The sequence below is a fragment of the Pseudomonas sp. SMV71 genome, from assembly GCF_052042015.1.
Taxonomy (GTDB): Bacteria; Pseudomonadota; Gammaproteobacteria; order Pseudomonadales; family Pseudomonadaceae; genus Aquipseudomonas.
Genome location: NZ_JBKGGU010000006.1, coordinates 1 through 230686, shown reverse-complemented (window position 1 = coordinate 230686; position 230686 = coordinate 1). Strand labels below are relative to the sequence as shown.

The 230686-nt window shown below is 61.1% G+C and carries 192 protein-coding genes, 3 tRNA genes, 1 other RNA gene and 4 pseudogenes (1 of these 200 cut by a window edge); 90 read left to right on the top strand and 110 right to left on the bottom strand.

Annotated features, from left to right (window positions below; translation table 11 throughout):
* The 4 genes from ACLEJQ_RS08235 to ACLEJQ_RS08220 form a co-directional block, all read right to left on the bottom strand.
* A protein-coding gene (locus ACLEJQ_RS08235; RefSeq protein WP_440793853.1) for an SDR family oxidoreductase crosses the window boundary here: on the bottom strand, position 1 shows a 1-nt sliver of it. Its footprint begins 911 nt before the window's first position; a 1-nt sliver of its 912-nt coding sequence is all that appears in the window; its start codon straddles the left edge of the window (only 1 of its three bases is visible, at position 1); its stop codon lies beyond the left edge, outside the window.
* A gap of 293 nt (positions 2-294) precedes the next feature.
* Positions 295-1197, bottom strand: a complete 903-nt coding sequence (locus ACLEJQ_RS08230) for an alpha/beta fold hydrolase (RefSeq protein WP_440793851.1) — start codon at positions 1195-1197, stop codon at positions 295-297.
* On the bottom strand, positions 1197-1979 hold the full coding sequence (locus tag ACLEJQ_RS08225) for a class II aldolase/adducin family protein (RefSeq protein ID WP_440793849.1): 783 nt from the start codon (positions 1977-1979) through the stop codon (positions 1197-1199). Before ACLEJQ_RS08225 ends, ACLEJQ_RS08230 begins: the two co-directional genes overlap by 1 nt.
* A 144-nt stretch (positions 1980-2123) precedes the next feature.
* The gene (locus ACLEJQ_RS08220; RefSeq protein WP_440793848.1) at positions 2124-2579 is read right to left on the bottom strand and encodes a flavodoxin; all 456 of its coding nucleotides are present in this window, start codon (positions 2577-2579) and stop codon (positions 2124-2126) included.
* A gap of 151 nt (positions 2580-2730) precedes the next feature.
* Between ACLEJQ_RS08220 and ACLEJQ_RS08215 the strand changes: the two genes are divergently transcribed.
* Positions 2731-3207, top strand: a complete 477-nt coding sequence (locus ACLEJQ_RS08215) for a PAS domain-containing protein (protein ID WP_440793846.1) — start codon at positions 2731-2733, stop codon at positions 3205-3207.
* Positions 3208-3258: 51 nt separating this feature from the next.
* Entirely contained in the window at positions 3259-3864 is a 606-nt protein-coding gene (locus ACLEJQ_RS08210) for a hypothetical protein (protein ID WP_440793845.1), read from the top strand.
* Positions 3865-3888: 24 nt separating this feature from the next.
* On the opposite strand, the gene ACLEJQ_RS08205 is transcribed toward ACLEJQ_RS08210, so the two are convergent.
* On the bottom strand, positions 3889-4848 hold the full coding sequence (locus ACLEJQ_RS08205) for a MerR family transcriptional regulator (protein ID WP_440793843.1): 960 nt from the start codon (positions 4846-4848) through the stop codon (positions 3889-3891).
* A gap of 210 nt (positions 4849-5058) precedes the next feature.
* Here ACLEJQ_RS08205 and folM point away from each other — a divergent pair, with 210 nt between their 5' ends.
* The 6 genes and pseudogenes from folM (at position 5059) to ACLEJQ_RS08175 (ending at position 8674) form a co-directional block, all read left to right on the top strand.
* Positions 5059-5769 (top strand): dihydromonapterin reductase, encoded by a 711-nt coding sequence (gene folM / locus ACLEJQ_RS08200; protein WP_440793841.1) that lies wholly within the window; start codon positions 5059-5061, stop codon positions 5767-5769.
* A gap of 88 nt (positions 5770-5857) precedes the next feature.
* A pseudogene (locus ACLEJQ_RS08195) lies at positions 5858-6028 on the top strand (GTP cyclohydrolase I); the annotation flags it as partial.
* Positions 6029-6409 carry a dihydroneopterin triphosphate 2'-epimerase gene (gene folX / locus ACLEJQ_RS08190; protein ID WP_025211888.1) on the top strand — a complete coding sequence of 127 codons (381 nt, stop codon included), beginning with the start codon at positions 6029-6031 and terminating at the stop codon, positions 6407-6409.
* A 97-nt stretch (positions 6410-6506) separates the two neighbouring features.
* Positions 6507-6803, top strand: a complete 297-nt coding sequence (locus ACLEJQ_RS08185; RefSeq protein WP_063324421.1) for a DUF1244 domain-containing protein — start codon at positions 6507-6509, stop codon at positions 6801-6803.
* Positions 6796-7134, top strand: a complete 339-nt coding sequence (locus ACLEJQ_RS08180; RefSeq protein WP_440793838.1) for a HopJ type III effector protein — start codon at positions 6796-6798, stop codon at positions 7132-7134. The genes ACLEJQ_RS08185 and ACLEJQ_RS08180 overlap by 8 nt, the downstream gene beginning before the upstream one ends.
* 289 nt (positions 7135-7423) lie before the next feature.
* Positions 7424-8674, top strand: coding sequence for a 2-aminoadipate transaminase (locus tag ACLEJQ_RS08175; RefSeq protein WP_440793836.1), 1251 nt, complete (start codon positions 7424-7426; stop codon positions 8672-8674).
* Positions 8675-8773: 99 nt separating this feature from the next.
* On the opposite strand, the gene trxB is transcribed toward ACLEJQ_RS08175, so the two are convergent.
* Complete coding sequence (gene trxB, locus ACLEJQ_RS08170) at positions 8774-9736, bottom strand: thioredoxin-disulfide reductase (protein ID WP_003205459.1); 963 nt, start codon at positions 9734-9736, stop codon at positions 8774-8776.
* A 311-nt stretch (positions 9737-10047) separates the two neighbouring features.
* Here trxB and cysZ point away from each other — a divergent pair, with 311 nt between their 5' ends.
* On the top strand, positions 10048-10803 hold the full coding sequence (gene cysZ / locus ACLEJQ_RS08165) for a sulfate transporter CysZ (RefSeq protein ID WP_440793834.1): 756 nt from the start codon (positions 10048-10050) through the stop codon (positions 10801-10803).
* Between the two features lie 39 nt (positions 10804-10842).
* Complete coding sequence (locus ACLEJQ_RS08160; protein WP_440793832.1) at positions 10843-12042, top strand: glycosyltransferase family 4 protein; 1200 nt, start codon at positions 10843-10845, stop codon at positions 12040-12042.
* Between the two features lie 135 nt (positions 12043-12177).
* Here the strand turns inward: ACLEJQ_RS08160 and ACLEJQ_RS08155 are convergent, their stop codons facing one another.
* From ACLEJQ_RS08155 to ACLEJQ_RS08145, 3 genes are all read right to left on the bottom strand, one after another.
* Positions 12178-13281 (bottom strand): NADH:flavin oxidoreductase, encoded by a 1104-nt coding sequence (locus tag ACLEJQ_RS08155; protein ID WP_440793830.1) that lies wholly within the window; start codon positions 13279-13281, stop codon positions 12178-12180.
* A gap of 279 nt (positions 13282-13560) precedes the next feature.
* Positions 13561-14043 (bottom strand): glutathione peroxidase, encoded by a 483-nt coding sequence (locus tag ACLEJQ_RS08150; RefSeq protein WP_440793829.1) that lies wholly within the window; start codon positions 14041-14043, stop codon positions 13561-13563.
* A 114-nt stretch (positions 14044-14157) separates the two neighbouring features.
* The gene (locus tag ACLEJQ_RS08145) at positions 14158-14643 is read right to left on the bottom strand and encodes an FKBP-type peptidyl-prolyl cis-trans isomerase (protein WP_440793827.1); all 486 of its coding nucleotides are present in this window, start codon (positions 14641-14643) and stop codon (positions 14158-14160) included.
* On the opposite strand from ACLEJQ_RS08145, the gene ACLEJQ_RS08140 reads away from it, so the two are divergent.
* The 3 genes from ACLEJQ_RS08140 to ACLEJQ_RS08130 all read left to right on the top strand — a co-directional run bounded on the left by ACLEJQ_RS08140 (position 14612) and on the right by ACLEJQ_RS08130 (position 18020).
* Positions 14612-14950: a DUF3565 domain-containing protein gene (locus ACLEJQ_RS08140; protein ID WP_440793825.1), complete on the top strand. Its 339-nt coding sequence runs from the start codon at positions 14612-14614 to the stop codon at positions 14948-14950. The genes ACLEJQ_RS08145 and ACLEJQ_RS08140 overlap by 32 nt on opposite strands.
* Before the next feature lie 61 nt (positions 14951-15011).
* Complete coding sequence (gene pta, locus ACLEJQ_RS08135; protein ID WP_440793823.1) at positions 15012-17111, top strand: phosphate acetyltransferase; 2100 nt, start codon at positions 15012-15014, stop codon at positions 17109-17111.
* Complete coding sequence (locus ACLEJQ_RS08130) at positions 17112-18020, top strand: acyltransferase (RefSeq protein WP_440793821.1); 909 nt, start codon at positions 17112-17114, stop codon at positions 18018-18020. It begins immediately after the preceding gene.
* A 181-nt stretch (positions 18021-18201) separates the two neighbouring features.
* Here the strand turns inward: ACLEJQ_RS08130 and cysN are convergent, their stop codons facing one another.
* The 3 genes from cysN to ACLEJQ_RS08115 all read right to left on the bottom strand — a co-directional run bounded on the left by cysN (position 18202) and on the right by ACLEJQ_RS08115 (position 22037).
* Positions 18202-20100: a sulfate adenylyltransferase subunit CysN gene (gene cysN / locus ACLEJQ_RS08125; RefSeq protein WP_440793819.1), complete on the bottom strand. Its 1899-nt coding sequence runs from the start codon at positions 20098-20100 to the stop codon at positions 18202-18204.
* A 9-nt stretch (positions 20101-20109) separates the two neighbouring features.
* The gene (cysD, locus tag ACLEJQ_RS08120; RefSeq protein WP_440793817.1) at positions 20110-21027 is read right to left on the bottom strand and encodes a sulfate adenylyltransferase subunit CysD; all 918 of its coding nucleotides are present in this window, start codon (positions 21025-21027) and stop codon (positions 20110-20112) included.
* A gap of 251 nt (positions 21028-21278) precedes the next feature.
* Positions 21279-22037 carry a Nif3-like dinuclear metal center hexameric protein gene (locus tag ACLEJQ_RS08115; protein WP_440793815.1) on the bottom strand — a complete coding sequence of 253 codons (759 nt, stop codon included), beginning with the start codon at positions 22035-22037 and terminating at the stop codon, positions 21279-21281.
* A 105-nt stretch (positions 22038-22142) separates the two neighbouring features.
* On the opposite strand from ACLEJQ_RS08115, the gene algW reads away from it, so the two are divergent.
* The 3 genes from algW to ACLEJQ_RS08100 all read left to right on the top strand — a co-directional run bounded on the left by algW (position 22143) and on the right by ACLEJQ_RS08100 (position 26359).
* Positions 22143-23303: a Do family serine endopeptidase AlgW gene (algW, locus tag ACLEJQ_RS08110; RefSeq protein WP_440793813.1), complete on the top strand. Its 1161-nt coding sequence runs from the start codon at positions 22143-22145 to the stop codon at positions 23301-23303.
* Between the two features lie 218 nt (positions 23304-23521).
* Positions 23522-25627 carry a TonB-dependent siderophore receptor gene (locus ACLEJQ_RS08105; RefSeq protein ID WP_440793811.1) on the top strand — a complete coding sequence of 702 codons (2106 nt, stop codon included), beginning with the start codon at positions 23522-23524 and terminating at the stop codon, positions 25625-25627.
* A 12-nt stretch (positions 25628-25639) separates the two neighbouring features.
* On the top strand, positions 25640-26359 hold the full coding sequence (locus ACLEJQ_RS08100) for a DUF4198 domain-containing protein (RefSeq protein WP_440793809.1): 720 nt from the start codon (positions 25640-25642) through the stop codon (positions 26357-26359).
* 256 nt (positions 26360-26615) lie between these two features.
* Here the strand turns inward: ACLEJQ_RS08100 and hisC are convergent, their stop codons facing one another.
* The 10 genes from hisC to ACLEJQ_RS08050 form a co-directional block, all read right to left on the bottom strand.
* Positions 26616-27668 carry a histidinol-phosphate transaminase gene (hisC, locus tag ACLEJQ_RS08095; protein WP_440793808.1) on the bottom strand — a complete coding sequence of 351 codons (1053 nt, stop codon included), beginning with the start codon at positions 27666-27668 and terminating at the stop codon, positions 26616-26618.
* 2 nt (positions 27669-27670) lie between these two features.
* A complete protein-coding gene (gene hisD / locus ACLEJQ_RS08090) occupies positions 27671-28993 on the bottom strand; it encodes a histidinol dehydrogenase (protein WP_440793806.1) in 1323 nt (440 codons plus the stop codon).
* Between the two features lie 122 nt (positions 28994-29115).
* On the bottom strand, positions 29116-29751 hold the full coding sequence (gene hisG, locus ACLEJQ_RS08085; RefSeq protein ID WP_440793804.1) for an ATP phosphoribosyltransferase: 636 nt from the start codon (positions 29749-29751) through the stop codon (positions 29116-29118).
* Between the two features lie 125 nt (positions 29752-29876).
* Positions 29877-31142, bottom strand: coding sequence for a UDP-N-acetylglucosamine 1-carboxyvinyltransferase (murA, locus tag ACLEJQ_RS08080; RefSeq protein WP_440793802.1), 1266 nt, complete (start codon positions 31140-31142; stop codon positions 29877-29879).
* A gap of 22 nt (positions 31143-31164) precedes the next feature.
* The gene (locus ACLEJQ_RS08075; RefSeq protein WP_245138909.1) at positions 31165-31404 is read right to left on the bottom strand and encodes a BolA family protein; all 240 of its coding nucleotides are present in this window, start codon (positions 31402-31404) and stop codon (positions 31165-31167) included.
* A 113-nt stretch (positions 31405-31517) separates the two neighbouring features.
* Complete coding sequence (locus ACLEJQ_RS08070; protein ID WP_440793800.1) at positions 31518-31823, bottom strand: STAS domain-containing protein; 306 nt, start codon at positions 31821-31823, stop codon at positions 31518-31520.
* Positions 31820-32473, bottom strand: coding sequence for an MlaC/ttg2D family ABC transporter substrate-binding protein (locus tag ACLEJQ_RS08065; RefSeq protein ID WP_440793798.1), 654 nt, complete (start codon positions 32471-32473; stop codon positions 31820-31822). The genes ACLEJQ_RS08070 and ACLEJQ_RS08065 overlap by 4 nt, the downstream gene beginning before the upstream one ends.
* An 11-nt stretch (positions 32474-32484) precedes the next feature.
* Positions 32485-32952: an outer membrane lipid asymmetry maintenance protein MlaD gene (mlaD, locus tag ACLEJQ_RS08060; RefSeq protein WP_245138906.1), complete on the bottom strand. Its 468-nt coding sequence runs from the start codon at positions 32950-32952 to the stop codon at positions 32485-32487.
* The gene (gene mlaE / locus ACLEJQ_RS08055) at positions 32952-33749 is read right to left on the bottom strand and encodes a lipid asymmetry maintenance ABC transporter permease subunit MlaE (RefSeq protein WP_440793796.1); all 798 of its coding nucleotides are present in this window, start codon (positions 33747-33749) and stop codon (positions 32952-32954) included. The genes mlaD and mlaE overlap by 1 nt, the downstream gene beginning before the upstream one ends.
* On the bottom strand, positions 33749-34558 hold the full coding sequence (locus ACLEJQ_RS08050; protein ID WP_440793794.1) for an ATP-binding cassette domain-containing protein: 810 nt from the start codon (positions 34556-34558) through the stop codon (positions 33749-33751). The genes mlaE and ACLEJQ_RS08050 overlap by 1 nt, the downstream gene beginning before the upstream one ends.
* Positions 34559-34834: 276 nt before the next feature.
* On the opposite strand from ACLEJQ_RS08050, the gene ACLEJQ_RS08045 reads away from it, so the two are divergent.
* The 10 genes from ACLEJQ_RS08045 to ACLEJQ_RS08000 all read left to right on the top strand — a co-directional run bounded on the left by ACLEJQ_RS08045 (position 34835) and on the right by ACLEJQ_RS08000 (position 41840).
* On the top strand, positions 34835-35809 hold the full coding sequence (locus ACLEJQ_RS08045) for a KpsF/GutQ family sugar-phosphate isomerase (RefSeq protein ID WP_440793792.1): 975 nt from the start codon (positions 34835-34837) through the stop codon (positions 35807-35809).
* Positions 35809-36333, top strand: coding sequence for a KdsC family phosphatase (locus tag ACLEJQ_RS08040; protein ID WP_440793790.1), 525 nt, complete (start codon positions 35809-35811; stop codon positions 36331-36333). Before ACLEJQ_RS08045 ends, ACLEJQ_RS08040 begins: the two co-directional genes overlap by 1 nt.
* Positions 36334-36340: 7 nt before the next feature.
* On the top strand, positions 36341-36910 hold the full coding sequence (gene lptC / locus ACLEJQ_RS08035) for an LPS export ABC transporter periplasmic protein LptC (RefSeq protein ID WP_440793788.1): 570 nt from the start codon (positions 36341-36343) through the stop codon (positions 36908-36910).
* A complete protein-coding gene (gene lptA / locus ACLEJQ_RS08030) occupies positions 36897-37442 on the top strand; it encodes a lipopolysaccharide transport periplasmic protein LptA (RefSeq protein ID WP_440793786.1) in 546 nt (181 codons plus the stop codon). The genes lptC and lptA overlap by 14 nt, the downstream gene beginning before the upstream one ends.
* Complete coding sequence (gene lptB, locus ACLEJQ_RS08025) at positions 37442-38167, top strand: LPS export ABC transporter ATP-binding protein (RefSeq protein WP_018614004.1); 726 nt, start codon at positions 37442-37444, stop codon at positions 38165-38167. The genes lptA and lptB overlap by 1 nt, the downstream gene beginning before the upstream one ends.
* 163 nt (positions 38168-38330) lie before the next feature.
* On the top strand, positions 38331-39827 hold the full coding sequence (locus ACLEJQ_RS08020) for an RNA polymerase factor sigma-54 (RefSeq protein WP_440793784.1): 1497 nt from the start codon (positions 38331-38333) through the stop codon (positions 39825-39827).
* 76 nt (positions 39828-39903) lie between these two features.
* Positions 39904-40212, top strand: a complete 309-nt coding sequence (hpf, locus tag ACLEJQ_RS08015; protein ID WP_003178005.1) for a ribosome hibernation-promoting factor, HPF/YfiA family — start codon at positions 39904-39906, stop codon at positions 40210-40212.
* A gap of 12 nt (positions 40213-40224) precedes the next feature.
* Positions 40225-40689, top strand: coding sequence for a PTS IIA-like nitrogen regulatory protein PtsN (gene ptsN / locus ACLEJQ_RS08010; protein ID WP_440793782.1), 465 nt, complete (start codon positions 40225-40227; stop codon positions 40687-40689).
* A 2-nt stretch (positions 40690-40691) separates the two neighbouring features.
* A complete protein-coding gene (gene rapZ, locus ACLEJQ_RS08005; RefSeq protein WP_440793780.1) occupies positions 40692-41549 on the top strand; it encodes an RNase adapter RapZ in 858 nt (285 codons plus the stop codon).
* 15 nt (positions 41550-41564) lie between these two features.
* Positions 41565-41840 carry an HPr family phosphocarrier protein gene (locus ACLEJQ_RS08000; RefSeq protein ID WP_440793778.1) on the top strand — a complete coding sequence of 92 codons (276 nt, stop codon included), beginning with the start codon at positions 41565-41567 and terminating at the stop codon, positions 41838-41840.
* A gap of 229 nt (positions 41841-42069) precedes the next feature.
* Here the strand turns inward: ACLEJQ_RS08000 and pmbA are convergent, their stop codons facing one another.
* On the bottom strand, positions 42070-43416 hold the full coding sequence (pmbA, locus tag ACLEJQ_RS07995) for a metalloprotease PmbA (protein ID WP_440793776.1): 1347 nt from the start codon (positions 43414-43416) through the stop codon (positions 42070-42072).
* 108 nt (positions 43417-43524) lie between these two features.
* Here pmbA and yjgA point away from each other — a divergent pair, with 108 nt between their 5' ends.
* Positions 43525-44049, top strand: coding sequence for a ribosome biogenesis factor YjgA (yjgA, locus tag ACLEJQ_RS07990; protein ID WP_440793774.1), 525 nt, complete (start codon positions 43525-43527; stop codon positions 44047-44049).
* Positions 44050-44211: 162 nt separating this feature from the next.
* Here the strand turns inward: yjgA and tldD are convergent, their stop codons facing one another.
* The 8 genes from tldD to mreB all read right to left on the bottom strand — a co-directional run bounded on the left by tldD (position 44212) and on the right by mreB (position 55603).
* Positions 44212-45654 (bottom strand): metalloprotease TldD, encoded by a 1443-nt coding sequence (gene tldD, locus ACLEJQ_RS07985; RefSeq protein WP_440793772.1) that lies wholly within the window; start codon positions 45652-45654, stop codon positions 44212-44214.
* A gap of 5 nt (positions 45655-45659) precedes the next feature.
* Positions 45660-46523: a carbon-nitrogen hydrolase family protein gene (locus tag ACLEJQ_RS07980; RefSeq protein ID WP_440793770.1), complete on the bottom strand. Its 864-nt coding sequence runs from the start codon at positions 46521-46523 to the stop codon at positions 45660-45662.
* Positions 46524-46659: 136 nt separating this feature from the next.
* Positions 46660-50463 (bottom strand): YhdP family protein, encoded by a 3804-nt coding sequence (locus ACLEJQ_RS07975; RefSeq protein ID WP_440793769.1) that lies wholly within the window; start codon positions 50461-50463, stop codon positions 46660-46662.
* A 60-nt stretch (positions 50464-50523) separates the two neighbouring features.
* Positions 50524-51981, bottom strand: coding sequence for a ribonuclease G (gene rng / locus ACLEJQ_RS07970; protein WP_018613976.1), 1458 nt, complete (start codon positions 51979-51981; stop codon positions 50524-50526).
* A 44-nt stretch (positions 51982-52025) separates the two neighbouring features.
* Positions 52026-52631 (bottom strand): Maf family protein, encoded by a 606-nt coding sequence (locus ACLEJQ_RS07965; protein ID WP_440793768.1) that lies wholly within the window; start codon positions 52629-52631, stop codon positions 52026-52028.
* A 180-nt stretch (positions 52632-52811) separates the two neighbouring features.
* A complete protein-coding gene (gene mreD / locus ACLEJQ_RS07960; protein ID WP_440793766.1) occupies positions 52812-53300 on the bottom strand; it encodes a rod shape-determining protein MreD in 489 nt (162 codons plus the stop codon).
* Complete coding sequence (mreC, locus tag ACLEJQ_RS07955) at positions 53297-54424, bottom strand: rod shape-determining protein MreC (protein WP_440793959.1); 1128 nt, start codon at positions 54422-54424, stop codon at positions 53297-53299. The genes mreD and mreC overlap by 4 nt, the downstream gene beginning before the upstream one ends.
* A 141-nt stretch (positions 54425-54565) precedes the next feature.
* Positions 54566-55603, bottom strand: coding sequence for a rod shape-determining protein MreB (gene mreB / locus ACLEJQ_RS07950; protein WP_002555108.1), 1038 nt, complete (start codon positions 55601-55603; stop codon positions 54566-54568).
* 214 nt (positions 55604-55817) lie between these two features.
* On the opposite strand from mreB, the gene gatC reads away from it, so the two are divergent.
* The 6 genes from gatC (at position 55818) to ACLEJQ_RS07920 (ending at position 61095) form a co-directional block, all read left to right on the top strand.
* Positions 55818-56105, top strand: coding sequence for an Asp-tRNA(Asn)/Glu-tRNA(Gln) amidotransferase subunit GatC (gatC, locus tag ACLEJQ_RS07945; protein WP_053152244.1), 288 nt, complete (start codon positions 55818-55820; stop codon positions 56103-56105).
* 16 nt (positions 56106-56121) lie between these two features.
* Positions 56122-57573 carry an Asp-tRNA(Asn)/Glu-tRNA(Gln) amidotransferase subunit GatA gene (gene gatA / locus ACLEJQ_RS07940; RefSeq protein ID WP_440793764.1) on the top strand — a complete coding sequence of 484 codons (1452 nt, stop codon included), beginning with the start codon at positions 56122-56124 and terminating at the stop codon, positions 57571-57573.
* A gap of 10 nt (positions 57574-57583) precedes the next feature.
* Complete coding sequence (gatB, locus tag ACLEJQ_RS07935) at positions 57584-59029, top strand: Asp-tRNA(Asn)/Glu-tRNA(Gln) amidotransferase subunit GatB (protein ID WP_440793762.1); 1446 nt, start codon at positions 57584-57586, stop codon at positions 59027-59029.
* A gap of 200 nt (positions 59030-59229) precedes the next feature.
* Positions 59230-59607 carry a septal ring lytic transglycosylase RlpA family protein gene (locus tag ACLEJQ_RS07930; protein ID WP_047699503.1) on the top strand — a complete coding sequence of 126 codons (378 nt, stop codon included), beginning with the start codon at positions 59230-59232 and terminating at the stop codon, positions 59605-59607.
* A gap of 49 nt (positions 59608-59656) precedes the next feature.
* Positions 59657-60718 carry a calcium/sodium antiporter gene (locus ACLEJQ_RS07925; RefSeq protein ID WP_440793958.1) on the top strand — a complete coding sequence of 354 codons (1062 nt, stop codon included), beginning with the start codon at positions 59657-59659 and terminating at the stop codon, positions 60716-60718.
* Entirely contained in the window at positions 60715-61095 is a 381-nt protein-coding gene (locus ACLEJQ_RS07920) for a carboxymuconolactone decarboxylase family protein (protein ID WP_440793760.1), read from the top strand. Before ACLEJQ_RS07925 ends, ACLEJQ_RS07920 begins: the two co-directional genes overlap by 4 nt.
* A gap of 148 nt (positions 61096-61243) precedes the next feature.
* Here ACLEJQ_RS07920 and ACLEJQ_RS07915 read toward each other — a convergent pair whose 3' ends face one another.
* From ACLEJQ_RS07915 to kdgD, 5 genes are all read right to left on the bottom strand, one after another.
* Positions 61244-62185: an AEC family transporter gene (locus ACLEJQ_RS07915; RefSeq protein ID WP_440793758.1), complete on the bottom strand. Its 942-nt coding sequence runs from the start codon at positions 62183-62185 to the stop codon at positions 61244-61246.
* 259 nt (positions 62186-62444) lie between these two features.
* Positions 62445-63998: a galactarate dehydratase gene (gene garD / locus ACLEJQ_RS07910; RefSeq protein ID WP_440793756.1), complete on the bottom strand. Its 1554-nt coding sequence runs from the start codon at positions 63996-63998 to the stop codon at positions 62445-62447.
* A gap of 13 nt (positions 63999-64011) precedes the next feature.
* On the bottom strand, positions 64012-65376 hold the full coding sequence (locus ACLEJQ_RS07905; protein WP_440793754.1) for an MFS transporter: 1365 nt from the start codon (positions 65374-65376) through the stop codon (positions 64012-64014).
* 84 nt (positions 65377-65460) lie between these two features.
* Positions 65461-66906 carry an aldehyde dehydrogenase family protein gene (locus tag ACLEJQ_RS07900; protein WP_440793752.1) on the bottom strand — a complete coding sequence of 482 codons (1446 nt, stop codon included), beginning with the start codon at positions 66904-66906 and terminating at the stop codon, positions 65461-65463.
* A 67-nt stretch (positions 66907-66973) separates the two neighbouring features.
* Positions 66974-67885 (bottom strand): 5-dehydro-4-deoxyglucarate dehydratase, encoded by a 912-nt coding sequence (kdgD, locus tag ACLEJQ_RS07895; protein WP_144922743.1) that lies wholly within the window; start codon positions 67883-67885, stop codon positions 66974-66976.
* 371 nt (positions 67886-68256) lie between these two features.
* On the opposite strand from kdgD, the gene ACLEJQ_RS07890 reads away from it, so the two are divergent.
* On the top strand, positions 68257-68640 hold the full coding sequence (locus ACLEJQ_RS07890) for a hypothetical protein (RefSeq protein WP_440793750.1): 384 nt from the start codon (positions 68257-68259) through the stop codon (positions 68638-68640).
* A gap of 381 nt (positions 68641-69021) precedes the next feature.
* Here ACLEJQ_RS07890 and ACLEJQ_RS07885 read toward each other — a convergent pair whose 3' ends face one another.
* The 4 genes from ACLEJQ_RS07885 to ACLEJQ_RS07870 all read right to left on the bottom strand — a co-directional run bounded on the left by ACLEJQ_RS07885 (position 69022) and on the right by ACLEJQ_RS07870 (position 73696).
* Positions 69022-69768, bottom strand: a complete 747-nt coding sequence (locus tag ACLEJQ_RS07885) for a FadR/GntR family transcriptional regulator (protein WP_245139665.1) — start codon at positions 69766-69768, stop codon at positions 69022-69024.
* Between the two features lie 289 nt (positions 69769-70057).
* Positions 70058-71785: an ABC transporter ATP-binding protein/permease gene (locus ACLEJQ_RS07880; RefSeq protein WP_440793748.1), complete on the bottom strand. Its 1728-nt coding sequence runs from the start codon at positions 71783-71785 to the stop codon at positions 70058-70060.
* Between the two features lie 95 nt (positions 71786-71880).
* Entirely contained in the window at positions 71881-72441 is a 561-nt protein-coding gene (locus ACLEJQ_RS07875) for a response regulator transcription factor (protein WP_440793746.1), read from the bottom strand.
* Positions 72434-73696 carry an ATP-binding protein gene (locus tag ACLEJQ_RS07870; protein WP_440793744.1) on the bottom strand — a complete coding sequence of 421 codons (1263 nt, stop codon included), beginning with the start codon at positions 73694-73696 and terminating at the stop codon, positions 72434-72436. Before ACLEJQ_RS07870 ends, ACLEJQ_RS07875 begins: the two co-directional genes overlap by 8 nt.
* A gap of 351 nt (positions 73697-74047) precedes the next feature.
* Here ACLEJQ_RS07870 and ACLEJQ_RS07865 point away from each other — a divergent pair, with 351 nt between their 5' ends.
* Positions 74048-74764 (top strand): SIMPL domain-containing protein, encoded by a 717-nt coding sequence (locus ACLEJQ_RS07865; protein ID WP_440793742.1) that lies wholly within the window; start codon positions 74048-74050, stop codon positions 74762-74764.
* A gap of 54 nt (positions 74765-74818) precedes the next feature.
* Here the strand turns inward: ACLEJQ_RS07865 and ACLEJQ_RS07860 are convergent, their stop codons facing one another.
* Together ACLEJQ_RS07860 and ACLEJQ_RS07855 are read right to left on the bottom strand one after the other, a co-directional pair.
* A complete protein-coding gene (locus ACLEJQ_RS07860; RefSeq protein WP_440793740.1) occupies positions 74819-75064 on the bottom strand; it encodes a hypothetical protein in 246 nt (81 codons plus the stop codon).
* A gap of 283 nt (positions 75065-75347) precedes the next feature.
* Positions 75348-75731, bottom strand: a complete 384-nt coding sequence (locus ACLEJQ_RS07855; protein ID WP_440793738.1) for a DUF6124 family protein — start codon at positions 75729-75731, stop codon at positions 75348-75350.
* 1517 nt (positions 75732-77248) lie between these two features.
* Between ACLEJQ_RS07855 and ACLEJQ_RS07850 the strand changes: the two are divergent.
* The 9 genes and pseudogenes from ACLEJQ_RS07850 to ACLEJQ_RS07810 all read left to right on the top strand — a co-directional run bounded on the left by ACLEJQ_RS07850 (position 77249) and on the right by ACLEJQ_RS07810 (position 89841).
* Positions 77249-78849: pseudogene (locus ACLEJQ_RS07850) on the top strand (ABC transporter substrate-binding protein).
* A 256-nt stretch (positions 78850-79105) separates the two neighbouring features.
* Entirely contained in the window at positions 79106-80731 is a 1626-nt protein-coding gene (locus tag ACLEJQ_RS07845; protein ID WP_440793736.1) for an ABC transporter substrate-binding protein, read from the top strand.
* Between the two features lie 302 nt (positions 80732-81033).
* On the top strand, positions 81034-82620 hold the full coding sequence (locus tag ACLEJQ_RS07840; RefSeq protein ID WP_440793734.1) for an ABC transporter substrate-binding protein: 1587 nt from the start codon (positions 81034-81036) through the stop codon (positions 82618-82620).
* Positions 82621-82788: 168 nt separating this feature from the next.
* Entirely contained in the window at positions 82789-84204 is a 1416-nt protein-coding gene (locus tag ACLEJQ_RS07835; protein WP_440793732.1) for an OprD family porin, read from the top strand.
* 75 nt (positions 84205-84279) lie between these two features.
* Entirely contained in the window at positions 84280-85875 is a 1596-nt protein-coding gene (locus ACLEJQ_RS07830) for an ABC transporter substrate-binding protein (protein WP_440793730.1), read from the top strand.
* A 74-nt stretch (positions 85876-85949) separates the two neighbouring features.
* Positions 85950-86960, top strand: a complete 1011-nt coding sequence (locus ACLEJQ_RS07825; RefSeq protein WP_440793728.1) for an ABC transporter permease subunit — start codon at positions 85950-85952, stop codon at positions 86958-86960.
* Between the two features lie 10 nt (positions 86961-86970).
* A complete protein-coding gene (locus ACLEJQ_RS07820) occupies positions 86971-87882 on the top strand; it encodes an ABC transporter permease subunit (protein ID WP_440793726.1) in 912 nt (303 codons plus the stop codon).
* Between the two features lie 10 nt (positions 87883-87892).
* Positions 87893-88861 carry an ABC transporter ATP-binding protein gene (locus ACLEJQ_RS07815; protein WP_440793724.1) on the top strand — a complete coding sequence of 323 codons (969 nt, stop codon included), beginning with the start codon at positions 87893-87895 and terminating at the stop codon, positions 88859-88861.
* On the top strand, positions 88861-89841 hold the full coding sequence (locus tag ACLEJQ_RS07810) for a peptide ABC transporter ATP-binding protein (RefSeq protein WP_440793722.1): 981 nt from the start codon (positions 88861-88863) through the stop codon (positions 89839-89841). The genes ACLEJQ_RS07815 and ACLEJQ_RS07810 overlap by 1 nt, the downstream gene beginning before the upstream one ends.
* Before the next feature lie 156 nt (positions 89842-89997).
* Here ACLEJQ_RS07810 and ACLEJQ_RS07805 read toward each other — a convergent pair whose 3' ends face one another.
* Positions 89998-90243, bottom strand: coding sequence for a hypothetical protein (locus tag ACLEJQ_RS07805; protein ID WP_440793720.1), 246 nt, complete (start codon positions 90241-90243; stop codon positions 89998-90000).
* A 922-nt stretch (positions 90244-91165) separates the two neighbouring features.
* Positions 91166-92749: a peptide chain release factor 3 gene (locus tag ACLEJQ_RS07800; RefSeq protein WP_440793718.1), complete on the bottom strand. Its 1584-nt coding sequence runs from the start codon at positions 92747-92749 to the stop codon at positions 91166-91168.
* 357 nt (positions 92750-93106) lie between these two features.
* Here ACLEJQ_RS07800 and ACLEJQ_RS07795 point away from each other — a divergent pair, with 357 nt between their 5' ends.
* The 5 genes from ACLEJQ_RS07795 to ACLEJQ_RS07775 all read left to right on the top strand — a co-directional run bounded on the left by ACLEJQ_RS07795 (position 93107) and on the right by ACLEJQ_RS07775 (position 98380).
* The gene (locus ACLEJQ_RS07795; protein WP_440793957.1) at positions 93107-93796 is read left to right on the top strand and encodes an ABC transporter permease; all 690 of its coding nucleotides are present in this window, start codon (positions 93107-93109) and stop codon (positions 93794-93796) included.
* 24 nt (positions 93797-93820) lie between these two features.
* Complete coding sequence (locus ACLEJQ_RS07790; RefSeq protein ID WP_440793716.1) at positions 93821-94714, top strand: glycine betaine ABC transporter substrate-binding protein; 894 nt, start codon at positions 93821-93823, stop codon at positions 94712-94714.
* Positions 94715-94726: 12 nt separating this feature from the next.
* Positions 94727-95380, top strand: a complete 654-nt coding sequence (locus ACLEJQ_RS07785) for an ABC transporter permease (protein ID WP_440793714.1) — start codon at positions 94727-94729, stop codon at positions 95378-95380.
* Positions 95377-96534, top strand: a complete 1158-nt coding sequence (locus ACLEJQ_RS07780; RefSeq protein WP_440793712.1) for an osmoprotectant ABC transporter ATP-binding protein OsmV — start codon at positions 95377-95379, stop codon at positions 96532-96534. Before ACLEJQ_RS07785 ends, ACLEJQ_RS07780 begins: the two co-directional genes overlap by 4 nt.
* A 682-nt stretch (positions 96535-97216) precedes the next feature.
* Positions 97217-98380 (top strand): type III PLP-dependent enzyme, encoded by a 1164-nt coding sequence (locus tag ACLEJQ_RS07775; protein ID WP_042732281.1) that lies wholly within the window; start codon positions 97217-97219, stop codon positions 98378-98380.
* A 49-nt stretch (positions 98381-98429) separates the two neighbouring features.
* On the opposite strand, the gene ACLEJQ_RS07770 is transcribed toward ACLEJQ_RS07775, so the two are convergent.
* Positions 98430-99131, bottom strand: a complete 702-nt coding sequence (locus ACLEJQ_RS07770; protein WP_440793955.1) for a tetratricopeptide repeat protein — start codon at positions 99129-99131, stop codon at positions 98430-98432.
* Between the two features lie 57 nt (positions 99132-99188).
* Positions 99189-99869, bottom strand: coding sequence for a Fe2+-dependent dioxygenase (locus ACLEJQ_RS07765; protein ID WP_440793709.1), 681 nt, complete (start codon positions 99867-99869; stop codon positions 99189-99191).
* A 209-nt stretch (positions 99870-100078) separates the two neighbouring features.
* Between ACLEJQ_RS07765 and ACLEJQ_RS07760 the strand changes: the two genes are divergently transcribed.
* Both ACLEJQ_RS07760 and ACLEJQ_RS07755 read left to right on the top strand, forming a co-directional pair.
* Positions 100079-102397, top strand: coding sequence for a TonB-dependent receptor (locus ACLEJQ_RS07760; protein ID WP_440793707.1), 2319 nt, complete (start codon positions 100079-100081; stop codon positions 102395-102397).
* A 346-nt stretch (positions 102398-102743) separates the two neighbouring features.
* Positions 102744-105269 carry a PepSY domain-containing protein gene (locus ACLEJQ_RS07755; protein ID WP_440793705.1) on the top strand — a complete coding sequence of 842 codons (2526 nt, stop codon included), beginning with the start codon at positions 102744-102746 and terminating at the stop codon, positions 105267-105269.
* Between the two features lie 148 nt (positions 105270-105417).
* Here ACLEJQ_RS07755 and ACLEJQ_RS07750 read toward each other — a convergent pair whose 3' ends face one another.
* The 4 genes from ACLEJQ_RS07750 to ptsP form a co-directional block, all read right to left on the bottom strand.
* Positions 105418-106959: an alkaline phosphatase D family protein gene (locus tag ACLEJQ_RS07750; protein ID WP_440793703.1), complete on the bottom strand. Its 1542-nt coding sequence runs from the start codon at positions 106957-106959 to the stop codon at positions 105418-105420.
* Between the two features lie 201 nt (positions 106960-107160).
* A complete protein-coding gene (locus tag ACLEJQ_RS07745) occupies positions 107161-108909 on the bottom strand; it encodes a PTS fructose-like transporter subunit IIB (protein ID WP_440793701.1) in 1749 nt (582 codons plus the stop codon).
* 14 nt (positions 108910-108923) lie between these two features.
* Positions 108924-109865: a 1-phosphofructokinase gene (gene pfkB / locus ACLEJQ_RS07740; RefSeq protein WP_440793699.1), complete on the bottom strand. Its 942-nt coding sequence runs from the start codon at positions 109863-109865 to the stop codon at positions 108924-108926.
* Positions 109865-112729 (bottom strand): phosphoenolpyruvate--protein phosphotransferase, encoded by a 2865-nt coding sequence (ptsP, locus tag ACLEJQ_RS07735; RefSeq protein WP_440793697.1) that lies wholly within the window; start codon positions 112727-112729, stop codon positions 109865-109867. The genes pfkB and ptsP overlap by 1 nt, the downstream gene beginning before the upstream one ends.
* Positions 112730-113017: 288 nt before the next feature.
* Between ptsP and cra the strand changes: the two genes are divergently transcribed.
* On the top strand, positions 113018-114013 hold the full coding sequence (gene cra / locus ACLEJQ_RS07730) for a catabolite repressor/activator (RefSeq protein ID WP_440793695.1): 996 nt from the start codon (positions 113018-113020) through the stop codon (positions 114011-114013).
* Between the two features lie 3 nt (positions 114014-114016).
* Positions 114017-114793, top strand: coding sequence for a TatD family hydrolase (locus tag ACLEJQ_RS07725; protein ID WP_440793693.1), 777 nt, complete (start codon positions 114017-114019; stop codon positions 114791-114793).
* Positions 114794-114920: 127 nt separating this feature from the next.
* Here ACLEJQ_RS07725 and ACLEJQ_RS07720 read toward each other — a convergent pair whose 3' ends face one another.
* From ACLEJQ_RS07720 to ACLEJQ_RS07700, 5 genes and pseudogenes are all read right to left on the bottom strand, one after another.
* Positions 114921-115625 (bottom strand): methyl-accepting chemotaxis protein, encoded by a 705-nt coding sequence (locus ACLEJQ_RS07720; protein ID WP_440793953.1) that lies wholly within the window; start codon positions 115623-115625, stop codon positions 114921-114923.
* 153 nt (positions 115626-115778) lie between these two features.
* A pseudogene (locus ACLEJQ_RS07715) lies at positions 115779-115982 on the bottom strand (HAMP domain-containing protein); the annotation flags it as partial.
* Between the two features lie 1277 nt (positions 115983-117259).
* Positions 117260-118096, bottom strand: a complete 837-nt coding sequence (gene ampE / locus ACLEJQ_RS07710; RefSeq protein ID WP_440793691.1) for a regulatory signaling modulator protein AmpE — start codon at positions 118094-118096, stop codon at positions 117260-117262.
* The gene (gene ampD, locus ACLEJQ_RS07705; protein WP_440793689.1) at positions 118093-118653 is read right to left on the bottom strand and encodes a 1,6-anhydro-N-acetylmuramyl-L-alanine amidase AmpD; all 561 of its coding nucleotides are present in this window, start codon (positions 118651-118653) and stop codon (positions 118093-118095) included. Before ampD ends, ampE begins: the two co-directional genes overlap by 4 nt.
* A 64-nt stretch (positions 118654-118717) precedes the next feature.
* The gene (locus tag ACLEJQ_RS07700) at positions 118718-120937 is read right to left on the bottom strand and encodes a DUF1631 domain-containing protein (protein WP_440793687.1); all 2220 of its coding nucleotides are present in this window, start codon (positions 120935-120937) and stop codon (positions 118718-118720) included.
* A gap of 269 nt (positions 120938-121206) precedes the next feature.
* On the opposite strand from ACLEJQ_RS07700, the gene nadC reads away from it, so the two are divergent.
* Positions 121207-122055, top strand: coding sequence for a carboxylating nicotinate-nucleotide diphosphorylase (gene nadC / locus ACLEJQ_RS07695; protein WP_440793685.1), 849 nt, complete (start codon positions 121207-121209; stop codon positions 122053-122055).
* Positions 122056-122143: 88 nt separating this feature from the next.
* Here the strand turns inward: nadC and ACLEJQ_RS07690 are convergent, their stop codons facing one another.
* Entirely contained in the window at positions 122144-122449 is a 306-nt protein-coding gene (locus tag ACLEJQ_RS07690; protein ID WP_440793683.1) for a DUF6388 family protein, read from the bottom strand.
* A 310-nt stretch (positions 122450-122759) separates the two neighbouring features.
* Between ACLEJQ_RS07690 and ACLEJQ_RS07685 the strand changes: the two genes are divergently transcribed.
* On the top strand, positions 122760-123101 hold the full coding sequence (locus ACLEJQ_RS07685) for a type II toxin-antitoxin system HicB family antitoxin (RefSeq protein ID WP_440793681.1): 342 nt from the start codon (positions 122760-122762) through the stop codon (positions 123099-123101).
* An 85-nt stretch (positions 123102-123186) separates the two neighbouring features.
* Complete coding sequence (locus ACLEJQ_RS07680) at positions 123187-123732, top strand: hypothetical protein (protein ID WP_440793679.1); 546 nt, start codon at positions 123187-123189, stop codon at positions 123730-123732.
* A gap of 17 nt (positions 123733-123749) precedes the next feature.
* On the opposite strand, the gene ACLEJQ_RS07675 is transcribed toward ACLEJQ_RS07680, so the two are convergent.
* From ACLEJQ_RS07675 to rlmE, 16 genes are all read right to left on the bottom strand, one after another.
* Positions 123750-123822: transfer RNA gene (locus ACLEJQ_RS07675), tRNA-Thr, on the bottom strand.
* A 125-nt stretch (positions 123823-123947) separates the two neighbouring features.
* Positions 123948-126053 carry a polyribonucleotide nucleotidyltransferase gene (pnp, locus tag ACLEJQ_RS07670; protein ID WP_440793677.1) on the bottom strand — a complete coding sequence of 702 codons (2106 nt, stop codon included), beginning with the start codon at positions 126051-126053 and terminating at the stop codon, positions 123948-123950.
* 197 nt (positions 126054-126250) lie between these two features.
* Positions 126251-126520: a 30S ribosomal protein S15 gene (gene rpsO, locus ACLEJQ_RS07665; RefSeq protein WP_015093441.1), complete on the bottom strand. Its 270-nt coding sequence runs from the start codon at positions 126518-126520 to the stop codon at positions 126251-126253.
* 138 nt (positions 126521-126658) lie between these two features.
* Entirely contained in the window at positions 126659-127576 is a 918-nt protein-coding gene (gene truB / locus ACLEJQ_RS07660; RefSeq protein WP_440793674.1) for a tRNA pseudouridine(55) synthase TruB, read from the bottom strand.
* A gap of 3 nt (positions 127577-127579) precedes the next feature.
* A complete protein-coding gene (gene rbfA, locus ACLEJQ_RS07655; RefSeq protein ID WP_440793672.1) occupies positions 127580-127975 on the bottom strand; it encodes a 30S ribosome-binding factor RbfA in 396 nt (131 codons plus the stop codon).
* Positions 127976-128133: 158 nt separating this feature from the next.
* On the bottom strand, positions 128134-130650 hold the full coding sequence (gene infB, locus ACLEJQ_RS07650) for a translation initiation factor IF-2 (protein WP_440793671.1): 2517 nt from the start codon (positions 130648-130650) through the stop codon (positions 128134-128136).
* Positions 130651-130677: 27 nt separating this feature from the next.
* Positions 130678-132159, bottom strand: coding sequence for a transcription termination factor NusA (nusA, locus tag ACLEJQ_RS07645; RefSeq protein WP_440793669.1), 1482 nt, complete (start codon positions 132157-132159; stop codon positions 130678-130680).
* A 59-nt stretch (positions 132160-132218) separates the two neighbouring features.
* A complete protein-coding gene (gene rimP, locus ACLEJQ_RS07640; protein WP_440793951.1) occupies positions 132219-132677 on the bottom strand; it encodes a ribosome maturation factor RimP in 459 nt (152 codons plus the stop codon).
* A 140-nt stretch (positions 132678-132817) separates the two neighbouring features.
* A tRNA-Met gene (locus tag ACLEJQ_RS07635) sits at positions 132818-132894 on the bottom strand.
* 95 nt (positions 132895-132989) lie between these two features.
* Positions 132990-133075 (bottom strand) — tRNA-Leu (locus tag ACLEJQ_RS07630).
* Positions 133076-133096: 21 nt separating this feature from the next.
* Complete coding sequence (gene secG, locus ACLEJQ_RS07625; protein WP_440793950.1) at positions 133097-133480, bottom strand: preprotein translocase subunit SecG; 384 nt, start codon at positions 133478-133480, stop codon at positions 133097-133099.
* Between the two features lie 4 nt (positions 133481-133484).
* Positions 133485-134240: a triose-phosphate isomerase gene (gene tpiA, locus ACLEJQ_RS07620; protein ID WP_304554054.1), complete on the bottom strand. Its 756-nt coding sequence runs from the start codon at positions 134238-134240 to the stop codon at positions 133485-133487.
* 66 nt (positions 134241-134306) lie between these two features.
* Complete coding sequence (gene glmM, locus ACLEJQ_RS07615) at positions 134307-135644, bottom strand: phosphoglucosamine mutase (protein ID WP_440793668.1); 1338 nt, start codon at positions 135642-135644, stop codon at positions 134307-134309.
* Between the two features lie 16 nt (positions 135645-135660).
* Entirely contained in the window at positions 135661-136512 is an 852-nt protein-coding gene (folP, locus tag ACLEJQ_RS07610; RefSeq protein WP_440793667.1) for a dihydropteroate synthase, read from the bottom strand.
* 8 nt (positions 136513-136520) lie between these two features.
* Positions 136521-138431 (bottom strand): ATP-dependent zinc metalloprotease FtsH, encoded by a 1911-nt coding sequence (gene ftsH, locus ACLEJQ_RS07605; RefSeq protein ID WP_440793665.1) that lies wholly within the window; start codon positions 138429-138431, stop codon positions 136521-136523.
* A gap of 191 nt (positions 138432-138622) precedes the next feature.
* A complete protein-coding gene (rlmE, locus tag ACLEJQ_RS07600) occupies positions 138623-139273 on the bottom strand; it encodes a 23S rRNA (uridine(2552)-2'-O)-methyltransferase RlmE (protein ID WP_440793663.1) in 651 nt (216 codons plus the stop codon).
* A gap of 107 nt (positions 139274-139380) precedes the next feature.
* On the opposite strand from rlmE, the gene ACLEJQ_RS07595 reads away from it, so the two are divergent.
* Complete coding sequence (locus ACLEJQ_RS07595; protein WP_039592320.1) at positions 139381-139689, top strand: YhbY family RNA-binding protein; 309 nt, start codon at positions 139381-139383, stop codon at positions 139687-139689.
* 10 nt (positions 139690-139699) lie between these two features.
* Here ACLEJQ_RS07595 and ACLEJQ_RS07590 read toward each other — a convergent pair whose 3' ends face one another.
* The 8 genes from ACLEJQ_RS07590 to grpE all read right to left on the bottom strand — a co-directional run bounded on the left by ACLEJQ_RS07590 (position 139700) and on the right by grpE (position 150177).
* Positions 139700-140104, bottom strand: a complete 405-nt coding sequence (locus tag ACLEJQ_RS07590; protein ID WP_440793661.1) for an MFS transporter — start codon at positions 140102-140104, stop codon at positions 139700-139702.
* A 28-nt stretch (positions 140105-140132) separates the two neighbouring features.
* On the bottom strand, positions 140133-140609 hold the full coding sequence (gene greA, locus ACLEJQ_RS07585; protein ID WP_440793948.1) for a transcription elongation factor GreA: 477 nt from the start codon (positions 140607-140609) through the stop codon (positions 140133-140135).
* 2 nt (positions 140610-140611) lie between these two features.
* Positions 140612-143833, bottom strand: a complete 3222-nt coding sequence (carB, locus tag ACLEJQ_RS07580; RefSeq protein ID WP_440793659.1) for a carbamoyl-phosphate synthase large subunit — start codon at positions 143831-143833, stop codon at positions 140612-140614.
* Between the two features lie 104 nt (positions 143834-143937).
* Positions 143938-145074 (bottom strand): glutamine-hydrolyzing carbamoyl-phosphate synthase small subunit, encoded by a 1137-nt coding sequence (gene carA / locus ACLEJQ_RS07575; RefSeq protein WP_440793657.1) that lies wholly within the window; start codon positions 145072-145074, stop codon positions 143938-143940.
* 255 nt (positions 145075-145329) lie between these two features.
* Positions 145330-146136, bottom strand: coding sequence for a 4-hydroxy-tetrahydrodipicolinate reductase (gene dapB / locus ACLEJQ_RS07570; protein WP_440793655.1), 807 nt, complete (start codon positions 146134-146136; stop codon positions 145330-145332).
* A gap of 9 nt (positions 146137-146145) precedes the next feature.
* A complete protein-coding gene (gene dnaJ / locus ACLEJQ_RS07565) occupies positions 146146-147270 on the bottom strand; it encodes a molecular chaperone DnaJ (protein ID WP_245145158.1) in 1125 nt (374 codons plus the stop codon).
* 322 nt (positions 147271-147592) lie between these two features.
* The gene (gene dnaK / locus ACLEJQ_RS07560; protein ID WP_041025003.1) at positions 147593-149509 is read right to left on the bottom strand and encodes a molecular chaperone DnaK; all 1917 of its coding nucleotides are present in this window, start codon (positions 149507-149509) and stop codon (positions 147593-147595) included.
* Positions 149510-149610: 101 nt separating this feature from the next.
* The gene (gene grpE, locus ACLEJQ_RS07555) at positions 149611-150177 is read right to left on the bottom strand and encodes a nucleotide exchange factor GrpE (RefSeq protein ID WP_440793653.1); all 567 of its coding nucleotides are present in this window, start codon (positions 150175-150177) and stop codon (positions 149611-149613) included.
* 243 nt (positions 150178-150420) lie between these two features.
* Between grpE and recN the strand changes: the two genes are divergently transcribed.
* The gene (gene recN, locus ACLEJQ_RS07550; RefSeq protein ID WP_440793651.1) at positions 150421-152094 is read left to right on the top strand and encodes a DNA repair protein RecN; all 1674 of its coding nucleotides are present in this window, start codon (positions 150421-150423) and stop codon (positions 152092-152094) included.
* A gap of 75 nt (positions 152095-152169) precedes the next feature.
* On the opposite strand, the gene fur is transcribed toward recN, so the two are convergent.
* Complete coding sequence (gene fur / locus ACLEJQ_RS07545) at positions 152170-152574, bottom strand: ferric iron uptake transcriptional regulator (protein WP_440793649.1); 405 nt, start codon at positions 152572-152574, stop codon at positions 152170-152172.
* A gap of 97 nt (positions 152575-152671) precedes the next feature.
* Here fur and ACLEJQ_RS07540 point away from each other — a divergent pair, with 97 nt between their 5' ends.
* Positions 152672-153199: an outer membrane protein assembly factor BamE gene (locus tag ACLEJQ_RS07540; RefSeq protein ID WP_440793647.1), complete on the top strand. Its 528-nt coding sequence runs from the start codon at positions 152672-152674 to the stop codon at positions 153197-153199.
* Positions 153200-153256: 57 nt separating this feature from the next.
* Here the strand turns inward: ACLEJQ_RS07540 and ACLEJQ_RS07535 are convergent, their stop codons facing one another.
* Genes ACLEJQ_RS07535 through ACLEJQ_RS07525 form a run of 3 tightly spaced genes read right to left on the bottom strand, consistent with a single transcriptional unit; the run spans position 153257 to position 155410 of the window.
* Entirely contained in the window at positions 153257-153559 is a 303-nt protein-coding gene (locus tag ACLEJQ_RS07535) for an RnfH family protein (RefSeq protein WP_440793645.1), read from the bottom strand.
* Entirely contained in the window at positions 153556-153999 is a 444-nt protein-coding gene (locus ACLEJQ_RS07530) for a type II toxin-antitoxin system RatA family toxin (protein WP_440793643.1), read from the bottom strand. Before ACLEJQ_RS07530 ends, ACLEJQ_RS07535 begins: the two co-directional genes overlap by 4 nt.
* A 7-nt stretch (positions 154000-154006) precedes the next feature.
* The gene (locus tag ACLEJQ_RS07525; RefSeq protein WP_440793641.1) at positions 154007-155410 is read right to left on the bottom strand and encodes a sodium-dependent transporter; all 1404 of its coding nucleotides are present in this window, start codon (positions 155408-155410) and stop codon (positions 154007-154009) included.
* Positions 155411-155528: 118 nt separating this feature from the next.
* Here ACLEJQ_RS07525 and smpB point away from each other — a divergent pair, with 118 nt between their 5' ends.
* The gene (gene smpB, locus ACLEJQ_RS07520; RefSeq protein ID WP_440793946.1) at positions 155529-156011 is read left to right on the top strand and encodes an SsrA-binding protein SmpB; all 483 of its coding nucleotides are present in this window, start codon (positions 155529-155531) and stop codon (positions 156009-156011) included.
* A 115-nt stretch (positions 156012-156126) separates the two neighbouring features.
* Here smpB and ACLEJQ_RS07515 read toward each other — a convergent pair whose 3' ends face one another.
* Positions 156127-156894, bottom strand: a complete 768-nt coding sequence (locus ACLEJQ_RS07515; protein ID WP_440793639.1) for an FCD domain-containing protein — start codon at positions 156892-156894, stop codon at positions 156127-156129.
* 263 nt (positions 156895-157157) lie between these two features.
* On the opposite strand from ACLEJQ_RS07515, the gene ACLEJQ_RS07510 reads away from it, so the two are divergent.
* The 12 genes from ACLEJQ_RS07510 (at position 157158) to ACLEJQ_RS07455 (ending at position 169683) form a co-directional block, all read left to right on the top strand.
* Complete coding sequence (locus ACLEJQ_RS07510) at positions 157158-158852, top strand: lactate permease LctP family transporter (RefSeq protein WP_440793637.1); 1695 nt, start codon at positions 157158-157160, stop codon at positions 158850-158852.
* A 150-nt stretch (positions 158853-159002) separates the two neighbouring features.
* The gene (locus ACLEJQ_RS07505) at positions 159003-159827 is read left to right on the top strand and encodes a (Fe-S)-binding protein (protein WP_440793635.1); all 825 of its coding nucleotides are present in this window, start codon (positions 159003-159005) and stop codon (positions 159825-159827) included.
* Positions 159824-161281, top strand: coding sequence for a LutB/LldF family L-lactate oxidation iron-sulfur protein (locus tag ACLEJQ_RS07500; protein ID WP_440793633.1), 1458 nt, complete (start codon positions 159824-159826; stop codon positions 161279-161281). The genes ACLEJQ_RS07505 and ACLEJQ_RS07500 overlap by 4 nt, the downstream gene beginning before the upstream one ends.
* Positions 161278-161949: a LutC/YkgG family protein gene (locus ACLEJQ_RS07495; RefSeq protein WP_440793631.1), complete on the top strand. Its 672-nt coding sequence runs from the start codon at positions 161278-161280 to the stop codon at positions 161947-161949. Before ACLEJQ_RS07500 ends, ACLEJQ_RS07495 begins: the two co-directional genes overlap by 4 nt.
* The gene (locus ACLEJQ_RS07490) at positions 161946-164756 is read left to right on the top strand and encodes an FAD-binding and (Fe-S)-binding domain-containing protein (RefSeq protein ID WP_440793629.1); all 2811 of its coding nucleotides are present in this window, start codon (positions 161946-161948) and stop codon (positions 164754-164756) included. The genes ACLEJQ_RS07495 and ACLEJQ_RS07490 overlap by 4 nt, the downstream gene beginning before the upstream one ends.
* A gap of 127 nt (positions 164757-164883) precedes the next feature.
* Positions 164884-165165, top strand: coding sequence for a hypothetical protein (locus ACLEJQ_RS07485; protein WP_440793627.1), 282 nt, complete (start codon positions 164884-164886; stop codon positions 165163-165165).
* 97 nt (positions 165166-165262) lie between these two features.
* Positions 165263-165659: a transfer-messenger RNA gene (gene ssrA / locus ACLEJQ_RS07480) on the top strand.
* A gap of 558 nt (positions 165660-166217) precedes the next feature.
* Positions 166218-166580, top strand: a complete 363-nt coding sequence (locus ACLEJQ_RS07475) for a DUF6124 family protein (protein ID WP_440793625.1) — start codon at positions 166218-166220, stop codon at positions 166578-166580.
* A gap of 457 nt (positions 166581-167037) precedes the next feature.
* Entirely contained in the window at positions 167038-167649 is a 612-nt protein-coding gene (locus tag ACLEJQ_RS07470; protein WP_440793623.1) for a DUF805 domain-containing protein, read from the top strand.
* A gap of 399 nt (positions 167650-168048) precedes the next feature.
* On the top strand, positions 168049-168687 hold the full coding sequence (locus ACLEJQ_RS07465) for a flagellar biosynthesis protein (RefSeq protein WP_440793621.1): 639 nt from the start codon (positions 168049-168051) through the stop codon (positions 168685-168687).
* Positions 168688-168968: 281 nt separating this feature from the next.
* Positions 168969-169484 carry a cupin domain-containing protein gene (locus tag ACLEJQ_RS07460; protein ID WP_440793619.1) on the top strand — a complete coding sequence of 172 codons (516 nt, stop codon included), beginning with the start codon at positions 168969-168971 and terminating at the stop codon, positions 169482-169484.
* Between the two features lie 22 nt (positions 169485-169506).
* Positions 169507-169683 carry a putative quinol monooxygenase gene (locus tag ACLEJQ_RS07455; RefSeq protein WP_440793618.1) on the top strand — a complete coding sequence of 59 codons (177 nt, stop codon included), beginning with the start codon at positions 169507-169509 and terminating at the stop codon, positions 169681-169683.
* A 197-nt stretch (positions 169684-169880) separates the two neighbouring features.
* Here ACLEJQ_RS07455 and ACLEJQ_RS07450 read toward each other — a convergent pair whose 3' ends face one another.
* On the bottom strand, positions 169881-170789 hold the full coding sequence (locus ACLEJQ_RS07450) for a LysR family transcriptional regulator (RefSeq protein ID WP_440793616.1): 909 nt from the start codon (positions 170787-170789) through the stop codon (positions 169881-169883).
* A 130-nt stretch (positions 170790-170919) separates the two neighbouring features.
* Here ACLEJQ_RS07450 and ACLEJQ_RS07445 point away from each other — a divergent pair, with 130 nt between their 5' ends.
* Both ACLEJQ_RS07445 and ACLEJQ_RS07440 read left to right on the top strand, forming a co-directional pair.
* Positions 170920-171708 (top strand): SDR family NAD(P)-dependent oxidoreductase, encoded by a 789-nt coding sequence (locus tag ACLEJQ_RS07445; protein ID WP_440793614.1) that lies wholly within the window; start codon positions 170920-170922, stop codon positions 171706-171708.
* A gap of 64 nt (positions 171709-171772) precedes the next feature.
* Positions 171773-172495 carry an SDR family oxidoreductase gene (locus ACLEJQ_RS07440; protein WP_440793944.1) on the top strand — a complete coding sequence of 241 codons (723 nt, stop codon included), beginning with the start codon at positions 171773-171775 and terminating at the stop codon, positions 172493-172495.
* Positions 172496-172592: 97 nt separating this feature from the next.
* Here ACLEJQ_RS07440 and ACLEJQ_RS07435 read toward each other — a convergent pair whose 3' ends face one another.
* A complete protein-coding gene (locus ACLEJQ_RS07435; protein WP_440793612.1) occupies positions 172593-173516 on the bottom strand; it encodes an NADP-dependent oxidoreductase in 924 nt (307 codons plus the stop codon).
* 61 nt (positions 173517-173577) lie between these two features.
* Positions 173578-174009 carry a DoxX family protein gene (locus tag ACLEJQ_RS07430; RefSeq protein WP_440793610.1) on the bottom strand — a complete coding sequence of 144 codons (432 nt, stop codon included), beginning with the start codon at positions 174007-174009 and terminating at the stop codon, positions 173578-173580.
* A gap of 310 nt (positions 174010-174319) precedes the next feature.
* Between ACLEJQ_RS07430 and ACLEJQ_RS07425 the strand changes: the two genes are divergently transcribed.
* Positions 174320-175225 carry a helix-turn-helix domain-containing protein gene (locus tag ACLEJQ_RS07425; RefSeq protein WP_440793609.1) on the top strand — a complete coding sequence of 302 codons (906 nt, stop codon included), beginning with the start codon at positions 174320-174322 and terminating at the stop codon, positions 175223-175225.
* A gap of 130 nt (positions 175226-175355) precedes the next feature.
* Here ACLEJQ_RS07425 and ACLEJQ_RS07420 read toward each other — a convergent pair whose 3' ends face one another.
* The 4 genes from ACLEJQ_RS07420 to ACLEJQ_RS07405 all read right to left on the bottom strand — a co-directional run bounded on the left by ACLEJQ_RS07420 (position 175356) and on the right by ACLEJQ_RS07405 (position 179114).
* Positions 175356-176117 carry an SDR family NAD(P)-dependent oxidoreductase gene (locus ACLEJQ_RS07420; protein WP_340662440.1) on the bottom strand — a complete coding sequence of 254 codons (762 nt, stop codon included), beginning with the start codon at positions 176115-176117 and terminating at the stop codon, positions 175356-175358.
* Positions 176118-176239: 122 nt separating this feature from the next.
* On the bottom strand, positions 176240-177145 hold the full coding sequence (locus ACLEJQ_RS07415) for a LysR family transcriptional regulator (protein ID WP_440793607.1): 906 nt from the start codon (positions 177143-177145) through the stop codon (positions 176240-176242).
* Positions 177146-177318: 173 nt separating this feature from the next.
* Entirely contained in the window at positions 177319-178257 is a 939-nt protein-coding gene (locus ACLEJQ_RS07410; protein WP_440793605.1) for an AraC family transcriptional regulator N-terminal domain-containing protein, read from the bottom strand.
* 23 nt (positions 178258-178280) lie between these two features.
* Positions 178281-179114, bottom strand: coding sequence for an oxidoreductase (locus ACLEJQ_RS07405; protein WP_440793603.1), 834 nt, complete (start codon positions 179112-179114; stop codon positions 178281-178283).
* A gap of 190 nt (positions 179115-179304) precedes the next feature.
* Here ACLEJQ_RS07405 and ACLEJQ_RS07400 point away from each other — a divergent pair, with 190 nt between their 5' ends.
* The 3 genes from ACLEJQ_RS07400 (at position 179305) to ACLEJQ_RS07390 (ending at position 183287) form a co-directional block, all read left to right on the top strand.
* Positions 179305-179826: a sigma-70 family RNA polymerase sigma factor gene (locus ACLEJQ_RS07400; protein ID WP_440793602.1), complete on the top strand. Its 522-nt coding sequence runs from the start codon at positions 179305-179307 to the stop codon at positions 179824-179826.
* Positions 179813-180793, top strand: a complete 981-nt coding sequence (locus ACLEJQ_RS07395; RefSeq protein ID WP_440793600.1) for a DUF4880 domain-containing protein — start codon at positions 179813-179815, stop codon at positions 180791-180793. Before ACLEJQ_RS07400 ends, ACLEJQ_RS07395 begins: the two co-directional genes overlap by 14 nt.
* Before the next feature lie 121 nt (positions 180794-180914).
* Entirely contained in the window at positions 180915-183287 is a 2373-nt protein-coding gene (locus ACLEJQ_RS07390) for a TonB-dependent siderophore receptor (RefSeq protein WP_440793598.1), read from the top strand.
* Between the two features lie 57 nt (positions 183288-183344).
* On the opposite strand, the gene ACLEJQ_RS07385 is transcribed toward ACLEJQ_RS07390, so the two are convergent.
* Positions 183345-184826, bottom strand: coding sequence for a leucine-rich repeat domain-containing protein (locus ACLEJQ_RS07385; RefSeq protein ID WP_440793597.1), 1482 nt, complete (start codon positions 184824-184826; stop codon positions 183345-183347).
* A 118-nt stretch (positions 184827-184944) separates the two neighbouring features.
* The gene (locus tag ACLEJQ_RS07380) at positions 184945-186156 is read right to left on the bottom strand and encodes a hypothetical protein (protein ID WP_440793595.1); all 1212 of its coding nucleotides are present in this window, start codon (positions 186154-186156) and stop codon (positions 184945-184947) included.
* 587 nt (positions 186157-186743) lie between these two features.
* On the opposite strand from ACLEJQ_RS07380, the pseudogene ACLEJQ_RS07375 reads away from it, so the two are divergent.
* The 7 genes and pseudogenes from ACLEJQ_RS07375 to ACLEJQ_RS07345 form a co-directional block, all read left to right on the top strand.
* Positions 186744-187757, top strand: a pseudogene (locus ACLEJQ_RS07375) (methyl-accepting chemotaxis protein); the annotation flags it as partial.
* 42 nt (positions 187758-187799) lie between these two features.
* On the top strand, positions 187800-188663 hold the full coding sequence (locus ACLEJQ_RS07370) for a methyl-accepting chemotaxis protein (RefSeq protein WP_440793942.1): 864 nt from the start codon (positions 187800-187802) through the stop codon (positions 188661-188663).
* 387 nt (positions 188664-189050) lie between these two features.
* Positions 189051-191600, top strand: coding sequence for a Tc toxin subunit A (locus tag ACLEJQ_RS07365; RefSeq protein ID WP_440793594.1), 2550 nt, complete (start codon positions 189051-189053; stop codon positions 191598-191600).
* Positions 191601-191630: 30 nt separating this feature from the next.
* Entirely contained in the window at positions 191631-196202 is a 4572-nt protein-coding gene (locus ACLEJQ_RS07360; protein WP_440793592.1) for a neuraminidase-like domain-containing protein, read from the top strand.
* A complete protein-coding gene (locus tag ACLEJQ_RS07355) occupies positions 196199-200671 on the top strand; it encodes a SpvB/TcaC N-terminal domain-containing protein (protein WP_440793590.1) in 4473 nt (1490 codons plus the stop codon). The genes ACLEJQ_RS07360 and ACLEJQ_RS07355 overlap by 4 nt, the downstream gene beginning before the upstream one ends.
* Positions 200668-202656, top strand: a complete 1989-nt coding sequence (locus ACLEJQ_RS07350) for an RHS repeat-associated core domain-containing protein (RefSeq protein ID WP_440793588.1) — start codon at positions 200668-200670, stop codon at positions 202654-202656. Before ACLEJQ_RS07355 ends, ACLEJQ_RS07350 begins: the two co-directional genes overlap by 4 nt.
* Before the next feature lie 22 nt (positions 202657-202678).
* A complete protein-coding gene (locus tag ACLEJQ_RS07345) occupies positions 202679-203449 on the top strand; it encodes a hypothetical protein (protein ID WP_440793586.1) in 771 nt (256 codons plus the stop codon).
* 19 nt (positions 203450-203468) lie between these two features.
* Here the strand turns inward: ACLEJQ_RS07345 and ACLEJQ_RS07340 are convergent, their stop codons facing one another.
* From ACLEJQ_RS07340 to ACLEJQ_RS07325, 4 genes are all read right to left on the bottom strand, one after another.
* Positions 203469-203837, bottom strand: coding sequence for a glyoxalase superfamily protein (locus tag ACLEJQ_RS07340; protein ID WP_440793585.1), 369 nt, complete (start codon positions 203835-203837; stop codon positions 203469-203471).
* A gap of 239 nt (positions 203838-204076) precedes the next feature.
* Positions 204077-205525 carry an N-acyl-D-amino-acid deacylase family protein gene (locus tag ACLEJQ_RS07335; protein ID WP_440793583.1) on the bottom strand — a complete coding sequence of 483 codons (1449 nt, stop codon included), beginning with the start codon at positions 205523-205525 and terminating at the stop codon, positions 204077-204079.
* A 1-nt stretch (position 205526) separates the two neighbouring features.
* Positions 205527-206387 carry a MurR/RpiR family transcriptional regulator gene (locus ACLEJQ_RS07330; RefSeq protein WP_440793581.1) on the bottom strand — a complete coding sequence of 287 codons (861 nt, stop codon included), beginning with the start codon at positions 206385-206387 and terminating at the stop codon, positions 205527-205529.
* 27 nt (positions 206388-206414) lie between these two features.
* Positions 206415-207764, bottom strand: a complete 1350-nt coding sequence (locus ACLEJQ_RS07325; protein ID WP_440793579.1) for a GntT/GntP/DsdX family permease — start codon at positions 207762-207764, stop codon at positions 206415-206417.
* Between the two features lie 355 nt (positions 207765-208119).
* Between ACLEJQ_RS07325 and ACLEJQ_RS07320 the strand changes: the two genes are divergently transcribed.
* Positions 208120-209565 carry a SulP family inorganic anion transporter gene (locus ACLEJQ_RS07320; RefSeq protein ID WP_440793577.1) on the top strand — a complete coding sequence of 482 codons (1446 nt, stop codon included), beginning with the start codon at positions 208120-208122 and terminating at the stop codon, positions 209563-209565.
* A 63-nt stretch (positions 209566-209628) separates the two neighbouring features.
* Here the strand turns inward: ACLEJQ_RS07320 and ACLEJQ_RS07315 are convergent, their stop codons facing one another.
* The 3 genes from ACLEJQ_RS07315 to ACLEJQ_RS07305 form a co-directional block, all read right to left on the bottom strand.
* Complete coding sequence (locus tag ACLEJQ_RS07315; protein ID WP_440793576.1) at positions 209629-210522, bottom strand: NAD-dependent epimerase/dehydratase family protein; 894 nt, start codon at positions 210520-210522, stop codon at positions 209629-209631.
* A gap of 102 nt (positions 210523-210624) precedes the next feature.
* On the bottom strand, positions 210625-211536 hold the full coding sequence (locus ACLEJQ_RS07310; protein WP_440793574.1) for a LysR substrate-binding domain-containing protein: 912 nt from the start codon (positions 211534-211536) through the stop codon (positions 210625-210627).
* A gap of 208 nt (positions 211537-211744) precedes the next feature.
* The gene (locus tag ACLEJQ_RS07305) at positions 211745-212335 is read right to left on the bottom strand and encodes an NAD(P)H-dependent oxidoreductase (RefSeq protein ID WP_440793572.1); all 591 of its coding nucleotides are present in this window, start codon (positions 212333-212335) and stop codon (positions 211745-211747) included.
* Positions 212336-212533: 198 nt separating this feature from the next.
* Here ACLEJQ_RS07305 and ACLEJQ_RS07300 point away from each other — a divergent pair, with 198 nt between their 5' ends.
* Positions 212534-212848 (top strand): putative quinol monooxygenase, encoded by a 315-nt coding sequence (locus ACLEJQ_RS07300; RefSeq protein ID WP_245138817.1) that lies wholly within the window; start codon positions 212534-212536, stop codon positions 212846-212848.
* Here the strand turns inward: ACLEJQ_RS07300 and ACLEJQ_RS07295 are convergent.
* Positions 212838-213602: a sulfite exporter TauE/SafE family protein gene (locus tag ACLEJQ_RS07295; RefSeq protein WP_440793570.1), complete on the bottom strand. Its 765-nt coding sequence runs from the start codon at positions 213600-213602 to the stop codon at positions 212838-212840. The genes ACLEJQ_RS07300 and ACLEJQ_RS07295 overlap by 11 nt on opposite strands.
* 234 nt (positions 213603-213836) lie before the next feature.
* Here ACLEJQ_RS07295 and ACLEJQ_RS07290 point away from each other — a divergent pair, with 234 nt between their 5' ends.
* Together ACLEJQ_RS07290 and ACLEJQ_RS07285 are read left to right on the top strand one after the other, a co-directional pair.
* Positions 213837-214718 (top strand): LysR substrate-binding domain-containing protein, encoded by an 882-nt coding sequence (locus ACLEJQ_RS07290; RefSeq protein WP_440793568.1) that lies wholly within the window; start codon positions 213837-213839, stop codon positions 214716-214718.
* 100 nt (positions 214719-214818) lie between these two features.
* Positions 214819-215163, top strand: a complete 345-nt coding sequence (locus ACLEJQ_RS07285) for a cupin domain-containing protein (RefSeq protein WP_039592382.1) — start codon at positions 214819-214821, stop codon at positions 215161-215163.
* A gap of 206 nt (positions 215164-215369) precedes the next feature.
* Here the strand turns inward: ACLEJQ_RS07285 and mmsB are convergent, their stop codons facing one another.
* The gene (mmsB, locus tag ACLEJQ_RS07280; RefSeq protein WP_440793565.1) at positions 215370-216257 is read right to left on the bottom strand and encodes a 3-hydroxyisobutyrate dehydrogenase; all 888 of its coding nucleotides are present in this window, start codon (positions 216255-216257) and stop codon (positions 215370-215372) included.
* Between the two features lie 10 nt (positions 216258-216267).
* A complete protein-coding gene (locus ACLEJQ_RS07275; RefSeq protein WP_440793564.1) occupies positions 216268-217794 on the bottom strand; it encodes a CoA-acylating methylmalonate-semialdehyde dehydrogenase in 1527 nt (508 codons plus the stop codon).
* Positions 217795-217931: 137 nt separating this feature from the next.
* On the opposite strand from ACLEJQ_RS07275, the gene ACLEJQ_RS07270 reads away from it, so the two are divergent.
* A complete protein-coding gene (locus ACLEJQ_RS07270) occupies positions 217932-218879 on the top strand; it encodes a LysR family transcriptional regulator (RefSeq protein WP_440793562.1) in 948 nt (315 codons plus the stop codon).
* Here the strand turns inward: ACLEJQ_RS07270 and ACLEJQ_RS07265 are convergent.
* The 6 genes from ACLEJQ_RS07265 to recC all read right to left on the bottom strand — a co-directional run bounded on the left by ACLEJQ_RS07265 (position 218876) and on the right by recC (position 230585).
* A complete protein-coding gene (locus ACLEJQ_RS07265; RefSeq protein WP_440793940.1) occupies positions 218876-219331 on the bottom strand; it encodes an OmpA family protein in 456 nt (151 codons plus the stop codon). The genes ACLEJQ_RS07270 and ACLEJQ_RS07265 overlap by 4 nt on opposite strands.
* Positions 219332-219385: 54 nt before the next feature.
* On the bottom strand, positions 219386-220654 hold the full coding sequence (locus tag ACLEJQ_RS07260) for a diguanylate cyclase domain-containing protein (RefSeq protein WP_440793560.1): 1269 nt from the start codon (positions 220652-220654) through the stop codon (positions 219386-219388).
* On the bottom strand, positions 220651-221223 hold the full coding sequence (locus ACLEJQ_RS07255) for a YfiR family protein (protein WP_440793558.1): 573 nt from the start codon (positions 221221-221223) through the stop codon (positions 220651-220653). Before ACLEJQ_RS07255 ends, ACLEJQ_RS07260 begins: the two co-directional genes overlap by 4 nt.
* Positions 221224-221356: 133 nt before the next feature.
* Complete coding sequence (gene recD, locus ACLEJQ_RS07250; protein WP_440793556.1) at positions 221357-223450, bottom strand: exodeoxyribonuclease V subunit alpha; 2094 nt, start codon at positions 223448-223450, stop codon at positions 221357-221359.
* A complete protein-coding gene (recB, locus tag ACLEJQ_RS07245; protein WP_440793554.1) occupies positions 223447-227136 on the bottom strand; it encodes an exodeoxyribonuclease V subunit beta in 3690 nt (1229 codons plus the stop codon). The genes recD and recB overlap by 4 nt, the downstream gene beginning before the upstream one ends.
* Positions 227133-230585, bottom strand: coding sequence for an exodeoxyribonuclease V subunit gamma (recC, locus tag ACLEJQ_RS07240; protein WP_440793552.1), 3453 nt, complete (start codon positions 230583-230585; stop codon positions 227133-227135). The genes recB and recC overlap by 4 nt, the downstream gene beginning before the upstream one ends.
* Positions 230586-230686 lie beyond the last annotated feature (101 nt).

Sequence of the window (230686 nt, the reverse complement as noted above, 5' to 3'; positions counted from 1 at the left end):
TGGCAGGACTCCAGCAGGCCGATAGGACAATGAGCCCGAGTGTCCGGCACCTGTCGGTCGGTCACAATCAATACGGTAGCCAGTGAATGGTGGGCGATAAGGTGGGGGGATGATGCGCTACCGGATGTGAGGCAACGGTGTTGGACCGCGTTACGGCTATCGCGAGCAGGCTCGCTCCCACAGGGTCGGTGGGCGGCATAGGATCGGGGATGTCGCTGTCAAAACTGTGGGAGCGAGCCCGCTCGCGATAGCGGTATATCTATCGACATAGATTTTCGCGAGCAAGCTGATTGATCAGGAACACGCCACCTTCCTGCACCGCGGCGTAATGGCCTCGCGAAACGCCAGGTAATGCTTGAGTACCTGGACCGGCGCTTCGGTGTGTGGATAGTGCCCGACATTCGGTAACAGCACTGTGTCGGGATTGGGAATCAACGACTCATAGCGCGCCACCATGTGTTCACCGGATATCGGATCGACCGCGCCGTCGATCACCCGCAACGGCACTTCGCCGCGCTGCATGGCCTGGACCCAGCGATCGCGTTGCACCCGTCGCTCGGGGATGTAGCCGATCAGTTTGTGCATGATCCGCGGCCCCTGGTTGACTTCTATCAGGCTCCAGAAGTCGTCCAGGACGCTTTCGCTGGGACCGCTGGCGGGGCCGAAAATCTGCCGGAAGCTCTTTGCCAGGCTGACGCGGGAGAACGCCCGTCCCAGCAGCCAGCCCAGGGGACTGAGTAATAGTTTCTGGGCGAGCACCGGGCGGTGGGTTTCCGGAAACAGCCCGCCATTGAGGAACACACAACTGGCCAGCTCGACGCGCGCTTCATAGTGCCGCGCGAGCAACTCCTGGGCCACGCTGTCGCCATAGTCGTGGGCCAGCAGATGCACCGCCGGTTTTACATCCAGGTGCGCCAACAGGGCCTGTTGCAGATCCGCCTGCTCCAGCAGGCTGTACACATGTTCCCTGGGTTTGGCCGAGTCGCCGAAACCCAGCATGTCACAGGCAATCACCCGATAGCGCTGCGCCAACGGCTGCCACAGGTAATGCCAGTCCCAACTGGCGGTGGGAAAACCGTGGATCAGCAGCAGCGGCTCGCCCTGGCCTGCGACCCAATAGCGGATGGCGTGGCCGCGGAAGATGAAGGTCTGGCTGCGCTGGCGCCAGATACGCAGGGGAATCTGGGCCAGGGGCATCAGCTTCTGTACCCCGAGTCCTGCTGGTCGAGCTTGCGCAGCAACGCCGGCCAGGCCAACGCGCCGCCCATGCCTTGGGCACTTTTGGTCACTCCGGCGATCATCGCCCGGGCACCGGCCAGGATCTGCGGCTCGATGGCGATCAACTCGGCACCGCCGTTCTGCGCCAGCACCTGGATGTCACAGGCACGCTGGAAAGTGAACATCATCAGAAAGGTATCGGCGATGGTGCCGCCGCAGGTCAGCAAACCGTGGTTATGCAACATCAGGAAGTTGCTGTCGCCCAGGTCCGCCTGCAAACGGGCTTTTTCCTCGTGATTCAAGGCCACCCCTTCGTAGGCGTGGTAGGCCAGGCTGGACAGCACGAACAGCGATTGCTGGCTGATCGGCAAAACGCCCTGTTTCTGCGCCGATACCGCAACGCCGGCAGCGGTGTGGGTGTGTAGCACACACGCCACATCATGGCGCACCTCATGCACCGCGCTGTGGATGGTATAGCCGGCCGGGTTGATCTCGTAGGGGCTGTCCATCAGCTTGTTGCCGACCTGGTCGACCTTGACCAGGCTCGAAGCCGTGATTTCATGAAACATCAACCCGAACGGGTTGATCAGGAAGTCTTCGGTCCCGGGGACTTTCGCGGAAATATGAGTGAAGATCAGGTCATCCCAGCCATGCAGCGCGACGAGCCGATAACAGGCGGCAAGGTCCACCCGGGTTTGCCATTCGGCCGCACTGACCTGTTCCTTGATGCTGGGTGTCGTCTGGAGGGGCGCTACGCTCACGGCTATGACCTCTGCTCTTATTATGTTCAGGTAAATCCGGCGGGCAAAATTTCTACTCCCAGGAAAATCAGTCTAGTCAGCTCGCGCAGAGGCGATAGTTGCATTGGCAGCCAGCTTACTGGCCGTGCGGGTCATCGCAGCGCTTCAGGCACGCAACGCTTCGATCAGCTCAGCGAGCCAAGGCTCGGCGTCGGTTTCCGGCGTAACGCTTTCACTGGCATCCAGGCGCAGCATTGGCAACACCTCGCGCACGCCCAGTTCGGCGAACAGCTCGCGCATCTGCTCGCCCCCGCCGCAGAAGGTATCCCCGTAACTGGCATCGCCCAGGCCGATGACCGCGCCGGACAAGCCGCGAAACGCCGCCGGCAGTTGATCGCGCAGGGTCGAATACAACGGCATCAGGTTATCCGGCAACTCACCCATGCCGGTGGTAGAGGTCACCGCCAACAATGCCTGGGGAGCAAATGCCTGGATCTGCGCCAGCGTGGCACGCGGATCGTACCAGGTTTCGAAGCCTGCCGCGTCCAGCAGCCTGGCGGCGTGCCGGGCGACTTCTTCGGCGGTGCCGTATACCGAGCCGGAAAGAATGGCGACTTTCATTTGTCTGTTCCTGAACCTGATAAAGAGCCGGATAGTAACAGTTGCACCGGCCAGGCTGCGAATCGCTCTCATCAAGCGATAATGGCAAGTGGACAGCCTGTCGATTTGTTCTAGAATGCCTGCTCTAACAAGGACGTCCGAGGGTTTCCCCATGATCAACGCGCAACTGATGCAGCTGGTCATCAATGCTTCGAACGATGGGATTGTCATCGCCGAAAAAGAAGGCGATGAGGACAACATCCTGATCTACGCGAATCCGGCCTTCGAACGGTTGACCGGCTACAGCCGGGACGAAATCCTGTATCAGGATTGCCGTTTCCTGCAATCGGGTGACCGCGACCAACCCGCTCTGGAGCACATCCGCCGGACGTTGAAGGAAGGCGGTGCCTGTCGGGAAGTGCTGCGCAACTATCGCAAGGACGGCACGTCGTTCTGGAATGAACTGTCGTTGACCACGGTGAAAAACGAGGCTGACGGACACACGTATTTCGTCGGTGTGCAAAAAGACGTGACGGCCCAGGTCAGGGCTCAGCAGCGTGTTGTCCAGTTGGAACGGGAATTGGCCGAGGCACGGGAAACCATCGCTCGGCTTGAAGCGACGAACGGCGAAAACAAATCGGTGAATTAACGGTCACTCTCTGTAATCACCAGCGAAAAGAAACATCAATCCGAGCACATCATGCCGCGCGATGCCCTTCTGACCCAGGATGAGCTGGACTTCATCCGGACCATGCAGCACAACCCGCAGTTGAACGAGCGGGATGTCACCTCCAGCCTGCTGGTCAATGGTGGATCGCAGATCCGCGACCTGCTGACACGCTTGGCCGCCAACGAGCAGGTCACATTGCAAGCCAATTTCGAAAACCAGCGGATGACCTTTCCGTTACATCTGGTGCAGGACGAGTTCCATGCGATGCACCTGCGCCTGGGTGTGCCGAGTATCTATGAGGACGGTCCCAGGATCCGCCCTTGGCGCCTGGTGCTCGAAGAAGCGGTCGCCCTGGAAAATATCAAAGGCCAGCCGGGACCTCTCTGGGTGCATGAAGTGTCGTGCAAAGGCGTTCTGTTGCAAAACCGCAGTCGCGCCAAGCCACCGAAGCAATTCGCCCTGTGGTTCAGCCCGTCAGGCTACGAACGGATTTCCTTGCGGGGCACTTTCGAGCGGGAAACCGCCCGGGGCCTGCTTGCCTATCACTTGAGCCAGAACGACGAGGATGAGACCGAACGCCTGCGCCAGTACATCCTGCAACAACATCGCCTGACGCACCCGGCCATGCACATCTAGTGCGGCGCTTGCGCTGCCGGCCCATCACGTATCCAGAGTCCCTGCCAATAGCTGGCGCAAGCGTTGGCGCATCACGTTACCCTCGTTGCCCAGGCACCCGACCGACGAGCCTGCGAGGCTGTCCTGCGCCAGATCGGATGCATCGCCGGCCAGCATCAATGGACAATCCAGGCTCATCGCCAGCTTACGCAAGCGTTTGGGTAAGTCCGGGACAGGTGCATGGTTGGACACCAGCACCAGCGCCAATGGCTGGATCTTCTGGCACACCAGGGCCAGTTCATCGAACGGCAATCCCACCGTCAGCACCCTGACGCCCACCTCCGCCTTGGACAGATACAGAGCGGTGACCAGCAGGTCCAACTCACGACAATGACCGGCAATGGCACACACCAGGACCCGCCGTTCACGACCTTCGCGCTTGAGCAGCAGCCTCTGGATGATACGCGAGCGCAGGAAACCATCGAGGAACACCCACTCGCTGGTCTGCCCGAATTCCTGCTGGCGCAGCAGCAATTGGCGCCAGAGCGGCATCAGGATTTCCTGGAACACGATCGAGACGGCATAGGTGGAAAAGATCTGCCCGTAGACACGATCGAGCTCCACATCGTCGAAATCCCCGACCGCAGCGGCCACCTGGCGTTGCCACTGCATATAATCGGCCTTGACCAGGTCGGATGAAATCAGCGGGGAGACCGGCTGGATCGACTCGGTCTTCGCCAGGATCTTGCCCACTTTGCTCACCGCCACACCGCGCTCGATCCAGCCCAGGATGCTGCGCACCCGCTCGATATCGCCCAGGGAATATAACCGGTGGCCACTTTCGGTACGGGTGGGCTGGATCAACCCATAGCGCCGCTCCCAGGCACGCAGGGTCACGGGATTCACACCAGTCAAGCGCGCCACTTCGCGAATGGGAAACAGATCTTCCCCTTTCAGCGCACCTGATGCCTGGAAAACAAAGCTATCGTCTGTGATTGCTGTCATTTGCAGACAATTCCGGCGAATAGATTGGATCCCAGTTAACTCCACTCGGACACGTTATTACAAGAACAAACGCTATTGAGGCGCGGTTTTGTTGTTTAACGCGCAATGCCGAACTTCAGAGGTATCCGCAGACAGATGTGCGTCCCACGGATTCGTCGCAATCGCACGCCGCTGTTATAGTTTTGCCCTTGCCGTGAACCGAGCCTGCCCATGCCCAGCGCCATCGCACCTATCCTGATCACCGGCGCTGCCCAGCGCGTCGGCCTGCACTGCGCCCAACGCTTGCTGGAAGCCGGACAGCCGGTGATCGCGACCTATCGCACCGAACGTGCGGGCGTGCAGACCCTGCGCGACCTGGGGGCGACCCTACTGTTTGCCGACTTCTCCAGCGAAGCGGGGATCCTGGTATTCATCGAACAGCTCAAGCAGCACACCGACCGACTGCGGGCCATCGTGCACAACGCCTCGGCCTGGCTGCCGGAAAGCCCGGGAGACGAAGCGGCAGCCTTCAAGGCCATGTTCGGCGTGCACATGCTGGCGCCTTACCTGATCAACCTGCATTGCGCCGAGCTGCTGCAGCGCTCGACGCCGGCGGATATCGTGCACATCAGCGATGACGTGACGCGCAAGGGCAGCAGCCGGCACATCGCCTATTGCGCCACCAAGGCCGGCCTCGAAAGCCTGACCCTGTCATTCGCAGCGAAGTACGCGCCGGCCATCAAGGTCAACGGCATCGCCCCCGCCCTGCTATTGTTCAATCCCGACGACGACGCGGCGTACCGTGCCAAGGCCCTGGCCAAATCCGCGCTGGGCATCGAGCCCGGTAGCGACGTGATCTACCAGGGCCTGCGTTATTTGCTGGATAACCCCTATGTCACCGGCACGACCCTGACCGTCAATGGCGGGCGGCACGTCAAATAGCCTTGTCTTGGGGGGGCACCATGACGCTATCCTTGCCCCGGCATTACCGCCGGGTCCTCATCGGCCTCGGCGCGAAGGGTTGCTCGACACCACGGCCGCCGGCGTGGCGGTGGTGAGCGAGGCCCGGCACAGGTGCATGATGATGCGCAGTGTCGAAAAACAGAACTCGACCATGAACACTTTGGTGTTACTGGGCGCCTTGCGCGAGCCCAGCACCCGCCGCCAGGAGTTCGTGCAATTGATCCGACGGAGCAAATAAATGCCACAACTACAGCCAGCCATGGCACGCATCAAGGTCAAGGACCTGCGCCTGCGCACCTTCATCGGCATCAACGAGGATGAAATCCTCAACAAGCAGGATGTGCTGATCAACCTGACCATCCTCTATGCCGCCCAGGAGGCGGTACGCGACAACGACATCGACCACGCGCTGAACTACCGCACCATCACCAAGGCGATCATCGCCCACGTGGAAGGCAACCGCTTCGCCCTGCTCGAACGTCTGACCCAGGAGTTGCTGGATCTGGTCATGGCGAACGAGTCGGTGCTGTATGCCGAGGTCGAGGTCGACAAGCCCCACGCCCTGCGATTCGCCGAGTCGGTGTCGATTACTTTAGCGGCAAGCAGGGCTACTTCGTAGCCGCTTCAAGCTGCAAGCCACAAGCGGTAAGCTTGGCTACCTCAATCCATCTTGCAGCTTGAAGCTTGCCGCTTGGAGCTGTCTCGCAGAGACCACCATGAACGATCAACAACGCCTCGAACTCGAAGCCGCCGCCTTCCGCCGGTTGGTGGCCCACCTGGACAGTCGCAAGGATGTGCAGAACATCGACCTGATGAACCTTGCCGGTTTCTGCCGTAACTGCCTGTCCAAGTGGTACAAGGCCGCCGCCGACGAACGCCAGATCGAGGTCAGCCTCGACGACGCCCGCGAAGTGGTCTACGGCATGCCGTACGCCGAATGGAAAGCCCAATACCAGAAAGAAGCCAGCGCCGAGCAGCAAGCGGCGTTCGCCAAAGGAAAACCCGATGCCTGACCTGAACACCTTCCGCAAGAACCTCAAGAGCGGCGAGCATGCCTTCGCCCAGACCCTGGCTTTTATCGCCGACGGCTACGCTTATCAGCCCCAGGCATTCAGCAACGGCGACGTGCACAACGCAGCCGGCCAGAACGAAGGCTCGTGCAAGACCTTGGGCCTGGCGCTGCTTGAGGGCTTGAGCGATGAAGAAGCATTGCTGGCGTTTGGTGAACACTACCGTTCGGTGCTGGCGACTCCCGAGGGCACGGATCATGGCAACATCCGCGCACTGATGGCCCATGGGCTGGCGGGCGTCAAGTTCGATGAGCAGCCGTTACGGCGGCGTTGATCCACTTTTTGCGGCGCGCCCTGTTTTGTGACAGGGCCGGCTTTTGTGGCGAGGGAGCTTGCTCCCGCTTGAGTGCGCAGCACTCACAACGCAAGCCCCCCCGCCCCATCCCAGCCAGTGCTTCGCACTGGAGCGGGAGCAAGCTCCCTCGCCACAAAGAGCCGTCGCTGGGCTTACGTTTCCCACAACCCGACTTTTAAGATTGACCCGGCAACTTTATTTCGTTTGTCGCTCCCTGCGCTCGCCGCTTGAATAAGGCGTGCCCTTCTTCCCCTGCGAGCCGCAATCCATGAGCAGTGAAACCATCAGTCAGTCGATTTCCATCGTTCATCCCGTCAGCCTCAGCCACGGTAAGAATGCCGAAGTCTGGGATACCGACGGCAAACGCTACATCGATTTCGTGGGCGGCATCGGTGTGTTGAACCTGGGGCATTGTCATGCACGCATCGTCGAGGCGATCCGCGAACAGGCAACGCGGCTGACCCATTATGCGTTCAACGCCGCACCCCATGTACCCTACATTGAACTGATGGAGCGCCTGGCGGCGTTTATTCCGGTGGACTACCCGGTCAGCGGCATGCTCACCAACAGCGGCGCCGAGGCGGCAGAAAACGCCTTGAAGATCGTCCGTGGCGCTACCGACCGCACGGCAGTCATTGCCTTTGACGGTGCCTTTCACGGCCGCACCCTGGCGACCCTGAATCTCAACGGCAAAGTCGCGCCCTACAAACAGAAAATCGGCGTCCTGCCCGGGCCGGTCTATCACCTGCCCTATCCCAGCAAGGACAACGGCATCAGCTGCGCCGAGGCGCTCAAGGCCATGGAGCGGCTGTTCAGCGTGGAGATCGACGTGAATGACGTGGCCTGCTTCATCGTCGAACCGGTACAGGGCGAAGCCGGTTTCCTGGCGTTGGATATCTCCTTCGCCCAGGCCCTGCGGCAGTTCTGCAACGAAAAAGGCATCGTGCTGATCATCGATGAAATCCAGTCCGGTTTCGGCCGTACCGGCCAGCGCTTTGCATTCGCGCGACTGGGCATCGAGCCGGATTTGATTTTGCTGGGCAAGAGCATCGCCGGCGGCGTGCCCCTCGGCGCGGTGGTCGGGCGCAAGGCGTTGCTGGACAACTTGCCCAAGGGTGGGTTGGGCGGCACCTACTCGGGCAATCCCATCGCCTGCGCCGCTGCATTGGCGACGCTGGACGAGATGAGCGACACCAACCTCAAGGCCTGGGGCACGCAACAGGAAGAAGCGATTGTCAGCCGTTATGAGTCCTGGCGCAGCCGTGGACTGACGCCCTACCTGGGCCGCCTTACCGGTGTCGGCGCCATGCGCGGCCTCGAACTGGCCCACGCCGACGGCACGCCGGCCGCAGCCCAATTGACCCAACTGCTGGCGCTTGCCCGGGAAGCCGGGTTGTTGCTGATGCCCAGTGGAAAATCGCGGCACATCATCCGCCTGCTGGCGCCGCTGACCACCGAAGCGGCGGTGCTGGAAGAGGGGTTGGATATTCTGGAGGCGTGCTTGGCGAGGCTGGTCTGAAATGCACTGCGTCTGACCCACAGGGCTCAGGGTCCAGCCGCTGATCTTGTGACAGGCATGAAAAAACCGGCCGAAGCCGGTTTTTTCATGCCTGGCGAATCAGAACGAAGCGTTCTGCAAGCCGTCCAGGTAGCGCTCGGTGTCCAGGGCCGCCATGCAGCCGGCACCGGCCGAGGTGATGGCCTGGCGGTAGACGTGGTCGGCCACGTCGCCGGCGGCGAAGATGCCTTCGACGCTGGTGGCGGTGGCGTTACCGTCACGGCCGCCCTTGACCACCAGGTAACCGTCCTTGAGCTCCAGCTGACCTTCGAACAACGAAGTGTTCGGGGTATGGCCGATGGCGATGAACACGCCGTCGACCTTGATCTCGTCGAAACTGCCGTCGTTGTTTTTCAGGCGGGCACCGGTCACGCCCATGTTGTCGCCCAGCACTTCGTCCAGGGTCGCGTTGAGCTTGAGGATGATCTTGCCTTCGGCGACACGGGCGTTGAGCTTGTCGATCAGGATCTTCTCGGCGCGGAAGGTTTCGCGACGGTGGATCAGCGTGACCGTGCTGGCGATGTTGGCCAGGTACAGGGCTTCCTCGACAGCGGTGTTACCACCACCGACCACGGCCACTGGCTTGTTGCGGTAGAAGAAACCGTCGCAAGTGGCGCAGGCAGACACGCCTTTGCCCATGAAGGCCTCTTCCGACGGCAGGCCCAGGTAACGGGCGCTGGCGCCAGTGGCAATGATCAGCGCGTCGCAAGTGTAGGTGGCGCTGTCACCGGTCAGGGTGTACGGCTTGGCAGCGAAATCCACGGCATTGATGTGATCGAAGACGATTTCGGTCTCGAAGCGCTCGGCGTGCTCTTTCATGCGCTCCATCAAGGCCGGACCGGTCAGGCCATGGACATCGCCCGGCCAGTTGTCGACTTCGGTGGTGGTGGTCAATTGACCGCCGGCCTGCATGCCGGTGATCAGCAGCGGCTTGAGGTTGGCACGGGCCGCATAGACCGCGGCACTGTAACCGGCAGGGCCGGAACCGAGGATAATCACTCGCGAATGACGGACTTCAGACATGACCTGCTCCTGTTGACCGGACCTTGCGGACCGGAACGCCGGGTGAACGGCGCAAGTAAAAAAGGACTGTGGATGCACTTGGGGAAGGCTTTGGTTCGACAGTCCTGAAAAAGAATGGGTGCAGCGTATCGAGGGAGGGAAGATTAAGGAAATACGGTTTAACAATCCAGCTCATAGGTGAGCTCTATCCGCCTTGGCCCCTCCAATAGCTGCGATCGCCTCGGGAAACGTTGTTACATGCCGTGTCGACGCTTTCCCGCGCACAGCAAAGCCGGTAAGGTCGGCGCGTTCACCTTCGCTCGGAGCCCGTTATGCCCGCCCCCGTTCTGTCCGGCCCGCAATACCTGCGAGAAGGCCTCAAGCTGGTCCTGAGCCCGGGCCTGCGCCTGTTCGTACTCCTGCCGCTGGCGATCAACCTGGTGCTCTTCGTCGGCCTGATCTACCTGGCCGGCCACCAGTTCAGCCTGTGGGTCGATACGCTGATGCCAACGCTGCCTGACTGGCTGAGCTTTCTCAGCTATATCCTCTGGCCGCTGTTCGTGGTGTTGGTGGTGCTGATGGTGTTTTTCACGTTCACGATGCTCGCCAACATCATCGCCGCGCCCTTCAACGGCTTTCTTGCGGAGAAAGTCGAGGTGGTCATCCGTGGCACCGACGACTTTCCCGCTTTCAGCTGGAGCGAATTGGTTGCCATGGTCCCCCGGACCTTCGCTCGGGAGGCGCGCAAGCTCGGCTATTTCCTGCCGCGGGCCCTGGGCCTGTTCGTCCTGTCGCTCATCCCGGTGATCAACGTTGTTGCAGCACCGCTGTGGCTGCTGTTCGGCATCTGGATGATGGCGATCCAATACATCGACTACCCGGCGGACAACCACAAGCTGGGCTGGAACGAAATGCTCGCCTGGTTGCGGCACAAGCGCTGGCAGAGCCTGGGTTTTGGCGGCAGCGTGTACCTGGTGCTGCTGATCCCGCTGGTGAACATCCTGATGATGCCGGCGGCCGTGGCCGGGGCGACCCTGTTCTGGGTCCGCGAGCAAGGCGCCGAGACGGCCCTGACCCGGCGAGGCTGACGGGTCACAAATCCATCACACGGGCGTCACAATGACGACATGGCCCCGGTCGACACTGGGGTCATGACCACACACCTGCACATCACGCTCGTCACCGAAACCTTCCTGCCGGAAATCAATGGCGTGGCCAACACCCTGGGTCGCTTGTACGAAGGCCTGCGTGCCCGTGGACACCGGGTGGAACTGATCCGACCGCGCCAGGCCGAGGATCAGCGCCGGACCAGTGACGAGCAGTTGCTGCTGTGTCGGGGTTGGCCGTTGCCGGGTTACCCGGGATTGCAGTGGGGCCAGTCGTCGATGCACAAGCTGATGCGGCGTTGGAAACGTCATCGCCCGGATGTGCTGTACATCGCCACGGAAGGCCCGCTGGGTTTATCCGCGCTGCGCGCGGCGCGGCGCCTGGGGATCGCGGTGGTCAGTGGGTTTCATACAAATTTCCAGCAATACACCCGACAGTACGGCCTCGGCTTGTTGAGCCGCGTACTGACCCACTACCTGCGCTGGTTTCACAACCGCTCCAGCCTGACCCTGGTGCCCAGCCCCAGCCAGCGCCTGGAACTGGAGCGACGGCAGTTCGAACGTGTGGCGCTATTGTCGCGAGGCGTGGACAGCCAGTTGTTCCATCCGGTCAAGCGCTCGGCCTGCTTGCGTCAGGCCTGGGGCCTTGGGGATGACGACATTGCCGTGATCCATGTCGGACGCCTGGCACCAGAGAAAAACCTCGGCCTGCTCAAGCGCAGTTTCGACACGCTGTGCAAGACGTTCCCTGAGCGTCGGATGAAACTGGTGGTGGTTGGCGACGGCCCGCAGCGCTCGGCGTTGGAACAGGCACTGCCCGAGGCGATCTTCTGCGGCTCGCAACGAGGCGAGGCCCTGGCCAGCCACTATGCGTCCGGGGATGTGTTTATCTTTCCAAGCCTGACCGAAACCTTCGGCAATGTCGTGCTCGAAGCACTGGCGTCCGGGCTGGGCGTGGTGGCTTACGACCAGGCTGCGGCGGCGCAGCACATTCGCCATGGCTACAACGGCGTATTGGCGATGCCTGGGGATGAAGAGGCGTTCTGTGAGGCTGCCTGTTGGCTATTGGAAGCTCGCGAGAACCTGCGCTGCGTGCGGCTCAATGCGCGTCAGCATGCCAGCCGCCAGGGCTGGGCATCGGTGATCGAGCAGTTCGAGGCCCAGTTGCGCGGGGCTTGCGTCGGCGAACAGGGGATACCTGCTGCGCCGACGATGCCCTGAATCCCCAATGATGCTGAGGCCGCCATCGCGAGCAGGCTCGCTCCCACAGGAGGCTTGGCGGGACACAAAACGTATACTCACCGAGGACCGATGTGGGAGCGAGCCTGCTCGCGATAGCGTCAGCCAAGGCGCCGCTCAAACCAACGTCATCAACGCCTCGCGGCTGAATGGCAGAATCTCCTGCTCGCGCCCGTCGCGCACCTTCTGCGCCCAGTCCGGGTCCACCAGCAACGCACGCCCCACCGCCACCAGGTCGAACTCATCATTGTTCAAGCGCTCCAGCAATTTCTCCAGGCTGGCCGGCTGGGCGACTTTGTCGGTGTTGACCATGAACTGCAGGAACTCGCCATCCAGGCCGACGCTACCGACCGTAATGGTGGGCTTGCCGGTGAGTTTGCGGGTCCAGCCCGCCAGGTTGAGTTCGGAACCTTCGAACTCGGGCTCCCAGAACCGCCGCGTCGAACAGTGGAAAATATCCACCCCGGCCTCGGACAACGGCTTGAGGAATTCGCCCAAGGCCTCAGGGGTCTGGACCAGACGCGCGGTGTAGTCCTGCTGTTTCCATTGGGAGAAACGGAAAATGATCGGGAACCCTTCGCCCACCGCCGCACGCACGGCACGGATCAGCTCGATGGCGAAGCGCGAACGATTGGCCAGGCTGCCGCCGTAGCCGTCCGTGCGCTGGTTGCTGCCTTCCCAGAAGAACTGATCGATCAGGTAACCGTGGGCGCCGTGAATTTCCACGCCGTCCATGCCGATGTGCTTGGCGTCTTTGGCAGCCTGGGCGAACGCGGCGATGACGTCGTCGATGTCGGCCTGGGTCATGCCGTGGACCACCACCTGGCCATCCTTGAGCTTCTCCGACGGGCCAAAGCCCGGCACGCTGGCGTCCGGCTCGGTGCCGATGCGACGCACGCTGCCCACATGCCACAGTTGCGGAACGATCTTGCCGCCTTCGGCATGCACCGCATCGACCACCTGTTTCCAGCCGGCCAGCGCGTCGTCACCGTAAAAATGCGGCACGTTGGGATAACCGTTGGAAGCCTTGTGCCCGACGGTCGTGCCTTCGGTGACGATCAGACCGACCCCGGCCGCTGCGCGACGACGGTAATACTCCACGACCTTGGCGTTCGGCACGCCGCCCGGCGAAAACGAACGGGTCATCGGCGCCATCACGACACGGGTCGGCAGTTCGAGCGCGCCGAGATGAAAGGGTTTGAACAGGGCTTTTACAGGCATGGGGCACTCCACGGACAGGGTCGCAGGTCAGATATGACGAGGATAATATGTGTCGTGCGCAGTGCTGGGTAGCACTATTGATTGGAGTGATTAAGGATCAGAAAGCAGCATGGGAAAGTTGCGCGCCGCCATACCTGTGGCGAGGGAGCTGCTCCCGCTGGGGTGCGAAGCAGCCTCAAGTTTTTTGCGGTTGCTGCGCAACCGAGCGGGAGCAAGCTCCCTCACCTCAGGGTGCCTGCATGTCTCCTGGACCCAGTAGGGATTGCCTGACCGCAGGAATCAGCCCAACGCTTTTTCGATGGCCTGGATCACCGCAGGATCATCCGGCGCCGTACGCGGCGAGAAACGCGCCAGCACGCGACCGTCCTTGCCGAGCAGGAATTTTTCGAAGTTCCAGGTAATGTCCCCGGGAAACTCAGCGCCCTCGCCCGCCAGCAGGCGATACAACTGATGGCGGTCAGGACCGTTCACTTCCAGCTTGCTGGACAAGGGAAACGTGACGCCATAGTTGAGGCTGCAGAACTCCTGGATCTGCTGCTCGGTTCCCGGTTCCTGACCGGCAAACTGGTTGCAGGGCAGCCCCAGCACGCTGAAGCCTCGGTCCTTGAACTGTTGATAAAGGTTTTCCAGCGCAGCGTATTGCGGCGTCAGGCCACATTTGGAGGCGACGTTGACCACCAGCACGACTTGCCCCTTGAACGGCGCCAGGGGAAGCTCCTGACCATCCAGGGCTTTGAGTTTAAGGTCGTGGAAAGCACTCATGACGAACTCCAGGTTTGCAGGTCTTTTCGAAACAGCCACGGCCGATGCTAACAGCAACCGACCAAAAAAGGCGCCTCACGGCGCCTTTCCAGTTCTCTGAGCGTAGCGCAGAAATCAGTGGTGGTGACCACCCTCGCCATGGACGTGACCATGGGCGATTTCTTCCTGGCTGGCGTCGCGAATGTCGACGACCTTGACCTTGAAGTTCAGGCGCTGGCCGGCCAGCGGGTGGTTGCCGTCAACGGTCACATCGTCGCCTTCCAGGTCGCGGATGGTCACGATCTGCATCTGGCCATCGGGCGCCGACGCGTGGAACTGCATGCCGACTTCCAGCTCATCCACGCCTTCGAACATGCTGCGGCTCAGGGTGCTGACCAGTTCGGCGGAGTATTCACCGTAGGCGTCTTCCGGTTCAACCGCAACACTCAGCTCGTCACCGGCGGTTTTACCTTCCAGGGCTTTTTCCAGGCCCGGGATGATGTTGCCTGCGCCATGCAGGTAGACCAGCGGAGCGCCGCCGGCAGAGCTGTCGATGACCTCACCAGCGTCGTTGGTCAGGGTATAGTCGATGGAGACAGCCTTATTGGCGGCGATCAGCATGGGGCGAGACCTTTTGCATAAGAATGAAGAACGGACAAGTCTAAACAAGGATTTGCCCGAAAGCGAACGGAACCCGGACAAACGGGCTGGCTCGAACCGATCGACGGTCACCGGTTTCCACCAGGATGAGGACGGCCACTGGGTGGTCGAACTGTCCTGCGGCCATACCCAGCACCTGCGTCACCAGCCACCCTGGCAGTCACGGGCCTGGGTCCTGGACCCGGCGCAACGTATTGAAAAAATAGGCCAGAGCTTCGGTTGCGGCTGGTGCGCACAGACCCCGGTTAGCGATAACCTTGGCGACTGAATCTGACGGCAGATGGCCAGACATAGGCCTCGCCCTTGCCATGCACCTTTAGGGAATCCGCATGCAAACTTTTTTTATCGCGCCCACCGATTTTGGAGTGGGACTGACCTCCATCAGCCTCGGGCTGGTGCGTACGCTGGAACGGGCCGGGCTGAAAGTCGGCTTTTTCAAACCGATTGCCCAACCCCACCCTGGCGATACCGGGCCGGAACGCTCCACCGAACTGGTGGCCCGCACCCATGGCCTGAAGCCACCGCAGCCGCTGGGCCTGGCCCATGTCGAACGCATGCTCGGCGATGGCCAGCTCGATGAACTGCTGGAAGAAATCATCACCCTCTACCAGCAGGCCGCCATCGGCAAGGATGTGCTGGTCGTCGAAGGCATGGTACCGACCCGCAGCGCCAGTTACGCCGCCCGGGTCAACCTGCACCTGGCCAAGAGCCTGGACGCCGAGGTGATCCTGGTCTCGGCGCCGGAAAACGAAGTGCTGACCGAGCTTTCCGGGCGCGTGGAGTTGCAGGCGCAACTGTTTGGCGGGCCGAAGGACCCGAAAGTTCTCGGGGTGATCCTGAACAAGGTGCGCACCGACGAAAACATCGAGGCCTTCAGTGCACGGCTCAAGGAGCACTCGCCCTTGTTGCGCAGCGGCGACTTCCGGCTGCTGGGCTGCATCCCGTTTCGCCCGGAGCTCAACGCCCCGCGCACCCGTGACGTGGCCGACCTGATGGGCGCGCAGGTGCTCAATGCCGGGGACTACGAGACCCGGCGCATGAGTACCATCATCATTTGCGCCCGCACCATGCGCAACACCGTGGAACTGCTCAAGCCCGGCGTGCTGGTGGTGACGCCTGGCGATCGCGACGACATCATCCTCGCCGTCAGTCTGGCGGCGATCAATGGCGTGCCGTTGGCCGGCCTGCTCCTGACCAGCGACACCCTGCCCGACCCACGCATCATGGATCTGTGCCGAGGCGCCTTGCAGGCCGGACTGCCGGTGCTCTCGGTGAGCACCGGCTCCTACGACACCGCCAACCTGCTCAACGGCCTGAACAAGGAAATCCCGATCGATGACCGCGAACGCGCCGAAATCATCACCGACTTCGTCGCCAGCCACCTGGACGCCAACTGGCTGCACCAACGCTGCGGCACGCCGCGGGAGATGCGCCTGTCGCCGGCGGTCTTCCGCTATCAACTGATCCAGCGCGCCCAGGCCGCCAACAAACGCATCGTGCTGCCCGAAGGCAGCGAACCCTTGACCGTGCAGGCCGCCGCCATTTGCCAGGCCCGGGGCATCGCCCGCTGCGTGCTCCTGGCCAAACCGGCCGACGTCGAAGCGGTAGCCCGGGCCCAGGGCATCGAACTGCCGCCAGGGCTGGAAATTCTCGATCCGGACACGATCCGCGAGCGTTACGTCGAGCCCATGGTGAAACTGCGCAAGAGCAAAAGCCTGAACGCGCCGATGGCCGAGCAGCAACTGGAAGACACCGTGGTCATCGGCACCATGATGCTGGCGCTCGATGAAGTGGACGGGCTGGTTTCCGGGGTGATCCACTCCACCGCCAACACCATCCGCCCGGCCCTGCAACTGATCAAGACCGCACCGGGTTGCTCCCTGGTGTCCTCGGTGTTCTTCATGCTGTTCCCCGAGGAAGTGCTGGTCTACGGCGACTGCGTGATGAACCCGCACCCCAGCGCTGCGGAGCTGGCAGAGATCGCCCTGCAAAGCGCCGACTCGGCCGCCGCGTTCGGCATCACCCCGCGAGTGGCGATGCTCAGTTATTCCAGCGGCGAGTCGGCCAGTGGCGAAGAAGTGGAGAAAGTCCGCGAGGCGACCCTGCTGGCTCACGAGGCGCAGCACAGCCTGCTGATCGACGGGCCGCTGCAATACGATGCCGCGGCCAACGAAACCGTCGCCCGGCAACTGGCCCCCAATAGCCAGGTGGCCGGCCGTGCCACTGTGTTCATTTTCCCGGACCTGAACACCGGCAACACCACCCACAAGGCGGTACAGCGCAGCGCCGATTGCGTCAGCCTCGGGCCGATGCTGCAAGGCCTGCGCAAACCGGTGAACGACTTGCCGCGCGGCGCCCAGGTCGACGACATCGTGTACACCATCGCCCTGACCGCGATCCAAGCCGCCAACCGACCCATGGACCTTTAAATGCTGGATTTCCTGCCTGCCGCCGTGCGCGGTGTGATCGCTTCGCTGCTGCTAGCCCTCAATACGATCGTCTGTTGCACACCGTTGTTCGTCGTGGCGATTTTCAAGTTGCTGCTGCCGTTTCCTGCCGCTCAGCGCTTCACTGACTGGCTGATGAGCCACATTCACGAAGCCTGGATCAGCAACAACAAGGCCTGGATGAACCTGGTGCGCCGCACCCGCTGGCACCTCAGTGGCCTGGAGGGCCTGGACTACCAGCACTCGTACCTGATCACCAGCAATCACCAGAGCTGGGTCGACATCATGGTGTTGCAGTACGTGCTGAACCGTCGCGTGCGTCCGTTGAAGTTCTTTCTCAAGCAGGAATTGATCTGGGTGCCGGTGATCGGTCTCGCTTGGTGGGCGCTGGGCTTTCCGTTCATGAAACGCTACTCCAAGACGTACCTGGAAAAGCACCCGGAGAAGAAAGGCAAGGACCTGGAAACCACCCGCAAGACCTGCGCGAAGTTTCGCCACAACCCGGTGGGCATCTTCAACTTCGTCGAGGGTACCCGCTTCACCGAAGGCAAGCATGCGCAGCAGCAGTCACCGTTTCGCTACCTGCTCAAGCCCAAGGCCGGCGGCATCGCGTTCGTGCTGGATGCCATGGGTGAGCAACTGGAGTCGATCATCAACGTGACTATTCACTACCCAGGCGGTCGTCCGGGGTATTGGGATCTGCTCTGCGGCAAGATGGGCGAAGTAGTGGTGCATTTCCAGGAACTGAAGATCCCGCCGCAGTTCGTTGGCAAGAGCTACGACCAGGACGGCGCGTATCGCCTGGAGTTCCAGGGCTGGATCAACCAGCTGTGGCAGGACAAGGATGCGTTGCTCGAACAGATGCATCGGGAACATCCCGCCAAGTCTTGAGGTGGCTGCACTGGCCTCATCGCGAGCAAGCTCGCTCCCACAGGATCGGGGTGAACGCCAACTCTGTATTCACTGACAATCCCCTGTGGGAGCGAGCTTGCTCGCGATAGCATCCCTCCAGACAACAAAAAAAGCCCGCCGATGATCGCTCATCGGCGGGCTTTTTAATTGCCGCTTGCGCTTAGATCGCGCCGCGCTTGCGCAGCAACTCCAGCACTTGCTTAACGCTCTCTTCCAGTGTCAGCGCCTGGGTGTCGATCACCAGGTCGGCATCCAGCGGCACGTCATACGGGAAGGACTCGCCAGGGATGTTGTCGCCAGCAGCGGCATACAGCCCTTGCGGATCACGTTGTGCACACACCGTCGGCGAGGCCTGGACGTAGACGGTCAGCAGACGGTCCCGACCGATCAGGTCCTTGGCCTGTTCACGCCCTTCGGCGCTCGGCGCAACGAATGCCGCCAGGGTCAGCAGGCCGGCTTCGTTGAACTGACGGGCGACGTGGGCGGCGCGACGCCAGTTTTCAGTGCGTCCGGCGCGGTCCTGCGGCAAGCCCTTGTTCAGGTCATGACGCAGGTTCTGGCCATCCAGCACAAACACCGCACGACCGGAATCGAACAGCTTGCGCTCCACGGCATAGGCCAGCGTGCTCTTGCCAGCACCCGACAGCCCGCTGAACAGCACCGTGGCCGGCTTCTGACCGAAACGCTGGGCGCGTTCTTCCACCGACACATGGGCCAGCTTGCCGTGATGAGTGCTGCTGCCATGAGCCAGCGGCTGGGCGACGATCATGCCGGCGCCAACGGTGCCGTTGGTCAGGCGGTCAATGACAATGAACGCACCGGTGGTGCGGTTGTTGTCGTAGCCGTCCAGGGCAATCGGCGCGTCCAGGGCGATCTTCACCTTGCCGATTTCGTTGAGTTGCAACGCGCTGGCCGGGCCCTCTTCGAGGGTGTTCACATCGACCCGGTTGACGATGCTGGCAATCGAACCCGGCACATAGCTGGTGGCCCGCTTGATGTCGTATTTCTTGCCCGGCAGCATCGGCTCTTCAGCCATCCACACCAGCATTGCTTCGAAGCTGTCGGTCACCGGCGGGACGTTGTCGGCATGCACCAGCAAGTCGCCGCGGGAAATGTCGATCTCGTCTTCCATGGTCAGCGTCACCGCCTGGCCAGGACCCGCCTGCTCCAGTTCGCCTTCGAAGGTGACGATGGATTTGACGCGGCTGCTCTTGCCCGATGGCAACACCACCACTTCATCGCCCTTGTGCACGATGCCGCTGGCCAGGGTGCCGGCGAAACCGCGGAAGTTCAGGTTCGGACGGTTGACGTACTGCACCGGGAAACGCAGGTCAGTGAAGTTGCGGTCGCCCGCCACTTCCACGGTCTCGAGGATTTCCATCAGCGACTGGCCGGTGTACCACGGCGAGCGCTCGGACTTGTTCACCACGTTGTCGCCCTTGAGGGCGGACATCGGCACGAAGTGCAGGCTGGTGGGCTGATTCTTCAGGCCTTCGGCGAACTGCAGGTAGTCGGCCTTGATCGACTCGAACACACCCTGGTCGAAGCCCTTGAGGTCCATCTTGTTGATGGCCACTACGATGTGCTTGATGCCTAGCAACGAGGCGATGAAGCTGTGGCGACGGGTCTGGGTCTGCACGCCGTAGCGGGCGTCCACCAGGATGATCGCCAGGTCACAGGTGGAGGCACCGGTGGCCATGTTGCGGGTGTACTGCTCATGGCCGGGGGTGTCGGCGATGATGAACTTGCGCTTGGCGGTGGAGAAATAGCGGTACGCGACATCGATGGTGATGCCTTGCTCGCGCTCGGCCTGCAAGCCGTCGACCAGCAGCGCCAGGTCGATGTCGTCACCGGTGGTGCCGACTTTCTTCGAATCGCGGGTGATGGCTTCCAGGTGATCCTCGTAGATCATCTTGGAGTCGTGCAGCAGGCGCCCGATCAGGGTGCTCTTGCCGTCGTCGACGTTACCGCAGGTCAGGAACCGCAGCAGCTCTTTACGCTCGTGCTGGCCCAGGTAGGCGAGGATGTCCTCGCTGATCAAATCAGATTGGTGCGACATGACAACCCCTTAGAAATAACCCTGACGTTTCTTATCTTCCATCGAGCCTGCGCCATCGTGGTCGATGACCCGGCCCTGGCGCTCGGAAGTTCGCGTCAGGAGCATTTCCTGAATGATGTCCGTCAGGCTTTCGGCCTCGGACTCCACCGCGCCCGTCAATGGGTAGCAGCCAAGGGTACGGAAACGCACTTTTTTCTTGACGATACGGGCTTTTTCTTCCTCGGACAGGTGCTCGAGGATGCGCTCGTCGTCGATCATGATCAGGGTGCCATTCTTCTCGATCACTTCGCGCTCGGCGGCGAAGTACAGCGGCACGATCGGGATGCCTTCAAGGTAGATGTACTGCCAGATGTCCAGCTCGGTCCAGTTCGACAGCGGGAACACCCGGATCGACTCACCCTTGTTGACTTTGCCGTTGTAGACGTTCCACAGCTCCGGACGCTGGTTCTTCGGGTCCCAACGGTGCTTGCTGTCGCGGAACGAGTAGACGCGCTCCTTGGCGCGGGACTTCTCTTCATCGCGACGGGCACCGCCGAACGCGGCGTCGAACCCATGCTTGTCCAGCGCCTGCTTGAGGCCTTGGGTCTTCATGATGTCGGTGTGCTTGGCGCTACCGTGAGTAAACGGGTTGATCCCCTGCGCCACGCCTTCGGGGTTCACATGGGTGATCAGTTCCAGGCCCATTTCCTCGACCATGCGATCACGGAATTTGTACATTTCCTGGAATTTCCAGCGGGTGTCGACGTGCATCACCGGAAACGGCAGCTTGCCGGGGAAAAACGCCTTGCGTGCCAGGTGCAGCATTACGGCGGAATCCTTACCGATGGAGTACAGCATCACCGGGTTATCGAACTCGGCGGCCACCTCGCGGATGATGTGGATGCTTTCCGCCTCCAGCTGTTTCAGATGCGTCAGTTTGTCGACCATGGCTACTCACGAAAGCTTTCTTATGAACGGCCAGCGGGCCGTGTTCGAGCGAGGAATCCTAGCACAGCGACCTCTTCTAATCAGGGCGCCAACTAGATCGAAACAGCATATGGATATGCCTGGGTGTTCGGGCAGCGTCGCTCCCTTTGTGGGAGCGAGCTTGCTCGCGATTGCGGTAATCAGCTTGCAAAGGTGGAGACTGGTCCACCGCTATCGCGAGCAGGCTCGCTCCCACTGGGGGCAGAGTTGGATCAAATCGGATTCGGACAATCGATGAAGATATGTTCCAACGCAAAGCGTCGCGCCAGGTAATCACCCAAGGCCTGGACGCCGTAGCGTTCGGTGGCATGGTGCCCGGCGGCAATGAAACTGATGCGGTTTTCCCGGGCGCTGTGGAAGGTCTGCTCCGACGCTTCGCCGCTGATATACAGATCGACCCCGGCCAACACGGCTTGATCGATATACCCCTGGCCACCGCCGGTGCACCAGCCGACCCGGCGGATCATCTGTTCGCCTTCGATCAGCAACGGCTCGCGACCCATCGCCTCCTGCACCTTGCGGGCGAAATCCCGAGGCGTCATCGGTTCGGCCAGCGAGCCGACCAGGCCGACGATCTTCGGGTTGTCCGGATCCAGCGGGCCTTCGACCGTGATGTCCAACTGACGGGCCAGTTGCACGTTGTTGCCGACCTCGGGGTGCAAGTCCAGGGGCAGGTGATAGGCCAGCAGGCTGATGTCATGTTTGAGCAACGTCTTGAGGCGACGCTGTTTCATGCCGGTGATGCAAGGATTCTCGCCTTTCCAGAAGTAACCGTGGTGCACCAGCACCAGGTCGGCGTTCGCCTCGACCGCTGCGTCAAGCAACGCCTGGCTGGCCGTGACGCCGCTGACAATGCGCGTCACCTGAGGCGCGCCTTCGACCTGCAGGCCATTGGGGCAGTAATCGGCAATCCGGCTGCTTGCCAGGTAGCGGTCCGCTTCTTCGACCAGGGTGCTCAGGGCGACGGCCATGAAAAGACTCCTAAATATCCCGTTCAGAGGCGCGCGCGGCCTCGTATAATGCGCGACATTATGGGCGGTCTCACCCCGCCTGCAACCTTTGTAGGGACATGCTTCATGCTCAAGGCGCTGCGTTTTTCCGGCTGGCCGCTGTTGGCCGGCGTGCTTGTCGCTCTACTGATTATCCAGCGGTACCCGCAATGGGTCGGCCTGCCAAGCCTTGACGTCAATCTGCAACAGGCGCCGCAGAGCAAGGTCGTGCAACAGGGCCCGGTGTCCTACGCCGATGCCGTGACCCTCGCCGCGCCAGCGGTGGTCAACCTGTACACCACCAAGGTCATCAACAAGCCCAGCCATCCGCTGTTCGAAGACCCGCAGTTCCGCCGCTTCTTTGGCGACAACTCACCCAAGCAGAAACGCATGGAGTCGAGCCTGGGCTCGGGCGTGATCATGAGCCCGGAAGGCTATCTGCTGACCAACAATCACGTCACCAGCGGCGCCGACCAGATCGTGGTGGCGCTCAAGGACGGACGCGAAACCCTGGCCCGGGTGATCGGCAGCGACCCGGAAACCGACCTGGCGGTGCTCAAGATCGACTTGAAGAACCTGCCGGCCATCACCATCGGTCGCTCCGACAGCATCCGCATCGGCGATGTCGCATTAGCCATCGGCAACCCGTTCGGCGTCGGCCAGACCGTAACCATGGGCATCATCAGCGCCACCGGGCGCAACCAGTTGGGCCTGAACAACTACGAAGACTTCATCCAGACCGACGCCGCGATCAACCCTGGCAACTCCGGCGGCGCACTGGTGGATGCCAACGGCAACCTCACCGGGATCAACACCGCGATTTTCTCCAAGTCCGGCGGCAGCCAGGGCATCGGTTTTGCCATTCCGGTGAAACTGGCGATGGAAGTGATGAAGTCCATCATTGAACACGGCCAGGTGATTCGTGGCTGGCTGGGCATCGAAGTCCAGCCGTTGACCCAGGAACTGGCGGAGTCCTTTGGCTTGTCGGGACGCCCCGGGATCGTCGTGGCAGGGATTTTCCGCGACGGTCCGGCTCAGAAGGCCGGGCTGCAACTGGGCGATGTGATTCTGAGCATCGACGGCGAACCGGCCGGCGACGGCCGTCGCTCGATGAACCAGGTGGCGCGGATCAAGCCCACCGACAAGGTGACCATCCAGGTCATGCGCAACGGCAAGGAACTCAAGCTCACGGCCGAGATCGGCCTGCGTCCACCGCCGGCACCGGTGGCCGTCAAGGAAGAGCAGTAGACCCGTGGCGAGGGAGCTTGCTCCCGCTGGGTTGCGCAGCGGCCCTGAAACCTGCCCCATCAAAACCTCGGACTGATCGCATCCATTCTCCTTGGGCTGCTTCGCAGCCCAGCGGGAGCAAGCTCCCTCACCACAAAGAAATTCACAAAACCGAGATAGCATAAATTCTCATTGGTAGTGTTATATTGTTTCAATAAATCGAATTGGAACAACATAACATGTCATCCTTGAAACGGATTTCCCTGGCCAGCCTGGCCTTGGGCTTGCTGGGCGATCCGAGCTACGCAGAAGATATCCAACCCCTGGCGCTGGACGCCATCAACGTGACGTCCGACTACGAATCCCCCACCGGCCCGGTGAGCGGCTATCGCGCCACCCGCTCCGCCAGCGCCACCAAGACCGATACGGCCCTGCGCGACATTCCGCAAGCCATCAGCGTGGTCCCAGCCAGCGTACTCAAGGATCTGGGCAGCACCGATGTCGAACGGGCCCTGGAATATGCCGGCGGCGTCTCCAGGCAAAACAACTTCGGCGGCCTGACGCTTTACGAATACAGCGTGCGCGGGTTTACGACTTCGGAGTTCTACAAGGACGGTTTCAGCGCCAACCGGGGCTACCCGAGCACCCCGGACACGGCCAACATCGAGCGCATCGAAGTGCTCAAGGGACCGGCCGCCAGCCTGTATGGGCGCGGCGACCCCGGTGGAACGGTCAATATCGTGACCAAGAAACCCCAGCCCGAAGCCTTCACTACCCTGCAAACCAGCGCCGGCAGTTGGGACCGCTACCGCACCGCGCTGGACGTCAACACGCCGCTGGACGCCGACGGCAAGCTGTTATCGAGAGTCAATCTGGCAGTCGAAAACAACAACAGTTTTCGCGACCACGTCGACAGCCGACGGGTATTCGTCGCTCCCACTCTCAGCTGGCAACTGAACCCTGACACCCGCCTGCTGGTGGAAAGCGAAATCGTGCGCCACAGCTCCACGTTCGACCGCGGCATCGTCGCCCCGAACAATCGCTGGAGCGGCGTTTCCCGTTCGACCTTCCTGGGCGAGCCCAACGACGGCGATATCGACAACCACAACAACATGCTCCAGGCCGCCCTCGAACATCAGCTCAACGACGCCTGGCAGGTACGCCTGGCCAGCCATTACAAGCAAGGCGAACTGTGGGGGTTCGCCTCCGAAGCACGACCACTGAATGCCGACGGCCACACCGTCAATCGCCGCTACCGCGAGCGGGACAACGATTGGCATGACAGCATCACCCAGTTGGAACTGCGCGGCCTGTTCGACCTCGGTTCCTGGCAGCACGAACTGCTGATCGGCAGCGAGTACGAGGACTACCGCAAGAACGAACGCGTCACCACCATCAACGGCGGCGCCTACCCCATCGACATCTACCAGCCGATCTACGGCCAACCAAAGCCCAATGGTCTGCGCACCGGCACAGACTTCTTCGAGCGCGTGCAAAGCCGCGCCTTGAACCTTCAGGACCAAATCGTCTTTACCGACCGGTTACGGGGCATGGTCGGCGTGCGCTACGAACACTTCGAACAGCATGTCGATGATCACACCTCTGGCCTCAGCCGCCGCCAACGCCACGACGCCCTGACGCAACGGGCCGGCCTGCTGTATCAACTGACGCCTGAAGTCGGGCTGTTCGCCAACGTGTCCACCTCGTTCAAGCCCAACAACGGCCTGGATGCCCAGGGCAAGCCCTTCGATCCGGAGGAAGGCACCGGCTATGAAGTCGGGCTCAAGAGCGAGCTGTTCGATGAGCGCCTCAGCACCACTCTGGCGGCGTTCCATATCGAAAAGGAAAACGTCCTGGCCCTGGAACCCGGCACCGACACCAGCCGCGCCATGGGCAAGGCCCGCAGCCAGGGCATCGATTTGCAAGTCACCGGGCAATTGACCGACGCCATCCGGGTCATCGGCGCCTTCGCCTACATCGACGCCGAGGTGACTCAGGGTGACGCCGCCATTCCCACCGGCAGCCGGATCCTCGGCGTCGCCAGGCGCAGCGGCAGCCTGCTGGGGGTCTACGAATTCCAGGACGGACGCCTGCGGGGTTCGGATGTGGGCGCCGCGCTCACCTACGTCGGGGATCGCTCGGGGGAAGCCGGCGGCGATTTCGAACTGCCGGCCTACCACACCGTGGACCTGCTGGCCCATTACAAAGCCAGCGACCAGGTCACCGTGGGCCTGAACCTCAACAATCTCTTCGACGAAAAATACTACGAGCGCTCCTACAGCAATTACTGGGTCAACCCCGGCGAGCCGCGCAATTTCACCCTCAGCCTCACCCTCGATCTGTAAAGGACCATCTGCATGAAACACTCCAAGACATTCGCCCTTCTCGGCCTGCTCCTGGCTACCCAAGCGTCGGCCCACGGCCTGTGGACGGAACAACGGCGCGGCAACATCGAAGTGATCTACGGCCACGGCGCCGAGGACAATGCATTCAAGGCGCAGAAAATCAGCGGCGCCTGGGCTTATGATCTGGCCGGCAAGATGATCCCCGTCACGGTCGAGCGCCTACCGGACCACGCCCGCCTGCAACCGCTCAAGCCACCGGCCGTGCTGGCTGTGGCGCTGGACAATGGCATGTGGTCCCAGACGCCCGAAAAGAAATGGATCAACGAAGGCCGCAGCAAAGTGCCCGGTGCGATCGAGTCGACCCACACCTTCAAGTACAGCCTGGCCATTTATGAGCCGGGGGCGAAACTGCCGAAACTGGAGGCGATCAAGTTCCTGATCCAGCCCGAGGTCGATCCGCTGACCGTCGGACCGGGTCAATCGCTGCCGGTACGGGTGCTGCTCGACGGCAAACCGGCAGCCGGTGTGAAACTGGTGGGCGACTACCGCAGCGCGCCGAACACCGTATCGACCGAAACCGATGCCGAAGGCCGGGCCCGGGTGCTGGTGCGTAACGAAGGGTTGAATGTCATCGCCGCGCAGCTGGAAATCCCGCTCAAGGACGACAAGGACGTCGCAACCCGCGGCGTATTCACCTCACTGACTTTCCTCGGCGAACCGCATCACGAATGAGGTCTGATCCTTAAAACTGTGGGAGCGAGCCTGCTCGCGATAGCGTTGTGTCAGCATCATCAACGTTGGCTGACACTACGTCATCGCGAGCAAGCTCGCTCCCACAGGGGGATTTCCGGTGTATTCAAATTCTGCGGATACCCGAAAACACTATGGGAGCGAGCCTGCTCGCGAAGCGGTGGGTCAGCAACATAGAGGTTGGCTGACACTACGCTATCGCGAGCAAGCTCGCTCCCACAGGTCTAGTACAGGGGTTCTAGAGCTCGCCAAGGCCGTCGATCAGCGCCTGGTTCTGCTCCGGGGTGCCGATGCTGATCCGCAGGAACTGGGCGATCCGTTCCTGCTTGAAGTGCCGCACAATCACACCCTGCTCGCGCAGCTTCGCTGCCAGTCCCGCCGCATCGTGTCGCGGGTGGCGGGCGAAGATGAAGTTGGCGGCCGAGGGCAGCACTTCAAACCCCTTGGCCTGCAACTGTGTCACGACCCACTCCCGGTGTTCGATGACCAACCGGCAGGTTTGCTGGAAATACTCACGATCATCGAACGCCGCCGCGCCGCCGACATTCGCCAGGCGATCGAGCGGGTAGGAGTTGAAGCTGTTCTTGATCCGCTCCAGCGCCTCGATCAGATCCGGATGCCCCACCGCCAGGCCGACGCGCAGCCCTGCCAGCGAGCGGGATTTGGACAGCGTCTGGGTCACCAGCAAGTTTGGATAACGGTCCACCAGGCTGATGGCCGTCTCGCCGCCGAAGTCGATATAGGCCTCATCGACCACCACCACCGACTCCGGGCTGGCCTTGAGTATCCGCTCGACCGCGTCCAGCGCCAACAGGCAACCGGTGGGTGCGTTCGGGTTGGGGAAGATGATGCCGCCGTTGGGGCGGGCATAATCCGCCGGGTCGATCCGGAACTGCTCATCCAGCGGCACCGCGTCGTACTGGATGCCATACAGCCCGCAATAAACTGGATAAAAGCTGTAGCTGATGTCCGGGAACAGCAACGGCAGGTCATGCTGCAACAGGCCGTGGAAGATGTGCGCCAGCACCTCGTCCGAACCGTTACCCAGGAACACCTGGTTGGCCTGCACTCCGTAATACCCGGCCACGGCGTTCTTCAACAGATCGCTGTTGGGGTCCGGATACAGACGCAGGTTGTCGTTCAGCTCGGTCTGCATCGCTGCGAGCGCCTTGGGCGATGGGCCGTAGGGGTTCTCATTCGTGTTGAGCTTGACCAGCCGCGTCAGCTTCGGCTGCTCGCCCGGCACGTAGGGCACGAGGTTCTTGACGAACGGGCTCCAGAATTTACTCATGTTCAGTTCCCCTGTTCATCGACGATGCGGTATTCGGCGCTACGAGCGTGCGCGCTCAACGACTCGCCACGGGCCAGCACCGAAGCGGTCTTGCCCAGTTCGGACGCGCCCTGCTCGGAGCAGAAGATGATCGATGAACGTTTCTGGAAGTCATACACCCCCAGCGGCGACGAGAAGCGCGCGGTACCGGAAGTCGGCAATACGTGGTTGGGCCCCGCGCAGTAGTCGCCCAAGGCTTCGCTGGTGTGACGGCCCATGAAGATCGCGCCGGCGTGACGAATCTGCGGCAACCAGGCCTGCGGATCGGCCACCGACAGCTCCAGGTGTTCCGGCGCGATGCGGTTGGCGACCTCGATGGCCTGCGCCATGTCATTGACCTTGATCAGCGCACCACGGCCGTTGATCGAGGTGTTGATGATCTCGGCGCGGTCCATCGTCGGCAGCAACTTGTCGATGCTGGCGGCGACCTTGTCGAGGAACTCGGCGTCCGGACTGACCAGGATCGCCTGGGCGTCCTCGTCGTGCTCGGCCTGGGAAAACAGGTCCATGGCGATCCAGTCCGGATCGGTCTGGCCGTCACACACCACGAGAATCTCCGAAGGGCCGGCGATCATGTCGATGCCGACCTGGCCGAATACATGACGCTTGGCGGTGGCGACGTAGATATTGCCCGGCCCGACCACTTTGTCGACCCGCGGCACGCTCTCGGTGCCATAGGCCAGCGCCGCCACGGCCTGGGCGCCACCGATGGTGAACACCCGGTCCACCCCGGCGATACAAGCAGCGGCCAGCACCAGTTCGTTGATCTCACCGCGCGGCGTCGGTACCACCATCACCACTTCGGTGACGCCGGCGACCTTGGCCGGAATGGCGTTCATCAGCACCGAGGACGGATAGGACGCCTTGCCGCCGGGCACATACAAGCCGGCGCGATCCAGCGGCGTGACCTTCTGGCCCAGGACCGTACCGTCGGCCTCGGTGTAGCTCCAGGAGTCCTGCTTCTGCCGCTCGTGATAGTCACGCACACGGGATGCAGCTTTTTCGAGGGCCTCGCGCTGGGGCACGCTGATTCGGGTCAGGGCCAGCTCCAGACGCTCGCGCGGCAGGATCAGGTCAGCCATGGATGCCACTTGTAAACCGTCGAATTTCTGGGTGAATTCCACCAGTGCTTCATCGCCACGCTCACGCACGGCCTTGATGATGTCCAGCACCCGCTGATTGACCGAGTCGTCAGACACACTTTCCCAGCTCAGCAGATGATCCAGATGATGTGCAAAATCCGGGTCGGCGGCGTTGAGTCGGCGAATCGATGTGGGTGCGGTCATAGCGAGGGCCTCATTAATGGCAAATGCTCAGGCGCCCTAAGCTACCAGTCCATTCGCGTGGGCACCTGAGAAAATTGGCTATGACACGGATAGACGGGCGCGACCACAGTCGCGCAGGTGGATCAGCCGCGGTGTCGCGATTCCACTGCCTTGCGCAGGGTATCGATCAAAGCCTGGATACGGGCGTGCTGCATTTTCATCGATGCCTTGTTGACGATCAGCCGGGAGCTGATGTCGGCGATGAACTCCTGGGGCTCCAGGCCATTGGCCCGCAGGGTATTGCCGGTGTCGACCACGTCGATGATCTTGTCCGCCAGGCCGATCAACGGCGCCAGCTCCATCGAGCCGTACAACTTGATGATGTCGACCTGACGGCCCTGCTCGGCGTAGTAACGCTTGGCAACATTGACGAACTTGGTCGCGACCCGCAGGCGTCCCTTGGGTTCGATGGCACCGACCTTGCCGGCGGTCATCAGCTTGCACCGGGCGATTTTCAGGTCCAGCGGCTCGTACAGGCCCTGGCCACCGTACTCCATCAGCACGTCCTTGCCCGCCACACCCAGGTCGGCGGCGCCATGTTCAACGTAGGTCGGCACATCGGTGGCACGCACGATCAGCAAGCGCACGTCGGCCTGGGTCGTGGGAATGATCAGCTTGCGGCTCTTGTCCGGATTCTCGGTCGGCACGATGCCCGCTTCAGCCAGAAGCGGCAGGGTGTCGTCAAGGATGCGGCCCTTGGACAGTGCGATGGTCAACATGGGAAACGTCAGTCCTTATCAAGGTACTCATGTCCGGTCGCAAGCGGCGCCGAACATACATCGAGGGTGCAAACACCCTCGACCTGAAACGAAATCAAGGCACCTCCTTGTGCCCATGCAGGCGACTAGCCCGGTACGCGGCGGATCTTGGCGCCGAGCATCTGCAGTTTCTCTTCGATGCACTCGTAACCACGGTCGATGTGGTAGATACGGTCGATCAGGGTATCGCCTTCGGCAATCAGCGCCGAGATCACCAAGCTGGCCGAGGCCCGCAGGTCGGTGGCCATGACTGGAGCGCCCTTGAGCTTCTCGTTGCCGGTGACGATGGCGGTGTTGCCTTCGACCTGGATCTTGGCGCCCATCCGGTGCAGTTCATACACGTGCATGAAACGGTTTTCGAAGATCGTCTCGATCACCGCGCCCGTGCCTTCGGCAATGGCGTTGAGGGAGATGAACTGCGCCTGCATGTCGGTCGGGAACGCCGGGTACGGAGCGGTCCGCACGTTCACGGCCTTGGGCCGCTTGCCGTGCATGTTCACTTCGATCCAGTCTTTGCCGCAGTTGACTTCGGCGCCGGCTTCCTTGAGTTTTTCCAGGACGGCTTCAAGGATGGTCGGATCGGTGTCCTTGACCTTGACGCGGCCGCCGGTGACGGCAGCAGCCACCAGATAGGTGCCGGTTTCGATCCGGTCCGGCATCACTTTGTAAGTGGCCGAATGCAGGCGCTCGACGCCGTCGATGGTGATGGTGTCGGTGCCGGCACCGCTGATCTTGGCGCCCATGGCGATCAGGAAGTTCGCCAGATCCACCACCTCAGGCTCGCGTGCGGCGTTCTGCAGCACGCTGCGGCCCTTGGCCAGTGCAGCGGCCATCATGATGTTCTCGGTACCGGTCACGCTGACGGTATCGAAGAAGAAGTGCGCGCCGCGCAGGCCACCTTCAGGCGCCTTGGCCTTGATGTAGCCGCCTTCGACGTCGATCACCGCGCCCATGGCTTCCAGGCCGCGGATGTGCAGATCCACCGGACGCGAACCGATGGCGCAACCCCCTGGCAATGCGACTTCGGCTTCACCGAAACGGGCGACCATCGGGCCCAGCACCAGGATCGACGCACGCATGGTTTTTACCAGCTCGTACGGGGCTACCAGGGTCTTGATGGTGCGTGGGTCGATCTCGACGCTGAGTTTCTCGTCGATCACCGGCTCAATGCCCATACGCCCGAACAGCTCGATCATCGTGGTGATGTCGTGCAGGTGCGGCAGGTTGGCTACAGTCACCGGGCCATCGCACAGCAGGGTCGCGGCCAGGATCGGCAGGGCGGAGTTCTTTGCCCCGGAAATACGGATTTCGCCATCAAGACGAACGCCGCCGGTAATAATCAGTTTATCCATAAGAATCTCGACGCCCTAGGGCTCAGGTGCGCTCGGCCCAGGCCGCGCTGCTGAAAAATTTCATAGTGACCGCGTGGATGCTGCCATCGGTGATCCATGGGTTCAAATGCGCATAGACCTGCTGCTGACGCTTCACCGGGCTCAACGCCGCCAGTTCATCGCTGATCACGTTCAGCTGAAAGTTGCAGCCTTCGCCTTCAACTTCCACCTGCGTATTTGGCAGCTTTTCTTCAAGGAAGCTCTTAACTTCTACAGCCTGCATGCTCAACCTCAATCGGCGCCCTGTGCGCACGGGTCGCACATCATACAAAAAAGCCCCGCGCCTGCGAACCCCGCGTAGCAGGACTCTGACAGGGGGCTTGCTCGCGATGTGGGTCAGGGTTGCGTCAACAACTCGGTCAGTTCGCTGACCTGGGCTATTTCACGCATGTCTTCGGGCATCGCACGGATGCTCCATGTCTTGCCGGCCGCCGTGGCGTCCCGGATGAAGCACAGCAGCAGCGACAAACCTACACTGCTGGACTTCTGCACCTGCGAGCAGTCGATGACCACCTCGGCGGCGCCGCTGGACTTGATCAGCGCCTGCCCCTGCTTGCGCAACGCGGGGCCCGTGCGATAGTCGAGCACGCCGCTAAGCATCAGCTCGCCGGCTTGCCCCAGACCAACAGCCGACTCACTCATTGCTGCTGCTTCTCCTGGGCGTCTTCAGCGACTTCCTTGGCCTTGGCCACTTCGCCAGCCCAACCGTCGATGGTCTTGTCCAGGTTGTTGCCGTTGCGCTGCATGGCGTCGGCGAATTGATCGCGGAACAGCTTGCCGATGTTGATGCCATTGATGATCACGTTACGAACCTTCCACTCGCCGTTGATTTTCTCAAGCGTGTAGGAGACCGGGTAGACCGCACCGTTGTTGCCCTTGACGGTCATGCCGACGCTGGTGCGCTCGCCCGATTCGTCCTTGGCCGGGTCGACCGTGATGCCCTGGTTGTTGTATTCCAGCAAGGCGTTGCCATAGAACTGGAACAGGCTGCGCTTGAAGTTCTCCTGGAAGCGGCCCATCTGCTCCGGGGTTGCCTTGCGCGAATACTTGACGGTCATGATGCTCTTGGAAATGCCGTCGGCATCCACCACCGGCCCGACGATACGGTTGAGCGAGTCGTAGAAAGCGCTCGGGTCGTTCTTGTACCGCTCTTTATTGGCGGAAAGGTCCGCCAGCAGTTGGTCAGTGGTGGTCTTGATGATTTCGTGCGCAGAAGGCGCGGCCACGGCGTTAGCCATCAACGGCAGCGCCGCGAGCAACACCAACAGGCTACGTCGCAGGATAGAGATCATTCAGAAGCTCCTCATTTAGCGTCTTTGCTAACGGTATTGAGCAAAAATTTACCGATCAGATCCTCGAGCACCAGCGACGACTGGGTGTCGTGGATGGTCCCGCCGTCCTTGAGCACGGTTTCTTCCCCGCCCACGCTGATACCAATGTACTTCTCGCCCAGCAGCCCAGCCGTGAGGATAGATGCAGTGGAATCGGTCGGCAGATTATCCACGCGCTTTTCCAGCTGCAGGGTCACCCGGCCGGTGAAGTCCTCGCGGTTCAGATCGATTGCCGTGACCTTGCCGATAGTGACGCCGGCCATGGTCACTTTGGCTCTGACAGTCAAACCGGCGATATTGTCAAAATAAGCATAAAGTTTATAAGTATCGGTGCTCGCTGTCGGCGCCAGGCCGCTGACCCGCAGGGCCAGCAACAGCAAAGCCAGGATGCCAGCCAGCAGGAAAAGGCCGACACCGATTTCCAGGGTGCGGTTTTGCATCAGAAATCTCCAAACATCAAGGCGGTCAGAATAAAGTCAAGGCCCAGGACTGCCAGCGAGGCGTACACCACGGTCTTGGTTGTGGCACGGCTGATCCCCTCAGAGGTGGGCTCACAGTCATAGCCTTGAAACACGGCGATCCAGGTCACCACGAAGGCGAATACGGCACTCTTGATCACGCCATTGAGGACATCGTCGAGGAAGTCGACGCTGTTCTGCATGTTGGACCAGTAGGAACCTTCATAGACCCCCAGCCAGTCGACTGCGACCCACGAGCCCCCCCAGATCCCCACGACGCTGAAAATCATGGCCAGCACCGGCAAGGAGATGAAGCCGGCCCACAGGCGCGGGGCAATGATGTACTTGAGCGGGTCGACACCGATCATTTCCAGGCTGGACAACTGCTCGGTGGATTTCATGTTTCCGATTTCGGCCGTCAGCGCCGAACCGGCACGCCCGGCGAACAGCAACGCGGTCACCACGGGGCCCAGCTCGCGCAGCAACGTCAGCGCCACCATCTGGCCTACCGCCTGCTCGGAACCATAGCTGGACAGGATACTGAAGCCCTGCAGGGCCAGCACCATGCCGATGAAAATCCCGGAGACCACGATGATCACCAGGGACATCACACCCACCGAGTGCAATTGCTTGACCAACAGGCCAAAACCGCCGCCCGTGGCACTGCGCCCGAGCAAGGCGTGCATCAAGAACAGCGAGGAACGGCCCAGGACCGCTACCACATCGATGCCGGAGCGGCCGAACAGCCGAATTCTTTCCAATAATGATTTCTTGCGCATCAGCGCTTCCCCAGCAGATCGGTACGGTAATCCGTGGCCGGAAAATGGAACGCCACCGGACCGTCCGGATCGCCCTTCATGAATTGACGGATGCGCGGGTTATCCGAATCCTTCAGTTCCTGGGGCGTGCCCTGCCCCAGCACCTGGCCATCGCCTACCACATAGATGTAGTCGGCGATGCTCGCGGTTTCGGCCAGGTCGTGGGAAACCACGATACTGGTGATGCCCAGAGCATCGTTGAGCAGACGGATCAGGCGCACCAGCACGCCCATGGCGATCGGGTCCTGGCCGACGAAGGGCTCGTCGTACATGAGGATCTTCGGATCGAGGGCAATCGCCCGCGCCAGCGCGACCCGACGCTTCATGCCGCCGGACAGCTCGTCCGGCATCAGGTCGAGGGCGCCGCGCAGCCCGACCGCCTGCAACTTGAGCAGGACGATGTCGCGGATCATCTCGTCCGGCAGCTCGGTATGAACCCGCAAGGGGAACGCCACGTTCTCGAACACATCGAGATCGGTAAACAGCGCGCCACTCTGGAACAGCACGCCCATGTGCTTGCGCGCATCGAACAGGTCGCTGCGTGACAACTCGGGAAGATTCTGGCCGTTGACCCACACTTCGCCGGCACTGGGGCGCAACTGTGCGCCCATCAGGCGCAGCAGCGTGGTCTTGCCGCACCCGGAAGGCCCCATGATGCCGGTCACCTTGCCGCGTGGAATGCGAATATCGATGTCATTGAAAATGCTGCGCGTCCCTCGCTTGAAGGACAGCCCCTTCAGCTCGACCGCGTAGGCGTTGTCGGCACTCATCTAAACTCCTTGCGATGCAGCCTCACATCCGGATGCCCTGACCGGCTGACTGACGCCAGCACCGCCGGACACCCGAACCGGCGGCGAACTATATCACTGCAACCGCCATGCGCCCAAGGCCCAGCCCCCTGCCGGTTCAGTCCGCACACGAGTAAACAGCGACAGTTTATTTCAGGCCTGGCGAGCCATTCACACAAAGCATGACGAACTTACGTGAGGGAATCGTTCATTACCGCTATAATCGCCGCCTTTTCATCGGGCTATACGATTTCTGACATGAGCCAATCCAGCGACCTGATTCAATCGGCACAACGTACCATCCGCCTCGAGATCGAAGCCGTACAAGGCTTGCTTCCCCACATCGACGCTGATTTCGTACGCGCCTGCGAGATGATTCTGGCCAGCAAGGGCCGCGTGGTCGTGGTCGGCATGGGCAAGTCCGGGCACATCGGCAACAAGATCGCCGCTACCCTGGCCAGCACCGGCACCACGGCTTTCTTCGTCCACCCGGCCGAGGCCAGCCACGGCGACATGGGCATGATCACCCGGGACGACATCATCCTGGCCCTGTCCAACTCGGGCTCGACCAATGAAATCGTCACGTTGCTGCCACTGATCAAACGCCTGGGCATCCAATTGATCAGCGTCACCGGCAACCCGGATTCGCCACTGGCCAAGGCGGCCGAAGTGAACCTCAATGTCCATGTCGAGCACGAAGCCTGCCCGTTGAACCTGGCGCCCACCTCCTCTACCACCGCCGCCCTGGTCATGGGCGATGCGCTGGCGGTGGCACTGCTGGAAGCCCGGGGTTTCACCGCTGAAGACTTCGCCTTCTCCCATCCCGGTGGCGCCCTCGGCCGACGCCTGCTGCTGAAGGTCGAGAATGTGATGCACGCCGGCCAGGAGCTGCCGCAGGTCCTGCGCGGCACGCTGCTCAAGGACGCGCTCATGGAAATGACCCGCAAGGGGCTGGGCATGACCGTGGTCCTCGAAGCCGATGGCAAGCTGGCCGGGATCTTCACCGACGGCGACCTGCGCCGCACCCTGGACCGCACCATCGACATCCACAGCGCCACCATCGACCAGGTCATGACGCCCCACGGCAAGACTGCCCGCGCCGAGATGCTTGCCGCCGAGGCCTTGAGAATCATGGAAGACCACAAGATCAGCGCCCTGGTGGTCGTCGACGACGAAGACCGCCCGTTGGGCGCCCTGAACATGCACGACTTGCTGCGTGCCGGAGTCATGTAATGAACACAGACCTGTTGCACCGTGGCCAAGCGATCAAACTGGCGGTGTTCGACGTCGACGGCGTCTTGACCGACGGTCGCCTGTACTTCCTTGAAGACGGCAGCGAGTTCAAGACCTTCAACACCCTCGACGGCCAGGGCATCAAGATGCTGATGGCCGCCGGCGTGCAGACCGCCATCATCAGCGGTCGCAAGACGCCGGTGGTCGAGCGGCGCGCGAAAAACCTCGGCATTCCCCACCTTTATCAAGGGCGCGAGGACAAACTGGTGGTACTGGACGAACTCCTGGGCCAACTCAACCTAAGCTATGAACAGGTGGCCTACCTGGGCGACGACCTGCCGGACCTTCCCGTGATCCGCCGGGTCGGGCTGGGCATGGCAGTCGCCAACGCGGCCGGCTTCGTACGCGAGCACGCCCACGGCGTCACCACGGCACGCGGCGGCGAAGGCGCGGCCCGCGAATTCTGTGAACTGATCCTGCGCGCCCAGGGCCGCCTCGAAGCGGCCAACGCCGCGTACCTGTGAGCCATTTATGCTGAGCAAGAAAATTCGCACCATCGTCGTGTTCGGCTGCATCGCGGCGATCTTTGCCGCGGTCGGCTACTGGAACATCAGCCCTGAACGGTTCCTCGACCAGCCCGCGGCCAAGGTCGAGGAAAGAATCGACTGGTATGCGTCAAATACCCACACCCTGCAATACCTGCCCGACGGCAAAGTGCAGTACGAGATGACGGCCGACAAGGTCGACCACGTCAAGGCCACCGACATTACCCTGGTCACCAAGCCGGACCTGAACATGTTCCGCGGCACAGAATTTCCATGGCACGTGCAGAGCGAGCACGCCGAAGTCAATTCCGGCGGCACCGAGGTGGAACTGATCGACTCGGTGCGCGTGGCCCGTACCGACGAAAAAAACCGCACGACCGTCATCACCAGCAGTCGCATGACCGTGTTCCCGCAGCAGCAATATGCGCAGACCGAGCAACCCGTTAGAATCGACGGCGCCGGAGGTGTATCGACCGGCACGGGAATGAAGGCGTATTTGAAGGAAAGCAGGATACACCTGCTATCGAACGTAAGAGGACAGTATGAAGCTCGCTAAAACCCTCCCTATTTTGCTCAGTCTGGGCGCAGCACTGGGAAGCGCGAGCGCCTGGGCTCTTCCCACCGACCGCGACCAGCCTATCCGCATTCAGGCCGACGACGCGCAACTGGACGACAAGAACGGCGTAGCCACTTACAAAGGTGACGTGATCATCACCCAAGGCTCGATGAAGGTGACCGGCAATACCGTGACCCTCACCCGCACCCAGTCCGGCGACATCGACGTGGTGACGTCGGTGGGCAACCTGGCCTATTTCGAGCAGATGCAGACGGCCGGCGATACCAAGCCCGTGCAGGGCTATGGCGTCACCATCCAGTATCATGCCTCCCAGGACCGCGTTGTCCTGATCGACCGGGCCAAGGTCATCGACAAGGACGGCAACACCACCCAGGGCGAGAAAATCGTCTACGACACCAACAAGAAACTGGCCAGTGCCGGTCGCGCCACTGGCAACAAGGTGACCGAGCAGCGTCCACGGATTGACATGGTGATCCAGCCTAGAAAGAAAACCGAGCAGAAGGCCCAGTAATGGCAACTCTGAAAGCTCAGCACCTGGCCAAAAGCTACAAGAGCCGTCAAGTCGTGCGTGACGTCAGCCTGTCCATTGACAGCGGCCAGATCGTCGGCCTGCTCGGCCCGAACGGCGCGGGCAAGACCACCTGCTTCTACATGATTGTCGGTCTGGTCCAGGCCGACCAGGGCCGCGTACTGATTGACGATCTCGATGTCAGCCACCAGCCGATGCACGGCCGGGCCAAGGCCGGTATCGGCTATCTTCCCCAAGAAGCGTCGATCTTCCGCAAACTGTCGGTGGCCGATAACATCATGGCGATCCTCGAGACCCGCAAGGAACTCGACAAGGCCGGCCGTCGCCAGGAACTGGAAAGCCTGTTGCAGGAGTTCCACATCAGTCACATTCGCGACAACCTGGGCATGAGCCTGTCCGGTGGCGAGCGCCGACGCGTAGAGATCGCCCGCGCCCTGGCCACCGCGCCGAAGTTCATCCTGCTCGACGAACCGTTCGCCGGCGTGGATCCGATCTCGGTGGGGGACATCAAGCAGATCATCCACCACCTCAAGGCCAAGGGGATCGGCGTTTTGATTACCGACCACAACGTGCGCGAGACCCTGGATATCTGCGAGACCGCTTATATCGTCAATGACGGCCAGTTGATCGCTGAAGGCGACTCCGCCGCCATCCTCGCCAACGACCTGGTCAAGGAAGTGTATCTGGGCCACGAGTTCCGCCTGTAAGCCCGAGTGTCTGGCAAGTCGCCCGGGCGCTGTTGATTTTATTGTGGCGGCGCTCTAGGCAAACACTTCAGTTTCAGGCATATAATTTGCTTAAGTTTGGCGCTCCGGCGCCCTGTAGTGGATGGCGCATGTGCGCCGGCGAATAAGGTGTTAAGCCCCTGCCATGAAACCATCGCTAGTCTTGAGAATGGGCCAGCAGCTGACGATGACGCCGCAGCTGCAACAGGCCATCCGTCTGCTCCAATTGTCGACCCTGGACCTGCAACAGGAAATCCAGGAGGCCCTGGAGTCCAACCCGATGCTCGAACGCCAGGAAGAAGGCGACGACTTCGACAACTCCGATCCACTGGCCGACAACGTCGAACAGAAGACCCATACCGAAATCCAGGAACCGTCCTACCAGGAAGCCGCAGCGCCCACGGTGGATAACCTTGAGGACGGCGAATGGAACGAACGCATCCCCAACGACCTGCCCGTGGATACCGCCTGGGAAGACGTCTACCAGACCAGCGCCAGCAGCCTGCCGAGCAGCGATGACGACGAGTGGGATTTCACCACCCGCACCTCCGCCGGCGAGAGCCTGCAAAGCCACCTGCTTTGGCAATTGAACCTGGCGCCGATGTCCGACACCGATCGCCTGATCGCCGTCACCCTGATCGATTGCATCAACAATCAGGGTTACCTGGACGAGACTCTCGAGGAAATCCTCGAAGCCTTTGACCCGGAGCTCGATATCGAGCTGGACGAGATCGAAGCTGTCCTGCATCGGATCCAGCAGTTCGAGCCCGCCGGCGTCGCGGCCCGCAACCTGGGTGAATGCCTGCTGCTGCAACTGCGCCAGTTGCCGGCCAAGACGCCCTGGCTGGCCGAAGCCAAGCGCCTGGTCACCGATTACATCGACCTGTTGGGCGGTCGCGACTACAGCCAGCTGATGCGGCGTATGAAGCTCAAGGAAGACGAGCTGCGCCAGGTCATCGAGCTGGTCCAGAGCCTCAACCCGCGTCCCGGCTCGCAGATCGAATCCACCGAACCCGAGTACGTGGTGCCCGATGTGATCGTGCGCAAGCACAACGATCGCTGGCTGGTGGAACTGAACCAGGAGTCGGTTCCCAAGCTGCGGGTCAACGCCCAGTATGCAGGCTTCGTCAGGCGCGCCGACACCAGCGCCGACAACACCTTCATGCGCAACCAGTTGCAAGAAGCCCGTTGGTTCATCAAGAGCCTGCAAAGCCGCAACGAAACCCTGATGAAAGTTGCCACCCAGATCGTCGAGCACCAGCGCGGCTTCCTGGAGTACGGCGATGAAGCGATGAAACCGTTGGTCCTGCACGATATCGCCGAAGCGGTAGGGATGCACGAATCGACAATTTCCCGGGTGACTACCCAGAAATTCATGCATACCCCACGGGGCATCTATGAACTGAAATACTTTTTCTCCAGCCATGTCAGCACCTCCGAAGGCGGCGAATGCTCGTCCACGGCCATCCGCGCAATCATCAAGAAACTGGTGGCTGCGGAAAATCAGAAAAAGCCGTTGAGTGACAGCAAGATCGCTGGTTTACTGGAGGCACAAGGCATTCAGGTGGCCCGCCGTACCGTCGCCAAATACCGCGAGTCCCTCGGGATCGCGCCTTCGAGCGAACGCAAGCGGTTGATGTAACCGGCCACGCCACAGCGTTCCAGTGGCAGGTATTTCTGCCTGCCGCTTTATGCACTGGCAACGAAGGAGAAGCTGTATGCAAGTCAACATCAGTGGACACCAACTGGAAGTGACCGAACCTCTGCGCACCTACATCGGCGAAAAACTCGACCGATTGGAGAGGCACTTCGACAAGATCACCAACGTGCAAGTCACGATGAATGTCGAAAAGCTGCTGCAGAAAATCGAAGCCACGCTGCATATTCCCGGCGGAGAGGTGGTTGCCAACGCGGAGCACACAGACATGTATGCCGCGATTGACCTGCTGACCGACAAGCTGGATCGCCAACTCAAAAAGCATAAGGAAAAGACCCAGAGCCTCCTTCAGGGCGCAACCGGTCGTTAATCCCCCCAATCCATGATCCGACTAGAAACCATCCTGACCCCCGGCCGTTCCCTGGTGAACGTGCCGGGCGGCAGTAAAAAGAAAGCCCTCGAACAAATCGCCACCCTGATCCATAGCGACCTGCCGGATCTGGAAATGCAGGGTGTCTTCGAGGCCCTGGTCGCCCGTGAAAAACTCGGTTCCACCGGTTTTGGCAACGGCATCGCCATTCCCCACTGCCGCCTCAAGGGTTGTACCGCGCCCATCAGCGCGCTGTTGCACCTTGAAGCCCCCATTGATTTCGACGCCATCGACGGCGCCCCGGTCGACCTGCTGTTTGTACTGCTGGTCCCGGAGGCGGCGACCGATGCGCACCTCGAGCTGCTGCGCCAGATAGCCAGCATGCTGGACCGCAAGGAAGTGCGCGACAAACTGCGCAGCGCACCGAATAACCAAGCCTTGTATCAGGTTGTCCTGGACGAGCAGAACGGTCATTAAACATGCGCATGATCATCGTCAGTGGTCGCTCCGGCTCCGGTAAAAGCACGGCCCTCAACGTGCTTGAAGACAGCGGCTACTACTGCATCGACAACCTGCCCGCCGGGCTGCTGCCGGAGCTGGCCGAACGTGCGATGATCCATACCGAGCTGGCGCAGCCGCTGGTGGCGGTGTCCATTGATGCACGCAATCTGCCAAGCCACCTGTCGCGCTTTCCGGAACTGCTCGAGGAAGTGCGCAGCCGGCATATCCAGTGCGATGTGTTGTATCTGGATGCCGACGAAGAGACCCTGCTCAAGCGCTTTTCCGAAACCCGCCGGCGCCATCCGCTGAGCAACGCCAATCGCTCCCTGGCCGAAGCTATCGACGATGAAACCCAGTTATTGGGGTCCATCGCCGATTTGGCGGACCTGAAAGTCAACACCACGCACCTGAACCTTTATCAGCTGCGTGACACGATCAAGTTGCGCCTGCTCAACCAGCCGGAGCCAGGGACGGCGTTCCTGGTGGAATCGTTCGGTTTCAAGCGTGGCATGCCCGTGGACGCCGACCTGGTGTTCGACGTACGCTGCCTGCCCAATCCCTACTGGAAACCCGAATTGCGCGAGCAGTCCGGACTCGACCAGCCGGTGATCGATTACCTGGCCGCACAGCCGGACGTCGAGGAAATGTACCAGGATATTTCCAGCTACCTGCTCAAGTGGCTGCCCCGCTTTGCCGCCAGCAACCGTGCCTATGTCACGATTGCCATCGGCTGCACGGGCGGCCATCACCGCTCTGTCTACCTGACCGAACGCCTGGGTCAGCTCCTGCAACAGTCCCTGAAGAACGTCCAGGTTCGCCACCGCGACCTCAGCTAAAGGATTCACACCGCGATGCCCGCTCAGGAAATTGAAATCATCAACAAGCTGGGCCTGCACGCCCGGGCATCGGCCAAGTTCGTCGGGGTTGCCGGACGATTCAAGGACACCACCATCAGGGTCGGTCGCAGCCCCGAGTCGATGATCGACGGCAAGAGCATCATGGCAATGATGATGCTCGCCGCCGGCAAGGGCACGAAGATCCACTTGGCAACGGAAGGGGATGAAGCACAGGAAGCGATGGATGCGCTGGTAGCGTTGATCAACAACTATTTTGATGAGGGCGAGTAAGCTTTCTCAATGCACATTTGAGACTGGCTTTTTGTGGCGAGGGAGCTTGCTCCCGCTGGTCTGCGAAGCAGACCCCATCCATCGGGCTACCTCAATCTTCATTGTCGCTGAGTTTTTGCGGCTGCTGCGCAGCCGAACGGGAGCAAGCTCCCTCGCCACGGGGATTTCTGGTTTATAAAAAAAGGCGCGACATCCAAAGATGACGCGCCTTTTTTTTATGCATCAGGCCTCAGCTCCCCGCCACCATCATCCGTTCGATCAACACCGAACCGGTGCGGATGTTGCTGCGCAGTTCCAGATCGCTTCCTACCGCCACGATCTGCTTGAACATGTCGCGCATGTTCCCGGCAATGGTCACTTCCTGGACCGGGAACTGGATCTCGCCGTTCTCCACCCAGAACCCTGCAGCACCGCGAGAATAGTCCCCGGTCACCATGTTCAACCCATGGCCCATCAGCTCGGTCACCAGCAGACCACGGCCCATGCGTCGCAGCAACGCTGCCTGGTCTTCCTCGCCATGGGTGACGAACAGATTGTGTACGCCGCCGGCGTTGGCGGTGCTCGGCATCCCCAGTTTGCGACCCGAATAGGTGCCGAGGATATAGGACACCAACTCGCCGTTTTCCACGAACGGTTTGGCATAGGTCGCCAGGCCATCGCCATCGAACGCCGCACTGCCCATGGCCTGCAACAGATGCGGGCGCTCGTCGATGGTCATCCACTCCGGGAACAGTTTCTGGCCCAGCGCGCCTTCGAGGAACGACGATTTGCGGTACAGGTTGCCGCCGGACACCGCCGACAGGAAACTGCCAAACAAGCCGCCGGCCAATTCCGCCGAAAACAGCACCGGCACTTCGCATGTCGGCACCGGGCGCGCGCCAAGGCGGCTGGCGGCCCGCTGCGCGGCTTTCTGGCCGATGCTCACCGGGTCCGCCAGCAACGGCCCCTGGCGATTGACGTCGTACCAATAGTCGCGCTGCATCTGGCCATTGGCCTCGGCAATCATCACGCAGCTCAGGCTGTGGCGGGTCGATGCGTAGCCACCGATAAAGCCGTGGCTGTTGCCGTAGACCCGGCAGCCCTGGTGCGTGTTGAGCGTCGTGCCGTCGGCGTTCTTGATCCGTGCGTCGGCGTCGAACGCCGCCGCTTCGCAACGCAGCGCCTGTTCGATGGCTTGTTCGGGAGTGATGTCCCAAGCGTGGAACAGGTCGAAATCACGCTGTTCCTTGCACATCAGCGCAGCATCGGCCAGGCCCGAGGCATCGTCTTCGGAGGTATGCCTGGCGATTGCCAGCGCAGCGGCGACCGTCTCCCGGATGGCTTCCGGGCCGCTGGCCGAAGTGCTGGCCGAGCCCTTGCGCTGGCCCACGTACAGGGTGATGCCAAAGCCCTGATCGCGATTGAACTCGACGGTTTCCACCTCGCGCTGGCGCACCGAGGTCGACAGGCCCTGCTCAAGGGATACCGCCACTTCACACGCGCTGGCGCCCTGCCGCTTGACCTCGGCGAGGATCTGCTCGACTTGTTCCTGCAGGGCCGGCAACGCTTGCGGGCCGACGCTCTGAACTGCACTCATGGTGTTCTCCACTCAAATTCTGCTTTCGGTAACGGCCTTCGAGCGACCGGGCCGGACAAGTGGCCCCCGACTGGTTATCATGGCGGCGTTTCTTTGCGGACTGCCACCATGGTTGATTCTTACGACGACTCCCTCTACGAGGGTGAAAAAAGCAAATCCCAGGTCAAACGCGAGCTGCATGCTCTGGTTGACCTCGGCGAGCGCCTGACAACACTCAAGCCTGACTTGCTGGCCAAACTGCCACTGACCGACGCCTTGCGCCGGGCCCTGGCCGATGCGCCCAAGCACACCGCGAATATCGCGCGTAAACGGCACCTGCAATTCATTGGCAAACTGATGCGCGACCAGGACACCAGCGCCATCCTGGTCCTGCTCGATCAACTCGATGCCTCCACCCGCCAGTACAACGAACGCTTCCATAACCTGGAACGCTGGCGCGATCGCTTGATCGCGGGCGATGACGGCACCCTGGAAAAATTCGTCATCGACTACCCCGAGGCCGATCGCCAGCAGCTGCGCTCCCTGATCCGTCAGGCCCAGCACGAAGTGGCGCAAAACAAGCCACCGGCTTCGAGCCGTAAAATCTTCAAGTACATCCGTGAGCTGGACGAAACCCAACGCGGCTTGCGTTGATCGCTCACACCCACTCCCCTTTGGGAGTTGCCTTTATCGTGGCGAGGGAGCTTGCTCCCGCCGGGCTACGCAGTAGCCCCAATGCGGTCGCCGCGCCCGAGGCGTCGGACCGACCGAGCGGGAGCAAGCTCCCTCGCCACGATTCATGCATACCTTTGAATATCACGCGCCCGTGCCACCCACGGTGATCGCATCGATCTTCAGGGTCGGCTGGCCGACGCCTACCGGCACCGATTGCCCGTCCTTGCCGCAAGTCCCCACGCCACTGTCCAGGGCGAGGTCGTTACCGACCATCGACACCCTGCTCATGGCTTCCGGCCCGTTGCCAATCAGGGTTGCGCCCTTGACCGGCGCCGTGATTTTGCCGTCTTCGATCAGATAGGCTTCGCTGGTGGAAAACACGAACTTGCCACTGGTGATGTCCACTTGGCCGCCGCCGAGGTTGGCGCAATAGATGCCCTTTTTCACCGAGGCGATGATTTCCGCCGGATCGCTCTGGCCGCCCAGCATGTAGGTGTTGGTCATGCGCGGCATCGGCAGGTGCGCATAAGACTCACGCCGTCCATTGCCGGTACGGGCCACGCCCATCAAGCGGGCATTGAGCTTGTCCTGCATGTAGCCCTTGAGCACGCCGTTCTCGATCAACGTGGTGCATTCGGTCGGGGTGCCTTCGTCATCCACGCTGAGGGAGCCGCGGCGCCCGGCCAGCGTACCGTCGTCAACGATGGTGCAGAGTTTCGAGGCGACCATTTCGCCCATGCGTCCGCTGTAGGCCGAACTGCCCTTGCGGTTGAAGTCGCCCTCCAGCCCATGCCCCACCGCTTCGTGCAACAGCACGCCGGACCAGCCAGGGCCCAGTACCACCGGCAAGGTACCGGCCGGAGCGGGAATGGCCTCCAGGTTGACCAATGCCTGGCGCAACGCTTCGCGAGCATAGCCCATGGCGCGGTCTTCGCTGAGGAAGTAGCGATAGTCGGTGCGCCCGCCGCCGCCATGCCCGCCGCGTTCGCGACGACCGTTCTGCTCGACGATCACACTGACGTTGAAGCGCACCAGCGGCCGCACGTCCGCCGCCAGGCCGCCATCGGTGGAGGCCACCAGGATTCGCTCCCAGACGCCAGCCAGGCTCACCGAAACCTGCTGGATACGCGGATCGAGGGCACGGGTCGCCAGATCGATACGCTTGAGCAGTTCGACCTTTTCCGCACGACTGATGACTTCCAGCGGGTTGTCCGGCGCATAGAGTTGCGCCACATCCTGGCTGCTGAAGGCCTGGACCGTACCGTTCTGCCCGGCTCGGGAAATCGAACGGGCCGCACGTGCCGCAGCGCCCAGGGCTTCGAGCGTGATGGCATTGCTGTAGGCAAAGCCGGTTTTTTCGCCGGACTGGGCACGCACCCCCACGCCCTGGTCGAGATTGAAGCTGCCTTCCTTGACGATGCCGTCTTCCAGCGACCAGGACTCGGAAATCTGACCCTGGAAATACAGGTCGGCCGCATCGATGCCCGGGCCGGCCAGCTCGCCCAGCACGCCTTGCAGGCTTTCGAGGGTCACGCCGCCGGGGGCTAAAAGGTGTTCACTGACTGAGGACAACAACCCGCTCATATGTTTTACGCCTTGAATTCGTCGTCTTGGACAGGCCGCTGTCGAGCGCCCTGCGAGAAAAAGCGCCGATGGCTGGCCACCGGCATGCGCGCCCGGATGGACGCCTGTTCGTTGCCGTCGCGCTCGGCCACCAGCACGGCCTCGCCTTGATCCTGTTGCGCCAGCACCCGGCCCCACGGATCAACGATCGCGGCATGGCCGAAGGTTTCCCGTGGCCCCGGATGCACGCCGCCCTGGGCGGCTGCCAGCACATAACACTGGGTCTCGATGGCCCGGGCACGGATCAATACGTCCCAGTGGGCGAGACCGGTTACCGCGGTGAACGCCGACGGCGCGCTGATCAGTTCGGCTCCGGCGGCCCGCAGCTCGCTATAGAGCTCCGGGAAACGCAAGTCGTAGCAGACCGTCAGGCCAATCCGACCTACGGGTGTGTCGGCGACCACCACATTGCTGCCATAAGCATAGTCATCGGACTCGCGATAGCGCCCACGATTGTCCGCCACATCCACATCGAACAGATGCAGCTTGTCATAGCGCGCCACGATCTGGCCCTGATCGTCCACCAACAGCGAACAGGCATGGGCTTTGTCCTGGGGCCGATCCACCGGAGGCAGTGGCAGCGTACCGGCCACGATCCATAACCTGAGGTCACGGGCAGCCTGTTTCAACCAGGGCAGGATCGGCCCCTGACCAAAGGCTTCTGCGCGACCGATGCCGGCAATGTCCCGCCGGCCCATGGCGGCGAAATTCTCGGGCAGCACCGCCAGCCTCGCGCCCTTGGCCGCCGCCTGCTCCAGCAGCAGCCGAGCCCGGGCCAGATTGGCGAGTACGTCGCTCTGGCTGACCATTTGGATGACTGCGACTGGCATGGCCGTTCTCCTTTGCTTGGTGGTGCCCCTGTGGGGGCGAGCTTGCTCGCGATTACGGTGTACCAGTCAACATAGATGTTGGATATACCTGCATCATCGCGAGCAAGCTCGCTCCCACAGTGAATTGTTTAGTCAATCAAAACGGCTTATCGAAGGTAATCTTAGGCTCTTTCCACGGCCCCTTGACGTCGTATCTTACGCTGGCAAAGCGCGCCACGCGGTCGCCGATCAGTTTGTCGATCAGAAACAGCGCCCCGCCCACTGCCGGAGCCCCGACGATCAACGCGGCGATCGGCAGGTTGTTGGTCACCGGCAACGTGACCAGAAGCTTGGCGTCGACCCGGTCGGCCACCATGTCCAGCGTTCCGTTGAGTTCCAGGTTACTCGACGGCCCTGTCAGGGTGATGGGCTCACGGGTTACATAGACGCCGTTGCTGGCGATCAACAGTCCCTTGACCCGGTCGTAGCTCAAGCCCTTGCCGAACAGGTCGGAGAAGTCCAGGCGCAAGCGCCGCCCGATGGAGTTGAAATTCAACAGGCCAAAGACCCGCAGCGCCTGGGCGCTGCCCTCGACTTCGACGAACTGCCCCTTGCTCAACGAGGCATCGAGACTTCCGGAGAAGCGTTTGGTGGCGACCCAGGCCGGCGAACCGGGCCAACGCCCGTCGACATCCAGGCGGAACTCCTGGCTGGTCACGCTCGGCGCAAAACCCCAGCCCTTGAGCACGTCAGCCAGGTTCTTGCCGCTGATCCGGCCCTTGTACCAGCTGGTGGTAGACCCGGGCACGCCCTCCCAGCCGCCGCTGCCGTTCAGCACCATGCCCTTGAGGCCCATGTCCAATGCGTTCAGGGCGATGCCCTTGGCGGTCGGCCGGACCTTCAGCGACCATGCCCCCACCAGGTCGGGCCCCTGGAACAGCTGGTCGATAGCGATGTCCAGCGCCGGGATCTTGGTTGGGTCGACCGATGCCAACGGATCCGGAGCGTTTTCATCGGCCTGCACGGTAGGGTCGGCGGCCGGCAGGCGGACATAATCCAACGTGATGGCAATCGGCGCAGCCTTTGCGTCGGGCACGATCACGCTGCCCTTGGCCTGTTGGCTGTCGAGCTGCAAGGCCCAGGCTTCCGGCTTGCGGTCCAGCTGCAGCGCGGCCTGGTCCAGGGTCGTGCCCATGGCTGTGAGCTTGCCGACTTTAAGATCGGCACTGCTAAGCAATTGCCTGGCGCTGCCTCCCGGGTCCTGGCCGGCGTACTTGCTCAGCAGATCCTGCCAGGGACCCACGTCCAGTTCCGACAGGTTTCCGCGCAGGCGTAGCCCCTTGGCTCCCGGCAGCACTGCATCGCCATCGCCCAACAGCAACTCGCCGCGGCCATCTGCGACCTTCCCGCTCGGCGCGGCGTAGGTGAAGCTGGCGAGGTCGCCGTAGTCGACCCAATAACGGCGCTCCGGCCCCTGCAACGTCATGCGAAACAGCGTGTCGCGCCCGGCATCGGCAGCCATGCCGAAAGGCGCCGGCAGGTCCACGGCCACGCCTTTGAGATTGGAGCTGACCGACAGCTGGCTGTCCGCTGCGTTGAGTATCACTTGCAGCTGGTAAGGCACCACGCCGGAGACGGGCAACGGTTGGGTCACGTTCAGCCAGTCAGTGAGTTTCTTGACCTCCACCCGCCCGGACGCGGTTACCCGCGTATTGAGCGCGCCCGCCCGGCCCTCGGCGAATATCTGTGCGGTCACGGGCCGGTCGAACGCCCGGGCGCCGATGTTCTTGCCGCTCAACCCCTTGCTACTGTCGAAGCGGAAGTCGCCCTTGAGCTGGGTCAACTCCAGCACCGGCTCGCTGAGCTTGAGCCGGGCATTATCGGTGGCGAAGTCCACCAGGATCTTCGGTTGCTCGCCTTTGACCAGTGGAATATCGAGCTTCACGCTGCCTTGCAGATTACCCTCGCCTTCCCAACCGGCGAACGTCTCGGCCGTTCCGATTGGCGCTGTCTGGAGGATTTTCAGGCCATCGCCCAAGCCCCCGACGAAACTGCCATCGAGCAGCAGGTGGGAATTCTGTCCGCTGGGCACATGGGGAACCTCTACCGAGACATCCTTGACCTGGGTGTCCAGCAACTGCCCCTGGCTGGCATAGATGCGCACTCCGCTGTCTTCGACGAAGACGTCGCCGCTGACCTTGCTGACCGACGGCCAGCCCGGCTGGAACGCTAGTTCGGCGTCATGCACCTTGAAGAACAGGCTGATGCTGCGGGCCGCATCGCTTGCTCCGTGGTTCAGAGAGCCCTGGTACTGGAAAAAACCCTGGTCTACCGCGCCTTTGACGATTGCCGTCCGCAACCACTCGTCCAGTGCCGGACTGAGGACCGCCGGCAGGTATTTGCCAGTGTAGCGGCCATCCCCATCCACCAGGCCGACCCGCAGGTCCATGTAGTCTTCCTGGCTGTGATCGAAATGCAGGCGGATCAGGAAGTCGCCGGCAATCCGACCCTCCTCGCCCAGCACTTTCAAATAGGGTGCGACCAGGGTGAAGCCTTGCTTGTCCAGCTTCCAGGTCAGCCGTGCGTTGGCTTGCAGGTATTGCCAGGGCTTGGCGAAGATCGGGTCCAGGTGCAGGGAAAAATCCTTGCTGTCCATGCGCAGCTCGCCGCCACCCAGATTGCCACTCAGGCTTCCCGATACGTTGCGCGCCGCCGGGGCGCCCCGATAGGCATCGAAGCCGACGGTGTCCAGGTTGGTGGCGAAGCTGACTTTCTGATCGCCGCTGTTCTGCGGCCGGTAATCGAACAATACATTGCGCAGCCCGCCCGTCACCTTGAGATGGTCGATCGCCGCCGCGACACCCTCCGGCAACGGCGCCAACGCATTGAGCAATGGGGTCAGCGGCGTCAGGTCGAGGCGATCCGCTTGCAGATGCCAGAGCTCCTCAGCCTTGTCCGTGGCATTGCTCTGTTGCAGTTGCAGGCGTGACTCCCAGCGGACCTCACCCAGGTTCATCGCCAGGGAGTCGAAGGTCGCGATGAAGCCCTGGCTGCCGCGCTGGAAATAGCCATTCAGGGCCAGGTTGTTGATCTGCACCGGCTTGCGTTCGGCGTACGCACCTTGAAGTTGCGGCGCGTTCAAGCGCATCGCCGCGCTTTGCAGGGTGCCCGCGCCCCAACTGAGCCAGAATTCGCCACCGGCCTGGATCCGGGAAAAATTCCACTGCCGGGTCAGACGCTTCGGCAACCATTTCGACCAGTCGCTTTGGGGCAGGCTCAGGTAGGCGTCGGCCTCGCCATTCTTCCAATCGGCAGCGCGGATTCGCGTGCGCAAGTTGATCGCCACAGGCTGGCCGTCAGGCAAGGTCAGACGAGCATCCAGGCGCTGGCGGACGGCCCCGGTGCGCAGGCTCAGGCCGACGTAGGTCAGGGTCAACGGCGATTGGTCCAGTGGCTGCAAGGTGACCTGGCTGTCGAGCACCGAGAGCCGGGAGACCACCTGTATCCGCTCCAGCAATTGTTGCGGATCGAGGGGCTGGTCGTCCCGCACCGGCAGGCCTTCCAGCGACCATTTGCCCTCGGCGCTTTCCTTGAGGCTGATCTTCAGGCCACTGACTTCCAGATGGGCGATACGCACCTGCCGCGTCAGCAGGCTGCGCCAGACATCAGGCACGGCCCGCACCTGGTCCAGGTGCAAGGCGTTCACGCCATCGCCGATCACCACGTCCTGAGCCGCCAGTACCGGCGCCAGGGTGCTCCAGCCGCCCTCCAGGCTGCCGATGTGCACGGGCATGCCCAGGGCTTGCGCGGCCCGACTCTCGACTTCGGCGCGATATTCAGCCACCAGCGGCACCAGCTCGCGCCCAAGGCTGACATACAACGCCAACAGCACCAGCAGCAGCGCACACAGGCCCAGGCCCCAGCGGGTCAGCGTAGCCAAAAGGCGTGTCAGACGCTCCATGTCAACGGGCTCCCCTGGCAGCGTTACTCGAACTCGCGGGCACGCCGCTTTCCAAGCCCTTCAGAGCAGCACCACGTCATATTGTTCCTGGGAGTACATGGTTTCCACCTGAAAACGAATCGTGCGACCGATAAAAGCCTCCAGCTCAGCGACATTGCCCGACTCCTCATCGAGCAGACGGTCCACCACTTTCTGGTTCGCCAACACTCTATAGCCGGTCGCCTGGTAAGCGCGCGCTTCGCGAAGGATTTCCCTGAAGATTTCGTAACACACGGTTTCCGGGGTCTTGAGCTTGCCTCGGCCCTGGCAACTGCTGCACGGCTCGCAAAGCACTTGCTCAAGGCTTTCGCGGGTGCGCTTGCGGGTCATCTGCACCAGGCCCAGCTCGGTAATGCCAATGATGTTGGTCTTGGCGTGATCGCGTTCGAGTTGTTTCTCCAGGGTCCGCAGCACCTGGCGCTGATGCTCTTCATCTTCCATGTCGATGAAGTCGATGATGATGATCCCCCCCAGGTTGCGCAGGCGCAGTTGGCGGGCGATGGCCGTGGCCGCTTCCAGGTTGGTCTTGAAAATGGTTTCTTCGAGATTGCGATGGCCGACGAACGCCCCGGTGTTGACGTCGATGGTGCTCATGGCCTCGGCCGGATCGACTACCAGGTAGCCGCCGGACTTGAGCGGCACCTTGCGCTCCAGGGCTTTCTGGATTTCGTCCTCGACCCCGTACAGGTCGAAAATCGGTCGCTCGCCGGGGTAGTGTTCGAGGCGGTCGGCGATTTCCGGCATCAGTTCGGCGACGAACTGCGTGGTTTTCTGGAAGGTTTCCCGAGAGTCGATACGGATCTTCTCGATCTTCGGGCTGACCAGATCCCGCAGGGTGCGCAACGCCAGGCCAAGGTCTTCGTAGATCACGCTGGGGGTGGCGATGGTCTTGATCTGCGCGGCGATCTGATCCCAGAGCCTGCGCAGGTAGCGGATGTCCATGAGGATTTCATCGGCACCGGCTCCTTCGGCGGCGGTGCGCAGGATGAAACCGCCGGCCTCCTTGATGCCTTCTTTTTCCACACAATCGCTGACCACTTGCTTGAGGCGCTCACGCTCGGCTTCGTCTTCGATCTTCAGGGAAATGCCGACATGGGCCGTGCGTGGCATGTAAACCAGATAGCGCGACGGGATCGACAATTGTGTGGTCAAGCGTGCGCCCTTGGAGCCGATGGGGTCCTTGGTGACCTGCACCACCAGGCTCTGGCCCTCATGGACCAACGCACTGATGCTTTCCACCGCAGGCCCCTCGCGCATGGAAATTTCCGAGGCATGGATGAACGCCGCACGGTCCAGGCCGATGTCGACGAAGGCCGCCTGCATGCCCGGCAACACCCGCACCACCTTGCCTTTGTAGATATTGCCGACGATGCCGCGTTTTTGCGTGCGCTCGACGTGAACCTCTTGCAGGACTCCGTTTTCGACCACCGCCACGCGTGATTCCATCGGTGTGATGTTGATCAGGATCTCTTCGCTCATGGCAGGGTCTCGTTCAGACATATTCACGATTATGGCCGCATCGGTCAGTCGGCGCTCTGCGCGCTCAAGGTTTGCCAACAGGGTATGCCGAAATGGCCCAGCAGTTCCGCGGTTTCACACAGCGGCAAGCCGACAACGGCGGAATAGCTGCCTTCGAGTCCGGCGACGAACACCGCCCCCAAGCCTTGGATACCGTAGCTGCCGGCCTTGTCCCGGGGTTCGCCACTGGCCCAATAGGCCAGAGCCTCCTGTTCGGTGATGGGCCGAAAGCGCACCCGGCTGCTGATTACGCGGGATTCGCAACGCTGGCCGTCCAGCACGGCTACGGCGGTCAACACCTCATGGTCGCGGCCGGACAGGCTGAGCAGCATCGCCACCGAGTCGGCCTGGTCCAGCGGCTTGCCGAGAATCCGCCCGTCCAGCACCACGGCCGTGTCGGCGCCCAGCACACAGGCGTCCACGCCGGCATCCAAAGCGCGGCGCCCGGCCTCGGCCTTGCCGCGAGCCAGACGCTCGACATAAGCCGCCGGGCTTTCGTGGTGCAGGGGAGTTTCGTCGATGTCGGCGCTGACAGTGGTGAACGCCACGCCGATCTGGGTCAGTAGTTCACGCCGGCGCGGCGAGCCGGAGGCGAGGTAAAGCGGTTTCATCGATATAAACTCCCTCTGGATGCAAACAGCTTTTGTGGCGAGGGAGCTTGCTCCCGCTGAGTCACGAAGTGGCCCCAGAACTTTGCGACTGCTGCGCAGTCGAGCGGGAGCAAGCTCCCTCGCCACAAAGCTCCCTCACCACAGGGATTTCAATCAGAAAACGTAGACTCCTGACCGAATTCAGTTGATCTTGAAACGCAGGCGCAGGCCGCGCAAAGCGAAGCTGACCCAGGGCCAGAGCAAGGCGCTGACCAGGGCCGGCAGCACCAGCGCCAGGGTCGGCTGGCGATTGCCGGTCAGCGCGCTGAGCCACAGCTGGACCAGTTGCGCCAGGCCGAAGATCACCAGGATCACCAGGCATTGCTGCCACATGGGGAACATGCGCAAGCGTTGTTGCAGCGACAGGACCAGGAATGTGATCAGGGTCAGGATCAGCGCGTTCTGCCCCAGCAGCGTGCCATAAAGCACGTCCTCGGCCAGGCCCAGGCACCATGCGGTGACCATCCCGACCTTGTGCGGCAAGGCCAGCGCCCAGAAGGCCAGCAGCAAAGCCAGCCACAGAGGCCGCAGGATTTCCATGAACTGCGGCAACGGCGAAACGCTCAGCAGCAGGCCGATGGCGAAGGTCAGCCAGACTATCCAGCCGTTGCCGGATCGGGTACTGCTCATTCTTCTCGTGCTCCCCTGGTGGCCGGCGCGGGAGCCGGGGTGGCTGCAGGTGGCCTGGCCGCAGGTCGGGCATGCTGCGTTGCCGGCGCGTGACTGGCCGGACGGGTTGAAGTTGAGGGTGCGGCAGGCGCGGCGGCTGGGGCAGCCGCAGGCGTCGCGGCCGCCGGCGCAGTCGGTGCGGGCTTGGGCACAGTGGCCGGCACCGCAGTTGGCGACTGGGCGCCGGGAGCGACCGGTTCAGCACCCTGGCGGTCCTGGGCTTCCTGAGCCACCGCAGCGTCGTTGGCCCGCTCTTCCGGGGTGCGATTATCGCTGAATACCAGCAGCAGGTAGCGGCTGCGGTTCAACGCGGCAGTGGGTACCGCACGCACGATGGCAAAGGGCTGGCCGGAGTCGTGTATCACTTCCTTGACCGTCGCCACCGGATAACCGGCCGGGAAGCGCTGGCCGAGGCCCGAGCTGACCAGGAGGTCGCCTTCCTTGATGTCGGCGGTATCGGCGACATGGCGCAGTTCCAGGCGTTCCGGGTTGCCGGTGCCGCTGGCAATGGCCCGCAGGCCGTTGCGGTTGACCTGCACCGGGATACTGTGGGTGGTGTCGGTCAGCAGCAGCACGCGGGCGGTGTAGGGCATCAACTCCACCACCTGCCCCATCAGGCCGCGGGCGTCGAGCACCGGCTGGCCAAGCACGACACCGTCGCGCTCGCCCTTGTTGATCAGGATGCGGTGGGTAAAGGGGTTCGGGTCCATGCCGATCAACTCGGCCACTTCGACCTTCTCGTTGACCAGCGCGGAAGAATTGAGCAACTCGCGCAGCCGCACGTTCTGCTCGGTGAGGGCCGCCAACTTCTGCATGCGCCCTTGCAACAGCAGGTTCTCGGTCTTGAGTTTCTCGTTTTCGGCTACCAGCTCGGTGCGACTGCCAAACTGACTGGCCACACCTTGCCACAAGCGCTGCGGCAGGTCGGTGATCCAGTAGGACTCCATCAACACCAGCGACATCTGGCTGCGCACAGGCTTGAGCAGCGTGAAGCGGGCATCGACCACCATCAGCGCGACCGACAGCACGGCCAGCACCAGCAGGCGCACACCCAATGAGGGGCCTTTGGCAAAAAGCGGTTTAATAGGCCGCTCCTCCCAGGCAAATGTTCGCTTTATTCATACGGTATCAAACCGGCCTGGATACGAATGACAGAAGATAAACGCCAACGGGCAGCACTGCAAAGTGCTGCCCGGGAGCGAACAACATAGACCACCCGGCGCGACTTATTCGCTGGAGAGCAGGTCCATGGTGTGCTTGTCCATCATTTCCAATGCACGGCCACCGCCACGGGCGACACAGGTCAGCGGGTCTTCGGCAACGATTACCGGCAGGCCGGTTTCCTGGGCCAGCAGTTTGTCCAGGTCACGCAGCAGCGCGCCACCACCGGTCAGCACCAGGCCGCGCTCGGCGATGTCCGACGCCAATTCCGGCGGCGATTGCTCCAGGGCGCTTTTGACCGCCTGAACGATCGTAGCCAGGGACTCCTGCAGAGCCTCCAATACTTCGTTGGAGTTCAAGGTGAACGCACGTGGCACGCCTTCGGCCAGGTTGCGGCCGCGGACGTCGACTTCACGCACTTCGCCGCCCGGGTAGGCGGTGCCGATTTCCTGCTTGATGCGCTCGGCGGTGGATTCGCCGATCAGGCTGCCGTAGTTGCGACGCACATAGGTGATGATCGCTTCGTCGAAACGGTCGCCGCCCACACGCACGGACTCGGCATAGACCACACCGTTGAGGGAGATCAGCGCGATTTCGGTGGTACCGCCACCGATGTCGACGACCATCGAACCGCGGGCCTCTTCAACCGGCAGGCCGGCACCAATGGCAGCGGCCATCGGCTCTTCGATCAGGAACACTTCACGGGCACCGGCACCGAGGGCCGATTCACGGATGGCGCGACGCTCTACCTGGGTGGACTTGCATGGAACGCAGATCAGCACGCGTGGGCTGGGCTGCAGAAAGCTGTTTTCGTGAACTTTGTTGATGAAGTACTGCAGCATCTTTTCACAAACGCTGAAGTCGGCGATCACGCCGTCCTTCATCGGGCGAATGGCCGCGATGTTGCCCGGAGTACGGCCCAGCATGCGCTTGGCTTCGGTACCGACAGCCACGACACTTTTCTGGTTGCCGTGGGTGCGGATAGCCACGACCGAGGGTTCATTCAGGACGATACCGCGCTCGCGCACGTAAATAAGGGTGTTGGCAGTGCCCAGGTCAATGGAAAGATCACTGGAAAACATGCCACGCAGTTTCTTGAACATGGGAAAGGGACCCTAGGCAACGCGTGGGTAAAAAAGTGCGGCAAACTCTAACAACGACAGGGATTTTGGGCAAGGCGCCAATATGTTAAATTGGCCGCTTTTCTGTGCACCAAACCCTACAATCGCGGCCGTAAGGCTGTAGAACTGCGGTAGTGTTCCGACAATCTAACACACGGACGAACTGCGTCCGTTTTGTTTTCCACTGGAGAATCCCATGGCGCTTGAACGCTCCGACGTGGAAAAAATCGCTCATCTGGCCTGCCTGGGCCTCAATGAAGCCGATCTTCCACACATCACCTCTGCCCTGAACAGCATTCTGGGGCTGGTCGACGAGATGCAGGCGGTCAATACCGACGGTATCGAACCGCTGGCCCACCCACTGGAAGCCAGCCAGCGCCTGCGCGCCGACGTCGTGACCGAGCCGAACAACCGCGAGGCCTACCAGTCCATCGCGCCAGCGGTCGAAAACGGCCTGTACCTGGTTCCGAAAGTCATCGACTAAAGGGAAAGAGCCTCTCATGCATCACATGACCCTGGCCGAGATCGCTCGCGGACTCGCCGACAAAAAGTTTTCCTCCGAAGAGCTGACCAAAACCCTGCTGGCGCGTATCGCCCAGCTGGACCCGCAGCTCAACAGCTTCATCAGCCTCACCGAAGAACTGGCCCTGAGCCAGGCCAAGGCTGCCGATGCCCGTCGCGCAGGCGGTGAGAGCGGTGCCCTGCTCGGCGCGCCGATTGCCCACAAGGACCTGTTCTGCACCCAGGGCATCCGCACCAGCTGCGGTTCGAAGATGCTCGACAACTTCAAGGCTCCCTATGACGCCACCGTGGTCGCCAGGCTGGCCGCTGCCGGGACCGTAACCCTGGGCAAGACCAACATGGACGAATTCGCCATGGGTTCGGCCAACGAGTCGAGCTACTACGGCGCAGTGAAAAACCCGTGGAACCTGGAACATGTACCGGGCGGTTCGTCCGGCGGTTCCGCCGCGGCCGTGGCAGCGCGCCTGCTGCCGGCCGCCACCGCCACCGACACGGGCGGCTCGATCCGCCAGCCGGCCGCATTCACCAACCTCACCGGCCTCAAGCCAACCTATGGCCGCGTGTCGCGCTGGGGCATGATCGCCTACGCGTCCAGCCTGGACCAGGGTGGCCCGCTGGCGCGCACCGCCGAAGACTGCGCGATCCTGCTGCAAGGCATGGCCGGCTTCGACCCGAACGACTCCACCAGCATCGACGAACCGGTGCCGGACTACAGCGCCGGCCTCAACGGTTCGCTGCAAGGCCTGCGTATCGGTGTGCCAGCAGAGTACTTCGGCGCCGGCCTTGACCCACGCATCGCCGACCTGATCCAGAACAGCATCAAAGAGCTGGAAAAACTCGGCGCGGTCATCAAGCAGATCAGCCTGCCGAACATGCAACACGCGATTCCTGCGTACTACGTGATCGCTCCGGCGGAAGCGTCCTCGAACCTGTCGCGCTTCGACGGCGTGCGTTTCGGCTACCGCTGCGAAAACCCGCAGAACCTGATAGACCTGTACAAGCGTTCCCGCGGCGAAGGCTTCGGCAGCGAAGTGCAGCGTCGGATCATGGTGGGCGCCTATGCGCTGTCCGCCGGCTACTACGACGCCTACTACCTCAAGGCGCAGAAGATCCGCCGCCTGGTGAAGAACGACTTCATGAATGCCTTCAACGAGGTCGACATGATCCTCGGCCCGACCACGCCGAACCCGGCCTGGAAACTCGGCGCCAAGAACAGCGACCCGGTGGCCGCCTACCTGGAAGACGTCTACACCATCACCGCCAACCTCGCCGGCCTGCCCGGCCTGTCCATGCCGGCCGGTTTCGTCGATGGCCTGCCGGTGGGCGTGCAACTGCTCGCGCCGTACTTCCAGGAAGGCCGCCTGCTCAACGTGGCGCACCAGTACCAGCTCAATACCGACTGGCACACTCGCACCCCAACCGGCTTCTGAGGAGAAACACATGCAATGGGAAGTCGTGATCGGGCTGGAGATTCATACCCAGCTCACCACCCGGTCGAAAATCTTTTCCGGCAGCGCCACCACGTTCGGCTCCGAGCCCAACACCCAGGCCAGCCTGGTCGACCTGGGCATGCCCGGCGTGCTGCCGGTGCTCAACGCCGAGGCGGTGCGCATGGCGGTGATGTTCGGCCTGGCGATTGACGCCGAGATCGGCCAGCACAACGTGTTCGCCCGCAAGAACTACTTCTACCCGGACCTGCCCAAGGGCTACCAGATCAGCCAGATGGAATTGCCGATTGTCGGCAAGGGCCACCTGGACATCGCCCTGGAAGACGGCACGGTCAAGCGCGTCGGCATCACCCGTGCCCACCTGGAAGAGGACGCCGGCAAGAGCCTGCACGAAGAATTCAACGGCGCCACTGGCATCGACCTGAACCGTGCCGGCACCCCGCTCTTGGAAATCGTCTCCGAGCCGGACATGCGCAGCGCCAAGGAAGCCGTGGCCTACGTCAAGGCGATCCACGCGCTGGTGCGTTACCTGGGCATCTGCGACGGCAACATGGCCGAAGGCTCGCTGCGCTGCGACTGCAACGTCTCGGTCCGGCCTAAAGGGCAGGTCGAATTCGGCACGCGCTGCGAGATCAAGAACGTCAACTCGTTCCGCTTCATCGAGAAGGCGATCAACAGCGAGATCCAGCGCCAGATCGAACTGATCGAGGACGGTGGCAAGGTCATCCAGCAGACCCGCCTGTACGACCCGAACAAGGACGAAACCCGTCCGATGCGCAGTAAAGAGGAAGCCAACGACTACCGTTACTTCCCCGATCCGGACCTGTTGCCAGTAGTCATCGAGGATTCTTTCCTCAATGACGTACGTGCCACGCTGCCCGAACTGCCACCGCAGAAGCGCGAGCGCTTCCAGGCGCAGTTCGGGCTGTCGAGCTATGACGCCAACGTCCTGGCCACCAGCCGCGAACAGGCGGATTACTTCGAGAAAGTCGTGAGCATCGGTGGCGACGCCAAGCTGGCGGCCAACTGGGTGATGGTCGAGCTGGGCAGCCTGCTGAACAAGCAGGGCCTGGAAATCGAAGACTCACCGGTTTCGGCCGAGCAACTGGGCGGCATGCTGTTGCGGATCAAGGACAACACCATCTCCGGCAAGATCGCCAAGATGGTGTTCGAAGCCATGGCCAACGGTGAAGGCAGCGCCGACGAGATCATCGACAAGCGCGGCTTGAAGCAAGTCACCGACACCGGGGCGATCAGCGCCGTGCTCGATGAAATGCTCGCGGCCAACGCTGAGCAGGTCGAACAGTACCGTGCGGCAGACGAAGCCAAGCGCGGCAAGATGTTCGGCTTCTTCGTCGGCCAGGCCATGAAAGCCTCCAAGGGCAAGGCCAACCCGCAACAGGTCAACGAACTGCTCAAAAGCAAGCTCGAGGGTTGAGTGCGATGGAGCCAGTCCGCAAGTCTGGCTCATTCCCCAGTGGCGAGGGAGCTTGCTCCCGCTGGGACGGTCCGACGCCTCGGGTGCAGCAGCCCCCGGGGTTTGCCTGCAGAAAGCCGGGGGCCGCTTCGCGCCCCAGCGGGAGCAAGCTCCCTCGCCACAATGTTTTTCACCACCACACTGATGTGGGAACCCCCTACATGAAGCGTCTCCTCGGCGCCTGCGCCCTGCTGTCCCTGTTGGCCGGTTGTGCCAGCCAGAGCGGGACGGTCGATCCACACGGCTACGACCAGACCGGCGTCGCCTCCTATTACGGTGCCAGGCATCACGGCAAACGCACCGCCAGCGGCGAGCGTTTCGACCAGCACAGCCTGACCGCCGCCCATCGCCAGTTGCCGTTCGGCACGCGGGTGAAAATCACCAACCTTGGCAACAATGACAGCGTCGTGGTCCGCATCAACGACCGTGGCCCGTATACGCGCGGGCGCTTGATCGACGTGTCCCGCGAGGCGGCCGAGCAACTGGGCATGTTGCGCACCGGCACCGCACGGGTGCGCGTGCAAGCCCTCGACGATTGACTGACGGAGCCCGGCCATTTCCCTACTTACCGCCCTGCCGTTGCTCAGCCTGATTGAACTGGCCGGCGGCCTGCTACTGCTGATCGCCGGCGCCGAGCTGCTGGTGCGCACCGCCGTCGGCCTGGCGGCACGCTTGCAAGTACGGCCGCTGATCATCGGCCTGAGCGTCGTCGCCTTAGGCAGCAGTGCGCCGCAAATGGCCGTCAGCCTGCAAGCGACCCTGGCGCATAACGCCGACATCGCCGTGGGCAGCGTGATCGGCAGCAGCATTTTCAACATCCTCGTCACGCTTGGTCTGTCGGCGCTGATCATCCCGTTGCGCGTCTCGCGCCAACTGGTGCGCCTGGACATCCCGCTGATGATCGGCGCCAGCCTGTTGGTGTTCGTGCTGGCCTGGAACGAAGAGCTGACCCGCCTGGACGGCGTCCTGCTGTTGATGGCGCTGGCGGTGTACCTGGGCCTGCTGCTGCGCCAGTCCCGGCACTCGGCGCGGCCCCATGCCGTAGACGTCGAGGGGGCGCGAGCGTCCTGGCTCAAGAGCCTGTCGATGATCGTGCTGGGCCTGGCGATGCTGATTTTCGCCGGGCACTTGTTGCTGGGCGCAGCCGTGGAAGTGGCGACGGACCTGGGGCTTTCAGAGCGGATCATCGGCCTGACCGTTGTCGCGGTCAGCACCTCGCTGCCAGAGCTCGCCACCTCGCTGATCGCCGCCCTGCGCGGCCAGCGGGACATCGCGGTGGGCAACGTGATCGGCAGCAATCTGTTCAACCTGCTGGGCGTGCTGGGGGTGACCGCCCTCGCCGCCCCGACACCGCTTTCAGTGTCGCCCAATGCCCTGGACTTTGACTTGCCGGTGATGCTCGGCGTCGCGGTGCTGTGCCTGCCGGTGTTCTATTCCGGCTATCGCGTCACCCGCGCCGAAGGTCTGCTGCTCCTGGGGCTGTACCTGGCCTATGGGCTGCACGTGGTGTCGTTCACCACTGGCATGCCGTTGGCCGGCCGCCTGGAACATCTGATGCTGTTCTACGTGCTGCCAACCCTGCTGGCCTTTTTGCTGTTCAGTTCCTTGCGCGCCTGGCGTCGCCAACATCACAAGAGGGATTTGCCATGACCGATACTCCGAAAACCGGCCTGGACATGCGTCGCCAGGTCATGGGCGATGCGTTCGTCGACCGTGCCCTGGGCAATGCCACCGAATTCACCCAACCGCTCCAGGACTTCGTCAATGAACATGCCTGGGGCAGCGTCTGGAGCCGCGAAGGCCTGCCGTTGAAAACCCGCAGCCTGATCACCCTCGCCGCCCTCACTGCGCTCAAGTGCCCACAGGAACTCAAGGGTCACGTGCGCGGAGCGCTGAACAACGGTTGCACGATGGAGGAGATACGGGAGGCACTGCTGCATTGCGCGGTGTATGCCGGCGTGCCGGCGGCGATCGATGCGTTTCGGGCGGCGCAGGAAGTGATCGATAGCTACCAGAAACCTGAGTGACCGACAGACCGCTATCGCGAGCAGGCTCGCTCCCACAGTGGGTCAGTGCTGAACACAAATTTTGTGTACACCATCAATCTACTGTGGGAGCGAGCCTGCTCCGGGCGGCGATCCGACGATTGGCCCTAAAGACCAGCGCAAACCAAGATTAAATCCACCCACCCCACTGCAACATAAAGATCCCGACATTGGTGGTGACCGCCGCCATCAACGTGGTGATGACGATGATCGCCGCCGCCAGTTCGTGGTTGCCCTCAGCCGCCCGGGCCATGACGAAGCTGGCGGCGGCGGTGGGGCTGCCGAAGTACAGGAACAGGATCCCCAACTCTGCCCCGCGAAAGCCCCAGAGCCAGGCGCCCAGGGTCGTCAGCAGCGGCAGGCCGACCATCTTCACCAGGCTCGAACTCAGGGCCATCTTCCCGCTCTTGCGCAGGACCGCCAGTGACAACGTGCCACCGATGCAAATCAGCGCCAGGGGCAAGGTCATCTGCGCCAGGTATTTGCCCGAGGTCTCGAGCCAGTTTGGCAGGCCGATCTTCCAATAGGCGAACGGCGCGGCAACGATCACGCTGATGATCAGCGGATTGCTGATCACACTTTTAAAGATGCTCCACGGATCGGACTTGATCACCGGGCTGTAGACCGCCAGCACGATGGTCGACAAGGTGTTGTAGAACAAGATCACCAGCGCCGCGAGAATCGCGCCCAGGGAAATCCCGTAGTCGCCGTACATGCTCGCCGCCAGTGCCAGGCCGATGACCCCGTTGTTGCCGCGAAACGCGCCCTGGGTATAAATGCCGCGATCCTCCCGCGGGCAACGCCAGATCGCCCAGCCCCAGGCCATGGCGAAACTCACCAGGGTAGCGATGGAGAAATAGATCAGCAGGTCCGGCTGCAAGGCCGCGTGCAGGTCGGCGTGGAGGATGCCGAGGAACAACAGCGCCGGCATGGTGACGTTGAACACCAGGGACGAGGCGATGTGGATGAAGTTGTCGTTGATCCAGTAGACGCGCTTGAGCAGCACCCCCAGAAACAGCATGGCAAACACCGGCGCGGTGATGTTCAGGGTTTCGAGGAAAATTGCCAGCATGCCGGGGGACCTTGAGAGGGATGTCGTTAGGTGGCTAATGATAAGCCACTCACGGCATTGGCGTCTGGAGAGACCGCTATCGCGAGCGGGCTCGCTCCCACATTTTTCTTCAGGGGCCGCAGAATCTGTACTCACCACGATTCCCTTGTGGGAGCGAGCCTGCTCGCGATAGCGGTGTCTGAGTCGACATCAATGTCGCATGCACAGCCGTCATCGCGAGCAGGCTCGCTCCCACAGGGGGGTAGTGATTGTCACCGGCTCAGGTAATCGGCGCCGGGTTGAACAGGGTAATGTCGTTGAACAACTTGTGCTGTTCTGCCCAGGTCTTTTTCTTGCCGCTGGCCACATCCAGGTAGTAGTGGAACAGCTCCCAACCCAACTCTTCGATCGTCGCCCGTCCGGTGGCAATCCGGCCGGCGTCGATATCGATCAGGTCCTGCCAGCGCTGGGCCAGTTCGGTACGGGTCGAGACCTTCACCACCGGCGCCATCGCCAGACCGTACGGCGTGCCGCGGCCGGTGGTGAACACGTGCAGGTTCATCCCCGCCGCCAGTTGCAAGGTGCCGCAGACAAAGTCACTGGCCGGTGTGGCACAGAAGATCAAACCCTTTTGCTTGAAGCGCTCGCCAGGGCCCAGCACGCCGTTGATCGCGCTGCTGCCGGACTTGACGATCGAGCCCAGGGATTTTTCGACAATGTTCGACAACCCACCCTTCTTGTTGCCGGGCGTGGTGTTGGCGCTGCGGTCGGCTTCGCCCTTGGCCAGGTAACGGTCGTACCAGTCCATTTCGCGAACCAATTCCTGGGCGACTTCCTGGGTTTGAGCCCGAGAGGTCAGCAGGTAGATCGCGTCACGCACTTCGGTGACTTCGGAAAACATCACCGTCGCGCCAGCGCGCAGCAGCAGGTCCGAGGCGTAGCCCAGCGCCGGGTTGGCGGTGATGCCGGAAAACGCATCGCTGCCACCGCACTGCATGCCCAGGATCAATTCCGAGGCCGGCACGGTCTCGCGGCGGCGCTGGTCGAGCTTCTTCAGGCGGGTCTCGGCCAATTCCATGATCTGCTCGATCATTTCGGTAAAGCCGTGGCTGGAGTCCTGCAAGCGATACAGCCACGGCTCGCTGAGGTCCACCGAGCTATCGTTGTCGTGCATCACCTGCCCGGCCTGCAATTTCTCACAGCCCAGGCTGATCACCAGCGCCTCGCCGCCCAGGTTCGGGTTGCGCGCCAGGTTGCGCACGGTGCGGATCGGGATGTACGCGTCGGTGGCGGTGATTGCCACGCCACAGCCATAGCTGTGGGTCAGCGCCACCACGTCATCGACGTTCGGATACTTGGGCAGCAATTCGTCCTTGATGCGCTTGACCGCATGATCGAGCACGCCGGTCACGCATTGCACCGTGGTGGTGATGCCCAGGATATTGCGCGTGCCGACGGTACCGTCGGCGTTGCGGTAGCCTTCGAAAGTGTAGCCTTCCAGCGGCGCATCGGCCGCCGGCACGTCGGTGGACAGCGGCAAGCTGTCCAGCGGCGGCGCGGTGGGCATGCGCAGCTGGTCTTCCTTGACCCAGCTGCCACGGGGGATCGGTTGCAACGCGTAGCCAATGACCTGGCCGTAGCGAATCACTTCGCCGCCCTCGGCAATATCCTGCAGCGTGACCTTGTGGCTCTGCGGCACAAAGTCCACGGTGACCAGGCCATCCGGGAGCTCGGTCCCGGCCGGTACGCCCTGGTCGTTGACGACGATCACCACGTTGTCCCGCTCGTGCAAGCGGATGTAACGGGGTGAGTCGGCATGTTCAATCAATTGCATTGCTGCCGCTCCTTCAGGATTTAGCTTCGGACAGACTGGAGATGCCGGCATCCTTGGCCGTAGGTTCCTTGAGCACGACACGCTTGATCGGCCCGACGATGACCAGGTAGCTGAACACTGCCACCAGCGCGTTGCAACCGACGAACACCAGTGCCCACTTGAACGAACCGGTGGCGCTGATGATGTAGCCGATGACAATCGGCGTGGTGATCGATGCCAGGTTGCCGAAGGTGTTGAACAGGCCACCGCTCAGACCGGCGATCTGTTTTGGCGAGGTATCGGACACCACGGCCCAGCCCAGCGCACCGACGCCTTTACCGAAGAAGGCCAGGGCCATGAAGCCCACCACCATCCACTCGATGTCCACGTAGTTGCACGCCACGATGCTGCTGGACACCAGCAGGCCGCCGATGATCGGTGCCTTGCGGGCGAAGGTCAGCGAGTGGCCCTTGCGCAGCAGGTAGTCGGAGATCACCCCGCCCAGCACACCACCGATAAACCCGCAGATCGCCGGCAGGGACGCAATGAAACCGGCCTTGAGGATGGTCATGCCGCGTTCCTGCACCAGGTACACCGGGAACCAGGTCAGGAAGAAGTAGGTGATGCCGTTGATGCAGTATTGGCCCAGGTACACGCCCAGCATCATGCGGTTGGTCAGCAGTTGGCGGATGTAATCCCACTTCGGACCGTCGGCCTTGGATTTCTTGCCCTTGTCCTGGTCCATGTCGACCATCGCGCCGTTGGCGGCGATGTGATTGAACTCGGCTTCGTTGATCATCGGGTGCTGGCGCGGGCTGTAGATCACCTTCAGCCAGATCAGCGAGAACACGATGCCGATCACGCCCATGACGATGAACACGTGCTGCCAGCCGAAGCGATAGACGATCCAGCCCATCAGCGGGGCGAACAACACGGTTGCAAAATACTGCGCCGAGTTGAAGATGGCCGAGGCGGTGCCGCGTTCCGCAGTCGGGAACCAGGCGGCGACGATACGTGCGTTGCCCGGGAAGGACGGCGCTTCGGCCAGGCCCACCAGAAAGCGCAGCATGAACAGCGCAACCACGGCCGTGGACATGCCGAATTCACCCACATAGCCTTGCAGCACGGTGAACAGCGACCAGGTGAAAATGCTCAGGGCATAGATTTTCTTCGACCCGAAGCGGTCGAGCAGCCAGCCGCCTGGAATCTGCCCGGCGACGTAGGCCCAGCCGAAGGCGGAGAAGATATAACCGAGGGTGACCGCGTCGATGCCGAGGTCTTTTTGCAAGCTAGAGCCTGCAATAGCGATGGTGGCGCGGTCGGCATAGTTGATCGTTGTCACCAGAAACAGCATGAGCAGGATCAAGTAGCGGACGTGCGTCGGCTTGGTCGCTTGCATGTAACAGTACTCCCACTATTTATTTTTATGCGGGTCAGCAGATTGTACGGCCGGGCTGGTTGGCCAGCCCGGCCGGTGTTGCAGTTACGAACCGATGTAGGCGGTCTTCACCACGGTGTAGAACTCTTGTGCGTAGCGACCTTGCTCACGCGAACCATAAGACGAACCTTTGCGCCCGCCGAACGGCACGTGGTAATCCACGCCGGCGGTCGGCAGGTTGACCATCACCATGCCCGCCTGAGAATGGCGCTTGAAGTGGTTGGCATACTTCAGGGAGGTCGTGGCGATACCGGCCGAGAGTCCGAACTCGGTGTCGTTGGCCATCGCCAGCGCCGCCTCGTAGTCCGCCACGCGTACCACGTTGGCGACCGGGCCGAAGATCTCTTCGCGGCTGATGCGCATCGAAGCTTCACTGTCGGCGAACAGCGTCGGCGCCAGGAAGTAACCCTCGGTGTCACAGGTCACCAGGCCACCACCGCTGACCAGCCGGGCACCTTCGCTCTGGCCGATGTCGATGTATTTCATGTCCTGGTTGAGCTGGGCTTCGGAGACGACCGGGCCGATGTCGGTGCCGGCCTTCAATGCGTGGCCGACCTTGATCGACTGCATGCGCTCGGCCATCGCCGCGACAAACTTGTCGTGGATGCCGGCGGTCACGATCAGGCGGCTCGACGCAGTGCAACGCTGGCCGGTGGAGTAGAACGCGCTCTGCACCGCCAGTTCGACGGCCTGCTTGAGGTCGGCGTCGTCGAGGATGATCTGTGGGTTCTTGCCGCCCATTTCCAACTGCACCTTGGCCTGGCGCGATACGCAGCTGACCGCGATCTGCCGTCCCACGCCCACGGAACCGGTGAAGCTGATGCCGTCGACTTTCGGGCTGTTGACCAGGATGTCACCGACCACACGGCCGCTGCCCATTACCAGGTTGAACGCACCGGCCGGGAAACCTGCGCGGGAAATGATTTCCGCCAGGGCCCAGGCGCAACCCGGGACCAGCTCGGCGGGCTTGATCACCACACAGTTACCGTAGGCCAGGGCCGGGGCGATCTTCCACGCCGGAATGGCAATCGGGAAGTTCCACGGGGTGATCAGGCCGACCACACCCAGGGCTTCACGGGTGACTTCGACGTTGACGCCCGGGCGCACCGACGGCACGTAGTCGCCGGACAGGCGCAGGCACTCGCCGGCGAAGAACTTGAAGATGTTGCCGGCGCGGGTCACTTCGCCGATGGCTTCGGGCAGGGTCTTGCCCTCTTCCCGGGCCAGCAACTGGCCGAGTTCTTCGCGACGGGCGAGGATCTCGCTACCGACTTTATCCAGCGCATCGTGACGGGCCTGGATGCCCGAGGTCGACCAGGCCGGGAATGCGGCGCGGGCCGCTTCGATGGCGGCGTTGACTTGCGCTGCGTCAGCCTTGGCGTATTCACCGATGACATCGGACAAATCGGACGGGTTGATGTTGGTGCAATAGTCGGCACCGGCTACCCACTGACCGTTGATGTAGTTATCGAAACGCTTTGCATCAGTCACGGATGCTCTCCTCACAAAAAGCCTTACGCAAAAAGCCGCTGATTGCTCAGCGGCTTTGTCGGGTCTGTTACTGCTTGCCTTGCTTGTCCATCAGCGCGGCCAGGGCTTCGTATTCTTCTGGCAGCAGGTCGGTCAGCGGGGTGCGCACAGGGCCTGCGTCGTAGCCGGCGATCTTGGCGCCCGCCTTGACGATGCTCACGGCATAGCCGGCCTTGCGGTTGCGGATGTCTAGGTACGGCAGGAAGAAATCGTCGATGATCTTGCCGACGGTCTCGTGATCGTCACGGGCAATGGCGTGGTAGAAGTCCATCGCGGTTTTCGGGATGAAGTTGAACACCGCCGAGGAGTAGACCGGCACGCCCAGGGCCTTGTAAGCCGCGGCATAGACTTCAGCAGTCGGCAAGCCGCCCAGATAGCTGAAGCGATCGCCGAGGCGACGACGGATCGACACCATCAGTTCGATGTCACCCAGGCCATCCTTGTAGCCGATCAGGTTCGGGCAGCGCTCGGCCAGTTGTTCCAGTTGCACCGCGTTCAGGCGGCAAACGTTGCGGTTGTACACCACCACGCCGATTTTTACGGATTTGCACACGGCTTCGACGTGGGCGGCAACGCCGTCCTGGCTGGCTTCAGTCAGGTAGTGCGGCAGCAAGAGCAGGCCCTTGGCACCCAGACGCTCGGCTTCCTGAGCGTATTCGATGGCCTGGCGGGTGGCACCGCCAACGCCGGCCAGGATTGGCACGCTGGTGGCGCAGGTGTCGACGGCCGTCTTGATGACTTGCGAGTACTCGCTGGCGGCCAGGGAGAAGAATTCACCGGTGCCACCCGCTGCGAACAAAGCAGAGGCGCCATACGGGGCCAGCCACTCGAGGCGCTTGATGTAGCTGTCGCGATTGAAATCGCCTTGGGCCGTGAAATCGGTGACCGGGAACGACAGCAGGCCGGACGAGAGGATGGACTTCAGTTCTTGTGGATTCATTATTCGAACACCCTGGGACGCAAATGGTATGTGTGAGAGTTAAGCTTCGGCCAGAAGTTGTAGGTCATCGTACAACTTAAAATGTAGACGTCAACTGTATTTCGTCTTTTGTGCGCCGCTGGACATCGTGCGTTCCTCTCCGAACGCCCTGGCACGAGGCTTGGCGCGCTTTCCCCGGTTTGATGAAACTTGCCTCGCCAGGGTATCGGACCGCTCATCGCGACTGTCAACTCTGTCAGTAGGCGCGGTGGCGCGTTGCAGGCATAACGCAGCAGTGGCCGTGCGACCGCCCGGCCGGGGTTTTTCTGGCTACCTATCTAACAGTGAGTCACCGTATGCGACGTGCACGGTCGCTCACAGGGAGAGACACCATGTCGAACTTTGCACTGCCCATCATCACCCAGTTCTCAGGCAACAAACCCGCCGAGAAGGTCACGATCAGCCTGTCGAAGCTGGGGGCCGATCTGGAAGTCCAGATTCCTGACTCGAATGAAATCTCCGCCGACTGGTCGGTCTATCCGATTCTCGGCGCCAACAAGGATCATCCCGACTGGTCCGGCCAGCAGGTGGCGGCCGGCACCTGGGACGATGCCAACGACGGCATGGTGAAACTGACGGGGCTCAAAGTCACCGTACCCAAGGCAGAACTGCAAAAGTACCTGGGCCGCCAGGTTGAACTGCGCTACCGGTTTGCCAACGAATCGGGGTATGACTTGTATTCCGATCCGTCGGTGAAGTTGAAGATCGAGCCGTAGGCGCTCGGGCACAGCGGCGGCTGACCCGACGCCATCGCGAGCAGGCTCGATCCCACAAGGGATTCGCGGCGGACCTCAACTCATGGCTCGCCGCGATCAACTGTGGGAGCGAGCCTGCTCGCGAAGAGGCCTTCACATTCAGCCTCTTCATTGACTGGCCCACCGCCATCGCGAGCAAGCTCGCTCCCACAAGGGGATTTGTGGCGGCCCTGAATTCAGGGACCACAGAAGATCCACTGTGGGAGCGAGCCTGCTCGCGATGGCGGTGGGTCGGCTGGCTAGATCTATGTGGCGAGGGAGCTTGCTCCCGTTGGGCTGCGCAGCAGCCCCCTCGCAATGAGCACTTCGCACTCAAGCGGGAGCAAGCCTCCTCGCCACTGATCAGCCCTGCGCCTGCGCCTCTTCATGGGCCTGGCGCAGCCGCTCGCGGCTGTTGGTCAGGTGCAGGCGCATGGCGGCACGGGCGGCGTCGGAGTCCTGGCGGGCGATGGCTTCGTAGATTTCCTCGTGCTCGCGGCTCAGGCGATCCATGTAGTGCTGTTGGTCGTCATGGGCCAGGCGCGCCGAGTTCAGCCGGGTGCGCGGGATGATGCTAGTGCCCAGGTGGGTCATGATGTCGGTGAAGTAACGGTTGCCGGTAGACAGGGCGATTTCCAGGTGGAAAGCGAAGTCCGAGGCCACCGCGTCGCTGGCGTGGGCCGCGCTTTCCTTCAAGGCGTCGAGGGCAGCGCGCATGGTCGCCAGCTGCTCGTCGCTACGGCGTTGCGCGGCCAGGCCGGCGGATTCCACCTCCAGACTGATGCGCAACTCCAGAACCGCCAGCACGTCACGCAAGGTGACCACCGTGGCCGGGTCAATGCGAAAGCCGCTCGGGCTCGGCGTGTCCAGCACGAAGGTGCCGATGCCGTGGCGAGTTTCCACCTGGCCGGCCGCCTGCAACCGGGAAATCGCCTCGCGCACCACGGTGCGGCTGACGCCATGGGCTTCCATGATCGCCGACTCGGTGGGCAATTTATCACCACGCTTGAGCAGGCCGTCGCGAATCTGCTCGGTCAGCACCGTCACCAGCTCCTGCGCCAGGCTGCGGCGCTTGCGGGGAAGGCGGGGTACGTTGATCGGGTTTTCCATGGGTCTGTGTCTCGGCAAGCGGCTGAATGCGCATCATCATAGCGCAACGTGGTTGTACGATCACCGTGGGGTGCAGCGAGTCCGTGTTGTTTGAGCCAGGCAATGGACCGGCGACCTTCATCGCGAGCAGGCTCGCTCCCACATTGGAGCAGTTGCGTACATTAGCACCCGGCTCACCACAAAACCCCTGTGGGAGCGAGCTTGCCCGCGATGGCGGTGGGTCAGCCACATCAATATCAACTGATCCATCGCTATCGCGAGCAAGCCCGCTCCCACAGGTTTTGCCTGCTCAGGCAGTCACGGCACGCTCCACCAACTGGCCATTTTCGATACGCACATGTCGTGGATGGAATCGTTTCAAACTGCTTCGGTGACCGACGCTGACGATACTCAGGCCCGGCAGTTGGTCGATCAACGCCTGATAGAGCGTCGCCTCGTCCTCTTCGTCCATCGCCGACGTGGCTTCGTCCATGTACAACCACTGCGGCGCATAAAGCAAGGCGCGGGCGAAAGCCAGGCGTTGCTGCTCGCCGGGCGAGAGCATGCGCTGCCAGTGGTTGGCTTCGTCCAGACGCTCCACCAGATGCGGCAGGCGGCATGTCTGCAGCACCTGTGCATAACGTTCCGCCGGGTAGATATCGGCAGGCTGTGGATAACTCAACGCATCGCGCAACGTGCCGATTGGCAGATAGGGCTTTTGCGGCAAAAACAGATAGCGCGCCGCCGGCAGCCTGATCACGCCGTGCCCCGCCGGCCACAGATGTCCCATCGCCCGGAACAGCGTGGATTTGCCGCTGCCCGAACGTCCGCTGAGCATTACTCGCTCGCCCGGCGCCACCGTCATTTCGGCGTCGCTGAGCAAATGGCGGCCATCCGCCAGGTCCAGCCCCAGGTTATGCACCTTCAGGGCATCGCCCTGGTTCTGCACATCGATGGCCGGCGCGCGCGCTTCGTTGTCGCTCATGGCCTGGCGGAAGCTCAGCAGACGATCGCAAGTGGCCCGCCAGGCAGCCAGATCGGCATAAGCGCTGATGAACCAACTGAAGTTTTCCTGCACATTGCCGAATGCCGAGTTGATCTGCATGAGCTCACCCAGCTGGATCTTGCCGGCGAAGTAGCGCGGCGCGGCGACGATGAACGGGAAGATGATGGCGATCTGGCCGTAGCCGGAGGTGAAGAAGGTCAGGCGCTTGGAGACCCGCATGATGTCCCAGAAGTTATGCCAGACCAGGCCGAAACGCCCGCTCAAACGCCTATTCTCGTTGGGTTCGCCGTTGTACAGCGCAATACTCTCGGCGTTCTCACGGACCCGCACCATGGAGAAACGCAGGTCGGCTTCGAAGCGTTGCTGGTTGTTGTTCAGGCCGATCAGGCGGCGGCCGATCAAATGCGTCAGCCAACTGCCCACCGCCGCGTACACCAGCGCGCACCAGAACATATAGCCGGGGATGGTGTAGCCGAACACTTCGATACTGCCGGACACACCCCACAGGATGATCGAGAACGACACCAGGCTGACCACGGTACGCAGCAAGCCCAGCCCCAGGCTCAGGGTGTTGGTGGTGAAGCTGTTGAGGTCTTCGGAAATCCGCTGGTCCGGGTTGTCGGTGTAGCCGCCCTGCTCCAGCCGGTAGTAATTCTTGTCACTGAGCCAGCGGGCGAAATGCTGCTCGGTGAGCCAGGCCCGCCAGCGAATGGTGAGCATCTGCGTCAGGTACAGGCGATAAACGGCGCCGAGGATCGCCACTGCGGCGATGCCGCAGAAATACAGAATCAACTGCCAGAACGCCTCGCTGTTCTTCTCCTGCAAGGCGTTATAGAAATCCTTGTACCAACTGTTGATCCACACTGAAATCGCCACGCTGAACAGCGACAGCGCAATGACGGCGATCAACAGCGTCCAGGCCTTGCCCTTCTCCTCACTGCGCCAGTACGGCGTGGTCATCTGCCAGACACGGCGGAAAAACTGCCCGCGCACCGCGTCATTGACCGCGGAATATTCAGCGTTCTGATTCATGGTTAAGGCTCGATAAAGAAAAGAACAGACTCGGGCCGATGATAAACAGCGGCCCGATTTATCGCGAGGGTGGACAACATCTGTTCAGCGCAGGTTCAGCGACGTACCGGACGCTTCTGCAATTTGCGCTGCAAGGTACGCCGGTGCATGCCGAGGGCGCGGGCAGTGGCGGAAATATTGCCTTCGTGCTCGGTCAGCACCCGCTGGATGTGCTCCCATTGCAGACGGTCCACCGACATAGGGTTCTCTGGCACCAGACTGTCGAGGTCGGCATGCTCGGACAGCAGCGCAGCCAGCACGTCGTCGGCATCCGCCGGTTTGCACAGATAGTTGCAGGCACCGCGCTTGATGGCCTCCACCGCCGTGGCGATGCTCGAATAGCCGGTGAGGATGACCACACGCATTTCCGGGTCCAGCTCCAGCAATTTGGGCAGCAGCACCAGGCCCGAGTCACCGTCCATCTTCAGGTCCAGGGCGGCATAGTCCGGCAGGTCGGCCTGGGCGATGCTCAGGCCCTCTTCGGCGGAGCCGGCGGTGCTGACGCGAAAGCCGCGACGTGACATGGCCCGGGCCATGACGCGGGTGAAGGTGGCGTCGTCATCCACCAGCAACAGGTGCGGCAGTTCTTCGCCGTCGACTTGGATCTCGTCACTCATATTCGTCTCCTCGGTCGGCACGGGGCAGGCGCAGCTCGGTGAGCGTGCCGCCTCCCTCATGTGGGTAGAGTTTCACCGAGCCGCCGGCGCGTGTCACGCTGGCCTTGCTCAAGAACAGGCCCAGGCCCAAGCCTTTGCCCTTGGTGGTAAAGAATGGCTTGCCGATCTGCTCGGCAATCGCCAGCGGCACACCGGCCCCGTGGTCACGGATGCAGATGGTCAGCTCATAGTCATCCCAATCCAACGCCACTTCCAGGCCTTCGGGGCAGGCATCGGCGGCGTTGTTCAACAGGTTCAGCAGGGCCTGGGTCAGGTCCGGCGGTGGCGCGATGCGCGGGACCACGCCCTTGCCCAGGTGTTGCAGACGATAACTGGCCTCCGGGCGCATCAGGTGCCAACGGTTCAGGGCTTCGTCGAGCCAGAAGGTCACGGCCTGCATGTCGATGTCCAGCCGCCGGTTGGCCTCGGCGGCCCGCACCAGGTATTGCAGGGTTTCCTTGCAGAGCTTGACTTGATCCTGCAACACGCTGAGGTCGTCCTGCAGCGCCGGGTCATGGTGATCCTGGCGCATTTCCTTGAGCAGCACGCTCATGGTCGCCAACGGCGTTCCCAACTCATGGGCGGCGCCGGCGGCCTGGGTCGCCACGGCCAGCAATTGCTCGTCGCGCAAGCCTTCTTCACGCCGGATGGCGCGCAGCTCTTCCTGACGGCGCAACTCCTCGGCCATGCGTGCCGCAAAAAAGGTGATGACCGCCGCGGCCAGGGCAAAACTCAGCCACATGCCATAGATTTGCAGGTTTTCCCGGGCGATGGGAAAGGTTTCCAGCGGGTAGAAGCGCGCCAGCAGCAGGGTATACAGCGCCAGGGCGATACCGGACAGGATCAACGAAAACCGCCACGGCAGCGTCACCGCCGCGATGGTCAGCGGCACCAGGTAATAAGACACGAAGGGGTTGGTCGAGCCCCCGGAGAAATACAGCAGCGCGCTGTGGATGAACAGATCACAGGCCAGTTGTACGGCGTATTCCAGCTCCGTGACCGGCCACGAAGTGCGCAGGCGCACGGCGGTCAGCGCACACAGCACACTGGAGCAGACCAGGGTGATCGCCAGTTGCAGCCAGGGCAGCGGCAACAGGTCGAACCAATAGGCCAGGCCCACGGAACCGGCCTGGGCAGCCAGGACCAGGATACGAATGAACGTCAGGCGCCAGAGGTTCTGGCGAGAGGCGGAAGTCAGTAGCAAAGGGGCGAGCATGAGCTCTCCTGATGAGCGCTCCAGGCGAATCGCACGGAGTATAACCAAGGCGTGGGCAACACAGGCAGATATGCGGCAAAGCGCCACAGCCTCTGAAATCTTGTACATCCCTGTGGCGAGGGAGCTTGCTCCCGCCGGCCTGCGTACCAGGCCCGTTCAATTCTCCCCCCATCAGGCCAGTTGCGACTGCTACGCAGTCGAGCGGGAGCAAGCTCCCTCGCCACAGGTTGCTCCGTGCCTTTCTGTATCTGTATAGAAGTTGTAACTGTGCGAACCGGATGGCAAACGCTAGAGTCTTATCGTTCACGCAGGCCCGGACCTCACCCCTGCGCCTCATCCCAAGGAGTTTTCATGTACACGTTCAGTCGCCCCGCTGCCCTCCTCGCCCTGAGCCTCGGCACTGTTGCCAGCCTGCCGGCCCTGGCCGCCGATGAGCTTCACTACAACCAGATTTCCCTGCGCGCCGAAGTCAGCCAGGAAGTGGCCCGCGACCTGATGATCGTCACCCTCTACACCGAGGAACAAAACACGGACCCGGCCAAACTCGCCGCGGCCGTCAGCACCACGCTGAACAAAGCCATCGGCCAAGCCAAGCAAGTCAAGGACATCACCCTGCGCCAGGGCAGCCGCAACAGCTACCCGATCTACGATGGCAAAGGTCAGAAAATCACCGGCTGGCGCGAACGCGCCGAACTGCGCCTGGAAAGTGCCGACTTCGCTGCGCTGTCCAAGCTCACCGGCGAATTGCTCAATGATATGAAGATGGGCGGCATGGACTTCGCCATCTCCACCACCACCCGCCAGACCAGCGAAGACGCCCTGCTCAAAGACGCGGTCAACGCCTTCAAGGCCCGCGCTCAACTGGCCACCGAGGCCCTGGGCGGCAAGGGTTACAAAATCGTCAACCTGAACTTGAACACCAACGGCTACCCGCAGCCTTACATGCGCGCACCGATGATGATGAAAAGCGGTGCCATGGATGCTGAATCGGTCACGCCGGACGTTGAAGCCGGAACCAGCAAAGTGATCATGACCGCCGATGGGTCGATTGAAGTATCGATGCAATAAAGAGGCATTGGCGGATCAATTGCCATTGCGTCAATTGATCCGCCGGATCGCGGGTTACTTCAACAATGCCACGGCGGACCGGGCGAGGTTGATGAACAACTCCTCATCCTGCGCATCGAAATCGCCATCATTGTCGGCGTCACCTTTCACATCCACCTTGTCGTACTTTCCGTCCTTCCTCGAAGAAGAAACAGACGTCGAAAAATCCAGCTCCTTGCCGGTATAGAACTCGAACAGCACCTCGGGGCTGCTGTCGCGATCAAGGTCTTCGATTGAAATGCGGATCTCTTTAGCGGCCATCGTCACACCTCTCCGTAGGGTCAGGTTATGGGGGCATCGCTACTCCCAAGAAGCGCGCCTCTAGCCACCTTATAACCACGCCCTCAAATATCTACTGTCAGAACTGTCAGGTGGATGGGTGCACAGTGAAAGACATCTCCTGTGGCGAGGGAGCTTGCTCCCGCTGGGTTGCGAAGCAACCCCATCCATGACATTCCGATATGCCGGTGGATTGAGTTGCTGTCTCGGGGTCTGCTGCGCAGCCCAGCGGGAGCAAGCTCCCTCGCCACGGGACGGTGCCCGCTTAACCCTGGGTCGCCGGCGCCTCAAGCTGATCCAGCGCCTTGTCCACCAGCAACTGGCACAACTCCACCAACTGCTGAATTCCCAACGCCACACTACGGCGCGTGCCCTCCACATCAAACGCCAGGTCCTCGGCCATGGCCTTGACCGAGGCCAACGTTTCGGAGGTGCTGGTCAGCAGCGTGTCGGTGTCCGCCTTGGCGGTGACCGAGAACAGACTGTCGATGCGCGAGTCGGAAGGAGGCTCTTGCGGGGGCTTTGGATTGAGGTAATGGTCCAAGGCACGCTCGGCGGCGGCGCGGTCTTTTAGGAGGTCTTCAATGGCGTCGAAGCCGGAAAGGGGGGTGGTTTTGTTGAAGGGTGGATCGGGGACTAACTTATCCATTTGCTTGTACCTATTGAGTGATGAAGGCCATCACTCGCCGTTTCTCACTCGGCAAAGTGGTGGCAGCTATGTGCAGGGGTGAGAAATCCGAGAATAGGTACTCGGCCAGACCGAGGTCTGCCCGCACACAGCCGCCATAACGCATCTACCGGCAGCGGATAAGCTGACGGCGATTATGCAGGTCTGAACGCTGTATGCCTATTAATCGGGTTTCTCACGCCCGGTCGCTGATTAGGCAGCGACAAGCAAAAGGTTAGAGACCTCACTTCCGACGGACAACCTTAAAAACTCGTGGGACGTTTCGTTGTAGGCCAGGCGATCCGTCCGACATCCCAAAGTGATCCCTACTCACCCAGACACACCTCAACCCGTGGCGAGGGAGCTTGCTCCCGCTGGGCTGCGAAGCAGACCCGAACCGGACACTTCGCAGAGAAGTCCTTGAGGATCCGCCCCTCTACAAATCCCCGATACACTCAATCGTCGAGCACCCTTTAAACTCGGGCCGACTATCAGACCGCCATCGCGAGCAGGCTCGCTCCCACAATGGATCGGGTTACAACCGCAAAGGATTGGTCGGCTGTCAGGCCGCCATCGCGAGCAGGCTCGCTCCCACAATGGATCGGGTCACAACCGCAAAGGATTGGTCGGCTGTCAGGCCGTCTTCGCGAGCAAGCCCGCTCCCACAATGGATCGGGTTACAACCGCAGAGGATTGGTCGGCTGTCAGGCCGCCATCGCGAGCAAGCTCGCTCCCACAATGGATCGGGTTACAACCGCAGGGAATTGGTCGGCTGTCAGGCCGCCATCGCGAGCAGGCTCGCTCCCACAATGGATCGGGTTACAACCGCAAAGGATTGGTCGGTTGTCAGGCCGTCTTCGCGAGCAAGCCCGCTCCCACAAGATTCAGGTACAGCCGGAAAAGCCAGGCCGACCGTCAGACCGCCTCGCTCTGGCTTTTGCTCTGGCTTTTGCTCTGGCTTTTGCTTTGGCTTTTGATCTTAGGCGCCCCGTTAACCACAAGGGCCGAACGCAGGCATTGCGTAGTGGGCAACCCGGCATGGATGCCGGGTTAGCCGCGCAGGGCCATGGATGGCCCATCGCGGCGGGCCCACGGAGCAATGCCGGAGTGAGGGGACGCCGAGCGTAAGCGAGGTGCCCAGTGGTGGGGCAAAGCGCTTTTGGTTACTTTTGGCGCTCTTCCAAAAGTGACCCGCCGTAAAGGCGGAACCTTAAGAAGCCGTTACCGCAGCAACGGATATGTATTCGGTCAAAAACCACGCAGCCCGCCAAACCGCCATCGCGAGCAGGCTCGCTCCCACAATGGGTCGGAGTACAACCGCAAAAACAAGTCGGCAATGAAACCGCCATCGCGAGCAAGCTCACTCCCACAATAGAAGCGGCGTACCGCCCAAATCCCAGGCCTATACCCAAACCCACCAGTCCCCCACACCTTTGGCTATTTCCCCACCTCCGCCCCAACCGCTACCCTCAAGAAAATCGTCACCACCAAGGGATCTCATGGACCGGAACACCCTCAAGCCACTCCTACTCACCATCGCCCTGATCACCAGCGCCCCCATGGCCCAGGCCGCCACCACCCTGGTCTACTGCTCCGAAGCCAGCCCCGCCGGGTTCGACCCCAGCCAATACACCAGCGGCACCGATTTCGACGCGTCGGCCGAAACCGTCTTCAACCGCCTCACCCAATTCAAGCGCGGCGGCACCGAGGTCGAGCCGGGGTTGGCGACGAGTTGGGAGGTGTCCGCCGACGGCCTGGTCTACACCTTTCACCTGCGTGAAGGCTTGAAATTCCACACCACCGACTATTTCACCCCCAGTCGCGACTTCAACGCCGACGACGTGCTGTTCACCTTCCAGCGACTGCTCGACCCGCAACACCCGTTCCGCCAGGCCTACCCCACCGAGTCGCCGTACTTCACCGACATGGGCCTGAACACCACCATCAAGAGCCTGGAGAAAGTCGACGAGCACACGGTGCGTTTCCATCTGAACACTGTCGACGCCGCGTTCGTGCAGAACCTGGCGATGAGTTTCGCCTCGGTGCAGTCCGCCGAATACGCCGGACAGTTATTAAAAGAAGGCAAGGCCGGCGAACTGAACCAGAAACCCGTCGGCACCGGGCGTTCGTGTTCAAGCGCTACCAGAAGGACTCGCAGATCCGCTACGCCGCCAATACCGCGTACTGGAAACCCGAGGACGTGAAGCTCGACAACCTGATTTTCTCCATCACCCCGGACGCCGCCGTGCGCCTGCAAAAGCTCAAGCGCGGCGAATGTCAGGTCAGCGGCTACCCGCGTCCGGCTGACATTGAAGTCATCGAGCAAGACCCGAACCTGCAAGTGCTCAGGCAACCGGGTTTCAACCTGGGCTTTCTGGCCTACAACGTGACGCACCCGCCGCTGGACCAACTCAAGGTCCGCCAGGCGCTGGATATGGCGATTGATAAGCCGGCAATCATCAAAGCCGTGTACCAGAGCGCCGGGCAACTGGCGCAGAACGCTTTGCCACCGGCGCAATGGTCGTTCGACCCGAGCATCAAGGACGCCCCCCATGACGTGACCAAGGCCAAGGCGCTACTCAAGGAAGCCGGGGTTGCGCCGGGTACCACCATCAATTTATGGGCGATGACGGTGCAGCGCGCTTCCAACCCCAACGCGCGAATGTCTGCGCAGATGATCCAGCAGGATTGGGCCAAGATCGGCATCAAAGCCAATATCGTCAGCTATGAATGGGGCGAATACATCAAGCGCGCAAAAAATGGCGAACATGACGCAATGATTTACGGCTGGACCGGTGATAACGGCGACCCGGACAACTGGCTGGGTGTGCTTTATAGCTGTGCGGCGATCAAGGGCAGCAACTACGCCAAGTGGTGCGACCCGGCATATGACCGCCTCATCCAGCAGGCCAAGGTCTCGACTGACCGCCAGCAACGCGTCGACCTGTACCAACAGGCGCAGAAAATCCTCAAGCACCAGGTGCCGATCACACCCATTGCCAACTCCACGGTCTTCCAACCGATAAACAGGAAAGTGGTGGATTTCAAACTCAGCCCGTTTGGCCTCACACCCTTCTACGGCGTGGGTTTGACGAAGTAACACCTGCCCCTTTCGGGTGCGCAGAAGGTCCGAAGCGCACCCGAAAGGGGCGCTCGACGCCCCAAAAAAACACTCGCAAACGGTCAACTGCGTCAGAAGTTATACAGATGCGACATTAAGGTACGTTCGTGCCACTGTTTCAGACTTGCGACCGCTCTGGATCTTGCATTGGGTATGGGGCCTGCATAAGTATCCGCAGGACGACTCACGAGGTCGCCCTCAAAATCCAAAAATGACAACAAATCATGAGGCCAACATGCTTAAACACGCGGTCATTCCGTTTTTAGTCGGCGCGAGCCTATTAGCCAGCGCACCCTTCGCCCAAGCCGCGACTAACCTGGTGTTCTGCTCCGAAGGGAGCCCGGCCGGTTTCGACCCAGGTCAATACACCACCGGAACCGACTTCGACGCCTCTGCAGAAACCATGTTCAACCGCCTGACCCAGTTCGAGCGTGGCGGCACCGCCGTGATTCCTGGTCTGGCGACCAAATGGGACATTTCCGAAGACGGCCTGAGCTACACCTTCCACCTGCGTGAAGGTGTCAAGTTCCACACCACCCCGTACTTCAAGCCGACTCGTGAGTTCAACGCCGACGACGTGCTGTTCACCTTCAATCGCATGATCAACAAGGACGACCCGTTCCGTAAGGCGTACCCGACCGAATTCCCGTACTTCACCGACATGGGGATGGACACCAACATCACCAAGATCGAGAAAGTCGACGACCACACCGTCAAGTTCACCCTCAAGGACGTTGACGCCGCGTTCATCCAGAACATGGCCATGAGCTTCGCCTCGATCCAGTCCGCCGAGTACGCAGCCCAACTGCTCAAGGACGGCAAGGCTCCGGACATCAACCAGAAGCCTGTCGGCACTGGCCCGTTCGTGTTCAAGAGCTACCAGAAAGACTCCAACATCCGCTACACCGGGAACAAGGACTACTGGAACCCTTCCGACGTGAAGATCGACAACCTGATCTTCGCCATCACCACCGACCCGTCGGTGCGTATCCAGAAGCTGAAGAAGAACGAGTGCCAGGTCACCCTGTTCCCGCGTCCCGCCGACCTCAAGGCGCTGAAGGACGACAAGGCCCTGAAGATGCCTGACCAGGCCGGCTTCAACCTGGGCTACATCGCCTACAACGTGATGGACAAGATCAAGGGCAGCAACGAGCCGAACGTGCTCGCCAACCTGAAGGTCCGCCAGGCGCTGGACATGGCGGTCAACAAGCCGCAGATCATCGACTCGGTTTACCAGGGCGCCGGCCAGCTGGCCGTCAACGCCATGCCACCGACCCAATGGTCCTATGACACCACCATCAAGGACGCCAAGTACGACCCTGAGAAAGCCAAGGAGCTGCTCAAGGAAGCCGGCGTCAAGGAAGGCACCAACATCACCCTGTGGGCGATGCCGGTCCAGCGTCCGTACAACCCGAACGCCAAGCTGATGGCTGAGATGCTCCAGTCCGACTGGAAGAAAATCGGCCTGAACGTAAACATCGTCAGCTACGAGTGGGGCGAGTACATCAAGCGTTCCAAAGGCGGTGAAAACCAAGCCATGATCATCGGCTGGAGCGGTGACAACGGTGACCCGGACAACTGGCTCAACGTGCTGTTCGGTTGCGACTCCCTGAGTGGCAACAACTTCTCCAAATGGTGTGACAAGAAGTTCGATGGTCTGGTCAAGGAAGCCAAGCGCACCACCGACCAGGCCAAACGCACTGAACTCTACAAACAGGCACAACACGTCCTCAAGGACGCGGTGCCGATGACACCTATCGCTCACTCGACGGTATATCAACCCATGCGCGCCAACGTGCAGGACTTCAAGATCAGCCCGTTCGGCTTGAACTCCTTCTACGGCGTCAGCGTCAGCAACTAAAGCGAACGCTGGTGAGGGAGCCTGCTCCCTCGCCACCGTTGCTTCATGCCAAGACCCGGGAAATCGCCTACATCCAAAAGCACTGCGGACCACAGCAGTTGGTTTCGGACGTATCGCCTTTTCCCACAAGTCTTTCAGGCTTTACGCATTTACTGCCTGGCCCGCGGCTCCTACCGTCGGGACCTGGACAACTTGCTGGCCTTGCGGCATCGCAACGCATTGGATTGAGCTCAGCGCCCCGACCTGTCCCCGGAAGGACACCGGCGCACTGTTAAAACACCCCGAATGAGAGAGGGAACGTCATGCGTCACACCTTGGTTTTTTCCGCATTGCTGGCCGCTACGTCACTGGCCCAGGCCGCTGAAGGCAGCCTGGTGTTCTGTTCCGAAGGCAGCCCCGCCGGTTTCGATACCGCGCAATACACCACGGCCACCGACAACGATGCCGCCGAACCGCTGTATAACCGCCTGGCCGAGTTCGAAAAGGGCGCGACCAATGTGGTCCCAGGCCTGGCGACAAGCTGGGATATTTCCGAAGACGGCCTGACGTACACCTTTCACCTGCGCGAAGGGGTGAAGTTCCATACCACCGATTACTTCAAGCCGACCCGTGACTTCAACGCCGACGATGTGTTGTTCACCTTCAATCGCATGCTTGACCCGCAGCATCCGTTCCGCAAGGCCTACCCCACCGAGTTCCCGTACTTCAACGGCATGAGCCTGAACAAGAACATTGCCAAGGTGGAAAAGACCGGACCGCTGACCGTGGTCATGACCCTCAACAGTGTCGACGCCGCGTTTATCCAGAACATTGCCATGAGTTTTGCCGCGATCCTTTCGGCCGAATACGCCGACCAGTTGCTCAAGAGCGGCAAGCCGAGCGACATCAACCAGAAACCGATCGGCACCGGGCCGTTCGAGTTCAAGAGTTACCAGAAAGATTCCAACATCCGCTACGTCGCCAATACTCAGTACTGGGCGCCGGAACGGGTCAAGCTCAAGAATCTGATCTTCTCCATCAACACCGATGCCTCGGTCCGGGTGCAGAAGCTCAAGGCCAACGAATGCCAGATCACTCTGCACCCGCGCCCGGCCGATGTGCCGGCGCTCAAGAGCGACCCCAAGCTGCAACTGATCGAGAAGCCCGGCTTCAACCTCGGCTACATTGCCTACAACACCCGCCACAAGCCATTCGACCAGGTCGAAGTGCGACGGGCGCTGGACATGGCGGTGAACAAGCAGGGCATTCTCAATGCCGTGTACCAGGGCGCAGGGCAACTGGCGGTCAACGCCATGCCACCGACCCAGTGGTCCTATGACGACACCATCAAGGACACCGCCTACAACCCGGAAAAAGCCAGGGAGCTGCTCAAGGCCGCCGGCGTCAAGGAAGGCACCGAGATTACACTCTGGGCCATGCCCGTTCAGCGCCCGTACAACCCCAACGCCAAGCTGATGGCCGAGATGCTCCAGGCCGACTGGGCAAAGATCGGCTTGAAAGTGAATATCGTCAGCTACGAATGGGGCGAGTACATCAAGCGCACCAAAAACGGCGAGCACGACATCAGCCTGATCGGCTGGACCGGCGACAACGGCGACCCGGACAACTGGCTGGGCACGCTGTACAGCTGTGATGCCATTGGCGGTAACAACTACTCGATGTGGTGTGATCAGGATTACGACAAGTTGATCAAGCAGGCCAAGGTCGTCACCGACCGTGACCAGCGCACCGTGCTCTACAAACAGGCCCAGCAGTTGCTCAAGCAGCAAGTGCCGATCACCCCTGTTGCCCACTCCACGGTCAACCAGCCGCTGAGTGCCAAAGTCGAAGGGTTCAAAGTCAGCCCCTTCGGTCGCAACGTGTTCTCGGGCGTCAGCCTGAACCCATAACCGATTAGCCCTACAGCGAGAGCCCTCAGGGGCTCTCACGCAGACGTCTTGCCTGAATTCACCGATCAGGCGCCATGCAAACGTTTGCGGTTGTGATGAGTTGTAAAACCGATAGCCGTATCACCAAAAAAGACCGGCATTAAAAAAGAAAGAAAAGGAGCGTTACCCATGAAGTTGAGCAGCACCGCGATCCTGGCCTTGGCCATCAGCAGCATCACCGCGACGGCCTTTGCAGAATCCCAGAGCCAGGCCGTCACCCCGGTGACCCTCAAGACCACCAGCGAGCAAAGCGAAGCCAAAGGTTTCATCGATGGCCAATCGGTAACCGGGTCGACCCGTAACTGGTACGCCAACGAGCAATTCAAGCGCGGCGCGAAGCTGACCTACCGTAAAAACGGTGAAGCACGCGAGACCGACCGTCGTATCAACTGGGTGCAAGGCACCATCGTCAAGTACAACTCGGGCTTCACCGAAGGCACTGTCGGTTTCAGCACCGAAGTGGCGGCCTACAACGCCATCGCCCTGGACCAGGACCGCAAGGACCTGGCGTCCAACAACGGCGGCGCCCCGACCACCCGTCCGGGTGCCGGCAACAACCGCACCCTGACCCGCGAAGGCGGCGACGCCGTCGGCCAGTGGAGCAAACTGGGCCTGGCGAACGTCAAGGCGCGCGTGTCGAACACCACCCTGACCGCCGGCCGTCAGAACTTCAGCAGCCCGATGGTCGATGTCATCGGCAACCGTGCCCTGCCTTCCAGCTTCCAGGGCGTCAGCCTGCACAGCGAAGAGTTCGAAAACCTGGGCTTCGACATCGCCACCTTCGACCGCAACTCGCCACGTACTGAAGAGAGCCTGCGCAAGTTCCGTTCCGAATACGGCGACAGCAGCGTTGAAACCGATCACGTCAACACCGCCGGGATCACCTACCAGCCACTGGCCAGCCTGAAAACCAGCCTCTGGGCAACCCAGGCCGAAGACATGTGGAACCAGTACTACTTCGGCGCCACTCATGAACTGGGCGACAGCTCGGTACTGAGCCTGACCACCGGCCTGAACTACTACAAGACCGTGGACTCGGGCAAAAGCAAGCTGGGCGAGATCGACAACGACACCTACTCCCTGTCGTTCGGCCTGACCCACCAGGCCCACAGCCTGACCTTCTCGTACCAGGAAGTGAACGGCAACGAGTACTTCGACTACCTGCACGAAACCAACGGCATCTACCTGGCCAACTCCCTGCTGTCGGACTTCAACGGCCCGAACGAGAAATCCTTCCAGATCGCCTACGGCCTGAACATGGCTGAATACGGCGTACCAGGCCTGAAATTCAACATCTACCAGGCGCGTGGCTGGGGTATCGACGGTACTCACTACAACAGCACCGGTTACAGCGACGTAAGGGCGATGGACGGCGAGCACCACTACGAATACGGCATTGGCGCATCCTATGCCGTGCAGAGCGGCCCGCTCAAAGCCACCGCGATCCGCGCGACCTACACCGCACACCGCGCCAGCGAAAACCAGGCCGACGGCAGCCTCAACGAATTCCGCCTGGTAACCACCATTCCGTTCAACATTCTCTAAACCTTCCACCGGACGGTCGACTCACAAGGTCGACCGTTCGGCTTTTGCCATTCAGACGATTGCAGAGGATTGACGATGAACATGATCCCCCTACGCGCAGCCATTGCCGCGGCGCTGCTGAGTGTCGCCGTTGGCGCCAGCGCCAAACCCCTGGTGGTGTGCACAGAAGCCAGCCCGGAAGGCTTCGACATGGTCCAGTACACGACTGCAGTCACTGCCGATGCCGTGGCAGAAACCATCTTCAACCGCCTGGCCGATTTCAAGCCCGGCACCACCGAAGTGATTCCGGCCCTGGCCGAATCCTGGGACATCAGCGACGATGGCCTGACCTACACGTTCCACCTGCGCAAAGGCGTCAAGTTCCACACTACCGAATACTTCAAGCCGACCCGCGACATGAACGCCGACGACGTGGTCTGGAGCTTCCAGCGCCAGCTGGCCCCCAATCATCCGTGGCACAAACTGTCGAGCGTGGGCTTCCCCTACTTTGAAAGCATGGGCTTCAAAGAGCTGCTAAAAAGCGTCGAGAAAGTCGACGAACACACGGTCAAGTTCACCCTGACCCGCCGCGAAGCGCCGTTCCTGGCCGATATCGCCATGGCGTTCTCCTCGATTTACCCGGCCGAATATGCCGATCAGTTGCTCAAGGCCAACAAGGCCGGAGACCTGAACAGCAAGCCGGTCGGCACCGGGCCGTTCGTCTTCCAGCGCTACAACAAGGACGCCCAGGTGCGTTTCAAGGCCAACCCGGACTATTTCCGTGGCAAGCCACCAGCTGATGCGCTGATATTGGCAATCGCCACCGACAACAACGTGCGCCTGCAGAAGCTCAAGGCCAACGAGTGCCAGATCGCGCTGTACCCCAAGCCCGATGACATCCCGAGCATCAAGAAAGACGCCAACCTGAAGGTCGACGAGCTGGACGCGATGACGGTGTCCTACGTCGCCATGAACACCCAGCACAAGTACATGAGCGATGTGCGGGTGCGCAAAGCCATCGACATCGCGTTCGACAAGGAAGCCTACGTCAACGCGCTGTTCGGCAAGGGCAACGCCACCGTGGCGGTCAACCCGTACCCACCGACCCTGCTGGGCTTCAACCACGAGCTGAAGAACCCACCTCGTGACCTGGACAAGGCCCGCCAGTTGCTCAAGGAAGCCGGCGTACCGGAAGGCACCGTGTTTACCCTGTTTACCCGCAACGGCGGCGGCCCGACCAACCCCAATCCGATGCTCGGCGCACAGATGATGCAGGCCGACCTGGCGAAAGTCGGGATCAAGGTCGACATTCGTGTGATGGAATGGGGCGAAATGCTCAAGCGCGCGAAAAACGGCGAACACGACATGGTTTCCGCCGGATGGGCAGGCGATAACGGCGACCCGGATAACTTCCTGACGCCTTTGCTCAGTTGCGAAGCGGCCAAGAACGGCGAAAACTACGCCCGCTGGTGCAACGAGAAATTCCAGGCGCTGATCGACCAGGCCCGCGCCACAGTGAACCCCGAGGAGCGCACCAGGCTCTATGAACAGGCCCAGGTGCTTTTCAACCAGGACCAACCGTGGATCACCATGGCCCACACTAGGATGTTCACGGCAATGCGCAAAAATGTAGAGGGCTACTCCATTAGCCCGCTCACCACCAACAACTTCGCCACCACCCAGGTGAAGTAGATAAGAAAACGCCCGGCCACCTTTATCCAAAGGTGGTCGGGCACGCCTAACCGGCTGATGAGGTACACCTTAAGATGTTTAGTTTTATTGCCCGCCGACTGGGATTGTTGATCCCCACGTTCTTCGGCATCACCTTGCTGACCTTCGCGTTGATTCGCATGATTCCCGGCGACCCCGTGGAAGTGATGATGGGCGAACGTCGGGTCGATCCCGAAATGCATGCTCAGGCAATGGAACGCCTTGGCCTGAACAAACCGCTGTATGCCCAGTACCTGGACTACGTCGGCAAACTGGCCCACGGTGATCTCGGCGAATCGCTGCGCACCCGTGAAAGCGTATGGACCGAATTCAGCTCTCTGTTTCCCGCGACCCTGGAACTGTCCATGGCCGCCCTGTTGTTCGCCGGTATCCTGGGCCTGCTGGCCGGGGTGATCGCGGCCCTCAAGCGAGGATCACTGTTCGACCATGGGGTGATGGGGGTCTCCCTGGCGGGCTATTCGATGCCGATCTTCTGGTGGGGCCTGATCCTGATCATGTTCTTCTCGGTGTCCCTGGGCTGGACCCCGGTGTCGGGCCGGATCGACCTGCTCTACGACATCGAGCCGCGCACCGGCTTCATGTTGATTGACACCCTGCTGGCCGATGAGCCAGGGGCTTTCCTCGATGCCCTGCACCACCTGATCCTGCCGGCCATCGTGCTGGGGACCATCCCGCTGGCGGTGATCGCCCGCATGACCCGTTCTTCGATGCTTGAAGTGTTGCGCGAAGACTACATCCGCACCGCCAAGGCCAAAGGCCTGTCGCCGACCCGCGTGGTATTCGTGCACGGCCTGCGCAACGCGCTGATTCCGGTGCTGACCGTGGTCGGCCTGCAAGTCGGAACGCTGTTGGCAGGCGCGGTCCTGACCGAAACGATCTTCTCCTGGCCGGGTATCGGCAAGTGGCTGATCGAAGCCATCGGCGCCCGGGATTATCCCGTCGTGCAAAACGGCATCCTGTTAATCGCCTGCCTGGTGATTCTGGTCAACTTCGTCGTGGACATCCTCTACGGCTTTGCCAACCCACGTATCCGTCACCAGCGCTGAGATCAAATCCATGAGTACTCCAACTACTTCGGTAGCAGTCGATCAAAGCCTGCTGTATCCGTCGCCGTACAAAGAATTCTGGCAAGCGTTTTCCCGTAACAAGGGCGCCGTGGCCGGGCTGCTGTTCATGATCCTGGTGGTGTTCTGCGCCATTTTCGCGCCGTGGGTCGCCCCTCATGACCCGAGCGAGCAATATCGCGACTTCCTGCTCACCCCGCCGGCCTGGCTCGAAGGCGGCCAGATGCAGTTCCTGCTGGGCACCGACGAACTGGGCCGCGACCTGCTCTCGCGGCTGATCCAGGGTTCGCGCCTGTCGCTGCTGATCGGTTTGTCATCGGTGGTGATGTCGCTGATCCCGGGCATCCTGCTGGGGCTGTTCGCCGGGTTCTTCCCGCGCATCCTCGGCCCGACCATCATGCGCCTGATGGACATCATGCTGGCCCTGCCCTCGTTGCTGCTGGCCGTGGCGATCGTCGCCATCCTCGGCCCAGGCCTGATCAACACCGTGATCGCCATCGCCATCGTGTCGCTGCCGTCCTACGTGCGCCTGACCCGCGCCGCGGTGATGGGTGAACTGAACCGCGACTACGTGACCGCCGCCCGTCTGGCCGGTGCCGGCCTGCCGCGCCTGATGTTCATCACCGTGCTGCCCAACTGCATGGCGCCGCTGATCGTACAGGCGACCTTGAGCTTTTCCTCGGCGATCCTCGATGCCGCCGCCCTGGGCTTCCTCGGCCTGGGCGTCCAGCCGCCGACCCCGGAATGGGGCACCATGCTGGCCTCGGCCCGCGACTACATCGAACGCGCCTGGTGGGTTGTGAGCCTGCCTGGCCTGACCATTTTGCTCAGCGTGCTGGCAATCAACCTGATGGGCGACGGGCTGCGCGATGCGCTGGACCCGAAACTCAAGAATGCCGCCTGAGGAGATTCCCATGTCACTGCTAGAAATCAAGAATCTCAACGTCCGCTTCGGCGACGCCACGGCCGTGCCAGTGGTCGACGGCTTGGACTTGAGCGTGGAAAAAGGCGAAGTGCTGGCCATCGTCGGCGAATCGGGCTCGGGTAAATCCGTGACCATGATGGCGCTGATGGGGCTGATCGAGCACCCCGGCATTGTCACCGCCGACGCGCTGAACTTCGACGGCAACAACATGCTCAAGTTGAGCGCCCGCCAGCGCCGGCAAATCATCGGCAAGGACCTGGCGATGGTCTTCCAGGACCCGATGACCGCGCTCAACCCCAGCTACACCGTAGGTTTCCAGATTGAAGAAGTGCTGCGCCTGCACCTGAAGATGTCCGGCAAGGCGGCCCGCAAGCGCGCCATCGAATTGCTGGAGAAAGTCGAGATCCCCGGCGCGGCCAGCCGCATGGACGCCTACCCTCACCAACTGTCCGGCGGCATGAGCCAGCGCGTGGCGATTGCCATGGCGATTGCCGGCGAGCCGAAACTGCTGATCGCCGACGAACCGACCACCGCCCTGGACGTGACCATCCAGGCGCAGATCATGGACCTGCTGCTGGCTCTGCAAAAAGAACAGAACATGGGCCTGGTGCTGATCACCCACGACCTGGCCGTGGTGGCCGAAACCGCCCAACGCGTGTGTGTGATGTACGCAGGACAAGCCGTGGAAGTGGGTAAGGTGCCCGAGCTGTTCGACATCCCGGCCCACCCGTACAGCGAAGCACTGTTGGCGGCGATCCCGGAGCACAGCATGGGCGCCGAACGCCTGGCGACGTTGCCGGGCATCGTGCCGGGGCGCTATGACCGTCCGCAGGGTTGCCTGCTGTCGCCGCGCTGTCCGTATGTACGCGATAACTGTCGTCAAGAGCGTCCTGCCCTTGATCCGAAAACCAACAGCCTCGCCCGCTGCTTCTACCCGCTGAACCAGGAGGTGGCGTGATGGCCGTCGTACTTACCGCCCGTGACCTGACCCGTCATTACGAAGTGTCCCGTGGCATGTTCAAGGGCCACGCGACCGTGCGCGCACTCAATGGCGTGTCGTTCGAACTGGAGGCCGGCAAGACCCTGGCCGTGGTGGGTGAATCCGGTTGCGGCAAATCCACACTGGCCCGGGCCCTGACGCTGATCGAGGAACCGTCTTCCGGTTCCTTGAAAATCGCCGGCCAGGAAGTCGCCGGTGCCAACAAGGCCGAACGCAAGCAACTGCGCAAAGACGTGCAGATGGTGTTCCAGAGCCCTTACGCCTCTCTCAACCCACGGCAGAAAATCGGTGATCAACTGGCCGAACCGCTGTTGATCAACACCAGCCTGTCGGCCACCGAACGGCGCGAGAAAGTCCAGGCGATGATGAAGCAGGTGGGCTTGCGGCCCGAGCATTACCAGCGCTACCCGCACATGTTCTCCGGCGGCCAGCGCCAGCGCATCGCCCTGGCCCGCGCCATGATGCTGCAACCCAAGGTGCTGGTGGCGGACGAACCGACGTCGGCGCTGGACGTGTCGATCCAAGCCCAGGTGCTGAACCTGTTCATGGACTTGCAGCAGGAATTCAACACGGCCTACGTGTTCATTTCCCACAACCTGGCGGTGGTGCAACACGTCGCCGATGACGTGATGGTGATGTACCTCGGTCGCCCGGTGGAAATGGGCCCCAACGAGTCGATCTACAGCCGCCCGCTGCACCCGTACACCCAGGCGCTGCTGTCGGCCACGCCGACCATCCACCCGGACCCGAACAAGCCGAAGATCAAGATCGTCGGCGAACTGCCCAACCCGCTCAACCCACCGTCCGGCTGCGCCTTCCACAAGCGCTGCCCATACGCCACCGAGCGCTGCAAGACCGAAGAACCGGCGCTGCGTCCGCTGGATAACCGGCTGGTAGCCTGCCACTACGCCGAGCGGTTCCTCGACGGCGCGGCGTAAGGAGCCTGGTTAGACGGGCAGTGTTGTTCACAAGGACAACACCGCCACCCTGTGGCGAGGGAGCTTGCTCCCGCTGGGTCGCGAAGCGGCCCTTTTGGGGGACTGCTGCGCACTCCAGCGGGAGCAAGCTCCCTCGCCACGGGGTCGGTGTAGAACTCAGGACTTGCTCTCTTCTTCATCGCCACCGTCGTCAGGATCCTGCTGGTCGATGGTCGAATCGTCATCATCCTGGTCGCCGGGGTCTTGCTGCTCATTGGCGGCCAGCAGCAGTTCCTCCTGCGCGACCTGCCCACTCGAAGCGTGCTTTTCATGCTCTTCGCATTCAGCCCATGCGGCCGTAGAGCCCAGGGACAGCATGACCACGACTTTCAGCAACAACATGACGCGTAGAAACCTGTTCATAAGCGATTCCCTCTCATGTGAATGAAGCCGCGGCCCGACGGCGTCCAGGAAACAGTCCTGAACAGGCTGGCTCACTAAGAGTAGGACGCAGAACCCCAGTCAGAATGCCCCTGGCTGACAGACCGCTTTCGAATAGGGGTTAGTTCGAACGGTTATGGCTGGAATGTGATTTTCTGTGGGAGCTGGCCTGCTCGCGATTGCGGCCTGGCGTGGGTTTTGTTGACCGGGACATATCCATTGCTGCGGTAACGGCTTCTTACGGTTCCGCCTTTACGGCGGGTCACTTTTGAAAGGCGTCAAAAGTAACCAAAAGCGCTTTGCCCCACCACTGGGCACCTCGCTTACGCTCGGTGTTCCCTCACTCCGGCATTGCTCCGTGGGCCCGCCGCGATGGGCCATCCATGGCCCTGCGCGGCTATCCCGGCATCCATGCCGGGATGCCCACTGCGCAATGCCTGCGTTCGGCCCTTGTGGTTGATGGGGCGCTCAAGATCAGAAGCCAAAGCAAAGCAAAAGCGAGGCGGCCTAACGGCCGACCTGACTTTTCCGGCTGTACCTGAATCCTGTGGGAGCGGGCTTGCTCGCGAAGACGGCCTGACAGCCGACCAATTCTTTACGGTTGTAACCCGATCCATTGTGGGAGCGAGCCTGCTCGCGATTGCGGTGCCTCAGTCAGCATCAATACTGCTGACCCGACGCCATCGCGAGCAGGCTCGCTCCCACACGGGATCTGCGTCGGGAGCAAGATTTTTTGTTCACTGAAGATTTCATGTGGGAGCAAGCTTGCTCGCGATGGCGGCCTCACAGCCGACTTATCTCTCCCGGCTGGACCAAAGTCCAACTGTGGGAGAGGCCAATCGAGGGGCAACAAAAAACCCCACTGCTTTCACAACGGGGTTTTTCGATGCTGCAAACTCAGCGTCTAGTGATGCTCACGCGTCGCGCGGAATTTCACATCCGGCCAGCGTTCTTCCATCAATGCCAGGTTGACCCGGGTCGGAGCCAGGTAGGTCAGGTGGCCGCCGCCGTCCAGGGCAAGGTTTTCCACGGCCTTGTTGGAGAATTCCTCGAACTTCTTCTTGTCGCTGCAATCGACCCAGCGGGCCGAGTACACGGTGATTGGCTCGTAGGAACACTCGACCTTGTATTCCTCTTTCAAGCGGCTGGCGACCACGTCGAACTGCAGCACACCCACGGCGCCGAGGATGATGTCGTTGCTGCGCTCCGGGAAGAACACCTGGGTGGCGCCTTCTTCGGCCAGTTGCTGCAAGCCCTGGCGCAGTTGCTTGGACTTGAGCGGGTCTTTCAGGCGTACGCGGCGGAACAGTTCCGGGGCGAAGTGCGGGATGCCGGTGAAGCCCAGGGTTTCGCCTTCGGTGAAGGTGTCGCCGATCTGGATGGTGCCGTGGTTGTGTAGGCCGATGATGTCACCGGCGAACGCTTCTTCAAGTTGCTCACGTTCGGAGGAGAAGAACGTCAGGGCGTCGCCGATGCGCACGTCTTTGCCGGTGCGCACGTGGCGCATCTTCATGCCTTTCTCGTACTTGCCGGAGCAGATGCGCATGAAGGCGATGCGGTCGCGGTGCTTGGGGTCCATGTTCGCCTGGATCTTGAACACGAAGCCTGAGAACTTCTCTTCCACCGGCTCCACAGTGCGCTCGTTGGCAACCCGGGGCAGCGGACGCGGGGCCCAGTCCACCACGGCGTCAAGCACATGGTCGACGCCAAAGTTGCCCAACGCGGTACCGAAGAACACCGGGGTCAGTTGGCCGTCGATGAATTCCTGTTGGTTGAATTCATGGCAGGCACCCTGCACCAGTTCCAGTTGTTCGACGAAACGCTCGTACTCGTCCCCCAAATGCGCACGGGCTTCGGGGGAGTCGAGTTTTTCGATGATCTTGGTTTCGGTGCGCTCATGCCCGTGACCGGCGGTGTAGACGATGATGTAGTCGTCGGCCAGGTGGTAGACGCCCTTGAAATCGCGGTAGCAACCGATCGGCCAGGTGATCGGTGCCGCCTTGATCTTCAGCACCGCTTCGATCTCGTCGAGCAGTTCGATCGGGTCGCGGATGTCCCGGTCGAGTTTGTTGATGAAGCTGACAATCGGGGTGTCCCGCAGGCGGCAGACGTCCATCAGCGCGATGGTCCGTGGTTCGACGCCCTTACCGCCGTCGAGGACCATCAATGCCGAGTCCACGGCTGTCAGGGTGCGATAGGTGTCTTCGGAGAAGTCTTCGTGGCCCGGGGTGTCGAGCAGGTTGATCATGTGGTCGCGATACGGGAACTGCATGACCGACGTGGTAATGGAAATACCCCGTTGTTTTTCCATCTCCATCCAGTCGGACGTGGCGTGGCGGTCGGATTTACGCGACTTCACCGTGCCGGCGACGGCAATCGCCTTGCCCATCAGCAAAAGCTTCTCGGTGATGGTGGTCTTACCGGCATCGGGGTGGGAAATAATGGCGAAAGTGCGGCGTTTCGCGACTTCGGCGGCCTGTTGGGTCATGGGAAATCGCCTGGCTGGTGATTCAAAAAAGGGCGGCGATTATAGCTCAAGTTGTGCCAGGAACCGAACCGTTGAGCACCTGCAGGGTGGCCTGATCGGCCCCGACAGGGGAACCTTTTGGTCCGTAGAGACGTCCACCCCCCTGATACAGATTCGCGTCAGGCACTGAAAAATCAGCAAGTTAGCCTGACGTGGCTGCGCTCATGGCTCGAATCATCTGCCGTTTCCGGTGGTGAAAAGAGCTGCTTCTCGCGAACGCTTTCCCGGCAACCAGTGATGGCTTGCCGCCCGGGATCGCGTGCGCCGACTGAAAGACAAAGGAGTCCGCCTGTGGCTATCCGCTATGGCAAAGGGCTGATGGGAGGTGCGGTCGTCGTCGCGCTCCTGGCCCTGTTGGTCCACTGGATCGGCATCGAGACGATCCAACGTTACCGCGACGATCTGCTGTTCTACCTGCAAGCGCACCTGCTGTTGGTCCTTGCCTCCATGCTCGCCGCCCTGATTGTCGGCATCCCGGCCGGCATCGGCCTGAGCCGCCCCGGCATGGTCGGGCGCGCCGAACGCTTCATGCAAGTCTTCAACATCGGCAACACCGTGCCGCCCCTGGCCGTCCTGGCCATCGCCCTGGGCTTCCTGGGCATCGGCAGCGGTCCGGCCATTTTCGCCCTGTTCCTCGCCTCGCTGCTGCCCATCGTGCGCAACACCTACGAAGGCCTGAAGAACGTTCAGGGCTCGCTCAAGGAAGCCGCCACCGGTATCGGCATGACCCCACGCCAGGTGCTGTGGCAAGTCGAGTTGCCCAACGCCGTGCCGATCATCGTCGGCGGCGTGCGCGTGGCCCTGGCGATCAACGTCGGCACCGCCCCGCTGGCGTTCCTGATTGGCGCCAACAGCCTGGGCAGCCTGATCTTCCCCGGCATCGCCCTGAACAACCAGCCACAGCTGCTGCTCGGCGCGGCCTGCACCGCCCTGCTGGCGCTGCTGCTCGACGGCTTGGTGACACTGGCCAGCCGCCTCTGGCTGGAGCGCGGTCTGCGCGCCTCATAAAGCCAGGCTGGATAAGGAATCGTTATGAAGAAGTTGAGCTTGATCCTGGGCTGTGTCCTGCTGCTGGCCGGATTCGCCCAAGCCGCTGAAAAACCCGTCATTCGCCTTGGAGCCCGGGTCTTCACCGAACAGACCCTGCTGGCGGAAATCACCGCGCAATACCTGCGCAGCAAAGGCTACGACGCGCAGATCACCGGCGGCCTGGGCAGCAACCTGGCCCGCAGCGCCCACGAAACCGGGCAACTGGATCTGCTGTGGGAGTACACCGGCGTGTCGCTGGTGGCCTACAACCACGTCACCGAGAAACTCGACAGCGCCCAGTCCTATGCGCGGGTCAAGGAACTCGATGCGAAAAAGGGCCTGGCCTGGCTGACGCCGTCGAGATTCAGCAACACCTACGCCCTGGCCCTGCCGGAAAAGGTCGCCCGCCAATATCCGCAGATCAACAGCATCAGCCAGTTGAACGCCGTGCTACAGGCCGAGGCGGACGAGAACCACCTGGTGGCGCTGGACACCGAGTTCGCCAACCGCTCCGACGGCCTGGCCGGCCTGGTCGAGCAATACGGCCTGAACCTCACGCGCAAGAACATCCGGCAGATGGACGCCGGGCTGGTCTACACCGCCCTGCGCAACGCCCAGGTGTTCGCCGGCCTGGTGTACACCACCGATGGCCGGCTGAACGCGTTCAAGCTGAAGTTGCTCGAAGATGACAAGCATTACTTCCCCGACTACACCGCCGCACCGGTGGTGCGCCAGGCGTTCCTCGACGAGCACCCGCAACTGGCCGACCAACTCAAGCCCCTGGCCGAGTTGTTCGACGACGAAACCATGCGCCAGCTCAACGCCCGCGTGGACGTCGATCATGAAAGCCCTTCCACCGTTGCCGCCGACTTCCTGCGCCAGCAGCCTATCAACTGAAGAGGAAAAGCCATGGAACTGTTGAACGCCTTTTCCCATCTGGACTGGCAGCAGGTCATCCACCTGACCTGGCAGCATGTCACGCTGGTGGGCATCGCCGTGACCCTGGCGATTGTCATCGGCGTGCCGCTGGGGATTTTCATGACCCGCTTCCCGGCGCTGGCCGGCCCGCTACAGGCCAGCGCAACGGTGCTGCTGACGATTCCCTCGATTGCCCTGTTCGGCCTGTTGCTGCCGTTCTATTCGAAATTCGGCCAAGGCCTGGGCCCGATGCCGGCGATCACCGCAGTGTTTCTCTATTCGCTGTTGCCGATCATGCGCAACACCTACCTCGCGCTCACCGGCGTGGAACCCGGCATCCGCGAAGCTGCCCGCGGTATCGGCATGACCTTCGGCCAGCGCTTGCGCATGGTCGAACTGCCCATCGCCGTGCCGGTGATCCTCGCCGGCGTGCGCACCGCCGTGGTCATGAACATCGGTGTCATGACCATCGCCGCCACCATCGGCGCCGGTGGCCTGGGCGTGCTCATCCTCGCTTCCATCAGCCGCAGCGACATGTCGATGCTGATCGTCGGCGCCGTGCTGGTCAGCCTCCTGGCCATCTTCGCCGACCTGCTCCTGCAATGGCTGCAACGCTCGCTGACTCCAAAAGGATTAACCAAATGATCGAACTTCAAAACCTCAGCAAAACCTTCAAGAGCAACGGCAAGGATGTCAAAGCCGTGGACTCGGTGAACCTGACCGTCAACGAAGGCGAGATCTGCGTGTTCCTCGGGCCATCGGGCTGTGGCAAGAGCACCACGCTGAAGATGATCAACCGGCTGATTCCGCCCACCTCGGGCAAGGTGCTGATCAACGGCGAAGACACCACCGGCCTGGACGAAGTGACCCTGCGCCGCAACATCGGCTACGTGATCCAGCAGATCGGCCTGTTCCCGAACATGACCATCGAAGAAAACATCGTCGTGGTGCCCAAGCTGCTCGGCTGGGACAAACAGAAATGCCACGACCGCGCCCGCGAGCTGATGAGCATGATCAAGCTCGAACCCAAGCAGTACCTGCATCGCTACCCACGGGAACTCTCGGGCGGCCAGCAGCAACGGATCGGCGTGATCCGCGCCCTGGCGGCCGATGCGCCGCTGCTGCTGATGGACGAACCGTTCGGCGCGGTGGACCCGATCAACCGCGAGATGATCCAGAACGAGTTCTTCGAAATGCAGCGGGCGCTGAACAAGACCGTGATCATGGTCAGCCACGACATCGACGAAGCTATCAAGCTGGGGGACAAGATCGCGATTTTCCGCGCCGGCAAGCTGATCCAGTGCGACCACCCGGACACGCTGCTGGCGCATCCGGCCGATGAGTTCGTCAGCAATTTCGTCGGCCAGGACAGCACCCTCAAGCGGCTGTTGCTGGTCAAGGCCGAGGACGCGGCGGACAACGCCCCGTCGGTCAGCCCCGAGACGCCGGTGGCCGAGGCGCTGGAACTGATGGATGAGCACGACCGGCGCTATGTGGTGGTCACCTGCGCCGAGAACAAGGCCCTGGGCTATGTGCGCCGTCGCGACCTGTTCCGCCAGCCCGGCACCTGCGCGCAGTACCTGCGCGAGTTCAACGCCACGGCGGCCTATGACGAGCACCTGCGGATCCTGCTGTCGCGCATGTACGAGTTCAACCGCTCGTGGCTGCCGGTGATGGACGCCGAGCGGGTGTTCCTCGGCGAGGTGACCCAGGAGTCGATTGCCGAGTACCTGAGTTCCGGCAAGTCCCGTGGCGGCAAGACCAGCATCGTCTCGCCGGCCGAGATTGCGCAAGCCTGATTCCTGTTCCCGCCCTCCTGGGGGATGGGTTTTGCTCTTGTGGCGAGGGAGCTTGCTCCCGCTGGGTCGCGAAGCGGCCCCAGAAAAAGCGATGAGCGCTCCGCACTCAAGCGGGAGCAAGCTCCCTCGCCACAAGGGCAAAAGCCGCTCAGCGGTCCCGAATGTCTCATCCACGGGAACATCAATCCGTCACACAGGTCGGTTACATCAGGAGCTGTCCCGCACCGCACGACGAATGCGTGCAAAAACGCGACATTTTTAGTTGATCTCAGGCCCCTCACGCCCTAAAGTTCGCGCCGAACGTCCATGCTGGAAACGATCCATCCGGCTCAAGTACTGACGACGAGACAGCAAGGCCAAGGGCATCCCCAGAGCCAGGTCGTTTGAGAGCGTAGCGAGCGCAGGCAAGACAAGGCGGGAAGAGGCGAGGAACGGCCGGGGTCGCGTGCGACTTTACGGTTGTAAATGAGCATTCCGAGCCTCTTTCCAACGCAGTATTGCTCGCGTAGCGCCGAAGGCGCACAGCACGCAGTAGCTCTCAAACGACCTGGATGGCCTTTTTGCTTTCGGCGGCAATGCCTTGGGAAGTAGGCGAACCAAAGTGGGGATACGGAGGACGTTCACGAAGGCTGCCAGCCTTCACACCCATTGATCCTGATGTTTGCCAGTAGGAGTCCCAAGTATGTCGATCCAGGTCGAAGATTATTTCGCGCGCGAAACTTTCCAGAAGATGAAAGCGTTCGCTGACAAGCAGGAAACCCCGTTCGTGGTGATCGACACCGCGATGATCGCCCAGGCCTATGACGACCTGCGCGCCGGTTTCGAATTCGCCAAGGTGTATTACGCCGTCAAGGCCAACCCGGCGGTGGAAATCATCGACCTGCTCAAGGAAAAAGGCTCGAACTTCGACATCGCCTCGATCTATGAGCTGGACAAGGTCTTGAGCCGCGGCGTAACCCCGGACCAGATCAGCTACGGCAACACCATCAAGAAATCCAAGGACATCCGCTACTTCTACGAGAAGGGCGTGCGCCTGTATGCCACCGACTCCGAAGCCGACCTGCGCAACATCGCCAAGGCCGCGCCGGGCTCGAAAGTCTATGTGCGCATCCTCACCGAAGGCTCGACCACCGCTGACTGGCCGTTGTCGCGCAAGTTCGGCTGCCAGACCGACATGGCCATGGACCTGCTGATCCTCGCCCGTGACCTGGGCTTGGTGCCGTACGGCATCTCGTTCCACGTCGGTTCGCAACAGCGCGACATCAGCGTCTGGGACGCAGCGATCGCCAAGGTCAAGGTGATCTTCGAGCGCCTGAAGGAAGAAGACGGCATTGTCCTGAAGCTGATCAACATGGGCGGTGGCTTCCCGGCCAACTACATCACCCGCACCAACAGCCTGGAAACCTACGCCGAGGAAATCATCCGCTTCCTCAAGGAAGACTTCGGCGACGACCTGCCGGAAATCATCCTGGAGCCGGGCCGTTCGTTGATCGCCAACGCCGGCATCCTGGTCAGCGAAGTGGTGCTGGTGGCGCGTAAATCGCGCACTGCCGTCGAGCGTTGGGTCTACACCGACGTGGGCAAGTTCTCCGGTCTGATCGAAACCATGGACGAAGCCATCAAGTTCCCGATCTGGACCGAGAAGAAAGGCGAGATGGAAGAAGTGGTCATCGCCGGCCCGACCTGCGACAGCGCCGACATCATGTACGAAAACTACAAGTACGGCCTGCCGCTGAACCTGGCCATCGGTGATCGCCTGTACTGGCTCTCCACCGGTGCCTACACCACCAGCTACAGTGCAGTGGAATTCAACGGCTTTCCGCCACTGAAGTCGTTCTACGTTTAAGCTGCTGTCCGTTGTATGCGAAAGCCCGTGACCGATGTCACGGGCTTTTTCATGTGCCCTGCATTTGGGCGAGGCGAGCCTTGTAAGCCTCGATCAACGGCTCCAGCTCAGGCGACCCGGCGCCTTGCAATGCCTGCGTCGCGGCGTGCAGAAAATTGAGGTTGCCGCCCTCCAGCGCCCGACGCAACCAGACGATACCTTCCTCGGCCTCTCCGGCGGCCAGCCGCACGCAGCCATAACTGAACTGCCCGCGAAAATCGCCACCTTCGGCCGAACGTCGATACCACTGCACGGCAGCCTGGGGATCGGTCGGACAATAACGCCCCTCCTCCAGGTAGCGACCCAGCAGGTTCATCGACTTGGCATGGCCCAGTTCCGCGGCGCGGCGATACAGGCGCAACGCTTGCGGCTGATCCTCAGGTACGCCGCGTCCGGTTGCCAGCAGGTTGGCGTAGTTGTACATCGCCCAGTCCAGGCCGGCTTCGGCGGCCAGGCGATAATGTTCGGCGGCACGCGCGGCATCGGCGGTGCAACCCCAACCGTGTTCATGGCAACGCCCCAGCATGTTGCGCGCCATCAGGTGCCCGCGCCCGGCGGCAATGGCGAACCAGCGCACGGCCAGCGGCGGGTCCTGCTCGATGCCGTGGCCGTCGAGCAGGATCTGCCCCAGCCATGCCTGGGCTTGCAGCACACCTTCGCGAGCACCGATCAGGATCGCCTGGGCCGCTCGCGTCGGGCTCTCATCGAGCATGGCCTTGAGGCCGTCACCATCGAGCAGCTCTTGCCGACGCAGGCGAAAATCCGTCACTCAGACCTCGACCCAGCGGCGCAACAGGTTGTGATAAGTGCCGGTGAGGCGAATCAGCGAAGGATGATCCGGCATGTCACGGGTCAATTGTTGGATCGCTCCGTCCATCTCGAACAGCAGCGCCCGCTGACTGTCTTCGCGCACCAGGCTCTGGGTCCAGAAAAACGAGGCGTAGCGCGCCCCGCGGGTGACGGCATTGACCTTGTGCAGGCTGGTCCCCGGGTACAGCACCATGTCGCCGGCCGGCAACTTGACTCGCTGGGTGCCGTAGGTGTCCTGGATCTCCAGTTCACCGCCGTCGTAATCCTGCGGATCGCTGAAGAACAGCGTGGCCGAAAGGTCCGTGCGAACTCGTTCGGCGCTGCCCTTTGGCTGGCGCACGGCGTTGTCGATATGGAAATCGAAGCTGCCACCGGCCGTGTAGCAGTTCACCAGCGGCGGGAACACCTTGTGCGGCAGCGCCGCCGACATGAACAACGGATTTTTCCACAGTCGCTCAAGCATCGCCGCGCCGATTTCTTTCGCCAGGGCATGCCCCTCGGGCAGTTGCAGGTTGTGCTTGGCCTTGGCTGACTGGTAACCGGCGGTGGCCTTGCCGTCCGCCCATTCGGCCTGCTCCAGCGCCTCGCGGATCCGCTGCACTTCTTCAGGAGAAAACACGCCGGGAATATGCAGCAACATTGGCATTCGCACCTGTGGATAAAAAGGGCGCCAATGGTAGTGATTCTTATTGACTGTGCACAACCCCCATGACGCCCCACTGATTCAAAACCGGAAAGACCAATTGTAAAGAATGTAAATTCGTCTCAAATAGCAATGTTTCGCAATTGATACAAAGACCTGTTTACCCTATATTCCGCGGCCTCGAAACCTTGGGGAGGGGAATTTTCATGTCGCGGCAAGCACTACAATTACCGGTCAGCACGCCTCGTTTGCTGGCCTCCGCCATCGGCGTCGCGCTCAGCGCAACGACGGCGGCCCAGATGGCCCAGGCGGCCCAACCGACCGACGAAAAGGCCTCGCGCAACGCCATTGCCCTGGATGCCACCAGCATCACCGGCGAAGCCCAGGACACCACGTCCTACCAGGTGGAAAAAGCCTCTTCCCCTAAATACACCGCGCCGCTGGTGGACACGCCACGCTCGGTGACGGTGATCCCTCAGCAAGTGCTCAAGGACACCGGCGCGCTCAACATGCAGGACGCCCTGCGCACCGTGCCCGGCATCACCTTCGGCGCCGGTGAAGGTGGCAACCCTCAAGGCGACCGCCCGTTCATTCGCGGTTTCGACGCCCAGGGCGACACCTACCTCGATGGCGTGCGCGACACCGGCTCGCAAAGCCGCGAGATTTTCGCCGTGGAATCCATCGAGGTCAGCAAGGGCCCGAACTCGGCGGTCGGCGGTCGCGGCGCAGCCGGCGGCACCATCAACCTGGTCAGCAAGAAAGCGCACCTGGGCGATTCCTTCGACGGCGGTTTCACCTGGGGTTCGGACCAGACCCAGCGCTACACCCTCGATGGCAACTATCAGTTCAGCGACAGCGCCGCCGGGCGCCTGAACCTGATGAGCCATGAAAGCAACGTCGCCGGCCGCGACAAGGTCGACTACGACCGCTGGGGCATCGCGCCGTCGCTGGCCTTCGGCCTGGGCACCGACACCCGCGTCAACCTCGACTACTACCACCTGGAAAGCAACGACCTGCCGGACTCCGGCATTCCCTACAGCATGCCGGCCTCCGGTCTGTCGGCCAACCGCACCAAGTCCAACCCGGACAAACCCGACGACGGCGGCGACAGCAGCAATTTCTACGGCCTGAGCGACCGCGACTTCCGCAAGACCCGCGCCGACACCGCCACCTTCGCCATCGAGCACGACTTGAGCGATGCGCTGACGGTCAAGAACACCCTGCGCCACGGCTCGACTTCCCAGGACTACATCCTGACCCAGCCCGACGACAGCAAGGGCAACGTCAACAACGGCAGCGTATGGCGCCGGGCGAACAGCCGGGTCAGCAACGTCGACACCACCACCAACCAGACCGATCTGTTCGGTGATTTCTATGTCGCCGGGTTCAAGAACAGTTTCTCCACCGGCATCGAGTTGAGCCGCGAGACCGGTGAAAAATCCTCCTACACCGTCAACACCGACACCGTGCCCGCCACCACTGCGGCGAACACTAACTGCCGGCCATCGATGATCGGCGCGTCGAGCGGCTACAACTGCACCTCGCTGGCGAACCCGAACCCGAACGATCCGTGGAATGGCCGCATCGCGCGCAATTACGCCGGCACCGAAACCACCAGCGTCACCCGTGCGCTCTATGCGTTCGATACCCTGGAACTGTCGCCACAGTGGCTGGTGAACATGGGCCTGCGCTACGACCACTTCGACACGAAGTACAAGACCTATAACGCCGCCGGCACCACCACTTCCAAGGGCGACGACACCAGCGAATTCATCACCGGCCAGTTTGGCCTGGTCTGGAAACCGGCAGACAACGGCAGCATCTACGCCTCCTACGCCACCTCGGCGACACCGCCGGGCAACATGGTCGGCGAAGGCACTGAAGGCAACCCGCTGGGCGGCACCCCGGATCGCAACGGCAACCTGCTCAAGAGCGACATGGAGCCGGAAACTACCAAGAACTACGAAATCGGCACCAAGTGGGACCTGCTCAACGACCGTCTCTCGCTGACTGCGGCGATCTTCCGCACCGAGAAGGAGAACGCGCGCGTCCAGGTCGACGCCACCACCTATGAGAACGCCGGTACCACCCGGGTCGACGGCCTCGAACTGTCGGCCAGCGGCAAGATCACCGAGAAGTGGCAAGTGTTCGCCGGCTACAGCTACCTGGACAGCGAACAGGTCGATGGCGGCCCGCTGAGCGTCACCGACGGCAATGAACTACCGAACACGCCGAAGAACAGTGCCAGCGTCTGGACCACTTACGCGATCACGCCGAAACTGACCATTGGCGGCGGCGCGTTCTATGTGGACGACGTATTCGGCAGCGTGGCAAATACCACGATGGTCGACTCCTACGTGCGCTACGACGCCATGGCCAACTACAAGGTCAGCAAGAACCTGGACCTGCAACTCAACGTGCAGAACCTGACCGACGAAACCTACTACGACAAAGCCTTCTCGACGCACTTCGCCAACCAGGCGGCAGGGCGCACGGCGTTGTTGAGTACCAATTTCCATTTCTGATTGGAGCCATGATTCAGGCGCAACACCTGGGCTGGGGCCTGATGAAACTGTTTAGTTCAGGAACAAGGTGAAACCTGTGGCGAGGGAGCTTGCTCCCGCTGGGGTGCGAAGCAGCCCTGAGATTCGGCGCTGCGGTATTTCGGGCTGAGCGGCTGAGTCCTCCAAGGGGCTGCTGCGCAGCCCAGCGGGAGCAAGCTCCCTCGCCACGGTTGCCACGACAGATAACGCAATAAGCCCCGCTCATCCCCATGAGCGGGGCTTTATTGTGTGTTTATGAATGCTTCTCGATAACACACGGCATAATGCGCGCCGTGATGAACAGTATTGATTGAACAAGGCGGGCGACGTGTTGAAGAAAACCCTGTTCCAGTTGCACTGGTTTTTCGGCATCAGTGCCGGGCTGGTCCTGGCGTTGATGGGCATTACCGGGGCGGCGGTGTCGTTCCAGGACGAGATCCTGCGGGCGCTGAATCCGCAGGTGCTGACGGTCGAGAAACAACCGGCCGGCGTCCTGCCGCCTGCCGAGCTGGTGGAACAGATCGAGGCCGCGTCCGGTAAAACCGTTTCCATGCTCTGGGTCGAGACCGACAGCGGCAACGCCGCCCGGGTAATTTTCACCGCGCCGCCCGGGGAAAAGCGCGGCCCGATGCGCTATTTCAATCCCTACAACGCGCAGTTCCTCGGCGATGTGGTGGGCCAGGATTTCTTCGGCCTGCTGCTGAGGCTGCACCGGGTCCTGACCCTGGATGACGTAGGCCGGCAGATCACCGGGGCCTGCACACTGATCCTGGTGTTTTTCTGCCTGTCCGGCCTGTACCTGCGCTGGCCGCGCCGATGGCGAAGCTGGCGCGCCTGGCTGACCCTCGACTGGAGGAAAAAAGGCCGCAGTTTCAATTGGGACCTGCATTCGGTGGCCGGCACCTGGTGCCTGCTGTTCTATCTGCTGGCGGCGCTGACCGGGTTGACCTGGTCCTACGATTGGTACAACAAAGCCGTCAGCCAGCTGCTCTCCGATTCGCCTAAGGAAGAACGGGTACGCAACCGTGGCCCGGCACCGAGCGGCCCGCCACCCGTGGCCGACTACCGCGCCATGTGGAGCAGCATCTACAGCGCTGCCGGCCCCGACCTGTCCAGCTATAACGTGCGCATGCCACCGGTGGCCGGGCAACCGGCGACCGTGTTCTACATGCTGAAAAACTCTCCCCACGACCGGGCCTTGAACCAGCTCATGCTCGACCCGACCACCGGGGCCGTCAGCCGTCATAGCCGCTACAGCGACAAGAGCCTCAAGGCGCAACTGCTCACCAGCATCTATGCGCTGCACGTCGGCAGCTATTTCGGTCTGGCCGGACGGATCCTGGTGACCCTGGCCGCGCTGACCATGCCGTTGTTCTTCATCACCGGTTGGTTGTTGTACCTGGATCGCCGACGCAAGAAGCGCCAGGCCAGCCAAGCCCGCCGGGCACTCGCAGGCAACCCCGGCAATGCCCCGGCGTGGTTGATCGGCTTTGCCAGCCAGAGCGGTTTCGCCGAGCAACTGGCCTGGCAGACCGCCGGCCAGCTCCAGGCCGCCGGGTTGCCGGTAAACGTCCAGCCGCTGGCGAACGTCAACGACCGGGACCTGAGCAACGCCACCCATGCCTTGTTCGTGGTCAGCACCTTCGGCGACGGCGAGGGGCCGGACAGCGCCCGGGGATTCGAGCGCAAGGTACTGGGCCGGGCCTTGAGCCTGGAGCGTCTGCAGTATTCGGTGCTGGGCCTGGGCGACCGCCAGTACGAAAATTTCTGCGGCTTTGCCCGACGCTTGCACACGTGGCTGGCGGAGCACGGCGGCAAGACCTTGTTCGCCCCGGTGGAAGTCGACAGCGGCGACCCCTACGCCCTGCGTCATTGGCAACAGCAATTGGCGGAACTGACCGGCCAGACGCCCGCGGACACCTGGCAGGCGCCGAGTTTCGAGAACTGGACGTTGACCCAACGCAGCCTGCTCAACCCCGACAGCAGCGGCTCGGGCGTATACCTGCTGGGCCTCACCGCGCCCGGCCCGAGCAGTTGGCTGGCCGGTGACCTGGTCGAGATCCTGCCACGCAACGATCCCTGGGCCATAGAACATTTCCTCGATGGCCTGGGCATCGCCGGCCAGGCCCGGGTGCAGGTCGACGGCTTGTCGCTGAGCCTCGAGCAGGCCCTGGCCACCCGCCAGTTGCCGGAAAATCGCGCTCATCTGGTCGGCCTGCACGCCCAGGCGCTGGTGGATGCACTGGCACCGCTGGCGATGCGCGAATACTCCATCGCCTCGATCCCGGCCGACGGCGTGCTGGAATTGCTGGTGCGCCAGGAGCGTCACGCCGATGGCAACCTGGGCATCGGCTCCGGCTGGCTCACCGAACACGCGCCGCTGGGCAGCGCCATCAGCCTGCGGCTGCGGCGCAACAGCGGTTTCCACCTGCCGGCCAAAGGCGTGCCGATGATCCTGCTGGGCAACGGCACCGGCCTGGCCGGCCTGCGCAGCCTGCTCAAGGCCCGCGTCGCCGAAGGCATGCAGCGCAACTGGCTGATCTTTGGTGAACGCCAGCGCGAGCATGATTTCCACTGCCGCGACGAGTTGGAGGAATGGGTGGCTTCAGGCGACCTGGAGCGCCTGGACCTGGCCTTCTCCCGAGACCAGCAACAGAAAATCTACGTCCAGGACCGCCTGCGCCAATCCGCCCCGCTGCTCAAGCAATGGCTGGCCGACGGCGCGGTGATCTACATCTGCGGCAGCCTGCAAGGCATGGCTTCGGGGGTGGACCAGGCGCTTACTGAAATCCTTGGGGCCGAGGAAGTTCAGCAACTAATCGAACAAGGGCGGTATCGGCGAGACGTTTACTGAGCCCCCCGACTCAAGAACACACCGTCCCCTGTGGGAGCGAGCTTGCTCGCGATAGCGGATCGTCAGCTAGTGCAGTGTTAACTGACACACCGCCATCGCGAGCAAGCTCGCTCCCACAGAACTTGCTCCCACAGGAAATGAAACACAGTCAAACCGGCTGCAATTTCTTCTCAAACACCGCCACCCCCTCCAGATCACGCAACACCACGCTCATCTCCCCGCTAGACCCGTCGATGTTCACCTCGCCAAAGAACTGATACCCGGCAAACGGCGAGGTGTTCTGGGCCGGTGGTGCTTTCTGGAACACCACCTCGGGACCGAAGGTCTTGTCCAGGGCGTTGGGGCCGAAACTGCCGGCGTTCAATGGCCCGGCGACGAACTCCCAGAACGGTTCGAAATCCTGGAACGCGGCTTGTTCGGGATGGTAGTGGTGGGCGGCGCAATAGTGCACATCAGCGGAGAGCCAGACGTAGTTGCGCACCTGATGCTTGCGCAGGAAGCCCAGCAACTCGGCGATTTCCACTTCACGGCCCTGGGCCTGACCCGGGTCACCGTTGGCGACCGCTTCCCAGCGCGGCACGCCGGGGCTGACTTCACCATCGGGCACGCCGAGGCCGATGGGCATGTCGGCGGCGATGACTTTCCATTGAGCCCGGGACTGCTTCAATTCGCGCTTGAGCCAGTTCAACTGTTCACGCCCCAGGAAAGGCTTGGCCGCGCCCAGGTTGGCGTCGTTGGCTTCACGGTAGCTGCGCATATCGAGCACGAACACATCCAGCATCGGCCCGTAGCCGAGCTTGCGGTAGATCCGCCCGCCGCCGTCGGCCTTTTGCAGGCGCATCGGCGCGTACTCCAGCCAGGCCTGACGCGCACGTCCGACGAGGCTGTGGATATCCTTGGTCTGGTAGCGCTCGTCCAACTGCTTGCCCGGCGACCAGTTGTTCACCACCTCATGGTCGTCCCACTGCCAGATCTGCGGCACCTCGGCGTTGAAGCGCCGTACGTTCTCGTCCATCAGGTTGTAGCGGTAGTTGCCGCGATACTCGTCCAGCGTCTCGGCGACCTTGCTCTTGGCTTGCGTGGTGAGGTTGCGCCAGACGCGCCCGCCCTCGGTGGTGATCTGCGCCGGCACCGGGCCGTCGGCGTAGATGGTGTCACCGCTGTGGATAAAGAAATCCGGCAGGCGCAGGCGCATGGCTTCGTAGATGCGCATGCCACCGATGTCCGGGTTGATGCCAAAGCCCTGGCCGACCGTGTCACCGCTCCAGACAAAACGGATGTTGCGCTTGAACTGCGGCACGCTGCGCAGGTGACCGAACCAGGGTTCACTGGCGACACCGCTCTGGGCGTCTTCGAACCGTACCCGATAGAAAATCGCCTGGTCACGGGGCAACCCGGTCAGCTCGACCCGAGCGGTGAAATCGCTGCGACTGTCGGCCAGCGGCGAGACCACACGCCGTGGATTGCGAAAGTGACTGCGGGTGTCCCACTCCACCACCATCCGCGCCGGACGGTCGCTGCGGCTCCAGATCATCGCCCGATCGCCTTGCAAGTCGCCGGATTGCACACCGTCGGTGAGCAGCGGACGGTCCTTGACCGAAGCGATCACCGCCGGCGCCAGCCCCGGCAACAACAAACCTGCGCCCACGGCCTGTATCACACGACGCCGGTCCCGGTCGAATTCGCTCATGGTGTTCTCCTTTGAAAATGGGAAAACTTAAGCATGGCTCTGTGAAGTGGGTGTGACAGGGATTTATGCCCGCCCCAAAACCAATGTGGGAGCGAGCTTGCTCGCGATGGCGGAGTGTCAGGCAACCAAGTTGTCGACTGATACACCGCTATCGCGAGCAAGCTCGCTCCCACAAGGGACCTCATTGCTTCAAAAAACGGGTCAGGCCTTCGCCGGCTCCAACGCCATCTCCACCGCTTCCGGCCGCTTGAGCAGCGCATACGCCACTCCGGTCACCAGGCTCCCCGCAACGATTGCCAGCAGGTACAACAGCGCATGGTTGATGGCGTTGGGGATCAGCATGACGAACAGCCCGCCGTGGGGGGCCATGAGTTTGCATCCGAAGTACATCGATAGCGCACCGGTCAACGCACCGCCGGCGATACTCGCCGGGATCACCCGCAGCGGATCCTTGGCGGCGAACGGAATCGCACCTTCGGAGATGAAGCACAGCCCCAACACCAGCGCCGCCTTGCCAGCCTCGCGCTCGGTCTGGGCGAACTTGCGGCGGGCGATGAAGGTGGCGATGCCCAGGCCAATCGGCGGCACCATTCCGGCGGCCATGGTCGCGGCCATCGGCGCATAGCTTTGCGATGCGAGCAGACCCACCGAGAACGCATAGGCGGCCTTGTTGATCGGCCCGCCAAGATCGACGCACATCATCGCCCCGAGCAGCACACCCAGCAGAATGGCGTTGGTGGTGCCCATGCTGTCGAGGAAATGCGTGAGGCCTTCCAGCATGCCGGCTACCGGTTTGCCGACGATGTAGATCATCACCAGGCCGGTGAACAGACTCGCCAGCAGCGGGATGATCAGGATCGGCTTCAGAGCCTCCAGGCTTTGGGGCAACCGGGCATAACGGTTGATCGCCAAAGCCGCGTAACCGGCGAGGAAACCGGCGATGATCCCGCCGATGAAACCGGCGCCCAGGGTGCTTGCCAGCAATCCACCGATCATCCCCGGCGCCAGGCCGGGACGGTCGGCGATGGAATAGGCGATGTAGCCGGCCAGCAGCGGCACCATCAGCTTGAACGCCGTGTCGCCACCGATCTGCATCAGCGCCGCCGCCAGCGTGCCGGGCTCCTTGAACGCGGTAATGCCGAAGACAAACGACAACGCAATCAGCAACCCACCGGCCACCACCATCGGCAGCATGAACGACACGCCGGTCAGCAGGTGCTTGTAGACCCCGGTCTTCTCCGACTTGGCCGGGCTGGCCGAACCGCTCGCTACGCTTTCCTGGCGGCCTTCGGCCAGGGCTTTGTTCAGCGTGGCCTCGGCCTGTTTCAGGGCGATGCCGGTGCCGCAGCGGTAGATTTTCTTGCCAGCGAAACGCTCGGTCGCCACTTCGATGTCCGTGGCGAGCAGCACCACATCGGCCGCCGCGATGGCTTCGGCGCTCAACGGGTTGCGCGCACCCACCGAGCCTTGGGTTTCCACTTGCAGGTCGTAGCCCAGCCGCGTCGCCGCCTGTTGCAAGGCTTCGGCGGCCATGAAGGTATGGGCGACGCCGGTCGGGCAGGCGGTGATGGCGACCAGGCGCGGGGCGCGCTCGGTCGAGACCGAGGACGCCGGTGCCTGTTCGAGCACGTCCGATTCGCGAAGCACGCTGGCCTCTTCGGCACCACGGCGCAGCAGCGAATCGACGTCTTGCAGGGCCTGGGCCGGGGTGCTGCGAAACACTCGCTTGCCGACGAACCGCGACAGGTCCAACGGGCCGCTGGTCACCAGCAACACCCACTCGGCCGCCTCCAGGGTGGCCGCCGACAACTGGCGTTCCGGATGGGCCGCATCATGCACTTCGACGCTGGTGCTCCAACCCTGGCGCTGGGCTGCCGCGTCCAGCAGGCGGGCGCACAACACACTGGTGACCATGCCGTTCGGGCAGGCCGTCACAATGGCTAATTTCATTCTTGCGAACCCTCTTATTGTTCTGTCAGGGGGCGCACGCGCACGCCCTGTTCAAGCGACGCCAGCAACGCGGTGTCGTGGATGCCAAAACCGATCTGCGTGACCGCCATCGCCGCGATGGCCGTGGCGCTGCGCAGGGTCTGCTCCGGGGTGTGCGCGCCGAGCAGGCCATGCAGCATGCCGGCCAGCAGTGAATCCCCGGCGCCGACGGTGCTGGCAACGCTGACCTTGGGCGGCGACGCATGCAACGCCGAACCGACGCTGAACCAGTTCACACCCTCGGCGCCGTGGGAAATCACAATATGTTCGATGCCTTGGGCGTGCAGGCGCTGCGCCGCTTCGGCCTGGGCCTGCTCGCTGACCACTTCACACCCCAGCGCATCGGCCAGTTCCTCGGTGTTCGGCTTGATCAGCCATGGCCCGGCGGCCAACGCAACGCGCAAGGCCTCGCCACTGGTGTCCAGGGCCACATTCAAACCGAGTGCTTTCAAGCGCGTGATCAACGCCTGCAGCCATTGCGGGCTGACGCCGCGGGGCAGGCTGCCGGCGACCACCACGGCGTCGTGGCCGGGAGCGATGTGTTCCAGTCGCTCCAGCAACGCCTGTTGCGCGGCGTCGTCCACCACCGGGCCAGGCCCGTTGAGGTCGGTGATGCGCCCGTCCTGTTCGGCGAGCTTGACGTTACTGCGGGTTTCGCCCGGCACGCGGACAAACCCGTCGATAAAACCGCGCTGGGCAAACAGCGTCTCGAACGGCTGGGCGTTGTCCTCGCCGAGAAAACCGCTGACCGTCAAGGTGTGGCCCAGATCAGCCAGTACCTGGGCCACGTTCACGCCCTTGCCGGCGGCGTGGCTGTGCATCGCATCGCTGCGGTTGACCTGCCCCGGCTCCAGGCGCGCCAGCTCTACCGTGAGGTCGAGCGCCGGGTTGAGGGTCAGGGTGAGAATCTTCGCCATTACAGCGCCTCCACTAATGCGCGCACGTCATCGGCGCTGCCCACGGCCAACGCCGACTGGGCCAGGGTCTGGACCTGGGCAAGTTTCAGTTCACGAACCCGCGCCTTGACCTCGGCAATGCTACGGGCCGAGACACTCAGCTCGTCCACGCCCAGGCCCACCAGCACCGGCACCGCCAACGGATCGGCCGCTAGCTCGCCGCAGACCCCGACCCACTTGCCATGGGCATGGGCCGCCCGCACGGTGATGTCGATCAGTTGCAGCACTGCCGGGTGCAAGCCATCGGCCTGTGCCGACAGGGTCGGATGCCCCCGGTCGATGGCCAGGGTGTATTGGGTCAGGTCGTTGGTGCCGACGCTGAAGAAGTCCACTTCCTTGGCAAGCACCGGCGCCAGCAAGGCGGCGGACGGCACTTCGATCATGATCCCCAGTTGCAGGTCCGCCACGGGGATTTCCCGGCGCAGGCGCTCGGTCATGTCCCGGGCCTGGCGCCACTCATCGACGCTGCCGACCATGGGGAACATGATCCGCAACGGGCGGTTGTCCGCCGAGCGCAACAGAGCGCGCAGCTGCGCTTCCATGATCTGCGGACGCTGCAAGGTCAGGCGAATGCCACGCACGCCCAGAAACGGATTTTCTTCCTTCGCGATCGGCCAGTACGGCAGCGGTTTGTCGCCGCCCACGTCCAGGGTGCGCACCACCAGCGGCCGCCCGGCCAGGCCATCGAGGACCTTGCGGTACTCGGCCTCCTGGGTCGCTTCGTCCGGCGCCTGGTTGTGGGCCATGAAAATCAGCTCGGTGCGCAACAGGCCGATACCCTCGGCGCCCTGCTCCACCGCACTGGTGACGCCGGCGCTTTCGCCGATGTTGGCGAATACTTCCACGGCGTGACCGTCGCCGGTCACGGCCGGTTGATGGCGCTGTTCGGCGGCCACCTTGAGGCGCCGCTCGCGGGTATCGCGTTCTTGCGCGGCCCGTTGCAGGGTGGCGGCGTCCGGGTCCACGTGCAGGCGGCCGCGCTGGCCGTCGAGCAGCAGCGAAGTGCCCGGCGCCAGCAGCAAGACCGAAGCACCGGCGCCGACCAGCGCTGGAATGCCCAGGGCCCGGGCAACAATCGCACTGTGGGCGGTGGCGCCCCCACGGGCAGTGAGAATCCCTGCCACGCGGGTCGGGTCCAGGCGCGCCACATCGGACGGACCGACTTCGTCCATCACCAGGATATAAGGTTGCTCCGGTTCGTTCGGGGTTTGCACACCGCACAACTGCGCCAGCACCCGACGACCGACGTCTCGCAGGTCGGCGGCACGTTCGGCAAGCAGGGCGTCCTGCAAGGCTTCCTGTTCCTTCGCGGCGGCTTCGATCACGCCCATCCAGGCGGCTTGCGCGCTCTCACCCAGTTTCAGGCGGGTGTCGACTTCGTCGGTCAGCTCCGGGTCGTCGAGCATTTCCTGGTGGGTGATGAAAATTTCGCGGATGGCCTTGGCCTTGGCGCGCTCGATCAGCCCTTCGATATCACGGCGCACCTGGTTCAGCGCTTTTTGCAGACGCTCACGCTCAATGGCTGCCGACTCGCCGCGCAGCGGATAGTCGATGGCTTGCAGAACCTGGACGTGAGCCGGGCCGATGGCGATGCCTGGAGCCGCAGGCACCGCCTGGATCAGGCTGCCGGATTCGGGCGCCAGCACGACCGTCGCGACGTCCGCTACGATGGTTTCTTGCGGTGCGGTCGGTGGCGGCAGCGGCTCGACTTCTTCGCCCAAGCCTTCCTCGATGGCCGCCAGCAACGCCGGCAGTGCGTCGGCGGCAATGCTCGGTTCGGCGATGAATTCCAGGACTTGCCCGCGACGGGCGCCCAGGCTCAGCAACTTGCTCAGGCTCTTGACCGACACGGCGCTGTCCTGGCCGTCGACGATGCGTACGCGGATCTCGCCGTCGAAGCTCTTCGCCAGTTGCGCCAGGATCTTCGCCGGGCGTGCATGCAAACCGTGGGCATTGGCCAGACCGATGCGGGCGCTGGGCCAGTCGGCGGGCAGTTCACCGCCGAGCACTTCCAACACCTTGCGGCTGCTGGTGGCTTGGCCCAGTTCATGGCCGCGGCCCTCGATCAGCAGCGCACAGAGCCTTTCCAGCAATGCCTGGTGGGCCTCGCCCAGGCTGGCGAGGCAGAACAGCCCGCTCAAGGGTTGGCCGAGGTAACGGATGGGCTTGTCCGGCGTGACGAACGCCAGGCCCGGACGCTTGACAGTCTGCTCGCTGTGCAGCCACCACAGGCCGTCGCCCAGGGGCAGCGCCTCGACCTGCTGCAAGACCCCGGCAAAACCATTGCTCACGCAGTCGGCCTGGCGCAGCAACCGGGCGCCACGCCAGACCAGTTCTTCAAAATCATCGGCCGACACACCAAGGCCGATCATCTGCGCATCCAGAGCCAGCTCCTGCGGCGCGCCTTGCAGCAGTTTCAACAGCGCCTCGGGAGAACCGGCGCGCCGCAGGGCCTGGCCCAGGTCGGTCTCGCCGAGGGCGCGAGTCAGCAGTTGCAGCAGGCGCAGGTGTTCGTCGGACTTGGCCGCGATGCCGATGGCCAGGTAGACAATCTGCCCATCGCCCCAGTCCACACCTTCGGGGAATTGCAGCAGGCGCACGCCGGTGGCGTGCACCAGGTCGCGGGTCTGCGGAGTACCGTGGGGAATGGCAATCCCTTGCCCAAGAAAGGTCGAGCCCTGGGCTTCGCGAGCCTGCAAGCCGGCGAGGTAACCCTCGGCGACCAGACCATCGGCCACCAGTCGGTCAGCGAGCAGTTGCAGCGCTGCGTCTTTATCCACGGCGGTCTGCGCCATGGATATCTGCTCTAGAGTGAGCTCGAGCATGCTTTCTCCTTTTTGGCGTCCGGTCGGCGCCAGGTATTGTTTTGAATGGAATCAGCTTAGCGTCGCAGAACGGTTTTTGGCGCTATCGCGGCAGCACGGCCAAAAATCCTGACAGCCTTGAAAATACGCTTGCTGAAACGTTTAATCTAGAAGGATTGGCACGTTACTCGATAATCTCTTGTCGTTGAAGTGCAACTTGTCGCCAGTGTCAGGGCGGTGACCGTCATCTTGAATCGGGTAGGATGGCCCTTATTGTCGGGCAAACTCGAAAAAACAAGGAAAACCGGGTTGAAACTCAGTGATATCGCCCAGCTCGCCGGTGTGTCCGTGACCACGGCCAGCTACGTCATCAACGGCAAGGCCGAACAGCAACGCATCAGCAGCGCCACCGTCGAACGGGTGCGGGCGGTGGTCGAGGAGCACGGCTTCACGCCCAATCCCCAGGCCGCCGGGCTGCGCAGTCGACACACGCGCACCTTGGGCTTCATCCTGCCGGATCTGGAAAACCCCAGTTATGCGCGCATCGCCAAGCTGCTGGAGCAAGGCGCCCGAGCCAGGGGTTATCAGTTGCTGATCGCCAGCTCCGACGATGCGCCCGACAGCGAACGGCAATTGCTGCAACTGTTCCGTGCCCGACGCTGCGATGCGCTGATCGTCGCCAGTTGCCTGCCGGCCGGTGACGACAGCTACCAGCAATTGCAAGCCAAGGGCATTCCGATCATCGCCATCGACCGGGTCATGGAGCCGGCGCATTTCTGCTCGGTGATCAGCGATGACCGCCAGGCCAGCCTCCAATTGACCCGCAGCCTGCTGGAGACCAAGCCCCGGCAGATCGCCCTGATCAGCGCCCGCCCCGAACTGAGCATCAGTCAGGAGCGGACCGCAGGCTTTCGCGACGCGTTGGCCGGGTTCGAGGGCCAGGTGCTGATCGAGCACGGCGAATCGTTCAGCCGTGAATGCGGTCGGCAATTGATGGAAGAAATGCTCACGCGCCTGGGCCACTTGCCGGATGCGCTGATCACCACCTCCTACGTGCTGCTGCAAGGGGTGTTCGACGCGCTGCACGACTTCCCGCTCAAGTCGCGCCCGCTGCGCCTGGGCACGTTTGGTGATACGCAACTGCTGGATTTTTTGCCGCTGCCGGTCAACGCCATGTCCCAGCAGCATCAGTTGATCGCTGACAAGGCTCTGCAGCTTGCGCTGGCAGCCATCGAAAACGATGACTACCAGCCGGGCGTGCAGGCCATTGCGCGGACTTTCAAGCAGCGCATTCACCAAGGCTGACCCATGGAGCTGATCGACACCCACACCCATCTGGACTTTCCCGACTTCGATGCGGACCGTCCGGCCCTGCTGGCCGAGAGTCGTGCGCTGGGAGTCCGCGAGATGGTGGTGCTGGGGGTCTATCGGAACAACTGGCAACGGGTCTGGGATCTGGTACAAAGCGACCCGCAGCTGCACGCCGCGTTGGGCCTGCACCCGGTGTACCTGGAGCAGCATCAACCCGAGGACCTGACGCATTTGCGTGACTGGCTGGCCCGCGTGGCCGGGCATCGGCAGTTGTGCGCAGTAGGGGAAATCGGCCTGGATTATTACGTCCAGACCCTGGACCGTGAGCGCCAGCAGGCGTTGTTCGAGGCCCAACTGCAACTGGCGGCGCAGTTCGAGCTGCCGGTGCTGATCCACGTGCGCCGCAGCCATGCCGCCGTCATCGCGACACTCAAGCGCATCGGCCTCAAGCGCGCGGGGATTATCCATGCCTTCGCCGGCAGCCTTGAGGAGGCCCGCGAATACATCAAGCTGGGTTTCAAGCTCGGCCTCGGCGGTGCCGCCACTTGGCCCCAGGCCCTGCGCATGCACCGGGTGCTGGCGCAACTGCCGCTGGAGGCGGTGGTGCTGGAAACCGACTCGCCGGACATGGCCCCGGCGATGTTCCCCGGCCAGCGCAACAGCCCGGCGCATCTGCCGGCCATTTGCGCGGCGTTGGCGCAGATTATGTCGATCAGTCCTGAGCGGCTGGCCGAAGCCAGCACTCAGAACGCACGCCAATTGTTTGGGTGGTAACCGCGTTTCCCTGTGGGAGCGAGCCTGCTCGCGATGCGGTGTATCAGGCAACGCAATGGTGTCTGACAGACCGCTATCGCGAGCAGGCTCGCTCCCACAAGGGAGGCGGTGGTGCGGCTTTTATTGGCTAAACCCGAAACGCATTGATCAACTGCTTGAGCTGCACCACCTGGGCTGACAGTTCGCGGCTGGCATCCTCAGTCTGGTGTGCGCCTTCGGCGGTGCGTTCGCCGGCGCGGTTGATTTCGACGATGTTCTGGTCAATGTCGTGGGCCACGGCGGTCTGCTGCTCCACCGCCGCCGCGATCTGCTGGTTCTGGTCGACGATCATGCCGACCGCACCGAGGATATTTTCCAAGGCCTGCTGGACCTTCTCCGACTGGCCGACCGTGCCGCTGGCCATTTCGTGGCTGCTGCCCATCGCCTTGACGGCTGCGCCTACTCCGCCATGCAGGCGGCTGATCATCGCTTCGATTTCTTCGGTCGATTGCTGGGTCCGCTTGGCCAGGGTCCGGACCTCATCGGCCACCACCGCAAAGCCGCGCCCCTGCTCGCCGGCGCGGGCGGCTTCGATAGCGGCGTTGAGGGCCAGCAGGTTGGTCTGCTCGGCGATGCTCTTGATCACGTCCAGCACGCGGCTGATCGCCTGGCTGTCAGTTGCCAGCTGATTGATGACCTGCACCGACTGGTCGATCTCGCTGGCCAGGCGAGCGATGCTGCCCTGCTGGGATTCCACCAGACCACGCCCACTGAGGGTCTCGTCATTCACACTGTGGGCGCTGCTGACCGCTGCGGCGGCGCTGCGGGCCACTTCCTGGGCGGTGGCTGACATCTGGTTCATTGCGGTGGCCACCAGTTCGATCTGGCTGCGCTGCCCGGCAACCGCCTGGTTGCTGCGGGCCGATACCGTTTCCACCTGGCCGGCCTGACGCTCGACTTCGGCGACCGTGCGACCGACCTGTTCGATCAGGTCATGGATCTTCGCCACCGTGCCGTTGAACACCTCACCCAACTCCCCCAGCTCGTCCTTGCTACGGGCGACGAAATTCACCGTCATGTCCCCCGCCGCCACCTTGTCCATCATCTGGCCCAAGTGCTGGAGGGTGGTGCGGGTCGAGGCGTAGAAACCGGCATACAGGTAAAAAATCAGCAGGAATACCGCCGCCAGGGCTACGGCTTGCAACACCATGTGGCTGCGGTTCTGCTCCAGGCGATGTTGCAACTGCACGCCAAGAAAGGCCTGGGTCGCGTCGTTCAGCCGGTAGGTACGCTCCATCAGGCCACTGACCTGTTCAAAGAACGCCGGCCATGGCGCATCCAGGGTGTCGGCCATCACCACTTGTTCTTCGATCAGTTCCGAAGCTTTCTTGAGGGTGCTCTTACTGCCATCCGCCTGCTCGGCCAGGGCTTGCCCAGCGGCTTTGCTCGACCCCAGGGCGTCTTGCAGTTTCAGCTCGTATTCGCCCTGGAGTTTTTCGATCTGCGCGAGCAACTCTTCGAAGCGGGTGCTCGCCGCCGAATTGAGGAACCCCTGCCCCAATGAAGACGCGCCCAACGCACGGCCCTCACCCAGCAGTTGAGTGACCTTTGGGGTGGTGCCGACAATCAGCTCGCTGAGCTGACGGATGTCGCTCTGGTTGTCACGACTCAACCCGGCCTGGCTGGCAATGATCTGGTTGAACATCTGGGCGCTGTTGAGCAGCTTGCCGATCAGTGCACTTTTGCTTTGCAGCGAGCTTTCGGCCTGCTGGGCCTTGAACGCGGCAATTATCTCGTCGCGCTTGGCGTCGAAGGCGCTGACCTGTTCAGGCTCCACAGCCATGGCCGTCATGCCTTGCAGGCGTGCCAGGACTTGCTGCTCAAGGGTGCCGATCTTCGCCTCCACGTCGCCGGCCTTGCCGGACTGCCCCAGGCTGGCATTGATCTGCACCAGATTATTCAGGGTTTCCAGATCCCGGCGCAGGGCCAGACTGCTGCCCAGCAGGTCGAGGCTTTGCAGCTCCACCTGGGTGCCCTGGAATTCGCGGTAGGAATCGCGCACCAGAAAGAAGTTGGTCGCCAGCATGGGCACAAGAAACAACACGCTGATCAGGCTGAACTTCATGCCGAAGCTCAGGCGGTTCATCAGGGCGACGGCGGGCCAGAGCAAACTCTTCACAAGGGAGTCTCCCGGTAGTGTTGTTATTGTTATGGGCAGGCGCACGCAGACAGCACAAAGCCACTATTCGGGCGCTGTTCCTGTATAGCCTAAATCGGCGGTGAGATTTGTAACTTAAGGTTAACGAGTCAACGTGGCACGGTCCCTGTGGCGAGGGAGCTTGCTCCCGTTCGGGCGCGCAGCGGCCGCAATCTATTGGAGGCGCTTCGCACCTCAGCGGGAGCAAGCTCCCTCGCCACAATAAGCGCACTGGCCACAACAGGCTCACTTATCACAACAAGCTGCCGGTCATTCGATCACTCGCTGTGTCAGGCCAACACCGTCCACAACGCAAACCCCGCATACCAGAGCAGTGCCGCGCGCAGCAGCAGTTCCCAGAGCCGGTCCAGGCTGTTGATGCCGTCCGGCCCGGCCACGGGCTTGGGAATCTCACCCGCCACCAGGCCAACCTTGTCGATGAGTTCCGCGGCGCTGATGTTCCAGTTCAGCAACTCGTGCAGCATGACCCGACTGACCGCGACGAAGTTGCCCACCAGGGCGAAGCTTGCCGCCAGCAGCCGCACGGGCACCCAGTCGAAGGCATGGCGCATCTGCGCGGCCCGCTCCGCTACGCCGGGGTTGAGGCTGTGCTCGGCGGCCAATGCCAGTAGCCGATAACTCAAGGCCGCCACCGGACCGAGCAGGAAGTACCAGAAAATCACCGCGAAAAAGCTCTGGTAGGCCTGCCACAACAGGTGCCCCTGGACCCGCTCCAGCAGTTGCTCGCCGTCGCTGGCTTCAAGGCCCAGGTCGCGCCTGGCGACATGGGCTGCCGCTTGCAGGTCTTGCCGACGCCACGCATCGCGAAACGGCCCCAGGCCGGCGAGCAGATCGCCGCGCCCAAGGCTGTAGATCACCACCAGCAGGTGCACCGGTAGCGCCAACAGCCCATAGGCTACCGGCTCCAGCACCCACAGCAACAGCGCCAGCAGCGCCGCCGGCAGCACCACCATGACGATCAGCACCAGCCATGGTCGTTTGACCCAACGGGGATGCGCCTCGAGCCTGTTCAGCTCACGCAACCAACCGCCGTCGCGCTGGACCCGCTGGCGCAAGGCCGAGAATTTCTCGACCCAGACCGCCAGCAGCAATACCAGAAAACTCATTGTCCTTCCCCTTCTGTCAGGGCCGCACGGTAGCGTGCCCAGTCGAATGCCGGTCCTGGATCGGTCTTGCGCCCCGGGGCGATGTCGCTGTGCCCGCAGATACGCTGCACCGTGATCGCCTTGAACGCCGCCTGCAGTTGCCGCGTCAGGTCCACCAATGCGACGTATTGCGCGTCGGTGAACGGCAGATCATCGGTGCCCTCGAGCTCGATGCCTATGGAAAAATCGTTACAGGTTTCCCGCCCCTCGAAACATGAGACGCCCGCATGCCACGCGCGGTCCAGACAGGAGACAAACTGGGTGACGGCACCGTCACGCTCGATCAGAAAATGCGCCGAGACACGCAGGTCAGCGATACCGGCAAAGTAGGGATGTTCCGTGACATCCAGACGATTCTGGAAGAATTCCTGCACCTTGCCCGTGGCAAACTGTGCCGGAGGCAGGCTGATGTTGTGGATCACCAGCAGGGAAATTTCGCCCTCGGGGCGCGCATTGAAGTTGGGCGAGGGGCAATGACGCACGCCATCACACCAACCGCTCGCGGGGTCCAGCTGCATACGGGTTCCTTCGATGACGACAGTGAATGGCGCCAGTATGCCGCGATCGGCCCCGGCTGCGCGATCACTTGCCGCGATTGAGCTGGCGCAGATTGCCCAGCACCGACTCCAGTGCCCGGTCGAACAACAACGTGTCGTCCAGCAACCGGGCCGCCCCTCGGCGGAACTCCAGGGCCAGGCTGGTGCGGCTGTGCTCCAGCACCTTGAGACCGGTGCGGTTGACGAAGACATATTTGCCGGTGGCCTGGATGATTGCCGCCAGCTTGCAGCGCAGGCGGTTGTCGTCCTCTTCCTGGAACTCGACCCAACTGCCCAGGCGCAATTGATCGACCTGGATCAAGCCCACGTCATCGGCCGGCAGCCGAACTGCCGCGCTCTCCGCCGGCGCCTTGTTGGCTGCGCGCAGGACGATTCTTTCCGACACCTGGACCATTACCGGCAGGTCGGACGGCTGCGGCTTCGCCTGCTCCGGCGCCTGTCCCATGCGCTCGAGCGATTGCACGTGCAACACTTCCAACTCACTGAAGAATTCGCTGGTGGCAAACGGGTCGAACGCCGAGCGGCTCAAGCCCTCGCGCAGGGCCTTGAGCAGTTCCGGCACCATCGCCAGCAAGCGCAGGCCGGCGTCGGACTCATCGTGCGGCTGGACGCTCCAGATCAATTGCTCCAGGGTCAGGACATCCGCTTTCCACTCCTCGGAATGTTCACCGTGCTTGAAGCAGGTCAACAGCAGCACCTGGCTCCAGGCCTGTTGCACGAACTCCACCACCGCCAGGGGCAACACCTTGCCCAGCAGGACCTGGTTCAGCGCTCCTTCGACTCGCTGCCGAGCGAGGTCGGCCTTGGCCCTGCCCTCTTCCGCGTCACGGATGCGCTGCTCAAGCAGTTCACTGCGGCGCCGTTCGTCACTGGTGAAGGCCAGGAAGTCAGCCAGCAACTCGGAGAAAATCGCCGGGTCATCGACATAATCATTCAACAGGCGCTGGACCACCTGCTCGATACGCAAGTAGAGGCTATCGCGCTGTTGGTCATCGCAATCGCCACACCCCATGGCCGCGGCGGCAATCTCATTGAGCAACCTGCGGGCGGGGTGATTGCCGCGACTGAAGAAACTCTTGTCTTGCACCGCGACCTTGAGCATCGGGATTTGCAGGCGCCCGATCAGGGCCTTGAAGGTGTCCGGCAGATTATGGTCGTCGAGGATGAACTCGAACATCATCGAGATCAGGTTGATCACATCCTCATCGGCATCCTCCACAACCCGGGACTTGCCACTCCTGACGCTGACGCGGGTGAGCAATTGTTCCAGCTGGCCGCGCAGGTCGAATTCGTCCTGCACAGCAGGTGCCGGCACGTATTGCTGCAAGTGAGAGAGCAACCGCAGCAGGTCTCGGGTGGAAATCGGCTGGGCCGGTGCGCTGGCTTCCAGGGTGGGCGCCACACTGCCGCGTACCTGCATCAACAACTTCTGCAACGCGGCGAACACTTCCTGCACGCTGTCGTCGACCTCGGCCGCTCGCGGTTTGGCTGGTTTGTCGGCCTTGGGCACCGGCTTGTCGGCGGTGCGATCCGAGGCCCGCCGCGACGGCGAGGCCTTGAGGTCAGGCAGGATCCCGGTAGCGGCCAGCAACTGATTGGCCTCGGTATAGAGTTGGTCGCATTCGCTGAGCACATAGCGCTCGAACAGCTTGAGCAGGATCAGCTTGACCTTGATCCCCACCCCCAGATTGCGCCCGGCCTGCAGGAAATGTTCGCACAGCAACGCCGGGCTCAATGGATTGTGCTGGCTGGTCAGTGGCCGCTCCAGTAATACGCCGAGCCGGGCGGTCAATTGTTCGAGCGCCACGCCATCGTGCCTGAGCACGCGGGCGACCATGGACTCGACCGCCAGGTGGCGCTCCAGCTCGTCCTTGGTCGGTTGCGCGGGTATGCCGGCGGCCACGACGGGCGCGAGGGTGGCCTGGGTAAAATCATACTGGGCCAGGTTGACGAAAGCATCGAAGAACTGCTCGATGAATTCGCGCTCGATGCTCTTGCGCTTCAGGCGCAGGTCGCGCATGGCTTCGAAGAACAGGTTCTGCTCGACGTCGTCCCGCGCCCGGTCGGCCATTTCGAACAGCGTGTCGTCGGCGTTATCGAACAGCCCCTGCAAACCCTGGCGCAGCTGCTGGGCGGCCTTGTCGCGGACCTGGAGCAGAATCACCGGCAGGCGGGCGAGCGGCGAACGATTCGCCTGATCGGTAGATACCTTATGCAAAGGCACTACATTCCCGTCGTTATGCATTCTGGCCTCCTGAAACGGCGTTCTTCGGTTCGCAACGTCAAAGCTATGGCGTCAATCGAAAGGCGGATTATCAGGTAAAAGAACCCCGTCCTGCCAGCAGACTCTGCGATCGAGCTCGAAATACTGCGCAACAAGTGACCGGAAAAATCAGGAAATGTTGCGAGGATGCGACCAAATGCAGGTCCTGAAGCGCTGGGCAGGCGCGCGGCGCCTTGGGTTCGCTCACGGCCTGGCCCTATAATCGGGCCACTTTGTTTGTGGAGCCCGTCATGCCGAATCTACGCCTCGCCGATCTGACCGCCGAAATCGAAGCCAACGTGCGCCGTGCGTTGCTCGAAGACATCGGCAGCGGCGACATCACCGCGCAACTGATCCCCGCCGAACGCTTGGCCAAGGCCACCATCATTACCCGCGACGCCGCGACCATCAGCGGCACGGCCTGGGTCGATGCGGTGTTCCGGCAACTGGACCCACGGGTCGCGGTGCATTGGCAAGTACGCGACGGCGACCGGGTCAGTCCCGACCAGGCGCTGTTCCACCTCGAAGGCCCGGCCCGCTCGCTGCTGACCGGCGAGCGCAGCGCGTTGAACTTCCTGCAACTGCTGTCAGGCGTCGCTACCCGGGCCCGCTACCTGGCCGACTTCGTCGCCGACACCCAGGTCAAGCTGCTGGACACCCGCAAGACTCTGCCGGGCCTGCGCCTGGCGCAGAAATACGCCGTCACTTGCGGCGGTTGCCATAACCACCGCATCGGCTTGTACGACGCGTTCCTGATCAAGGAAAACCACATTGCCGCCTGCGGCGGGATCGCCCAGGCCATCGCTGCCGCCCACAGAATCGCCCCAGGCAAGCCGGTGGAAGTCGAAGTGGAAAGCCTGGCGGAATTGAAAGAAGCGCTGGCGGCCGATGCCGATATCATCATGCTCGACGAACTGAGCCTGGACGACATGCGCGAAGCCGTGCGCCTGAACGGTGGCAAGGCCAAACTGGAGGCCAGCGGCGGCGTCAACGAAAGCACATTGCGCCCGATTGCCGAGACCGGGGTGGACTACATCTCGATTGGAGCGATGACCAAGGATGTGAAGGCGGTGGATTTGTCGATGCGGCTCAGTCTCTGAGCAGCTGCAAGCTGCAAGCTGCAAGACAAAGCCTCGACGCTTGTAGCTTGTAGCTTGTAGCTTGTAGCTTGTAGCTTGTAGCTCACAGCTAAACGACTAAATTATTCATCTCGCAGTACTCCTCCCATTCCACTCCCAACACCTCGGCCGCCTCCTTGTGCAAGGCAAGGCGTTGCGCCTCGAACTCCTCAGGTGTGCTGGTGTACTTGAGCGTCAACTCCCAGGGCTGCATCCCCTGGGCTTCAGCCTCGTCCTCGAATGCCCACTGAATCTGGTCTTTCTGATCGTCAGCACTCAGGTTCTTTATTTCTTCCAGTAACTGAGGCGTGTCCAGGGCGTACTTGCGCAGGGCTTCTTCGTGTCTGGCTTCTTGCGTCAGTGCTTTCGCGGTCATGGTGTTCTCGCTGATCGGAGGAATGGAGGATGGATCTGGATCTTCAAGGATCTCTCTGACGCAGGAAACCGTAGCAAGCCCGGTTTACCTGGCCTTCAGAACCATTCGGGGGATCATCTGAAAACAGAAGTATTGCTGCATGCGACAAGGATCCTAGCAGAGACGCAAGCCAGTGCAACAACTGGCATAGACACAAGGAACCTAGAAAGTGCCCGGTTACAGTTTCCCGTTTCCAACGGTGCACATTTACCTCGTATAAACAACCCCGCCAGAAGATCGTTGAACAACTGAAAACAGGAGGCCTGATTCCATGAGCGCCCAGTTGCAGCACAAGGGTTACATCGGCTCGATTGAGGCAAGCACCGAGGATAAATGTCTATTCGGAAAGCTGCTGTTCATCCGGGCGCTGGTAAGTTACGAAGGGCAAACCGTCGCAGAATTGGAAACAGCTTTTCGCGAAGCGGTGGATGATTATCTACAAAGCTGCGAGCAGCTCGGACAGCAGCCAGAACTGCCTTGCAAAGGTTCGTTTAATGTCCGTATCGGACATGATCTGCATCTGACGGCAGCGTTAGCCGCGACCCGTCAAAACGTTTCTTTGAACGATCTGACGCGCCAGGCATTGAACGAATACTTACAGCACCACGCGTGAGGAGCTCGAAGGGCGCGGGGAACCTATGTCTCGTTATCCAGTCATAGCGATGTGCCATATCGGCACTTCACAAGGAACCCCAGTGATGCGCAGCTTTTCCGCGTTGTCTTCATTCCACGTTGGCGTTGCCAGCCTGTTGCTCGGCAGCATGATCTCGTCAGGTACAGCCCGGGCGGCTGTCGAAACCGAGTCTGGTTACACATTGTCCTCCGACACCATTCCAGCCCTGCGCAGCTCAATCAACAATAACGTGCTCCTCAAGACCAGTATCAGCGTCGGCGTCCTTGAAGAACTGCCTAAAAATGTAAAGGCCAACACCACCGAACTGGAAGAACAGAAACGGACCCTCGCCGACCAGGCCCGCCAGATCGAGGAACTCAAGCGCAACAGTGGTTCGAGCTCCAGTTCGAGCAACAAGGAAATCGAAGAACTCAAGCGCACCGTCAAGGAACAGGAGCAAGACCTGCGCGACCTGGGTAAGCAAGTGGAAGAACTCAAGCGCAACAGTGGGACCAGTTCTAATTCGAACAGCAGCGAAATCTCGACGCTTAAGCGGGACCTGAGTGATCAGGATCGTGAAATCGACCAGCTCAAACGCACGGTCGAGGAACTGAGCCGGAAGGTGAAATGACGGGAGGGGGTTAATCTTGCCCGAGACAGGAATCGAACCTGCGACCTTCGCGTTACGAGTGCGCTGCTCTACCGACTGAGCTACACGGGCGGTGGCTAAACCTAGCACCGTCACGTGTGGCCAGGCAACCGGCAACGCAAGGATTTTCGACCCACAGCAAAACGCCCCGAACCAGTCGGGGCGTTTTGCTGTTCAGCGGTCAAGCGCAGGGGTGATTAAACGCCCGATGCCTTGGCTGCCGCGACGTCCTTGATGGACAGCTTGATACGGCCGCGGTTGTCCACGTCCAGTACCAGTACTTCCACCTCCTGGCCTTCTTTGAGGATGTCGGTCACTTTCTCGACGCGGGCATCGCTCAGCATGGAGATGTGTACCAGACCGTCCTTGCCCGGCAGGATGTTGACGAAGGCGCCGAAGTCGACGATGCGCTCGACCTTGCCGACGTAGATCTTGCCGATCTCGGCTTCGGCAGTGATGCCCAGGACACGTTGGCGTGCCGCTTCTGCCGCTTCCTTGGTTTCGCCGAAGATCTTGATCGAGCCGTCGTCTTCGATGTCGATCGAAGCCTTGGTCTCTTCACAGATCGCACGGATGGTCGCGCCGCCTTTACCGATGACATCACGGATTTTGTCGGTGTCGATTTTCATCGCGATCATGGTCGGAGCGTTTTCCGACAGCTCGGTACGGGACTGACCGATGATCTGGTTCATCTGGCCGAGGATGTTCAGGCGCGCTTCCAGGGCTTGGCCCAGAGCGATTTCCATGATCTCTTCGGTGATGCCTTTGATCTTGATGTCCATCTGCAGTGCGGTGACGCCCTTGGCGGTACCGGCCACTTTGAAGTCCATGTCGCCCAGGTGGTCTTCGTCACCCAGGATGTCGGTCAGGACGGCGAATTTCTCGCCTTCCTTCACCAGGCCCATGGCGATACCGGCAACCGGCGCCTTCATCGGCACACCGGCGTCCATCAGGGCCAGGGAAGCGCCGCAGACCGAAGCCATCGAGCTCGAACCGTTGGACTCAGTGATTTCCGACACCACACGAATGGTGTACGGGAACACATCAGCGGCCGGCAGCATGGCCTGGACCGAACGACGGGCCAGACGGCCGTGACCGATTTCGCGACGACCGGCGCCACCCATGCGGCCACACTCGCCCACCGAGAACGGAGGGAAGTTGTAGTGCAGCATGAACGGGTCTTTCTTTTCGCCTTCCAGGGTGTCGAGCAGTTGCGCGTCACGAGCGGTGCCCAGCGTGGCAACGACCAGGGCCTGGGTTTCACCACGGGTGAACAGTGCCGAGCCGTGGGTCTTTGGCAGGACGCCGACTTCGATGTTCAGCGGACGCACGGTACGGGTGTCACGGCCGTCGATGCGTGGCTTGCCATTAACGATGTTTTCGCGAACGGTGCGGTACTCGATTTCGCCGAAAGCGGCTTTGACGTCGCTGGCCGAAGGCTGGCCTTCTTCACCGGAGAACTTGGCAACGACCTGGTCTTTCAGCTCGCCCAGACGTGCGTAACGGTCAGCCTTGACGGTGATGGTGTAGGCCTGGGAGATCGCTTCGCCGAACTCGGCACGGATCGCGCCCAGCAGTTCGGTGGCTTCGGCTTGCGGAGCCCAGGTCCAGGTTGGCTTGGCGGCTTCGGCGGCCAGTTCCTTGACGGCGTTGATCACCACCTGGAACTCGTCGTGGGCGAACAGTACGGCGCCCAGCATCTGGTCTTCGGTCAGTTCCTTGGCTTCGGATTCAACCATCAGCACGGCTTCGGACGTACCGGCCACGACCATGTCCAGGCTCGAAGCCTTCAGTTGCTCGTAGGTCGGGTTCAGCAGGTAGCCGGTGCTTTCGTGGAACGCGACGCGGGCAGCGCCGATCGGACCATCGAAAGGAATACCGGAGATGGCCAGCGCGGCCGAGGTGCCGATCATCGCAGCGATGTCCGGATCGGTCTTCTTGCTGGTGGAAACGACGGTGCAGACAACCTGCACTTCGTTCATGAAGCCTTCCGGGAACAGCGGACGGATCGGACGGTCGATCAGTCGCGAAGTCAGGGTTTCTTTTTCGGAAGGACGGCCTTCGCGCTTGAAGAAACCGCCAGGGATCTTACCGGCAGCGTAAGTCTTTTCCTGGTAGTGGACAGACAGAGGGAAGAAGCCCTTGCCTGGATCGGCTTGCTTGGCACCGACGACGGTCACCAATACGCTGACGTCGTCGTCAACGGTGACCAGCACTGCGCCGGAGGCCTGACGGGCGATACGGCCAGTCTCGAGGGTAACGGTCGACTGACCGAACTGAAATTTTTTGATTACCGGGTTCACGGTGTCCTACCTTCTTTTGTGGCTCTTGGGGGAACTTGTCTTCTTGCGAAATTCTTGGGCAATGCCGGGAATCGGCCCGACTCTTGTCCAGGGGTAAAACGTGTATCCAGATAAAACTTGAGGCTGGGAGCCTGCCGCAGGCCAGCGGAAATTCCACTGACACACGGCAGACAACCAACCTCTAGCGCAATCGCTTATTAGCGACGCAGACCCAGGCGACCGATCAGAGTCTGATAGCGACCCAGATCCTTGCCTTTCAGGTAGTCCAGCAGCTTACGGCGCTGGTTAACCATGCGGATCAGACCACGACGGGAGTGGTGGTCCTTACCGTTGGCCTTGAAGTGACCTTGCAGTTTGTTGATGTTGGCGGTCAGCAGTGCAACTTGCACTTCTGGCGAACCGGTATCACCAACAGCTTGCTGGTAGTCAGCTACGATTTGTGCTTTTTCTTGAACGTCGAGAGCCATGAGGCAATCCTTCTATCAGGAAACCACCAGGGGCGGTTTCAACAGGCCAGGGACAAATCCCTGTATCAATAAAAGAGTAGTGACCGTGCCTGTTGACAGCCACACTCGCCAGCCCGCTGTTACGCAGACTGGTTCCGGTCATTCCGACCGAATCAATCGACGCGGCGCAATGCGCCCGTCTTCGCTCACTTCACCGATACCGATGAAGCGGCCATTGTGATCCTGTACCCGGACCATACCGAACTTCGGCGCGTCCGGGGCGCGTACCGGCTGACCATTGAGCCAGTAGAACGCGCTGTGCTCGGAGAACTGCAACAGCGGCCAGTCCAGCAAACCGCTGTCGGAGGGCATCAGGAAGCGGTCGACCGCCTCGTTGCCGCCTTCGGCGTGTGCCGCTTCGAGCTCTTCCAGCGTGACCGTCTGGGCCAACGTGAAAGGCCCGGCCTGGGTCCGGCGCAATTCTGCCACGTACGCACCACAGCCAAGCTGCTCACCGATATCCTCCACCAGGGTCCGGATATAGGTGCCCTTGCTGCAATCCACGGCCAGCCGCGCAGTATTACCGTCAAAGGCCAGCAATTCCAAGCGCGCAATAGTAACAGAACGCGGTTCACGCTCCACTACTTCGCCTGCACGGGCCAGCTTGTACAACGGCTGTCCATCGCGCTTGAGGGCCGAGTACATCGGCGGTATCTGACTGATTTCTCCACGAAATGCCGGCAGCACCGCTTCAATATCCGCCTGACCAACGGTCACCGGGCGCTCCAGCAACACCTCACCTTCGGCATCCGCCGTTGTAGTGGTCTTGCCCAGTTGCGCCAGGGTTTCATAGCCTTTGTCGGAATCGAGCAGGTACTGGGAAAACTTGGTCGCCTCGCCGAAGCACAGCGGCAGCACGCCGGTGGCCAGCGGATCGAGGCTGCCGGTGTGCCCGGCCTTCTCGGCATTGAGCAGCCAGCGAACCTTCTGCAACGCCGCATTGGAAGTAAAGCCCAATGGTTTGTCGAGCAGGATGATGCCGCTGACGTTACGGCGGATACGTTTGACCTGAGCCACCGATTACTCCTTGGTGTCGCCGGGTTCAACCGCGTGCTGACTGTCTTCAGCCACGGCACGCTCGATCAGCGCCGACAGATGCGCACCACGGGCGACACTTTCGTCATAGTGGAAATGCAATTGCGGAACGCTGCGCAGCTTCATTTCCCGAGCCAGTTGCATGCGCAGGAAGCCGGCGGCGGAGTTCAGCACCTTGATGCTCTGGGCGACGTCCTCGACGCCGTCCTGGCCCATGACCGTGATGAAAATCTTCGCATGACCGACGTCACGGCTGACTTCCACTGCGGTAATGGTGACCAGGCCGACGCGCGGGTCTTTGACTTCGCGGCGGATCAGTTGGGCCAGCTCGCGCTGCATCTGATCGCCGATTCGTTGGGTACGGCTGTATTCTTTTGCCATGTCTTGTTACCTGTTACTGCCCTGCGGGAAACCCGCAAGGTCTGAAAGCGGCAAACGCCCGGCCTGGCAAAAGCCAGACCGGGCGTTGCGTTTAGAGTCCGCCAGCGCGGCAGCGCATTTTCATACGGCTGCCCATTGCGGCTCTTGAAGTACGCGAGTCAGAGGCTGCGAGCAACCTGGACCTTCTCGAAGACTTCGATCTTGTCGCCGACCTTGACGTCGTTATAGCTCTTGACGCCGATACCACATTCCATGCCGGCACGTACTTCGGACGCGTCATCCTTGAAGCGGCGCAGCGATTCCAGCTCGCCTTCGAAGATCACGATGTCTTCACGCAGTACACGGATCGGACGGTTACGATGAACGACACCTTCGATCACCATGCAGCCGGCAATGGCACCGAACTTCGGCGAACGGAATACGTCGCGAACTTCGGCCACGCCCAGGATGTTTTCCCGGACATCACTGCCCAACATACCGGTCAGGGCTTTCTTGACGTCTTCGATGATGTCGTAGATCACGTTGTAGTAACGCATATCCAGACCTTCCTGCTCGACGATCTTGCGAGCACCGGCATCGGCACGCACGTTAAAGCCGAACAGCACCGCATTGGAAGCCAGTGCCAGGTTGGCGTCGCTTTCGGTGATACCACCGACGCCGCCACCGACCACGCGCACTTGTACTTCGTCGTTGCCCAGGCCGTTCAGAGCGCCTTGCAATGCTTCCAGCGAGCCACGGACGTCGGATTTGAGGACGATGTTGAGCGTCTTCTTCTCTTCCTGGCCCATGCTTTCGAAGATGTTTTCCAGCTTGCCGGCGTGAGCACGGGCCAGCTTCACCTCGCGGAACTTGCCTTGACGGAACAGCGCAACTTCACGGGCCTTCTTCTCGTCAGCCACAACGCTCATCTCGTCGCCAGCGTCCGGTGTACCGTCCAGGCCGAGGATCTCGACCGGAATGGCCGGACCTGCTTCCTTGATTGGCTTGCCGTTCTCGTCGAGCATGGCACGTACGCGGCCATAGTTCGAACCGACCAGCACCATGTCGCCCTGGCGCAGGGTACCGTCTTGAACCAGAACGGTCGCAACCGGGCCACGGCCCTTGTCCAGACGCGATTCCACAACCACACCACGGCCCGGGGCCGAAGGGGTAGCGGTCAGCTCCAGGACTTCGGCCTGCAACAGGACGGCTTCGAGCAACTCATCAACGCCGGTACCCATCTTCGCCGAGACCGGTACGAATGGCGTGTCACCACCCCAGTCTTCGGAGGTCACACCGTGAACCGACAGTTCGCTACGGATGCGATCGAGGTCGGCACCCGGCTTGTCGATCTTGTTCACCGCAACCACCAGCGGTACGCCGGCTGCCTGGGCATGCTGGACCGCTTCGACGGTCTGAGGCATCACGCCGTCGTCCGCTGCGACCACCAGGATCACGATGTCGGTGGCCTTGGCACCACGGGCACGCATCGCGGTAAACGCGGCGTGACCCGGGGTATCGAGGAAGGTGACCATGCCGCGTTCGGTTTCAACGTGGTAGGCACCGATGTGCTGGGTAATGCCACCGGCTTCGCCAGCGGCAACCTTGGCACGACGGATGTAGTCGAGCAGCGAGGTCTTACCGTGGTCAACGTGGCCCATGACAGTCACGACTGGCGCACGCGGAACCGCTTCGCCTTCGAACTTCAGGGACTCGGCCAGGGAATCTTCCAGGGCGGTGTCGCTGACCAGGGTCACTTTGTGGCCCAGCTCTTCGGCAACCAGCTGGGCAGTTTCCTGGTCCAGTACCTGGTTGATGGTCGCTGGGGTGCCCAGTTTGAACATGAACTTGATGATTTCAGCAGCCTTGACCGACATCTGCTGGGCCAGATCGCCCACAGTGATGGTCTCGCCGATCTTCACTTCACGCACGACAGGGCCGGTCGGGCTCTGGAAACCGTGGGCGTTGCGTTTCTTCAGCTTGGCCTTGCCGCGACCGCCGCGACGGAAGCCATCGCTTTCTTCGTCGGTGGTACGTGGCGCAACACGGGGTGCCGGCGCCTTTTCCTTGACCGAAGCCCGATGAGGAGCGTTCTTGCGCTCGCCATCGCCACCGCCACGACGGTTTTCGTCGGCACGTGGCTTGTCGGGACGACGCTGTTCGTCGCGTTTACGAGTATCGGCAGGTGCCGGAGCCGGCGCCACGACCGGCGCGCTTTCACGCACTGGTTCGGCTTGCGGAGCAGGCGCGGCAACGGCTTCGACCGGAGCAGGTGGCGCGACAGGCTGTCGACGCGCTTCTTCTTCGGCGCGACGCTTGGCTTCTTCTTCAGCCTTTTGACGTGCTGCGTTTTCTACTGCGCGGCGCTCTTCCAGCTCGCGCTTGCGCTCGGCTTCGATTTCTTCCGGGCTGCGCTGTACGAAGACTTTCTTCTTGCGTACTTCGACACTGATGCTTTTGCTACCGGCAACACGCAGGGTGCTGGTGGTCTTACGCTGCAGCGTGATCTTGCGTGGTTCTTCCACTTTCGCCTTGTGACTGCTCTTCAGGTGAGTCAGCAGCGATTGCTTCTCACTGTCGGTCACATGTTCCTCGGCGGCGGTGTGCGGCAGACCTGCCTCACGCATCTGCTGCAACAGGCGCTCTACCGGTGTTTTGACCTCATCGGCCAGTTGTTTCACCGTGACTTGCGTCATGCACTTCTCTCCTCAGGCCGCGCCTAATTACTCGAACCAGTGGGCTCGGGCGGCCATGATCAACTTGCCGGCACGATCATCGTCAATGCCGTCGATGTCGAGCAGGTCGTCAATAGACTGCTCGGCCAGGTCTTCGCGGGTAATTACGCCGCGCACCGCCAGTTCCATCGCCAAATCCTTGTCCATGCCCTCAAGCGAGAGCAGGTCTTCGGCCGGATGGGCGTCTGCCAGCTTTTCCTCAGTAGCGATGGCTTTGGTCAACAAACGATCCTTGGCACGAGCGCGGAGCTCGTTGACGATTTCCTCGTCGAAGCCGTCGATGTTGAGCATTTCTTCCACCGGCACGTAGGCAATCTCTTCTAGGCTGGTAAAGCCTTCATCCACCAGCACCTGGGCCAGCTCTTCATCGACTTCAAGTTCTTCGATGAAGTTGCGCAGGATGTCGCCGGTTTCAGCTTGCTGCTTAGCCTGGATGTCCGATTCGGTCATCACGTTCAGGGTCCAGCCAGTCAACTGGCTGGCCAGACGCACGTTCTGACCACCGCGACCGATGGCCTGAGCCAGATTGTCTGCGCCAACGGCGATGTCCATGGCATGGGCATCTTCGTCGACGATAATTGCCGCCACTTCAGCAGGCGACATGGCGTTGATCACGAACTGAGCCGGGTTGTCGTCCCACAGGACGATGTCCACGCGTTCGCCGCCCAGCTCGCCGGATACGGCCTGGACACGCGAACCACGCATACCGATGCAGGCGCCCTGCGGGTCGATGCGCTTGTCCTTGGAGCGGACTGCAATCTTGGCACGCGAACCCGGATCACGGGAAGCAGCCATGACTTCGATCAGGCCTTCGGCAATTTCCGGCACTTCGATACGGAACAACTCGATCAGCATTTCCGGCGCGGTACGCGACAGGATCAACTGCGGGCCACGGTTCTCCGTGCGGATTTCCTTGAGCAACGCGCGCAGGCGCACGCCAACCCGGAAGGTTTCGCGAGAAATGATGTCTTCACGTGCCAGCAACGCCTCGGCGTTGTTGCCCAGGTCGACGATCACGTTGTCGCGGGTGACTTTTTTCACGGTGCCGGAGATGATTTCCCCCAGCTTCTCGCGATAGGCATCGACGACTTGGGCGCGCTCTGCTTCGCGAACCTTCTGCACGATGACCTGCTTGGCGGTCTGCGCAGCGATACGACCGAACTCGATGGACTCGATTTTCTCTTCGACGACATCGCCTACCTTGGCACCCGGGTGCGTTTGCGCAACCTTGCTTGGCCAGGTTTCGATCGCCGGATCGTCCAGGTCGTCTTCCTCGACCACCGTCCAGCGACGGAAAGTCTCATAGGCACCAGTGTGGCGATTGATTTCCACACGCAAATCAACTTCGTCTTCAAACCGCTTCTTGGTAGCAGTGGCCAGAGCCAGCTCCAGCGCTTCAAAAATCACTTCAGCCGGTACGCCCTTTTCATTGGATACCGACTCAACAACCAGCAGTACTTCTTTGCTCATCGTACGCCTCGCCTTTCGCAAGCCATTGGATCCGCGGGATCCGCAGTATCTGGCACGTATCAGTCAAAACTGGGAATAATGTTGGCCTTGTCGATCATATCGATCGGCAACAGGAACTCGTGGTCGTCTACCTGCACCACGACATCCTGCTCTTCTACACCACGCAGAAGGCCCTGGAAGTTGCGCCGACCTTCGAAAGGCGAGCGCAGCCTGATCTTCACTTGTTCACCGGCAAACGAAGCAAACTGTTCAAGAGTGAACAGCGGGCGTTCCATGCCAGGCGAGGAAACTTCAAGGGTGTACTCAGAGCTGATTGGATCTTCAACATCCAACACACCACTGATCTGGCGGCTGACGATGGCGCAATCGTCCACCAACACGCCGCCTTCCTTATCGATATAAACGCGCAACAATGAGTGGCGACCTTGAGCCGAAAACTCAATACCCCAGCATTCATAGCCCAGGGCCACGACCACCGGGGCCAACAAGGCCTGCAACTGTTCTAGCTTGCTCGACACCTGAACCCCCTCGTGCATGTTTGTGCATGCTGTGCAAATAAAAAAAAATGGGCGAATCGCCCATCCCTGAAACGCCGTTGAACAGCGGCGTTATAAAGTGTCCAGCTAACAAAAAGCCCCTTGGAAGGGGCCCCTGAAACTGGTTGCGGGAGCCGGATTTGAACCGACGACCTTCGGGTTATGAGCCCGACGAGCTACCAGGCTGCTCCATCCCGCGACAAAGCTGGGGCGCAAGTATACGGCTGAACCCTTACAGGGTCAATGTAACCTCCACCTACAAGAAAGCCCGCAATTGCGGGCTCTCCTGATAATTGGTACCGAGAAGGGGACTCGAACCCCTACACCCTATGGGCACAACCACCTCAAGGTTGCGTGTCTACCAATTCCACCACCTCGGCAATACAGCGTTTGAAACCTTCTTACTTCTGCTCTTGAGCTTGAGGTACGTCAGTCGCCGAGTTGGCCGACTTTTGCTCTTGAAGCACCGGGACATCATCAGAAGCCGGTTGTTGCTTGGGCGCCTCCAATACCGCTGGGTTTGGCAAACCTACTTGAGTCAGCTCATGAGCTTTCTCTTTAGCAAAGTAACCTAACCCTAAGCTGGTCATGAAGAAACCGGCGGCAAGTATAGCAGTAAACTTACTAAGAAAGGTAGAGGAACCTTGGCTTCCGAACACAGTATTTGAAGCACCTGCACCGAAAGACGCGCCAGCATCGGCACCTTTACCCTGCTGCAGCAATACGAGAGCAACTACGCCCAGTGCGCCCAGCAGATGAAAAACGACTACGACTGTTTCCAGCATTTTTTCAGTTTCCCGCGGCGCGACAGATCGCACCGAACTCATCTGCATTCAGGGACGCTCCACCAATGAGCCCCCCATCGATATCCGGCATGCCGAACAGTTCGACCGCATTGGCCGCCTTCACGCTGCCGCCGTATAGAAGCCGCACACCTCGTGCCACTTCAGAATTCTCTGCCGCCAACTGCGCGCGGATGGCTGCATGCACATCCTGCGCCTGTTGCGGCGAAGCAGTCAGCCCGGTGCCAATGGCCCAGACCGGCTCGTAAGCAATGACTGCTTTTGCAAAAGCGCCGACACCCAGGTCTTCAATGATGCTGCCCAGCTGACGCCCGACAACTTCAAGGGTCTTGCCGGCTTCGCGTTGCTCGAGAGTTTCCCCTACGCACAACACCGGAGTCAGACCACACGCCTGGGCCGCTGCAAATTTGCGAATCAGGGTCTTGTCCTGCTCGCCCATGATCAGGCGACGCTCGGAGTGCCCGACCAGGACCAGAGTACAACCTGCATCCACCAGCTGACTCGGCGCAACCTCACCGGTCAACGCACCTTGCATGGATTCCACCGCAGAGTTCTGCGCGCCGACCGAAATCGACTTGCCTTTCAAGCCATCAATCACCTGATTGATATACAAGCAAGGCGGGAATACCGCGACATCAACACCGCTTGGCAAGGCCAGATGACGAAGGCCATTGATCAGCTCAGCGACGCTGGCGCGGGTACCGTGCATCTTCCAGTTACCAGCTACCATAGGGCGACGCATGCTGTACCTCGTCGGTCAAAGTGGGCGCAGATGTTACCCAACCGATTCATGACTGGCAAGCCGAATTCAGGCAGAAACTTCAGTTACGATCTTCGCCAGCTCTTCAGCGTAACCACGAACCTGTGCTTCATCCTCGCCTTCGACCATGACGCGCACCAAAGGCTCGGTGCCGGACTTGCGCAGCAATACACGTCCACGCCCCGCCATCGCTTGAGTTACGCGCTCGCTGGCCTCTCGGACCGCTGCGTGCTCAAGAGGATTCGCACCGCCACCAAAACGCACATTTATCAGTACCTGCGGGCACTTGCGCAGCGCTTGGCGCGAGTGTGCAAGCCCTTCGTTACGTGCCTTGAGCGCCATCAGCACTTGCAGGGCGGCGATGATTGCGTCACCGGTGGTGGTGTGATCGAAGCACACGATATGACCGGAGTTTTCCCCCCCGATCTTCCAGTTGCGCTCCAGCAGCTCGGACATTACGTAGCGGTCGCCCACGTTGGCCCGCACGAAAGGAATATCCAGATCTGCCAGGGCGAGCTCAAGCCCGAGGTTGCTCATCAGTGTGCCAACGACGCCGCCGTGCAACTTGCCTCGCTCGCGCAGATCCCGAGCGATGATGAACAGCAGCTCGTCACCGTCCACAAGAGTACCGGTATGGTCAACCATCAAGACCCGGTCGCCATCTCCATCGAAGGCGATGCCGAGATCGGCATGCTCGGCCAGCACGGCAGCCTGCAACGCTTCGGTATGAGTGGAACCACAATTGTGATTGATATTCAGCCCGTTGGGCTGGGCAGAAAGCACCACAACCTCTGCTCCCAACTCACGGAAGACACTGGGCGCGACCTTATAGGTTGCGCCATGGGCACAATCGACAACAATTTTCAGGCCCGCGAAACTGGTACCGGCCGGCACGCTGCCCTTGCAGAATTCGATATAACGGCCTGACGCATCGTTGATCCGCGACACCTTGCCGATCTTGCTCGACTCAACCACCGTCATCGGCGTATCCAGCAGCTCTTCGATCATCAGCTCCACTTCATCCGGCAGCTTGGTGCCCTTGCCAGAGAAGAACTTGATGCCGTTATCGTCATGCGGATTGTGCGAGGCACTGATCACAATGCCCGCCTGCCCCTGAAAAGTACGGGTCAGGTACGCAATGGCAGGCGTCGGCATAGGCCCCAACAGCATGACATCGGCGCCCGCCGAAGTCAGGCCAGCCTCGAGAGCCGACTCGAACATGTAGCCGGAAATACGCGTGTCCTTGCCTACCAGCACCTTGCAAGCGCCCATTTTGCGGAACGCCATGCCAGCTGCCCAGCCGAGCTTGAGCATGAAATCAGGGGTGATGGGATACTCGCCGACCCGACCACGAATACCATCGGTGCCAAAGTATTTTTTGCTCATGAGTGCTCCGTCATTCTTATTCGGCTGAATCCACAGCGGCGATCATCCGTACGACATCCATCGTTTCGGCCACATCGTGCACACGCAGTATGCGCGCACCTTTGGTCAGGCCCAGGGCCGCGAGTGCAAGCCCGCCGTACAGACGCTCACCTACCGGACGCCCTAGGGCATTGCCTATCATGCTCTTGCGCGAGACCCCGACCAACAAGGGTCGCCCCAAGGCATGCAAGGCTTCCATATGTTTGAACAGGCTCAGATTGTGAGCCAGCGTCTTGGCAAAGCCAAACCCCGGATCGAGAATAGTTCGCTCTGCAGGGATTCCCGCCACCGCGCACTGTTCCAAACGCTGCGCGAGGAATTCGCCTACCTGTGCGGTCACGTCGTGATACTGCGGGTCGTTCTGCATGGTCCCCGGCTCGCCACGCATATGCATCAGGCATACCGGCAAGCCAGTAGCCGCCGCCGCATCCAGCGCTCCGTCGCGCTGCAACGACCGGACATCATTGATCAAACCCGCACCGAGACGTGCAGTTTCGCGCATGACCGCAGGCGTAGAAGTATCAACCGAGATGATCACATCGAGCTCGCGATGGATGCGCTCGACAATCGGTGCCACCCGCTCCAGCTCCTCGGTGGGAGAAACCGATCGGGCGCCCGGCCGGGTCGATTCGCCGCCGACGTCGATCAGCGTCGCCCCAGCGGCAACCATGGCCTCGGCATGTCGTAGCGCAGCGTCATGCTGACTGAAACGACCACCATCGGAAAAGGAATCGGGAGTGACATTGAGAATACCCATGACATGCACATGGGCTAAATCAAGAACCCGGTTGCCGCAAGGCAACCGGGTCGAGGACGGAACAGAAGTCATTTCAAGCCTTAGACATCAGCAGCCGGACCGCCAATCGGTGTTTCCGGACGCTCGCCCTGCACTGCCGGCGGGGTACCGGAGGTGCCGGTACCACCCGACCAGTCGCGAGGCTCGCGAGGCGTGCGTCCCGCCATGATGTCGTCGATCTGGTCGGCATCGATGGTTTCATACTTCATCAGGGCGTCGGCCATGGCGTCGAGCTTGTCACGGTTATCCGTGAGGATCTGCTTGGCCGTGCCGTAGCACTGGTCGATGATGCTGCGCACTTCCGAGTCAATCAGCTTGGCCGTCTCGCCAGAGAAGCTGGCATGCTGGCCACTGCCACCACGCCCCAGGAAAACCTCCCCTTCTTCTTCGGCATACATCAGCGGCCCCAGCTTCTCGGACAGGCCCCACTTGGTGACCATATTCCGTGCTATCTGGCTGGCACGCATGATGTCGTTCGATGCACCGGTGGTCACGCCATCGAAGCCCAACGTCATTTCTTCTGCGATACGACCGCCGTACAGCGAACAGATCTGGCTGATCAGGGCGCGCTTAGACAGGCTGTAGCGATCTTCCTCCGGCAGGAACATGGTCACGCCCAAAGCACGACCACGCGGGATGATCGAAACCTTGTAGACTGGATCGTGCTCAGGCACCACGCGACCGACGATGGCGTGGCCCGCCTCGTGGTATGCGGTGTTCTGCTTTTCTTTCTCCGACATGACCATGGATTTGCGCTCGGCGCCCATCATGATCTTGTCCTTTGCCAGCTCGAACTCTTTCATCTCGACGATGCGCTTGCCGCCACGAGCAGCGAACAGCGAAGCCTCGTTGACCAGGTTGGCCAGGTCGGCACCGGAGAAGCCCGGCGTACCACGAGCGATGACCGCCGGAGCGACATCATCACCCATCGGCACCTTGCGCATATGAACCTTGAGGATCTGTTCGCGACCGCGGATGTCCGGCAGCCCCACGACGACCTGACGGTCGAAGCGGCCGGGACGCAGCAACGCAGGGTCGAGTACGTCAGGACGGTTGGTGGCGGCGATCACGATGATGCCGTCATTCATTTCGAAACCGTCCATCTCCACCAGCAACTGGTTGAGGGTCTGTTCGCGCTCGTCGTGACCGCCGCCCATACCGGCGCCACGATGGCGGCCGACGGCGTCGATCTCGTCGATGAAAATGATGCATGGCGCGTGCTTCTTGGCCTGTTCGAACATGTCACGAACACGACTGGCACCCACGCCGACAAACATTTCCACGAAATCGGAACCGGAAATCGTGAAGAACGGCACCTTGGCTTCGCCGGCAATTGCCTTGGCCAGCAAGGTTTTACCGGTACCGGGTGGGCCAACCATCAGCACGCCGCGAGGAATGCGGCCGCCCAGACGTTGGAACTTGCCCGGATCGCGCAGGAACTCGACCAGTTCGCCGACTTCCTCCTTGGCCTCATCGCAGCCCGCGACGTCGGCCAGGGTGGTTTTCACCTGGTCTTCGGAAAGCAGACGGGCCTTGCTCTTGCCGAAACTCATCGGCCCGCCCTTGCCACCGCCGCCGCCCTGCATCTGGCGCATGAAGAACATGAACACGGCGATGATCACCAGGATCGGGAAGCTTGCGACCAGGAGCTGGGTCCAGATGCTCTGCTGCTCAGGCTGCTTGCCTTCGATCACGACGTGGTTGTCCACCAGGTCACCGATCAGGCCATTGTCCTGGATTGCCGGACGAATGGTCTTGAAGGTGTCGCCATCGGCGCGCTTGCCGGTAATCACATAGCCATCAACGGCTACGCGCTCGACCTTGCCATCCTTGACCTGCTGGATGAAGTCGGAATAGTTGAGGGTCTGCGGCTCGTTAGGGCTGGAGAAGTTGTTCATCACGGTCACAAGGACAGCGGCGATGATCAACCACAGGATCAGATTCTTTGCCATATCGTTCAATTAACTACCCTCTGAAGCAAGCTCCGCTACTGGCGCGCGCTTCGCATGATATTCACCGGCCTAACTTACTACATTACCTACGACTCTGGCAGGCGCCGTCTGTAACCCTTTGTGAAACTTTGACCACGCAATTTTCGTTACGTGGCATTTTCAATGCGAGACAAAAAAAACTATCACCCCACTCAAAAACGCTCATCGCTCGCTGCGCCTTCGACTCCGCGGAAACCCCGCGCCAGCAGATACTGCTCGCGAGAGCGGTCACGGGACGACAATGGCTTGCGCATCTGCACCTTGTCGAACAATTTGCGCATGCCCTTGTGGTACTCGTCAAAACCTTCCCCCTGGAAGACCTTGATCAAGAAATCACCACCCGGGCGCAGTACCCGCCCGGCAAGATCCAGGGCCAGCTCACTGAGGAACATTGCACGAGGCATGTCGACAGCGGCCAGTCCACTCATATTGGGGGCCATATCGGAAATCACAAGGTCGACCTGCGTATTTCCGACGGCTTCGAGGATTTTCGCCAGCACGGCGTCTTCCGTGAAATCACCCTGGATAAAAGTCACGTCGGGGATACTGTCCATTTCCAGGATATCGGACGCAATCAGCCGCCCCTGACCGCCAATCAGACGACTGGTCACTTGCGACCACCCACCCGGCGCTGCTCCGAGATCGATCACCGTCATGCCTGGGCGGATCAGGCGATCCTTTTCCTGGATCTCCAATAATTTGTAGCTGGCACGTGAGCGGTACCCGTCTTTTTGCGCCATTTTGACGTACGGATCGTTGAAATGCTCTCTGAGCCAGTTCTGGCTAGTCTTGGAACGGGCCACGGGCCACCTCTAAAAATAAAACGGGTCGTGATTAAGTGGGCGGTCCCGGACTCGCTCGGGTAAACTGGCCGCCGCTTTTTTACAAGATCAGACGCAGGGGTCAGATTATGCCGCTCACTCAAGAGCAGAAGAAACAATACAAATCCATTGGCCACCATCTGAAACCGGTTTTGACTGTGGCTGACAACGGTTTGACTGAAGGTGTACTGGCCGAACTGGAGCGTGCCCTGGGTGACCATGAGCTGATCAAGATCAAGCTCAACATCCTGGACCGCGAAGCCCGCCTGGCCGCCATTGCCGAATTGTGCAAGGCCGGCAAGGCCGACCTGGTGCAGGTCATCGGCAAGATGGCGCTGATTTATCGCAAGAACTTCAGCGTCAACAAGCAACTGTCGAACGTTCACCGCTTCAAGTGATGCCAAAGGGTCAAGGGTGTGCCTCGCACACCCTGCCACTCCATCCGGGGACCGGTTGCAGCACCAGCACCAGGCCGGAGAATCCCAGGACCAGGTAGCTGAACACCTGCCACTGGCCAGCATCCGGCCAGCCGAGACGCACCGCAAAGAACATCCCGCACGCGTACAACGCCATGAGCAGCAATTGCCCACGAATGTCGCGCCATAGACTGGCAAGGCCCTCGGCCTGAACCAGCACCAAAGCCTGGAATATCACGCACATCGCGCAAAAACCCACCAGCAGCATCGTCAGCGTGCCTGCAATTTCGTCGATGAGCAATGGCGCAAGGCCGATCCGATTGAGCACTGGCAGCAAGCCGATGTGCAGCAACCAGACGCCGCCCACCCACAACATCTGGGTGAGCTGCCAGACCATGGCGCCCGCTCGAAGCGGGCGCCTTCTTTCAGATGTGACGGACTTCGACAATCTCATACTCGATCACGCCACCGGGCGTCTTCACCGCCACCACATCGCCCTCTTCCTTGGCAATCAAGGCGCGAGCGATGGGCGAGCCGACGGAGATCTTGCCAAGCTTGATGTCAGCCTCATCCTCACCCACGATCTGGTAGGTGACGCTTTCATCGGTCTCGACGTTGGCGATTTCAACGGTAGTGCCAAAGATGACCTTGCCGGTGTGCGGAATCGTCGTGACATCGATGATCACCGCATTCTGCATGCGGCCTTCGATGTCACGAATACGCGCCTCGACCATGCCCTGCTCTTCGCGTGCGGCATGGTACTCGGCATTTTCCTTGAGATCGCCCAGTTCACGGGCCTCACCAATGGCCTGGCTCAAGCGCGGACGCTCGACCTTGGTCAAATGAGCGAGTTCTTCTTCCAGGGCGCGAGCGCCCTGAACAGTCATGGGGTACTTGGTTATGCTCATGCCTTCAATCCTGCATGTAAATCCTGCAAGCGACGCACGGTCTTCTCAGGACCAAACTTGAGCGCTTCGCAGATCGCTTCGCCCGCGGCAATGGTCGTGGTGCAGTAGATCTTGTGCTGCAGCGCATTGCGGCGGATGGAGTAGGAATCGGCGATCGACTGGCGACCCTCGGTGGTGTTGATGATCAGCGTGACTTCGTCATTCTTGATCATGTCGACCACATGCGGACGCCCCTCGGTCACCTTGTTCACGCGACGCACTTTCAGCCCTGCCGCCTCGATCAGCTTGGCGGTACCGGCAGTGGCGACCACTTCGAAGCCCAAGTTGATCAGATCACGAGCCACGCCCGCAACCAGTGGCTTGTCGTCATCACGCACGCTGATGAACGCAGTACCACCTGTCGGCAGGACTTCACTGGCGCCCATCTGGGCCTTGGCGAACGCTTCGCCGAAGGTGTCGCCTACGCCCATCACTTCACCGGTGGACTTCATTTCCGGGCCAAGGATCGGGTCGACACCCGGGAACTTGGCGAACGGGAACACCGCCTCTTTGACGCTGTAGAAGTTCGGGATGATTTCCTTGGTGAAGCCCAGCTCCTTCAGGGTTTTGCCTGCCATGACCCGTGCAGCGATCATTGCCAGGGAAACACCGATGCACTTGGAGACGAACGGTACCGTCCGGGAAGCGCGCGGGTTGACTTCGATGACGTAGATATCTTCGCCCTGAAGCGCCAGCTGCACGTTCATCAGGCCGACAACGCCCAGCTCCAATGCCATTTTCTTGACCTGCTCGCGCATCTCGTCCTGGATGTGCGCAGGCAACGAGTAAGGCGGCAGCGAACAGGCGGAGTCACCGGAGTGAACCCCGGCCTGCTCGATGTGCTGCATGATCGCGCCAATCACCACGTCGGTGCCGTCGCTGACCGCATCCACGTCCATTTCGATGGCGCAGTTGAGGAAGTGGTCGAGCAGCACCGGGCTGTCGTTGGACACCTGAACCGCTTCGCGCAGGTAGCGCTTGAGTTCTTCTTCCTTGTAGACGATTTCCATCGCCCGGCCACCCAGCACATAGGACGGACGCACCACCAACGGGTAACCGATCTTGGCCGCAGCCTTGACCGCTTCGTCTTCGCTGCGCACGGTGGCGTTAGGCGGCTGACGTAGGTTCAGGCGCTCGACCATCTGCTGGAAACGCTCGCGGTCTTCAGCGCGGTCGATCGCGTCCGGGCTGGTGCCGATGATCGGCACGCCGGCCGCTTCCAGGGCACGCGCCAGTTTCAGAGGCGTTTGGCCGCCGTACTGGACGATCACGCCCTTGGGCTTCTCGACGCGGACGATTTCCAGCACGTCTTCAAGGGTCACCGGTTCGAAGTACAGGCGGTCGGAAGTGTCGTAGTCGGTGGACACGGTCTCCGGGTTGCAGTTGACCATGATGGTCTCGTAACCGTCGTCGCGCAGGGCCAGCGCGGCGTGTACGCAGCAGTAGTCGAACTCGATGCCCTGGCCGATCCGGTTAGGACCGCCACCCAGGATCATGATCTTGTCGCGGGTCGATGGCGCGGCTTCGCACTCTTCTTCGTACGTGGAGTACAGGTAGGCGGTGTCGGTCGCGAATTCAGCCGCGCAGGTGTCGACGCGCTTGTAGACCGGGAATACTTCCAGCTTGTGGCGATGGGCCCGCAGGCTCTTCTCGGTTACACCCAGCAGCTTGGCCAGGCGCTGGTCGGAGAAACCCTTGCGCTTGAGGCGGAACATGGTGTCGCGGTCAATGCTGGACATGCCCAGGGTCTTGACCTTCTCCTCTTCCTTGATCAGGTCTTCGATCTGCACCAGGAACCAAGGGTCGATCATGTTCATGCCGAAGATCTGCTCGACGGTCATGCCGGCGCGGAAGGCATCGGCCACGTACCAGATACGCTCGGCACCCGGCACGGTCAGCTCGCGCTTGAGCTCGCTCATGCTTTCCGGATTGCTCAGGTCCAGCTTCGGATCGAGACCGCAAACACCCACTTCCAGGCCGCGCAGGGCTTTCTGCAGGGATTCCTGGAAAGTCCGGCCGATGGCCATGACTTCACCGACCGACTTCATCTGCGTGGTCAGGCGGGCGTCAGCCTTGGCGAACTTCTCGAAGGCGAAACGTGGCAGCTTGGTAACGACATAGTCGATGGATGGCTCGAAGGACGCCGGGGTCTTGCCACCGGTGATGTCGTTCGACAGCTCATCCAGCGTGTAGCCCACGGCCAGCTTGGCGGCGACCTTGGCAATCGGGAACCCGGTGGCCTTGGAGGCCAGGGCCGACGAACGGGAAACCCGAGGGTTCATCTCGATGACCACCATGCGCCCGGTGTTCGGGCAGATGCCGAACTGGACATTGGAGCCGCCGGTTTCCACGCCGATCTCGCGCAGTACCGCCAGGGAGGCGTTACGCAGGATCTGGTATTCCTTGTCGGTCAGAGTCTGGGCCGGTGCGACGGTGATCGAGTCGCCGGTGTGCACGCCCATCGGGTCAAAGTTTTCGATGGAGCAGACGATGATGCAGTTGTCCTTTTTGTCACGGACAACTTCCATTTCGTATTCTTTCCAGCCGATCAGCGATTCGTCGATCAGCAGTTCCTTGGTCGGCGAAAGGTCCAGGCCACGCGCACAGATTTCTTCGAATTCTTCGCGGTTATAAGCGATACCGCCACCGGTGCCGCCCATGGTGAAGGACGGACGGATGATGCACGGGAAGCCCAGTTTGTCGAGGACCGCATTGGCCTCTTCCATGCTGTGGGCGATGCCCGAGCGCGGGCACTCCAGGCCAATGGCTTTCATGGCCTTGTCGAAACGGGAACGGTCTTCGGCCTTGTCGATGGTGTCGGCGTTGGCACCGATCATCTCTACGCCGAACTTCTCCAGGACGCCTTCGCGCTCCAGGTCCAGGGCGCAGTTCAGGGCAGTCTGCCCACCCATGGTTGGCAACAGTGCGTCCGGGCGCTCTTTCTCGATGATCTTGGCAACGGTCTGCCACTTGATCGGCTCGATGTAGGTAGCGTCGGCCATGGCCGGGTCGGTCATGATGGTGGCCGGGTTGGAGTTCACCAGGATGACGCGATAGCCCTCTTCGCGCAGGGCTTTGCAAGCCTGGGCGCCGGAGTAGTCGAATTCGCAGGCCTGGCCGATCACGATCGGGCCAGCGCCGAGAATCAGGATGCTTTTTATGTCTGTACGTTTTGGCATGGGTTTGTCACTCAAATCCGCAGGTCAGTCGGCTAGGCCGTCGAACAATCTTTGCAGCGCCTGAGGGGGCCGCCGTATGCGGGGCCGCCCTCGGGCTTACGCGGTCAGCGTCGCTTGGCCATCTCATTGATGAAGCGATCGAACAGCGGAGCCACGTCGTTCGGGCCCGGGCTCGCCTCAGGGTGACCCTGGAAGCTGAACGCGCTCTTGTCGGTGCGCTCGATGCCTTGCAGCGTACCGTCGAACAGCGATTTGTGGATCGCGCGAACGTTGGCCGGCAGGGTCGCTTCGTCTACCGCAAAACCGTGGTTCTGGCTGGTGATCATGACGACGCCGGTGTCCAGGTCCTGCACCGGGTGGTTGGCACCGTGGTGGCCGTGGCCCATTTTCAGGGTCTTGGCACCCGACGCCAGGGCCAGCAACTGGTGGCCGAGGCAGATGCCGAACACCGGGATCTCGGTTTCCAGCACATCTTTGATTGCCTGGATCGCGTAGTCGCATGGCTCCGGATCACCCGGGCCGTTGGACAGGAACACGCCATCGGGTTTGAGGGCCAGCACTTCTGCGGCTGGGGTTTGCGCCGGCACTACCGTCACACGGCAGCCACGCTCTACCAGCATGCGCAGGATGTTCAGTTTGACGCCGTAGTCGTAGGCCACCACGTGATAGGGCAGCTCGGAAGTCTCGATAGTCGCGTGACTGTCGGTCTTCAGATCCCAGACCGAAGAGCGCCACTCGTACTGCTTCTGGGTGCTGACCACTTTGGCCAGATCCATACCCTTGAGGCCTGGGAAACCCTTGGCAGCGGCGATAGCCGCCTCTTCGGAAATGTTATCGCCAGCCATGATGCAGCCGTTTTGCGCACCTTTCTCCCGCAGGATGCGGGTCAGGCGGCGGGTGTCGATACCGGCGATCGCCACGACGTTGTTGGCTTTCAGGTAATCGGACAGTGACATGGTGTTACGCCAGTTGCTCGCCACCAGCGGCAGATCACGGATGACCAGGCCGGCGGACCATACGCGGTCGGACTCGGCATCTTCCGGCGTGGTGCCGGTGTTGCCGATGTGCGGGTAGGTCAGGGTAACGATTTGCTGGGCGTAGGAAGGATCGGTAAGAATTTCCTGATAGCCGGTCATTGCGGTGTTAAACACCACCTCACCAACGGTCTGACCGTCGGCTCCAATGGCTTCGCCGCGAAAAATGCTGCCATCAGCAAGGGCGAGTATGGCTGGCTTAGTCAAGAAGACCTCCCGTAAATAAAGCCTGAAAGGGCGATCGCAGGTTGTAAAAAAGCGGAGTGACGTATGGACACGTCACCCCGCTTGTTCACTGAATTATTCTGCGCGCTTTTAGTGGACACACTAAAGCTGTAGCTTACAGAAAAAGGCTTTTTTGGTCCACCGCTAATGAGCCTTAAAGGCAGGGGAATGCGACAGACCGTCGCGAAGCGGTGAAAAACGGGGCGCAGTATAACCTGTACCCCGCTTTGCGATGCATCAACGCAGGTCGAGAACGTCCTGCATGTCGTACAGGCCAGGCTCACGCCCATCCAGCCACAGCGCTGCACGTACGGCGCCCTTGGCGAAGGTCATCCGGCTCGAGGCCTTGTGGGTGATCTCCAGGCGCTCGCCCTCGGTGGCGAACAGGACGGTGTGATCACCTACCACATCACCACCGCGCACAGTCGCGAAACCAATGGTGTCTCGATCTCGTGCGCCGGTGTGGCCCTGGCGTCCATATACGGCGACTTCCTGCAGATCGCGACCGAGCGCATCGGCTATCACCTCTCCCATGCGCAACGCCGTTCCCGAAGGCGCGTCGATCTTGTGCCGGTGATGCGCTTCGATGATTTCGATATCCGCGTCATCACCCAGGACCCGCGCCGTCAGATCCAGCAGCTTCAGCGACAGGTTCACACCCACGCTGAAGTTCGCCGCGAACACGATCGGAATGTCCTTGCCGGCGTCGGCCAGCAATTGCTTCTGCGCCGCATCCAGTCCGGTGGTGCCGATGACCATGGCCTTGCCGTGCTTGCGGCAGATGGCGAGGTTTTTCAGCATCACTTCCGGCAGGGTGAAATCGATCAGGACATCGAATTCATCGAGCACCTTTTCCAAGCCACCGGTCATCGGCACGCCGATACGTCCCAACGACGCCAGCTCCCCGGCATCAGCACCCACCAGCGTGCTGTCAGACCGAACGATGGCAGCCGTCAAGCCGGAGAGCGGAGAGCGCTGCTGCACCGCCTCGACCAACGCCTTACCCATGCGCCCCGCAGCGCCCATCACAGCTATACGTCGCATGCGACCTCCTTACAGATCGCCGAAGAAGCGCTTCACGCCTTCGAACCAACCGGTGGTTTTAGGGGAATGACTGTTGTCACCCTCCAGCGAACTGCGGAACTCTTCCAGCAACTCACGCTGGCGCCGACTCAGGTTGACCGGTGTTTCTACTGCAACGCGGCACATCAGGTCACCGGCGCCGCCACCACGCACTGGCGCAACGCCTTTGCCGCGAATGCGGAACTGCTTGCCAGTCTGCGTACCCTCGGGAATCTTCAGCTTGACGCGACCATCGAGGGTCGGGATCTCAAGCTCGCCACCCAAGGCTGCATCGACAAAGCTGATCGGCACTTCGCAGAACAGATGCTTGCCGTCGCGTTGGAAAATCGCGTGCTCGCGCACATTGATAACCACGTACAGGTCGCCGGTCGGACCACCCTGGGCACCCGCCTCGCCCTCACCCGACAAGCGAATACGGTCACCGGTGTCGACACCAGCCGGCACCTTGACCGACAGCGTCTTGTACTCTTCGACACGCCCTTCGCCGTGGCAGGAGTCGCACGGATCGGAGATGATTTTGCCCTGGCCATGGCATCGTGGGCAGGTCTGCTGCACCGAGAAGAAGCCTTGCTGCATGCGAACCTGGCCGATACCGCCGCAGGTTGGGCAGGTGACGGGCGACGAGCCTTTCTTGGCGCCCGAGCCATCGCAAGGCTTGCAATTGACCAGCGTCGGAACGCGGATATTGACGGTGGTACCGCGTACCGCCTCTTCCAGGTTCAGCTCCAGCGTGTAGCGCAAGTCGCTGCCACGCTGGGCACCGCCACGGGAGCCACCGCGACCGCCGCCGAAGAAATCGCTGAATACGTCGCCGAAAATATCGGAGAAATTCTGACCGCCAAAACCGGCGCCACCGCCGCCCATGCTCGGGTCGACTCCGGCATGACCATACTGGTCGTAGGCTGCGCGCTTGCTGGAATCGGACAGTACTTCGTAAGCCTCGTTGGCTTCCTTGAACAGCTCTTCCGACGCTTTATCGCCGGGATTACGGTCCGGGTGGTGCTTCATGGCCAGACGACGATAAGCCTTCTTCAGCTCCGCCTCGCTGGCACCCCGCTCAACACCCAATACTTCGTAGAAATCACGTTTTGCCATTAGTCTTTGCACTCTTATAGGACGTCCGGCAAACCTCTCCTGAACCTTGCCAAACTCGTTGAGCCCCCATACAGGCCCGGACCCAACTCACGTCGATTCAACGATCCTGGTCTTCAATCGTTCAGCCAGGGCCCCGGCCAAAACGCAGTGCCTGTCGATCGAAAAGCAGGAGCATCCCCGATCACACCGCCAGCATCCGAACGCCGTCGCATGCTGTAAAAATTCGCTGGCTCCAGACACGCCAACGCGGGAGCAAGCTCCCGCGCGGCGACATCCTACCAGCCACCGCACAAATGCAGTCAACCGGCCGACCAACAAGCGATTACTTGTGGTCTTTCACTTCTTCGAACTCGGCATCGACGACGTCGTCGGCTTTTTCGGCCGACTCGCCTTGCTGTGCGGCGCCTTCAGCCGGCTGGGCCTGCTCGGCGTACATCTTCTGAGCCACTGGCGCGGAGACCTTGGACAGCTCTTCGATCTTCGCTTCGATGGCAGCCTTGTCGTCGCCCTTGACGGCAGCTTCCAGGGCAACCACGGCTGCTTCGATGGCAGTCTTCTCTTCCGCGGTCACTTTCTCGCCAGCATCAGCGATCATCTTGCGGGTCGAGTGCACCAGGGCATCACCCTGGTTGCGGGCGCTGGCCAGCTCTTCGAACTTGCGGTCTTCCTCGGCGTTGACTTCAGCGTCGCGAACCATCTGCTGAATTTCTTCCTCGGACAGACCGGAGTTGGCCTTGATCACGATCGACTGAGTCTTGCCGGTAGCCTTGTCTTTCGCGCCGACGTGCAGGATACCGTTGGCGTCGATGTCGAAGGTCACTTCGATTTGTGGCACGCCACGTGGAGCCGGTGGAATCTCAGCCAGGTCGAACTTACCCAGGGACTTATTCTGGGCAGCCTGCTTGCGCTCACCTTGCAGTACGTGAATGGTCACGGCGCTCTGGTTGTCGTCGGCAGTCGAGAACACCTGGGATTTCTTGGTAGGAATCGTGGTGTTTTTCTCGATCAGCGCGGTCATCACGCCACCCATGGTTTCGATACCCAGGGTCAGCGGGCTGACGTCGAGCAGCAGAACGTCCTTCACGTCACCGGCCAGAACGGCGCCCTGGATGGCAGCCCCCATGGCAACGGCTTCGTCAGGGTTCACGTCCTTGCGCGCTTCTTTACCGAAGAAATCGGTTACCAGCTTCTGGACCAGCGGCATACGGGTCTGACCGCCGACCAGGATCACGTCGTTGATCGAACCCACGTCGATACCGGCGTCTTTCATGGCGATGCGGCAAGGTTCGATGGTGCGCTGAACCAGGTCTTCCACCAGCGCTTCGAGCTTGGCGCGGGAGATTTTCACGTTCAAGTGCTTAGGACCGGTGGCGTCTGCGGTGATGTACGGCAGGTTCACGTCGGTCGACTGGCTCGAGGACAGCTCGATCTTGGCTTTTTCAGCGGCTTCTTTCAGACGCTGCATGGCCAGCGGGTCACCCTTGAGGTTCATGCCACTTTCTTTCTTGAACTCATCTACAAGGTAGTCGATCAGGCGGATGTCGAAGTCTTCACCACCGAGGAAAGTGTCACCGTTGGTTGCCAGAACTTCGAACTGGTGCTCGCCGTCGACTTCAGCGATCTCGATCACCGAAACGTCGAAGGTACCGCCACCCAGGTCATAAACGATCACGGTGTGATCGCCCTTGGCCTTGTCCATGCCGTAGGCCAGAGCCGCTGCGGTTGGTTCGTTGATGATGCGCTTTACGTCCAGGCCCGCGATGCGGCCGGCGTCTTTGGTGGCCTGGCGCTGGCTGTCGTTGAAGTAGGCAGGCACGGTAATGACCGCTTCAGTCACTGCCTCGCCGAGATAATCTTCGGCGGTTTTCTTCATTTTCTTCAGGATTTCAGCCGAGATCTGTGGCGGCGCCATTTTCTGGCCGTTCACTTCAACCCAGGCGTCGCCGTTGTCAGCCTTGGCGATTTTATAAGGCACCATCTTGATGTCTTTCTGAACGACTTCTTCGTCAAACTTGCGACCGATCAGACGCTTCACCGCGTACAGGGTGTTATGCGGATTGGTCACTGCCTGACGCTTGGCCGACTGGCCAACCAGAATCTCGCCATCGTTGGCGTACGCAATGATCGACGGCGTGGTACGCGCGCCTTCAGCGTTTTCAATGACTTTGGCCTTGCCGTTTTCCAGCACGGAGACGCACGAGTTGGTGGTCCCCAGGTCGATACCGATAATCTTGCCCATGTTAACTCTCCCGGAACTTGGATTTTGTTGCCGCAGCAGTGGTGGCTATCTGCGGTAGCACTTAAACGCTTGACTTATAAATGGGGCCGTTACGACCGATTTCAAGCCTGCTCATCAATAGAAGGCGAAACCGGTGCCGGCGACTTGCTGACCACAACCATGGCCGGGCGCAGCAGGCGGCCGTTGAGCAGATAGCCCTTCTGGAAAACTTTCAGGACGCTGTTGGGCTCGACGTCGGCGCTTTCCTGCATCGCCATGGCCTGATGATGCTCGGCATTGAACGGTTCGCCATGAGGATCGATGGCTTCGAGCTGGTAGCGCTTGAGCGTGTCCTGGAACATCTTCAGGGTCAGCTCGATACCTTCACGCATCGGGCGGATGTTTTCGTCATCCGGGTTGGACAGTTCCAGGCCGCGTTCCAGGCTGTCGATAATCGGCAGCAGGTCACCGGCGAAACGCTCCAGGGCGAATTTGTGAGCCTTTTCTACATCCTGCTCGGCGCGACGGCGGACATTCTGCAGGTCGGCTGCTACACGCAACGCCTGATCCTGCGCACCGGCCAGTTGCTCCTCGAGCACTTGTACACGTACCGCCAGGTCCTCGCCCGAATCCTGGGGAGCCTGATTGGCGTCTAGATTTTGCGTGTCCTGCGTCTGTTCGTCAGCCATAGAGATTTCTCCTTTCAACTTCGTCCGCGAGCTCGACTCGCGCTTCTGCCCCGGTATATGGGGCCGGGTTTTTCAGCTTCAAGGGCCGCCCGACGAATTAACCTTACAAAAAACAGCTGCATAACCATTCCGTGCAGCACTAAGAAAACCATCGAACCAAGCAAATCGAGCTAAGCGAAGGCATTGTCAGGCCGAAACAAAACACTGTATAAATAACCAGACCTGAAGCCTGGGAGCGGCCTTATGCTGGTGCACCTGTCCGTACACAATTACGCCATCGTCGAACATCTCGACCTCGAACTCGATCGAGGCATGAGCGTGATCACCGGTGAAACCGGCGCCGGCAAGTCGATCATGCTCGACGCCCTCGGCCTGACGCTGGGCGATCGTGCCGACAACGGCGTGGTACGTCCCGGCGCAGACAAGGCCGACATCCTGGCGACATTCGACCTGGTCGACATCCCCGAAGCCCGCACCTGGCTGGCCGAGCGCGACCTGGACACCGACGGTCCGTGCATCCTGCGCCGGGTCATCACCGCCGAAGGCCGCTCCCGTGGCTACATCAACGGCACGCCTTGCCCATTGGGCGATCTCAAGGCCCTCGGCGAGCTGCTGATCGATATCCACAGCCAGCACGAACACCAATCCCTGCTCAAGACCGACACCCATCGTCGCTTGTTGGATGAATACGCTGGCGCCACCGACCTGGCTCGCCAGGTCCAGCTGGCGGCCCAGCGTTGGCGCCAGACGCGACAGGAGCTGGAGCGGCTTTCCAACTCGGGCGACGAACAACGCGCCCGTCACCAGTTGCTCAGCTACCAGCTCGAGGAACTGGAGAACCTGGCCCTCGGGGAAAACGAGCTGGAGGAACTGGAGCAGGAACACAAGAACCTGACCAATGCCGAAGCCCTGCTGGGCATCTGCCGTCAGGTCGTCGATCAATGCAGCGAAAGCGATTCGGGGAACGTGCTCAACGCCCTGACCGCGAGCCTGAACCGACTGTCCAGCGTGAACAACTCGGTAGGTGCCCTGAGCGAAGCGACCAACCTACTGACCAGCGCGCAGATCCAGGTCGAGGAAGCTGTCGGGGAATTGAACCGGTTCCTCGATCATTTCGATGCCGACCCGGCTCGACTCCAGTATCTGGAAGAGCGCCTCGACACCATCTATACCCTGGCCCGCAAACATCGCGTCCAGCCAACCGAAGTGGCCGAACTCCAACAACGGCTGCTGGAAGAGCTGGAAACCCTGAATGCCAATGACGAGTCCATTGAGCGTCTCGGTGATGAGCTGGCGGCCTATGCCCGTCATTATCAGGAAAAGGCCAAGGAACTCAGCGAACTGCGCAAGCAGGCCGCCACAGGGCTGGCCAGTGCCGTGGAACAGGAAATCCAGCGATTGGGCATGCCGGGGGGACGCTTCACCATCGAACTTCACCCCAACACCGGTGACGAACTTCAGCCCAACGGGTTGGAACAAGTGGAGCTGCTGGTCAGCGCCAACCCCGGCCAGCCGCTCAAGGCCCTGGCCAAAGTTGCTTCGGGCGGTGAGTTGTCGCGGATCAGCCTGGCCATCCAGGTCATCACGGCGCAGACGTCTCGCGTGCCGACCCTGGTATTTGACGAGGTGGATGTGGGTATCGGGGGGCCGACTGCGGAAATAGTCGGGCAATTACTGCGCCGACTCGGAGAGCGGGGCCAAGTGCTGACGGTCACTCACCTGCCCCAAGTCGCGGCCCAGGGACACCAGCATTTATTCGTGCACAAGGTGCGTGGCGAGGATGCCACTCGCACTGCGGTGTCCAAGCTCAACAAAAACGAACGCGTGGAAGAAGTGGCACGGATGCTGGGAGGGATCGACCTCACCAAGGAATCCCTGGCCCACGCGAAAAAAATGGTGGTTGCGGCAAAAAGCTGACAACCGCCATAAAGAAAGAAGGCGACCCTGGGGTCGCCTTCTTTCGTTTCGGGAGCCTGAGCTCACGCAACATGCTTATTTGAGCTTGCGTACGTGTAAGACGAGATGGTGATCGATCAGCTCGAAACCATGCTCTTCAGCAATTGCCTTTTGCAACTTTTCGATTTCCGGACTGACAAACTCGATGACCTCACGGGTCTCCACGTTCACCATGTGATCGTGATGCTCCCCGTCAGCCAATTCAAAGACAGCATGACCGCCATCGAAATTGTGACGAGCCACAAGACCCGCTGCCTCGAACTGGGTCAGGACACGGTAGACCGTGGCCAGACCAACGTCCTCGCCAGCCTCCATAAGCGCCTTATAGACGTCTTCGGCACTCATGTGGCGTTGCTCGGCGGAATCGAGCATTTGTAGAATCTTGACCCGTGGCAGGGTCACTTTGAGGCCGGCTTTGCGTAGTTCGCTATTTTCAACCATGGTCAGCTTTCTCGCGATGCTGCTTCGCAGCTTCTCTTAATGCGGGTATGATCGGCGTTTACGTTGTCCCAGCCAAGATAGTGGAAGTCGCCCACCGATGCAAAACACCAAGCTCTTGCTAACCAGTTTCACCTTCGTGGGACTGCTCGCACTCGCCGGTTGTTCATTCCCCGGGGTTTACAAAATCGACATCCAGCAGGGCAATGTCGTCACGCAGGACATGATAGACCAGTTACGCCCGGGAATGACCCGCCGGCAAGTACGGTTTATCATGGGCAACCCTCTGCTGGCCGACACGTTCCACGCCGATCGCTGGGATTATCTCTACAGCTTGCAGCCCGGTGGCGGTGAGCGCCAACAGGAACGCATCAGCGTTATCTTCAACGCCAATGACCAACTTGTCAGCCTGTCGGGCGATTTCATGCCCGGCGTGAGCCGCGACGAGGCCATCATGGGCAAGGACAGTGGCACGACAGTCACTGCGCCGGCGGAGAACGCCGACAAGTCGAAACCGGAAAAGCCGGCCAAGCCAGGTTCATTGCTGGATCAGATCCAGAAGGACGTGGACAACGTCGAGACCGTACCCGTCCCGACGCCAGAACCCCTGGATACGTCGCCCCAGTAATCGGCGATATAAAAAACCCGGCATGCCGGGTTTTTTATTGCCTGCGTTCCTGGCCCGCTATTGTCCCGATTGACGCGCCAAGGCAGCCTTGGCTGCGCGCAACCGACGGACTTCTTTCGGATCCACCAACAATGGCCGATAGATTTCCAACCGGTCGGCCGCCTGTACCAACTGGTGCTCCGGATCGGCCACGACCTTGCCAAAAATTCCGACAGTGCAAGTCGCCAGATCCAACTCCGGGAATGCATCGGCAATCCCTGACGCCAGCAGCGCCGCACGGACACTCGTGCCTTGCGGCACGGCACAAGTACGCAACTCCTGACGCTCGACAGAGGCGTACACCACTTCTATTTCGATCAACGCTTGAGCTCTGCGTTTTGCTTGGCACGCTGGCAGAAAGCGTCGACCAGGGTGTTGGCGGCTTGATTGAACAACGGCCCCAACGTCGCCTTCACCAGAGGACCGGCGTAATCGAACGACAGGTCCAGGCTGATCTTGCAGGCCTTTTCACCCAGCGGCTTGAATACCCAGACGCCGTGCAGCTGATTGAAAGGACCCTCTTCCAGGTTCATTTCAATGGACTGTCCCGGCACCAGGGTATTGCGCGTGACAAAGCGCTGGCTCAAGCCGCCCTTGGCTATGTTGAGACTGGCACGCATATGGGTCTCGGAACTCTCAAGCACCTCGGCCGATGAGCACCAAGGCAAGAATTGCGGGTAACTCGCCACATCGTTGACCAGGTCGTACAACGCCTGCGCCGGATAGGGCAGCAAGGCCGAGCGTTGAATATGTGTCGTCATGTAAGCGTCACTTCCACAGCTGGGCGGCAAACACTACGAGAATGCCGATGGGCGCCACGTAGCGCATCAAGAACAGGCTCAAGGCGAACAATACAGGGCTGCGCAGCGACAGCTCGTCACGCACAGCTTCACGCCCCATCACCCACCCTGCAAACACCACGAAACACAAACCGCCCAACGGCAGCATGATCCGCGATGTGAAGAAATCAATCACGCCGAAGAAATCCAGCCCTCCGGTAGCCCCCCACTGATAGAGACTGAACATCCCGTCTTCGTTCACGAAAAACTTGGCCTGCTTCCATATATTGAAGGAAAACACCGTCCCCAGGCCCACGAACCAGCAGGTAAAGGCCAACCAGAAGGTCACCCAGGCGCGACCGATACGCGTGCGCTCAACCAGATAGGCCACCATGGGTTCGAGCAGGGAAATGGCCGAGCTCCAGGCGGCGATGGCCACCAGGACGAAAAACACCACGCCCATCAACTGTCCGAACGCCATGCTGCCAAAGGCGAACGGCAAGCTGACAAACATCAACCCTGGGCCTTCGCTGGGGTTCAAGCCGGCGGCAAACACAATCGGAAACAAAGCCACCCCGGCCATCAGCGACACGAAGGTATCCAACAGCGCGACGCCGACGACCGTGCGGGTCAGGGAGGCGTTCTTGGGCATGTAGGCACCGTAGATCATGATCGAGCCAACGCCCACGCTCAGGGAGAAGAACGCATGCCCCATGGCCGGCAGCAGGCCATCCAGCACTTTCTCCGGCTTGAAGTCGAACATGAAGTGCAGGCCTTCCATGAAGTGCCCGGTGGTCATGCTGTAGCCCAGCAGCACCAGGATCATGACGAACAGCAGCGGCATCATGATTCGCAGGCTGCGCTCCAGCCCCGCAACGACACCCTTGGCAATCACCACGGCCGAAAGCACCATGAAAATCGTATGCCACAGGGTCAGCCGCCACGGATCGTCGATCACCTTGCCGAAGTAGGCGCCAACCTGATCAGGCGCGACGCCCTGGAAATCCCCTCGCCCCATGTCGATGATGTAATCCAGCGACCAGCCGCCGACCACACTATAGAAAGACAGGATCAGCAAAGCGGTGATCATCCCGGCGAAGGCGCCCCAGGACCACTTGGTCGAGTGCCCTGCTTCTACCGCCAGCACCTTCAAGGCATTGGCCGGGCTTTGCCGGGCGCGACGTCCGATCAGCGTTTCGGCGAGCATGACCGGTGCCCCGATCAGCGCGATGCACGCCAGGAACATCAAGACGAAGGCGCCGCCACCGTAGACGCCCACCATGTATGGAAACTTCCAGATGCTACCCAGCCCCACGGCAGAACCGGTTGCCGCGAGTATGAAGACCCAGCGGCTAGCCCAACTGCCGTGGACAGAAACCTTGTCTGTCGACATCGTGATCACGCCCAAGCGTTCAAAAAAGAGGCCGCATTGTCCGGGATTCAATCAAGGTGCTCAAGCACACCGCTTCACCGTAGCCGACACGCGCGCAACTGCCTATAATGCCGCCCCTATGGCTAAACAGAAGAAACACCCTACAGGGACCATCGCGCAAAATAAAAAGGCGCGACACGATTACTTCATCGAACAACGGTTCGAAGCTGGCATGGTCCTGGCCGGCTGGGAAGTAAAGAGCCTGCGTGCCGGCAAGGCGCAACTGGTGGACAGCTACGTGCTGCTCAAGGACGGCGAGGCCTGGCTGCTGGGCAGTCATATCACGCCGCTGACCACCGCCAGCACCCACGTGATTGCCGACCCGGTGCGCTCGCGCAAGCTGCTGCTCAACAAGCGCGAACTGGAAAAGCTCTTCGCGGGCGTCCAGCAGAAGGGCTACACCTGCGTCTGCACGTCGCTGTACTGGAGCAAGCACTTGATCAAGTGCGAGATTGCGCTGGGCAAGGGCAAGAAGGAATACGACAAGCGCGATACCGAGCGCGAACGCGACGCCGGTCGCGAGCTGCAGCGGGCCGTGCGGAACAAGGGCAAAGAAGACTAGCCCGCGCAAGAACCCATGTGGGAGCGAGCCTGCCCGCGATTGCGGTGAGTCAGTAATATTGATTTGACTGGCCCACCGCAATCGCGAGCAGGCTCGCTCCCACAGTTTTTTATAGCTACATCCCTTTACGCCGCTCGGCACGCGCCACGCGCTGCACTTCCTGACGCACCTCTTCCAGCACCTCCTGCACATACAGAATATGTCGGCTGGACACTTCCCGCGCCTGTTCGGCATGCCCATCCATGATCGCCTGATACAACTCCCGGTGCTGGCTGATCAGCATGTCGCGGGTTTCGCTGCGTTGCTTGTACATCCCGCCAATGTTGGTGACGACATTACGCTTGAGCAGGTCGAACAAGCCGCGGATGGTGTGCAGCAACACCGCGTTATGACTGGCCTCGGCAATCGCCAGGTGGAACCGGGCATCGGCCGCCCCCTCCTCCGCACGACTCACCTCTTCATGGCGCGAATAGCAATCCTGCAATTGCTCGAACGCCGCCGTCAGTCGCTCACGATCTACATCCGTGGCGCGCAACGCTGCGTAATAAGCACAGGATGCTTCCAGAGTATGCCGAAACTCCAGCAAGTCGCGTTGCGCCTCGGGATTGCTTTCCAACAGTTGCAGCAAAGGATCGCTGAACGTCGACCCCAGTGACTCCACGACGTAATTGCCACCGCCCTGGCGACTGACCAACAAACCCTTGGCCGTGAGCTTCTGGATCGCCTCACGCAACGATGGGCGTGACACGCCGAACTGTTCGGCCAGGGTTCGCTCGGCCGGGAGCCGTTCGCCGGATTTCAGCGTGCCCTCAAGGATCATTCCTTCAAGCCGCTCGACAATATCGTCAGACAAACGGCGCTGACGAATCTGATCAAACCCCATAACTCGACTCTCCACCATCCCGACCGCTCGCCGGGCTCTCTATTCTGGCCTATCCGGGCCTTGTCGACACGTATCAAAAGCGGGATCTGCAAACGGATCAGAGACCCTCTGCACCGCTTATTCGACGAAAGTTTTGCGGGCGGCAAATTGACACATCACAACCAAGGCTTTTACCCTAGCCGACAGCGCTTGTAAATTGGTCTTACCAATTAACCAAATACGCTGACCAGTGCCTGACCAACAACAATTAGGGGCCCACCCACATGCAAACCTGGCAACAGCTCTACAGCCCGCTCGGCAGTCTTGGCTTGTCCGCTCTCGCGGCTGTTATTCCCATCGTATTTTTCTTCCTGGCCCTGGCGGTGTTTCGCCTCAAAGGCCATGTGGCCGGCAGCATCACCCTGGCCCTGGCCATTGCCGTGGCAATCTTCGGCTTCAACATGCCCGCCAACATGGCCTTCGCCGCCGCCGGCTATGGCTTCGCCTATGGCCTGTGGCCTATCGCATGGATCATCGTCGCCGCGGTTTTCCTCTACAAACTGACGGTCAAGAGCGGCCAGTTCGAGGTCATCCGCAGCTCGGTGCTGTCGATTACCGATGACCAACGCCTGCAAGTGTTGCTGATCGGCTTTTGCTTCGGTGCATTCCTGGAAGGCGCCGCCGGCTTCGGTGCACCGGTGGCGATTACCGCCGCCCTGTTGGTCGGCCTGGGCTTCAACCCGCTGTATGCCGCAGGCCTGTGCCTGATCGCCAATACCGCGCCAGTGGCATTCGGCGCACTGGGCATCCCGATCATCGTGGCCGGTCAGGTCACCGGGATCGACGCCTTCAAGATCGGCGCCATGACCGGTCGCCAACTGCCGTTGCTGTCGCTGTTCGTACCGTTCTGGCTGGTGTTCATGATGGACGGCCTGCGCGGCGTGCGGGAAACCTGGCCGGCCGCATTGGTAGCGGGCCTGAGCTTCGCCATCACCCAATACTTCACCTCCAACTTCATCGGCCCGGAACTGCCGGACATCACCTCGGCCCTGGCCAGCCTGATCTCGCTGACCCTGTTCTTGAAAGTCTGGCAGCCCAAGCGCGCCGCCGGTGCGCAGATTGCCGGCGCCACTTCCAGCGCAACGATCACCGCCAGCGTCGGCGGCTTCGGCCAACCGCGCAGCACCGTGGCTTCGCCCTACAGCCTGGGGGAGATCTTCAAGGCCTGGTCGCCGTTCTTGATCCTCACCGTGCTGGTGACGATCTGGACCCTGAAACCGTTCAAGGCGATGTTCGCCGCAGGCGGCGCGATGTACGCCTGGGTGTTCAACTTTGCCATCCCGCACCTGGACCAGATGGTGATCAAGGTCGCGCCGATCGTGGTCAACCCCACGGCCATTCCTGCTGTGTTCAAGCTGGACCCGATTTCCGCCACCGGCACGGCGATTTTCTTTTCGGCGCTGATCTCGATGCTGGTGCTGAAAATCAACCTCAAGACTGGTCTTACCACTTTTAAAGAGACCTTCTTCGAGCTGCGCTGGCCGATCCTTTCCATCGGCATGGTGTTGGCGTTTGCCTTCGTCACCAACTATTCAGGCATGTCCTCGACCATGGCTCTGGTGCTGGCCGGCACCGGTGCAGCGTTCCCGTTCTTCTCGCCGTTCCTGGGTTGGCTGGGGGTATTCCTGACCGGTTCCGATACGTCGTCCAACGCCCTGTTCAGCTCGCTGCAAGCCACCACCGCACACCAGATCGGCGTCAACGACACTTTGCTCGTCGCGGCGAATACCAGCGGTGGCGTAACCGGCAAGATGATTTCACCGCAATCGATCGCCGTGGCCTGTGCGGCGACCGGGCTGGTGGGCAAGGAATCGGATCTGTTCCGTTTCACCCTCAAACACAGCCTATTCTTTGCAACGATCGTCGGCCTGATCACCTTGGCCCAGGCCTACTGGTTCACTGGCATGCTGGTGCACTGAGTCCTACAAGAAATACCGAAAGAACCGACGCCGATCCCCGCATCGGCGTTCGCTATCGATTACCGGGTCTGCAAGGCTGCTGAAAGATTTGCTCTCTATATTCAGCGGCCTCAGCGGACGGATAACCGGGACCACCCGGAGACACGCCTGATGAGCGAGCTTTTTTACAACGCCGTGCCGAACGCGACCCGAGTCGCGCCACCATTGCCCGAGCCTCGGCAGTACCCCAGCGAGAAACCGCCACGGGTCTACTTGTTCGGCACCTGCGTGGTGGACCTGTTCTACCCCGAAGCCGGGATGGATGCGATCCGTCTGCTGGAGCGTGAGGGGATCCGGGTGGATTACCCGCAAGGGCAAAGTTGCTGCGGCCAACCGGCCTACACCTCGGGGTACACCGAACAGGCGCGGACGGTGGCGCGAGCGCAACTGGCCTTGTTTGCCGATGATTATCCGGTGGTGGTTCCGTCGGGCTCCTGCGCCGGGATGCTGCGTGAGCATTACGCCGATCTGTTCAAGGATGAGCCCGAAACGCTCAAGCAGGTCCAGGCCCTGGCGGCCCGGACCTATGAACTGGCCGAGTTCCTGCTGTTTGTCTGCAAGGTACGGTTGAACGACAGTGGCGCGCCAGTGAAGGTCGCCCTGCACACGTCGTGTTCGGCACGGCGTGAAATGAACACCCACCTGCATGGCCGCGCCCTGTTGGCGCAGTTGGGCAATGTGGAACGTGTCGAGCATAGCCATGAAAGCGAATGCTGTGGCTTTGGTGGGACATTCAGCGTGCGCATGCCGGATATTTCCGGCGCGATGGTGGCCGACAAGACCCGGGCGCTGAAGGAATCCGGCGCGCATCAGGTTATCAGTGCCGACTGCGGTTGCCTGATGAACATCAACGGCGCGCTGGAAAAACAGCAGGAGGCGCTGCGCGGCCAGCATCTGGCAAGCTTCCTCTGGCAGCGTACCGGAGGTGTCGCATGAGCACGCCCACGCTGATTCCGGCCGTAGAGGTACAAGAGGATTTTCGCGCCCGAGCCCACAAGGCCCTGGACGACACGCAACTGCGAAACAACTTTCGCAGTGCGATGGATTCACTGATGACCAAACGGGCAACGTCCTTCAGCGATGCCCACGAAAGGGAACACCTGCGGGTGCTCGGCAATGCCGTTCGCGCCCGTGCGTTATCCAAGCTGCCCGACCTGCTCGAGCAACTTGAAACCAACCTGACCCGCAACGGTGTGAAAGTGCACTGGGCGGAGACGGTGGACGAGGCCAATGGCATCGTCCTCTCGATCATCCGCGCTCACGAGGCGCGGCAAGTGATCAAGGGCAAATCGATGGTCAGCGAAGAGATGGAGATGAACCATTTCCTCGAGGCTCGGGACATTGAATGTCTCGAATCCGACATGGGGGAATACATCGTCCAGCTCGATCACGAGAAGCCTTCACACATCATTATGCCGGCGATCCACAAGAATGCCGGCCAGGTCGCGTCCTTGTTCCACGACAAACTCGGCGTGGAGTACACCAAGGACGTCGACCAACTCATTCAGATCGGTCGCAAAGTCTTGCGACAGAAATTCTTCGAGGCGGATGTCGGCGTCTCGGGCGTCAACTTCGCCGTCGCCGAAACCGGCACCCTGTTGCTAGTCGAAAACGAAGGCAACGGGCGCATGTCCACCACCGTGCCGCCCGTACACATCGCCGTGACCGGCATCGAAAAAGTGGTGGAGAACCTGCGCGATGTCGTGCCGCTGCTCTCGCTGCTGACCCGCTCGGCCCTCGGCCAGCCGATTACCACCTACGTCAACATGATCTCCGGCCCACGCAAGCCGCACGAGTTGGACGGCCCCCAGGAAGTGCACCTGGTGTTGCTGGATAACGGTCGCAGCCAGGCGTTTGCCGACAGCGAACTGCGCCAGACCCTGAACTGCATTCGTTGTGGCGCCTGTATGAATCATTGCCCGGTCTACACCCGAATCGGCGGTCATGCCTACGGCGAGGTTTACCCGGGGCCTATCGGAAAAATCATCACGCCGCACATGGTTGGCCTGGCCAAGGTACCGGACCATCCCAGCGCCTCTTCGCTCTGCGGCGCCTGCGGTGAAGTGTGTCCGGTGAAGATTCCGATTCCGGCCTTGCTGCGGCGGCTGCGGGAAGAAAACGTCAAGGCGCCGGACAGCCCCCATCAAGTGATGCGCGGCCAGGGCAGCAAGTATTCGTCCAAGGAACGCTTCATCTGGAACACTTGGGCGTGGCTCAACAGCTCGCCGCGGCTGTATCGCCTATTTGGTTTTCTTGCCACACGCCTGCGCGCCCTGACGCCCCGTAACGTCGGCCCATGGACCCAGAACCACAGCGCCCCCAAACCCGCCGCCCGCTCATTGCATGACCTGGCCCGCGAACACCTGGATCAACAGGGAGACCGTCGATGAGCGCCAAGGAAAATATCCTCGCCAAGCTGCGCAAAAGCCTGACAGGCACCACGCCCGTTGCTGACACCTACAACGTCGAGCTGGTGACGCAAACCTATCGCTACGCCCCCGAGGAACGCATCCCGCAGCTGCGTAAGCTGATGGAGGCGGTGCACACAGAAATCCACCTGACATCCGGCGAAGGCTGGCCGGCGCTGTTGGCGCAGCTGCTGCGCGATCGTCAATTGCCGAGCCTGCTCATCGCCCCGACCACGCCCCACGGGAAAAAAATCACACAGTTCTGGGCGAACAATCCAGACCTGCCAACCCTCAAGGCCTACGACCGACCGGTCGAAGAATGGAAAGCCGAACTGTTCAACGACACGCCCGCCAGCCTGACCGGAACCCTCGGCGCCATCGCCGCCACCGGTAGCCTGATTCTCTGGCCGACGCGAGAAGAACCGCGGCTGATGAGCCTGGTCCCGCCGGTGCATTTCGCCTTGCTCAAGGCCAGCGAGATTCGCGACAACTTCTACGAAGTGCAGCAGGAATTCGAATGGGCCCAAGGCATGCCCACCAACGCCCTGCTGGTGTCGGGCCCGTCGAAAACCGCCGACATCGAACAAGTCCTGGCCTACGGCGCCCACGGTCCGAAAGACCTGGTGGTAATGATCCTGGAGGACCAATGACCCTTCCGGCCTCTTTCCTACACGACGTACGGCAACTGATCCCACAGAAACGCCTTTACGACGACCCCCTGTCGACCCTGGCCTTCGGCACCGACGCCAGTTTCTATCGGCTGATTCCGAAACTGGTGGTTCGGGTCGAAAGCGAAGACGAAGTGGTGGCGCTGCTGCAACTCGCCCAGCGCGAGCGGGTACCTGTCACCTTCCGCGCGGCGGGCACCAGCCTGTCCGGGCAAGCGATCAGCGACTCGGTGCTGATAGTACTGGGGGATAACTGGAACGCTCGGCAGATTCGCGACCAAGGCACACAGATTCGCTTGCAGCCCGGCGTGATCGGCGCCCAGGCCAACGCCTGGCTGGCCCCGTTCGGGCGCAAGATCGGCCCGGACCCGGCCTCGATCAACGCCTGCAAAATCGGCGGCATCGTCGCCAACAACGCCAGCGGCATGTGCTGCGGCACTGCGCAGAACACCTATCACACCCTGGCCGGCATTCGTCTGGTGCTGGCTGACGGGACCCGCCTCGATACCGAGGACGAGGCCAGCGTGACAGCTTTTCGCACCCGCCATGGTGACCTGCTGGAACGCCTGGCAACCCTAGGTCGCGAAACCCGCGCCAACGCCGAATTGGCCGCCAGAATCCGCCACAAGTATCGTCTGAAAAATACCACCGGCCTGTCACTCAATGCCCTGGTGGATTTCGACGACCCTGTGGATATCCTGAGCCATCTGCTGGTGGGCTCCGAGGGAACCCTCGGCTTTATCAGTGCGGTGACCTACAACACCGTCATCGACCACCCGAACAAGGCGTCGGCACTGATCGTATTCCCGGATGTGGAAACCTGCTGCAACGCGGTCACCGTGCTGAAAAGCCAGCCGGTATCGGCCGTGGAGTTGCTCGACCGGCGCAGCCTGCGTTCGGTGCAGGACAAGCCGGGCATGCCGGAATTCGTACAACATCTGTCGCCCCATGCCTGCGCCCTGCTGATCGAATCCCGCGCCGCCTCTTCGTCACTCCTACAGGAACAACTGACGCGGATCATGGGTTCGCTGGCCGCGTTCCCAGTGGAAAAACAGGTCGACTTCACCGAAGACCCAAAGGAAAACGCTCGGCTCTGGGCCATCCGCAAGGACACCTTCCCCGCCGTTGGGGCGGTACGCAAAACCGGAACCACGGTCATCATCGAGGACGTAACCTTCCCGGTGGAGCAACTGGCCATTGGCGTGAATCGCCTGATCGAGCTGTTCGACAAACATCACTACGACGAAGCGATCCTTTTCGGACACGCACTGGAAGGCAATCTGCACTTCGTCTTCACCCAAGGCTTCAACAACCCGGATGAAGTCGCACGCTACCAGGCGTTCATGGACGACGTGGCCCAATTGGTGGCGGTGGAGTTCGGCGGCTCGCTGAAAGCCGAACACGGCACCGGACGCAACATGGCGCCGTTCGTCGAGCTGGAATGGGGCCACGATGCCTACCAACTGATGTGGCAACTCAAGCGCCTGCTCGACCCCAACGGCATCCTCAACCCGGACGTGATACTCAGCGAAGATCCGCAGATCCACCTCAAACACCTCAAGCCACTGCCGGCCGCCGATGAGATCGTCGACAAGTGCATCGAGTGCGGGTTCTGCGAACCAGTGTGCCCCTCCAAAGACCTGACCCTGAGCCCGCGCCAACGCATCGTGATCTGGCGCGACATCCAGGCGAAAAAACGCTCGGGCATCGACACATCGGAACTTGAAGCAGCCTACCAGTACCACGGCATCGACACCTGCGCCGCCACCGGCCTGTGCGCGCAACGCTGCCCGGTCAGCATCAATACCGGCGAGCTGGTGAAAAAACTTCGCAGCCGTGAAGCGAAGAACACGAAAATCGCCAACTGGGCTGAAGGAAATTTCGCCACCGCCCTCCAAGGCGCACGCTTCACACTCCACGTCGCCAATGGCGCACGCATGCTGCTGGGAGCGCCACGCCTGGCGAAACTCTCGGCATCATTGACCCGGCTGTCCAAAGGCAAGGTCCCACAATGGACCAACTCCATGCCGCAACCGGAAAGCGCCATCCGCTTCAGCCCTAGCGCATCGGACGAACGGCCGAGAGTGGTCTACTTGGCCGCGTGCGTCTCCCGCGTCATGGGCCCGGCGGCACAGGACAAAGAGCAGATGTCGCTGTACGACAAGACGCGCGGCCTGCTGGAAAAGGCCGGCTATCAAGTGGTCATCCCAGACAACGTGGACAGCCTCTGCTGCGGCCAGCCATTCGCCTCCAAAGGCTACGCCGAACAGGCCGAACACAAACGCCAGGAACTGCTCAGTGCACTGCTGCACGCCAGTCGCGGCGGACTCGACCCGATCTACTGCGACACCAGCCCATGCACGTTGCGGCTGGTCCAAGACCTCGGCGACGTGCGTTTGGATCTGTACGACCCGGTGCGCTTCATCCGCACCCACCTGATGGAGCGCCTCGACTTCACGCCGCAGGAAGCCCCCATCGCCGTCCATGTCACCTGCAGCACCCAACACCTGGGCGAAAGCCAGGCGCTGATCGACCTGGCGCGCAAATGCAGCAAGCACGTGGTCATCCCCGAAGGCATCCACTGCTGCGGTTTTGCCGGCGACAAAGGCTTCACCACACCGGAGCTGAACGCGCATGCATTACGCACATTGAAAGATGCAGTCCAACCGTGCAGCGAAGGGATTTCCACCAGCCGCACCTGTGAGATCGGTCTTACGCACCATGGCGAAATCGACTACCACGGACTGGTCTACCTGGTGGATCGGGTGACTCAGGCGAGGGGGATTTAAAGAAAAATAGAACCCTTGAGCGCGACGGCAGTCCACAGAACAAGCCCCGAATGTCGGGGCTTTTCCTCCATTCGGTTGTCCGTCTGACGGCCAACGAAGCCTGGATCCTCAGTTCAAGGAGATACATATGAAACGTTCTGCACTGTTAGGTCTGTTCATTACCGCCTCGATGATGGCCTCCACTTCGTTCGCCGCAGAGAAGCCGGACAGCCTGTGCGAAGCCAATATCCAAACCATCGAGAATGCCAAAACACAATATCAGTCATCACCCGATCTCAATGGCCGTGCGACAGACAGCGTAAGGAGGGCACGGGAGCTCAAAAAAGAAGGAAAAATTGATGACTGCGTTGCTGAAACCCAGCAAACCATCCTCGAAATCAGAAAGGCCACTGACGGCACCAACAAGTGACCGAACGGGCAGGCCAACCTTCGGGTTGGCCTCAGCCGCAGATTGGCGTACACTGCAAACGCCTGTCGCTTCAGCAGATTGACGAAACGACAGGTTCGGGGCCGTTTAGGATTCGACGCCGGTTGCGAAACTTTAGGTGCATGCCGAGTTGGTAACAGAACTCGTAAATCCACTGTTGCAACTTCTATAGTTGCCAATGACGAAACCTACGGCCAGGAATTCGCTATCGCTGCGTAAGCAGCCTTAGATCCTGAGCTTCTGGTACCTTCGGGTCCAGCAATCATTAGGGGATGTCCGTAAACCCAAAGTGATTGTCATATAGAACGGAATCGCCGTGCAGTACGTTGTGGACGAAGCGGCTAAAACTTACACAACTCGCCCAAAGCACCCTGCCCGTCGGGTCGCTGAGGGTTAACTTAATAGACACGGCTACGCATGTAGTACCGACAGCGGAGTACTGGCGGACGGGGGTTCAAATCCCCCCGGCTCCACCACTTCATCATCTAAAGACGTCCACGGACGTCTTTTTTTGTGCCTGAAATCCATCAACGAGGGGAAATGCCTGCATCAGTACGGCTCGGCATATCCTGGGAATGGACAGCGTCCGTGGTGCGCCCCAAAAAGAGATTTTCAAGCAGTTACCCGTTCAGGGTATCGAAGGCGTGCAGATTGCCATCGGCACCTCAAAGGTATGAGGCTTTCGCTAGAAAACCTCTCTCCTACAGCCACCACCTACACTCTTCTATCAAACTACGCATCCTTGCGCCTTTGCCTACAACTACGCCAGAATCCGCCTGCTTGTGCGCCTTGTCCCTGGGTTTTATTGTCGTTCCTGCCACTGCCCATCAGTGGTCGGGTTTAGTAGCCCGAGGTAATCGAAGTTGTACAAGCACTTCTCAAACAGGGCCCTCCCCTGTTCTTGATGGTGGCTGTGCGCAGGGCGCTTAGGCGCGCCGGCTTCTTCGGTTCCCCGGTCTACTAACCTGCGTACAGCTGCCACCCCCTTGTTTAGTAGCTTCGGGGTGTCGGCATCACATTAGGAACCGAAGCGTATGTTCAAAATAACTCCGAACCCACCAGAATCAGGGTCCACCGCACAATCTGCAAAATCCAAAGCCAAGCAGCAAGACGAAACCACCAAACGCGTGCTCGATCACTACTTGCAGCCCAAGCCTGACAAATCCAAAGACGAACCGAAGCCGGGGCAGATATTCACCGTTGTGAAAGGTCTTGATAACGAGAGTCTGCTCGCCAACCTCAGTGAAACGCTGGCTTCAGCCGATGCGATGGTTGCTGAGCTGGCGTTCGACCTGAAAGGCTCGCGGCGCCATTTGGCGCTGGGGATTCAGCAGTTGATTGAGCTGAGTTCGTTGTTGGCAAATCAGGTGCTGGATAATGTGGAGCCGAGGCCGTAGGTAAACGGTTTCCAACGAAAACCCGGCCTTTTGCGCCGGGTTTTTCGTTCTTGTGCAGGGCGAATGGCTGAGTTTGAAAAATCCTCAACGCTCCGCCACTAATCGTCCTTCATACCCGAATCGACGATAGCAACCGGTCAATTCGCCTCTCGTAAAAATCCCGCCCTTACCCGTAGCTAAGCTACCGGACTTGTCTAAAGTGGCTCCGTGGAGCTTGCAATGGCATAGTAATATCGTCGATTCTTCTCCTTGCGTTCGGTCCACCTATGTGCAAGGACTGCATCGGCACTACTGAGGCCGCCGCCTCGTTCACGAGGGATCACTCAGCGGCAAGGAGAGCGAATGTCATTAAATGTGTACTGGGATAACTCCAATATCTGGCTCGTGGGAGAAATTATTGCCACATCCGAGAGCCAGGCCATGAGCGCGAATTCGGGTTCACTTTAAAAACCTATTGATGACAGTGGTGGCAGGGCGACAGATGGCAAGAATAGAACCCGTTTTTGACAGCATCAGCACCGAAAGCGAAAACCCATACCAACTGGGCGACGCCCAACTGATTGACGACGAGGTTGTCACGTTTTCAAAACCCAGGATTCTTGATTTTTCCGGGCGTATTTCTCTGGCGCGCTTCTGGCTGATTCGTGTGCCCTTGGTGCTGGTTCTTCCGTGCATTTTGCTGGCGTTCTTTATGGTGGGGTTGCGCCATGAACTGGTGGTTTTGGTGATAGTCGGCGTCACCGTTGTCGTTCCTGCCATCCTGCTCGACATGTCTCTACTGGTACGCAGGGCACGTGATCTAGGTTGGAGTCCCATAATATGGGGAATTCTCTGCGTGTTCCCTGTTATCGGCTTTGTGATAACGCTTCCGCTCATCATGCTTCCGGGGCGTAAAGCGATTAATAAATACGGCCCGCCCAATCCACCTCTCTCGACGTTGGTAAAGCTACTTACCGCGCTGTTGGTCGTGCTGATGCTTGTAATTTCAACCGTGCTAGTTGCGTATTTTCCCCAATACCACCCACAGGCACTCTACGAGTGGTTCGTTAATGCATTGGTTCAGGCATAACGTTAGCGTACGCGAAGTCCATTCTTCGCCTCATTGCGCGGCCCCAAGTGCTCAGGTGCCTTTGTAGAGAGCGCTGCGCACACCATGCGATAGCCCTGCGTACGCCGCGGCGATGTCCATTGGGAAAAGAGAACAGATTTATTTCTCTGCTCTGACCAATAAGGGGACACCCATTAGCCGGTCTCAAGTCAAGGCTAAAAGCCAACCCGCCCTGCAGCTTTTAACTGCAGGGTTTCCCCTTCCGCTCCCGCCCATTTCCCCCCCATCAAATACACCGACAAAGAGCTTTTGGTGCACGCCCCACTTCCCTGGCTGTCACGCAACCGCTAAGCTCCGGCCCGTCCCGCCCTAATAGAGGCCAGGGGCCACTAAGGACAAACGAACCGTTCAGGAGCCACCATGCCGTATTTAAAAGCTGCCTTCGCCGCCCTCGCTCTCGCCTCACTGGTGGGATGCGCGACCAACCGTTCCGAGGTCGACGTAACGGGCCCTGCGCCGCAACCCGGCACTCAGGGTCAAGGTCGGCAGGTGTACATCAGCGCCGTGGATGAGCGGGTGTTTCAGATCGACCCACGCAGCGCCGATATCCCTTCGCTGAAAAACGATGAAGAAGTGAACGATGCCAGCATCACTCAACGGGCCATTGGGCGTAAGCGCAACGGTTTCGGTAAAGGCCTGGGCGATGTGGTGCTGCCTTCGGGTCGTACTGTGTCGCAACTGGTGGGCAACGCCGTGGCTACCGCTTATCAGCAGGCTGGCTACCAAGTCGTAACGACACCAACCCCAAGTGCCGCAGCGGTGAATGTGCACATTATCGAATACTGGTCGTGGTTTTCTCCCGGTGCATTCACTGTGGCCGTGAACAACAAGGCCCACTTGAAAATCGAAAGCCCCGGTGCCGCGCCACTGGAGGTGATCAGCGGTGCACGCGACAGCATGCAGGTGGCCACTGACAGCGACTGGAAGAAGATCAACGAGCAAGGCCTCAGTGCCATCGTCACCGAGACGGGCAAGCAACTGGGCAAGGCTAAGCCATAAGGCTATTCCCGGCCTCCTGTCAGCGCCAATCGAGCGCAAGAATCTCGTAGTTGCCTGCCTTCGCTGGCAGCTACGGGATGGTGTGATGCCAGCGATGAGTCTGTCGTGTACGTCTATGTAGCGATCCCCATCCCCTTTTTCCCGATCCCCCCACTCAACCGCTCACTGCATGCCCGTCCAATTTGAATCCGATTCATCAAACCTATTCCCGCCTAGTGGCTAATCTCGCTCTATGGCCCGATGGATACTTGCCCCATCAACGGCTCAACGAGAACGTCACCATGCAACCCTCCTTCCGAAAGCTCCTGACCCTCGGTGCGATGCTGATCGCCATCCAAGGGGCGACTCAAAACGCGACGGCTTCTACTGAACCACAGTCGTCCGCTTCGATGCTGCCCGAGCTGATCAACCCCAGCCAATTCAAATGGCAGAAAACCATCCCGCAGTTGGGAGAAAAATCCCCTGAGTACGCCATTCTTCATGAGGATAAGGCGACCGGCCTGACTACCTTGATGTTCCGTACGCCTGTGGCGGTGCATATCAAACCGCACTCCCATCAACGCGCAGAAACCCATGTGGTCATGGTGGGTGGTACACACGTCTTTATGTCCCGAGGGGTGCACTACAACATTGCAAACGGAGGCTTCTTTCGAGCTCCTGGTGGAGTCGTGCACGAAGCTTGGTTACCGGCTGGGTCACAAACTTTCAACATTCTGGAAAGCGGTTGGGTGGTGGATTGGTTGAACGGTGGCCCATCGGCTGAAGACATTGACCAGTACCCGCCTAAAGCCCAATGACTTTCGAAAGAGAGAAAAGACGATGTATGGATCCTTGGTAATCATCGCCCGCGCGCGGGCTAAAGAAGGCTTTGAGGAACAGATGATCAATGCTCAGAAAGCCTTGGTCTCCGTGACTCGCGAAGAGCCGGGCTGCCTTGCCTATGAGCTTTTTGTATCTAATCAGGAGCCTGGCCTGGTGACGTTTTTCGAACGGTGAGAGTCTGCACAAGCCTGGCGCAAGCACATGCAGGGCGAGGCTGTGAGTACGTTTCGAAATACGGCGGGACACTGCATTGAAGAGTTCGAGCTTGAGGAAATGCACCAAGTGGCCTGAGTCGGGTTCGTAAACTGAACTGACGGTATTGCAACCACGGAAAAAGGACAGGGACCGCAGCTCAGACTGCGGTCTTTGTTTTAGGGAAGCGAACTCAACAACGGCCCGATTCGTTCTACCAGGAAATCGATAAAGACTCTCACCCGTTGCGGCATGTAGCGTTGGTTGTTGAAGATTGCAGTGATGTCCTCAGTGTCTCCTGCATTGAAGTCAGCGAGCAATTCCACCAGCCTGCCCGCTTTTACGTCCTCCGCGATATGAAACATTCCTAGCCGACTGATACCCAGTCCATTGATCGTCATCTGGCGCATGGTTTCGCCGTTGTTGGTCAGCATATCGCCGCGCACTGCCAGGTACTGCGTTTGTTGGTTCAGCTTGAAAGGCCACTCATCACGAGATCGGCGGAAGTTGAAATTAAAGCAGCGATGATTCTCCAGCTCAGCCGGCGTTGTCGGTTCACCGTGACGAGCTAAATACTCGGGTGAGGCCACGACTGCACGGCGGCTGCTTCCCAATATGCGTGCACGAAAACTGGCATCGTCCAGCGGCCCCATGCGTATAGCGACATCGATGCGTTCACGTTTCAAATCGACCAAAGCGTCGGTCAGCGATAGATCGAGCGTGATGTCGGGATATAGGAGGTTGAAATCACTGATAATCGGCAAGAGTTGATGCGTGCCGAAAGGCACCGAGGTATTGATTCGCAAGAGGCCGCTGGGCGCCACGGACGAGCCGACGGCATCGTGCTCTGCCTCTTCGATGTCATTGAGTATGCGCACGCAGCTATCGTAGAAGCGTGCCCCCTCACCGCTGATCACTAGCTGTCTTGTGGATCGCTCGAAAAGAAGCACGCCTAATCGCATTTCGAGTCGGGTAATGAGCTTGCTGACTGCTGAAGGCGTCAGGTTCAGCAACTTCCCCGCGCCTGAGAAACTGCCGGTCTCGACGACCTTGGTGAACACCTGCATTTCACCGCTTCGACTGTCCATGACGACCTTACATGTGAATTTTATTCTTCAATCATATTCCAATGCGTGCGCTAATCAACGCACCCAACGCTGCGCATACTTCTCTCCAGCGGATTGACCCGCCCCCGCAATCTCATCATTGGAGAAGAGTATGAATCTTGGTTTAGAAGGCAAAACTGCGCTGGTAAGTGCTTCTACAGCAGGCATCGGCCTGGCGATCGCTACGCAACTGCTGGAAGACGGTGCTCGCGTAATTATTAACGGACGAAGCGAAGCGGGCGTGGCGCAGCGCGTCAGTGAGTTGAACGAGCGCTTCGGTGAAGAGCGCGCGCTGCCTCTGGTGGCAGATGTCAGTCAGGCGGGTGGTGAAGCGGCAGCGGTCGCTGCTTATCCGCAGATCGATATTCTGATTAACAATATGGGCACCTATGAGCTGAGCGACTTCTTCAGCACAAGTGATGAAGATTGGCAGCGCATGTTTGAGACCAACGTCTGGAGTGGCGTGCGTCTGGCCCGTACTTATATGAAGGGCATGCTGGAGCGCGGCCATGGTCGCGTAATTTTCATCTCGAGCGAAGTAGCACTGACGCCAATGGCCTCGATGGCCCATTACAGCGCGAGCAAGGCCACGCAATTGTCGATTTCACGTAGCTTGGCGGAGCTGACCAAGGGAACCTCGGTGACTGTCAACGCAGTCCTGCCAGGGCCTACCGAGACAGAAAGCCTCAAAGGCTTCATCGAGTCAGTGAACCCTGGGCTGCCGTACGCTGAGGCGGAAAAGAAGTTCATGACGCAGAACCGCCCCTCCTCGCTGATCTTCCGCCTGGCCAAGCCTGCTGAGGTCGCGAACGTTGTAGCGTTCCTTTCCAGCGAACGTGCGGCTGTCATCAATGGTGCAGCAATTCGGGCTGAAGGCGGGACCGTTCAGACTATCGCCTGATTAATCAGCTGTGGTGGGTGGTCAACTCTCGAACACCTGAAGTAATAATCCAAAGGGTTTCGGAATTATGCAGCGTACCTTTTTAATCACAGGGGCCAGCAAGGGAATTGGTCGGGCAATCTCCGAGCAACTTGCATCAGCTGGGCACCGAGTAGTAGGCATCGCTCGACGGGTGGAGGACAGTGGATTCCCAGGGGAATTGATCGCCGCCGACCTGAGCGATTGCGATAGCACGATCAAGACCCTTGCAGAGTTGAAGACCCGCTATACCTTCGACGGTCTTGTTAACAACGTGGGCCTCGTTAAGCCTCAAGGAATCGCGGAGGTTGACCTCACCAGCCTTGAGGATGTCATGAAGGTCAACTTGTATCCGGCGCTGCTGGCAACACAGGCGCTTCTCCCGGATATGTCCGCCAGACGCTGGGGCAGAATAGTGAACGTCTCCAGCCTGACGGTTCTCGGAATGCGCCAGCGCACTTCCTACGCCGCCGCAAAAGCCGCTTTGATCAGTTTCACACGTAGCTGGGCGTTGGAACTCGCCCAGAGTGGCATCACTGTTAATGCGATTGCACCGGGCCCGGTCGACACAGATCTTTTCCGAAGAGCAAATCCCGAAGGCAGCCCTGGCGAGGCCGCCTACGTTGCAGCAGTGCCTATGGGACGACTTGGTCAACCGCATGAAATCGCTGCCGCAGCGACTTTCTTGCTTGATGAGCACAGCTCTTTTATTACTGGTCAGACGCTCTACGTTGATGGTGGTGCATCAATCGGCAGGAGCCTGATTTAGCCGTAGTAGAGGCGGTACCCGTCCGATGGAGCGGCGAAGCGATTCAGCAAGACAGGGGGAGGCAAAACAGCCCTCTGCAGGGCCGTTCCAGGATCTTTCAGCGATTGACATCAAGAATGATTTTCCCGCGGGTGTGTCCGGCCCAGCTCTGTTTCACCGCGTCGACAACTTCGGTAAGCGGTAGCACCTGGGTCTGAAGCTGGAGCTTACCCGCTGTAAAAAGCGCGGCGATTTCTGCTAATTGACGTCCATCCGAGCGAGTAGCGAAGTTCTTGCCACTGACGCCGTATGCACGCGCCATTTCTGTATCGGGAGCGCTGACGGGTGAGACCAAGACGCCTCCCCGCTTGATCACGCTCCAGGAGCGGGCCTGCGTCTCTCCGCCCACCAGATCAATTACCGCATCGACATTAGCGACGCTGTCTTCGAATTGCGCGCGGGTGTAGTCAATTACCTCATCCGCGCCAAGCGAGCGGAGGTAGTCATGGTTTTTTGCAGAACTGGTTGCGATCACATACGCGCCCGCAAGGTGAGCGAGTTGAATAGCGAAGCTGCCCACGCCACCTGCGCCACCATGAATAAGAACCTTTTGGCCGGTCTGGAGAGCGGCGTGCTCATGCAATGCTTGCCACGCAGTCAACGCTGCAGCCGGTACGCCGCCCGCCTGTAACAACGACAGGTTCGTGGGGAGATGAGCCAGCCGATCTGCCGTCGAAAGCACTTGCGTCGCATATCCGCCAACAATGCCGATAAACCCGAACACCTGGTCGCCAACTACGAAGTCAATAACGTTCTTGCCAACTGCGGCGACCGTTCCCGAAACCTCTACGCCAGGTGTGTAAGGCAATGGCAGGGGAATGTACTGCCTCATCGAGCCGGACAGGATTTTCCAATCGATTGGATTGATTCCGCTGCCAGCGACATTGATCAGAACCTGATCGTCGTTGGGGGAAAGGTCTGGAACTTCTTTCAGCTCCAACGCTTCGGCCTGGCCGTAGTGTGCTACTTGGATAGCTTTCATGAATTCTCTCGTTTGCGAAGGACAAGGTTCACTGGCGATGTCAGACGTGCCGATGATTGAATCAGCTGCGACGAGCATCGAGGCTGAATCGACCCGCGCCAAAAGCGACGATTTGCAGAAGCCCGCCGGCCATAGCGATATTTTTGAAGAAATGGATGAACTGGTTCTGGTCAGCCAGAGCACTATGGAAAATCAATGCGGTAAAGACACTGAAAACCGCGAGCACTGCGGCGGTAGCGCGAGTGCGGTAGCCGGCGATCAACGCAGCACCGCCCAGAATTTCAACAGCGATCGCGACAGCCAACGCCAGTTGCGGGAATGGCAGCCCAACGGAGCCGATGTAACCGATCATCATGGCGGGTGCGCCAATTTTGGATACGCCTGAAAGAATAAAAATGGCGCTCAAAAAAACTCGACCCGCTAATGAAACAGCGCTGTTCAGGTGGGTGACGGGTGCAACGGCAACGCCGGAGATGCTTGCTGTTTGAGACATGACGGTAGACCCCTTTAGGTTCAGCGCTTCCCTCTGAAGAGCTGTTGTGGGAGGAGATACTGTCACCCTCCAGCTTTGCTTAATAGCCGATTAATTTCGACTTTTAGGTTCTATAAATTAGAAATGATGAGTCACAGGAGCCGGAATGAAAATTCCGGCATTTTTATTGCGCTCGGATGGGCATCGGATACGGCCTCCATCGAGGTCGCCAAGAAGGATTAACAAGGTCGTGGAACTGCTTCGCCAATGGATGGCCTCAACCTAGCGGCCGCTGGATTCGCTTTTTTCACCTATTTTCCGAGATGCCTTGATGAATAAGGATCACGCTGAACGGACCTCCCCACTAGGGCTGGAAGCCTATATCCGCGGCAAGCGTCTTGCTGCCTCGGATGAGCTCGATGCACGCGACGTATTAGTCCAGATATTCAACCGCGAACGGCAAGAGGACAGCTTTATCGTGCCTGCAGTGGCCGAACCCTTGCTGGTATGGGTCATTTCTGGAACGGCTGAGGTTGATGAAAGAATCTTGGGTGGTGAATGGGAAACCAGTGTCGTGAGCAAGGGCGATTTTTTTCTTACCACATCGGCCGAACCTTATGAAATGCGCTGGAACGTCTCCGGCGAAGAAGCATTCGTGGTGATGCATATCTACCTTGGTATTGCGCTTCTGGAGAGAGCCATTAGCGAGACGCTTGGCGGACCTGGTGCGGTTCGTCTGCGTGAGGTATCGGGTGGCCGCGACGGCGTCCTGTCCATGCTGATGGAGCAGTTTCGCAAAGAGCTGACCGATCATTCCACGGGCAGTGCGCTTTTTCTCCAGGGATTGGCGCAGTGCCTGGCCGTTCACCTTGCCCGCAATTACCTGGACGATTCGGCTGAGGATATCGCTCACCGCAATTCCCTGCCTGCATACAAGCTGCGGCGAGTACTGGAGGAGATGGAAGCTAATTTGCACAGGGAGTTCAGTTTAGGAACATTGGCTGAAGGGGCTGGTATGAGCGAGTTTCACTTCAGCCGATTGTTCAAGAAAGCCACCGGGCATTCGCCGTCTCAGTTTTTCATCCGACTGAGAATGGCCCGAGCCCGACAGCTTCTTTTAGAGACAGATCGCAGCATTATCGACATTGGACTTGACGTCGGTTACAGCAGCCCAAGCCACTTTTCGCAAGTGTTCAAGCGCGAGGTGGGCATAACGCCAAGCCACTATCGCAAGTGAATCCAGATGCTGACGAACGTCGATTAATGGAAAGTCGGAATTTCGAAAAGCAGTCATGTCGCCTCCGCTAATGACCGAAAAAAGAAAAAACGCGTGGTGCAGAACGCCCCACGCGTCTTGAGGCAAGGCATCAGCCCACAGGGATGCTCATGCCGCCGTCGGCCATCACTACCGAGCCAACAATGAAGCTGGCGCGCTCGGAGGCAAGGAAGGAAACAATTTCTGCGATCTCCTCAGGCGCCGCAGCACGGCCAATAGGGGCAGATTTGCCATGCTCCTCCAGGAAGCCGCGGCCGTCGTCCATGAAGTGGTTCAGCAAGTTGGTCACCACATCCCCTACCCCGATAGCGTTTACGCGGATGCCATGTTCGATCGCCTCGAGCGCCTGGGTGCGCGTCAGCTGGGCCAAGGCACCTTTGGATGCGGTATATGCCGCGATACCGGGGAATGCAAAGTAGGAGGCATACGAGGCGATATTTACGATCGCACCGGATTTGTTTTTCATCATTTCCTTCATCGCTTCACGGGAGTGAAGGAAAGCTCCGGTGACGTTGGTTTCCATCTGCCAAGTCCAGTCTTCGCGAGTCATTTCGATGACAGGTTTATAAAGGATGCGCCCCGCGTTATTAACCAGGACATCCAGCTTGCCGAACTTCTCGACTGCCAGGGCAACCGCTTTCTCGGCCGAGCCATCTACGGTGATGTCTGCTACGAAGGGGACAATGCCGGGGCGCTCAAGAGCGTTCACGGACGGGTCGATGTCCTCCGCAATCACTTTCGCACCGCGAGAATGGAGAAGTTCGGTAATAGCTTTACCAATACCGCTAGCCGCGCCGGTCACCAGAATTACTTTGTCAGCCACTTCATTGGGGGTTGGGGTGAAGTCAGTCATGTCGTGTCTCCAAGTAGTCATTGGGTAGTCGCTTTCGACAGTTCCAATGTCCCCCTTTTTAAGGTGCTCCTCTTTCGCAGCCTTGCTCAGCCTGTCGGGATTTTGCTTCTTTGTCGAAAAGCTCAGGCACTTCCCGCTTGTTGACCGAACCGTTCTATTAACCAACGCCCAGCCGGACCAGGTGGCGAGTCAGTTCTATAAATAGCGTCGAACGCATAAGTACCGCCTTTGCAGTCAGGCATATCCAGCTCGACCAGGCGCCCCTCTTCTAGGTCAGCTTTAACCATGGGCATGGGCATGTTTCCCCAGCCGATACCCTCTTTCAGAAGCATGTGTTTAGCGCCCAGATCTGCCAACCGCCAGGTGCGTGTGCTCACGACGGCGAAATCTTTGTCACCGGTAAGCGTTGAGCGGTCTGATAAGACCAATTGAACGAACTCCCTCGCAGCCCCAGGCAATTTGGGGCATTCCTCCGCCAGCGGATGAGCAGGCGATGCGACGGGTATCAATTGAACGCTGCCCACGCCGATGCGCTCGATGCCGTCCAGACCGATATCCAGCGGGCCGCTGACGCCAACTCCGGCTTTCTTGTTCATAACCAGCTGAGTCACTGCTCCCAGGGCTTCCATATGCAAGTGCAAGGTGACGGTGGGAAATACTTCTCTGAACGTCTTCAGCGCATCGACTACGCGATCGGCAGGGAGCATTACGTCTAGCGCGAGGTGAACCTCCGCCTCTAATCCATGCAGCAACCCAGAGACTTTTGCCCGGAGCCCGTTTACGCCGTTGGTAATGGTGCGTGCTTCGGCCAGCACGGTTCGACCGGCCCCCGTCAGTTGCGGTTTGCGCGTGGTTTTGCGGTCAAACAGCGAGACCCCAAGCTGCATTTCAAGGTTAGAAATCGTATAGCTCACGACCGATGTAGCACGATGCAGTTTTCGAGCGGCCGCGGCAAAGCTGCCCACCTCAACCACAGTCAGGAAAACTTTGAGTTGATCGAGCGTCGGCGTTCCAGGATCGGAGATCATTTCTATTGGCTCGAACGTTTTTGGGGAAATTATCCTAGTTTCGCAGACAGCAGTATGTCCACAGATTGGGACCTGATTTCCATTGAGGCTGTCGAAAAATGGCACACCTGCCGAACACTCGAATCGAGTAAACGATTCTGGCCGCCCATTCTGAGATCGCTAGAAGGCGATCATTAATGCGACGAAACATAATCCGACGACGATGAAGGCGCAGGCAACGCATAAGCAGCCTTCATCCGCTCGACTTCAGCCTGGGGCGTGCGGCCAAAGAGGCGCTTGAATTCGCGGCTGAACTGCGAGGCACTTTCGTAGCCGACAGTGAACGCCGCCGTCGAGGCGTTCATGGCGTTACGCAACATTAATAACCGCGCCTGGTGCAGGCGCGTCGACTTCAGGTATTGCATGGGGGACGAGTCCGTCACGTTGCGAAAGTGCAGATGAAAGTTGGGCACGCTCATGTTGGCTTCGCGGGCGAGGGATTCAACGTCCAGACGCTCCGAGTAGCCGCTGTGGATCCTGCGAATCGCCCGGGTAATCTGGCCGAAGTGCCCCTGGCGCCTCAGCGCCGCACGCATGGAACCGCCCTGTTCGCCGGTGAGGATGCGGTAATAGATTTCCCGCACCAGCGCCGGTCCGAGTATCTGTGCGTCACCCGGACGACTCATGGCTTCGAGAAACCGCAGCGTCGAGGCGCAGAGCGAATCGTCCATGGGCGAGGCATACATTCCCTTGGGCTGGGCATCGCTCGGCCCCAGGGTTTCATCCACTTGCAGCAGCAGTTCACTGGCCAATTGGAAGTCCAGGCGCATGTAGACCGCCAGCATGGGCTGCGCCTCGCTGGCATCGGTCTCCATGGTGAAAGGAACGGGCACGGAGACCACCAGATAATGCCGAGCGTCGTAAACGTAAACCTCATCCCCCAGGTAACCGCGCTTGCGCCCCTGGCACAGGATGACGATACCGGGGTCGTACAACACCGGCGTTCGGCTTAGCGGCCGGTTGGAGCGTAAGAACCGGATGTCATCCAGTGCGCTGAGGTTGTAGCCCTCGACCGGCGCCAGCTGCTCCATCAACTGCACCATGCGTGCGGTATTTGCGTCGGCCTGTGTCATCGGTGTCTCCCCTCGCCTGCTCTTCAGCCGTCGGTCGAACGAGTCAGCGCTTCCCATTGATCGATCTCTTTGGCGGCACGGTCCAGCTTGTCACGCACCAGGCCCAGTGCGTCGCTGCCTAATAACAGATGGGCCGGCGGCGTCGGGCTGGCAATCACTTGCAACATCGCCTGGGCTGCCTTTTGTGGATCGCCCGGTTGCTTGCCGCTCTTGGCTTCGCGAGCCGTGCGGATCGGGTCGAAGAGCGCGTCATAGTCCTCGATGCTGCGCTGGGTGCGCCGCATCGAACGGCCCGCCCAATCAGTGCGGAATGAGCCAGGCGCGACAGCCGTCACGAAGATGTTGAACGGTTGCAACTCTTTGCTCAGCGTATCGGAAATCCCTTCGAGGGCGAACTTGCTGCCGCAGTAATAGGCGATCCCAGGCATCGTGATCGTGCCACCCATGGACGTGATATTGAGGATATGCCCGGCACGACGCTTACGGAAATAGGGCAGGAATGCCTTGATCATCGCCACCGCGCCGAACACGTTGACGTCGAACTGACGACGCATTTCCTCCAGCGGCGACTCTTCGACGATGCCCTCATGCCCATAGCCGGCGTTGTTGACCAACACATCGACCGGGCCGTGGGCCGCTTCTGTGGTGGCGACCACGCTGTCGATCCGGGCGAAGTCGGTGACATCGAGGAGGACGCCGTGAGCGCGATCGGCGGACAGTTGCTCGAAGGCCTTGAGGTCCGCCTCGCTGCGTACAGTGCCGATGACCCGGTGGCCGGCCGCCAATGCTTGCTGGGCCAGGGCGTGGCCGAAGCCACTGCTGACGCCGGTGATAAACAGGGTTTTTATGCGGTGCATGACGAACTCCCATCAGTAGGTGTGCGCATGTTAGCCATCGCTGTCCAGGGTCACCTATGCCGGTTTGCCTTGCAGCCTTGCCTAGTCCTATCAAGGCAAATACCAGAGCGAGCCTCACGTCCGGCAAAGTTGCCCAGGCCTCTTCAGCTTGAATATAATGCGATTCATTATCAATTATGTAGTCTCCGGTATGCTGACGCGCAGCAACGACACATTGGGCCATGCCGATCTCGCGCTGCTCTACCGCAGCCATCATTCCTGGTTGCACGGCTGGCTGAGCCGGCGCATCGGTTGCCGCGAGAGTGCCGCAGACCTGGCGCAAGACACGTTCGTGCGCCTGCTCAAATCCCGTCAAGCAAGCCCCCTGCGCGAACCTCGTGCCTACCTGAGCAGCATCGCACGTGGGCTGATGATCGATCGGTATCGCCGTCGCGAGCTCGAACGCGCCTACCTCGAAAGCCTTGCGCTGCTGCCCTCCCAGGAAATCCCTTCTGAAGAGGAACGGTTGTTGATTCTGGACAGCCTTGAGCGGATCGACCGTCTGCTGGACCTGCTCAAGCCGAGGGTTCGCGAGGCGTTTCTACTGGCCCAGCTCGACGGCCTGACCTGCCAGCAGATCGCCGAGAAACTCGGTGTTTCCCGCTCTACGATTGAACGCGACCTGGCCAAGGCCCTGCAACATTGCTATCGCTTGCGCTATGCCGAACAGTGACGCGCAAGCGCTTGACCCAGCGGTGGTCGACCAGGCGATCCACTGGCTGGTGCGCCTGCGTTTCAACCCAGCCGATGAGCAAACCCGGAGCATCTTCGAGCACTGGTTGCAGCAGCGCCCGGAACATTTGCTAGCGTGGCAACGCGTGGAAGCCCTCGGCGATGACTTCGCGGGCGTTCCACCTGATCTGGTCCGGCACACCCTCAAAGGCCCCCGCGCCGGCATGCATCGGCGCCAAAGCCTGAAGCTGTTGGGTGTGTTGGCTACGTTGGGTGGAGCGACCTGGTTGGGCCGCAACTACACACCGCTGCCGGCCATGCTTGCCCAGCAGCACAGCAGGACCGGCGAACGCAAACGCTTGCAGCTCGATGACGGCAGCCTTCTCCAACTCAATAGCGACAGTGCCGTCGACAGCTATTTCAACGCGCAACGACGCCTGGTCGTGCTGCGGCGCGGCGAAATCATCGTGAACACCGGCGCCGATGCCGGTTCGGCGCAACCGCGTCCCTTGTGGCTACAGACACGCGACGGATTCATACGCACCCTCGATGCTCGGTTCCTGGTGCACGAACGTGACGACGGAACCGTCCTCGCGGTGCAGACCGGTGCAGTCACAGTATTTCCCGGGTCCAATCAAAGCCCGGTCCAAGACATCGTCCTGGCCGCCAACCAGCGGCTGTTCACCTCAAAGGGCGTTCGTGAGCTCAAGGACGATGGCCTGGATCTGTGGAGCTGGAGCGACGGCGTGATCAGCGCCCGCAACATGCGCCTCGGTGATTTTATCCAGGCCCTGTCGCGTTATCGCCCCGGCGTATTGCGCTGCGCCGAAGAGGTCTCGGACCTGCGCGTTTCCGGGACCTTTCAGCTCGCCGATACCGACCGGGTACTGGCCTTGGTTGCGCAGTCACTGCACCTGCAGATCGATTATCGAACCCAGTATTGGGTGACGTTGAGCGCGGCCAGTTAGATGCATTTTTTCGCCATGCGAATATTTAAATAAAAATGAGGTGATTTCTCATTCTCGTTCGGCATGTAAGAAAGGCTGAAATACAGGCCGATCTGCCGATCCCCTTTCACGGAGCGAGTTAATGAGTTCGTCCCCGGTTCCACAGCGTCTTCGACTGAATCGTGCCCTGCACGGCGCCGCACTTGGCTTCATCGTCAGCAGCTACGCACTGCCGTCCCTGGCGCAATCGACGAGCGTCGATCAAACCCACCCGGTTCACCAGTGGAATATTCCCGCCGGACCACTGGCCCCGGCGCTGGATCGCTTTGCGCGTGAGGCCGGCATCAGCCTGTCCTTCGATGCCTCAAACGTGGCGAACCGCAACACCCGGGGTGTGAGCGGCGCATTAGATATTCCCCAAGCCCTGTCTTCGTTGTTGCAGGGCAGCGACATAGAAGTGCAACAGCAAGGGCCGAACGCTTACCTGCTAACGCCGCAAACCAGAGCCGAGGGCGAACTCGACGACTATCGCCTCGCCCCCATCCTCGTCAACGCCAAGGCCCGGGTCGACGGCACCGAAGACACTCACTCGGTGGTCGCCCAGGAACTCTGGGTCGGCGGTAAAGTGGCCACCAGCATTCTCAACACGCCCGCCTCGGTCTCCGTGGTGACCGACAAGGAAATGCAGCAGCGCAGCGTGAGCACGACCGAAGAACTGCTGCAGTACACGCCAGGGGTGATAACCGATTATTACGGCACGGACGACCGCAACGACTACTTCCAGATTCGCGGCTTCCAGGCCACGACATATCGGGACGGTCTGACCCTGGGCTCAATGCGTGGCGTGCGTGAGGAGCCTTTCGCCTATGAGCGCGTCGAGGTGATACGCGGGGCCAACTCCACACTGTTCGGCCCGGCCGACCCCGGCGGCTCGGTGAACTTCGTCAGCAAGAAGCCACGCTTCGACAAGTTCGGCCAGGGCTATGTCACCTACGGTTCTTTCGACCATGTCGAATCCGGCATCGACGTCGGGGACTCGCTGAACCAGGAACAGACCGTGGCCGGTCGCTTCACGGCAAAGCTGCAAGACAGCGATCGCGAGTACGACCACTCCCGGGACGACAACAAGTTCTTGATGGGCGGCCTGACCTGGTCACCCACAGATTTCACTTCGGCCTCGGTGATCGTCGATTACCTGAAAACCCAAAGCTCGCCCAACAGCGGTGGTTATCCGCTGGACAAGGAATACGACCGCAAGAAGTTCTACGGCGAGCCCAGCTACAACTTCCACGATGTCGAGCGCACCAACATCAGTGGCACCTTCAGCCATGATTTCGATAATGGGTTCGTATTGCGCAGCAACCTTCGCTACAGCGAACTTAACGATGATTTCGGCTATGTGTTCCTCAGCGACTCCACGACTCGCACCGGAACCACAGTCCCGCGTTATATCTTTGGCACCGACAGCGAAGCCGAGCAGCTGAACGGCAATTTGATGCTGCAATACGATGCCCGTTTCGAAAACATCGACAGCAGTACCTTGGTGGGCGTGGAGTATGGCGACTCCTCGACCGAGGAAAGCTCCGTGTATTCCCCGACGGGCTCCATCGACCTTGCCCACCCGGTGTTCACGGGGGTGCCAAGCGGCGTAGCGCCCTACAGCAACGACAAGCTCGATACCAAGACCAAGGCCGTGTTCCTGCAGCAGAACCTGTCCTTCTACGAGCGCTTTATCGTCACTGCCGGCGTGCGCAACGACTCGCTGGACCTGTCCAGCACCGACATCAATAACCTGAAAGAATCGGACAACTTCTCGGAAACCTCCTATCGCGGCGCGCTGACCTATATCGTCAACGACGAAGTTTCCACTTACGTCAGCATGGTGGAATCGGTCTCGCCGCCAACCGTTGGCGTTGTTCCGAAGACAGGCAAGCAATACGAAGTGGGGGTGAAATACGCGCCCATCGGGATGGACGCATTGTTCTCGGCGGCGGTCTACGACTTGACCCAGGAAAATGTCAGCATCGCTGTCGTATTGCCCAGTGGAGTCATCGAGCAACAGACCGTTGGCGAATCACGGGTGCGCGGGCTGGACCTGGAAGCCAAGGCTGAGCTGACCCCTAACCTGAGCCTGGTGGGCGGCTACTCCTACATGGAGTCCGAAGTGTTGCGCGGGACCTTGTACGACGGCAGCTCACTGAAAGGAAATGAGTTCGCCACCGCGCCGAAACACTCCGCGTCGCTGTGGACCTATTACAACGTACCCGACACCGATGTCAGCGTTGGCCTGGGCGCACGGTATGTGGGCTCCTACTACTTCGACGCGGCCAACACCGGCACCAGCGATGGCACCACGCTGTTCGATGCGGCGTTCAACTATAAGCTCTACAAAGGCACCGACCTGGCAATTAACGTCAGCAACCTTCTGGATGAGCAACATGTGGTCGGGTCGGGGACCGCGAACTACTACAACCCGGGGCGTGAGATCACGGCGAAGCTGAGTTACAACTGGTAAGCCGCGGTCCACAACAGCGACGCCCTGTGGGAGCAACTTGCTCCCACAGGGCGAGCGTCAAATGCCCGGCCCCCTGACGTAGGCCGGTAACCTGGCCAGGCGGTCCCATCCCTGAGCACTGATTTGCGAGCCATTGCGCAACGACAAGCTCTCCAGCGGCAAGTGTTCCAGCACCGACACCATGGCCGACGTAAGCCGCGACTCCCCCGGCCCGGCTTCTAGCGTCAGGTCCCGCAATGGCAACCCCGCCAAATGCGCCACGCCGGCATCGGTCAACCAAGGACTTTCATACAGGCCCAGGCGTTGCAGCGGCAGGTTACGCAAACAGGCCAGATCGCCATCGCGCAGGTCCAAGCCACTGATCTCCAATTGCTCCAAGGGCAGGCCCAGTTCGCTGAGCTTACGTAACGTCTTGCCGTCGATCCCCTGGCAAAAGCTCAAGTCAAGCCTTCTAAGCGGCAGGCCAGCCAGTTGTTTCAGTTCCTTCCAAGTAATGTCGTTCAACGAGAGATCCAGAGACTCCAGATTCAACCCACGAAGATCCCTCAACGTGTCGGCGCATACACCCTGCACATCGGAGAGCCCCAGGCGCTTCAGCGGAAAGCCGTGCAGCACGTCGAGCTGTTCGATCATCATCCGCGACGACTTGAGATCCAGCTCCGCAAGCGGCATCCCTTCGAGTACTTCCAGTTCCTCCTCGCCCACATAAGCCGATTGAAGCGAAAGCCGCTCGATGGGCAAACTTCGGATAGCGAGCATCGCGGCCTCGCTCGCGTAACAGTCATCGAGGCTCAGGGAACGCAGCCCGGTCAAGCGGGAGAGCCAGGACGGGTCCTTCAAAATCGCGCCACTGCCCTCAATCGACAGTTGTTCCAGCGGCTGACCGCACAGATGCGCCATGCCCCGCGAAGTGAGTTCACCGGCACGCTGTAGGGTGAGAGAGCGCAATTTCAGTTGTGAGAGTTCGAAAAGACCGTCGTCGGAAATCTCATCGCAACGATTGAGCGACAAGGCTTGCAGCGGGCTGTGGGCGAGCTGCTTGAGGAAACGGTCATCGAAATCGTCGCCGTAGGTTTCCAGCTTCAGGCTGCGCAGCCGTTCGAGCGAAGGGAGGCAGGTGGCATTGTCATGACGGGAAAAACCGCTGATCTCCAGCGTTTCGAGCGCAAGGTCTGGCAGCCGTCGCCACAGATCCGGGTCGCAACTGAACCTCGGGCTGTTGAGCACCAAGGTACGCAACGGTAATCCGGCCAGGGCGTCGAGCCACTGCGGCTCGGCATCATCGATTTCCACATGGTCCACCGGCAGGCCCTGCAACTGCGGCAACAACGGCCCGGGGCGATTGCGGTGGGCGGTGGTGTGCAGTTGGGCGATAGCCAATTTTGCCGCTGGATCGCAGAGGCCGGCGGCGACTCGCAGGCCGTCCAGGGACGCCTCGCCGGTGTTCAGCAGATCGCAATAAAGTGACGCTCGTGTGGCGATGTCGTCGGGTGAAGTGGCGAGTCGGGTCATCAAGGCGTTGCGGTTGGCAGTCTGCACTGTTCACGAGTCCGAAGTGAGGGGCGCGGCTTACGGCGAAATCCATTTCATCACAAAAATCCTGCGCTGCTCACAGAAACAAGCACCTTGCGGCAGCCGAAGGATGCAACCTGCCTCACTATTTGGATGTGCTGGAAAAAAATGCACTAAGCCCGACTTGTCTACCGCTCCCCAACACCACCCGTCCGTCTTTTTTCCCGTGTAGCTTCACTGCACTTTCTATTTCTGAATACAGCACCGGCTTGAACTCGATGACGGCTTCCCGGTCGCCAGCGAAGATAAACCTGTTTATGTTTTTGCTGAACCACGCCTGATACGCCAATGAGCTTTTGACGAAATTGTAGACATCCTTCAGTGGGTCTCCTTGGCTGATGTTACTGAGGTCGAACAGGATCACCTGATCAACTGACCCGTCGATAATTCCTCGACGATAATCGAGCTCCTCTTTCACGCTTCGCGAGTCAGGGAATTTGCGCTGTTGCATGAAGTAGTCGGACAGGAAGGTGGAGAGTTTCGAGCAGCGAGGGGTCTTCAATTCTATGGCGAAAACCCGGTTGTCCAGCTTCACGTAATAGTCAGGATAGGTGATGTTGCCTTTCTGGAAATACAGAGCGCCATCCGCATAACAAATCTCCTCCCGCCCTAGAACAACCTGGCGCCCCTCCCGGTTGCCGATGACGGTTCTCGACTTTGCCAAGCCCGGCTCAGGAACTGTTTCGTCATCGCAGAAGCTACCGGTATTGGCTCGATAAGCCTTGAACTGTCCATCCCTGGCGAGAAAAAGGTAATTGGCTTCGTGGAGCTTCTGATACATCCGCGCTTGCGACTGCGCTTCCACCACCGTGAGGTTTCCCTGGTGCAATGAGGCGCTGAACTCGTCGTAGGCATCGCTGGCCGAGACTTTCTGTTCGAGCGTAGGTACGGACGAAGAGGGGTTGGTAAACGTGGGGACCGGGACCGGTGACCCCGGTAGCGACTGAGAAGAGAACGGAGACGTCGGAGGAGAGAACGAAGAACCGAAAGAAGCGACCGGCGAAGGTGGCGGGGAAAAGGACGGAACGGCAACGGTAGGCTGCGTGATCACGGGCGCAGAGGTGGTTGCGGAGCCGCTTCGGTCTTGCCTCCCAAAAAGACGGGTAATCGGCACTTTCGCTCGCGGATGGTATTCCGATTTGAGTACCGGATGATCCGAGACATACGTCGCCCGCCTAAAGGTGGCCTTCAGCTTGCTGCCGCACGCCGGGCAGACTCTGTGCGCCAACATATGCGGCGTCAGTTTTTTTTCTGAGCGACTGAGGTGCGCCCGATCGCAAATGAAAAAATATGACATCGACGCTCCTTATCGATTTTTCCGGATGCCATTCTGGATCCGCGACCCGTGGATAAACGACGAAGGCCATCGCAGTGTAGTCAGCCCTTCACAAATGCGCCCAATGATCTGGGCATGCCCGAGAGGAATCTTTCGGCAGCAATAAACCCGTGGCGAGGGAGCTTGCTCCCGCTGGGCTGCGCAGCAGTCCCCAGGCCATCCACTCAACGCAACAAGAGGGAGGGTGCCTCATGAACTTTTCTTCACCCCACGCCCCCGAGCGATTCGGTAAAGTCCCCTCGCTCATTCAAGAAACTAAGGTTTAGCCCGCGCTCCCGCGGGCTTTTTTTTGTGCTTGATTTTGCCGGCGTATGGGTGGTCTCCACGCAACAGCGGAAAGGGCGACGTGGGCAAGCAGTGAAACCAATGTGAAAAAAAGCTTGGCGCATGCGCGCGAACATTTCGCGACAGGTGAACACCGCGAAAAAATCTTTCAGATCCAGGGTCGGCGGCCGATACAGGCCTGTTACACATTTCTGCTGGTTCTTAAAAACAACAATCTTCCAGCCAACCGACGACAAGCAGCACAACGTTCCTGGAGGAATTGAATGAACAGCTGGTTCGGCAACATAAGCGTCAACATGAAATTGGGCCTGGGCTTCGGCCTGGTGCTGGTCCTGACCTGCCTGCTGGCCTTCACCAGCTGGACCAGCCTGGGCGGGCTGATCAACCGCAGCAACTGGATGAGCGACATCACCCAGCTCAACGCCGGCCTGACCAAGCTTCGCGTCACGCGCCTGCAATACATGCTGACCAATGGCGACGAGACCGCCGCGCAGAACGTGCAAACCACCCTCGATGGTTTCGTTGCACAACAGAACAAGCTGCTCAGCACGTTCAAGAGCCCTGAGAACCTCAAGCTGCTCAAGGAGCAGAGCGCGGTCATCAGCGCTTACCAGGTGTCCTTGAATAAAATGCGCAGTGCCTATCGCACCGGCAACACAGCGCGTGACGCCATGGGCGCGAACGCGGAGATCGCCTACAAGCTGATCGAAACGATCAACAACGACGTGAAGCAAATGGCGCTGAGCGACGAGCGCTTCGAACAGTTCCAGGCGATCACCCAGGCCAAGCAGGAATTCATGCTGGCCCGCTATGAAGTGCGCGGCTATACGGCCAACAGCAACGCCGACACCGAACGCAAGGCCGTCGCCCAGCTGGACGCCGCGATCGCTTCGCTCAAGCCGCTGAACGAACATTTCTCCAGCACTCGCCAGGACGAGCTGCGCCAGTTGGAAAGTGCCCTGATCCAATACCGCAGTGCCTTGCAAGCCTTTAAGCTGGCCACGGCCGATGCGGTGCAGGCGCGCAAGGAGATGACCGACCAGGGCGCCGCCATCGTGACCCTGAGCGAACAGCTGTACCAGATTCAACTCGACCGCCGCGACGCTGAAAGCGCCCAGGCCCGGACCCTGCAACTGATCAGCACACTGCTCGCCTTGCTGGTCGGTATCGTGGCCGCCGTCATCATCACCCGCCAGATCACCGGCCCGCTGCGCGACACCCTGGCTGTGGTCGAGCGCATTGCCGGCGGCGATCTGTCCCAGAATGTCATCGTGACCCGTCGCGATGAACTGGGCGTCCTGCAACAAGGCATCGCGCGCATGGGCGTGACCCTGCGCGACTTGATCAGCGGCATCCGCGATGGTGTGACCCAGATCGCCAGCGCCGCCGAGGAGTTGTCCGCCGTCACCGAGCAGACCAGCGCCGGCGTCAACAGCCAGAAGGTCGAGACCGATCAGGTGGCAACCGCCATGCACGAGATGACCGCCACTGTGCAGGAAGTTGCCCGCAACGCCGAAGAAGCCTCCCAGGCCGCGGCCGCCGCAGACGGCGAGGCCCGTGCGGGCGATCAGGTGGTCAACGAAGCCATCGCCCAGATCGAGCGCCTGGCCAGCGAAGTGGTGCGCTCCACCGACGCCATGACTGTGTTGCAGCAGGAAAGCGACAAGATCGGCAGCGTCATGGACGTGATCAAGGCCGTGGCCGAACAGACCAACCTACTGGCACTCAACGCAGCGATCGAAGCGGCACGTGCCGGTGAAGCCGGGCGTGGTTTCGCCGTGGTCGCCGATGAAGTCCGCGGCCTGGCCCAGCGCACGCAGAAGTCCACCGAAGAGATCGAAGGCCTGGTGGCCGGCCTGCAGAACGGTACGCAGCAAGTGGCCGCCGTGATGAACAACAGCCGCAGCCTCACCGACAGCAGCGTGGCCCTGACCCGCAAGGCCGGCGCATCCCTGGAAAACATCACCCGAACGGTGTCGAACATCCAGTCGATGAACCAGCAGATCGCCGCCGCGGCCGAGCAGCAAAGCGCCGTGGCCGAGGAAATCAGCCGCAGCATCATCAACGTGCGCGACGTCTCCGAACAGACCGCCGCCGCCAGCGACGAAACCGCCGCCTCCAGCGTTGAACTGGCGCGGTTGGGCAATCAATTGCAGATGATGGTGAGCCACTTCCGCGTCTGATGACCGACCCGAGGCCTCACACCTGCGAGGCCTACTCGATTGTGCCACCCACCGTGGGAGCGGGCTTGCTCGCGAAGGCGGTGGGTCAGTCCACTGCAATGTCGGCTGATCCGACGCTATCGCGAGCAGGCTCGCTCCCACAGGGTCCTGGGACGGCACACGAACATGCTACTGGCCGCAGATCCCTTGTGGGAGCGAGCCTGCTCGCGATAGCGGTGGGCCAGTCACTTCGACACTGGTTATCCACACCGGATTTCCATTCGCCCCCCCTTTGAATCGCCCTTTCGTACATATCCCCCAGCCCCGGTCCTACCGTTTTTTTCTGCGCGCTCCTGTACGGTTTTCTCCTGGATAAGGACATTCCGCTCGAATAGGAGAGAGCGTCACATGGACGCAAGCAATGACTCGCTGCTGCACAGGCTCGTCGCCTTTGCCGACGACAACGACACCGCAAAGGCCCGCTTCGCAACCGCCATGCAGCGGATGGGGCTGGCGTCGGTTTTCGATATCGTGCGCATGGGCAAGGCGCCGTTCGCCCTTGAACTGGCCAAGTACAGCGACGCGGATGCCGGGCTGGCCTATGACCGTGCGGCGAGCTATGCCCGGCAAATCGGTCGCCTGTACCAGGAGCATCGCGTTTCGGCCGGGCAGCAAGCCCAGGGGCGTGTCCGGCGCAGCCTGGGGTCGGATTCGACAGTCGCATCCGCCGGCTATCAGGCACTTTTCGCCGAGAACTGGGATCAGTTCTGCAGCGAAGGCGATCTCGCGGCGATCGACTCACCCGTGGCGTATCTACGTGCCCTGTATCTGTTTGCCAGGCAATTGGAGCAACTACCGGCGCCCGTCTCATCTGCCAGGATTACCTTGGAAGAACGCCGCCCGGACCTCAAGGACCTGAAGCTGGATCGACACAGTGCCTTCGCCACGCGTCCCATGCTCGACATCGTCAACGACACCCTGCGCAGCAACATCGAGGCGCACCTGACCCAGGCCGGCGAAGGTCGGACCGCCCAGCAGTTGCTCGCTCGCGAACACTACCCTTTCTCGCTGCCCTATGACCTGCATCACCAGCAATGCCTGCTCGGGCTGGGCGCAGGCAAGCCCGCCCTGGGGGAGCTGAATTATCGGATCAGCCTGCAACTGCCGTTTTCACCAGGCCATTCAACCTACGGGAGCGTCACGACGTCCCATCGTGACGCTCAGAAATTGCTGTCCGGTCTCAGCCCGGCGCAACAGGACCTGCTCCTCGCCCCCGACGCCTCCAGCGCCAGGCCCGAGGCACTGAAGCGAAGCTATGGCACCCAGGACATCAGCCGCCTGGTCCAGCTCGATTTTTTCAAAGAGCGAACCGGCCTGACGACGGAGCAGGTGGAACAACTGCTGGCGCAAAACAGCCACAGCCCCCGGACCTCGATCAACAGTCCCGATTCCACCCAGACCGTGTATGGCGCCAGCTATATCAACGGCACGGGGTCGAGCCCGGCCCTGGGCATCGACACCCAAAGGGGGCAGCAGGTTCTCATTCATCACTCCATTGAACGTTTCGACCGAGCCCAGCGCATGATCCGCCTGCAGCGCTGGACCGACATCCCCATCTCTGAGCTGGACACACTGATCTTCAATACCCAACGCGCCGAAAGAACTCACACGCTCACCGCCAACACCTTGCGTGCCCTGGGCGTCTATCGGTACCTGAACCAGCGCCACGGCATCGCGGCCGAGGAGTTCGCCTCACTGCTGCACGACATGCCGATCGAGGCGTGCGGGGGCCGGGTACCGTTGTTCGATCAAGTGTTCAATCGCACCGGCTTGTTCGAACACTCGGTATGGCAGTTGCCCAATAAGCTTCTGACCGCCACGCAATTGCAAACCCTCAGCTACCTGAGTGCCGGGCTCGGACTGCCCATGACCGAGGACTCGTTGCTGTTACTGGTGCGCCAGAGCGAACGATACCTGCTGTCGCCGGAGCACGACCTGCCGACGGTGTCTTCGCTGTACCGCCAGGCGCGCATCGCCCGGATGCTGGGGCTGTCGCCCCTCGAATGCACCGAACTGGCGCGGTTGCTGGGCGGGGAGGCGTTCTGCAAGGTGCTGGTGACAGGCCAGCTACAAGCTGCGCAATCCTCGGACCCGGACATTCTCGACGTGCTGATGGCCCTGGAATGGGCCGTCGACTGGCTCAGGCAGAACCAGCTCGATGTGCTGCGCTGGTGTCGCCTGTTCGATGTCCCCGCCACGCCTCTACCGCTCGATCAAAAGCTGGAAAGACACCTGGCGCAACTCCAAGCGGACGCCAACACCGACCCTCGGCACCTGATCGAAACACTGCTGCACGACATCGCAGACCTCGGGCCCGAATACGTCCCGGGCGTGTTGCAGATGGCCGCCACCGATGCACCGGCGCTCGTCGCCGCCATCAAGGCTTCACCGGGTGTCATGCCCCCGCAACTGGCAACCGTTCTTCACGCCGCCAAGGCCTGTCAGCCTCTGCACTTGAGCAGCAACACGCTGAACGTCCTGATGGAAAACCCGACCTGGCTGGCCCCGGATATCACTGGACGGCTCACCCCGCACACGCTGTATCTGCTCGAACGCTTCAGCCACTGCGCCCGCCATCAAGCGCAATCGCAAGAGAACCTGCTGCACTACCTGAACGTGGCCAATCAGGAAGGGCCGAACTCGGACAAACAGGCCAACCCGCTGTTGGCCAAGCTGTTGGGCTGGACTACCGAAGACGTCAGTCGCCTGACAGCGCAGTTGGCGCCAGGCCGCGCGCAATCGATGCAAGCGCTGGACTGGGTCATGCGTTGTCAGGCCTGCTGCGCCAGCACGGGCCTGTCGGCCGACCTGCTGCTCAAGGCAAGTGCACTGACCAGCGAAAGCCCCGCACCGGAGTGGAAAATCGTCGGCCAAGCGCTGATCGCGGCCTGCCATTGACGGCGGTCCTGCCCCTTTCAAGGAACGAATATGACCCTAGCCATAAAGAAGCAGCTCGATGAAAGCCTGCGCGACGCACTGCTGGCGCTCTACCTGAACAAGGTCGTGCCCGACCAGGCCGCGACCCGGCCCCATATGCCGAAGACGGCCCGGCAACTCTACGAATACTGGCTGCTGGACGTGTTGGTCAGCCAGGACGTCCCCACCACGCCGGTGGCCTGCGCCATTGCCACTTTGCAGCAGTACATCAATCGCATCCTGATGAACCTGGAGCCCGGCTACGCGCCCACCAGCATCACCGCCGAGCTTCGACAAACCTGGCGCGACGAGTTGCACCAGTACCCGACCTGGGCCGCCTATCAGCAGTTGATCCATTTCCCTGCGATGTACCTCGACCCGACCCTCAGGGCCCATAAAAGCGCCAACTTCCAGCAGCTGGAAAACACGCTCAACCAGAATCAGATCCAATCCGACGCCGTCCAGTCGGCGGTCATGGGGTACCTGACCCGCTTCGAAGAAGTCGCCAACCTGAACATCCTCAATGGGTACATCGACGGCGAGGACTTCGCCAACAGCACGTACTATTTCATCGCCAAGTCCCGCACCGAAAACAGCTACTTCTGGCGTTCGCTGAACATGGCGCATCGCCCCCTCGCTGGCATACCGCCACAGCCGCCGGCTGTCGCGCCTAAGCTGGACCAGCCCGATCCATACGCCTGGACGGACTGGGAAAAAGCCGACGTCCCCATCCCCGAGAACGCGCCCGAGCACTCGGTGCGACCGGTCTGGTTCAACAATCGCCTGTTCGTCACTTGGGCGGAATGCATCCATCAGGACCCGTCGCCTTCCAACGTCTCTTCGCAGGACGATACAACGGCAACCAGCACGCACCACCCGCTGTTGCGCCTGAGCTATTGCTTCAAAAAACACGATGGAACCTGGAGTACACCGCGGGTGGCCTTGCAGGGCTATTGCACAGACGGGGCGCTGGGCGGCAAGGACCTTACGGCGATCAAGACTTTGCTCGCCACGGTCGTCGTGCATTTTCGCCAAGGCTCGCATGACTCGCTGTTTCTCGCCTTGCAGGCTCATGAGTCCCCGGCAGCGTCAGACCTCGCCACCGGCGGCCGTCGCGTATTCAGCAAGACGATGTACATCGACAAGCACCTGAGCCTTGAACCGGGTCGCTCGACGGATGCTGCCAACGAAAAGGACCTGCTGAGCGCTGCCGCACAGCGTATCCAAGCCACAACCTCCATAGACCTCGAAGTCACAGAAGCCGCCCTGCCCGGCAACATGCCCTCTACCCTTTCGGACTTCGAAAGGTCCTACCGTGACCGCATCAAACTCAGTTACTCCAGGCATAAATCCACACTGATGTTGCACATGGCGGCCAACATCGGCATCACCGGTGCAGGGGCCATGGAGTATCTACCGCGCACTGTGATGCGCTTGCGCGTGGCAAACGCCTTCAGCGGTGAACCTCGCCTGCAGATGAATCTGGTATTTGCCGCCCAAAGCCTGCCGCAAACTGCATACATGCGGCTTCTGGAGGGTTCGAGCTTTAGCCTCGGCAAAACTTCCGTCACACTCGACCGCCACTTCCTGTTGTCCTTCACGCACACGCCCGATGCATTGAGAGACAGTGAGCACTCACCCGGCATCACGCTGTCGAGCCAGACCAGCCTGGTAGGAAAATTCATTTCCACGCAGGCCGTCAGACAACTGATCAAGTCGAGCCGGCAAAACAATCGAAGCGCTTCCGCCACCGGGTCGGAAACCATCACCCTTAAGACAGAGAACGCAGGACCGCTTACCGTGGAGCGCGTCGGCGTTCTCTGCGACGAGCCGTTGGACAAGCAATACGTCGTCTTCCGGCAGCCCTCCACCCCAGCAAACCGGCCGCTGACCTACGCAGACCTGAGCGTCGTGGCCGAATCCCAACCTGCGGAGCAGTTGCCGCCGTCCTTCGATTTCGAATGGCCTGGAACGGATCCGGGCGCGGACGGCACCGTCGTCCTTCTCGGGGTAGCGTTCGTGCATCCCCTCGAGCCGGCCAGAAAGCTCTATTCCGTGCTCAGGGCCGTCACGTTGGAGCAACCCGTAAAGCGCCAGCAGCCTCCGGACATTACCCAGGTCACGACATCCGGCCTGGGAACCGGCCAGTTCATCGATTTCACCCATTGCGCCATCCGGACCAGTGACGCTTCCAGCCGGCGCCGTCCGCCGATCCGCTTGAACACCGTATTCGCCGCCGAATTGATCCGGCGCACCGAGAACGGCCTGGATGAATTGTTCGACTGGAGCACCCAACACCTGCAGGAGCCTCCGATTCCCGGCGACTTGAGCAACGCGATGGATTTTCATGGCGCTTATGGCCAGTACTTCACCGAACTGTTCCTTCATGTACCGTGGCTGGTGGCCCATCGCTTGAACGCCGAGCAGCAATACGAAGAGGCCGAGCGCTGGCTGCGCTATACCTTCGATCCGGGTCGCAACACTAACGAATGCTGGCGCAGCGTCCGGCTGGTCGATCGCAGCGTAGCGGCGTACGCCAACCAGGCGCCCCATGACCCGTACCAGATCGCCCTCAGTCATCCCGTGCATTTGTGCAAGGCGTTGTACTTTCTGTATCTCGACATTCTGATCAACCGTGGCGATGCCGCGTACCGCGCCATGACGCCCGACGGTCTCAGTGAAGCAAAGCTATGGTATGTGCGTGTGCTCGACCTGCTGGGCCCGCGCCCGGACGTTCGGCCGGTCGCTCCCTGGACGGCCCTCACCCTGCAGACGTTGGTCGAGGCCCCCGACGATGACCTGCGCTCCTTCGAGTACTCGGTGGCTCGCCAGGCCGACAGGCGCGCCTTGATCCTCCGTGAAGGCGACACACCTTCCACCCTGCCAAGTATCGATAGCCCGTACTTGCATCTGCCGTTCCATCCGCAGTTGCTCAAGTGCTGGGACACGGCCGAGAGCCGCCTGTACAACCTGCGGCATAACCTCGACATGGCCGGCAAGCCACTGCATCTACCGGCCTTTGCGGCGCCACTGGACCCTCGCGCCGTCTCCAGCGCCAGCGTCTTGAGCCTGTCGGATCGCCCGTCCGCAGGCCTGCCGAGCGTTGCCATTCCCCACTATCGCTACGCCGTCATGCACGACCATGCCCAACAGGCCGTGGACAGCCTCAGCCAGTTGGGCACCCTGCTGCTGTCGCTGATCGAGCGCAAAGAAGAAGCTCAGTTGCTGGCCTTGCAGCAGCAGCAAGCCTGGGACCTGGCCAAACTCTCCACCGACCTGCAACGTCAGGCCTTGAACATCGACAATCGAAGCCGTCAGGCGCTTGAGGCCACTAAAGCGATCGTTCAGAACCGAGCCCTCTATTACAGAAAACTAATGGAGGAGAACCTGAACAACTCTGAAGAACATGCCACCCATTTCTACCTGGCCAGCGGCGGTGCTGAGCTCGCGGCAATCACTTGCCAGATAGCCGCTGGCGCAATGATGACGCTCCCCAACATCTTTGGCCTCGCCAACGGCGGCAGCCGCTGGGAAGGGCCGACGCTCGCGGCTTCCGCGGCTGCCCACAGCGCAGCCATCCTCGCCCGTACGACAGCGGACCACTGCGACCGTATGGCCTCGTTCAACCGTCGTTGGGATGAATGGCGCCAGGCGTACGACCAGTCCCAGTTGGAACTGGAGCAGTTGGATGCCCAACTGGCGCTATCCACCGAACAGCAAACCGCCACCCGTGTGCAATTGCGCCTGGCGGAATCGACCCTGGGTCAAGCCAAGGCCAACTACGACCTGCTCAGCAAACGCTTTACCAAGGCGCAACTGTATCAGTGGCTCAGCAGCCAACTGGCCACGCTGTATCGCCAGGCCTACGACGCGACATTGAGCCTGTGCCTGGCCGCCGAAGCCTGTTGGCAATATGAAACCGCCGACTTCACCAGCCGCTTCATTCAACCCGGTGCCTGGCATACAACCTATCGAGGGCTCGGCGCCGGTGAGGCGCTGAAGCTCAACCTGCTGAACATGCACGCCGGATACCTGCAACGTCATGAGCGTGAGCTGGAGATCCGCAAGACGATATCGCTGCGACACCTGAAGGATAAAACTCCGGCCAGCCACCTGAACAAAGCGTGGCCACAGATGCTGGACGACCTGAAGAAAGGCAGCTGTGCCTTCGAATTGCCCCTTCAATTGTTCGAAGACGATTACCAGGGCCAGCAGCACTACCTGCGGCGCCTCAAGACCATCAGCGTGACCCTGCCGGTCGTCGTCGGTCCATACCAGAACATTCGGGCCACGCTGACCCAGACCGCCAGCACGGTGTTCCTGTCCGCGGGCAATCAGAACCATGTCATGCAAAGCCGGCGTGCCAACCAGCAGATCGCCCTGTCGACCGGGATCGACGACAACGGTCTGTTCACCCTGAGCTTCAACGACGAGCGCTACCTGCCGTTCGAATACACCGGCGCCATTTCCCAATGGCAACTGACCTTCCCCAACCCCGAGGCCCAAAAGGCACTGCTTGAATCGCTGACCGACGTCATCGTGCACATAAGCTACACGGCCAGGGTCGGCGGAGGTGCGCAATGAGCGAGCAGTCCGCGGTGCCGGTCACCGCACCCTCCCTGCCCAAGGGCGGCGGCGCCATTCAAAGCATCGGCAAAGGATGGAGCCCCGTGGGCGCCCACGGCACGGCTGTATATGAAATGGCCTTGCCCATTTCGCCGGGGCGCGGCTTTGCGCCATCCCTGTCGCTGAACTACGCCAGTACGCTCGGCAATGGTGTATTCGGCATTGGCTGGGGGTTGTCACTGCCCAGCGTGGCGCGCCGCACCAGCCACGGCGTACCGGCCTACGAGGAAAATGATGAAATCATCGGCCCCAGCGGGGTGGTGTGGCTGCCCCAGCGCGATGCGCAAGAGGCCATCGTCTCGACCCGCGTCGAGCACTACAACGAACTGGCGCTGGGTACGGCCTACTCCGTCGCCCGCTATTTTCCCCGGACCGAAAGCCGTTTCGACCGGATCGAGCATTGGGCCGCGCCAGGTGATACGCCGGGCTTCTGGCTGGTGCACGGCGCCGATGGCAGTCTCCACCTGTTTGGAAAGAGCCCGGCTTCGCGGCGCGTCGATCCCGAGGATACGAGCCGGGTCGGCGAATGGTTGCTGGAGGAAAGCCTGAACGCCCACGGCGAACATATCCTCTATCAATACCAGACAGACGCCACGGCCCAACGCTATTTGAGCCGCGTCAGCTATGGCAATTTCAAGGCCGACGCACACTTGTACGCCTGGACAGCGCAGCGGCTCGCGTCCGTGCAATGGCACTTCGAACTGGTGTTCGACTACGGTGAACGAACCACCGCCTATACGGAAAAACCGCCGTATGAGGGCCAGCAATGGCCGGTCCGTAGTGACCCATTCTCCAGCTTCGCCTACGGGTTCGAAGTGCGCACCGAACGCCTGTGCCGCCAGGTCCTGATGTTCCACCGCTTCCCCGATGAACTGGGCGAAGACCCCGTCCTGGTGCGACGGCTGTTGCTTGACTATCGCCAGACGCCGCTGGGTTATCAGCACTTGAGCGCCGCCCACGAGCAGGCATTCGCCGCGGGTGAAACCGCTGAGCAGCGTCCTCCGGTAGAGTTCAGCTACAGCCCGTTCAAGCTCGCACCCGACCCCAGCGCCTGGCGTCGTTGTCAGGACCTGCCGGGGCTCAACGACGGCCATGCCTATCAACTGGTGGACCTGTACGGCGAAGGCCTGCCGGGGGTGCTCCATCGCTCCGACCAGGGTTGGCATTACCGCGAACCCGTACGCGCCGGGATCGACAGCGACGAGGTGAGTTACGGGCCGTGGCGAGCGCTCCCCCATATCCCCGTTACCGACACGACAACGCCGATGCTGCAAGTACTGAGCGACCTCACCGGCGACGGTCGCCTGGACTGGCTTGTCGCCCAACCGCAGGTAAGCGGTTTCTTCTCCCTCGGCGCCGATCGAAACTGGTCGGACTTCGCCACGTTCAACGCCTTTGCGCCAGAGTTTTTCAGTCCGCAAGGGCAACTGGCCGACCTGATGGGCAACGGGCTCGGCGACCTGGCACTGATCGGCCCGCGCAGTATTCGCCTTTACGCCAACCAACGGGAACACGGCTTCTCAGCACCGTTGCAGATGCCTCGCCAGGAGCACGAAGACGCCTTGCCGGTATTCGGGGCATCACCCGCCGAACTGGTGGCGTTCAGCGATGTACTGGGCAGCGGCCAGCAGCACCTGGTGCGCATTCGTCACGACGAAGTGAAGTGCTGGCCCAACCTCGGTCGGGGACGCTTCGGCCAAGGCCGGGTGTTGGACTTCCCTGGGCTGGCCCACGAAAGCTTCGACGCCTCGCGCATCCGCCTGGCGGACCTGGACGGCTCCGGTGCCGTCGACCTGATTTACCTGCAAGCCGACCATGCGCTGATTTTCATGAACCGCTGCGGCCACGGCTTCGCCCCTGCGGTGGCGCTGCCCTGGCCGCAAGGCGTGCGCTACGACCGCTTGTGTCAGGTGAGCATCGCCGACCTGCGAGGGCTGGGGTGTTCCAGCCTGGTCCTGAGCGTCCCGCACTTGAGCGGCCAACATTGGCGCTACGACTTCGTCAGCGCCAAACCCTATCTGCTCACCGGTGCCCACGATAACCTCGGCGCCGACTATCGCATCAGCTACCGCAGCTCGGCGCAGGAATGGCTGGATGAGAAACAGGAAAGAATCGCGACCGGCAAACCGCTCACCTGTCGCCTGCCCTTGGTCCTGCATCTGGTGTGCAGTCAGGCCCGACTGGACGAAACCAGCGGCAATCAGCTGACCCAGACGTTCACTTATCGCCAAGGCTATTACGACGGCAGCGAGCGGGAATTTCGCGGTTTCGGTCTGTTGCTGCAAACCGACACCCAAACCAGCCCCGGCGATCGCGCCGCCCAGGATTTCACCGCCACCTGCCTGACCAAATCCTGGTTTCACACCGGACGCAAGGTGGATCTGCCGCGAAATGCTTACAGCCGCGCCGACAAGCACGCCGTGGCGCTGGGCAGGACACTGCTTTGCCAATACCAGCCCGAAGCACAGAGCGACCGGATCATCGCCTCGCCAGGTGCGACCGCCGACCTCGAAATGGCCCGGGCCTTGTGTGGCCGCTTGCTGCGCAGCGAGGTTTTCGGCGTCGATGAGCATCGCAACGCCACCCGCCTGTATTCGGTCCAGGAATACCGGTACGGGCTGCGCCTGCTGCAACCTCCCGATAACCCTCGCGGCCATGCCCGGATCTTGCCACTGTTGCTGGAAACCATCACCTATCAATACGAAGGCTTTGCCGATGATCCGCAATGCCAGCACACCTTGAACCTGCGACACGACCAGTACGGTGTGCAAACCCGCCGCGTGGATATCCGTTACGCTCGGCGAAAAACCGTCAGCGACACGCCACCGTTCAGCGACGCCGACCAACAGCGGTGGTGGCGCGACGCCCACGACCCCGCGCAGCAGTGCTACCACCTGAGCGAAACCCGCGCCGAGTTCATCCACCTGCCAACGCCCCAGCAATGGCGGCTCGGCCTGCCCTATCGCCAGCGCACCCTGGCCTTGCAGCGCCCCAAGGCCCCTGAAGACGAGGGTTTGGCCCCGCAGGACATTACGTTCGAAACGCTCGACGAACGCGTGACACCCACTGCCTGGAACACCCAAGGCGTGCTGACCGGGCTGTCCGTGCAGCGCTATAAGCAGGCGTCGAGCGGAGCTACCCTGCCCGATGGCATCGCTGACATGCAGGCCCTGGTCGATCATCTGGAACGCGCCGAACTGGATGAAACCGCCCTGGCGGCGTTCCAGTCGCTGCCACAAGACGTCCGCCCCAAAGGAAAACTGCTGGAGCGGATCGGCTATCACCGAATGACCGACTTCCTGTCCGCGCCCTCATCCGCGAGGCTCTGGTCAGTCAAAAGCGACTTCGCAAGCTACGCGCCGCTGGCAGGCTTCTATAAGGTCAACGCCGTACAGCCGAGCCAAAGCCAGGGAGTGACCGAGATCAGCTACGACCCGTACGCCTGCCTGGTCACCGCCGTCAGATTGCCCGATGGCTGCACCACCCAGGCCGTCCACGATTACCGCTCACTCCAGCCGCTGCGCGTCACCGACCCCAACGGCAACGTGCAGGAAGGCTTGTTCGATGCGTTCGGCCAGGTACTGGCCAGCTCTTTTTATGGCGATGAAAACGGCACGCCCGTGGGCTTCAAACCACTCGCCCAGTTCCAGCGCCCTTCGTTCAAGCAGCCGGCCGAGGCAGTCCGCCGGGAACGGGAAGCGCTGCAGGACGCTGCCACAGTCCACTATTACGCGCCCTTCAGTTGGATGGGGCGCGTATCGGCGGCGGCCTTGGCAGATACCGACTGGCTGGCCCGTTGCGTGGCACGGGGGGATCTGCTTCCTGGCGGACATATCTGCGCCTCGGCCCGAGCCCGCTTGTCCACTGACCGGGCACTGTCCGCCGATGACCTGAAACTCAAAGACGAACTTGAGGCCGCGACCCGTGAGCCCGTGCACGTCGCCACCCTGGTCGCCGACCGTTATCCCGATGACAAGCAGCAACAGATTCACGTCGCCATCACCCACTTCGACGGCTTCGGTCGAACACTGCAAAACAAGCAACGGGTCGAGTCGGGCATGGCCTGGGTCGTCGACGCCAGAGGCGAACTGACCCTGGCGGATGGAAAGCCCAAGGCGCAGCTCGCAGCGGTTCGCTGGCGTGTCAGCAAACGGGTGGAATACAACGGCAAGGGTCTGGAAGTGCGGGTCTATCGGCCTTACTTTGCCGATCATCATGGTCACATCAACGACGCGTCCCTGCGCCAGTGCGGTGATTTCGACCAGCATGTCCACGACCCCCTCGGACGCCTGAGCCACACCCTGCTCGCCAGCCAGGGTGGCCTTCGCTATCTGCGCCGCCACACGCGCCATCCCTGGTACATCGTGGATGAAGACGAGAACGACACCTTGCAGGAGGTCATGTCGACTCGCGGGGGTGATGCATGAGCGCCCGCCTTCATCACAAGACGCCCACGGTTAACGTCATCGACAACCGTGGCCTGCCCGTGCGGCAGGTGGCTTATTACCGATGCGAGGCAGACGAGCAAAGCCAGGCGCGCATCACCCAGCATCATTACGACGCAGCCGGACGGCCAGTGGCGCATTGGGACGCCCGGCTGTTCGCCGACGCTCTCGAGGCGAACCTGCAAACGGTCTACAGCCTGTCCGGCAAACCACTGCGGGTGAGCAATGTCGACGCCGGATGGCGCCTCAGCCTGCCGGGTGATGCGGGGCAGGTGGTGCGCAGTTGGGATCAACGGGGACACCATTGGCGAACCACCTTCGACGATCGGCTGCGGCCGATCAGCCTGCGTGAGCAAGCGCCAGGCCAGGCGCCGCGCACGGTCGAATGCCTGCGCTACGGTGACAGTTCGCCGGCGTCTGCCGCCCATAACCTGTGTGGTGCCCTGGTCCGTCACGACGACAGCGCCGGCACTCTGCTCACCCATGGCTACGCGCTTTGCGCCAAGCCCCTGAGCCAGACCCGACACCTGCCGGCCAACAGCGAGATCCCTGACTGGCCTGGGGACGAAAAGAACCGTGACCGGCTGCTGGAACACGGCGACGGCCACACCACGAACTGGCGCTACGACGCACTCGGGCAAGTCATCCAGCAAACCGATGCGGCCCGGCATCAACAGCACTACGCCTTCGATCGGGCGGGTCAACTCAGCGCCGTGAGCCTCCAGCCTCGGGATGCCAGCGTCGCAACAACCGTCGTCAGCCAACTCACCTACAACGCGTCCGGCCAGCTCGAATCGCAGGCTGCCGGCAACGGAGTGATCAGCCGCGCCGAGTTCGACCCGGCCAACGGGCGAATGACCGCCCTCAGCGCGTCGTTGTCCGCCCGCACCTTGCAGGACCTGCATTACACCTACGACCCGGTGGGCAATGTGATGCGCATCGAAGACAAGGCCCAAGCGGTGCACTTCGGCAGCAACCAGCGGGTCGAAGCCATCGGCACATTCAACTACGACAGCCTGTACCAATTGACCCGCGCGACAGGGCGCGAAACCGCAGGCCTGGCCCCGACGATTCTCGGCACTGCGATCGATGCCGGCCAGTTGTTCAACTACACCGAACACTACACCTACGACGCCGGCGGCAACCTGACCGAGCTTCGCCATGTCCGCGACCGCAATCAATATACCCGGACGTTCCACGTCAGCCCTGTCAGCAACCGTCTCATGAGTTGGAACACAGGCCAGTCGGCAATCGACGTCACGCTGGCGTTCGATGCCAACGGCAACCAGCAGGTGCTACAGCCTGGGCAGGCGCTGACCTGGAACAGCCGCAACCAGCTCGACAGCGTGGTGCTGGTCCAGCGCGAAGACGGGGCCAACGACGTTGAGCGCTATCACTACGACAGCAGCGGCCAACGGGTGCGCAAGATCCGGACGGCCCACGCCGAGGCCATCACCCATACGTGGGAGGTCCGCTACCTGCCGGGCCTGGAAATCCACAGGCGCCCTAACGAACGGCTGGAAGTGATCAATCTGCAAGCCGGTCGGTTCACCGTGCGTTACCTGCACTGGACCGAAGGCCGACCGTCCGGCATCGCTGCCAACCCGCTGCGCTACGGCCTTGGCGACCACCTGGGCTCCTGCGCACTGGAGCTCGACGACCAAGGTGGGCTGATCAGCCAGGAAAGTTACCTGCCCTATGGCGGGACCGCGTGGCTGGCCGCCCGCTCGGCGCTGGAAGTCGGCTACCGGACCCTGCGCTACGGCGGCAAGGAGCGCGATGCCAGCGGCCTGTACTATTACGGGCAACGCTACTACGCGCCTTGGTTACAGCGCTGGATCAGCCCCGATCCGGCGGGGGCGGTCGACGGGTTGAACCTGTATGGCATGGTGGCCAACAATCCGCTCAGGTTCGTCGACCACCAGGGCTGGATCAAGGATGACGTTGTCAGAGGGGGTGGAGGCTAATGGGCACGCCCGATCCCTGGCGATGATGCAATCTCCCTCGACCCTGCCGTCCAGGAGAACGGCCGGTGACGACCGAGAAAACGCCGTACTCAACCTGGCCTTGCGTCCGCCCCCAGGCTTGAGCAAGACAAAGCGCAAGGACCTGGTGGTCCACTCGTTTGGCGTGACCGGCGATACCCCGGATGGCAAGCCGGTGGCGCTCTACGAGTACCACAACCTTTCCGGTCCCAAATCCGGCCCGACGGGTTATCGCGGTGTGGACCCCCATTACGACGGCAGCGCTAAAAGCGACAATTTCTACCTGAACTTCGGCAGTTACAGGATCGGCGATACCAACGAATACCTGAGCGACCTGGCCGAACGCTACCGTGCGACAAAAAACGACCCGGTCTACAGACTCGAAGTAGATCCCGAGTTGCTCAAACGCGAACCCACGCTGAGCAGGACCGTCGATGCCCTGTCGGAGCTCCAGCCACATACCCAGAACCTCATCGCCAGACACATCGAACTCTGCAACGGCATCATCCCCGTGCGCGCCGGTGGGCCGGGGGCGCATGGGGAAGTCCGGGTACTGAACGACGTCGTTGCGCTTTATCCGGGCCAGGCCGAGCGAGTGCTTTCGGACACGTACCTGTTCACCGAAAAAATCACCGGTGTGGCCCAACCGGAACCGTTCATCGCCTGTTTCAACTGCAGCGGGATCATTCCCGAAAACGTAAATATTCCCACGCAGCGCCATCCCAGGAACTATGAGATGTACAACGATCACGTCCAGTCAATTCCGCGACCTTAGCACGTGGGCCGTTCAGGACTCAGGCACTGATCGTGTGGATGAATACCAACCGGTTCCCGAACGGATCGGTCACGGTCAGTTCCTGGGTCCCCCAGGGCATCGCCTGGATCTGCGGATGCGCGTAGCGGTACTGCCTGGCCTGCAATTGCTGCTGGAACGCTTCGAGCTCATCCGTTTCGATACGCAGCGCCGAACCCGGTGTGCAATCGCCGTGATGCTCGGACAGGTGCAGCACACAATCGCCGCGGGACACTTGCAGGTAGAGCGGGAAGTTGTCGCCAAAGCGGTGTTGCCAGTCGACGTTGAAGCCCAGGAAATCGACGTAGAACTCCATCGCCTTGGCCTCATCGAAGATCCGCAGGATCGGAGTGGTTTTACCGAAGCGCATGGGTTGCTCCCTGGCTGAAAAGTCCCCGTTCAAACGGGTTGAACCCAGTGCTTCGGCCTTGGCGCCGGGTTCTTTAATATCGCAGTGCCATCACCACCCCGTATAACACTGCACTTGGGACGCTCCAACGAACCCGTGGCGAGGGAGCTTGCTCCCGCTGGACGCGCCAGCGTCCCCTGCCGTGTAACTACAGGGCTGCTTCGCACCCCAGCGGGAGCAAGCTCCCTCGCCACACCGAGTCATAGACCTGAGTGTCGTTCCCGCGCCAGGAATCGTCCTCCCCGGCGTCCATTCGCCTGGCCTTCGCCATAACTCAGGACGCCGTTGACCCACACGCCATCAATGCCTTCGGCTGCCCGTTGCGGTTCGATGAAATCGGCGACGTCACGAATGGTCTGTGGATTGAACAACACCAGGTCGGCCCAGTGCCCTTCACGGATTTCACCGCGCTCCTTCAGACCGAAGCGGGATGCCGATAGACCGGTCATCTTATGCACGGCGGTGTGCAGCGGAAAAATCCCGACGTCGCGACTGAAGTGTCCCAACACCCGTGGGAAAGCGCCCCACAACCGGGGATGGGGAAACGGGTCTTCGGGCAAACCGTCGGAACCGACCACGGATAACGGATGGGCGAGGATCTTTCGCACGTCGGATTCGTCCATGCCGTAATACACCGCGCCGGCCGGTTGCAGACGTTGCGCCGCGTCCAGCAGCGACACGTTCCATTCAGCGGCGATATCGATAAGGTCGCGGCCGCCCATCTGCGGATGCGGCGTCGACCAAGTGATAGTGATGGGATGGGCGTCGGTCACCTGCTTGAGGTCCAGGGTCGAAGAGCTGGCCGCGTAGGGATAGCAGTCACAGCCGACCGGATGATTTTTTGCAGCGTTTTCCAGCGCCGCGAGTACTTGAGGACTACGCCCCCAATTGCCGACACCCGCACACTTGAGGTGGGAAATGATCACTGGGCTGCGGGCGTGCCGACCAATCTGGAACGCTTCGTCCATGGCTTCGAGCACTGGTTCGAATTCGCTGCGCAGGTGGGTGGTGTAGATCGCGCCGAATGCGTTCAATTCTTCAGTCAGTTGCATGACTTCATCGGTGGACGCGCAAAACGCGTTGGCGTAGGCCAGGCCGGTGGACAACCCCAACGCACCGTCCTGAAGACTTTCGCGCAGTTGCCGGCGCATGGCGGCGATCTCTGCTGCGCTGGCGGTGCGCAACAGATCGTCCATGTGGTTGCTGCGCAACGCGGTGTGGCCCACCAGCGCAGCGACGTTGACCGCGGGTGCGGCCGCCTCTACCGCGTCGCGATAAACGCTGAAGCGTGGATAGGCGAACGCCGACGCGGGGCCGAGCAGGTTCATCGGGTCCGGCGGATCGCCGCGCAGGCTCACCGGCGAGGCGCTGATGCCGCAGTTGCCGACGATCACCGTTGTCACGCCCTGGCTGAGTTTGGGCAGCATCTGCGGTTGGCGAATCACCACCGTGTCGTCGTGGGTGTGCACATCGATGAAACCCGGCGCCAGCACCCGGCCGGCGGCGTCGATTTCTTCGACGGCCCGGGCGCCGCCCAGATCGCCAATGCGCTCGATGCGACCGGCGCGAATCGCGACATCGGCAGGGTAGCCGGGGGTGTCGCTGCCATCGATGAGCAGCGCATTGCGGATCAGTGTGTCGTACTGCATGTCAGTCTCCCAGCGGCAACTCATCATCGCCGCCGCGGTAGTCGTCCAGGGCGAGTTTGACTCGCCGCAGGCGCTCTTGATTGTCTTCGGGATTTGCCAATGCAAGCTCGGTGGCGAGCACATCGATTGCCAGCAGCATGCCGTAGCGCGCCGCCGTGGGTTTATAGATGAATGAGGTTTCGGCGCCCTGCAGGGGTAGCACCACATCGGCCAGTCGGGCGAGCGGTGAGTCGGCGCGGGTAATCGCCAGGATTGCCGCACCATAACTGCGGGCCAGTTCGACGGCGCCAAGCAGTTCCGGGGTAATGCCGGTGAGCGAGCAGGCGATGACCAGATGTTGCTCGCTCAGCGACGTGGCGGTGATGCGCATCATCACCGGGTCGCGGCATGCGGCAATCGGATAGCCGAAACGCACCAGGCGCACCTGCAATTCCTCACTGCAGAGCGCCGACCAGCCACCGAGCCCGAACGCGTGGACCATTCGTGCCTTGCCCAGCAGCCGAACGGCGTCGGCAAAGCGGGGCTCTTCGAACGCCGACAGGTGCTGACGCAGGGTCGACTCGATATCGCCCACGATCTGCCCGTAGAACGCCGATTGCTCGGGCGCGCCGGCCGGGTCGAGAAAGCGACTGCCGACGCCGCTGGCCTGAGCCAGTTGCAGACGCAGGTCCCGCAGGTCCCGGCAACCGACGGTCCGGGCAAAACGCGACAGCGTGGCGCTGCTGACGTCCGCCCGCTGGGCCAGTTCATCGAGGCTGGCCGAAGCGGCAAATCCTACGTCGTCAAGCATCAGCCGGGCGATTCTTCCTTCGCCGGCGCTGAAGGAATCCTGGCGGGAGCGGATCTGGTAGAGGATGTCCATGACGGCTCCTGTGTGGTTGCGTTGTGCTCAGAGCAAACGGGCAAGCCCGAGGGTCAGGCCGAACGCGACCACGGAAATCAGCGTTTCGAGCACCGTCCAGGTCTTGAAGGTTTGTGCAACGGTCATATTGAAGTATTCCTTGATCAGCCAGAAGCCGCCGTCGTTGACGTGGGAAAAGATCACCGACCCGGCCCCGGTCGCCAGCACCAGCAGCTCGGGATGCGGATAGCCCAGGCCGATCGCCACCGGCGCGACAATGCCGGAGGCCGTGGTCATCGCCACCGTGGCCGAGCCCGTGGCGACGCGCATCAGCGCGGCGAACAGCCAGCCCATGACCAACGGTGACAGCTGGAACTCCTGGGCCAGCCCGACGATTTGCTGGGTGACACCGGCGTCCACCAGGATCCGGTTCAAGCCGCCGCCGGCGCCCACCAGCAGGGTGATGCTGGCGGTCGGTGCCAGGCACTCATTGGTGAACTTGAGGATCGACTCGCGATTGAAGCCCTGGGCCAGGCCGAGGGTCCAGAAACTGAGGATGGTCGCCAGCAGCAAGGCGATCACTGAGTTGCCGATGAACAACAGGAACTGGTTCAAGCCGCTGCCGGGCGTGGAGATCAGGTTGGCCCAGCCGCCGATGAGCATCAGCACCACCGGCAACAGGATCGTCCCGAGGGTCACGCCGAAACCCGGCAACCGGGCACGCGGTTCACGGTCGAGAAACTGCCGCTCCAGCGGGTTATCGGCCGGTAGCTGGATGCGCGGCACGATGAACTTGGCGTACAGGGGCCCGGCGATGATCGCCGTGGGAATTCCGATCAGGATCGCGTAAAGCAAGGTCTGCCCCACCGACGCCTGGAACGCCTGCACCGCCAGCATGGCAGCGGGATGCGGCGGTACCAGCGCATGGACCACCGACAGTCCGGCAACCATCGGCAGCCCGACCATGAGGATCGATACTCCCACCCGCCGGGCGACTGTGAAAGCGATGGGTACCAGCAGCACGAAACCCACTTCGAAAAACAACGGCAGCCCCACCAGGAACGCGATGCACACCATGGCCCAATGGGCATTGCGCTCGCCGAAGCGTTCGATCAGCGTTTGCGCCATGCGCTCGGCCCCGCCGGATTCGGCCATCATCTTGCCAAGCATCGTGCCCAACGCCACCACCAGCGCGATATGCCCCAGCGTCTTGCCCACGCCCGCCTCGTAAGCCCCTACGACACCCGACGGCGGCATCCCGGCCAGCAGTGCCAGGCCAATCGACACCAGGGTAATCACGATGAACGGATTGAGCCGGTATCGGGCGATCAGAACGATCAGGGCAATGATGGCAATGGCCGCGTAGACCAATAGCCAGTATCCGAAAGCAGGTGCCATGCGGGACTCCTCGAACAGGGTCACATCTATGAGTTGTGAAACTCATAAAGCATTTCCACGAAGAATCCTCAAACCCATTGAAAGTTATTTTCGTACCCAGACAAGAAATGTCGCTGACGGACATCGCGACACAGTGCCGATGAAAATCCACCACCGAATTTTCGTCCCTAGTACCGGACCCTGTGGGAGCGAGCCTGCTCGCGATTGCGGCGGGTCAGCCGACATCGATATCGACGGATCCAACCGCATCGCGAGCAAGCTCGCTCCCACTGGGGAATTTCCGTACCATTCCCATCTGCTCTTGCAACCACTCCTCCGGCAGCCGACATTCCACCGGCGCCCACTCAGGTAAATCATGAAACCAGCACGCCTTCGCGCCGATGCCCTCGCCGGCCTCACCACGTCTTTCGCCCTGCTCCCCGAATGCATCGCCTTCGCTCTGGTCGCCCATCTCAACCCACTGATGGGGCTGTATGGCGCCTTCATCATTTGCACGCTGACCGCCCTGTTCGGCGGTCGTCCGGGCATGGTCTCGGGCGCGGCGGGGTCGATGGCGGTGGTGATCGTGGCGCTGGTGGTGCAGCACGGCGTGCAATATCTGTTGGCCACGGTGCTGCTGGGCGGGTTGATCATGATGGCGTTCGGGCTGTTGCGGCTGGGCAAGCTGATACGCATGGTGCCGCATCCGGTGATGCTTGGTTTCGTCAACGGCCTGGCGATAGTCATCGCACTGGCGCAACTGGAGCATTTCAAGAACGGCGAGGCCTGGCTGAGCGGTGGCCCGTTGTACCTGATGATCGGGCTGGTGGTACTGACCATGGCCATCGTCTATCTGTTGCCGCGCCTGACCCGCAGCGTGCCTCCGGCCTTGGTGGCAATCCTCGGTGTTGGTCTGGCGGTGTACCTGCTCGGCCTGCCCACCCGCACCCTCGGCGACATGGCACATATCGCCGGCGGCTTGCCGAGCCTTGCCTGGCCGGACATCCCGTGGAACCTGGAAACCCTGCAGATCGTCGCGCCTTATGCGCTGATCATGGCACTGGTGGGTTTGCTGGAAACCTTGCTGACCCTGAACCTGACCGATGAAATCACCGAGAGCCGCGGCTATCCGGACCGCGAGTGCGTCGCGCTGGGCGCTGCCAACATGGCCTCCGGACTGCTGGGCGGCATGGGCGGTTGCGCGATGATCGGCCAGACGATGATCAACTTGAGTTCCGGTGGGCGCGGGCGATTGTCCGGCGTGGTGGCCGGGGTGATGGTGCTGCTATTCGTGTTGTTCCTGTCGCCGCTGATCGAACGCATCCCGCTCGCCGCGCTGGTGGGGGTGATGTTCGTGGTGGCACAGCAGACGTTTGCCTGGGCCTCGCTGCGGGTGATCAACAAAGTGCCGGTCAATGATGTGCTGGTGATCATCGCGGTGACGGTCATCACGGTGTTTACCGACCTGGCGATTGCCGTGCTCTGCGGCATCGTCATCGCAGCCCTCAACTTCGCTTGGCAACAAGCTCGGGAGCTGTACGCCGACACGCACCTTGAAAACGATGGGAGCAAACTCTATCGCCTGCACGGCACCTTGTTCTTCGCCTCGACGACGCCATTTCTCAACCAGTTCGACCCGGCCAACGACCCACCCCTTGTGACCCTGGACTGCCGCCACCTGAGCTTCGTCGACTACTCGGCCATCACCGCGCTCAAGACCCTGCGCGAGCGCTACAGCAAGGCCGGCAAGCACCTGCGGGTGTTCCACTTGTCCGACCGCTGCAAGCAGATGCTCAAGCGTGCGGGTGTGCATCACGACTAATAAAACTGTGGGAGCGAGCTCGCTCCCACAGGGGATTGCAGTGAGTTAGGGACTTTTTACCCCTTACACCATCTCGTGAAGAATCCACTCCACCACCGAGGTCCGCTTCGGCGTCCAGCCCAGCAGCTCGCGGGCGTGCTTGCCGCGTACTCGGCTATTGGAGCCGAGGCCGTAGTTGGCCATTTCGTAGCCCCACTCGGCTTCAGCATCGGCCAGCGGCCAGTCCTGGGGTTGGCCAAGGTTCAGCGCCCGGGCCATGGCAGTGGTCATGTCGATGAACGAGGCTTCGCCACTTTCGACGAAGTAGAACGTGCCCGGCACATTGTGGACCAGGGCCAGCTTGTACAACTCGACCACATCCTCGATGTGCACGTTGGACCAAATGTTTTGCCCCGGCCCGACATGCCTCACCACCCCACTTCTACGTGCCTGCTTGAGCAAGCGCGGCAGTTGCACGCTGTCACGCTTGACGCCCAGGCTGTGGCCGTAGATCAAGGTGTTGCAGATCACCGCCGAATTCACGCCGTGCTTTGCCGCGTCCAGGATCAAGTTGTCGATCGCGACCCGGGCCGCTTTGTCGGCAGAGGGTTGCGGCAGGTTGTCTTCCTGGTAGACGTCATCGCTGGCCCGACCGCCCGAAGCATCGCCAACGATGCTCGAGCCGCTGGTGTGCAACAGCACCTTGTTCGACCCCTTGAGCGCCTCGACCAGGGCTTCGGCGGCACCACGGTGATCGCTGCTGGCCGCATTGATGACGGCATCGGCGGCACGCGCCTGTTCGCCCAGCAGTGCGCTGTCTTCAAGAGTGCCGATGACCGGCCGGATGCCCAGCGCGGTCAGTTCGTTCGCCTGTTCGGCGCTACGTACCAGACCGGTGACCTGATGCCCGGCTTGCACGAGCCCGGTGGCGATGGAACCGCCAATGAAACCGGCGGCGCCGGTGATGAATACGTTCATGGATAACTCCTTGGCTGAATCAGTGATGAGAGGAGTATCGAGGACCTATCCCTGACGAAACAGGGCACCTTGCCCAAATCACTCTTGCCGCAAAGTCACGAATCAGCCTTTGAAATCACGCGAGGCATATTCGGCGAGCTTGCCTTGGATAAAGTCCAGGAAGCATTGGATGCGCAAGGCCAGCTGGGAGTTGCGGTAGTACACCGCGTTGATCGGCTGGCGGTATCCGCTGTTGGCATGCGCCAGCAACACCTTCAGCCGCCCGGCCTGGATGTCATCGCGAGTCATGAAATCCGACAGGCAGGCAATGCCCTGCCCCTGCAACGCCAGGTGGCGCACGGTTTCGCCGCTGGAAGCGCTGATGGCCGGCTGGATCGGCCAGCGGTCACCATGAATATGGCGCAGCGGCCATTGGTTGAGGCCGTCATTCTGGGCAAAACCCAGCAACGCGTGGTCCGTCAGCTCGGCAACGGTCGACGGCGTGCCGTGTTGCTTCAAATATTCGGGGCTCGCCAGGATGTGCAACGGACTGCATCCCAATGACCGCGCATGCAGCGTCGAGTCGGTGAGGGTGCCGATGCGAATGGCGACGTCAGTGCTTTGCTCCAGCAGGTCGATGATCAGGTCGTTGCTGTTGAGTTCGAGCTGAATGTCCGGATAAAGCCTGCGGAACTCTTCGATGTGCGGGACGATGGCGTGCAGCATGAAGGGTGAGGCCGCGTTGATCCGCAAACGTCCGGCGGGGTGTTTCTGGCGCGACGACAGGCGTTCTTCCAACTGGTCCATCTGGTCGAGGATGCCCTTGGCCTGCTCGAAGAAATACTTGCCTTCCTCGGTCAGGTCCATGCGCCGCGTGGTGCGGTTGATCAGGGTGGTGTCGAGCTTGGCTTCAAGGCGCGATAACGTGCGGCTGACCGCCGACGGCGTCTGTCCGACCTGTTCGGCGGCGGCGGAAATCGACCCGCACTCGATCACGCAGACGAAAATCTGCAATTCGTCGGATCTGGCTTTCACAGCTGTCCTCTCATCAAATGCACAACGGGAGCCAGGCAGCCTTTGTGGCGAGGGAGCTTGCTCCCGCTGGACTGCGTAGCAGGCCCGAAAAAAGCGGCCGCTGCGCGCTGGAGCGCCAGCCCGGCCGAGCGGGAGCAAGGTCCCTCGCCATAAAGTGCTCCCGCCCTGGGTGCATCTTTGCCTTCGGGTAAGACCCGATAGTAGCCGGTTACCGCGAAAGGCCGAACACCTCAATCAAATGCTGCTCATACCGCGCCACATCCGCCTCGATATTCGGACGCTTCATCACGTCCACGCACAGGAAGGTCGGCAGAGTGGTCATGCCCAGGAACTGGTTGGCCTTGTGAAAGGGAAAATACACCGCGTCCACGCCCTTGGCTTCGAAGAAATCGGTCGGGTCGTCGAAGGCTTGCTGCGGGGCGTTCCAGGTCAGGGACAACATGTACTGCTTGCCCTGCACCAAGCCGCCGCTGCCGTATTTCTGCGAAGCATCGGAGCGCGTACGACCGTCGCTGGCATAGAGGCTGCCGTGGCCCTCGGTGAAGACTTCGTCGATGTACTTTTTCACGGTCCATGGCGCGCCCATCCACCAGCCCGGCATCTGGTAGATGATCACGTCGGCCCAGAGAAACTTGGCGACCTCTTCCTTGATGTCGTAGCCGCCGTCGATGAAGGTGGTCTTCACATCGAGACCGCCACGGTCCAGCACACTGACAGCGGCGTCGTGCAGCGTTGCGTTGTAGCGGCCGTCGGAGTGGGCGAATTGTTTGCCGCCGTTGAGCAACAGGACTTTTTTCATCAGAGGCCTCATCAGGTTCCCGGTGGGCCGTTGGCCTTTCACCGGATGGAAGGTTGAAAAATGATGGCGGCAGGATATCGATCAGCCTCGCGCGGAATAACCACCGAAAGAGCAAAAATGTTTTGATTCATACGCACGAATAGACATCTTATTCTTGCCGTAAAATTCGGTGTCCCTTCATTTCAAGGATTCAACTCGATGAGCGACCTGCATGGTTTCATCCTTCACGCCAAGACCCGTCCGGAAAAAGCCGAAGCTTTCGAAGCGCTGTTCCGCGCCTACGTCGAACCGAGCCGCGCCGAGCCCGGCTGCATCGAATACCACATGCTGCGGGACCAACAGGACCCGACGCTGTTTATCTTCTACGAGATCTGGGCATCCCAGGCGCACCTGGACGTGCACTCGAACCTGCCGCACATGAAGCAGTTTTTCGAGCAACGCATGGATTATCTGGAGCGCGATTTCGAGATCCGCCGAGTCGACATGCTCAGCCCGTCGTCGGCTAGCCGCTGATCAGCAGGTGGCCGCCGAGCACGCCCAGGCCGATGAAAAATACCCGCTTGAACAACACGGCACTGATCCGCTGACGCAACCACTGCCCCAACCACATCCCGACCAGTGCCGGTAGCAGTGCCAGCAACGAAGCGCTCAGTTCACCGCCACCCAGGGCGCCGCGCCACAGCAGGCCGGCGGCCAGGGCCAGGGTGGAAACGGTGAACGACAACCCCAGGGCTTGCACCAGCTCATCCTTGCTCAAGGCCAGCGCTTGCAGGTACGGCACCGCTGGAATGACGAACACGCCGGTGGCCGAGGTAATGACGCCTGTGAGTACACCGCAGAGCGGGGCCAGCCACCGCTCGGCCCGTGGCGCAATCCGCAGCGTTGGCAGGCACAACCCGCTCAGCGCATACACCAACAATGCTCCGCCCAAGGCTCGCACCACCCAGGTCCCTCCCACCATGCCGAGCCACAGCGTACCGAGGCCGGTGCCGATGAAAATCGCCAGCAGTAGCGGCCACAGGCGCCAGATCAAGGTTCGCAGATGCCCACCGAAAGCCAGCTGCCAGAGATTGGTCAAGGTCGCCGGGATAATGAGCAAGGCAGCAGCCTGTGCCGGCGCCATAGCCAGACCAAGCAAGCCCATGGAAATGGTTGGCAGGCCGAGGCCGATCACCCCCTTGATCGTGCCGGCGAGCAGAAAGGTGGCGATGACCAGCAGGGAAAGCGCCAGGCCGAGGTTCTGATAGAAAACGATGAGAGTGTCCATGGCGCTATCGTGCGCCTTGCCGGGTGGGTTTTAAATCTGGCATATACTGAGCGTGCCTCTTACCCAGCAAGAGGCTGGATTTCTTTGCTGATGCGGCCGCCACTATCGCGAGCAGGCTCGCTCCCACATTGTTCGGTTCCTTCAGAGTAAATGCACGCTTCTGTGGGAGCGAGCCTGCTCGCGATAGCGGCTTACGAGGCCCCCCCGAAACCCGGCACAAGGATCTCATCGCCCATGCACTTCGACCTCACCGACCTGCGCCTCTTTCTGAACATCCTCGACACCGGCAACATCACCGCCGGTGCCGGTCGCAGTCATTTGTCCCTGCCTGCGGCCAGTGCGCGAGTCCGTGCCCTGGAGGCATCCCTGGGCATCGACCTGCTCGAACGCGGTCGGCGCGGCGTCACCCCGACGCCTGCCGGCAAGGCCCTGGCGCAACATGCGCGAGTCTTGCTGCAACACGCCGAACACTTGCAACAGGACCTGGCCGAGTACGCCCGAGGCGTCAAAGGCCGGGTCCGGCTGCTGTGCAACACCAGCGCCATGACCGAATACCTGCCCGAACCACTGGCCGGTTTCTTGAAAGATCACCCGAACCTCGACATCGACCTTCAGCAATTGCCGAGTGCGCGAATCACCCATGCGTTACGCCAGGGCGCGGCGGATCTGGGGATCGTTTCCGACGCTGTCGATACCGCTGGCCTTCAGACCTGGCCGTTTCGCGATGATCCGTTGGTATTGATCCTACCCTCTGGGCACCCCTTGGCTGACGCTCACACGCCGAGTTTCAGCGAGACCCTGCGTTACGACTATGTCGGCCTGGATGCCTCCAGTGCCCTGGCCATCTATCTCGAAGAGCAAGCGCTGCACACCGGGATGCGCATGCAGATCCGCATCCGCGCCGACGGTTTCGACGGCGTGATCCGCATGGTCGCCCACGGCGCCGGCATCGCCGTCGTGCCGAAGGCCGCCGTCGACCGTCGTCCGCCAGGGCCGTCGTATCAAGTCGTTGCATTGCAGGAGGCCTGGGCCCATCGGGCGCTGCTGCTCTGCGCCCGCAACTTCGAAGGCCTGCCCGCCTATGCCAAGGCACTGGCCCGGCATCTGGCGGACTGAAGCGCGCTCCTGGGCAAGCCGATGTCGAGCATAGACACTCTCATGCCCCATTGGCGCGTTAGGGTGCCTGCTCTCTTCTGCCCGCATTTTCGGAGCCCCCATGACCGCACCCATCACTGTCCTGCGCGATACCCATCCGTTGCCCGTACTCGACGCCTGCAAATGGGAAAAACTCGAAGGCGACCCACACACCGTCAACCTCAACGCCTACACCAGCGAAGATGGCAGCAAGATCATGGGCACCTGGATCTGCACCCCCGGCAAATGGCGCGTGGATTATGTGAAGTGGGAATACTGCCATTTCCAGGAAGGCTACTGCGTGATCACCCCGGACGGCATGGAACCGATCCATCTGCGCGCCGGTGATATCTTTGTCGTCGAGCCTGGTATGAAGGGCACGTGGGAAGTGGTCGAGACCGTGCGCAAATATTTCGTGTTTGCCTGAAGAAAAAATCCGAGAGGCCATCCGATGTGGGCTCTCGGAAAACAAACCTCAATATGCTTGCGCGGTCCCTGTGGCGAGGGCGCTTGCTCCCGCTGGGCTGCGCAGCGGCCCTGGTTTTTGGGAGCGCTGCGCACTGGAGCGCCAGCCCGGTCCAGCGGGAGCAAGCTCCCTCGCCAAAAGCTCCTCGGCACAATCAAGGACGGTGGTTACTGCGGCTTGCGATAGCTGTTAACAATCGCCGAAAAGTCCTTGCCACCCTCGCCCCGCTGGCTCATCGCTTGATACAACTGCTGCGCCACGGCGCCGAGCACCACCGGCTGACGGACCTGCCGTGCGGCTTCGGTTGCCAGGCCCAGGTCCTTGAGCATCAGGTCCGCGCCAAAACCACCGGTGTAGCCACGGGACGCGGGTGCCGTCTCGATCACGCCCGGCCAAGGGTTGTAGGTGTCCGAGCTCCAGCAACGCCCCGTCGAACTGTTGATGATCCCGGCCAGCACCTGGGTGTCGATGCCCAGGGCATCGCCCAGAGCCATGGCTTCGCTGACGCCGACCATGGAAATCCCCAGCAACAGGTTGTTGCAGATCTTGGCGATCTGCCCGGTACCGACTTCACCGCAATGCACGATGTTGCGGCCCATCTGTGCCAGAACCGGTTGCAAAGTGGCGAACAACTCAGCGGTGGCACCGACCATGAAGGTCAACGTACCGGCCGCCGCGCCGCCAGTGCCACCCGAGACGGGCGCATCGGCCATCGCCACGCCTTGACTGGCGGCGGCAGCGGCGACATCACGAGCGGTCTGTGGATCGATGGTGCTGCAATCCACGGCTGGCGTGCCAGCGGCGATGCCTGCCAGAACGCCATCTTCACCCAGCCAGACACTGCGTACGTGAGCAGCGGCCGGCAGCATGGTGATCACCAGCGCTGCGCCTTGGGCCGCGTCACGCGGCGAGGCGCTGACAGTGCCGCCCAATGCCGCCAACTCAGCCAACACCGTCTGGTTCAGGTCGAACAGGTTCAACGAATGGCCAGCCTTGAGCAGGTTGCGTGCCATGGGGGCGCCCATGTTGCCCAGACCGATAAATGCGATGTTCATGTCCGGCTCCTTAACGCAGATTGATGGTGGTGTTCACGCCGTCATTGACGCTGTCATCATCGAACCAGCGCGCGGTGACGGTCTTGGTCTGAGTGTAGAACTGCACCACCTGTTTGCCGTAGGGACCCAGGTCGCCAAGTTTCGATCCGCGCGAACCGGTGAAGCTGAAGAATGGCACTGGCACCGGGATCGGGATGTTGATCCCCACCTGGCCGACGTCGATTTCGCTCTGGAATTTGCGCGCCGCCGCACCGCTCTGGGTGAACAGGCCCGTGCCGTTGCCGAACGGATTGGCGTTGACCAGTGCAATGGCCTCATCCAGCGTGTCGACTTCCAGCACCACCAGCACCGGCCCGAAAATTTCCTCGGTGTAGATGCGCATGTCGGTCGTCACGCCGGAAAACAACGTCGGGCCGACGAAGTTGCCTTGCTCGTAGCCCGGTACGCTGACATCACGACCATCGAGCTCCAGCTTCGCCCCTGCCTTCACGCCGCTCTCGATCAACTCCAGGATCCGCGCCTTGGCCCGTTTGGAAATCACTGGCCCGACGTCCGTGCCCGGCTCGCTGCCGGCATTGACCTTGAGCTTCTGCGCCAGGGCCTTGAGCTCCGGCAGCCACTGTCTGGCCGCGCCTACCATCACCACCACCGAGGTGGCCATGCAACGCTGGCCCGCCGCACCGAAACCGGCGCCGACCAAGGCATTGAGGGTTTGCTCACGGTTGGCATCGGGCAACACCACCGCGTGGTTCTTGGCGCCCATCATCGACTGCACGCGCTTGCCATGACGTCCCGCGAGGTCATACACGTGGGTGCCAACCGCAGTCGAACCGACGAAGGACACCGCCTTGATGTCTTTGTGGGTGCACAGCGCATCCACCACGTCCTTGCCGCCATGCACCACGTTGAGCACACCCGCCGGCACGCCGGCCTCGATCGCCAGTTCCACCAGCAACATCGTTGACAGTGGGTCCTGTTCCGACGGCTTAAGCACAAAGGTGTTACCGCACGCGATGGCCATCGGGAACATCCACAGGGGAATCATCGCCGGGAAGTTGAACGGCGTGATGCCTGCACACACGCCGATCGGCTGGCGCAACGTATATGTGTCCACGCCCCCGGCAACGTTCTCGGCGAATTCGCCCATCTGTAGGGTGCCGATGGAACAGGCGTGCTCGACCACTTCCAAGCCACGGAAAATATCGCCCTCGGCATCGGCGATGGTCTTGCCCTGCTCGGCGCTCAGCACGGCGGCAATACGTTTGGAATGCTCGCGGATCAGCGCCTGGAGCTTGAGCATGATGCGCATCCGCGCACCGATGGGCGTCAGCTTCCAGGTCTGGAAGGCACGCTGGGCAGCGGCGATAGCGGCGTCGACTTCCGATGCCGTGGCAAACGGGACCTTCGCCAGAACCTCCTGAGTAGCAGGGTTGACGATGTCATGCCATTCATCGGACTGGGATTGAACCCACTCACCATCGATCAGCAGTTTGACGGTGTGCAGGGCAGTGTCGTTGGGCGTAAGGGAAACGTTCATGCTGGCCTCCGGGATTGTTCTTATAGAGAGCGCTGTTCAGCCGGAACCAAGGTGCGCGAACACCTTGGCGATAAGACGGTTTCTGGAGTATAGATGTGCAAACTTCCAATAAGAATGCACATAAAAGCCGGTCCATCATGCAAAAAAACATCACCTCGCTGGGCTCGTTGAATTGGGACGACCTGAAGTTTTTTCTCGAAGTGGCCCGCACCCGCAAAGCCAGCACGGCGGCCAAGCGCCTGGCAGTCGACTACACCACAGTGTCGCGACGCATCAGTTCGCTGGAAGCCTCGTTGGGCACGCTGCTTTTCGAAAAATCCCGGACCAATGGCTTCGTCCTCACGGCCGAAGGCCAGCGTCTGCTGGGTTACGCCGAGTCGATAGAAAGCACCCTGCACATGGCCTGCGAGCAGGTTTCGGGTTCGGGCGTCGCGCTGTCCGGGCACGTGCGAATGGGCTGCACCGAAGGCTTCGGCAGTTTTTTCATCACCCCGCAACTGAGCCACTTTGTCGATGCCTACCCGGCCATTTCGGTGGACATCCTGCCGCTGCCGCACTTCATCAGCCTGTCCAAGCGCGAAGCCGACATCGTCATCGCCCTGGAACGTCCCGAACATGGACCCTATGTCTGCTGCAAACTGTGCGACTACCGATTGCAGCTCTACGCCACTCAGCCGTACCTGGATAGCCACCCGCCGATCCAGCGTCCGGCAGACCTGAGCCAGCACTCATTCATCAGTTACGTAGACGACCTGGCGTTCAGCTCGGAGCTGCTCTACCTGGCCAACGTCCTGCCCGGCGCCAACGCCCATCTGCGCAGCACCAGCGTGATCGCACAGTTCGTGGCGGCACAGCAGGGACGCTCGCTGGCGATTCTGCCGTGCTTCCTTGCCGCCCAGGACCCACGTCTGTTGCCGGTGCTGCCGGAGGAAATCACCGTCACCCGGCAGTTCTGGATGTACTGCCGGGAGGACTTGCGCAAGCTCAAGCGGATCACGTTGCTGTGGGATTACATCAGGGAAGTGACCGAGCGGAACCAGCCTTTGCTGATGGGTGAAAACCCTGTGATGGTATTCGCCGATTAATCGGCGATGACTACGATGGCGACACGGCGGTTTTCGGTGCGTCCGCTGGCCGTGTCATTGGAGGCCACCGGATTGCTGCTGCCGAGGCCGCGCAGTTGGATGTTCTCTTCGCGCATCCCCACACCCGTCAGCACCTGGCCCACGCTGTTGGCGCGGCGTATCGACAGCTGTTCGTTATAGGCCTGGGAGCCGGAGGCGTCGGTATGCCCATCGACGCGTACCCGTTCGATTCCAGCGAGCACCAGCGCCTTGCCGATTCGCTGCACAATCTCGCTGCTCGCCGTGTTCAGGCTTTCCACATCACTGCCAAACAGCACCTTGCCTGACAGCCCGAAGGCCCAGCCTTCGTCGGTCAGTTTGAAACCCTGTTCCTTGAGTACCGCGATCTGTGCCGGAGTCAGACCTTTGGGGGGTGGGGCAGTCTGGCAGCCGGTCAGAGCGACGACGGCCATGAACAGAAACGCGACGAACCGGTGCAGGCTGGATCGATGGAATGAACGCACGAGTTAGCTCCTGGTTTGAAGATCAGCGACAGGGTTATCCGCCCCCGCCGTGTGTTGGCCGCCTCGGGCGAGGCGCTTGGCCTGGTACATTGCCGCGTCGGCGGCATTGAGCAAGGTGCCGGGGGTGGCACCATCATCCGGGTAAACGGCAATGCCGATACTGAGGGAGGTCAGCACCGAGGCATTGCCGGGCAACTGGATCGGCATCTCCATGCTGGCAATGATTTTCTCTGCGATCCGCTCGGCATCCTCGGTTTTGTGCAGGGGCGTCAGCAGCACGGCGAACTCGTCGCCGCCCAGGCGTGCCACCAGATCATCCTCGCGCAGCTGCGCCCGGACCCGGGTCGCCACTGCCGTGAGCACCGCGTCACCGGCGGCGTGGCCGAAATTGTCATTGATGCCCTTGAAGCGATCACTGTCCAGATAGAGCACAGCGACCTGCTCGTTGAGCTTGCTGGCATTGCGCAAGGCGCGGATCAGCCGGCCTTCGAAAAACGCCCGGTTCGGCAACCCGGTCAGGCTGTCGTGACTGGCCTGGTGAGCGAGGGTTTCGTTCTCGCTTTGTAGGTGGGTCTGCCAGGATTCCAACTCATCGAGCAGTGCGTTGAAGTCATTGCCCAAATTATCCAGCTCGGCGATGGCCGCTGGCGGCACGCGTCGGTCCAACGCGCGTTCACTGCGCGCGGCGTGCGCCACTTCGGCCAGTCGGCGCAACGGCCCGGTGATTGCTCGCAGTTGGCGCCGCGCCAGATAAAGCGCCACCCAGGCGCTCACCGCCGTGCACAGGATGATTCCCGCCAGGCCGCTGAGTAAAAAGCGCAATAGGCTACCGCCGTGGCCGGCCAGCAGAATCCGGCCAATATTCTGCCCTTGATGAACAATCGGCAGGCTGATGGGCTTTTCTAGAAAGGCCTTGGCAATGTGCATCTCCAGTTCCGACAACAAACCGGTTTCCGGTCGTTGCCAGCGCGCCAGCAGACGGCCATTCGCATTGAACACCTGGGCATCGGCGACCTCCTCGGTGGAGGCAATCAGCGCGAGCGCTTCGGTGGCCGCAGCCGAGTCATCGAAGACCACGGCGGCTTCCACGGTGTAGCTGATCGAACGGGCAATCAGGTGCAGGTTGTGATCGGCATAGACTCGCAGCGCCAGCACCCCGAGCAGGGTCAGGGAAACGCTGGCCATCGTGATCGCCAGCAAGGCGACGATCAGATGACCGCGGCCGATGACTGAGCCCAGGGTCGGGCGGACCTGCGGTTTGCCCCGACTCATGGCGTCGTCGCCCTGCGCCGCGAAAGTTGCAGGACGCTTGGATGGATACGCACGCCACTGCGTGCCACCGAGTCAAGGTTGACCTCGAACGACACCTGCTCGTCCCCGACCCGCAGGCAGAACAGACTGCCGACAGTGCACTGGTCGCCGCCTTCGCTGATGCTCAGAACCGGCTTGCCGATCAGCGAAGTAAACAGGCGAGAGCGTTCATCGCCGGTCAGCTTGCCGATGTAGACCGCATTACAGGCCGTTGCGATGTCCGGGTGGTCGATCAGTAACCTTTGCACGGTAACGGGCCGACCGGTGGCTTGCGTCGTGCCTTTGACCAGATCGTCGGTGTATTGGGTAGGCCCGACGATGCACAGTTGCAGTTGCGCTGGTTCCACGGGCCAGCGGGCATAACTGAGTATGCCCAGGACCACCTGGGTGACCGCTTCGGCGCGTTGCTCGGCCCGGCTTGATTCCGGCTCCTGGGCCATGACCGCAGGCGACATTGCACAGAGGAAACCGGCAAGCAGATAACGCCTCCAGCCCTTGCCGCGCACTGTCTCCCGAACAGCCACCTTCATGGAAATCTCTTGTTTTAAAAAAAGTGCCGGAAAGATAGCACAGTGCCCAAATGCCAGCGAGACACCGTCCTACAGACGTTTCTGACATCAACAGGTAAAACGCGAGTGTAGGAAATGGATCACGCAAAGCCGATCACTCGGTCACATGTGCAAGCTCCAGCATCAGCCCGCTCAGGCGCTTGACCTTGCGCCGGACCGCTTCTTCGAATACGCCGGACCGTGGCTCTATCAGGCTGAACCATTGCTTGCCTCGGGTAATGGCGGTGTAGACCAGCTCTTTGGTCAATACCGGGTTCAGCGCATCCGGGAGAATCAACGCCGTATGGGCGAATTCCGAGCCCTGGGATTTGTGTACGGTCATGGCATATACGGTTTCCACATCGTTCAAACGGCTGGGCAGGACGAAGCGCACGCCACCTTGGCCGTCGTTACGTGGAAAAGCGACCCGTAACACCTGCTTACCGGCATCCGGCCCGTCACGCTCGGGCAACTTGAGGGCGATGCCGATATCACCATTCATCAACCCGAGCCCGTAATCGTTGCGGGTCATCAAGACCGGGCGTCCTTCATACCACTGATGATCGCTCTCGATCAGACAGGCCTTGAGCAGCGCGGCGGTGATCCGCTGGTTCAGCCCCTCGACGCCCCATGGGCCCCTGCGGACCGCGCAAAGCAACTGGAACGCGTCGAATGCCGACAGGACTTCTCGCGCCCAGTCGACCCAGCAGCTGTCTTCCAGGGGCCTGGAGCTGGCCGGACGCTGCTGCCGTAGCAGATCGAGATAATGCCGGTAGCCCTGAGGCCCGCCTGGCTTGCCTTCAATCAACAAGCGTTCCAGAGCCCCATCGTGCTCCCCCTTCAATGCCAGGCAAAGCAGATCGGCATATTGGCCGCCCATCAACAACTGGCGGGCCTTTTCCGGTTGTTGCTGGTTGACCCAACGCGCCAGCTGACCGATCCCGCTGCCCTCGCCAAAACGTCGGGAATGCCTGAGCATGACTACTTGCTGCGCCAGGGGATGGGTTGCGTCGAGGTCTTGCTCCAGGCCGGTGGTTGCGAGGTTTTCACCACTGACGGCCTCAAGCCAGGCACGGGTGCGGGGGCTGTACCAGCCATCCTCTGCGTCTCGACACAGATCGCCGAGCACCGCACCGGCTTCTACAGACGCCAACTGGTCCTTGTCTCCCAGCAACACCAGTCGTGCATGGGACGGCAGTGCATCCAGCAAATTGGCCATCATCTCCAGGTCGATCATGGACGCTTCATCGACCACCAGCACATCCAGTGGCAGCCGGTTGCCGCTGTGATGACGGAAATGCCGGGTGCCGGGACGGCTGCCCAGCAGACGATGGACCGTGGTCACTTCGCAGGGAATGCGTTCGCGCACCGACTCGTCCACATCCAGGGTCCGGACCTGCTGGCTGATGGACTCGGTCAGGCGCGCCGCCGCCTTGCCCGTGGGGGCGGCCAGGCGAATCCGCAGCGGCTTCCCTGCCTCGACGGCGGGTGCCTGGAGCAAGGCCAGCAGGCGCACCACCGTAGTGGTTTTACCGGTGCCCGGCCCGCCAGTCACGATGCTGAAAGCCCCTCGGGTCGCCAGTGCACACGCCAGTTTCTGCCAATCCACCGGGCCCGTGGCACTGGCAGGCCCGAACAACCCGTCCAAGCGCTCGCGCAGGTCGTCGGGCGCGGCTTCACGTTCGACCAGCCTTTGGCGCAATGCTTCGTCGATCCGCCGTTCATAACCCCAATAGCGACGCAGATAAAGGCGTTTCCCCGACAGCACCAAAGGACGTTGCCGGGCCTCTTCACTTTCATCGACCGCCAGGGCCACCAAGGGACTGGCAGCCAAGGCCTTGCACCAGTGAGGGCCATCCAGCCCGGTCAGGATTTGTGACGGCAACACGCCGGTCTGCAAGTCACCCTCTGGAGGCAATGACAAGGCGAAGTCCGGTTCCTTGAGGGTTTCGAACAGGTCCAGGCAGACATGTCCGTGGCCCAACTGATGACTGGTGAACGCTGCCGCGAGCAAGACCAACGGATCATCGTCGGGCGCCAGCTCATGGAGGAATGTGACGAATGCCTTGTCCAGGGCACGCAACCAGCCGCGTTCGACCCAGCGCGTAAGCAGCAACAGCAGATCATCTGCACGACTCAAGGGCTCCAGATCGACCAGGCTCTCGTCATCGGACGGCTTGGGTAGCAGATCGGCAAAAGAACGGCTCATAGCAACTCTCCCTGTACCCACGCCGGTTCAGCCTTGGGCTCGGGCGCTCCTTGGAACAGTCGATCCAATTGTTCGATCAAGCTCCGGGGCGGCTTGGTGAAATACACACCCTGGCTGGCGGAGCGGGTGCCTCGCAGAAACAGATACAACGCGCCGCCGACATGCCGGTCGTAGTCATAGCCGGGCAGTCGGGCCTTGAGCTGGCGATGCAGGGCCAACAGGTACAACACGTATTGCAGGTCGTAGCGATTGTCCAGGATCGATTGTTCCATCGCCTGCGAGGTGTAGGCCATGTCATCGACACCCAGCCAGTTGGACTTGTAGTCGGCCACGTAATACTGGCCATCATGCTCGAACGTCAAGTCGATAAAGCCTTTGAACATGCCATTGAGCAACACCGGTTCGGCAGCGACGCGGGCCACCCCGCCATGGGTGAATTTGCACACCAGTTGATCAAGCTTCTGCACATCGACCTTATGGCTGGCGAACCAGAACTCCATCTCGACCTGGAATTGACTCAGCTGCGAGAAGACCACAGGTCTATGGCCATTTCCGACTTGCAAGGGCATTTGCACCAGATGTTGTAGCCAGTCGCTCAGGGTGGTGATCCAGCCCTTCCAGCCTCGGCGATTGCAGCGCCGCGCGATGGCATCCTCGATCGCTGCAGGCTCCGCCGAAAAGCCCTCCCCGGCAGCCCATTCCAGCAAGCCGTGGAGGAAGGTGCCGGGATGGGGGCCGCGAGGAAAACGGTGGATATCGCCGCCCGCCGCGTTCACCTCCCTGGGTGCTTCCGGATCGAGTCGTTCGTCGTCGAACAATTTCTGCGCCTGTGGATTCTCTGGGGCGGCATCGCTGCCCTCGCTCAGGCTTTCGCCAATGCGCAACGCGCTGTAAGAGGCAATCCACCAATTCTCGCTGGCCTTGCGCGTCGGCACCAAAGGCTCGAGCAGCACGGCCTCGTTACGTGGGGGCTGATAGCGCTCGTCGGTGACTTCGGGCAACTCCTGGCAACTGATTGAGGCGTTGCCTTGTTGCAGGTCCTCGAGCCAGCACCGCAGCGCAGCCGACTCGCTCAACGGCGCACCGCCGCCCAATAAATAGCCCAGCGCAGACAGATGCAGGATCGAACTATTGTTGTTACCCCGCTTGAGGTCCGCGACACCCAACCAGCAGGCATGCTGTGCGCGGGTCAGTGCAACGTAGAGCAATCGCAGATCTTCGGCCAGACGCTCATCGTCGGCCTTGGCGATCAACTCCGCCGTTGGCGTCAGAGTGATCTGCGCCTTGCCGGACTCATCGTGGTAATGCAGGGGCAATCGACTGCCATCCACCGGTTTGGTCGAACAGATGAATGGCAAGAATACCAATGGATACTCGAGCCCCTTGGACTTGTGAATCGTGACCACCTTGACCAGTTGCTCATCGCTTTCCAGCCGCAGGATCTGCTCTTCCCCCGCCTGCCCGGACAAGGCCAGGTGCTCGGACAAATGCCGGATCAACGCTTGCTCGCCATCCAGCTCACCGGCGGCCTGCTGCAGCAGTTCGCACAGGTGCAGCAAGTTGGTCAGCACCCGCTCACCATCGCTGCGCGCCATCAAGGCCTGGGGCAACTCGAAATCATGCAGAAGGCGCCGCAGCATAGGCAGCACGCCCTGGGCGCGCCAGACGGTACGATAGCCGCGGAACTGCATGACCCGGCTTTCCCAGGCCAGCTCATCCTGGTTGAGTCGCTCAAGCTCGGTCAGCGGCAGACTCAGGGTGATGCTGGCCAATGCCGCCCGCAGCGGTCGTTCGACATCCGGTTCGGCACAGGCTCTGAGCCACGTCAGCAAGTCCCGCGCTTCCTGAGAAGCGAAGACCGAGTCCTTATCCGACAGGTAGACGCTGCGCACACCCCGGGCGGACAGTTGGTCTCGCACGGCCTGCGCCTCCTTGCCGTCGCGCACCAGGATCGCAATATCCGCCGGGCGCAATCCCCGAAGCAGCTGCCCGTCGACGATAAAACCGTCGCGGCCCGACTGGCCGCCATTGAGCAACGCGGTGATTTCACTGGCGCACGCCGCAGCCAGGTGTTGCCGGTACACCGCACCGGAGAACGGCTGATCCGACGGCAGATGCCAGATGTTCAATGCCGCAACGGCCTGGCCGGCGATCTGCAAGACCTCTTTGCGGCCCTGGGATTCAACGGACAGGAACGGCACCGGGTTCTCGCCCGACGGCTCGCGAAACAGAAACGCTCCGCGCCCTTGCGAGCGGGATTCGGCGTTTTGGAAAATGTGGTTGACCGCACCGACCATGGCGTGGCTTGAACGGAAGTTCGTCCCCAACGTATGCAGCCTGCCGGCAGTGGCCTCCCGAGCGCGCAGGTAGGTATAGATGTCGGCACCGCGAAAGGCATAGATCGCCTGCTTCGGATCGCCGATCAGAAACAGCCCGGTCTCCGGATTATTGTCTTCAATGCGATAGATGCTCTCGAAGATCCGGTATTGAACCGGGTCGGTGTCTTGGAATTCGTCGATCAGCGCCACCGGGAACTGCTCGCGGATCAGGCTCGCCAGGCGTTCTCCGCCTTCGGCTTGGAGAGCCGCATCGAGGCGCAGCAGCATGTCGTCAAACCCCATCTCCGCACGACGCCGCTTCTCGGCCTCGAAGCGTGCCCCGACCCACTGCGCGGCATGCTGCAACACCGCAGCGTGAGGCGTGGGCAACGCATCCAGGCTGGCCTTGAGACCGGACATGGCGTCCAACCCGGGATGGCTGGGCACCTCGCCTTTCCACGCTTCGGCCATGCCCTCGGGTGTCAGCCGGGTGAAGCCGGTGCCGATGTCCAACAGCTCAAGACTTTCATCTTCCACCCAAGCCGTGATTTTCTGGAACCATGGCTCGAAGTAACGAGCCTGCATCTTGCGCCCGTCGACGCTTTTATTGGCGACGCCCCGCTGGCAGATCTCCAGCAACTCCACGGCCCACTGCCGCCACGGCGCCTTGAGGTCGAGCAAGGCGGTGCTGCGTTCCTGCAGGGCTGCCGCAATGAGTTCGGCGGGCTCAAGCTCGTCAGCATTGTTGCGCTCGCTGTTGAACAGGCCCTTGACCCGCGGCAGCAACGCAGCCGGGCCTCCCCAATGCGTGCGCACCCAATTCAGCGCCTCGCCCTGCATCGAGTAGCAGAACAGTCGCCAATAGTCGCGCAACACCTCACCAAGCAGCTCACTGTGATCGGTTTCCAGGGTCTGGGTAAACAGGCTGCCGCTGTCGAACGCATGTTCGCGCAGCATGCGCTGACACCAACTGTGGATGGTCGAGACAGCCGCTTCGTCCATCCACTGCGCGGCGATGTCCAACCGGTCTGCGCAGCCTGGCCATTGCTCGGCGCTAAACTCGTCACGCAACTGGGCGATCAATGAGTCCGGAGCGGGGATTTCGTCTCGGAAAAAACGCGCGGCTTCAGCAAGGCGTGTGCGGATACGTTCACGCAGCTCTTTGGTGGCGGCGTCCGTAAAGGTCACCACCAGGATCTGCGGCGGCAGCAGCTCACGGCCAAAACCGGACGCCGAGCCGCCATGCCCGAGCACAAGGCGCAGGTAGAGCGCTGAAATGGTGAAGGTCTTGCCGGTACCGGCGCTGGCTTCGATCAGTTGGCTGCCACGTAGCGGAAAGGCCAGAGCCAGCGGTGCCTGTCGACTCATGAGCGCGCCTCCTCATCAGCCGATGAACGCCAAGGGGCTTCAAGCAACGGTCGGTAAAGCGCATCGCACCAATCGGGAAATGTTTCATCAGCCATCAAGGCATCGAAATCGGCAAACTGCCGGGCCAGGGCCGGACTTTCCCGTCGTTCGCCTTCGGAATTCTGCCCGTCGCCTTCGTAGGCTTTGCGAGCCGCCGCTTCAGCCTTGATCGGCTCAGTCTGACCCAGCCAGGCGAAGGCGGTCTTGACGGCGACCGGTAGCGGCTGGCGCATGCCGGCCTGCCAGGCCTGCAACAGGTCGCCCAACAGTCGGCGCGCTACCGGCTCTTCAAAAGGCCCCAGCAGCAGGCTGTCATCACTGGCGACCAGCGCTGTCGTCAATGAGAGACCGTTGGCGCACGCCACGAGATGATTGACCCAGGGCCGTATCAGGCGATGCCATTTTCGACTTTTGGTAGCGCCGATGCTGTTGGGAATGGCGGTGATGGCAAGGACCGCCCCATCGGAGCGCTGGTGCAGGCCACCCAGCCATCCTTCGACACTCACACCGTGCAATTGCAGGCTGACAGGTACGGCACTGGTCAGCGGAGTCGGCCATAACGCCAGGAGCTGTTGGTAACGCTGGATCAAGTCCGGCAGCGGCTCGATCAACTCGCGTTGCATGTGTTCACCGAAACCGGCCATGGGTAACAGGCCGCTATTCTGCAAACGCTTGGCATGGGCAGCCAGGGCAAGGTCCGGCTGGTCCAGACGAATCAGGGCCGCTTCGAGCAGACTGTCGCTCAGGCTGTAGCGTTGCAGGGCATCAAGCACGAAAGGTTCATCGTCGCCCAAGGGCGCCTCGACGGCTTCGAAGAACACTTTCAGACGCTGACTGAAGAAATGGCGAACGGGATTGCGCAGGAAATCCTGCAACTGCCCAAGGCCCAACGGCTCTTCCTGGACATAGGGCTGCAGTACCTGGACGTTATCGGCGCGATTTTGATCGCCGTGGAGCATCCGCCATTCGCGGGCGTAGCTGAACAACTCATCGCCTTGGTGGAAGTAGCGGGCACTGAACGGTTGCAAGGGATGCTCTTGGGTCAGCGCCTCGAGAAGATTTTGGTCACCGCTTGCCAACCGCCAGCCACTGGCCAGATGATCCCGAAGTTGCCCAATCAGTACCGATGCAGGTCGATCACTGTTATCCCGGATACTGCGCCCGACCCAACTGATGTAGAGCTTTTCACGGGCCGAAAGCAGGGCCTCCAGCAACAGATAGCGATCATCCTCACGTCGGGAACGATCGCCCGGCCGATAGTCGGTGCCCATGAGATCGAAATCCAATGGCGGCTGGGCGCGCGGGTAGTCACCATCATTCATTCCCAGCAGGCACACCAGCTTGAAGGGAATTGCACGCATCGGCATCAAGGTACAAAAGTTGACCGCTCCGGCCAGGAAACGCTGGGACAATCGCCCCTGGTCCAGCCCGGCTAGCCAGGCCTCGCGCACCACCGTCAGCGGCAACTCATCATGCAGCCCCACCGACTCGCAGGTTTCCAGCCAGGTTTCACGCAGGTCTTCGAGTTGGGCGAGCAGATAGTCGTCATGCTCGTTGCTCGCCTGGAAGAACAGCTGCACCAGATCGTGCAGACGCGAACCCCATTGTTGCGGTGAGGCAGGTTGGGTGAGCTCCTGATGAGCAACTTCGAGCGCATCCAGCAAAGCGACCAAGGGCCCGATCAACGCCGCATCCAACCCGCCGATTTCGTCGTAGGGCTCGATACCCGCATAGGCGTCCGAGCTGCCCACGGCGTACCCCAGCAACATGCGACGCAGACCGAAACGCCAGCTGTTCTGCTCAAGCTCAGCGGGCAAACCGAGCCCGGCACGATGCTCGGCACTCATTCCCCAGCGTATGCCTGCTCCTTCGATCCAGCGGTGCAGCGTAGGCAGGTCGGCCTCGTCGATGCCGAATCGCTCACGCAGCGCCGGGACATCCAGCAAATCGAGAATTTCGCTGACCGGGAAGCGACTGTCGGGAAGCTTGAGCAAATGCTCGACGGCGATCAGCAGCGGGTCACGTCCACGCTGGCCCTGGTCGGTCAGGGTAAACGGAATGAATCGAGGATCTGTTCGATCGAGCTGGCCGAACACCGCGCGTATATGCGGTGCATAACTGTCGATGTCCGGGACCATGACGATGATATCCCGAGGCCGCAGGGAAGGATCTGCGCTGAAGTGAGCCAGCAACTGATCATGAAGAATCTCCACTTCACGCTGCGCACTATGGGCGACATGAAAGCGAATGGACCCGTCTCGCGTCGTATCGACGGCAGGCCATTGCTCTCGGGTTTCGTTGAGCGGGCGAAGCTCAAGGATGTCATCCTGCAACTGACCGAGAAGGGTCGTGGGGTTCCCTTCGCTGAACAGGTCGATGCGGCCATCGCGAAACACCGAGCGATAACTGTTGGGGTCATCGTAGCTGTCGAGCAGGTTGATATAGTCACGCCCCTGCTTGCCCCAGGCGGCCAATAACGGATGAGCATGTTGATGCAACGTCTGGGAATCGAGTGAAACAGGCATGCCGGCCTTGCGTGCCTGGCGTTTGTACTGATGGCGCAGAAGGTCCTTGTCCGCAACGATGTCCGCCCAGTGGTGGCGGCACGGGTTATGAACGCACAGCAGAACCTGACTAAATCGAGACAGACCGGCCAACGCCTCGAGTGCCTGGGCAGGCAACGAAGAAATGCCGAATACGATCACCCGCGAGGGCAGGTCCTTCGGAGCAACCTGCAGGCTGTTGATGCGTTCGAGATAGCGCTGGTGGACACCTGCACGACTTTGGGCCATGCCTTGTTCGCCGACGTCCAGCAACAAGGCTCGCCATAGTTCGGCTTGCCAGCAGTTTGCTGGTGCGAGCGGCTTGATTTCGCCTCGGACATTTCTGGTCTGGTGCCGACCGTCCGCCCAGTCTTCAAGCCAGTCGGCCCGGTATACCTGATACTGGTCGAACAGGTCCGCCAAGCGCTCGGACAATTGATAGCGTTTGCGTAAGTCGGTGTCGTGGGTGAGGAAGCGTCGCAGTGGCTCGAAATGGGGCTGTTCGATCAACTGTGGTAGCAGGCGCATCAACCTCCAGGTCAGCGGTGCTTTGTCCAGCAGGGACTTGGCCGGGATCTGGTCCCTGCCGAGCACGGTTCGATAAAGTTGCCACATGAAGCTGCCCGGCAGTTGCACATCAATGGCCGCAGCGATACCACAACCGCCGGAGTCATCATCTTCAGGGTCCTCAGCCAATGCCAGCTTGAGCCATTGGGCAATGCCATTGCTTTGTACCAGCGCGATTTCATTCTCAAGGGGTGCCAGCGGATAGCGCCGCATCAAGCTGATGACCAGACTGCGCAACTCATCAATGCGATTCCCATGGATCACCATGAAAGCTGGGTTTAGGGACGTTGCGTCCGGCATGGAGGGCATCCTTGAAAATGCAAAAACCAGGGCAGAACCTTAGCACTGTCGGGGGGCTGTGGCAGCCGGAAGCTTTCCGAGCCTGTCGTAAGAACTTTCCC

Bases quoted from the DNA above. Each gene is read 5' to 3' on its own strand.
- garD (WP_440793756.1), bottom strand. From the start codon at position 63,998: ATGCAATTGATTGAACATGCCGACTCACCCCGTTACATCCGCTTGCAC.
- ACLEJQ_RS07420 (WP_340662440.1), bottom strand. From the start codon at position 176,117: ATGACTGACTTCACCCCAACCCCCAATGAAGTGGCTGACAAAGTAATT.
- ACLEJQ_RS07345 (WP_440793586.1), top strand. From the start codon at position 202,679: ATGATGCAATCTCCCTCGACCCTGCCGTCCAGGAGAACGGCCGGTGAC.
- ACLEJQ_RS07500 (WP_440793633.1), top strand. From the start codon at position 159,824: ATGAGCACGCCCACGCTGATTCCGGCCGTAGAGGTACAAGAGGATTTT.
- ACLEJQ_RS07725 (WP_440793693.1), top strand. From the start codon at position 114,017: ATGGAGCTGATCGACACCCACACCCATCTGGACTTTCCCGACTTCGAT.
- ACLEJQ_RS07325 (WP_440793579.1), bottom strand. From the start codon at position 207,764: ATGGCACCTGCTTTCGGATACTGGCTATTGGTCTACGCGGCCATTGCC.
- ACLEJQ_RS07485 (WP_440793627.1), top strand. From the start codon at position 164,884: ATGAAACGTTCTGCACTGTTAGGTCTGTTCATTACCGCCTCGATGATG.
- ACLEJQ_RS07785 (WP_440793714.1), top strand. From the start codon at position 94,727: ATGGAACTGTTGAACGCCTTTTCCCATCTGGACTGGCAGCAGGTCATC.
- ACLEJQ_RS07920 (WP_440793760.1), top strand. From the start codon at position 60,715: ATGACCGATACTCCGAAAACCGGCCTGGACATGCGTCGCCAGGTCATG.
- ACLEJQ_RS07915 (WP_440793758.1), bottom strand. From the start codon at position 62,185: ATGCTGGCAATTTTCCTCGAAACCCTGAACATCACCGCGCCGGTGTTT.
- ACLEJQ_RS07685 (WP_440793681.1), top strand. From the start codon at position 122,760: ATGAGCGCCCAGTTGCAGCACAAGGGTTACATCGGCTCGATTGAGGCA.
- ACLEJQ_RS07820 (WP_440793726.1), top strand. From the start codon at position 86,971: ATGAGTACTCCAACTACTTCGGTAGCAGTCGATCAAAGCCTGCTGTAT.
- mmsB (WP_440793565.1), bottom strand. From the start codon at position 216,257: ATGAACATCGCATTTATCGGTCTGGGCAACATGGGCGCCCCCATGGCA.
- ACLEJQ_RS07595 (WP_039592320.1), top strand. From the start codon at position 139,381: ATGCCGCTCACTCAAGAGCAGAAGAAACAATACAAATCCATTGGCCAC.
- ACLEJQ_RS07370 (WP_440793942.1), top strand. From the start codon at position 187,800: ATGGGCGTGACCCTGCGCGACTTGATCAGCGGCATCCGCGATGGTGTG.
- ptsP (WP_440793697.1), bottom strand. From the start codon at position 112,729: ATGCTCGAGCTCACTCTAGAGCAGATATCCATGGCGCAGACCGCCGTG.
- ACLEJQ_RS07260 (WP_440793560.1), bottom strand. From the start codon at position 220,654: ATGAGTCGGGGCAAACCGCAGGTCCGCCCGACCCTGGGCTCAGTCATC.
- ACLEJQ_RS07430 (WP_440793610.1), bottom strand. From the start codon at position 174,009: ATGTCTCAAACAGCAAGCATCTCCGGCGTTGCCGTTGCACCCGTCACC.
- ACLEJQ_RS08100 (WP_440793809.1), top strand. From the start codon at position 25,640: ATGAAACACTCCAAGACATTCGCCCTTCTCGGCCTGCTCCTGGCTACC.
- ACLEJQ_RS07930 (WP_047699503.1), top strand. From the start codon at position 59,230: ATGAAGCGTCTCCTCGGCGCCTGCGCCCTGCTGTCCCTGTTGGCCGGT.
- ACLEJQ_RS08065 (WP_440793798.1), bottom strand. From the start codon at position 32,473: ATGATCTCTATCCTGCGACGTAGCCTGTTGGTGTTGCTCGCGGCGCTG.
- ACLEJQ_RS08040 (WP_440793790.1), top strand. From the start codon at position 35,809: ATGAACACAGACCTGTTGCACCGTGGCCAAGCGATCAAACTGGCGGTG.
- ACLEJQ_RS07870 (WP_440793744.1), bottom strand. From the start codon at position 73,696: ATGCTCGCCCCTTTGCTACTGACTTCCGCCTCTCGCCAGAACCTCTGG.
- ACLEJQ_RS07265 (WP_440793940.1), bottom strand. From the start codon at position 219,331: ATGGCCGTCGTCGCTCTGACCGGCTGCCAGACTGCCCCACCCCCCAAA.
- gatB (WP_440793762.1), top strand. From the start codon at position 57,584: ATGCAATGGGAAGTCGTGATCGGGCTGGAGATTCATACCCAGCTCACC.
- ACLEJQ_RS08045 (WP_440793792.1), top strand. From the start codon at position 34,835: ATGAGCCAATCCAGCGACCTGATTCAATCGGCACAACGTACCATCCGC.
- ACLEJQ_RS07335 (WP_440793583.1), bottom strand. From the start codon at position 205,525: ATGCAGTACGACACACTGATCCGCAATGCGCTGCTCATCGATGGCAGC.
- ACLEJQ_RS07855 (WP_440793738.1), bottom strand. From the start codon at position 75,731: ATGGATAAGTTAGTCCCCGATCCACCCTTCAACAAAACCACCCCCCTT.
- nusA (WP_440793669.1), bottom strand. From the start codon at position 132,159: ATGAGCAAAGAAGTACTGCTGGTTGTTGAGTCGGTATCCAATGAAAAG.
- ACLEJQ_RS08230 (WP_440793851.1), bottom strand. From the start codon at position 1,197: ATGCCCCTGGCCCAGATTCCCCTGCGTATCTGGCGCCAGCGCAGCCAG.
- ACLEJQ_RS07475 (WP_440793625.1), top strand. From the start codon at position 166,218: ATGTTCAAAATAACTCCGAACCCACCAGAATCAGGGTCCACCGCACAA.
- ACLEJQ_RS08075 (WP_245138909.1), bottom strand. From the start codon at position 31,404: ATGCAGGCTGTAGAAGTTAAGAGCTTCCTTGAAGAAAAGCTGCCAAAT.
- ACLEJQ_RS07800 (WP_440793718.1), bottom strand. From the start codon at position 92,749: ATGACCCAACAGGCCGCCGAAGTCGCGAAACGCCGCACTTTCGCCATT.
- ACLEJQ_RS07470 (WP_440793623.1), top strand. From the start codon at position 167,038: ATGACAGTGGTGGCAGGGCGACAGATGGCAAGAATAGAACCCGTTTTT.
- murA (WP_440793802.1), bottom strand. From the start codon at position 31,142: ATGGATAAACTGATTATTACCGGCGGCGTTCGTCTTGATGGCGAAATC.
- ACLEJQ_RS07905 (WP_440793754.1), bottom strand. From the start codon at position 65,376: ATGCAAGCGACCAAGCCGACGCACGTCCGCTACTTGATCCTGCTCATG.
- ACLEJQ_RS07830 (WP_440793730.1), top strand. From the start codon at position 84,280: ATGAACATGATCCCCCTACGCGCAGCCATTGCCGCGGCGCTGCTGAGT.
- folP (WP_440793667.1), bottom strand. From the start codon at position 136,512: ATGACTTCTGTTCCGTCCTCGACCCGGTTGCCTTGCGGCAACCGGGTT.
- gatA (WP_440793764.1), top strand. From the start codon at position 56,122: ATGCATCACATGACCCTGGCCGAGATCGCTCGCGGACTCGCCGACAAA.
- rapZ (WP_440793780.1), top strand. From the start codon at position 40,692: ATGCGCATGATCATCGTCAGTGGTCGCTCCGGCTCCGGTAAAAGCACG.
- ACLEJQ_RS07530 (WP_440793643.1), bottom strand. From the start codon at position 153,999: ATGACGACACATATTCAACGCTCGGCCTTGCTGCCCTATCCGGCGCAG.
- ACLEJQ_RS07775 (WP_042732281.1), top strand. From the start codon at position 97,217: ATGTCGATCCAGGTCGAAGATTATTTCGCGCGCGAAACTTTCCAGAAG.
- ACLEJQ_RS07380 (WP_440793595.1), bottom strand. From the start codon at position 186,156: ATGTCATATTTTTTCATTTGCGATCGGGCGCACCTCAGTCGCTCAGAA.
- ACLEJQ_RS08020 (WP_440793784.1), top strand. From the start codon at position 38,331: ATGAAACCATCGCTAGTCTTGAGAATGGGCCAGCAGCTGACGATGACG.
- lptA (WP_440793786.1), top strand. From the start codon at position 36,897: ATGAAGCTCGCTAAAACCCTCCCTATTTTGCTCAGTCTGGGCGCAGCA.
- ACLEJQ_RS07965 (WP_440793768.1), bottom strand. From the start codon at position 52,631: ATGAAACCGCTTTACCTCGCCTCCGGCTCGCCGCGCCGGCGTGAACTA.
- ACLEJQ_RS07540 (WP_440793647.1), top strand. From the start codon at position 152,672: ATGCAAAACACCAAGCTCTTGCTAACCAGTTTCACCTTCGTGGGACTG.
- rbfA (WP_440793672.1), bottom strand. From the start codon at position 127,975: ATGGCAAAAGAATACAGCCGTACCCAACGAATCGGCGATCAGATGCAG.
- ACLEJQ_RS07505 (WP_440793635.1), top strand. From the start codon at position 159,003: ATGAGCGAGCTTTTTTACAACGCCGTGCCGAACGCGACCCGAGTCGCG.
- ACLEJQ_RS07400 (WP_440793602.1), top strand. From the start codon at position 179,305: ATGCTGACGCGCAGCAACGACACATTGGGCCATGCCGATCTCGCGCTG.
- ACLEJQ_RS07460 (WP_440793619.1), top strand. From the start codon at position 168,969: ATGCAACCCTCCTTCCGAAAGCTCCTGACCCTCGGTGCGATGCTGATC.
- ACLEJQ_RS07395 (WP_440793600.1), top strand. From the start codon at position 179,813: ATGCCGAACAGTGACGCGCAAGCGCTTGACCCAGCGGTGGTCGACCAG.
- mreB (WP_002555108.1), bottom strand. From the start codon at position 55,603: ATGTTCAAGAAACTGCGTGGCATGTTTTCCAGTGATCTTTCCATTGAC.
- ACLEJQ_RS07270 (WP_440793562.1), top strand. From the start codon at position 217,932: ATGCAAAAAAACATCACCTCGCTGGGCTCGTTGAATTGGGACGACCTG.
- ACLEJQ_RS07845 (WP_440793736.1), top strand. From the start codon at position 79,106: ATGCTTAAACACGCGGTCATTCCGTTTTTAGTCGGCGCGAGCCTATTA.
- mreD (WP_440793766.1), bottom strand. From the start codon at position 53,300: ATGAGCAGTACCCGATCCGGCAACGGCTGGATAGTCTGGCTGACCTTC.
- ACLEJQ_RS07865 (WP_440793742.1), top strand. From the start codon at position 74,048: ATGTACACGTTCAGTCGCCCCGCTGCCCTCCTCGCCCTGAGCCTCGGC.
- dnaK (WP_041025003.1), bottom strand. From the start codon at position 149,509: ATGGGCAAGATTATCGGTATCGACCTGGGGACCACCAACTCGTGCGTC.
- ACLEJQ_RS07890 (WP_440793750.1), top strand. From the start codon at position 68,257: ATGTCGAACTTTGCACTGCCCATCATCACCCAGTTCTCAGGCAACAAA.
- ACLEJQ_RS07750 (WP_440793703.1), bottom strand. From the start codon at position 106,959: ATGAGCGAATTCGACCGGGACCGGCGTCGTGTGATACAGGCCGTGGGC.
- ACLEJQ_RS08180 (WP_440793838.1), top strand. From the start codon at position 6,796: ATGCCTGACCTGAACACCTTCCGCAAGAACCTCAAGAGCGGCGAGCAT.
- ACLEJQ_RS08220 (WP_440793848.1), bottom strand. From the start codon at position 2,579: ATGAAAGTCGCCATTCTTTCCGGCTCGGTATACGGCACCGCCGAAGAA.
- infB (WP_440793671.1), bottom strand. From the start codon at position 130,650: ATGACGCAAGTCACGGTGAAACAACTGGCCGATGAGGTCAAAACACCG.
- ACLEJQ_RS07745 (WP_440793701.1), bottom strand. From the start codon at position 108,909: ATGAAATTAGCCATTGTGACGGCCTGCCCGAACGGCATGGTCACCAGT.
- hpf (WP_003178005.1), top strand. From the start codon at position 39,904: ATGCAAGTCAACATCAGTGGACACCAACTGGAAGTGACCGAACCTCTG.
- ACLEJQ_RS07285 (WP_039592382.1), top strand. From the start codon at position 214,819: ATGACCGCACCCATCACTGTCCTGCGCGATACCCATCCGTTGCCCGTA.
- ACLEJQ_RS08210 (WP_440793845.1), top strand. From the start codon at position 3,259: ATGCCGCGCGATGCCCTTCTGACCCAGGATGAGCTGGACTTCATCCGG.
- ACLEJQ_RS08155 (WP_440793830.1), bottom strand. From the start codon at position 13,281: ATGCCTGTAAAAGCCCTGTTCAAACCCTTTCATCTCGGCGCGCTCGAA.
- ACLEJQ_RS07700 (WP_440793687.1), bottom strand. From the start codon at position 120,937: ATGCATAACGACGGGAATGTAGTGCCTTTGCATAAGGTATCTACCGAT.
- ACLEJQ_RS08130 (WP_440793821.1), top strand. From the start codon at position 17,112: ATGCTGGATTTCCTGCCTGCCGCCGTGCGCGGTGTGATCGCTTCGCTG.
- ampD (WP_440793689.1), bottom strand. From the start codon at position 118,653: ATGCAGCTGGACCCCGCGAGCGGTTGGTGTGATGGCGTGCGTCATTGC.
- lptB (WP_018614004.1), top strand. From the start codon at position 37,442: ATGGCAACTCTGAAAGCTCAGCACCTGGCCAAAAGCTACAAGAGCCGT.
- ACLEJQ_RS07515 (WP_440793639.1), bottom strand. From the start codon at position 156,894: ATGGGGTTTGATCAGATTCGTCAGCGCCGTTTGTCTGACGATATTGTC.
- yjgA (WP_440793774.1), top strand. From the start codon at position 43,525: ATGGTTGATTCTTACGACGACTCCCTCTACGAGGGTGAAAAAAGCAAA.
- ACLEJQ_RS07320 (WP_440793577.1), top strand. From the start codon at position 208,120: ATGAAACCAGCACGCCTTCGCGCCGATGCCCTCGCCGGCCTCACCACG.
- ACLEJQ_RS07450 (WP_440793616.1), bottom strand. From the start codon at position 170,789: ATGGACAGTCGAAGCGGTGAAATGCAGGTGTTCACCAAGGTCGTCGAG.
- ACLEJQ_RS08070 (WP_440793800.1), bottom strand. From the start codon at position 31,823: ATGAGTGAGTCGGCTGTTGGTCTGGGGCAAGCCGGCGAGCTGATGCTT.
- hisG (WP_440793804.1), bottom strand. From the start codon at position 29,751: ATGTTGACCATCGCACTGTCCAAGGGCCGCATCCTTGACGACACCCTG.
- ACLEJQ_RS07690 (WP_440793683.1), bottom strand. From the start codon at position 122,449: ATGACCGCGAAAGCACTGACGCAAGAAGCCAGACACGAAGAAGCCCTG.
- ACLEJQ_RS08215 (WP_440793846.1), top strand. From the start codon at position 2,731: ATGATCAACGCGCAACTGATGCAGCTGGTCATCAATGCTTCGAACGAT.
- ACLEJQ_RS07680 (WP_440793679.1), top strand. From the start codon at position 123,187: ATGCGCAGCTTTTCCGCGTTGTCTTCATTCCACGTTGGCGTTGCCAGC.
- ACLEJQ_RS07355 (WP_440793590.1), top strand. From the start codon at position 196,199: ATGAGCGAGCAGTCCGCGGTGCCGGTCACCGCACCCTCCCTGCCCAAG.
- ACLEJQ_RS07885 (WP_245139665.1), bottom strand. From the start codon at position 69,768: ATGGAAAACCCGATCAACGTACCCCGCCTTCCCCGCAAGCGCCGCAGC.
- hisC (WP_440793808.1), bottom strand. From the start codon at position 27,668: ATGAGTAAATTCTGGAGCCCGTTCGTCAAGAACCTCGTGCCCTACGTG.
- folX (WP_025211888.1), top strand. From the start codon at position 6,029: ATGCCACAACTACAGCCAGCCATGGCACGCATCAAGGTCAAGGACCTG.
- ACLEJQ_RS07860 (WP_440793740.1), bottom strand. From the start codon at position 75,064: ATGGCCGCTAAAGAGATCCGCATTTCAATCGAAGACCTTGATCGCGAC.
- recD (WP_440793556.1), bottom strand. From the start codon at position 223,450: ATGAGCCGTTCTTTTGCCGATCTGCTACCCAAGCCGTCCGATGACGAG.
- ACLEJQ_RS07390 (WP_440793598.1), top strand. From the start codon at position 180,915: ATGAGTTCGTCCCCGGTTCCACAGCGTCTTCGACTGAATCGTGCCCTG.
- ACLEJQ_RS08105 (WP_440793811.1), top strand. From the start codon at position 23,522: ATGTCATCCTTGAAACGGATTTCCCTGGCCAGCCTGGCCTTGGGCTTG.
- ACLEJQ_RS07980 (WP_440793770.1), bottom strand. From the start codon at position 46,523: ATGCCAGTCGCAGTCATCCAAATGGTCAGCCAGAGCGACGTACTCGCC.
- recB (WP_440793554.1), bottom strand. From the start codon at position 227,136: ATGAGTCGACAGGCACCGCTGGCTCTGGCCTTTCCGCTACGTGGCAGC.
- folM (WP_440793841.1), top strand. From the start codon at position 5,059: ATGCCCAGCGCCATCGCACCTATCCTGATCACCGGCGCTGCCCAGCGC.
- ACLEJQ_RS07760 (WP_440793707.1), top strand. From the start codon at position 100,079: ATGTCGCGGCAAGCACTACAATTACCGGTCAGCACGCCTCGTTTGCTG.
- ACLEJQ_RS07825 (WP_440793728.1), top strand. From the start codon at position 85,950: ATGTTTAGTTTTATTGCCCGCCGACTGGGATTGTTGATCCCCACGTTC.
- ACLEJQ_RS07875 (WP_440793746.1), bottom strand. From the start codon at position 72,441: ATGAGTGACGAGATCCAAGTCGACGGCGAAGAACTGCCGCACCTGTTG.
- dnaJ (WP_245145158.1), bottom strand. From the start codon at position 147,270: ATGGCAAAACGTGATTTCTACGAAGTATTGGGTGTTGAGCGGGGTGCC.
- ACLEJQ_RS07805 (WP_440793720.1), bottom strand. From the start codon at position 90,243: ATGAACAGGTTTCTACGCGTCATGTTGTTGCTGAAAGTCGTGGTCATG.
- ACLEJQ_RS08140 (WP_440793825.1), top strand. From the start codon at position 14,612: ATGGAGACAGCCTTATTGGCGGCGATCAGCATGGGGCGAGACCTTTTG.
- recN (WP_440793651.1), top strand. From the start codon at position 150,421: ATGCTGGTGCACCTGTCCGTACACAATTACGCCATCGTCGAACATCTC.
- ACLEJQ_RS07405 (WP_440793603.1), bottom strand. From the start codon at position 179,114: ATGCACCGCATAAAAACCCTGTTTATCACCGGCGTCAGCAGTGGCTTC.
- cysZ (WP_440793834.1), top strand. From the start codon at position 10,048: ATGCCCGCCCCCGTTCTGTCCGGCCCGCAATACCTGCGAGAAGGCCTC.
- ACLEJQ_RS07295 (WP_440793570.1), bottom strand. From the start codon at position 213,602: ATGGACACTCTCATCGTTTTCTATCAGAACCTCGGCCTGGCGCTTTCC.
- ACLEJQ_RS07415 (WP_440793607.1), bottom strand. From the start codon at position 177,145: ATGATCTCCGATCCTGGAACGCCGACGCTCGATCAACTCAAAGTTTTC.
- ACLEJQ_RS08175 (WP_440793836.1), top strand. From the start codon at position 7,424: ATGAGCAGTGAAACCATCAGTCAGTCGATTTCCATCGTTCATCCCGTC.
- ACLEJQ_RS08000 (WP_440793778.1), top strand. From the start codon at position 41,565: ATGCCCGCTCAGGAAATTGAAATCATCAACAAGCTGGGCCTGCACGCC.
- ACLEJQ_RS07300 (WP_245138817.1), top strand. From the start codon at position 212,534: ATGAGCGACCTGCATGGTTTCATCCTTCACGCCAAGACCCGTCCGGAA.
- smpB (WP_440793946.1), top strand. From the start codon at position 155,529: ATGGCTAAACAGAAGAAACACCCTACAGGGACCATCGCGCAAAATAAA.
- ACLEJQ_RS07810 (WP_440793722.1), top strand. From the start codon at position 88,861: ATGGCCGTCGTACTTACCGCCCGTGACCTGACCCGTCATTACGAAGTG.
- kdgD (WP_144922743.1), bottom strand. From the start codon at position 67,885: ATGAATCCACAAGAACTGAAGTCCATCCTCTCGTCCGGCCTGCTGTCG.
- ACLEJQ_RS07795 (WP_440793957.1), top strand. From the start codon at position 93,107: ATGGGAGGTGCGGTCGTCGTCGCGCTCCTGGCCCTGTTGGTCCACTGG.
- nadC (WP_440793685.1), top strand. From the start codon at position 121,207: ATGCCGAATCTACGCCTCGCCGATCTGACCGCCGAAATCGAAGCCAAC.
- ACLEJQ_RS07340 (WP_440793585.1), bottom strand. From the start codon at position 203,837: ATGCGCTTCGGTAAAACCACTCCGATCCTGCGGATCTTCGATGAGGCC.
- cysN (WP_440793819.1), bottom strand. From the start codon at position 20,100: ATGTCGCACCAATCTGATTTGATCAGCGAGGACATCCTCGCCTACCTG.
- cysD (WP_440793817.1), bottom strand. From the start codon at position 21,027: ATGGTCGACAAACTGACGCATCTGAAACAGCTGGAGGCGGAAAGCATC.
- ACLEJQ_RS07425 (WP_440793609.1), top strand. From the start codon at position 174,320: ATGAATAAGGATCACGCTGAACGGACCTCCCCACTAGGGCTGGAAGCC.
- ACLEJQ_RS07720 (WP_440793953.1), bottom strand. From the start codon at position 115,625: ATGTCAGCCACCGCCCAGGAAGTGGCCCGCAGCGCCGCCGCAGCGGTC.
- ACLEJQ_RS07350 (WP_440793588.1), top strand. From the start codon at position 200,668: ATGAGCGCCCGCCTTCATCACAAGACGCCCACGGTTAACGTCATCGAC.
- mlaD (WP_245138906.1), bottom strand. From the start codon at position 32,952: ATGCAAAACCGCACCCTGGAAATCGGTGTCGGCCTTTTCCTGCTGGCT.
- carB (WP_440793659.1), bottom strand. From the start codon at position 143,833: ATGCCAAAACGTACAGACATAAAAAGCATCCTGATTCTCGGCGCTGGC.
- ACLEJQ_RS07525 (WP_440793641.1), bottom strand. From the start codon at position 155,410: ATGTCGACAGACAAGGTTTCTGTCCACGGCAGTTGGGCTAGCCGCTGG.
- ACLEJQ_RS07305 (WP_440793572.1), bottom strand. From the start codon at position 212,335: ATGAAAAAAGTCCTGTTGCTCAACGGCGGCAAACAATTCGCCCACTCC.
- pfkB (WP_440793699.1), bottom strand. From the start codon at position 109,865: ATGGCGAAGATTCTCACCCTGACCCTCAACCCGGCGCTCGACCTCACG.
- rpsO (WP_015093441.1), bottom strand. From the start codon at position 126,520: ATGGCTCTCGACGTTCAAGAAAAAGCACAAATCGTAGCTGACTACCAG.
- hisD (WP_440793806.1), bottom strand. From the start codon at position 28,993: ATGACCGCACCCACATCGATTCGCCGACTCAACGCCGCCGACCCGGAT.
- dapB (WP_440793655.1), bottom strand. From the start codon at position 146,136: ATGCGACGTATAGCTGTGATGGGCGCTGCGGGGCGCATGGGTAAGGCG.
- ACLEJQ_RS07330 (WP_440793581.1), bottom strand. From the start codon at position 206,387: ATGGACATCCTCTACCAGATCCGCTCCCGCCAGGATTCCTTCAGCGCC.
- ACLEJQ_RS07815 (WP_440793724.1), top strand. From the start codon at position 87,893: ATGTCACTGCTAGAAATCAAGAATCTCAACGTCCGCTTCGGCGACGCC.
- tldD (WP_440793772.1), bottom strand. From the start codon at position 45,654: ATGAGCGGGTTGTTGTCCTCAGTCAGTGAACACCTTTTAGCCCCCGGC.
- gatC (WP_053152244.1), top strand. From the start codon at position 55,818: ATGGCGCTTGAACGCTCCGACGTGGAAAAAATCGCTCATCTGGCCTGC.
- pta (WP_440793823.1), top strand. From the start codon at position 15,012: ATGCAAACTTTTTTTATCGCGCCCACCGATTTTGGAGTGGGACTGACC.
- grpE (WP_440793653.1), bottom strand. From the start codon at position 150,177: ATGGCTGACGAACAGACGCAGGACACGCAAAATCTAGACGCCAATCAG.
- algW (WP_440793813.1), top strand. From the start codon at position 22,143: ATGCTCAAGGCGCTGCGTTTTTCCGGCTGGCCGCTGTTGGCCGGCGTG.
- ACLEJQ_RS07360 (WP_440793592.1), top strand. From the start codon at position 191,631: ATGACCCTAGCCATAAAGAAGCAGCTCGATGAAAGCCTGCGCGACGCA.
- recC (WP_440793552.1), bottom strand. From the start codon at position 230,585: ATGCCGGACGCAACGTCCCTAAACCCAGCTTTCATGGTGATCCATGGG.
- ACLEJQ_RS08150 (WP_440793829.1), bottom strand. From the start codon at position 14,043: ATGAGTGCTTTCCACGACCTTAAACTCAAAGCCCTGGATGGTCAGGAG.
- ACLEJQ_RS07790 (WP_440793716.1), top strand. From the start codon at position 93,821: ATGAAGAAGTTGAGCTTGATCCTGGGCTGTGTCCTGCTGCTGGCCGGA.
- ACLEJQ_RS07410 (WP_440793605.1), bottom strand. From the start codon at position 178,257: ATGACACAGGCCGACGCAAATACCGCACGCATGGTGCAGTTGATGGAG.
- mlaE (WP_440793796.1), bottom strand. From the start codon at position 33,749: ATGCGCAAGAAATCATTATTGGAAAGAATTCGGCTGTTCGGCCGCTCC.
- tpiA (WP_304554054.1), bottom strand. From the start codon at position 134,240: ATGCGTCGCCCTATGGTAGCTGGTAACTGGAAGATGCACGGTACCCGC.
- ACLEJQ_RS07435 (WP_440793612.1), bottom strand. From the start codon at position 173,516: ATGAAAGCTATCCAAGTAGCACACTACGGCCAGGCCGAAGCGTTGGAG.
- ACLEJQ_RS07880 (WP_440793748.1), bottom strand. From the start codon at position 71,785: ATGAATCAGAACGCTGAATATTCCGCGGTCAATGACGCGGTGCGCGGG.
- ACLEJQ_RS07490 (WP_440793629.1), top strand. From the start codon at position 161,946: ATGACCCTTCCGGCCTCTTTCCTACACGACGTACGGCAACTGATCCCA.
- ACLEJQ_RS08145 (WP_440793827.1), bottom strand. From the start codon at position 14,643: ATGCTGATCGCCGCCAATAAGGCTGTCTCCATCGACTATACCCTGACC.
- ACLEJQ_RS07455 (WP_440793618.1), top strand. From the start codon at position 169,507: ATGTATGGATCCTTGGTAATCATCGCCCGCGCGCGGGCTAAAGAAGGC.
- ACLEJQ_RS07765 (WP_440793709.1), bottom strand. From the start codon at position 99,869: ATGTTGCTGCATATTCCCGGCGTGTTTTCTCCTGAAGAAGTGCAGCGG.
- ACLEJQ_RS07975 (WP_440793769.1), bottom strand. From the start codon at position 50,463: ATGGAGCGTCTGACACGCCTTTTGGCTACGCTGACCCGCTGGGGCCTG.
- ftsH (WP_440793665.1), bottom strand. From the start codon at position 138,431: ATGGCAAAGAATCTGATCCTGTGGTTGATCATCGCCGCTGTCCTTGTG.
- rng (WP_018613976.1), bottom strand. From the start codon at position 51,981: ATGAGCGAAGAGATCCTGATCAACATCACACCGATGGAATCACGCGTG.
- ACLEJQ_RS07445 (WP_440793614.1), top strand. From the start codon at position 170,920: ATGAATCTTGGTTTAGAAGGCAAAACTGCGCTGGTAAGTGCTTCTACA.
- pmbA (WP_440793776.1), bottom strand. From the start codon at position 43,416: ATGAGTGCAGTTCAGAGCGTCGGCCCGCAAGCGTTGCCGGCCCTGCAG.
- ACLEJQ_RS07255 (WP_440793558.1), bottom strand. From the start codon at position 221,223: ATGAAGGTGGCTGTTCGGGAGACAGTGCGCGGCAAGGGCTGGAGGCGT.
- ptsN (WP_440793782.1), top strand. From the start codon at position 40,225: ATGATCCGACTAGAAACCATCCTGACCCCCGGCCGTTCCCTGGTGAAC.
- ACLEJQ_RS07290 (WP_440793568.1), top strand. From the start codon at position 213,837: ATGCACTTCGACCTCACCGACCTGCGCCTCTTTCTGAACATCCTCGAC.
- ACLEJQ_RS07510 (WP_440793637.1), top strand. From the start codon at position 157,158: ATGCAAACCTGGCAACAGCTCTACAGCCCGCTCGGCAGTCTTGGCTTG.
- ampE (WP_440793691.1), bottom strand. From the start codon at position 118,096: ATGAGTTTTCTGGTATTGCTGCTGGCGGTCTGGGTCGAGAAATTCTCG.
- ACLEJQ_RS07365 (WP_440793594.1), top strand. From the start codon at position 189,051: ATGGACGCAAGCAATGACTCGCTGCTGCACAGGCTCGTCGCCTTTGCC.
- ACLEJQ_RS08185 (WP_063324421.1), top strand. From the start codon at position 6,507: ATGAACGATCAACAACGCCTCGAACTCGAAGCCGCCGCCTTCCGCCGG.
- ACLEJQ_RS07780 (WP_440793712.1), top strand. From the start codon at position 95,377: ATGATCGAACTTCAAAACCTCAGCAAAACCTTCAAGAGCAACGGCAAG.
- glmM (WP_440793668.1), bottom strand. From the start codon at position 135,644: ATGAGCAAAAAATACTTTGGCACCGATGGTATTCGTGGTCGGGTCGGC.
- ACLEJQ_RS07840 (WP_440793734.1), top strand. From the start codon at position 81,034: ATGCGTCACACCTTGGTTTTTTCCGCATTGCTGGCCGCTACGTCACTG.
- ACLEJQ_RS07770 (WP_440793955.1), bottom strand. From the start codon at position 99,131: ATGCTCGATGAGAGCCCGACGCGAGCGGCCCAGGCGATCCTGATCGGT.
- ACLEJQ_RS08160 (WP_440793832.1), top strand. From the start codon at position 10,843: ATGGCCCCGGTCGACACTGGGGTCATGACCACACACCTGCACATCACG.
- secG (WP_440793950.1), bottom strand. From the start codon at position 133,480: ATGCTGGAAACAGTCGTAGTCGTTTTTCATCTGCTGGGCGCACTGGGC.
- ACLEJQ_RS08205 (WP_440793843.1), bottom strand. From the start codon at position 4,848: ATGACAGCAATCACAGACGATAGCTTTGTTTTCCAGGCATCAGGTGCG.
- fur (WP_440793649.1), bottom strand. From the start codon at position 152,574: ATGGTTGAAAATAGCGAACTACGCAAAGCCGGCCTCAAAGTGACCCTG.
- ACLEJQ_RS07465 (WP_440793621.1), top strand. From the start codon at position 168,049: ATGCCGTATTTAAAAGCTGCCTTCGCCGCCCTCGCTCTCGCCTCACTG.
- ACLEJQ_RS07590 (WP_440793661.1), bottom strand. From the start codon at position 140,104: ATGGTCTGGCAGCTCACCCAGATGTTGTGGGTGGGCGGCGTCTGGTTG.
- ACLEJQ_RS07275 (WP_440793564.1), bottom strand. From the start codon at position 217,794: ATGAACGTTTCCCTTACGCCCAACGACACTGCCCTGCACACCGTCAAA.
- lptC (WP_440793788.1), top strand. From the start codon at position 36,341: ATGCTGAGCAAGAAAATTCGCACCATCGTCGTGTTCGGCTGCATCGCG.
- ACLEJQ_RS08050 (WP_440793794.1), bottom strand. From the start codon at position 34,558: ATGAGTGCCGACAACGCCTACGCGGTCGAGCTGAAGGGGCTGTCCTTC.
- ACLEJQ_RS07495 (WP_440793631.1), top strand. From the start codon at position 161,278: ATGAGCGCCAAGGAAAATATCCTCGCCAAGCTGCGCAAAAGCCTGACA.
- ACLEJQ_RS07835 (WP_440793732.1), top strand. From the start codon at position 82,789: ATGAAGTTGAGCAGCACCGCGATCCTGGCCTTGGCCATCAGCAGCATC.
- trxB (WP_003205459.1), bottom strand. From the start codon at position 9,736: ATGTCTGAAGTCCGTCATTCGCGAGTGATTATCCTCGGTTCCGGCCCT.
- ACLEJQ_RS07315 (WP_440793576.1), bottom strand. From the start codon at position 210,522: ATGAACGTATTCATCACCGGCGCCGCCGGTTTCATTGGCGGTTCCATC.
- ACLEJQ_RS08115 (WP_440793815.1), bottom strand. From the start codon at position 22,037: ATGGCCGTCGCCCTGAGCACCCTGGTCGAAGAAGCGGACCGCTACCTG.